The sequence below is a fragment of the Vibrio sp. 16 genome (assembly GCF_963681195.1).
Taxonomy (GTDB): Bacteria; Pseudomonadota; Gammaproteobacteria; order Enterobacterales; family Vibrionaceae; genus Vibrio; species Vibrio sinaloensis_D.
In genome coordinates this window covers 1384114-1614799 of the sequence record NZ_OY808997.1, presented here as the reverse complement: position 1 = coordinate 1614799, position 230686 = coordinate 1384114, and the positions used below count along the sequence as shown (strand labels likewise).

Below are 230686 nucleotides of genomic sequence, written 5' to 3'. Positions count from 1 at the left end.
GCTAGGGAGACTGGCACGCGCGATGGGTGATTGAATGGACTGTCGCTTGTTTTCTGGTGGGTGAATACCGCCTGGAAAATCCCAGAGAGCGCCCGTTCTAATTTGTTCGATTAATGACAACATACCAGTCCTTAATTCACACTTTTCTGCTTGGCTGCAGAATCGGTAATATCAACAACAGGAATGGCGTCCAGTTGCCATTTCCAGTTCGCTGTAGTGGTTTCTACAGGAATCATTTCAATACAATCTGTCGGACAAGGCGCGACACACAGATCGCAGCCTGTACATTCATCTTTTATGACGGTGTGCAGTGCCTTAGTGCCACCCACGATGGCATCGACAGGACAAGCTTGGATGCACTTAGTACAGCCGATGCACATATCTTCATGAATAAAGGCAACGGTCTTAACATCATCCAGTTCGTGGGCTGACTCTGTAGCTTCTACGCCCATTAAATCCGCCAGTTTTTCAATCGTAGCTTGCCCGCCTGGAGGACACTTATTAATGGCATCGCCGTTCGCGATCGCTTCTGCATACGGGCGACAGCCTGGGTACCCGCACTGACCACATTGAGTCTGAGGTAAGATGTGGTCGATCTGGTCTACGATAGGATCCGCTTCCACTTTAAAGCGAATAGAAGCAAAGCCAAGAATCGCGCCAAATACGGCAGCCAATGCTGCTACGGCTAATACCGCAATTAGAATCGAGCTCATTACAATTTCACCAACCCAGTAAAGCCCATGAATGCCAGCGACATAAGTCCTGCGGTAATCATTGCGATAGATGCACCTTTAAAGGGAGCGGGTACGTCAGCCGCGGTAATACGTTCACGCATGGAAGCAAACAGAATCAGCACTAACGAGAATCCCACCGCAGCACCAAAACCATAAATGATGGATTCAATAAAGTTATGGTTTTCATTGATATTGAGTAACGCGACACCCAGAACCGCACAGTTGGTCGTGATAAGGGGTAAGAAAATCCCCAGTAAGCGGTAGAGTGTTGGGCTGGTTTTATGGACCACCATTTCCGTGAACTGTACGACAACAGCAATCACTAGAATGAAGCTCATGGTCCTGAGATATTGAAGACCAAGAGGCGCTAGAATGTAGTTTTCAACAAGGTAGGCGCACACGGAGGCGAGGGTCAAAACGAACGTTGTCGCTAACCCCATTCCGATTGCTGTTTCCAGTTTTTTTGACACGCCCATAAATGGACATAAGCCCAAAAACTTCACCAGTACAAAGTTGTTTACTAGGACAGTGCCTACCAACAACAAAAGATATTCGGTCATAGTTATTTATTTGAGAAATTCCGATCCCGATATTATCGTGCTTTGCCAAGCCAATAACAACCAAGGAAAGATAAGGTTTTATGCTGTTGAGTGAAATTTATACGGATTTGGTGGCAAAAAGTCGCACGAAATATCGATAGAGAGGGTCGTCGATGCTTATCAGATGGGTGTAGCGCGATCGAACTTAGGTTGTAAACGCCATCAATACGAAAAAAGCCCAATCTCTCGATTGGGCTTTTCTCTAAATCTGGCTCCTCCTGCTGGGCTCGAACCAGCGACCTGCGGATTAACAGTCCGTCGCTCTACCAACTGAGCTAAGGAGGAATTGCTTTAAGCGGGGCGAATCTTAACGATCCAGTTTGACCCTGTCAATACTAAATAGGCTGTGAATGATGATTTTTTGCGTAATAAAAAACTTTACTTTCTTGTAGCCCTTATCAGACAAAGGCTAGATTTACTTATCCACCAAAATTGTGGATAACTATGTTAATTAAACTTGAGCAATTAATAAACAATCGATTTGTAGAGTATTAAGTCTAAAAATAATCAATAAAGATCATTTTGTAACCGGTTGTATAATAAAGCGTCAGGTTAATTTTTAGTCATTTGGTGACTAAATTGGATCGAGTGGATCATTTCTGTGATCAAGTGATGTTGCGGGAAAATGTGAATAACTTGTGAGCTATTTGAAAGGCTTTTTGAGAAGTGGTCTCTGCTAGGGCGGAAGATAGTAACAGGATTGAAATTGATGATCTAGCGATCACAGTACAAATTTATTAAAACAGCGAGATATTTTTTCCTCAGCTATTGTTTCTGTATATTTATACAGTCACAATAATGGATTGATGAAAAGTGGATAGGGCCGAGGTGTCTATGGGTAAAGTATTTGAATTGGTATCGGATTATCAGCCATCGGGTGATCAGCCGACCGCCATCAATCAGTTGCTAGAAGGTTTAGATTCAGGGTTAGCCCACCAAACTTTGCTCGGGGTAACAGGGTCTGGTAAGACGTTTACTTTAGCGAATGTGATCGCCAAAGCGCAACGACCAGCCATTCTCTTAGCACCGAATAAAACGCTAGCAGCGCAGCTGTATGGGGAAATGAAATCATTTTTTCCTCACAATGCGGTTGAATACTTTGTCTCGTATTACGACTATTACCAACCAGAAGCCTATGTCCCAACAACAGACACCTTCATTGAAAAAGACGCTTCAGTAAACGCACATATTGAGCAGATGCGTTTGTCTGCCACCAAAGCACTGCTCGAGCGAAAAGATGCCATTATTGTTGCGTCGGTCTCCGCGATTTATGGCTTGGGTGATCCAGAAGCGTATCTGCAAATGATGCTGCATATTCGTCGCGGTGATGTTTTAGATCAGCGCGATATTTTGCGTCGTCTTGCAGAGCTCCAATACAGTCGTAATGATGTTGCCTTTGAGCGCGGTCAATTTCGCGTTAGGGGAGAGGTGATCGACATTTTCCCTGCAGAATCGGATCAAGATGCGGTTCGTATTGAGATGTTTGATGATGAAATTGACTGCATTAGCATTTTTGACCCACTGACCGGTGTGGTAAAACAGCGCGATTTACCACGTTTCACTATTTACCCGAAGACCCACTATGTAACCCCACGTGACCGGATTCTAGATGCGATTGAAAACATCAAGGTCGAATTGGAGTCACGTAAAAAGTATCTCCTAGAAAACAACAAACTGCTTGAAGAACAGCGGATCTCACAGCGTACTCAGTTCGATATAGAAATGATGAACGAACTCGGTTTTTGTTCTGGAATCGAAAACTACTCTCGTTACTTGAGTGGGCGCAAAGAGGGAGAGCCGCCTCCGACTTTGTTTGACTATCTTCCTCATGATGGCCTTCTAATCATCGATGAATCGCACGTCACCGTGCCACAGATTGGCGCCATGTATAAAGGTGACCGTTCTCGTAAAGAGACCTTGGTAGAGTTTGGTTTTCGCCTACCTTCGGCACTTGATAACCGACCAATGAAGTTTGAGGAGTTTGAATCTATTGCTCCGCAAACCATTTTTGTCTCAGCGACGCCCGGTAATTATGAGCTGGAAAAATCTGACAACGAGATCGCTGATCAGGTGGTTCGTCCTACTGGCTTACTTGACCCTGAATTAGAAGTGCGCCCTGTGGCAACCCAAGTTGATGACCTGTTGTCTGAGATTCGAATTCGCTCTGTTAAAGATGAGCGTGTTCTGGTTACCACACTCACTAAGCGTATGGCGGAGGATTTGACTGAGTACCTTACGGAACATGATGTGAAAGTGCGCTATCTCCACTCTGATATTGATACGGTTGAGCGTGTTGAAATTATCCGCGACCTGCGCCTGGGTGAGTTCGATGTCTTGGTCGGCATCAACTTGTTACGTGAGGGCTTGGACATGCCGGAAGTGTCTTTAGTTGCGATCCTAGATGCCGACAAAGAAGGTTTCCTTCGCTCCGAACGGTCATTAATTCAGACCATTGGTCGTGCTGCGCGAAATGTCAGTGGTAAAGCGATCCTGTACGCGGATTCGATCACCAAATCGATGAAGAAAGCGATGGATGAGACCAATCGCCGTCGTGAGAAGCAGCAGGAATACAATGCAAAAATGGGCATTGAACCACAAGCTCTGAAACGCAACATTAAAGACATCATGGAGCTCGGTGATATCACCAAGAGTAAGAAGCAGCGTGTGAGTAAAGCGGTACCGTTATCGAAGGTAGCGGAATCGTCACAACGTTATGATGTCATGACACCACAACAGCTTGAGAAAGAGATCAGCAAACTAGAAGCGCAAATGTATCAACATGCACAAGACCTGGAGTTTGAATTGGCGGCAGAAAAGCGCGATCAGATCGAAAAACTGCGTCAGCAATTTATCGCCAACAGTTAACGGTTTTATCAAGATAAAAAAATAGCCAATAGATAAAGTATCTATTGGCTGTAATTTGTGAATAATACATTCACTAACAACGTCAGTTGGCTAGGTGACCCATGAGGGTCATAGTAGTTTTAGCAGATACCGTGCCACAAATATTGTGCGTGATTCATCCAAATTCCTACTAATTTTTGCCAAAATAGCCCAATCAATTTGCAAAATGCAAAGCGCAATGCAATCATTTAACAAATTGCAAAATAATAATTGGCTAGGCTATGCAAGAACACACAGATAATCAGAACGCAAAATATTTGCTGATGGTTGAGGATACCGCGTCTGTCGCGGCTCTTTATCGTTCCTATCTAACCCCGCTTTGCATCGACATCAATATTGTCGGTACAGGACGGGATGCAATCGAAAGCCTTAACTTTCGAACCCCCGACCTTATTCTCCTTGATTTGCGTCTTCCCGATATGACAGGGATGGATGTACTTTACGCGGTGAAAAAGAAAAACCCAGACGTGCCAGTTGTATTTATGACCGCGCATGGCTCTATCGATACGGCGGTAGAGGCGATGCGTCACGGCGCACAGGATTTCTTAATTAAGCCCTGTGAAGCCGACCGACTGCGTGTCACCGTCAACAATGCATTACGCAAAGCGAGTAAGTTGAAAAACGAGGCTGACTATCCAGGTAACCAGGGCTATCAAGGGTTTATCGGTAGTAGTCAGACAATGCAGGCGGTTTATCGAACCATTGACTCTGCGGCGTCGAGTAAAGCCAGTATCTTCATCACCGGTGAGAGTGGTACGGGTAAAGAGGTGTGTGCAGAAGCGATCCATGCAACCAGCAAGCGCGGTGATAAACCGTTTATCGCGATTAACTGTGCTGCGATTCCAAAAGACTTGATTGAAAGTGAACTGTTCGGTCACGTTAAAGGGGCATTTACCGGTGCCGCGACCGATCGTCAAGGAGCGGCTGAACTGGCCGATGGCGGAACTCTGTTTCTTGATGAGTTGTGTGAAATGGATCTCGACTTACAGACCAAGCTTTTGCGTTTTATTCAGACAGGCACCTTCCAGAAGGTGGGATCGTCTAAAATGAAAAGCGTGGATGTTCGTTTTGTGTGCGCGACCAACCGTGACCCTTGGAAAGAAGTGGAGGAGGGGCGTTTTAGGGAAGACTTGTACTACCGTTTGTATGTTATCCCGCTTCACTTACCCCCATTGCGCGAGCGCGGTGACGACATCATTGAAATTGCCTATTCGCTGCTGGGCTTTATGTCAAAAGAAGAAGGTAAGGATTTCGTCCGCTTATCTCCGCAGGTAGTAGATCGATTTGCCAGCTACGAGTGGCCAGGAAATGTGCGCCAATTGCAAAATGTGTTGCGTAATGTTGTGGTGCTCAATAATGGCAAGGAAATTGATTTGTCTATGTTGCCTCCGCCATTAAACAAACCGACGGAGAACCAAATTCGGGTTGATTTGCCTGTGTCTGATGAGTTTTCAGTGCAAGACATTTTCCCACTTTGGTTAACGGAAAAGCGAGCCATTGAGCAAGCTATTAAGGCATGTGATGGCAATATCCCTAAAGCGGCGGGCTATTTGGATGTCAGTCCATCGACCATCTATCGCAAGCTGCAATCATGGAATTTGAAGGAAACACAGTAATTATCATGGATGTATTAAACAAAGAGAAAATTGAGCGTTTGGCCAGCGAGATTGGCGCGGACAATGTCCCCATTCTCCTTGATATATTCTTAGGCGAGCTGGCCCAGTACAAAAGCAAGCTGACTGATGATGCGAGCTTGGATGTGGTGTCTTATCTAAAAGAGATCAGTCATGCACTCAAAAGTAGTGCTGCGAGCTTTGGGGCTGAGGTGCTGTGTGCTTATGCCATAGAGTTGGATTCTATGGCAAAAGCCGGTCAATCGTTTGACCCAAACAGTAGCCGAGACAAGATGATTGACCTACTGAGTGAAACCGAATCGCACTATCAGCGTTTAGTTTCTCAGTAAGGCATCAATAGCGTCATGCAGTTTGTCTCGGTCATGACGCCAGTCCCGATTGGGTGAAGCGAGCGGTGTGGTGACACAGTTCCACTCTTCTAGTTCAGGGTGCGCTTCTTCGCCTAGCACCACGTCTATCTGTCGGCCTTGGCAGGCTCGCTCGCACCATTCCAGTTTTTCACGCAAACTCATTTTACCGGCGGGGCCGAATTCAGGCGATAAGTTCTCAACGAATATAAGCTGAGCTTTCTTGTTGTTGGCGATCGCGCGACCAACTTCTGACAGGAGCAATGGCGGCATAATACTGGTCAAAAAACTGCCCGGACCGAGAATAATGGCATCCGCTTGCTCAATGGCGATCACGCCTTCTTTTGTCGCAGGGACTTCTGGCTCCAAATCAAGCCTAACCAATTTTTCCGGCATCTCATCAACACTGGTTTCGCCAGTCACCCAGTGTCCTTCCGTCGATAGCGCTTTTAAATCTGAAGGATGTTCAGACATCGGAATGATATTGACATCCACTTTGAGCATGTTGCGGATTAGGTTTGTGGCATCGAGAGGACGCACTGATAAGTTGTCTAATGCGGTGAGCATGAGGTTACCCAAATTGTGGCCGTCAAGTTCACCAGAGCCTTTGAAACGGTATTCAAACATCATTGAACTGATGGAAGGATCGGTAATCAACTGATTGATGCAGTTACGCGTATCGCCCCATGCAATGCCGCCTTGGCAGCTGCGGATTCGGCCAGTAGAGCCGCCGTTGTCTGTGGTTGCAACGATTCCCGTTGCGTTCTCGCCGAAGTCTTTTAAAGCCGCAAGAATACGACCAAGGCCATGCCCACCGCCGATCGCCACCACTTTTTTGCTTGAATACAAAGTCATTATTTTCGTCTTATTTTTTTATAACCAACTACAATTTAGAATATTGTATTAATAGGAGATACTCAAAACGAGGTATTTTGAGTTACGTGCATGTTTTTTTGACCTCGAGGGTAGAAACACGCACGAATATTAAGTATTTTACTCGACAGCTGCTGGTGGTGTACATATTACGCGAACCAGTTGCCATAACTCCGAGCTCTGCGGGCTAAGTTTGTAAATAAATAAGCGTGTAGAGCCAGTGACAAGTTGTCACAAGGGCAAGGTTGGAAATGACGTTGCCTCCCGTGTTTGGAAAGGTGTTCCGTGGCGCAACAATTCGAAGATAAATTTCATCGCAAGTTTTATTACTTGCGTCTTTCCGTTACTGACGTTTGTAACTTTAAATGCACATATTGCTTGCCTGATGGCTATAAACCATCGGGGCAGAAAAACTCGTCTTTTTTATCCGTACCTGAAATTAAGCGCGTCGTTCGCGCGTTTGCCGATTGTGGTACGTCAAAAGTCCGCATCACTGGTGGTGAGCCAAGCCTGCGCAAAGACTTCAACGATATTATCCATACGGTGTCTGAAACACCCGGTATCACCAAAGTCGCGACGACGACAAACGGCTATCGGATGGAAAAGCAGGTCGCTGACTGGAAGCAAGCTGGGCTGACGCACATTAATGTCAGCGTTGACAGCTTAGATCCTCGCATGTTCTATCAAATTACGGGTGAGAATAAATTCTCTGAAGTGATGTCGGGGATTGATCGCGCGTTTGAAGTCGGGTACGAACAAGTCAAAGTCAATGTCGTGTTGATGAAAGATCTCAACGCCAATGAGTTGCCCGCCTTTCTCAACTGGATCAAACATCGTCCAATTCAACTGCGTTTTATCGAACTGATGCAGACCGGGGAGATGGATGAACTGTTCCACAAGCACCACGTTTCTGGCGTAGCGATTCGTAATCAACTGATTGCGAACGGTTGGCTTCTGAAGGTTCGCGCGAACAACGATGGGCCCGCTCAAGTGTTTGTCCACCCAGATTATCAAGGTGAGATTGGCTTGATCATGCCTTACGAAAAAGACTTTTGTGAGAGTTGCAACCGACTTCGGGTCTCCGCTAAGGGTAAGCTGCATTTATGCTTGTTTGGCGATCATGGCGTTGAGTTACGCGACCTTCTTCAGCAAGACTCACAAGAAGATGCGTTGATTCAACGCATCCAAGAACAGTTACAAACAAAATCCGTCAGTCACTTCCTGCACGATGGAAACTCCGGTATGACGCCACATCTTGCGTCTATCGGCGGCTAATCACTGACAACACGTTATTATCTTTATCTTGGTTAAGCGTTGTACTTGGCCAAATCAGAACAAATTGACTACAGGTAGGTGAACAATGGGTCACGCAGAGAGCAAATTTCAACCAGCAAACATTGCCGTATTGACGGTATCTGACACACGTACCGAAGAAAATGATACGTCGGGCGGCTATCTTGTTGAACACGCGAAAGAAGCGGGTCACAACGTTGTGGACAAGCAGATCGTCATCGATGATATGTACAAAATTCGCGCGATTGTTTCTCAATGGATCGCTGACGAAAATGTTCAAGCCATTATGATTACAGGTGGCACGGGCTTTACCTCGCGTGATAGCACGCCAGAAGCGCTGAAACCACTGTTCGACAAAGAAGTGGAAGGATTTGGTGAGTTGTTCCGTATGGTGTCATACGAAGAGATCGGCACGTCGACGATTCAGTCACGTGCGATTGCTGGATTTGCTAACCATACGGTGATTTTTGCTATGCCAGGGTCAACGGGCGCTTGTCGCACGGGCTGGACGAAGATCATCAAGCAGCAGCTGGATGCAAGCCATCGTCCATGTAACTTTATGCCTCACCTATCGGTATAAGTGAGGGACAGTATGAGCGAATTTACGCACATCAATGCGTCGGGCGAAGCTAATATGGTCGACGTGTCAGCGAAAGCAGAAACTGTTCGCGAAGCGCGCGCTGAAGCCTTTGTCCACATGGCTCCTGAGACATTGCAGTTGATTGTTTCTGGCTCTCACCATAAAGGGGACGTGTTCGCGACGGCTAGAATTGCCGGTATTCAGGCGGCGAAGAAAACATGGGATCTGATTCCGCTTTGCCACCCATTGCTGCTTTCTAAAGTTGAAGTACAACTTGAGGCGATTGAAGCTGAAAACATGGTTCGGATTGAATCTGTGTGTAAGCTTGCCGGCAAAACGGGTGTTGAGATGGAAGCACTCACTGCGGCTTCGGTTGCGGCGCTGACTATTTACGACATGTGTAAAGCGGTGCAAAAAGACATGGTGATCGGTCAGGTTCGTTTGCTCGAAAAAACAGGTGGAAAGTCAGGACACTTTAAGGTGGATGCATGATTAAAGTACTTTTCTTCGCACAGACTCGTGAACTCGTAGGCGTGGATGAACTCGAAGTGGAGAGCCAGTTTGAGACAGTAGAAGCGCTGCGTGCTCATCTTGCGACACAAGAAGGTAAGTGGGATCTTGCTCTTGAGCCGGGCAAGCTGCTTGCTGCGGTAAACCAATCTATTGTGCCGCTTGACCATTCGTTAACTGAAGGAGACGAAGTCGCCTTTTTCCCTCCAGTCACGGGTGGCTAACATGGATAAGCGTATTTCTGTTCAAACGGCAGATTTTTCTGTCGGCGCCGAATACGACGCGCTTGCGCAAGGGACTTCGGCAGGTGCGGTTGTCACTTTTACGGGTAAAGTTCGCGATATGAATTTGGGTGATAATGTCACTGGCTTATCGTTAGAGCACTACCCAGGAATGACCGAAAAGGCGCTGGGTGATATTTGTGATCAAGCAGAGCAGCGCTGGCCAATCTTGAACATGCGTGTGATTCATCGCGTTGGGGATTTGGATATCGGCGATCAAATTGTATTTGTTGGCGTGTCTAGTGCCCATCGTGGCGCTGCTTTCGAAGCGTGTGAGTTTGTTATGGATTATTTGAAGACCAAGGCTCCGTTTTGGAAGAAAGAGCGGACAACCGACGCGACACGCTGGGTCGAGTCTCGCGATTCAGATGCCAAAGCCGCCGAGCGTTGGACAGAAAAAAAATAAACTGACCATGCCTTTGATGAGCCCTCCCTTCGTGGAGGGCTTTTTTGATTTCACGTAAGCTGGTGGATGGTGCCGCGCTGCTGATTTTTTGCATGAAACAGCGCTTTATCGGCCAATGCTACAATCTTTTCTGCGGTGGTATGGGTGTCGGTTGCCTGATTGAATTTGATGCCAATGGTGATGGTCAGGTGATTTGCGACAGTTGATGCCTCGTGGGGAATGTTCAAATCCAAAATTGACTGCCTGAGCATTTTAGCCCGCATGAGGGAGTCGTCTTGGCTGAGTCCAGATAGATAGACAAGAAATTCATCCCCTCCGTAGCGAAAACAGAGATCATTGGAACCTGCCCAACCTTGAATCGCTTGGCCGATGGCGATTAACGCGCGATCGCCTTGTATGTGACCATAGTGGTCGTTGTACTGCTTAAAGCAATCGATATCTATCATCAGAATGGCGGAATGTGTCTGGCGTAGGTGAGTTAATTCAATGGCATCGGGCAACAGCACATCGAGTGCGTATCGATTGTACAGTTGGGTCAAATGATCCATGTAGGTGAGCTTTTCAAGTTCAAGCTGTTGGCGAGCCAATGTATCGAGTGCGCGCTTGTACTCCGTGATGTTTCTTACTGTCCAAAGCACCAGATCGGTATTGGGCAGTGGAATGACGAGCGCACTAAAGTGCTGAACATCGGTCGGCCCTTCGACACCGTCGAAACAGGATAAATCTTTGGGATCGAGCGAATATTCAAGTTCTGCGGGTTTTTGGCTTTCTACGACGTCTACGATCACCTGGCTAAACCATACCGCTTTATCGGCCGGAAGTACTTGGTATTGCGTAAGACCTACCAGCGCGTCTGGATTGTGATGGCGTTTTGTATCTCTGCCGCCCCACGCCTCGACATAAATCCCCGATTTATTGATCAGAAAAGTGGGTTCGGGCAGCGACTCAAACACCGAATTGATCATGCTTGGATTCGTGGCAATCGCCTTTGAAAAAGTAGAATTCACTCAGCCCGCCTTTACTGGTTTTCTCAATCCTACCTATAGTTTAGACAGTTTAGAGTACATCGTGATCATACGGAGGTTGTATTTGTGAGTGCTCAAGTGATTAAAAGGTCAATAATTATTGCTGTGGTGGTAGGGACTCTGCTCAACCTTATCAATCAAGGGGACGCACTGGCCACAGGATTAAGCCTAAACTGGTTTAAAGTGATGCTAACTTACTGCGTTCCTTTTGCTGTTTCCCTTGCCAGCAGTTGGTTTACACAACGAGAAATCGAGAAGAAAAATGACTCACTAAAAAGTTGATAGGTAATAGCAATTGTAAAAATTGGTGATTTCCATTTAGTAAAATCAAGAAATTAGACAACAATTACAGTATCAGCAGCGCAGCTTGCACGTTAAGGAGACATAAATGGAATCATTAAAAGTAAAAGACTACATGACACTGCAAGCAGTGACATTTTCCCCTGATATGTCATTGAGTGCCGCTTTAGAAAAGGTACTCGACTCTCGTTACCTAGGCGGTCCGGTGATTAATGATAAAAAAGAAGTTATCGGCTTTTTATCAGGACAAGACCTACTCGATAAACTGATCAAGGTGTCTTACTACTGTCAAGATACTCACATTGTATCTGACTGTATGCATTCGGAAGTGCTGTCGGTGACGTCTGATACATCCATCATTGAATTAGCGGAAATGATGACTGTTGGTAAGCCTAAGGTCTATCCAGTAATCGATAATGGGAAGCTTGTCGGCATTATTACTCGTCGAGATGTGCTACGAGCAATTGGCAAAAACATTGATGACTGTTTTAAGCACCCTGTATAGCGAGGCGTGCCTAGCGATATGAAAGGCGCCTGGTGCGCCTTTTTTCGTTCTCTCCAATTCGTAAAAAGTATTTGACCTTGGAGTCGACTCTAAGGTTTAAGATGAAGGTATATAGAAAAGGGAGATACAATTATGTGCACCAAACATAACGCCTGCCGCTCTAGCAAAATTGCGGTCAATCCTTCACAAGTGGGTTCTTGCTCTAGCCCGAAAATTGTCAGTATACAGATGGCAGGAGTGCCACAAACCGAATCAGACTGTTGTGGATCCAATACTTGCAGTAGCGGTGGCGATCCGTCTGATGAAGAAAGTGAGTCCGGTTCTTCAATAGAGGCTACCTATACTCACAGCTGGAAAGTGAATGGGATGGATTGCCCCTCTTGTGCGCGAAAAATCGAAACTGCAGTTAGTAAGATTGAAGGCATTGTCGAAGCAAAAGTGTTATTTGCCACCGAGAAACTGGTGGTGAAAACCAATCACCAAAACGTTGCTCAAAACGTGGAGAACACCATCCAAGACGCGGGCTTTTCATTCTCGAGCCCCACCAAACCCGAAGCAGCGAAAAAGCAGGGGTTAGCCAAACTTATCGATGGCAATGGTCAAATCCTAAGTATCGCCATCGCGATGTTGGTTGCTGCGCTTATCAAGCCTACTTTGCCTCAAGTAAGTGAGTGGTTATTCGTGCTTACCTGCTTGGCGGGTCTCTATCCTATTGCTAAAAAGGCCGTGTCATTGGCGAAATCGGGCACGCCTTTCGCGATAGAAACGCTCATGAGTGTTGCGGCTCTTGGCGCATTGTATCTTGGTGAAACCGTTGAAGCTGCCATGGTTTTGCTGCTGTTTTTAATTGGTGAACGTTTAGAAGCGTTTGCTGCCTCTAGGGCACGAAGCGGCGTTCAGTCTTTGATGGAATTGGTGCCGGAAAACGCAACTCAGATTATTGACGGCCAACGAGTGGAAGTCTCGGCCAGTGAACTTCAACCCGGTGATATTATCGAGGTTTCGCCCGGTGCACGTTTGCCCGCTGACGGTCAGTTATTGGGTGAAGTGGCGAGCTTTGATGAGAGCGCACTTACCGGAGAATCACTACCCGTTGAGCGTTTTGAAGGTCAGTCAGTCATGGCTGGCGCGGTGGTGGTTGATCGGGTCGTGCGCTTCGTTATTACCTCAAAACAGGGCGAAAACGCAATTGATCGTATTCTTCATCTTATTGAAGAAGCTGAATCTCGCAAAGCACCACTAGAGCGCTTCCTTGATAAATTTAGCCGCTGGTACACACCATTAATGATGGTGGTGGCGCTCCTTGTCATTATTACGCCACCCTTGTTGTTTGCTCAGCCTTGGGAAACATGGGTGTATCGCGGGCTGGCGCTGCTTCTGATTGCATGTCCTTGCGCCTTGGTGATATCGACACCTGCGGCCATTACATCTGGTCTCGCGGCGGCGGCTCGTCGAGGGGCGCTGATCAAAGGTGGCGCAGCACTTGAGCAGTTGGGCAAAATAGAAACGGTAGCGTTTGATAAGACTGGAACCTTAACCAAAGGCCAACCTGAGGTGACGGACATATTGCCTCTAAACGGCTGGAGCGAACAACAACTTCTTGGAAAAGTGGCGGCGATTGAAGTTGGGTCAAGCCATCCTCTTGCAAAGTCCGTGGTACGCAAAGCAGATTCTCTCGGAATTGACATTGTCGAAGCAGAAAGTAAGCAAGCGCTGGTAGGAAGTGGCGTTCAAGGTTATATCGAGGGGATTCTTTACCAAGTGATTGCGCCAAGTAAGCTGACGATGACACTCGACCCTAATACTGACAACCTGATTGGTCAATTGGAAGCGCAAGGTAAGACTGTGGTTGTTGCGACTGCTGGAGAGAACCAAGTGATTGGGCTCATCGCTTGGCAAGATACGCTGCGTGATGATTCAGCTCAGGCGGTCAAAGCACTCAAGGCGTTAGGTATTAACGCTGTCATGTTGACGGGCGATAACCCCAGAAGTGCCTCAGCGATCAGTTCAATGATCGATATTGACTACAAAGCAAGCCTGCTGCCGCAAGATAAAGTGACTTATGTTGAGCAACTCTCGGCAACTGCCAACGTGGCGATGGTGGGGGATGGCATCAATGATGCGCCCGCAATGAAAGCCGCCAGTATTGGTATTGCGATGGGCGGAGGCTCCGATGTGGCATTGGAAACAGCAGACGCTGCGATCACTCATAACCGTTTATTGGAGTTGGCAGGGATGATTGAACTCTCACGTGCAACACTTAACAATATCCGACAAAACGTTGCGTTAGCCTTGGGTCTTAAAGGTGTGTTTCTTATCACCAGTTTGCTTGGTATTACGGGACTTTGGGTGGCGGTGTTAGCAGATAGTGGCGCGACGGCGATCGTGACACTCAATGCGTTAAGGTTGCTTAAATTTAAATCGAGCCAAGACGCATAGTCATCCCCGTTTCATTCATCCGCACAATAACCCTCCCATTTGATGAGAGGGTTATTTTTTATGCAACTTACGTCGCCAATTTGCTAAAAAGTGTGATGCAAACCGGTTTTACTTGCAATGTCATAGTTTGTTACTCATGTAGTTGTGAGTTGTGTCACTCTTTATTTTTGAGGAGTTGGTTAGAGTATTCCTGTACCCGATGAATTTATAGAGTGAAACCGGTGTTCGAAGAAAGAACGGATTTCACCTCAATAAGGAGCCCCCTATGTCTCAAGCTGTATTCCACCTAGGTGTTACCCAAGAAGATCTTGCTGGTGCAACATTAGCGATTATTCCTGGTGATCCTGCGCGTGTTCAAAAAATTGCTGAAGAAATGGAGAACCCTGTTTTTCTAGCAAGTCACCGTGAATACACGCTTTACCGAGCTGAGCTTGAAGGCAAGCCAGTTGTCGTTTGTTCAACCGGTATCGGTGGTCCTTCTACATCTATTGCAGTTGAAGAGCTAGCTCAACTTGGTGTTCGTACTTTCCTACGTGTTGGTACAACTGGCGCGATTCAGCCTCACGTAAACGTGGGTGATATGATCGTATCGACGGGTTCTGTTCGTTTAGATGGTGCGAGCTTGCATTTCGCTCCAATGGAGTTCCCAGCAGTAGCAGATTTTGAAGTTGCTACAGCGATGAAAGCCGCGGTTGAGGAGTCTGGCGCAACAGTACACATGGGTGTTACTGCTTCAAGCGATACCTTCTACCCAGGTCAAGAGCGTTACGACACTTTCTCTGGCCGCGTTGTTAAGCGTTTCCAAGGTTCGATGCAAGAATGGCAAGACATGGGCGTACTGAACTTTGAAATGGAGTCAGCAACGCTGCTTACTATGTGTGCAAGCTCTGGTTTGAAAGCAGGCTGTGTCGCGGGCGTTATTATCAACCGTACGCAGAAAGAGATCCCAGATCACTCAACGCTAAAAGAGACTGAAGCACGCTCAATCAAAGTGGTTGTAGAAGCGGCTCGTAAAATGCTTTAAGGTTTGCGCGAGTTAACGCGACCCAATAGAAAAAACCTCAATCATGGTCAGCCAGATTGAGGTTTTTTAGTCTTCAAATTCAGCGGGCAGTTACGCAACAAACTCTTCTGAATCTGGGCGGTTGGTAAACTGCACGCCGTGTAAGAAATCGCACAGCAGTTGATCCTCACACGCTTTGTAATTCTTATTGTTCGGTTTGCGGAAGTAAGCACCAACCTCATATTTGCTTAAGCTCACGCCCATTAACTCCAGTACGTCTAGTACATCTTCCGCTTTCATGTTAAGCGCGATACGCAACTTCATAAAAATCATATTGTTGGTTAGCTTTTGTTCAGGCTTAGGTTGTTCGCCTTCTTTTTTCCCACGCTTTAGGTTGATAAATCCGTTTAGAAATAGCGCCAGTTCTTTATCTTTCATTTTCGTTGCCGACTTATCAGAGTCAGCTTTTAACCAGTCATTGACTTGGTTTGGTGTGATAGGTGAATCCACTTGATCAAACGCTTTTACGATTTGTGCAGGTTTGAGATTCAATGAATGTTGGATACGGCGCAGGATTTCGTTGTTAGTCACAGTGGGTGCTCTTAGGTCTATGAGGTCGAGTTGACCAGGTTTTGTCGGGGAGGACTTTAGCAAAGTTGCGGCATGGTGGATAGTGAGAAATTGGGCTCAAGCAGAGATAAGCCTGAGCCCTAAAGTCGCAGAGATTAAGCGAGCGTTATCTTAGGCAGTGGCTGATAGAGGCTTTCAGTCATCTCCGATAGCATTTGGTCATATACCTGCGAGATGATTAATGAGATATCCGTCGTTAATTGGTACAGGTCATCATTGCTTGCGGTAATTGTGTCACTGGCGTGGATTTCAGTGAGAATATGCATGGCTTTGGAGCTTGTCGGAGACGCAACCGATAGCGGACTCACCAAGGAGAGCTGGTTGAGCTTGCGCTTGGTTTTGTCGCAGTAGTATTTCACGCGCAGTTCTCCTTCTGGGTAGCTCCTGTCTTGAATCGAGATTCTAAGCTGAGTGAGCACTTCCATGCTATCAAGTACTTGCTGCCAATTCATATGGTACTCATCGCTGACGTCTTCGCGTCCAGACTCAATCAGCCAAGCGATGGCTATCTCGTCCATTAAAAACATGCAATGGCGAATGGTTTTGCCATGAATCACTTGGTTCCGAGCAACGCTTCGTTGATCCCAATCTTTATACAGCGACTTTAGCTTCAGTTGGAGAATGCGATACATAGGCTTGTTTTCAAACGGTGCATTGGCAATCAATTGGTTGGAATAATCGAGCATAGCGTCACAAACACCATCCAATTGCGCCTTCACGGCTTGTGTTTGTTGGTTCGAAAGGGCTTGATGAGTCAAAGATCTATGCTGTCGGCAAAGCTGCATCAGCTGTCTAAGTAAAACTAGTGTGTCGAACTTACGTTCTAGACCGCTGTGGCGCTGACGAGAAAAGTGGAAAAGTGCCGCTAAAACGGCCAATGAAACAATCAGTGAATAGACAACAAGCATAACCAACTCCTTGTAATGGTTTACCTATCAAGTGGTAGAGCAGATTTGGTGCCATAAATTTCCTTGTTATTATTCAGTGACTTATGTTTTTATTTGAGAGGGTGATTGAACTGTGATGGTGCAGAGAGCACCGTTGTAGGGAGTAATAAAAAGCCCCACTCAAAGAGCAGGGCTTTCAATTGGTTGGTTTGTGATTACATCACACGCATGCCTGGTTGTGCGCCTTCGTGCGGCTCAAGAATCCATAGGTCGCTGCCACCTGGGCCAGCGGCTAGGATCATGCCTTCAGACATACCAAATTTCATCTTACGAGGTTTTAGGTTCGCTACCATTACGGTTAGCTTGCCTTCTAGCTCTTCAGGTTTGTACGCTGACTTGATGCCAGAGAACACCTGACGAGTTTCACCGCCGATGTCCAATTGGAACTTAAGCAGCTTGTTTGCTTTTGGTACTTCTTCACACGAGATGATGCGCGCGATACGCATATCAACGGCTGCGAAAGCATCAAACTCAATCTCTTCTGCGATAGGATCTTTGTCCAGCTCCGTTTGGCTCGCTTTGTTCTTCGCTGCTTCTGCCGCTTCTTTTGCTGCAACTTCTGCTGCTGCGTCTTCTTTAGAAGCTTCAACCATTGCTTCAACCTTCTTAGGATCGATGCGGTTGAATAGGGCTTTGAACTTAGTGATCTCATGACCAGTCAGCGGTGCAGCGATACCTTCCCAAGTGAGCTCTTCGTTTAGGAATGCTTCAGTACGTGCAGCAAGCTCTGGCATTACCGGTTTTAGGTAAGTCATCAGCACGCGGAATAGGTTGATACCCACAGAGCAGATGTCTTGCAGCTCTTGGTCTTTACCTTCTTCTTTCGCCACAACCCACGGTGCTTTCTCATCAACGTATTGGTTTGCTTTGTCTGCTAGGGCAGTGATTTCACGGATTGCACGACCAAACTCACGAGTCTCGTAAAGCTCTGCGATGCGGTCAGCCGCGTCTGCGAACTCTTTGTACAACTCTGGCTCTGCGAAGTTAGCTGATAGCTTGCCTTCAAAGCGTTTAGTGATGAAGCCAGCGTTACGTGATGCTAGGTTAACAATCTTGTTTACTACGTCAGCGTTTACGCGCTGAGTGAAGTCTTCAAGGTTAAGGTCTAGGTCATCGATACGGCTGTTTAGCTTAGCAGCGTAGTAGTAACGCAGACACTCTGGGTCTAGGTGATCTAGGTAAGTAGCCGCTTTGATGAAGGTGCCTTTTGATTTAGACATCTTCGCGCCGTTCACCGTTACGTAGCCGTGTACGAATACGTTATCAGGCTTACGGAAACCGCTACCTTCTAGCATTGCAGGCCAGAATAGAGAGTGGAAGTAAACAATGTCTTTACCGATAAAGTGGTAAAGCTCAGTTGTGCTGTCTTTTTTCCAGTACTCATCGAAATCTAGGTCATCACGCTTGTCACATAGGTTTTTGAATGAACCCATGTAGCCGATAGGGGCATCTAGCCACACGTAGAAGAACTTGTCTTTTTCACCTGGGATCTCGAAACCGAAGTAAGGCGCGTCACGAGAGATATCCCACTGTTGCAAACCAGACTCAAACCATTCTTGCATCTTGTTTGCTGTTTCTGCTTGAAGCGAGCCAGAGCGAGTCCACTCTTTTAGCATGCTTTCAAACTGAGGCAGGTCGAAGAAGAAGTGCTCAGAATCTTTCATTACTGGCGTCGCGCCAGAAACTGCTGATTTCGGATCAATCAGTTCAGTCGGGCTGTACGTCTCACCACAGTTATCACAGTTGTCGCCGTATTGGTCTTCAGACTTACACTTAGGACAGGTACCTTTTACGAAACGATCCGGTAGGAACATCTCTTTTTCAGGGTCAAATAGCTGAGAAATCGTACGGCTTGAGATGAAGCCATTTTTCTTAAGCTCTAGATAGATGTGAGAAGCTAGCTCACGGTTCTCTTCTGAGTGCGTGCTGTGGTAGTTGTCGAAGCTAATATCGAAGCCAGCGAAGTCTTTTTGGTGTTCTTCACTTACTGCAGCGATCATCTCTTCTGGCGTAATTCCCATCTGTTGTGCTTTTAGCATGATTGGTGTGCCGTGAGCATCGTCAGCACAGATGAAGTTTACAGTGTTGCCACGTAGGCGTTGGTAGCGAACCCAAATGTCAGCTTGAATGTGCTCAAGCATATGACCTAGGTGAATCGAACCATTAGCGTACGGAAGGGCACAAGTTACCAGCAGTTTTCTTGGATCGTTTGCCATACTTAATAATCGCTTCTAATGATGTATAAAAAATAGAGAGTAATACTACCTTATCCCACCAGTGACTCCAAGGCATCAAAGACCGGAATACCTTAGTTTTTTCAGGGTTCAGTATCTGCTGGTGGAGTGTTACGATTGGATGCATAAGGAGGACCTATGCGTCAGTTCACTTCAAAGCAAGATTTCTGTGATTGGTTAAACCAATTTGAGCATTCAAGCCTAGCGCCTGAATGGGCATCAACACCCAACATTGTCTCGGTAGCGAGCCATGGCTTTAAGATTCAACTGCCTTTTGCTGTCAACCAGTTAGATAAAGATCTGGCTGAGTGGATTTCATCTCAGCAAGCAAAGGGGGAAGTTGCTGCTTTTCATTGCGACATTGAGGTTTCACCAAAAGCGTTGCAAACCAATGTTGCCGCAGAAGTTAAAGGGGTAAAAAACATTATCGCGGTGACTTCGGCAAAGGGAGGCGTAGGGAAATCAACGACGTCCGTGAACCTTGCGTTGGCCATCGCGCGCTCTGGCGCCAAGGTTGGCTTGCTCGATGCCGATATTTACGGACCGTCAGTGCCGATGATGCTAGGGCAGATGAACGCAACCCCTGAAGTTAGAGACAATAAATGGATGCAGCCGATAGCGTGCCACGGTATCTACACTCATTCGATTGGTTACCTTGTTTCCAAAGATGAAGCGGCTATTTGGCGTGGCCCGATGGCAGCAAAAGCCTTGGCTCAATTGCTTAATGAAACCGAATGGCCTGATTTAGATTACCTTGTCATAGACATGCCACCAGGCACTGGTGATATTCAATTAACACTTGCGCAGCAGGTCCCTGTTACAGGGGCGGTGATTGTGACGACTCCGCAAGATTTAGCATTGGCAGATGCGCGCAAAGGCGCAGCCATGTTCAATAAAGTTGACGTTCCAGTGATTGGCTTGGTCGAGAACATGAGTTACCACATCTGCAGCCACTGTGGTGAGAAAGAGCACATCTTTGGTGCGGGCGGTGCAGAAAAGATGTCAAATGAGTACGGTCTCGATTTGCTCGCTCAAGTTCCGTTGCATATTCATGTGCGTGAAGATATCGACAACGGCAAACCAACTGTGGTCGCAAGACCAGACTCGGAACATGCAATCTGTTACTTAACCTTGGCCGAATCAGTGTGTTCTCGCATGTTTTGGCATGGCACGCCCAAGCCTGAATCCATTCAATTTACCATGGTTGAGTAAGGGTGAATGCCGTAGAAAAGAGCGCTTTTTGAGCGCTCTTTTTTGTTCTTATTCTTTGTAATCGTTTGCGTTGGGCGTTTTTATTCCAATTCCTAAATTGAGCCGAATCACAACTAGTAACTGCAGACCGAACTCCCTATAATCAGGCGGTTTACCTAAAATTGTCCTAGTACACAGCGCTCACAGTAGCGAGCACTGCTAGTATTAGCTTATGACACCAATCAACATTCATCGGGTGCAAGAATAATGTCTGATAATAATCAATGCGTCATCGTCGGTATTGCTGGCGCGTCTGCTTCTGGAAAAAGTTTAATCGCTAGCACTATTTACAACGAACTGCGTGCAAAAGTGGGCGATCATCAAATTGGTGTGATTACGGAAGATTGCTACTACAACGATCAAAGCAAATTGAGCATGGAAGAGCGTGTTAAAACGAACTACGACCACCCGAGCGCACTCGATCATGACTTGCTTTGCGAACATCTAGAGAGCTTGGTAAAAGGTGAAGCGGTTGAAGTTCCTGAGTACAGCTACACTGAGCACACTCGTACTGACAATACGACAACCATGACACCAAAGAAGGTGATCATTCTTGAAGGTATTCTTCTGTTAACTGACCCTCGTCTACGTGACTTAATGCACGCAACCGTATTTATGGACACACCACTAGACATTTGCTTGCTTCGTCGTGTTAAGCGCGATGTTGAAGAGCGTGGTCGTACAATGGACTCTGTGCTTAAGCAGTATCAAGAAACAGTACGTCCAATGTTTATGCAGTTCATTGAACCATCAAAACAATATGCAGACATTATTGTTCCACGTGGCGGTAAGAACCGTATCGCGATCGACGTATTGAAAGCGCACATCGCCAAACTACTGCGTGCTTAAGCAATCACGAAGACTTTATTTTTTATGAGATAAGTGGCACTTTAGGTGCCACTTTCTTTTTATGGTCCTTAGAACGACGAAGTGATCATTTATACTTGGGATTGTGTCCTGGACAGCAGGATCAATTCACACAGCAAGGATAATGCGAATGAAGAAACTGTTCCTTTTTGTTGCCATCCCCATCATTGCTATCTTGGGGGCGATTCTCGCTCTCGTGTTACTGGTGAACCCAAATCAATTTAAACCGATGATTATTGAGCAGGCAAAGACTCAAACTGGTTTAGAGTTGGTCATTGACGGGGACATTAGCTGGCAATTTTTCCCATCGATTGGTCTAGAGTTAGGTCAAACAGAGCTAAGAAACCCACAAGGCTTTAGCAAACTCAATATGTTTAAAGTTGATAGCGTGGTTATTGATGTTTCAGTTACGCCGCTATTCAACAAGCAACTCGAAATTGGCAATGTTGTTCTGGATGGTGCGCAGGTATCGCTAGAAACGCTCAAAGATGGTCGTAAAAACATTGATGCGTTGACGAAGGCTCAGTCAACTCAAGCACAAACGGCAGAATCATCTACGCAAGAAGCCCCTTCAACGACAGAGCCACGCGCCACAGAAACGACGCCAGCAACGTCTGATTGGTCGATTCAACTCGCGGGTGTCACCATCTCTAATGCTGGTGTTGAAATTCAAGACCTACAGGCGGGAAGTTTTACCAAGCTTTACGATGTTAATCTCAGCTTATCTGAGTTCGCGTTTGATGAATGGGTAAAAGCCGACTTTGGCGCGAAAGGTGAGACGAATCAGCAAAAGTTTGCCGCAAGTGGCCATGCAGAATTCCAGCTTGCAAAGGGCTTTGCCAAATACGCACTGCGCAATATCAAGTTAGAGAGTAGCTTTAGTGACGCCACGACGAAAATGGACACGATCAAACTGTCACTAGACACCTTTGAATTTGATGCTGCTAACTCGTTGAGTTACGAAGTTAAAGGCAAAGCGGCGGATCTCAGCATTGATATGACTGGCGCAGCGACATTAACGGTCGATGAAGCGATCAGCAAAGTTGTGCTCGATAAAATGAGTTTGGATGCTAGCTTCGAAGGGGATGCGTTGCCGCAATCACCAATGAAAGTCGCCATGGCTTCAGACTTAACCTTTGATCTCAATAAAAGTCACTTAAGTTTTGTGCTCGAATCGCTGACGGCGAATGCCTTGGCGTTTGATGGTAAAGCGGAGGTGACGTTAGCAGAGATTCCTAAAGTTCGTTTCGCGTTGCACAGTCCAAATATCGATTTGGACGAATTTCTTGGTTTGGGCCAAGCTCCACAAGATAAGGAGCAAGCCCCAAGCTCTGGTTCTGGTGATTCAAAGCCAGCAACGCCATCAGAAGAGGTTGAGCCGGATTTATCCGCATTGAAGACCTTAGATGTAAAAGGTGACATGACGATTGATAAATTCAAGGCAAACAATGCTCATCTACAAAATGTTAAAGCGAGCTTCTCGGTTAACCGTGGTATCGCGGAGCTAACCTCATTCAGCTCCAATCTTTATCAAGGCTCGATTACTGCAAAAGCGAAGCTAGATGCACGTAAGAGTCCTGCGACGTACACCGTGGAAAAACGGATCAAGGGCGTTAAAGTTCAGCCGCTACTGAAAGACGTGGCTGACAATGACATGCTTGAAGGTACGGGCAATATTACTGTAGATCTCAAGGGCGAAAGTCTCACGCCAACAGGGATTCAAAGTAACCTAGTTGGGACGATGGTCATCGACTTTGCCGATGGCGCGGTCAATGGTATCAACGTCGCTCAATTGATTCGTGAGAATTACGCCAAAATCAAAGGCGAAAAGTTCGATGATAAGGAAGGCGTGCAAAAAACCGACTTCAGTGCCATGAAAGCAACCTTGAAGCTGAATAAGGGTAATGTTTCGACCAATGATTTGACCATGCACTCGCCACTTCTTCGTATTCGCGGTAACGGTGAAGCCAACTACATCCAGCAAACGGTTGATTTTACGGTCAGCACGTCGATTGTTGGTTCATTGGAAGGTCAAGGCGGTAAAGACATTGACGAGCTCAGAGACATTACCATCCCGATTAATATTTCGGGCAAGTGGTCCGAGCCGAAATATAAGCTGGTATTTGATGATGTCTTAAAGCAGAAAGCGGAGAAAGAAATTGACCGCGGCGTTGAAAAGCTCACCGACAAAATCAAAGATGAGAAAACGAAAGAGGCGGTAAATAGCTTGATTAAAGGCTTATTTAACTAATCCGTTTTCCTCAGAAAAGCCAGCATAGTCATGCTGGCTTTTTTCATTATGGGGTTGGTACGGTATAGCGCTGTCTTATCTGATAATACTGAGGCGAGGACTTCAGTTCCTCAAGTGCATTTTGCCATTTGCGCAACACTTGCGGATCGGTGCCTTTGGAAAAGGCGATGTACAGCTCGATATCAAATAAGCTTATTTCGGAACGGACGACATCTGTACCATCCATTTCTAGAGATTTAAGAAGACTAGGCATCGCAAACTCTCCCGCTACCATGGCAGTGACTCGATTATAAATCAGAAGACGAACGTTCTCTTGCGGCTGGTTTGTTATCCACAAATTGTCGAACCCCAACTCAGTTAATACCTGATGTTCTGGGTAGTTTGCTGTAACTGCTATGTTTTTCCACAACTTTGCACTTTGGATAGTGTCTTTCGAAGAGTCAAAATCGTTGGTGTGATAGAGGTAGACTCCATCGGACAAAATAGGACCCACCCACTCAAACTTATCATTGCGTGCCGGGGTTCTCGCCACACAAAATAAGGCTCGATTAGGAAGGAGTTCAAGCTTTTTGATCGCTCGGGACCAAGGTAATACTTGAATGTTGCTATCCACATTGAGTTTTTCGGTGATAGCTTGGACGAGCTCAACACCGATACCAGTTAGTTTTCCTTGAGCGTCGTAATAGCCAAACGGGGCAAAATCTTCCGTCATAATAGTGATTTTGGCGTTCACATAGACTGACCAAAAACAGCAAATAGTAATCAGTGTTATTTTGAGTATCGACATATTTCAATTATTGTTGATAGATAACTCATTTATAATAGTCGATGAAAACAAAACCGTTTGACTTGTTACTGAATAAACCGGAAGGGAATAAGAGCAGCGTTCATAACAAAAGCTGCTCTTTTTGAATATGTGATTGGCTGCTTTTGCTTTTACCAATCAACGCCTTTCAATGCTTTCACTCCGGACTCAAAAGCATGTTTGACGTTTTTCACTTCCGATACCGTGTCGGCCATTTCAATCAGTGTGCGGTGGGCACCACGACCCGTAATCACGACAGATTGCATTTTCGGGCGATTTTCCAACGCTTCGACCACTTCATCCAGCTCGATGTAGCCGTAGCTCACCATATAAGTCAGCTCATCAAATAAAATGACGTTAATCGATTCATCTTTGAGCATCCGTTTACACTCTTGCCAGACGATCTGTGCTGCTTCTGTATCTGCCGCTTTGTTTTGTGTTTCCCACGTGAATCCTGTAGCCATGACTTGAAACTCTACGCCTAACTTTTCCAGCAAGTTGCGTTCGCCGTTATCCCAAGTGCCTTTGATAAACTGGGCAACGGCACATTTTTGTCCATGACCTACGGCGCGAGCAATGGTGCCGAAACCAGACGTCGACTTCCCTTTGCCGTTGCCCGTGATCACCAAAAGTAGTCCTTTTTCTTCTTGAGCTGCCGCGACTTTAGCATCGACTTTCTCTTTTACTTTTTGCTGTCTTGCTTTGTGACGAGCGTCTTTGTTGTTCTCTACTGTCATGGGAAATCCTTTTTTAATTCATCATTCTGTGGCTATCATAGCGCATCACAGCAGACTCAAACACCTGCGAATCCTAAGGACAAAGGTCGAAATGGAGAGAGGGCAATGAAAAGAATTTTAGTGGTGTGTATGGGCAACATTTGCCGATCGCCAACAGGGGAGGCGATTCTTCGAGCTAAGGCCAAGGCGCGCGGAGTCAGTGTCGAGATCGATTCTGCTGGAACTATCGGTTACCACCAAGGTAATCCACCCGATCCACGATCTAAAGCCGCTGGGGAAAAGCGAGGCTACTCATTCAAAGGCATTCGATCTAGAAAAATTGTATCAGCAGATTTTGCTGATTTTGACCTGATTTTAGCCGCCGATCGTGCAAATTTAGACGATCTTATTGCAGAGTGTCCTAAGCATCATCAACATAAGCTCAAGCTGTTTCTGAGCTATGCAGCGTCAAACTATGATGAGATTCCCGATCCCTATTATGGAGGCGATCGAGGTTTTGAGTTGGTGTTAGATTTGATCGAAGAAGCGAGTGACGGTGTCCTTGATGCTATCGAGAATAACTAAGCTGCCATAACCCGGCCACTAAAGTAGTCGTTAGAGACAATGTATTCAGTATTGCGGATCAATTCATCTTGAATTTCGGCCCAATGCATTGAGTCATGCTCAACGGCTGGAACCACGCCACCAACGCGAATATTAAATGGCGTTAACTGTTTCGCCCAGCTTTGGGTAAAGCCTGCCACCATAGATGTTGCATTATCTAGCCCAGACAAGTCTTGGTAGTCATTATGAGAGATCACATTGACAATCACGCCATTTTTCTTCTCTTCACGCATTCTCTCTGCGGTCGCTTGCCCAAAGGTAAACAGGGTTGCGGCCATAAAAGAGAGGCGTTGAGTGAACACATCACTGGCAGATTGATCAAAAATGTTCGGCATCGCTTGTACTGTGATCGCATTGATCAGCACGTCTGGGGAACGCTGAACTTGATGATCAATAAAATCAAATAACGCCTGAATGGAATTCATCGAATGATCAGGAATCGAAAATTGGTAGATGTCTTTCGAGATGTCCGAGCAAAGCTGATAAGTTTCTGATAATTGGGGAGTCTCTTTATCGCAAAGTACGACCGTAGCCCCAAGTGAAGCAAAGTGGCAAGCCATTGTGCTACCGAGTTGGGAACCTGCAGACGTCACAAGAACGACAGAACGATTAATATTCATTGGTATTTCTCCCTGAAACCAATCAATAAGATGTGTTTGAATAGCATGGTTGATTAACTGTTATTAAGTTGTGAATGACGTCAAATTAATCCATTGCTTCACATAGGAATCGGCGTTTCTTTGCGGTCATTCACATTAAATGATTGGTTTAGTGAACGAGCAAACAAACTGAGCAGGCAAGTTTGTGATCTTAATAAAGAAAGGGGTGCACTATGCTTGTGCAGAAATCTGAAAACTGCGTTGCGCTGAGATCAACTTATTGTACAAATCAGCAGGCATGAGTTGTTTTGGCTCTTTCTCGCCCAATTGTCGACGTTGATGACCGGAAAGGTTGTGGTAAACCTCTTCTGGTAGGCCGTGGGTATCTTCAGGTAGATAGGTCAACGCATCCGGTTTGAGGTAGTGGCTGAGCTTGGCGCTCGGTAATCCCGCACTATGGAACAAGCTCGCTTGGGTGGCCGAAATGTCGTAGGAGCTTTGATCGGAGCGCAGTGGCTGCGGCTCGGGAAGCTCAAAGCGTTGGCGTAGGACATTTTCTGTCAGTTCAGGTTGCTCTATCTTTTCGACAGGTGTGTTGTCTCGCACATCGTCAGAAAACATCGACAAAATAAGGGCAAAGTCAGCTCTGCGACCTTCGTGGACGGCGTGGTTGATACCCGTGCCGAACTGAAGCTCGTTGATAATGCTCGCTTTGTCTAAAGTATGGATTTGCATACATGCCCTCATCTATTGCTTTTATAGCGACGATAGGCAGCGAAACTTTAGCGAAATTGCTGTTAAGAAAAGAAAAAAGCCAGCTAAGTGCTGGCTTTTTAAACGACTAAATTTTAAATCCTAGGGGAGAGGATTATTTTGCTAGGTTTTCAGCAACGAAGTCCCAGTTAACCAGTGCCCAGAATGCATTCATGTAGTCTGGACGAACGTTACGGAAATCGATGTAGTAAGCGTGTTCCCATAGGTCAACAGTTAGAAGTGGAGTCGTACCTTCTTCTGTTAGTGGCGTTGCAGCGTTAGACGTGTTCACGATTTCTAGAGAGCCGTCTGCTTTTTTAACAAGCCAAGTCCAAGAAGAACCAAAGTTGTTGATTGCAGAATCAGTGAACTTCGCTTTGAACTCTTCGAAAGAACCGAATGCCGCGTTGATTGCATCTGCAACAGCACCTGTTGGTTCGCCACCTGCGTTAGGCGCTAGACAGTGCCAGTAGAATGTGTGGTTCCAGATTTGAGCTGCGTTGTTGAATACGCCACCAGTAGAAGTTTTGATGATCTCTTCTAGTGATTTGCCTTCGAACTCAGTACCAGGGATAAGACCGTTTAGTTTAACAACGTAAGTGTTGTGGTGCTTGCCGTGGTGGAAATCTAGAGTCTCAGCTGAGATATGTGGTTCTAGTGCGTCTTTTGCGTAAGGAAGAGCTGGTAGTTCAAATGCCATTGCTCGATTCTCCGTTAATATGAAAGAGTCAAGACCCTTTCGATTGCTTCCAATGTTATTTGTTATTCGTGATCGTTAGAAAAATAGATCACGGTCATTGTGCTGACTTGCGCTCTAGTTTAGCAATTTTTTGCCTTATTAAAAGGTTAGCTAGGCAATTTCTATATGAAATTTCATTATGGTCTAAAACCCCATGTAGATTGGGCTTTTTATTCTCTACCAATGGTTTAGAATGTCTGGATAACTTGCAGTAACTCCATTAAGAGGAAGCAATGGAAACTATCGACAAAATCAAACAGCAAATTGAAGAGAACGCGATCCTTCTTTACATGAAAGGCTCGCCTAAGCTACCTAGCTGCGGTTTCTCTTCTCAAGCGGCACAAGCTCTGATGGCATGCGGCGAGAAGTTCGCTTACGTAGATATCCTACAAAACCCTGATATCCGTGCTGAGCTTCCAGCGTACGCACAATGGCCTACTTTCCCACAGCTTTGGGTTGAAGGTGAGCTGATTGGTGGTTGTGACATCATCATCGAGATGTTCCAAAAAGGCGAACTACAGCCAATCATCAAAGAAGCCGCTGCTCGCGCCGAAGGCGGTGAAGAGGCGTAATTCTCTTCTTAGATGCTGCATAATACTGTTTAAATTTACAGTTTTTCTTGATTTATAAGGGCCGCATTATCAAAATGTGGCCCTTATTGTATCTATTCGATGTGTTTTTATGTCTCGTCTCTTTATTGCTGAAAAGCCAAGTCTTGGCCGAGCGATTGCCGCAGCGTTACCTGGCCCTAAAAAAAACGATCAAGGTTTTATTCGCTGTGGGAACGGGGATGTTGTGACATGGTGCATTGGCCACTTGCTCGAACAAGTAGAGCCTGATGCCTACGATGAACGCTACAAAAAATGGAATCTAGCCGATTTACCCATTGTCCCAGAACAGTGGCAGTTGCGACCAAGAAAGTCTGCGAGCAAACAGCTTACGGTTGTGCGTAAGTTACTAAAAGAGTCCAATCAGATTATTCACGCTGGAGACCCTGATAGAGAAGGGCAGCTGCTGGTGGATGAAGTCTTAGATTATTGCAAAGTCAGTAAGACCAAAAAAGAGTCGACCCAGCGACTTCTTATCAGCGATTTAAACTTACCTGCGGTTAAACGAGCGCTCGGTCAGATGCGCAGTAATCGTGACTTTATTCCTTTGTCTGTTTCGGCGTTGGCGCGTTCTCGTGCTGATTGGCTGTATGGTATGAACATGTCCCGTGCTTATACCCTGCTTGGCCAAAAGGCTGGCTATCAAGGTGTGTTGTCGGTTGGACGAGTGCAAACGCCAGTTCTGGGCTTAGTTGTACGCCGCGACGAAGAGATCGAAAATTTTGTTCCTCGCGATTATTTCACCTTACATGCGCTCATTCCTTATCAAGGAGAGGGCAGTGCATTTGATATTCGTGCGCGTTGGAAGCCAAGTGAAGCGTGTCAGCCTTGGCAGGATGAAGAGGGTAGAGTTCTTAACCGTAAGTTGGTAGAGAATGTTGCTCAGCGCATCGCGAATCAGCCTGCAAAGGTGGTGGAATCAGAACAGAAGCAAACCAAGCAGTCGGTACCATTACCCTATTCACTCTCAGCGCTACAAATTGATGCCGCCAAGCGTTTTGGGATGAGTGCACAACAAGTTCTAGATACATGTCAGTCTTTGTATGAAAAACATAAGCTGATCACTTACCCTCGTTCGGACTGTCGCTATTTGCCTATGGAACACTATGGGCAAGCAAGTAGCGTGTGTGATGCGATTAGTAATAATGCTAAAGAGTTGGGGAGCGCCGTTTCTGGCGCTAACCTAAGTATCAAGTCAAAAGCGTGGAACGACACAAAAGTGGATGCGCACCACGCCATCATCCCAACGCCTAAAAAAGCGTCAGTGAACGCCCTCTCTGGCAACGAAATGAAGATTTATCAGCAGATTGCCCGCCAATATTTAATGCAGTTTTATCCGGCGGCGGTCTATGCAGAAGCAAAACTGGTGTTCGATATTGCAGGCGGTACATTCATCGCCAAAGGTCGACAACTTGTTTCGGCAGGTTGGAAAGCGTTGATGGGTAAGCAAGATGAGGAGGATTCCGGTGTCGATGCTGTCCCTCCGTTAGCCGAAGGGACGATACTTACGTGCCGTGAAGGGGAAATCAAAGACCGTAAAACCGAGCCGCCTAAGCATTTTACAGAAGCTACTTTGCTTCAGGCTATGACGGGGATTGCGCGTTTTGTCGAAGACAAAGAACTTAAGAAAATCCTTAAAGAAACCGATGGTCTTGGCACAGAAGCGACACGCGCGGGCATCTTAGATACCTTGTTTAAGCGCCAGCTCTTGACTCGCCAAGGTAAATCCATTTTGAGTAGCCCCGCAGGACGAGGTTTAGTGCATGCGCTGCCGTCTGAGTCGACGTATCCAGACATGACGGCACATTGGGAGCATCAACTGCAAGGCATGGCTGAGCGAAATCAAGCCTATGGTCCTTTTATGCAGGCACTGCAAACCCGTATCGATGGTTTGATGTCTCAAGTTAAATCGGGGGAGATTCCACAATCGCTGCGTCATCTACCTAAGGTTGAGCGGCCTGCGTTTAAGCGTAAACGCCGAACCAGTGGTAAAGGAAAAACAGCGGGAAGAAAAGGATCGTCGAGCTCTAAAACATCCTAACCTGTGACGGTTTTCATGTATTCTTTTGGCGTAATCCCAAACTTGCTCTTAAAGCGTTGGCTAAAGCGCTCTTCGGATTGATAGCCACACATTTGCGCCAAGTTGAGTGTGCTCCACGGTGTGGATTGCATCAGGTGAAGAGCATGGTTGAGTCTTACTTCTGCTAGCAGCTCTCGATACTGTAAACCTTCTTGTTTTAGCTTACGAATCAGCGTGGCTCTGCTCATCGCAAACTTATCCGCCACCTCTTCTAGTGGATGATTTTCGCCAGGTGAAAGGGCGAGATAGCGACTCAACTTATGACTTAGCGATGCTTCTTGCGAAGGAAAGAGCAGTTGTAGTGCCCCTTTTTCTGCCAACTGCTGGTACAACGGCATAAGCCATAAGATCTGTGTCTCACTGCTCATGGTGCTTAGGTCGAAAGAGGCTAGCGCATCTAAGCTAGCAAGCAAAGCCTTATCGTACTTTAAGAGTGGCGAATCCGAGGTATCTTGATGCTCATTACTTAATCGCATCATCGATTCTGTTGGCAGGTGATGGAAGCTAAATACCCGCGATAAAAACGGCCCTTTCTCAGGCATATTTTCGAAACTGAGAGAGCTCGATGCTGGGCAAAGTAAAAAACGCTGATGGGTGAGCGCGACGGCATCTTCTTTCCAATACAGTCTTTTGCTCCCTGACAGCACTTGAATCAAAGTAGGGGAATGCATGGTGACATTTCTAAGCTTTTGCAATTGCTTGGCTCGAAATGTGGTTACTTGGTAGTGATAGTTCATTCCCCAATCCTTGTTTAGCGAGTGTAAGTTGCTGTCAGCGTTGCTTTATCAAGAGCAAGACTGTTAAGTGTAAAACCAATCACCGCTGGTGGCGTGTTTTCATCTAACCCTAGCTTAGCTTTAGGAAGTGCCCAAACGGTAAATTGATAGCGGTGCATGCCATCTTTTTCTGGAGGGCAAGCGCCCCCAAAGCCTACTGAACCGTAGTCAATTCGATGTTCCTGACCACCAAGTTTTTTGATGTTTGCTCCTCTTGGAAGCTCAGACAGGCTGACAGGGATATCGGTTGCAATCCAATGCCAGAAGCCACTTCCAGTTGGGGCGTCAGGGTCATAGGCGGTAATCGCAAAGCTCTGTGTGCCTTGAGGCACATTATCCCAAGTCAACTGTGGTGAAATATTACCGCCATCACAGCCCCAGCCAGAATATTCAAAGGTTTTGGCCATAGGGTGACCTTCTTGGATATCTTTGCTGCTAATGTCGAAAGCTTGCGCTGCGGTTGAAGTCATGACTGCGAGAGTGAGTAGACTAAGTGTCGTTGTTTTCATGGGGTTGCTCCTACGCTTAAGTTCGAAGTCAGTGTAGCGAGCTTGCAATTCTTAAGTTCGACAATAAGTATCAATATAAACTAATAGTATGGCTAAGGTGATACTTATTGTGAAGCCAATGGCTGAGGTTTGTTACCAAGGGAGCGGATTTCCGTCATAGTTAATGAATTGCCCAGATTGAGAAGGCTTTGCCGTATCTATAACGCTGTATAAGCCACGAGCAGACGTTTCGGTATCGATGAGGGCATTAGGTCCACCCATTTCGGTTTGCACCCAGCCAGGATGAAGAGCCAAGACAGTAAAACCTTGCTTTGCGAGATCATTGCTCAGGCTCTTTACGACAGAGTTTAACGCAGCTTTTGATGAACGGTAAATATAGCCACCGCCAGACGTGTTTTCCGTCATGCTCCCTACTTTTGACGACAAACATGCAATCTTTTTAAGCCTCCCTTTTTCAAGGTTTGGGTAGAATGCCTCGACAAGTTTGAGTGGGGCGATCGTGTTGATCTCGAATACTTTACGCCACTCTTCTACGTCTGTGTTGCCAAACCCATACCCTTTCGGACCGTAATAGCCTGCGTTATTCACCAGCACATCGATTGCTGATAACTGCTCCGCTAATGCTTTGACTGACGCGTAGTCGGTAACGTCCAGCTGGTGACATGTGAGGTTTTTATGGCTATTTGAGAGTAATTGCTGTGAGCTGTCGGCGCTGCGATAGGTAGTATGTACCGACCAACCGTGCTCTAAGTAAAGTTTAACAAGACTAAAACCTATGCCTCTATTTCCGCCGGTGATGAGAATGGTATTCATCGTGATATCGCCCCTCAATTCAATACTGACTCCGTAGGCTATCAAAAATCCGGTTAGCTTTCCCTAGCTAAGAGACGAGTTGGATAACAAATAGACCCGCCGCGACAAACATAGCAAGAAATAGAATCAACGCTGAAGCGGTTCCGGAAATAATGCCCAAATAAAAATAGAGAGTTCTATACACGATAGCAAACTGATTAAATGATAATTATTATCATTTAATCAGTTTTTCAACCTAGGTTCAAGCTGATACCATAAAACAACATCAACACTTTACTCGCTGCTATGATACCGCTGATTTATCACTCAATTTACTCGCAACTGCCGCTTCCAGAAGGGCACCGTTATCCGATTCAAAAGTACCAACTGCTTTATGAAGTCATCACTCAGCAACGAGAGTGCGACCCTAGATGGAAGCATGCATTTCAATTTGTTGAGCCGTCACCGCTATCGGCAGAATGTGTCAAGCAAGTACATTGTCATGATTATATTGATGCACTTTTTAGTGGGGCTCTACCCGCGCCTAAAATGCGGCGAATTGGCTTTCCTTGGAGTGACACTTTGGTGAGTCGTACTCTTACATCAGCGGGTGGAACCAGTGAAACCGTAGAGCAGAGTGCTAAGCACGGGGTCGCGATTCATCTCAGTGGTGGTTATCACCATGCCCACAAAGATTTCGGTAGTGGTTTTTGTTTGATCAATGACTTGGTACTTGCGGCGAAACGAGCGCTTACCTTAGAGGGGATTGAAAAAGTCATTGTTATCGATAGCGATGTGCATCATGGCGACGGGACGGCAACTTTATGTGAACAAGAAGAAAACATTGTCACGCTTTCTTTCCATTGCGATAAAAATTTTCCCGCACGCAAACCTGACTCAGATCTTGATGTTGCTTTAAGTAGAAATACGGGCGATGAGGAGTTTTTGAGCACATTTCGCTCCGTCGTGGAGATGGCTATCTCGATTCATCAGCCAGACCTTATTTTATACGATGCTGGCGTCGATATTCATCACGAGGACGAGTTGGGCTACTTTGATGTTTCTACTAAGGCGATCTATGAAAGAGATAAGTTTATGTTCTCTTTAGCAAAGGATAATGGGTTGCCGATTGCGTGCGTAGTCGGTGGTGGGTATCGAACCAATCACGGTGATTTGGTTCCAGTTCACATGCAGTTGATACACGCTGCTTACGATGTCTATGCTTGCTAACAACGAAAAAAGCCGCCAATTGCTTAGCGGCTTTTTTACGAAATGTGGCGGAGAGATAGGGATTTGAACCCTAGATACGCTATTAACGTATGCCGGTTTTCAAGACCGGTGCTTTCAACCACTCAGCCATCTCTCCGTTGTTGAAGCGAATAATATAGAGGTTTAGAAAACTTGTAAACCCTTAATTTTACTGTTTGCTTTAATTATGACCGCTTGAACACAATAAAGTATTTAACAGGCCGTTTTTTATACTTTATGAGCCACTAAAAACAAAAAAGAGAGCCGAAGCTCTCTTTTTAAGGTGTATTGGTCGGACTGACTGGATTTGAACCAGCGACCCCCGACACCCCATGACGGTGCGCTACCAAGCTGCGCTACAGTCCGATTCCGATAATGTAATAGGTTGCTATGCTTTAGTCAATCCTAACACCATGATTTAGTTACTTTTAACGTAGAAGCGCTGTAGCTCAGTTAAACCTTGCATAAGCACAGGAAGCGTTGGATTTTCGTCCTTAAGTCGCTTGTAGCTGCTATCGTAAAGTTTATAGTTGCCAAACTTATCTATCACTGTGGTGTTTTTAGTCGTGATTAACGCCAACTCGCGCGAATCTCCGGCTAAAATCCACTTTCTTGAACGTTCATCAAATAAGTTACGGCCACTACTGAAGTCATTCGGGTTAGAGGAAACACCAAGCAGATCTTGCAATAAGGTGACGGAAAGATCGAGGTGACTCGTTCTATGCTGATACTGAGTGGCTACCTTGCCTGGCCAGTGAATGACCATAGGTACCACCAATTGATATTGGCTGTAGTTGGAGTTAGCTCCCCAACTATTCGTGTTGGTCTCGTTAAACTCAGTACCGTGATTTGAGGTCAAGACAATGACGGTAGAGTCTGAAAGCTCAAGCTTTTCGATATAAGCAAACAACTCAGCTAGCTCGTCATCTGCGGTTTGAACGGACTTCTGATAACCAGCTTTGATCTTTTCACTGCTGGTTTGTTTTTCATCACCGCTGTCGTAGGCGCTAAAGTTGTCTAGCGTTGTTAATTCAATGAAGCTAAACCAAGGTGAATCACCTTGCTCTTGCACCCAGTTAGCCCACGCGTCAATGGCTTGCTTATCCTGAGAAAGTTCACCATTAAAAGGCACGCCGGTAAAAGGCATACCTCGGAATATGGATTCGCCGTAAATCGGATCGTCGAAGTTGTCGCCACTGAACAAGCCAAAAGCGTATTCTTTGTCTAGCAAGGTATCGACGATGATCGGTTTAGTCCCTTGTGTTTTGATGCTTGGGGCGTAAGCACTTGGTAATCCGTAAAACAGGCCAAACACACCAAATGAATCATTACTTGAACTGTAGTGATTTGAGAAATTGAGGTTGTTGTTGGCAAACTCGTTTGCTGTTGGCATCCAATCGGCGTTTAATGCGTCGCCACGAAGGTTGTTGACGCTAATGACTAAAACATTAAGTGGGTTAGCGCGACGACTAAATTCGAGCGCTTCAAGCGGGTAGCTAACGAGCTCTGTGTTTTGTTCTTTATTTTGCTGCAGGCGCTCCAAGTACTCTTCTCGGTCCAGTAAGCCGTGACGCTCCATAAACGATTTTGCTGTCATCGGGTAGGAGAGCGGAAAGTTCGCACGTTGCGCAGTAATCGGATTGTAAAAGTAGGCATCGGCCCACACGTAAATCAAGTGACTTGAAATAAAGCTGACAAAGAAGAGTGCAGCCAATGGACGCCCAACATGCTTGTGAGAGAGCTTGCGTTGTTTTCTCCATACCCACTCAGACAAGCCAAGTTGGAGCATAAAGATAAGTGGCATTACGATAAATAGATGCTGTAAGTCCGCACTGACACGAGACTTATCATCATTGAACAAGACTTCCCAAACCACGGGGGTTAAGTGGAGGTTAATCGTTTGATAGGCCTGAGTATCAATCAGTAACAGCGTAAGCCCAAGTGTGGCAAAGCAGACGGCAATCAGTCTAAACAGCTTTCTTGAGGGAACAAGAAATGTCAGCGGGAACAATACTAAAAGGTAGAGAGCGAAGACAAGAAAGCCAAAGTGGCCGACCCAAGACATCGCCAAATAAAACTGGCCGAGCAAAGTTTCTGGCCAAGGTGATTGAGTGATATAACGGGTGCCGATCAACATTGCTGCGATAATGTTGAAGAAGGCAAACCAGTGCCCCCAACCTACCAAACGTGATACACGTTCGCCGTATGTGTTTCCGCTATCTACCATGTATGTGTTCTATTTATTTGCGATTAGTGTGATTTTTCTTCAATCGAAGAAATAAGTGCTTGTGCAAATTTTTCAGCAATTACTTTGCGTTGTGAAGGTGCAACATCTTGATTTAAGACATTGGTAGCGATATTGCCTGCAATCATCAGAGAAAGCTCTGGTGATGCCGCATGTTTTTCAAGCACAATCGCGATCTCTGTAAGAATCTTCTCAACGGTCTCGTCGCTGTATTTAGATGTAATCGGCATAAGTGTTCTAATGTTGATAATAAAGCGGCTTATGATAACCTACAATGCCACGCAACTGAAACCTATGCAGCGATAAATTTCATCATGAGCCTTCAACTATCCAACGTTATTCTTCATCAACTGCAAAAAAACGATTCAGACGAACTTATCGTTAATTTTAGAACCGATTCTCTTGCCAATGATGCTTCTACTGAAAACCTGATTGCTGAACTGCACCGAGTGTTTCACTCCAAGGCGGGCAAAGGCTTTGGCTCGTTTAAATCAGACAGCGAATTTCAACAGTGGTTGCAGCAAATGCGCAAAGGAGAGCTTGGCTTCTATGACTTTTCGCAAAGCAGCGCGACTCGTTTAAAAGAAGAATTGTCAAAGTATCCGTTTGCAGATGAAGGTATCTTGGTGATTGCCGAGTATCAATCGTTGGCAACAGATTATCTTTTTGTAGCCATCATTCCATCTAACCAAAGTTTGAAAGTGACAGAAGGTTTGGACATCAGCGCGACGGACTATTTAGACCTGAGCAAAATGGACATCGCTGCGCGTATCGACTTGACCAGTTATGAAACGGACAAAGAGTCTAATCGCTACCTCGCCTATATCAAAGGCCGAGTAGGGCGCAAAGTGGCGGATTTCTTCCTAGATTTCTTGCAGGCTGAAGTCGGACTGGATACTAAGCAGCAAAACCAAGTATTGATGCAAGCTGTCGAAGACTTTTGCGCGGACTCAAAACTCGAAAAAGACGAAGTGATCAGCTACAAAAAACAAGTGGCAGACTACTGTAACGAACAGATCAAAGCTGGCGATGAAGTACAGGTACGAGAGTTATCGGGAGAGCTGCCTTCTTCTCAAGACGGTACCAGCTTCTTAGATTACACCCAAGAGCAGGGATACGAACTGGAAGAGAGTTTTCCGGGGGATCGTACGACAGTGCGTAAATTGACTAAGTATGTGGGTGCGGGTGGAGGACTCAATGTCAGCTTTGACAGCCTTTTACTTGGCGAACGTATTTTTTACGATCCAGAAACGGATACCCTTACCATTAAAGGGACGCCGCCCAATCTTCGCGATCAATTGACGCGTAACCGCTAAGCCTCAGAATATAGGACTAGGCGCAATTAATTAGTGCTTAGTCCTACCTTTCCTCCCGATAACGTATATTCTTGTATTCATAGCAATTTGTTGAAATAGGTATTGCATGGAACGCAAGTGGTTGAAGTTAGGCCTAGTACTTTCGTTACTTTGGCTCCTCGCTTTGGTCGGGATAGGAAGTAGCTACCGCACTGTAGAGTCAAGTCGGCTGCAAGTGGAAGAGCTCGGCTATGGCATTGATAGCCTGAGAAGTTCGCTCATTTACGCCGCGCCGTATCGAACTAAAATGGTCGAGCGCCAAGCGTTGGATTTGCAGCTCATTTATGCCCTTCGGCTTCAGATTGACGCCTTCTATCAAAAAAGTTGGCTGATGCCCGATCTCAATCAACTTCTATTCTCCACCGATCGTTTTATCGAGCAGGCGCAGGCTTATCTCGATAATGAGTTAGCAGTCCAAAAGCTAGCCAATACCATTCGCCAAACTCGAACCCAAGACACCAATTCTGAGGCGCTCTCAAACAAGTACTTCCAATTAAGTGCCAATGTGTTTGAAGCTATGTACCTCTCAGAAAAAGCCAATGCTGAAATATTCCGCCATGTGGATAAGATATATCAAGAGTCCACGACGCTTGAGCCTCCGCAGCGTCAGCAACTACAGAAGGTATTGGTTGATGTTTCGCAAGTACTCAGTAGCTACGCTCAAGGCTCCTATTTGGTTGACAAGCTGATTTCTCATGATGTGTCTAATCACATCTCGGCGCTTGAGATTGACTACCGTACGCTATTGCGTCACCACCTTATTGCTGCGGTAGGGTTAACGCTACTTACCATGACGGGTTTCTTAGTCTTACTCTTTTTAGCTCAGAGCAGCCCTAATTCCATGTCAAACATCGAGATTGAAGAGAGTGAACCTCCGGTTGCCAAACCCGTTGTCTCAGTAACCAACTCGCCCAAAGTGGTTGAGGCAGAGCCGCAAATAAACTTCGATGTCATGCTCAGTTCCTTAAATGGTGATGTTGAATCGGTGTGTATGTTATTAGAAGTGTTTGTCGCCGATCATGCGGATGATGTGAATGAAATCACCCGTTTGCTTACCGATTCCCCTGAAGATGCGCAAAGAAAAGCGCACAGTTTGAAAGGGGTCGGTGGGAACTTAGGGGCGCATAAACTTAGAGAAGCCGCGGCTAAAGTCGAGGCTGCAATCCAACAAGACGTTTCACAGATTTCTGGTTTGTTGGATGAGTTAAATGAGTGTTTGACCATCGCGATTCAGGAAGCGAAAGCATTCTTAAAAGAAAACCAAAGCTAGTTGTTTGCTTCCAATAAGAAGAGCGCCTTTGTGGCGCTCTTCTTTGTTTGTAGGTAGTGAAATTAAGCCGTTTGATTTTGGTATTGGGCTTCTTCTTCAGTTGCGGGCGCGGTTGGCTCGCACTTATCAACAAACCATCCCATGTAAGAGGTTATGATGGTGACGATGATACAAACGAAACTCAGCCACATAAAAGGTGCGTATGAGAGCGTAGCAACGCCCAAGATACTTGCCATGTAAATGCCGTTGTCACTCCAAGGCACCATACCCGACGTCAATGTCCCACCAAATTCCGCGTTACGAGACAGGTTTTTACGCTTGTAGCCTAAGCGGTCGTAGTTTTTCGCACAGATTTTTGGTGTCAGAATCAATGATACATACATTGCTGAACCAAAGACGTTACCCATAAACGCGGTACCAATGGTGCTGGTTGCGAGAGAGCCAGCACTTTGAACACGGCGCTCAAAGAGTTTCGCTATCGTTTCTAGCACACCGACTTTATCCAGTAGTCCACCGAAACCTAAACCGAAGACGATCACAGCAACAGACCCAAGCATGGACGACATACCACCACGATTTAAGATCGAGTCAATGAAAGTGACACCAGATTCGATTTCAAATGGCGCCCAAGCAGTGTTGAACGCTTGTAAGAAGTCTACGTCTTGAATCATTACTGCCCAGATAATGCCGAGTAGAGAACCGAAGCTAATTACAGGGAAAGATGGCATACGCATCGCAAGTAATCCAAGTACGATAATGACCGGTACAAACGAGTAAGGTGTGATGTAGAACTGTTGTTCCATCGCTTGGATAACAGACTGAACTTGAGACATGTCGACGTTACCCGCGTAATGGAAGCCAAATGCGGTAAACATGATACCTGTGATGATGTAGCTGATAAGCGCAACAGGCAGCATTCCTTTGATGTGCTCCATTACCTCAACATTCGACATTGAAGACGCAAGAATCACCGAGTCTGACAATGGCGACATTTTATCACCGAAGTAGCATCCTGATAGTACCGCACCTGCTGTGATGGGTGCTGGCACGCCAAGCCCTTGGCCAATACCCATCATCGCAATGCCGGCGGTGCCCGCTGCACCCCAAGAAGTACCAGTGGCGAGGGCCGTCAATGAACAAATGATCATAGTCGCAAGAAGGAAAATAGAAGGATGAATTGCTTTTAGACCATAGTAAATGATGGTTGGAACAATGCCGCCGGAAATCCAAGTACCCACTAATGCACCAACTGCAAGAAGAATAAGTACCGCGCCAAGTCCGTTAGAAATACCGTTTAGGGCCGCTTTTTCAAGCTCTTTATATTGGTGGCCTAAACGAATACCCAGCACCATGATGATGAACCAGCCAATATAGAGTGCAAGTTGAATGGGTAGATCTAATTGGGCAGTAAATGAAAACGCCATCAATAGAAACAGTCCGAGGGAGACAATAACCTGCATCAAGCTTGGCAGACGGGGGGTAAGTTGCGTCATACAGAGCCTCTTATAAGTGTTATGAGTCAGTACAAATAGCAACTTATTTACTATTTGCTATGTGAGTGTGAACGCCTTTTAGGTGTGGGTGCACTTTACATTAGTCAGAATAATATTTCGATATAATGTGCATCTATTGTGATTCTGGTCTGCTTAGTGTGTTTTTTGTGGTTAATAATATGGTTAAACGTTAATTTTAATGGTTTGCAATGTTTGTGTTTGTAAATTTTGTGTAGCACGTGGTTTTTGTTTTTGTGGTGATTGATGAGTATTTTGGTTGGGAAAATAACAAGTGGATACAAAGTCAGCAAAATAGGTGGTTTAGCTTAGGTTGAGTCAACAAGAGCTAAAAGTTACAGATTTGATGCAATTTTCACTTGAGATTTTGCTGCGAAAATTGAATATTGGTGTATTCCCTTTTTAAATTGATTACACGGAGAGTTGAGAATGAGAGTAGGTTTAGTTGGTTGGCGTGGCATGGTTGGTTCGGTACTGATGCAACGCATGGTTGAAGAGAAAGATTTTGACCTTATCGAACCGGTATTTTATAGCACCTCTCAAGTAGGTATCCCTGCTCCCAACTTAGGTAAAGACGCGGGGCTTCTTCAAGACGCATTCGATATTGAAAGCCTAAAGCAGTTAGATGCAGTGATCACGTGTCAAGGTGGTAGCTACACCGAGAAAGTCTACCCAGCACTTCGTCAAGCAGGTTGGAAAGGCTACTGGATTGATGCGGCTTCGACTTTGCGTATGGCGCAAGACTCTATTATCACTCTAGACCCAGTTAACTTGGCGCAGATTCAGCAAGGCATTCATGGTGGCACCAATACGTTTGTCGGCGGTAACTGTACGGTGAGCTTGATGCTAATGGGTCTTGGTGGTTTGTTCGAGAAGGGCCTCGTTGAGTGGACTAGCGCAATGACGTATCAAGCCGCCTCTGGCGCAGGTGCGCAAAACATGCGTGAACTGATTTCTCAAATGGGTGTGATCAACGATTCAGTGAGTTCTGAATTGGCAAATCCGTCGAGTTCTATTCTTGATATCGACAAGAAAGTCGCTGACACCATGCGCAGCTCTTCATTCCCTACGGACAAATTTGGCGTGCCGTTAGCCGGTTCTTTGATCCCTTGGATCGATGTGAAGCGTGACAATGGCCAAAGTAAAGAAGAGTGGAAAGCGGGCGTTGAAGCGAACAAGATCTTAGGATTCCAAGATGCGCCAGTGCCTATCGACGGTACCTGTGTCCGCATCGGTGCAATGCGTTGTCACTCTCAAGCACTGACAATTAAGCTGAAGCAAAATGTGCCAATGGACGAGATCGAAGAGATGATCGCCACGCACAATGATTGGGTTAAAGTGATTCCAAACGATCGTGATATTACCGCGCAAGAGCTAACACCAGCGAAGGTGACGGGTACACTCTCTATCCCAGTCGGTCGTCTACGTAAGATGGCGATGGGTGATGACTTCCTAAACGCATTCACCGTAGGTGACCAATTGCTATGGGGTGCAGCAGAGCCACTTCGTCGTACACTTCGTATCATTCTGGCTGAAAAAGCGTAACGAAAGCTGGGCAGCAGTTCTTCGAAAGCAGTTTTAGGTGTGGACATGATAAGTACCTAGATGAATAACTGAAAAGGGTTGGCGTAGAAGCCAACCCTTTTTCGTTTCTCGCTATTCTTCAGCTACAACCCGCTTGTCAGGATCGGCGAGCTCGCTGCCACAGTGCTTACAATACAACGCGTCTGCTTCATGGCCGCTTTGGGAACAGTTTGGACATTTAACTAACGACTTGTGCGAGTTCATCTCTTGATTTAATTCCGCAGTAATAATGCCTGTCGGGACAGCAAGTATTGAGTAGCCAAGTAGCATTGTTACAGAAGCGATCGCCTTGCCGAGCGCGGTTTGCGGAATTAAATCTCCGTAGCCAACGGTAGTGATCGTCACAATCGCCCAATAGATGCTTTGAGGAATACTCGTAAAACCATTTTTAGGTCCTTCAATGACGTAAATCAGTGCGCCAAAAATAGTCACGAGAATTGCAACGGTACTAAAGAAGATAAAGATCTTACGTCTAGCCATAAGTAGCGAGCGAAGCAAGAGATTGGAGTCTTGCAGATAGCGAACGAGTTTGAGTACACGGAAAATCCGCATGATTCTCAGCGCACGAATCACGCCCATGAAAGCTGCCGAAGGGAAGAAAAATGCCAAATAGGTGGGCAATATCGCCAATAGGTCAACAACGCCATAAAAGCTCTTGGCGTAAGCGCTGGGCTTGGGCGAGCAGTAGAGCCTTAGAATATACTCAATCGTGAATAGTGCGGTAAACGTGTACTCAAGATACTTGAGCTGTGCGCCCCATACCGAGCGAATCGAAGGGATCGATTCCAGTAACAATACGATCAGTGAAGAGACAATCGCGACGATTAAAGCTAAGTCAAACGCGCGACCTGCTTTTGTGTGCGAACCAAAAATAATGATGTATAGGTGATGTCTGAGTGAGTTACGCGGCATGATAGAGCGACCAAAAATTCCATCTCTCCATCATACCGAGTTTATTTAAGTCAGGCTAATTTTAGCGCTTACGCCAACCCAGGGAATAGGTTGCGCAGACCATTTGCGATGAACTCAATGCCCAGTGCGCCCAGAATCAACCCCATTATACGAGTGATCACGTTGATCCCAGTTTGGCCAAGGAATCGAACGATCAAGGGAGCGGAACGAAACAACAACCAAGTCGAGAGCGCAAATAAAACGATAGTAACGATGATGCCAGCGGTATCAAACATGCTCGGGTAGCGAGAACCATAAACAATGGTTGAGCTAATCGCACCTGGACCTGCCATCAACGGCATCGCGAGGGGCACTACGCCAATCTGCTCTCGACTAACGTACTCTGATTTCTCTTGTTTGTTTTGCTTATCCTCACCCAACTTACCGCTCATCATTGAGAACGCAATACTCAAAAGCAGCAAACCGCCCGCAACGCGGAATGAATCGAGCGAGATACTGAACATATCCAAAAGCATTTGGCCAGCAAGCAAGGAAACAACAAGTATGATGGCGACCGCGACATTGGCCGTCACTGCCGTTTTATGCTTTTCTTCTTGAGTCATATGGCCAGTCAGTGACACGAACACCGGCATGATACCGACGGGGTTCACGGCAGCGACTAAGCCGAGAAAAAACTGCAGAAAAATAGCGATTTCGAAGGTTTGCATTAAAGGATGTCCACAGCAAAGTTAACAACAAGATTAGTACACGCGGAATATAGTCTAAAATCTGTTCGTCAACGAATGAAAAAAACTAACCTGTAAATCATTCCATTACTGAGAAAATCTAATTATTGAATAAATCGTAAATACTAATGACATACTTTGTTACGTAGAATCTGTGTCGACATCATGTTGTTTGACACAAACGTTAACATCTGCACATTTTCGATAAAAAATAAGTCGGTATGTAGAGAGAAATGCAGCTTTAGATATACTCTCAGTAGCACAAGGTTTGTGGACCACATGAAAGTTTGTGGCCAAAAAATGAAACTTTTTTACAAGATATTGTTGTTTTTCCATTTGATGCAACTGAATGCTGATATTTTGAACAATTATCTTTTGTGATCTAAATCTTTATATTTCATGTGTTTACGTGGTTTTTTGGGATTTAGATACCACTAAGTAGGTAAATAGTTTTTCAGAACTGATCTGGGTCAATTTTTTTCATAACCTGAAATAATATACTCAGCCCTGAAAGCAATTTACTAAGAAGCCTGCTTGTTTAGATAACAAAATCAGTTGAACAGTACTCTTACTAAAAAGTTTTTAATATTTGTTAATTTTAGGAGAATCCCTATGCCTGTAACTAATCTGGCTGAACTAGATGCAATGATTGCTCGCGTTAAGAAAGCGCAAGAAGAGTTCGCTACTTACTCTCAAGAGCAAGTAGACAAGATCTTCCGCGCTGCGTCTCTTGCAGCTAACCAAGCTCGTATCCCGCTAGCTCAACAAGCGGTTGAAGAATCTGGTATGGGTATTGTTGAAGATAAAGTAATCAAGAACCACTTCGCTTCTGAGTTTATCTACAACAAATACAAAGACGAACAGACTTGTGGCATCCTAGAAGAGGATGACAACCTAGGTACAATGACTATCGCAGAACCTGTAGGTATCATCTGTGGTATCGTACCAACAACTAACCCAACTTCTACTGCAATCTTCAAATCTCTAATCTCTCTGAAGACTCGTAACGGTATCATCTTCTCGCCACACCCACGTGCGAAAAACTCGACTAATGATGCAGCGAAACTTGTTCTAGACGCAGCAGTAGCAGCAGGTGCTCCAAAAGACATCATCGGTTGGATTGATCAGCCATCTGTAGAGCTTTCTAACGCTCTAATGAAGCACGACGACATCGCTCTTATCCTTGCAACTGGTGGTCCAGGCATGGTTAAAGCCGCTTACTCTTCTGGTAAGCCAGCAATCGGTGTAGGTGCAGGTAACGTTCCTGTTGTTATCGACGAAACAGCTGACGTTAAACGTGCTGTTGCTTCTATCCTAATGTCTAAGACTTTTGATAACGGCGTAGTATGTGCTTCTGAGCAGGCTGCAATCGTAGTTGACGAAGTTTACGACGAAGTAAAAGAGCGTTTCGCTTCTCACAAAGCCGTTGTTCTTTCTAAAGCAGACGCAGACAAAGTACGTAAAGTGCTTCTAATCGACGGTGCGCTAAACGCAAAAATCGTTGGTCAACCAGCGCCAGCAATCGCTGAACTAGCGGGCGTTAAAGTTCCTGCTGATACAAAAGTACTTGTAGGTGAAGGTCTTGGTAAAGTTTCTTACGACGACGCATTCGCTCACGAGAAACTATCTCCAACACTAGGTCTTTTCCGTGCTGACAACTTCGAAGACGCAGTTGCTCAAGCCGTAACTATGGTTGAGATCGGTGGTATCGGTCACACGTCTGGTCTATACACTAACCAAGACGTTAACGCAGACCGCATCCGTTACTTCGGTGACAAGATGAAGACTGCTCGTATCCTAATCAACATCCCGACGACTCACGGTGGTATCGGTGACCTGTACAACTTCAACGTTGCACCTTCTCTAACTCTAGGTTGTGGTTCATGGGGTGGTAACTCTATCTCTGAGAACGTAGGTCCTAAGCACCTAATCAACAAGAAAACTGTAGCGAAGCGAGCTGAAAACATGTTGTGGCACAAACTACCTAAGTCTATCTACTTCCGTCGTGGTAGCCTTCCAATCGCAATGAGCGACCTAGAAGGTAAGAAACGCGCGTTCCTAGTAACTGACCGTTTCCTATTCAACAACGGTTACGCTGACGATGTAGTACAGCTTCTCAAAGCTCAAGGCATCGAAGTTCAAACTTTCTTCGACGTAGAAGCGGATCCAACGCTATCTGTTGTTAAGAAAGGTGCAGAAGCAATGCAAAGCTTCCAACCAGACGTAATCATCGCTCTAGGTGGTGGTTCTCCGATGGATGCAGCGAAAATTATGTGGGTAATGTACGAGCACCCAGAAACAGCATTTGAAGAACTAGCAATGCGCTTTATGGACATCCGTAAACGTATCTACAAGTTCCCTAAAATGGGTAAGAAAGCTGAGCTTGTATGTATCACTACAACTTCAGGTACGGGTTCAGAAGTTACTCCATTCGCGGTTGTTACTGACGACGAGACAGGTGCTAAGTACCCACTAGCTGACTACGAAATCACGCCAAACATGGCTATCGTTGATGCTAACCTAGTAATGAACATGCCTAAGTCTCTAACAGCATTTGGTGGTTACGATGCAGTAACTCACGCTCTAGAAGCTTACGTATCTGTTCTTGCTAACGAATACTCTGATGGTCAAGCTCTACAAGCACTTAAGATGCTAAAAGAGTACCTACCTTCAAGCTACGCGAACGGTGCTGGTGACCCAATCGCTCGTGAGAAAGTACACAACGCGGCAACTATCGCTGGTATCGCGTTTGCGAACGCATTCCTAGGTGTTTGTCACTCTATGGCGCACAAGATTGGTGCTGAGTTCCACCTACCACACGGTCTGGCGAACGCACTACTAATCTCTAACGTTGTTCGTTACAACGCGAACGACAACCCAACTAAGCAGACTGCATTCTCTCAATACGACCGTCCACAAGCACGTCGTCGTTACGCTGAAGTTGCTGACCACCTAGGCCTAAGCCAAGAAGGTGACCGCACTGCTCAGAAGATTGAACGTCTACTAGCATGGCTAGACGAGCTAAAAGCTAACCTAGACATCCCGATGTCTATCCAAGCGGCTGGCGTGTCTGAAGCTGACTTCGTAGCGAAACTAGACGAACTAGCTGTTGAAGCGTTCGATGACCAGTGTACAGGTGCTAACCCACGTTACCCTCTAATCACTGAGCTGAAAGAAGTTCTACTAGCTTCTTACTACGGTAAAGCATTCGTTGAAGGTGAAACTTTCGAAGGTACTACGGTAATCAAAAAGAAAGCAGACCAAGAAGCAGCGAAAGCGCCTAAAGCTAAGAAAGCAAAAGCTGACGCATAAGTAAGACGTTAGTTATGAGATAAGTTTTCGCTAGCACGACACTTATCTATCGGGAAAAGATAAAGCCCCAGTCGAATGACTGGGGCTTTTTTTGTGCCATGTGATTTTGGTGCTGTTGTCGATAAAGTGGCTAAGAACTTAGAATAGCTAACGGCAATAGGAAGTGGATGGTGATTGAACCATGGTCTGTGGCTAGGGATCTGTCTTTAAGTCGCTTGCGCGTGCAAAACTAGCGAGTGCAGGGTTTGGTCAGTATGGGTACCTGAGGGAAGGAACAGGTAGAAAAAAACCGACGTTTTCTCGTCGGTTTTTGTGGTTATTTGCTTATAAAGAAGAGTTATTTTTCGTCTTCAGGAAGCTTAACATTCAGCTCAAGGACTGAAATGTCATCATCTTTATGTTCAAAAGAAAGGTCGACCATGGAAGGGTCTACGGCAACGTACTTGCCGATCACTTTCAGAATGTCTTCTTTTAGTTGTGGTAAGTAAGATGGCGCTGGGTCACCTTGACTACGACGCTCTGCAACAATAATTTGCAGACGTTCTTTGGCTAAGTTCGCAGAGCTTTTTTTCTGCGGGCGGAAGAATTCAAGTAATGACATGCCGATTTAGCCTCCAAATAGTCGTTTAAAGATTCCTTTCTTCTGTTCGGTCAGGAAGCGGAAATCCACTTGCTGGCCAAGCAGGCGCTCGACTGTGTCGTCGTAAGCCATGCCCGCATCAGATTGCTCATCAAAAATGACAGGTACACCTTTGTTCGACGCATTTAAAACCGCTTGGCTCTCTGGGATAACTCCTAGCAAACCAATGTGCAGAATCTCTTCAACATCTTCAACACTGAGCATCTCACCTTGTGTCACGCGCGCAGGGTTGTAGCGTGTCAGCAATAAGTGTTGTTTCACCGGCTCAAGGCCTTCTTCAGCACGGCGTGACTTAGAGTCCAAAATACCTAAAATGCGGTCTGAGTCGCGAACAGAAGAGACTTCAGGGTTTGTTGTTACGATCGCCTCATCTGCAAAGTATAGCGCCATGAGAGCGCCTTGCTCGATACCTGCAGGAGAATCACAGATCACAAAATCAAAGCCCATTTCGTCAAGCTCATCAAGCACGCGGCGCACGCCCTCTTTAGTTAGAGCGTCTTTGTCACGTGTTTGCGAAGCTGGAAGAATAAATAGGTTCTCAGAACGTTTATCTTTGATCATCGCTTGATTGAGTGTTGCTTCACCGTTGATGACGTTAACAAAGTCGTAGACGACGCGACGCTCGCAACCCATGATTAAATCGAGGTTGCGCAGGCCGATATCAAAATCGATTACGGCGGTTTTCTTTCCTTTCATCGCTAAGCCAGAAGCGATAGCAGCGCTTGATGTGGTCTTACCTACACCACCTTTACCTGACGTTACAACAATAATGCGTGCCATTATCTGTTCCTTATAAATCTTAAATCGTTAACAACTCGAATCGAAGCGAGTCATCATCCAAACTAAACATGATCTTTTGTTGCCAATATTCATCAGCAAATTGTTCTGTCAACCAATAATGACCTGCGATAGACATAAGTTCAGCGTTGAGCTTATTGCAGATGATGACCGCTTCTTTGTTGCCATTCGCTCCTGCGATTGCGCGTCCACGGAGTGTTCCGTGAATGTGAATGGAACCATCTGCAATGACCTCAGCACCTTCGCTGACATGATTAAGCACCACGAGATCACTATCTTTTGCGTAAATTTGTTGACCAGATCGCACCGGCGAGCGGACAATTTTGGTTGGCGCCATTTTAGCGGGCGCTTGGCTCGGCGACTTACTCGCAGACATAATGGCAAAAGACGCCTCACTGGCGAGATTTTGCGTTCGCTTGTCTTTACAGCCAGCAACACCAACCGGAATCATACCAGCTGCGGAAATTCCGTGCTTCAGTGCATGAAAGTCAATATCGCCTTCCACCTTAGCAATGTTGATTACCACAGGGGCATTGGCAAAAAAAGTCGGTGCCTGCTCGACTTTCTCATTGAGGAATTTGACCGTTTTTTCCACATCGTTGTCACTAAGGTGTAAAACGGACAATGTGAAGCTACTGCCTTTTAGGTCTGGTGAATGTGACATCTTTTACTTACAACCTCGTAAGGGCGTTGCCTGAGACTAGGGTTGTCATGTTATATTCCCACAATAAGCTCAGCAAGTTATCTTGCGCTCAATTGAGTGTTTTGCTCTCAAAAATAGCGAAACACTGACGTTCATTGAATAGAAACGGACAAAAGGCTCCCCATGCTTTGTGCAATTTACAAAAGTTCTAAAAAAGAAGGCGCTTACCTCTACATCCCTAAAAAGGACGATTTTTCACAAGTTCCTGACACATTGATGCAGATGTTTGGCAAACCTATTATGGTTATGGTGATCAAACTTGACGGGCGCCAGCTGGCATCAGTCGATATCGATAAAGTGAAACAGTCACTTGAAGAAGAAGGTTTTTTCCTTCAGCTTCCGCCACCGCCGAAAAATTTGCTTGATGAATACAAAGAGCAGAAAAAAGCGCGTCAACAGTCCGAAGAAAAATAACGAAACGGACGCCAAAACCTTGCTCAAGGAGGGCAATGTGAAGAAATTATTGTCAGTCGTATTAGGTGCCACTATTGCCAGCTCTGTTTGGGCAAACGAGCAGAGTTTTGAGCAATACGTTGATGGATTAAAACAAGAAGCCAGAGAACACGGCATTTCTGAACAGGTGATCTCTGCAGCTTTTTCAGATGTAACTTATAAGCCTCGCGCCGTAAAAGCGGATCGCAACCAGCCAGAGAAAAAGCTCACGCTGGATGAGTACATTCCGCGGGCAGTGCCAGATTGGAAAGTTAAGCAAGCCAAAGAGCTCTACGAAAAGCATTACGAGACTCTTTCCCGTATTGGTGATGAATATGGCGTTCAGCCACGATTTATCGTCGCATTGTGGGGAGTAGAGAGCAATTTTGGCCGCTTCACTGGCAATTACAGTGTAATAGATGCGTTATCCACCATGGCTTATGACGGCCGCCGTGAAGCGTTCTTCCGTAAAGAAGCAATGGCGGCACTGCAGATCCTTGAAGAAGGCCATATCCCAGTTGAAGATTTTAAAGGCTCATGGGCTGGGGCGATGGGGCAGTGTCAGTTTATGCCAAGCTCCTTCTTAGCGTTCGCCGCTGATGGTAACGGTGATGGTAAGAAAGACATTTGGCAGACCGAAGCGGATGTGTTTGCATCTGCCGCGAATTATCTGAGCGAATCTGGCTGGGGCGATAAATATACTTGGGGACGTCAGGTCAAATTACCCCAAGGTTTTGATACCAGTATCCAAGGTCGCAGTGAAGAGAAAGGGAAATATCTTCAGGAGTGGAGCAAGCTAGGCGTGACTCGTTACGATGGCCGTCCATTACCAAAACTGGATGACGATATTAAGGCTTGGTTGATCGCCCCGGATGACGCAAACGGCCGAGTCTACCTTGTTTATAATAACTACAATGTGCTGATGAAGTGGAATCGCTCTTACTATTTCGCCCTAGCGGTTAGCCATTTGGCCGATAGAATTGTACTTTAATTATCGAGAGGGGCTCATAGGAGCTCCTTTTTTGTTTTGGAGTTTTTGTGTTATCAGAACGCGCGATGCAGATGGTGGTGTTTGCCGCCTTGCTCACTCATAAAAATTTTACCGCTGCGGCGCGCAGCCTGGGTGTTTCTGTTTCTCATGTGAGTAAACAGTTGGCACAGCTTGAAGAGTCGCTCGGTGTTAAATTGGTTCAACGCACTACGCGAACATTTACTCCAACGGAAGCAGGCGAAAATTTTTATCACCATTGCCAAAAAGTTGTGCGAACGATTGAAGAAGCGCAGCGAGAAGTGGAAAGCCAACGCGATGAAGTGGCAGGGCTGATTAAAATTGGCTTGTCGCAGTCATTTGGCACCCTTCATATTCTACCCGCCATTGACGATCTCAGAGTTCGTTACCCGAACCTGCAAGTCGAGATGCATTTGTTCGACTATCGCGTTGATATGCTCCAAGAAGGGCTGGATTTGTGGATAACCAACAACGAAACCTTACCTGAAGGTTATGTGGCGCAAAGGTTAGCTGATAGTCGATTCGTCGTAGCTGCATCACCAGATTACTTGGTTAAGCATAGTACGCCTCATCACCCAAATGAGCTTGTGCAGCACAATTGTCTGATTTATCGCAGTTGGGAGCGAGACTACACAAGCTGGGCGTTTTCGAAACCGGAAGAGCAACTGAATGTAAAAGTGTCAGGCAACTACTCGGTGGACCTTGCTGAAGCGGTTCGAGATGCGGCCGTAGCAGGGTGGGGAATTGCTTACTTAGCGACGTACCTAATACGAGATGAGTTCAAAAATGGGCAACTGATACAGCTTCTTCCTGATTGGCAAGCGAGCCAAGATATGCCTTTTTATGCCGTCTACCCTAGTCGTCGATACTTGCCGACCAAAACCGCCGCGGTGATCGAGTTTATCAAACAAAAAATCGGTGCTCCTTGCCATTGGGATAAGCGATTAGCGCCGTATTTGCAGGGGTTCAAGTCGTGAAAGCGACTCACGATATTGTTTCTGTTTTCAGAAACATCTTTTCTAAATGGAAATAATAAACAAGAGCAAACGTTTAAACTGATTAAAAACAGCATGTTATATCCATGGTGATTAATTGCGCAATGGAAAGTACACTCCATTAACAACTGTGATTTGCATCTCATTTTTAAGCGAATATTATCCGACGCCAATCTTGTTCCCCCAATTTTGTCGGATCTTTTATGAATTCTATTCTTGGTATCGTAGCCATCTTGTTTTTAGCATGGCTACTTTCTACAAACAGAAAAAGTATCAACCTTAAAACGGTATCGCTGGCGTTTGCGCTTCAAGTTTCTTTCGCATTGCTCGTCTTGTATGTCCCTGCGGGAAAAGATGCACTTAATAGCGTGACGGGCGCGGTGTCTAACTTAATCAATTATGGCCAAGAAGGTATAGCGTTCTTATTTGGCGGCCTTGCAACGGGTGGCTTTACCTTCGCTATCAATGTATTGGGCATCATCATTTTCTTTTCCGCGTTGATTTCCGGTTTATACCACATTGGAGTAATGCCAAAAGTGATCAACTTGATCGGTGGTGGGCTCCAAAAGTTACTAGGAATCGGTCGTGCAGAATCACTTTCAGCAACGGCGAACATTTTTGTTGGCATGATTGAAGCGCCTCTTGTTGTTAAGCCGTACTTAAAGCACATGACGGACTCTCAGTTTTTTGCTGTGATGGTTGGTGGTCTTGCTTCTGTCGCTGGTGGTACGTTGGTGGGCTACGCATCACTCGGTGTTGACCTTAACTTCCTAATTGCAGCAGCATTTATGTCAGCACCTGCGGGTCTTTTGATGGCGAAAATAATGGTGCCAGAGACACAAACCGCAGACGCAGAAATAGACATGAACAATGTCGAAATGCCACGCGCGACCAATGTGGTTGAGGCGATGGCAGACGGCGCGATGGCGGGTTTACGTATCGCCGTTGCGGTTGGTGCAACCTTACTGGCGTTTGTTAGTGTGATTGCCATGCTAAACGGTATGCTCGGTTGGGTTGGTAGCCTGATGGGAATGGATCTCAGCTTTGAGCTAATCTTGGGGTATCTGTTTGCTCCTGTCGCGTGGCTGCTTGGCGTTCCTTGGAATGAAGCGATTACCGCAGGCTCTTTGATTGGTAACAAAATCGTGGTTAACGAGTTTGTTGCATTTATTCAGTTAATGGACGTTAAGGCCCAACTGAGTGAGCATTCACAAGCAATTGTCACTTTTGCTTTATGTGGATTTGCCAATATTTCAACGATGGCAATGTTGATTGGCGGTTTAGGTAGTGTTGTTCCTGAAAAGCGCCCGTTTATTTCTAAATTCGGCTTTCGAGCGATTGCCGCAGGTGTGATGGCGAACTTAATGAGTGCGTCGATTGCGGGCGTTATCTTGAGCCTATAAGCATTGCGAACAGTATTTACCAATGCTCTAAGCACCACGAATTAAGTAAACATTAAAAAGGGGTTGATGTGCTACCACATCAACCCCTTTTTTGGTTTCTTAAGAGTCGTTACTTCTTAGTGTGGAACTGCTCACAGGCAATCATGGTGTTTTCGATAAGGCTTGCTACTGTCATCGGGCCAACGCCACCAGGAACAGGGGTAATGAAACTCGCTTTTTCACGGGCTTTGTCATACTCCACATCGCCTACCAACTTTCCTGACTCCAAACGGTTGATACCCACATCGACCACGACCGCGCCTTTTTTAATCCAATCACCGGGGATAAAGTTCGGTTTACCAACAGCAACCACAACAACGTCTGCTTGGCGAACATGGCCTTCTAAGTCTTTGGTAAAACGGTGACAAGTCGTAGTGGTACAGCCTGCTAGCAGGAGTTCAAGCGTCATAGGACGACCCACGATGTTTGAAGCGCCGACCACAACAGCGTGCTTGCCGCGCAGTTCAATGTTGTAACGGTCAAGTAGCGTAATGATGCCTTTTGGTGTGCAAGAACGAAGTTTTGGAATGCGTTGTGCCAATCGCCCTACGTTATAAGGGTGGAAACCGTCCACGTCTTTTTCAGGCGCAATGCGCTCAAGAACATGCGTTGTATCAATGCCTGCCGGAAGGGGCAGTTGAACCAAAATACCGTCAATCTCAGAGTCTTTGTTCAGTTCATCAATTAGCGCAAGCAACTCTTCTTCCGATGTGGTTGCAGGAAGGTCAAAAGACTTGGATACGAAGCCAACTTCTTCACAAGCACGACGTTTGCTACCGACATAGACCTGAGAAGCGGGATCTTCACCCACGAGTACCACAGCAAGACCTGGGGCGCGCAAACCGTTCTCGATACGAGCTTTTACGCGTGCTGCAACTTCGGATCGAACAGTTTGGGAAATGAGAGTTCCATCTATATTTTGAGCAGTCATGACTTTCCTTTTGAATTGATAAGGCAAATTATTGGCGCAGCATTGTCGCAGAAATTCAGTTTAACATCCATACGCAAACGTTTGCTTTGAGGTGTTTTTGAGCGCTTATTGATTTGATGACCTTTTTTTAGGCATTCAGATCAGAATGTTATGAAAACCCGTTGATTTAAGCGTTTGAACTCGTATAATCCTCCCCTGTAGCGCGCCCTTAGCTCAGCTGGATAGAGCACGTCCCTTCTAAGGATGTGGTCATAGGTTCGAATCCTATAGGGCGTGCCATTTATTCGAAAAGCCCCGATAGCTCAATGAGTTGTCGGGGCTTTCGCGTTTTGGAAGCAATGTTTTATGCTTTGGCTAGAGATGCTTTTATCGTAAAGAAGAAATGTATGAGCACGATGCGAAATTTAGCCCTCTTTGATTTTGATGGCACCATCACCAGCGAAGATACCTATTCAAAATTTCTATATTTTGCCACACCTAAGCCACGGCTTGTTATTGGGTTATCTTTCATATGGCCTGCGATTGCTTTATATCGATGTGGAGTGTTGCCCGCCAGCCGTTTGCGACCTGTACTCTCATTTCTCGCTTTTTGTCGACGTGATGTAGACGAGGTAGAGTGCCTTGCAAAACGGTTTACCCAACAATATTTACCAAGCGTGATCAGAGAAATTGCTCAAACGCGTATCGATTGGCATTTAGAACGTGGCGATGATGTTTTTGTTGTGTCGGCAGGCGTGAACCCGTATTTGAGTATCTGGACTGAAAATCAAGGTATCAAGTTGGTGTGTAGTGAGCTCACTAGACGCAATGGTCGATTCACTGGTCGCTACCAAGGTGGTGACTGCAGTCGCGAGAACAAAGTTCGGCTGCTAGCAAGTCGTGTGGATGTTTCCGCTTACACTAAGGTCTTCGCTTATGGCGATACCTTCGAAGATGTCCCCATGCTGCGTATTGCTGATGAAAGCTACCTTAACTGGAAACCATTCGGTGAAGTAACGCCTGACTCCATTAAAGCATCTTAAAAAAGAAACGCTTGCAGCGAGTTTTCACTAAAATAAAATCTATATCGAAACGTTACATATTAGTTCTGCTGATAAGTTAAATAGCAGTCAATATGCCTAAAGATGTCACGGAAATAAGGTGTAACGTTTTATGGAACAAGTCCAAGATAGTTCTGAACTTCAACTGCAACTTGCCAGCCGAGGTTCTCGCTTAGTCGCTGCGTTGATAGATTCTATCGTCTTATCTATTTTCATACTTCCCTTGATGTACTTTACGGGAGGATTTGAGAGTTTTACTCAATCCCCCCCGACAGAGCCAAGTTGGGGGTACCTATTTTTACTAGGTATTCTCAACTTCATTTTATTTGCTATTATCAACCGTAATTTACTGCGAGATAAAGGCCAGACAATTGGCAAAAAATGGATGAAGATAGGAATTCGCAATCAACAGGGGGATCTACCCAAGCTTAACGAGTTACTGTTCAAACGGTACGCCTACTATTTTTTGATTGGTTATGTACCGCTTATCGGTGGTGTGATAAGCCTTGTTGGCGTTTTGCTCATCTTTGGTAGTTCTAGACGTTGTTTGCACGATATCATTGCCTCGACGCAAGTTATTCGTTTGAATGATTGTTAACTCAAAGGCAACCGCCATACTATAGCAACGCAGATTAGCGTTGCTTTTTTGTTTCTGTACATACGCAACGCTTTTCGGTAGCATGACCTCCCTTCCATGAATGAACAGTGTTTGTTCAGCTTCGATTTTAGTTCTTCAGTTTAGACATCATGCGCAGTATTCACACTAAAATTAAACCTGAGTTTGAGCCTTTGTTGTCAGAGCTTGCGCTGCATGCACTGCTTCATCTATACACGAGTAACGCAGGTAAGGTCTCACTCAAGCGCTCACGCAGCGATGTGAATGATGTCATTTCAGGCTGGCTCAACAAGGCATCTAACAGTAAGAAATATAAGCCGTTTAAGAAGAAGATCCGTTCGCTTGTTACTCACGCACGCTCACAACGTCTCGACATGGAAGCGATGTTGGAAAATTTGTTACCGCCTGAGGGTGGGGATGAGTTACCTCACCTTGATAGCTTCCTGCTGCTCATCAATACACTAGAGAAAGAGCTAAATACGACGGTACTGGTATCAAGTCCGGAATCCGTCGACCTTCAGTTTAATCCCAAAGGGTGTTTGCTGTGTGTATTGTCTCAAGATCTGAATGCGCATTTTAGCGAATGTAACCGCTTTATCGCCGATATTTCGATGTTGTTCCGTGGTACCAACGGTGAGAAACATGCTTTCTTAAGAACGATTTACTCATCCTCAATTTTTGAACATAAAGTCGAATTTGAAGATGGGGAGTTTGTGAGGATAACTTTAGTGCTTCGCTAATTAAACGTAGTGCAACTAAAGTTTATTTATCTCTGGGTTGTTTCTCCCAATAACGCTTATTAAAAATGAGTTAGCGGGTTTTTAATAAAAAATGGTTTTATATTATCATTCTCCCTTACGAGTTACTTACTGATTATAAGTGTATCAATAATGAGATGTCTCATTATTGAACAGAGATTCCCCCCATCTATTATTGAAGTCTTTCTTATATCCAACGATATTCTCGCTTCCTAAAATAAAAAAGGAAGTCCGTAATGGAACACAAATATATTTCCCTGACAGCAGTGTTAATATCGTTGAACTCAATGACGGTTTTTGCTTCTGCTGAAGAAGGTGTAGGTTGTATTGTTAGCAAAGAAACTGGAGATAAATACTGTTTAAACGTAGGGGAGCGCTCAGGTTATTCTCTCCCCTCTTTTATTTATGAACATGAAGTTGATGTTTATGCTGGTGCCGGCGCAGGGGTGATGCTTAGTGATTGGGACAATTTATCCTATAACCGTTTGGCGGTTTTTACTGGTTATACTCCCAATTCAGAACTAGAAGCTGTAAAAGCATATAATGGTAAAGTACTAGACTTCTCTGCACCTCGTTCAATGCGAGTTGTTTCTCGCTCTCCTGAAGTCGAACCAGTATTGGCTTGGTCTTGGCAAGGAAGCAGCTTCATGCCGGAATATGACCAAGTGATTGTTTCTCCGGTTGTTGTGCAGTTGAACGATGATAACAACGATGGAAGTATAGATAACCAAGATACTGCGGATATTATCGTCATTACGTTTGAGGATAATCAATATACCGACGGCGGATTAGTTCGTGCGCTGAGTGGTGTCGACGGCAGTGAAATTTGGGATTACAGCAACGGTGGTGTTATTGCCGATGCGAGGTATTCAGTAGCAGCTGGTGATCTCGATGGAGATGGAATTGTCGAAATCATTACCAGCAATCGAGGAAGTACCCACTACAACGTTCTCGATAACGCAGGTAACCTGAAGAAAAAAATTGACAAAAACCAGACGGGTGGCCGTACTATTGGACAAGTTAGTATTGCAGATTTGAATAACGATGGGACTGTCGAAATTATTGCACCAGATGGTGTCTATAATTATGACTCTGGTCTGTCACTATTTAGTTATGCTTGGACGCCTTCCCCTATATCTATCGATTTTGATAGTGACGGAAAACAAGAAGTATTTGCCGATCAAACTCTATTTGACAGAAATGGTGGGGCGATTTGGAACCATCAATCAGCGAGTAAGGTTTGGTTTTCTTCTGTCGCGAATCTAGATAGCGATGTTAGCCCTGAATTAATTGTTTCGTCGCCAGCTTCCAAGTCCACATCTGAAAACAGTTTCATCTCCGTTTTAGAACATGATGGGACCGTCAAATGGAGTGTAAATAATACAAGTAACCCTGGTGGAGGAGTGCAAGCTGTTTCCAATTTCTTGGGATACCCTGTTGAAACCGTAGTGAAGGAATCAGATCTTTTTGGCTTCGAGTATGGTGATGATAAGCGCTTAGCTGTGGGTAATGACAGCTTGTTGTACGTAAACTCTGGTCTGGCTATCGATGCGGTTGGTACAACACCGACAAATTTATTTGGTGGGAATGGTGGCCACACTAATAGCCCCGTAGACCTTACTGAGGTACGTAAAATAGCCATTACTTCGGGTAAGTATTATTGGGGCGGTAAACACTTATTGGCATTGAAATTCTTTATGAATGATGGAACTACGGAGATGTTTGGGTCCAAGAATTCATCTTTCTGGCAGCAAACGGATTATTTCCATGTTCCGCAAGACAGCGAAATCAGCGCGGTGAATGTTTGGTCAAATGGCTGGTTAGTTGAGGCTTTGCAGTTTGAACTTACTTCGGCACAGTCAATTAACAGTACTGGTATCGTGTACGCTGGTTACAACGCCGTAGATATGTACGACCGTACTGGGCAATTGGTTTGGTCTGTACCTAACGATGACTCAAGTAGTGGCAAAATAGGCGTATCTGCTTATGATTTTGATGGCGATGGTATTGATGAGGTACTTGTTCAGGATCATATGCGAGTAAGAATCTTAGATGGTCGAAGTGGTCTTGTGCTAAATGAAATTACAAATTCGACTGGCACGTTGTGGGAGTCACCGGTTGTCGCGGATTTAGCTGGTGACAACAATGCAGAACTTATTGTTGTTGCTAATGACTACGACTCAAGATACTCGTTCAACCATGGCGTATACGTATTTAAGTCCGCGGATCTTAACAAGCCTTGGAAAAACGCTACTCGAATTTGGAACCAACATTCTTTCCATCAATCGAACATCACGCAAGAAGGTGCTATTCCTAGCAAGTATGAGCCTAGTTGGTTGACGCACAATACGTATCGTTCGAGTACATTACCGACGAAGAAGGGTACAGGTACTGACATCATCGGTTTCCCAACAGGTAAGCCTACCAACGTAGATTTGGATGATGAGCTTTACGTACGATCTGGCTGGATGATCGATGCTTTAGGCGAAGATGATGACGAAATGGTTGGCGGACCAGGTGGTGTTCTTGGTATCCCTGTTGACTTAGAAAAGGTAGCGAAAATTGAAGTAACTTCAGGCACGTTTTACTGGGGTGGAAATCATATCGTTGCACTGACGTTTACCTATCATGATGGAACTGTCCTGTTTTATGGATCAAAGCATTATGCCCATTCTCAGAAAACAGATATTGTTGAAATTCCTTCGGGTGAAGAGCTTGAAGAGATCAATGTTTGGAGTTCTGGACGGTATGTTGATGCAGTACAATTTATTCTAGATTAATCGAAACAAATGCCAGCGTTATCGCTGGCATTTTTCTACGCCAACTTAAACTCCTGTAATTGATCGTGAACTTGGGCTACTTCAGTTTTATAGTTTGTGACAATACTATCCATGTTCGCTGCAAGTTCTCCTGTCCTTAAGGCAATTTCCGCCAGAACATCGATATCTTTATCAACATCTTCACTCGCTTTGGATTGCTCCGTTGTTGAATTGGCGATGCTAGTTATGTGTTGATTTACGGTTTCAATGAGATGTTCGAGTTGTGAAATGCTCTCATTTACATCAGATACGGAAGTGAAAGTTGCATCAGTGGCCTCACGGCTTTTATGCATATTACTAACTGCCGTCTGCGTGTTAGTGGTGATGTTGCCCAGCAGTTGAGAGATATGCTCGGTTGCTTCTTTACTTCGCTGTGCCAAATCGCGCACTTCAGAAGAAACTACAGCGAAACCTCGGCCATGTTCGCCTGCTCGTGCCGCCTCTATTGCGGCATTCAAGGCCAAGAGATTGGTTTGTTCAGATATGCCATTGATGGTGTCGACTATTTTGCTGACACTCTGTGCATCTTTTTCGAGTTTGGCCATGCACTCTTGAGTCTGCTCTATTTGTGAAACTAAGGCTTCGACTCTTTGATAAGAGTTACGGCTTTGGGACTGGCAACTCAATACCTTGTTGGTCATTTGCTCTGTTTCCCGAAGTGCTCGCTCTGAAGAGGAAGCGATTTCAAGGCTAGACTGAGAAAGTTGTGTCATCGCTGTGGCAATGTTGTTGCATTTATCATTGGTCTTTCGGCTGCTATCGCCCAAATCACTTGCACCTTTAACAATATGGTCCAAGCGCTCGTTACTGTGGTCGTTGGTTTCTCTGATGCTGCCTAGTAGTTTTTTGATACTTTTTGTCAGGTCATTAACACTTTGAGATATGTGGCTCAACTCGTTATTTCCCGTATCAGGCAACTGTATGCTGAGGTTACGTTGGTTGGACATGTTGGAAAGGTTGCCTGTCACCATATTGACTTGCTGGCGGAGCCCGCGTACTGAGATCAAAACGCCAAACATGAGTATGGTGCTGATCCCAAATGCAGCAGCAATAATCAGGCTCATGTTAAAGGCCGCGCTGTCAGCTTGGTTATCTGAAATCACGACCATCTGATCCTTAATGCCGTTGCGGATAGCGTTAATTAATTTAATTCTATCCGTCGCCATAGCAAACCAAGCCGATGGCTCTGGTCCGGTAAGCGCAGCGAGTGTACCTTTCTGGTCGAGAAATTGCTGTTGGATCGTTTCAACTGATTGCCAAGCTTGTTGTTGTTTGGCTCTTGTCAACTGGTCTAGGAGGTGACTTGGAAGCGTAATCTTGGCTTGTCGCGCAGCATAGTCGCCAGATGCTAGATAGTTTTGGATGGCAACATATTGCCCTATTGTTGAATTTTTGCGAGAAAAAGCACCGTTTAGAGCGCCTCGGACCTGACCCGCTCTTTCTTTTATCTCCATGACGGCGATCAGACTTTTACTTAGGCTGACAACCTCTGGGTTCGATAGTTCGCCACTGATGATAGACGCGTTATCAATTGACAACTGATTCAAGTTGGAATAGTACCCAAACGGAGACAACTTAGGTGAGAGAGTATCGACCTGACGACGTACCTCATTCAACTTCGCCAGTTCATTGGCGACATCTGATTTAAGCTTGGTTTGCCAAGGGAGTGGCAAAGTGTCGTCAGAGAATGACATTAATTTTTGAACGTGTTGATCGGCCTTTTTACGATGAGCAATCAGAGCCTTCACTTGCTCAGGATTACCCTTACTACCCAACACACCGGCGCTCAGACCACGCTCGACCGCAAGGTTATGGGCAAGATTGTCATAAAGTAAAATCAATTCAGTCGCAGACTTGTCGCTGTTGGCGTTTTCTAAGGTAGTTCGATAGTTGAGGACTAACTCTACCGCCAGCGATAGCGAGATAAGAATGGGTATCCCTGCAAGAAATAGCACTAAGTGATTAAGGCTAAACCTGTGAATTAAAGTATTCATTAACGCTCCTAGCAAGACTGTTGTTGTTATTCAATTAGTATAAGACGTTAAAATGGGAAGGCGTTGTACGTAGAGATTAAATTAAGAAAAATGAATAGGTTCGCACTTGTTGTGTGATCGAGTTCATATGTTGTTCATGGGCAGCATTTCAAAGTACTTGGTGTAATGTCATAAAAAGTTCATTGAATACAATATTGAGGTTTATTCAATAATTCATCATATTGTAATGACTATGTAACAAAATAAGGAGTGCCTATGCAGCATCAAGAAATGATTCAACCCACTCATCTTGGCGTGATCAGCCGAACTTGTTTGTTTTCTATTTTTGCTATTTTCTTTGTCTTTGCTTTCATCTAAATGTTAACTGAACTAAGCCTTAGTAAGTTTGTGGTTACTTACTTCTTCTTCACTTATTAGGGCGGTTCACTGGCTCTTGTCGATAAGGTTGTGATATTTTTGCTGTATCCGCTTATTGTTAAAGAGTTGTATACCAAATGCCTCTGCTTATCCCCAATTTATCCAATCGATATGCTGAATTACCAAATGCCTTTTACTCCTTGGTGGATCCTCAACCATTGGAAAACAGCCATTGGATAGCATGGAATAGCGTACTGGCCGAGCAACTTGGGTTACCTGAAAATCAGCCAAGTGGTGATCTGAAATATTTTCTTTCGGGAGAAGGGGACTATCAGACAACCCCAGTACTCGCAATGAAATATGCAGGTCATCAGTTTGGTAGCTATAACCCTGATTTGGGTGATGGTCGCGGTTTATTGCTTGGTGAAGTGACGTCGCCCACTGGGCAAATGTTCGATATTCATCTAAAGGGTGCGGGACTCACTCCTTATTCCCGTATGGGAGATGGTAGGGCGGTACTACGTTCTACGATTCGTGAATATCTTTGTAGTGAAGCGATGGCAGGGTTGGGTATTCCCACCACTCGCGCTTTAGGGATGTTGACCAGTGACACCCCAGTTTATCGAGATAAAGTGGAAAGTGGCGCTTTGTTGCTGCGTGTTGCTGAAAGCCACATCCGATTTGGTCACTTCGAGCACTTTTTCTACACCAATCAATTAAGTGAGCTGAAGCTGCTGGCTGATAAAGTGATCGAGTGGTATTGGCCAAAATGCTTAGATAGCGAATCTCCTTATGCTGCGATGTTTGCAACCATAGTCGAGAAAACCGCACACATGATCGCCTATTGGCAGGCATATGGTTTTGCTCATGGCGTGATGAATACCGACAACATGTCCATTTTGGGTCAGACGTTTGATTATGGTCCGTTTGGGTTCTTGGATGATTACGAGCCGGGCTACATCTGTAACCATTCCGATTATCAAGGTCGATACGCTTTTGACCAACAGCCCAGAATTGGTCTTTGGAACCTATCGGCTTTAGCGCACGCGTTATCCCCCATTATTGATAAGAGCGAACTTGAACAGGCTTTGAGCCAATTTGAAGTAACTCTGGGCAAAAAATTTAGCCGACTGATGCGAGCAAAGCTCGGCCTAAACTGCAAGCTGGAACAGGATAGCCAACTGTTCAATGCGATGTTTGAGTTACTTCACCAAAACCGAGTCGATTACACACGGTTTATGCGTGAACTCTCCAACCTTGATACTCAACCTGTTCACAACGTCTCAGATCTGTTTATTGATCGAGAGGCCGCGAATGCTTGGCTTGAACTCTACCTTGCTCGTTGTGAATGTGAGGTGGACGAGGCGGGGCAAGCCATCCCATCAACAACACGTTGTGAAAAAATGCGTCAGGTAAATCCGAAGTACATTCTTAGAAATTACTTGGCTCAAATCGCTATTGATAAAGCCGAGCAGGGTGATTTCAGTGAAGTAGAAGCGCTTGCTGAACTGCTAAAACATCCATTTGATGAGCAACCCGATAAAGACGCCTATGCGAATCTGCCTCCGGAATGGGGCAAGAAGATGGAAATCAGTTGTTCGTCTTAACAAGATGAATGACTGATAGATCTGTTTTTATTCGCATGACAAACTTGTGAACCTCGTCTGCACTTTGTTCAAATTATGCAAAATAATCAATCAGCTTCTGAGTACCATCTCACTACACTAATAGCCAAGCATCATTGGTAATGAATTAGGGTTTATGAGCGCTAAAATACTTGTTGTAGATGACGATCAAGAGATTCGAGAACTGTTAGACGAATATCTAACTAAGTCGGGCTACCTTGTAGACACGGTCGCAGATGGGGAGCAGCTTAAGCTACACCTAGAGCAAACTGGTTATCCAGAACTGGTTTTGTTAGATGTAATGCTACCAGGCGATGATGGCTTTACCTTATGCCAGTATATTCGTCGAGAGTCTAGCGTTCCGATCATCATGCTCACTGCGGTATCGGATGAAACGGATCAAATCATCGGCTTAGAAATTGGCGCTGATGATTACATCGCCAAGCCTTTTAACCCGAGGCAGCTTGTTGCGCGCATCAAAGCCGTGTTGCGTCGGGTGCAATTGAGTGACGACAAACCAGCGGATGCGCTCCCTAAACATATCACCTTTGGCGATTGGCGCCTTGATACCCTCGCACATAAGATTATCCACCTTGAAAATGGCCAAGAGCATGATTTATCTGGCAGTGACTTCGCGCTTTTGATGCTGTTTTTAACTCGTCCGAATGAGGTCTTAGACAGGGATACGATTTCATTTGCCACTCGCGGTAGAGAAGCGTTGCCGTTCGAGCGCGGAATTGACGTTCAATTAAGTCGCTTGAGAAACCGTCTAGGCGACAGTGGTAAATACCCCCAGTACATCAAAACCATGCGGGGTAATGGATATATTCTGGCTGTGCCCGTTACTATCGAGCATTAACGAATGCTGAGTTTACTGCGTCTCATCAAGCCAAACTCACTGGTGACTCGAACCTTGGGTCTTGCGCTGTTGGCGGTGGTGTTGGCGCAGGGAATCGCGACCGCCATTTGGTACAGTGAGTCAAAGCAGAAGGAACTGGCGGGTATCCAAGATGCGTCGCAAAGCATGGCCAATATGTTTGCCTCCACGGTGACCTTCTTTCAATCTCTGCCCGTGCGCTACCGACACATCGTTTTGGACCAAATTCGCAATATGGGCGGTACGCGTTTTTTCGTCTCGTTTAATAAAGAAAAGCTGATTGTTGAACCGATAGAAGAGACTCGTCTAAAACAGGCTTCTATCCAAGCCGTGTCTTCTGTGTTGAATCAAAAACTCACCAAGGTGGATTCAATTTCCGTTGATTTCTCGCGTCCTGATAATCTGCGGCTCCTTAAAAATGACATTTACCTGCACGATCTTCCGAAATCTTGGGCGCATCATACGTTAACCTTGTCTCCGATAGACCCTCCGATATTGGTAGTACAAATTGAACTGAGCAGTCATGAGTGGGTGTACATAGCGGCGTTGTTGCCCGCACCGTATGTGACTTTAGATGATACGGTTATCGCTCGCGAGCAAATTGTCTTTTTAATTCTCTCAACGACTCTGCTATTGGGTTTGACCTATTTACTGATGCGTCGCCAAGTCAAACCGTTGAAGCGATTAGCCAAAGCGGCGAATGAAATGAGTATGGATATCGATCAGCCTCCGCTTGCTGAAGAAGGGGCAAGTGAATTAGTCACAGCGACTCGGGCTTTCAATCGAATGCAGCAACGTATACGGCGTTATGTCGCGGATAGAGAACATCTGTTTTCGTCCATCTCTCATGATCTAAAAACCCCGATAACTCGTCTTCGTTTACGTGCTGAACTTCTGGAAAATGACACAAAGCGCAGCAAATTTAATAAAGACCTCGATGAGTTGGAAATGATGGTCAAGGGGGCGCTGCAATGTGTCAGAGACACTGACTTACACGAAAACAACGCCTTTATTGACCTCAATGAGATGATCTTGTCTGTGATTGAACCCATGAACCACAGAGTGCAAGTCGTGGCGTTCGTGCCGGTTCCGATGGATCCGATCGTTGCTAAACCATTGGCGATGAAACGGGTCATCACCAATATTCTCGATAACGCCGTCAAGTACGGTACCAGCGCCGAGGTATCCATCGGCGTTTCAGATGAGTGGATTACCATCACGGTTGATGATGCCGGCCCTGGCATTCCCGAAGAGAAACAAGAGCAAGTGTTTGAGCCCTATTTTAGGTTGGCTGACGATGACCAAGGACATGGTTTAGGGCTTGGAATCTGCCGCAACATTCTCCATGGACATGGTGGAGATCTCATTATTAGCAATCTTCCTAACGGCGGTCTTCGCGCGCAACTCTTTATCCCACCTAGCTTAGAAGTCTAATGTAACTTTCTTGTTACATTGGCTTTACGCTTTGTTTCAATCAAAAAATTCTATTTGGATAGACTCCATAGTGTTCAAGCACGAAGTGAACGGGTCAGGAATGTGGTCGGCCCTGATTTCTAATCCAATACATGGAAGATAACAATGAAAATGAATAAAACCCTACTTACTTTATCGCTCTTGTCTGCCTCTGCTCTTTCTCATGCGGGAGAAGTGGAAGTGCTTCACTGGTGGACTGCGGGCGGTGAGGCCAAATCTGCTGCTGTACTGAAAGAGATGCTCGAAAAGCAAAACCACACATGGAAAGACTTTGCGGTTGCAGGTGGCGGCGGTGAGTCCGCGATGACGGTATTGAAAACGCGTGCGGTCTCAGGAAACCCTCCTTCAGCGGCGCAAATCAAAGGCCACGATATTCAGGAGTGGGGCGGATTAGGTTTCTTAACGTCTTTGGACAAAACAGCGAAAGCAGAACAGTGGGATTCAATCCTTCCATCAGTCGTGACTAAAGTCATGAAGTTCGATGGCGAGTACGTGGCGGTTCCTGTTAACGTTCACCGCGTAAACTGGTTATGGGCAAACCCGGAAGTATTGAAAAAATCGGGCGTTGAATTGCCAACCACATTAGACGAGTTCTTCGCAGCGGCAGAAAAGATCAAAGCGGCTGGCTTTGTACCGCTCGCGCATGGTGGCCAACCTTGGCAGGATGCAACCGTCTTTGAAGCCGTTGCTTTGGATGTTCTTGGCAGCGAAGATTACAACAAAGCCTTTGTTGACCTAGATATGGATACCTTGTCAGGCGATAAGATGGTAGAGGTGTTTACCAAGTTTAAGAAAGTGCGCGACTACATTGATGCGAACTCTCCGGGCCGTGACTGGAACGTAGCAACCTCTATGGTCATCAACGGTGAAGCGGCGATGCAAATCATGGGTGACTGGGCAAAAGGTGAATTCTCTGCAGCGGGCAAAGTACCGGGCAAAGATTACATCTGTGCTCCTGCGCCGGGCACGGATGGTCAGTTCACGTTTAACATCGACAGCTTCGCATTCTTTGAACTGAGCAATGCAGCGAATCAACAAGCTCAGCAAGATCTGGCGAAAACGATTTTAACCAAAGAGTTCCAAGAGGTGTTTAACCTAAACAAAGGTTCAATTCCGGTACGTCTTGATATGGACATGAGTAAGTTCGACCAATGTGCGCTGGACTCAATGGCAACGTTCAAGGCAAGCGCGAAATCTGGCGACCTAGTGCCGAGTATGGCGCACGGCCTATCGACGACAAGTTACGCTCAAGGCGCAATTTATGATGTCGTTACCAACTTCTTCAACGATGACTCCGCAGACCCTAAAGAGGCGGCTCAGAAGCTAGCAAAAGCGGTTAAAGCGGCAATCTAACTTAGTCGTTAGAACACTCATCACCCCCAAAGGGCGAGTAGGCTTGTGGGGAGCCTATTCGCCCTTTCCTTAATCTCTAACCCGGATTTAGGTTAGATAAGATGACGTAAGGATTCGTTATGGAGCATGTTGTATCTCGGTATGCCAATAAGTCTGCGCCAAAGCCAAGCTTTGCTGACAGATTGCAGCGCTGGCTACCGAAAATCGTTCTTGCGCCGACCATGTTAGTCACCGTGGTGTGTATCTACGGTTATATTTTTTGGACGGCTGCACTTTCAATGACCAACTCTCGCTTTCTACCAAGCTTCAATTTTGCTGGCTTTATCCAGTATGAAAAGTTGATGGAAAATGACCGTTGGCTCACTTCAATTACCAATTTAGGTATCTTTGGCCTGTTGTTTATGCTGATTGCGATTGGTCTTGGAGTAGGTCTAGCAATATTGCTTGATCAGAATATCCGTCAAGAAGGGGCAATCAGAACCATTTACCTTTACCCAATGGCACTCTCATTCATTGTGACGGGTACCGCATGGAAGTGGATTTTAAACCCGGGGCTTGGCATTGAGAAGTTGATGCAAGATTGGGGATTCACGGACTTTAAATTTGATTGGCTAGTGGATTCCGAAATGTCGGTTTATACACTCGTTATTGCAGCGGTTTGGCAATCTTCAGGCTTTGTTATGGCGATGTTTCTCGCTGGGCTACGCGGCATCGATTCTTCAATCATTAAAGCAGCACAAATTGATGGTGCAAGCCTGCCAACCATTTATTGGAAGATCATTTTACCTTGCTTGCGTCCCGTGTTTTTCAGCGCCGTTATCATTACCTCTCATATTGCGATTAAGAGCTTCGACTTGGTGACAGCAATGACGGCGGGTGGTCCGGGCTACTCTTCCGATTTGCCAGCTTTGTTTATGTACGCACACTCATTCACTCGTGGCCAAATTGGTTTAGGTGCTGCCAGTGCGATGATGATGTTAGCGGGTATTTTGGCGATTCTCGTGCCGTACCTGTACTCAGAACTTAGGGAGAAAAAATCATGACCAACAACATGAATTTTGCCCGCCTATTTATTTACGCATGCCTCATCTTTTTCTGTGTTGTCTATTTGATGCCGCTGTTTGTGATGGTGATAACTTCGTTCAAGACGCTACCTGACATCAAAGCAGGGAACTTAATGTCGCTGCCGAAAGAGTGGGTGTTTGATGCTTGGTATAAAGCGTGGGATAGCGCCTGTACGGGGGTGAAATGTGAAGGGGTGAAAGGGTATTTCTGGAACTCATTCCAGATGGTGATCCCAGCGGTAGCTATTTCTACGTTACTTGGGGCGTTTAATGGTTACGTTGTGACCAAGTGGCAGTTTCGTGGCTCTAACCTGTTTTTCAGCTTGCTGCTCTTTGGTTGCTTTATTCCGTTTCAGGTGATTTTGCTCCCTATGGCGGCGGTGCTTGGTAAATTAGGTTTGGCCAACACCACAACGGGGCTCGTGATTGTTCACGTCATTTACGGTATGGCTTTTACTACCTTGTTCTTCCGTAATTTTTATATTGGCATTCCAGACGAATTGATTAAAGCCGCCAAACTTGATGGCGCGGGCTTCTTTACCATTTTCTTCAAAATCCTATTGCCGCTGTCGACACCTATCATCATGGTGACGGTCATTTGGCAATTTACCGCAATTTGGAATGACTTCTTATTTGGTGTGGTCTACTCAGGCTCGGAGACACAACCTATAACGGTTGCCCTTAACAACCTTGTTAACACCAGTACGGGAGTTAAAGAATACAACGTAGATATGGCTGCGGCCATTATCGCAGCTCTACCAACACTCCTTGTCTATGTACTGGCAGGAAAATATTTTGTTCGCGGCCTAACGGCAGGATCAGTAAAAGGATAATTACCATGGCGACACTAGAACTTAAACAGATCCGCAAAACGTACCCAAAGGCGGAACAAGAAACGTTGAAAGGCATTGATATCAGCATCGACTCTGGTGAGTTTTTGATTCTGGTCGGCCCATCTGGGTGCGGAAAATCAACCTTGATGAACACCATTGCAGGGCTAGAAGGGATCAGTGGAGGCGAAATCGTGATTGATGGCCGCGATGTGTCTCAAGTTGAACCTAAAGACCGTGATATAGCGATGGTCTTCCAGTCTTACGCGTTGTACCCGAACATGACGGTGCGCGGAAATATCGCGTTTGGCCTAAAAATTCGTAAGATGCCAGACAACGAAATTGAAGAAGAAGTACAGCGCGTGGCAACCATGCTGCAAATTGATCATTTACTTGATCGTAAACCGTCGCAGTTATCTGGTGGTCAAAGACAGCGTGTAGCGATGGGCCGTGCGTTAGCGCGCCGTCCTAAGCTCTACTTGTTTGACGAACCCTTGTCTAACCTAGATGCAAAGCTTCGTGTCGAGATGCGCCATCAGATCAAGCGGCTTCATCAACAGCTCAACACTACTATTGTCTACGTAACCCACGATCAAATCGAAGCCATGACACTCGCCGATCGCATTGCTGTGATGAAAGATGGCGAGCTGCAACAGCTTGGCACACCGCATGAGATCTACACCAAGCCGAACAATATGTTTGTTGCAGGCTTTATGGGCTCTCCATCAATGAACTTCATTAAGACCATGGTTGACCTTGATGACCACGATCAGCCGGTGATTAAGGTCAAGGGGAGCAACGATCAAGAACATCACATCAAACTGCCGCCTTCAATGCGTGAGCAAGATGGTAAGGAAATCGTGATTGGCCTGCGTCCAGAGCATATTACGGAGTCTGAAAATCCAGACTCATCGGCTTCAACCATGTTGAATCTCCAGCTTGAAGTGTTGGAGCCAACAGGACCAGATACTATTGCGATGATTAAAGTGAATGACCAAGAAGTCGCGTGTCGTCTATCTCCAGAGTTTGAGGTGAAAGTCGGGCAAGTAGCACCACTTCATTTTGACTTGTCCAAAGCGGTGTTCTTTGACGCTCAGACCGAGCAGCGTATCGACTTCAATTGATCGTCAATTTGAGTGCACTCCTGAGTAAAGTCACGGGGGATTGATCAGGTTTGGCTTGCTACCTGATTTGGGAGTGCACTCATCCCCAGCTCTTTTTTGATAAAGATGTTAATAAAAGCCCTGATAGCGACTATGCTTAAAGGGAAGTTAGGAGTTAGCGCAGTAAGCACGCGTAGCTGACTTTGATGGAGGGGAGGGACTGCATGCTTTAGTCTCCTTTGCATACTCCCTCTCCTCACATTTTCTTGTTTTCCTCTCTCTTACAATCACTCAACCCAGATTTTCCCACCCTTAGTTGCGTTTCTAAAAACACGAGTGGATTGCTACCCATTTGACTCATTTCAATGAGTGGATTTCCACCCAAAAAAAACCGAATTGAGGTTTGCAGAGAAACATAATCTCCAAGGCGTTTGCTGTTAACTCTTTGTTAAATAATGGTAAGTTACACAAATGTTAAAGCTGGCTTGATAGTTGCCCTTGTATAGGTACAACACCCAGTGATGGGGTTGTCCAATTAACAAGGAGAATAATAATGTTTAAGCCATTGACCCTACTATCTGTTTCGATTCTTGCTGTCACCAGTTTTAACGCTGCTGCAAACTGTGACCCAGGTGAAACAGTGATTAAATTTAGTCACGTAACGAATACAGATAAGCACCCGAAAGGGATTGCGGCTTCATTACTTGAGCAACGTGTTAACGAAGAGATGAATGGAAAAGTGTGTATGCAGGTTTTCCCTAACTCCACACTCTATGATGATGACAAAGTGCTTGAAGCGTTATTGAACGGCGACGTGCAACTTGCTGCCCCTTCTTTATCAAAGTTTGAAAAGTTCACGAAAAAATACCGTATCTTTGACCTTCCTTTCCTATTTGAAGACGTTGACGCCGTTGATCGTTTTCAAAACTCAGAAGCGGGTGAAAAACTAAAGAACTCGATGAAGCGTCGCGGCTTGCAAGGTCTGGCGTTTTGGCACAATGGTATGAAACAGATGTCGGCTAACCAACCGCTGCTCTCACCTGAAGACGCGAAAGGACTTAAGTTCCGTGTTCAGGCGTCAGATGTTTTGGTTGCGCAGTTTGAACAACTTGGCGCAAACCCGCAAAAAATGTCATTTAAAGAAGTGTATGGCGGTCTGCAAACTAAAGTTATCGACGGTCAAGAGAACACTTGGTCAAACATCTACGGTAAGAAATTCTTCGAGGTTCAAGATGGCATTACCGAAACCAACCACGGTATTTTGGACTACCTAGTCGTGACATCAAACGACTTCTGGAAAGGCCTTCCAGCAGACCAACGCGACCAGCTAAACACCATCATCCAAGAAGTGACGGCAACGCGTAACGCGGAATCAACCAAAGTTAACCTTGCGAATAAAAACAACATCATTGAAGCGGGTGGTGAGGTTCGCACGTTAACGCCAGAGCAGCGCCAGCAATGGGTAGCAGCTCTGCAACCGGTTTGGAAGAAATTTGAAAAAGACATCGGTTCGGACTTGATTGAAGCGGCGTTAGCTTCAAACCAGTAGTGGTTTAAGTCAACCTGAAAATAACTATAACGATCCCCCTAACTATTGGCCCTCTTGTCGGGAGGAGGGCCTTTCTTTCCCTGTCATGCCGAGCTGGTTAGCCAGTTTGGTCTATAAAGCGATGTAACTATGGAACAGTCAATTTTTGCCAGAATAGGTAGAGTGACCGACGCCATCGAGGAAACGCTGATTGCTTTTTTCCTTGGTGCGATGACTATGCTCACTTTTGCCAACGTAATTTTTCGATATGTCTTTAACGACAATATTCTTTGGGCTTTGGAACTTACCGTTTTCCTATTCGCGTGGATGGTGCTTGTTGGCGCATCTTACGGCGTGAAAAAACACTTTCATATCGGTGTCGATGTCGTCATCAACTTGGCACCTGAGAAGCTTCGCAGAATTTACGCACTCATCGCGGCGGCATGCTGTTTGACCTTTTCTACTTTGCTTTTGATTGGCTCTTGGAACTATTGGTATCCATTTGCGACAGAGCGTGCGTGGTATGAAACCGACGATATTCCAATGCCTGAAATGCTGCAGTTTTTAGCCGATTGGCTCAACGAAGGTGAGCGCTATGAAAAACTGCCACGCTTTATCCCTTATATGGCGCTGCCAATTGGGATGGCGCTAATGACATTCCGTTTTGCACAGATCACCGTTCAAATCGCCACTGGTAAGCTCGATCGCCTGATTGCTGGCCACGAAGCAGAGGAGGAGTTAGAAGCGCTCAAAGAAGAGTTAAAAGATGCGGGAGAGGCGATGGAGCCTAAATCTGCAGCCAACTCTGACAATAACGATAAGAGCAAGGAGAGCTAAACCATGGATATTTTGTTTCTATTCGTAATGGTGGTTGGCTTTATGCTAATTGGCGTGCCAATCGCCGTATCATTGGGCCTGTCGAGTATTCTGTTTTTGATGATGCATTCGGATGCCTCGTTGGCGTCGGTTGCTCAAACCCTATTTAACGCGTTTGCTGGTCACTACACCTTACTGGCGATTCCATTCTTCATTCTGGCATCGAGTTTTATGTCTACCGGCGGTGTTGCGAAACGTATTATCCGTTTTGCGATTGCAATGGTTGGCTGGTTCCGAGGCGGTTTAGCGATGGCTTCCGTTGTCGCATGTATGATGTTTGCGGCTCTTTCTGGGTCTTCACCAGCAACGGTCGTTGCGATCGGTAGTATCGTTATCGCAGGGATGATCAAAAACGGCTATTCGAAAGATTTCGCTGCTGGGGTGATTTGTAACGCTGGTACGCTAGGCATCTTGATTCCACCTTCTATCGTCATGGTAGTTTACGCCGCGGCAACCGATGTGTCGGTAGGTCGTATGTTCCTTGGCGGTGTTATTCCTGGTCTGCTTGCCGGTGTGATGCTAATGATTGCCATCTACATTGCGGCGCGCATTAAGAATCTACCTAAACAGCCATTTGTCGGTTGGGGTGAAATGTTTGCTGCAGCGAAAGATGCAAGCTGGGGTCTGTTGTTGGTGGTAATCATCCTCGGCGGTATCTATGGCGGTATCTTCACACCGACAGAAGCGGCCGCAGTAGCTGCGGTTTACTCTTTCTTTATCGCGAACTTTATCTATAAGGACATGGGGCCGTTCGCAGACAAGAAAAATACTAAGCCTGCCATCGTTAAAGTATTCCAAGCGTTCGTGCATAAAGACACCAAGCATACTCTGTACGATGCAGGTAAGCTGACTATCATGCTGCTGTTTATCATCGCTAATGCTTTGATCTTAAAGCACGTGTTGACGGAAGAGCGCATTCCGCAAATGATCACAGAGTCTATGCTATCAGCCGGCCTTGGGCCAATTACCTTCTTGATTGTGGTGAACGTATTGCTCTTGATTGGTGGCCAGTTTATGGAGCCATCAGGGCTGTTGATCATCGTAGCGCCATTGGTATTCCCAATTGCGATTGCACTCGGCATTGACCCCATTCACCTAGGTATCATGATGGTGGTGAACATGGAGATAGGTATGATCACCCCGCCAGTTGGGTTGAACCTATTTGTTACCGCCGGGGTCGCTAAGATGTCGATGATGCAAGTGGTGAAAGCAGCACTGCCTTGGGTTGCAGTTATGTTCCTCTTCCTCATCATTGTTACTTATGTACCTTGGGTATCGACATGGTTGCCAACCACTTTAATGGGACCTGAGATCATAACAAAATAACGTGACTTGCAAGAATTAGCCTCGCTTAACCGCGGGGCTTTTTTTGTTCTATTCGTTGTTAAATTAATCAGTTGGGTGGCGAGGGGAATCGAAAATGATTACTATGCGCAAAGTATTCATTTTATAAATGAATAAGTTAGAAATACAAAAAACGGATATTAAATGAAACGAAAGTGGTTATGGCTTGTAGCTTTAGTGATAAGTAGTGTGCAGGCAGCAGAAATAGAAATCTCCCCGGTACCAAGTTGGGTGGTCGAACAATCATTTGAAGCGCAGACTCAGCGTAAAGATAGAGTAGATGGCAGCATTTACATGCTGGTTTCTAATCAGTTTAATGCGTTACCAAATACACCGACGTTTTATAGTCGTTACGTCACTCAAGCAGTGAACTCTGAAGGAGTAGAGAGCAACTCTCAAATAGCGATAGACTTCGATCCTAGTTATGAAGAAGTGGTGCTCCATAATGTCAAAGTGTGGCGTGAGGGCAAACCTTTGGAACGGTTATCTAGTATTGATGTCAAGCGATTCAAGCGCGAAGTCGACCTAGAAAAGCTGCTTTATAGTGGTCAGGAAACCTTCTACATCGTGATTAACGATGTTCAAGAAGGGGATATCATTGATTATAGCTACTCGATTAAAGGGCTGAATCCGGTCTTTAATGGCAAAGTTGACCGTTGGATAAAAATGGGCTGGAGTGTGCCGGTTCTAAAGACTTACGCAAGAGTTCTAACGCCTAAGGATAGCCAATATACCGTTAATCGATACGGTGACAGCGGACACCTAAAAGCTGAAATTAACCAAGATGGTAAAATGGTTGAGCATATTTATTCTGATGAACGTCGTTCATACAGCTATCTAAATGAAGCGGATCAACCAGATTGGTTTATTGAGTATCCATATATCAATATCAATAACTATGAGAATTGGGCGGATGTCGTTTCTTGGGCTTTGCCTCACTACCAGATAGACGCCCAAGGTAGTAAGTTTGCTGCTGAAGTGAGTAAACTGAAAGCTATTGAAGACCCAGAGAGACAAGTGATTGCTGCGATTAAACTCGCTCAGCAATCGATACGCTATTTGGGGATAGAAAATGGTATTGGCTCCCATGCTCCGAGACAACCGGAGCAAACTTTGCAGCAAGGGTATGGAGACTGTAAAGATAAGTCAGTGTTGTTGACAGCTATGCTACGGGAGCTGGGCATTGAAGCAAACCCTGCACTAGTGAGTACCGTATACCGTAAGCATCTAACCGGGCAACCTTCAGGGCATAGCGCATTCAACCATGTTATTGTCACCTTCTATTTTCAGGGCAAGACCTTTTGGATTGATCCTACCCAAACAGAGCTGTCGGATAGCCTAGCCACAATGACTCAATCTGAGCTTGGTTATGGTTTGATCATCAAACAAGGTGAAATTTACCCGACGCTTATCGACACAAATAACCTCAATCAAGTTGAAACGACATCCACCTTTAAAGTAGCTTCTCATGAGAATGGTGCTTCAACGCTACACGTAGAAACGACTTACAAGGGCAAACAGGCTGACAGAATGAGGCGTTATCTTTCGGCTAACTCAATTGAGCAAGTGATGGACGAATTTGAAGGCTTCTACAACAAACACTATGAAGGTATCTCTGCTTCTAAGAAATTCTATTATTTCGATGACTTAATGAAGAATGAACTGTACATGACAGAGAATTATGACATCGAGAAAATGTGGTACCTGAATGAAGATGATGACCCACAGTTTGAGGTGTATGCAGACGTGATTGGTGCAAATGTGTATGTGTCAGAAGCGAAAAGGCGCAGTACTCCTTTTTACATAGGGAGACCAGTCAAAGTTGCTCAAACCATGGTGGTTGAGTTGCCATCACCTTGGAAAATTACTCCAGACGAGCTCAAAGTAAATAATGAGGCATTCGATTTTTCACTGTCGCTTAACGGAGAAGAGGGAAACTGGTTATCGAAAGTGTCAGGCGAGTATCGTCAGGCAAGGATTCACTATCAGCTTGAAAGAAAGCAGCCAGATGTGATGCCGAGCTCGCTTAAAGAGTACAATCAACAAATAGAGCGAGCATCAGAAAGCGTGGTATATCAATTCACGCGCTACGAATAACGAGCAAAACTAAGCCCCTATCTTATTAATCTGGCTAGGGGCTTTTGCTTTTCATCGGTCGAGTCTATTCCGTTTTGTAGCTGTTCTTATCAATCCCATATTTTTGCATTTTGTCGTACAGCGTTTTGCGTGCAAGTTGTAGGGTATCGAGTGTTTCGTTAATCTTGCCGTGATTGCTCGCCAAGGCTTGTTCAATTAGAGTTTTCTCAAACTCAGCGACTTGGGTAGCAAGCGGAATTGAATCGGCAATCGGCTGTGTTGGGTTTAGGTGGCCAAGGTTTCCTAATAGGACAAATCGCTCAGCGCTGTTACGTAACTCCCGAACGTTACCCGGCCAATCATGACTCATGAGCGTCTGTAAATCAGCTTCAGGTAGAGCATTTGCCGCTTTCCCGTAGCGAGCAGCCGCCACCAGTAAAAAGTGATGAAACAGGGCGGGGATGTCTTCTTTACGTTGTCGAAGCGGAGGAAGGTCGAGAGTCACGACGTTTAGGCGATAATAAAGGTCCTCACGAAATTCTCCGGCAGCGGCAGCTTGCTTAAGATCGACTTTGGTGGCGGCAATCACTCTTATATCTACTGGAATCAGAGTGTTGGACCCAACTCGTTCTATCACGCGCTCCTGCAGTACTCTTAGCAAACGAATTTGCGCCTGCATTGGCATCGACTCAATCTCGTCAAGAAACAAGGTGCCCCCTTGGGCATGCTCGAACTTACCGATTCGTGTGGCATCGGCACCAGTAAAAGCGCCTTTCTCATGTCCGTATAACTCACTCTCAATCAAGTTTTCTGGGACAGCGCCACAGTTGATAGCCACAAAGTTTGCTTCACGTCGAGAGCTCTGCTCATGGATTGAACGAGCGAAGAGCTCTTTACCTGTTCCAGTCTCGCCGAACAATAAAATGTCTGCGTTTGTATCGGCAATGTGAGAAATGGTGTCGCGAAGCGATTGGATGGATTGAGTATCACCAATAATTCTTGGACCAAGAGTTTGGCTTGCTTTCAGGCTTCGCTTTAGCTCTTGGTTTTCGAGGGTCAGCTGGCGCTTTTCTATCGCTCGATTCGTCGTATCAATTAAGCGGTCAATAGCAAAAGGTTTTTCGATAAAGTCGTAAGCGCCGTTTCGCAGTGCGTTTACGGCCATTGATATGTCTCCGTGTCCTGTAATCAAGATAACAGGGACATCGCTATCTTGGTTTAACACGGTCGATAAGAGGTTCTCGCCAGATAAACCAGGCAAACAAATATCCGATATGACGACTTTAGGCATGCCGTGTTGCTTTATTGCGAGCATGGCGTCTTCTGCACTGGCGAAAAAGAGGGCTGAAATCTCCTCTAATTCGAAGCTCTGTTCAATGGCGATGCGAATGTCGCTCTCGTCATCAATGAAAAATACATCGTACATCAACATGTATCCTTGCGATTGGCTTGTGTGGATTGAAGTCTATTGGGTAGTTTCAGAGTAAACCTTGCACCGCCAAGAGGAGACTGGCCAACGCTGAGCTCTCCATTCATGGTTTGAACGATTTGCTGAGAAATCGATAGCCCTAGCCCCAAGCCATTTTTCTTGGTGGTAAAAAACGGCTCAAACAGATGGGCTGCGGTCGTCGTATCGATTCCCGGTCCACTGTCATCGATAAAAACCGATACCACAGCATCGTTTTGATGATAGGAAAGGTTTACGATACGTTCTGTTGACGCTTCAACGGCTTGAGCGGCATTGGTGATGAGATTGATCAGTACTTGCTCAATCTGGATAGCATTAATATCGACTTTGGCTGACAAGCCCTCGATATTGATGTTGAAAGTGACTTGATGGCTTTTTATCTGTGGGGTCACCAGTTCCTTGGCGGAAATGATCACCGGAGCAAGCTCCAAAAGTTGTACATCTTGGCTATCAGATTTACGGGTGAACGATTTCAGCTGATTACTTATTTTGGCCATCCGATCGGTCAGATTTGAGATACGAGCTAAGTTGTCATCGACTCGGTCAAATTTCTCTTTGGTCAAGAATCGCCTTCCGTTGTCAGCAAAGCTTCGAATTGCCGCGAGTGGGTTATTCAGTTCATGGCTGATACTCGCAGACATTTGACCCAGTACGGCAAGTTTTGCCGCTTGGATAAGCTCATTTTGCGTTTGTCGTAAGGCTTCTTCAGTGCGAGTTCTTTCCAAGATTTCTGCTTGAAGCTCGGAGGTTCGCTCCATAACTAAAAACTCGAGCTTTTGTTTTGCTTCAGATTGCAGTTGTTCAAATTGGCGTTTTTTCTGATGTCTTTGATGCGTCAGTTGAAGGGTCAAAAACGCGATAACGAACAGGAGCGTTAATACTAATCCAAAGCTCAAAGTTGGCCACAGCAAGGTGACTTTTTCTGTGAGTACTCGGATGGTCAAATTCAGCTGAGGAAATGGGCGATTGGAAGCCATGTAAACGCCCTTAAATCCACCTTGATTGGATTCCCAAAGTTCAGAGTGTTTAGCGGTAAGATCTCCATGTAACGCGAGAGAGAGAATCGGGGTATCCAAGTATTGACGACTTTCGGTGATGAGCGCCCTGTTAGATTTGCTTATGTCAGTTAAGCTTTTAAACAGCCAAGTAGGGTTACTCGACATAAACACGATATTGTATTTGTCGGTTGCAACAAACGTACTCTGCTTTCCTTTCCAGTTGCCCTCTATGGCCGAGAGGTCCATTTTGACAACGATGACCCCAATGTTTTCCGCCGCGTAAATAACAGGAAACGAATAGTAGTAGCCTCGCTGACCAGACGTTGAGCCCAACGCAAAATATTGACTTCGTTGCCCTTGAATCGCTTCAGAAAAGTAGGGGCGCCAAGCAAAGTTTTTGCCTAAAAAAGTACGGCTTGAACTCCAATTGCTCGCGGCTATAGTGTTGCCCCAACGATCGAGGAGATAGGTGTCCGACGCTTGGATGATGGAATTGACGTCTTCTAAGTATCGATTGGTTAGATCAATCTGTGCCGGATTGTCGGGCTGCAACAGTGCAGATGTCAGTTCGCGGTCTTCGGCAAGTAACTGGGGTAAGTGGGCATACTTGTCTAACTTCGCGTAAATGTGACTAGAAAATCGGTCGAGTTGCGCTTGATGCTCTTCAAGTAGTGATTGATGATTGAAGTTCCATACCAACTTTGAGCCAGCCACTAGGCAAGTGACATAAGCTAAAAAAAGGTAAACATAAGCACGGCGGAATGAGGCCATAGACTTCCATGAAATCAAGGTGACAATCGAGCCTTCAGGGTAATATTTTTTGTTACGGTTGTGTTTAAAGGTGTAACAAAAATGAGGAATAAAACCGGACTTAGATCTCCTTTTTTTGTTTAATTCCAAAAAAAGGCTAGTTTCTCTTGAAAAAGCTATTAATGTCCCCATTTCTGAAGACAATAACGACCTTATTGCTTCTTTTTTTAGCAGTTAAGTGAGTTTTTAGGGTAATCCTAACGGTATCTTAGGGATCGGCTCGACAGCTATCGACTAGGTCGGTAGAATGCTGCGTCTAAATTTTTATCCTGAGGCTAATCGGAGATACCTTTCACGAACTCGGATTCGTAAAGATATCGCTCATTAGTCCGATAGCGGATCTTTGCCGTTATCGATACTCGATTTATAAAGAGTACTCGCAGAGTACAAACAAGGATGGGTCCTAATACCTGTTTTTGGATTTTAGGGCACATAAGCTCAGCAAGACTGAGCCAGTTTTGAGGTTAATGAATAATGCAAGTTACTGTTGAAACTCTAGAGGGCCTAGAGCGCCGTCTTAACATTACTGTTCCAGCTGCAAACATCGAAGATGCTGTGACAGCTGAACTACGCAACATCGCAAAAAACCGTCGTTTCGATGGTTTCCGTAAAGGTAAAGTGCCTCTAAAAATGGTTGCGAAGATGTACGGCAAAGCAGTACGTCAAGACGTGATGGGCGAAGTAATGCAACGTCACTTCATCGAAGCGATCGTTAAAGAAAAAATCAACCCAGCAGGTGCACCAACGTTCGCTCCAGTTGAAAACAAAGAAGGTGCAGACCTAGTTTTCAACGCAACTTTCGAAGTTTACCCAGAAGTTGAGCTTAAAGGCCTAGAGAACATCACTGTTGAAAAACCAACAACTGAAGTAAATGACGCTGACGTTGAAGAGATGATCGAAACGCTACGTAAGCAACAAGCTGGTTGGGTTGAAGTAGAAGAAGCGGCTGAAGAAGGCAAGCGCGCAACTATCGATTTCGTTGGCTCAATTGACGGCGAAGAATTCGAAGGCGGTAAAGCTGAGAACTTCCCACTAGAAATGGGCGCGGGTCGCATGATCCCTGGTTTTGAAGATGGTATCGCAGGTAAGACTGCTGGTATGGAATTCGAAATCGACGTAACTTTCCCAGAAGATTACCACGCAGAAAACCTAAAAGGTAAAGCGGCTAAGTTTGCAATCAAAGTAAACAAAGTTGAAGCGCGTGAGCTTCCAGAACTGAACGACGAGTTCGTTTCTAAGTTCGGTGTTGCTGAAGGTGGCGTTGACGCTCTTAAAGCTGAAGTTCGTAAGAACATGGAGCGTGAGCTTAAGCAAGCTGTTAAGAACCGCATCAAAGAGCAAGCAATCGACGGTCTAGTTAAAGAGAACGAAATCGACGTACCTGCTGCACTTATCGACCAAGAAATCGGTACTCTGCGTCAGCAAGCTGCACAGCGTTTCGGTGGCAACCCAGAAGCGGCTGCACAACTTCCACGTGAACTGTTCGAAGAGCAAGCTAAGCGTCGCGTAGTTGTTGGTCTTCTTCTAGGCGAAGTAATCAAGTCTGAAGAGCTAAAAGCTGACGACGAGAAAGTGAAAGCGCTAATCGAAGAAATGGCGACAGCTTACGAAGATCCAGCTGAAGTTGTTGCTTACTACGAGCAAAACGAGCAAATGATGAACAACATGCGCAACGTTGCTCTTGAAGAGCAAGCAATTGACGCAATCATCGCTAAAGCTCAGGTTACTGAAAAAGAAGTTAGCTTCAACGAGCTAATGAACCAGCAGCCAGCGGCTTAATAAGCAATATCTTGCGTAGAAGGTTGACGAAACGTTAACTATTCTGCTAACAATGGTCCGTATGATATTTGTCATTCGGGCCATTTATTTTAGGGACATAAGAATATGAGCTACCAAGAAAAAATGCAATGTCGCCAATTCTAGACGCGCTAGTACCAATGGTGGTTGAACAGACTTCCCGTGGTGAACGTTCTTACGATATTTACTCTCGCTTGCTGAAAGAGCGCGTTATCTTCTTAACGGGTCAAGTGGAAGATCACATGGCAAATCTTGTCGTGGCGCAGCTACTTTTCCTAGAGTCTGAAAATCCTGATAAAGATATTTTCCTATACATTAATTCGCCAGGCGGTAGTGTGACAGCGGGTATGTCGATTTACGACACCATGCAGTTTATCAAACCAAATGTCAGCACGGTATGTATGGGACAAGCGTGCTCAATGGGCGCATTCTTACTTGCTGGTGGCGCACCAGGCAAGCGTTATGTACTGCCTAATTCGCGCGTGATGATTCACCAACCACTTGGCGGTTTCCAAGGTCAAGCGTCTGATATTCAAATTCATGCGCAAGAGATTTTGACCATCAAACAGAAGCTGAACAAGCTGCTGGCTGAGCATACAGGTCAACCGTTAGAAGTGATTGAACGCGATACCGATCGTGATAACTTTATGGCTGCTGAGCAAGCTGTGGAGTACGGTTTGGTTGATGCAGTATTAAGCCACCGCGGTGAATAATTGATAGCAATTGTTTAGCGCAATTCGGTTTAAATTGATATACACTCAAATCATATGAGTAAAGGCTAAGAGGTTAGCGAATGACAGATAAAAGCAAAGAGAGCGGTAGTAGTAAGCTTCTTTACTGCTCTTTCTGCGGCAAAAGCCAGCACGAAGTTCGCAAGCTGATCGCCGGTCCATCCGTCTATATCTGTGACGAATGTGTCGATCTATGTAACGATATTATTCGTGAAGAAATTAAAGATGTTCTACCGAAAAAACAATCTGAAGCGTTGCCCGCTCCAAGAGAAATTCGTGAACATTTAGATGACTATGTGATCGGTCAAGATTACGCTAAAAAAGTGCTAGCAGTGGCCGTTTACAACCACTACAAGCGTTTACGTAACGGCGACACGACAAGCGAAGGCGTGGAACTTGGTAAGAGTAACATCCTTCTTATCGGTCCAACGGGTAGTGGTAAAACGCTACTGGCTGAAACCCTAGCTCGTTTCCTAGATGTACCTTTCACAATGGCAGACGCAACGACGCTGACTGAAGCGGGTTACGTTGGTGAAGATGTTGAAAACATCATTCAAAAACTGCTCCAAAAATGTGATTACGATGTCGCGAAAGCAGAGCGCGGTATTGTTTACATCGACGAAATTGACAAGATTTCACGCAAAGCTGAAAACCCATCGATCACTCGTGATGTTTCAGGTGAAGGTGTTCAGCAAGCGCTTCTAAAACTTATCGAAGGTACGGTTGCTTCAGTTCCCCCGCAAGGTGGTCGTAAGCATCCTCAGCAAGAATTCCTACAAGTAGACACATCTAAGATTCTATTTATTTGTGGTGGTGCGTTTGCTGGCCTAGATAAAGTTATCGAGCAACGTGTTGCAACGGGCACTGGTATTGGTTTTGGTGCGGAAGTTCGTTCTAAAGACGAAACTAAGACTGTGGGTGAATTGTTCACTCAGGTTGAGCCAGAAGATTTGGTTAAATACGGCCTAATCCCAGAGTTCATCGGTCGTCTACCAGTGACAACAACATTGACTGAGCTTGACGAAGATGCGTTGATTCAGATTCTTTGTGAACCAAAGAACGCATTAACGAAGCAGTATGCAGCCTTGTTTGAACTTGAAGACTCCGAGCTTGAGTTCCGTGAAGATGCACTACGCGCCATCGCGAAGAAAGCGATGGAGCGTAAAACAGGTGCTCGCGGATTGCGTTCGATTCTAGAAGCGGTTCTTCTTGAGACGATGTACGAGCTGCCATCAATGGACAACGTAAGCAAAGTTGTAATTGATGAGTCAGTCATCAACGGTGAGTCTGAACCGTTGTTGATTTACAGCAACTCTGACAACCAAGCTGCGGGTGCAGAATCGTAACCCAATTCACATAATTTGCTAAATCAGAAAAGGAGGTAATCAATTACCTCCTTTTTTTTATTCTTTCATTGAATCCAACCAATTAGCCCCCATATACTGCTCATAAGACTAAGCGGAAGAGAGAATAATATGAACTTGGAACGTTCCGAACGTATCGAGATCCCTGTACTACCTCTAAGAGATGTAGTCGTTTACCCGCACATGGTAATTCCTTTGTTTGTTGGTCGTGAAAAATCCATCGCTTGTCTCGAAGCGGCAATGGATAACAACAAGCAAGTGCTGCTAGTTGCGCAGAAAGAAGCGGATACAGATGAACCAACGAAGAATGATCTTTTCGATGTAGGTACCGTTGCGACGATTCTTCAACTTTTAAAGCTACCAGATGGCACAGTAAAAGTTCTTGTTGAAGGTCAACAACGCGCAAAAATCAATAGTCTGACTGATGATGAGTTCTTCGTCGCTGATGCTGAGTATCTGGTCACGGAAGAACTTGACGAGCGCGAGCACGAAGTCATTGTTCGCAGTGCAATCAATCAATTTGAAGGCTTTATTAAGCTCAACAAGAAAATCCCACCAGAAGTTCTCACGTCACTCAGTGGTATTGACGAAGCAGCTCGTCTTGCAGATACCATCGCTGCGCATATGCCGCTCAAGCTCGCTGACAAACAAACAGTTCTTGAGATCTTAGACGTAACAGAGCGTCTGGAATTCTTGATGGGGCAAATGGAGTCGGAAATCGACTTGCTACAGGTTGAGAAGCGTATCCGAACCCGCGTTAAAAAGCAGATGGAAAAATCTCAACGCGAGTACTACCTGAACGAGCAAATGAAAGCCATCCAGAAAGAGCTGGGTGAAGGCGAAGATGGCGTTGACGAATTTGAAGCTCTGAAACAGAAAATCGCTGATTCTAAAATGCCTCAAGAAGCGCGTGAAAAAACCGAGCAAGAGCTACAAAAGCTTAAGATGATGTCACCAATGTCAGCAGAAGCAACTGTTGTACGTGGCTACATCGATTGGATGCTTGGTGTACCTTGGAGCAAGCGCTCGAAAGTTAAGAAGAACTTGGCGAAAGCAGAAGAAATTCTAAACGAAGACCATTATGGTCTAGAGCGTGTTAAAGAGCGCATTCTAGAATACTTGGCGGTTCAGAATCGAATCAATAAGCTTAAAGGTCCAATCCTATGTCTTGTTGGTCCTCCTGGTGTGGGTAAAACGTCTCTAGGTCGTTCAATTGCTGCTGCGACAGGTCGTCAATACACGCGCATGGCATTAGGCGGCGTACGTGATGAAGCGGAGATTCGTGGTCACCGTCGTACATACATTGGTTCAATGCCGGGTAAACTTATTCAGAAAATGTCCAAAGTTGGTGTGAAGAACCCGCTATTCCTATTGGATGAAATCGACAAGATGTCGTCTGATATGCGTGGTGATCCGTCATCTGCCCTGTTAGAGGTTCTTGACCCTGAACAAAACAACGCGTTTAACGACCACTACCTAGAAGTCGATTATGACCTATCTGACGTAATGTTCGTGGCAACGTCAAACTCGATGGATATTCCAGGCCCACTGTTAGACCGTATGGAAGTGATTCGTTTATCGGGCTACACCGAAGACGAAAAACTGAATATTGCGAAGCGCCACTTAGTTGAAAAACAGATCAAGCGCAACGGCCTAAAAGTAGGTGAGATTGAGATCGAAGACTCAGCCATTATTGGCATAATCCGTTACTACACGCGTGAAGCGGGTGTTCGTAGCCTAGAGCGTGAGATCTCGAAGATTTGTCGCAAAGCAGTGAAGAATATCTTGCTCGATAAAGAGCTTAAGAGCGTCACTGTTACTATGGATAATCTAAAAGAATATCTGGGTGTTCAGCGCCATGATTATGGCAAAGCGGAAGACAGCAACCGTATTGGTCAAGTGACGGGGCTAGCTTGGACGCAAGTGGGCGGCGATCTATTGACTATCGAAACGGAAGCGATGCCAGGCAAGGGCAAGCTGACACAAACAGGGTCACTGGGTGACGTGATGAAAGAGTCAATTCAAGCGGCAATGACGGTAGTGCGTTCACGTGCCGAGAAGCTTGGTATTAACTCAGACTTCTATGAGAAGCGCGATATTCACGTACACGTACCTGAAGGTGCGACGCCGAAAGATGGCCCGAGTGCAGGTATTGCCATGTGTACCGCGTTAGTTTCTAGCCTTACAGGAAACCCTGTTAAAGCGGAAGTCGGTATGACAGGTGAGATTACCTTACGTGGTGAAGTCCTACCTATCGGTGGCTTAAAAGAGAAACTGCTTGCGGCTCATCGTGGTGGTATCAAAACAGTACTGATTCCTAAAGACAATGAGCGCGATTTGGAAGAAATTCCAGACAACGTCATCGCTGATCTGAAGGTAATTCCGGTGCAATGGATTGATGAAGTACTTCAAGTTGCATTAGAAAAAGACCCGTCAGGTGTCGAGATTGCTGCCGCAAAATAGTGATGTGTAGCAAAAATAAGTAAAAGATTACGCTGATAGGCTTAAAAAGGCTTGTCAGCGTTTTTTTTGGGCGCTAACGTTAGCGACTATAGCTTCAGCCCTTGCGGTATAAGGGATTGTCGCTGATTTGAAACAAATGGAACGAAAGCTACCGTAAATAACTAAATAAGGTAGCGCAAAGGGGAATCACAGTGAATAAAACACAATTAGTAGAAAAAATTGCAGAAAACGCAGATCTATCTAAAGCATCAGCAGGCCGTGCACTTGATGCTCTTATCGAAGCAGTGAGTGATACACTTCAGTCTGGTGATCAAGTTGCACTTGTTGGCTTCGGTACATTCAGCGTGCGCACTCGTGCAGCTCGCACAGGCCGTAACCCAAAAACGGGTGAAGAAATTCAAATTGCTGAAGCGAAAGTACCTTCATTCAAAGCGGGTAAAGCACTAAAAGACGCTTGTAACTAATAAAAATTGGCTTCATCGCCAATTTTGTTAGAACCTTTTTAAAATATGCGCATCATACTGATGCGCATTTCTTTTTCTGGTATTATCGCGCTATTCATTTTTGTTTTAGTATTAGGCACATCTAAGTGTTTTCAACAATGCTGAGATGTGCGAGCGGAGAGTAGTTTAAGTATGATGGATCGATTACGCGAAGGCGTTAACAGCATCGCGGTAAAAATTATCCTGGGACTTATCATCCTATCTTTCGTTTTTGCAGGTGTAGGAAGCTACATTGTCGGTGGCGCTGGCAACACAGCTGCAAAAGTGGGTAACGTAGAAATTGACCGTGGTGAGTTTGAGCAAGCGTATCAAAATGAACGCAACCGCATGCAAGCTCAACTTGGTGATTATTTCTCAAATCTTCTTGCAGATCCTAGCTACGTAGAATCTTTCCGAAAATCTGTTCTTGATCGTATGGTCAATGATTTGCTGCTTGAGCAACATGCCGCATCTTTAGGTTTACGTGTAAGTGATGCACAAGTACGTACCATGATTGTTGAAATGCCTCAGTTCCAAGTTGATGGTAAGTTTGACCAAGAAATCTATCAGTCGTCTTTGCGTCGTGCGGGTTTCACTCCGGAAAGTTTTGCGGAGTATCTGCGTCGTGATTTGGTTCGTAACCAACTCCTAACAGCGATTCAAGCGAGTGATTTCTCTCTTCCAGCAGAAGTTGAAGCACAGGCTAAGTTGTTGACTCAAACTCGTGAAGTTCAAACGCTGAGTCTACCTCTTGATGACTTTGCAGCCAAAGTAGAATTGTCGGACGATGAAATTCAAGGTTACTACGAGCAAAACTCTGAGCGCTATACACGTCCTGAACAGGTGAAAGTTGCTTACATCGAGCTGTCAGCTCAGAAGCTAAAAGATGCAATAACTGTCTCTGACGAAGATGCTAAAAAGTACTTTGAAGAACATTTAGATAAATACTCTTCAGAAGAACAACGTCGCGTAAGTCACATCCTAGTCGAAGGTGATGACCAAGCTAAAGCACAGGCTATTTTGGATGAGCTTAACGCTGGGACAGATTTTGCAGCGTTGGCAGAAGAAAAATCAGATGACTTTGGTAGTGCATCAGAGGGCGGATCTCTAGGTTGGATTGAGCGTGATGTCATGGACCCAGCTTTCGAAGAAGCAGCATTTGCGCTGAAGAACGTGGGTGATGTAACGGGCTTAGTCAAATCGGACTTTGGCTACCACATTATCAAGCTTGATGAGCTTAAAGGCTCGGTCGTTAAGCCATACGCAGACGTCGCGGCTCAGATCAAACAAGAGCTGAAAGATCAACAAGCCATCGACCAGTTTTATGAGCTGCAAAGCGAGTTAGAGAAAGTTGCCTTTGAGTACCCTGACTCACTAGATGACGCTGCGGCAGCTATTGACGCGAAAATTGAAACGACGGATTTTATTTCGCAAGTCGATGCCCCTGAACTGCTGAAAGCACCATCAGTGTTGCAAGCTATCCTCAGCCCAGAAGTCAAAGAAGATGGCTTGAACTCAGAAGTGATTGAAGTTGCACCTGAGCATGTCATCGTAGTTCGTGTCGAAGATTATCGTGACGAAATGGTTTTGCCTTTAGACGATGTTCGTGAACAAGTTGTGGCGACACTGTCCAAGATCAAAGGCGAGCAGAACGCGATTGCATTGGCGGATAAGCTTGTTGCGGAACTAAAAGAAGGTAAGCAAGAGCTGTTAAACGAAAATGGTCTAGCATTCAATGACGTTCAAGCTGTTGATCGCAGTGCACCTATGGCAGATGTTATTTTCGCAATGCCTAAGCCATCAGAAGGCAAGGTTGAGTACGCTCAGGCTAAAGAGCTAAACGGAAACATTGCGGTTGTTAAGCTATCGAATGTGAGTGATGAGTTTGACGCTCAGTACAACGCGCAAATTAGTAACCAGTTGACACAGATGAATGCTCAACTCGACTTAACTGGATTGATAAGCGTTTTACGTAAAACGACCGACATTGAGTATTTTGTAGTATCGCAATAATTTCAATGTAATTGATATATCGATAAAAACGGGCTGCATTTGCAGCCCGTTTTGTTTTTTGTGCTGTGTAGTTTTCAATGCAATTTCTCAGGGTAACCTCATGCCTGTATCGTTACTTCAAGGAGAGTTTTGTGTTCATAAAATGGTTGTTTACATTCATACTTGTTCTTTCTTTGCCACAAGTCGCGTTGGCAGATCAAAAAGTGAACCCAAAGTATGAGGGAATAGAAATTACGGTGAACGTGAACCAGGCGAGCGCCGAGGAACTCGCAGATTTGCTTACCGGAATCGGAATGAAAAAAGCGCAAGCGATAGTCGACTATCGTGAAAAGCACGGAGATTTCGAGAGCGCTGAGTCGCTAGTGGATGTCAAGGGGATTGGTCCGGCACTGGTTGATAAAAATCGTGAGCGAATTCAATTATAAATTTCGTTTAGAGCGCGTATGCGCTCTTTTTCAATTTTCCTCAATCCTTCCTAGCACCCTTGTTCGAATACCTCTATAATTTCACGCCGATACTGAATCAGCAATATTACGCTGAACCAAACTAACGTGGAGTTAATGATGTCGTCTCATACACCGGTAGTGACCGTTGATGGACCAAGCGGAGCTGGCAAGGGCACGCTTTGCATGCTTCTTTCTAAGAAGTTAGGTTTTCACTTACTCGATTCTGGCGCGATTTATCGTGTTCTCGCATTGGCGGCAATTCACCATGGTGTGGATCTAGAATCCGAAGACGCTCTTGTTCCTTTGGCGACGCACCTTGATGTTCAGTTCATTGCTGAAGGGGACCTTGTAAAAGTGATTCTTGAAGGTGAAGACGTTTCTGGTGAGCTTCGTAAAGAAGAGACAGGTATGGCAGCGTCTAAAGTGGCGGCGTTGCCGCGCGTTCGAGAAGCATTGCTTCGACGTCAGCGCGCGTTTGCTGAAGGCGTTGGTTTGGTCGCCGACGGTCGTGATATGGGGACGGTTGTTTTCCCTCAAGCAGAAGCGAAAATTTTCCTAGATGCTAGCGCTGAAGAGCGCGCTAATCGTAGGCTTAAACAGTTGCAAGGCAAGGGTTTAGATGTTAAATTTGACGACCTTTTGTGCGAGATCCAAGAGCGTGACGACCGAGATCGTAACCGCCCAGTAGCGCCATTGCGCCCTGCTGAGGATGCACTGTTGCTAGATTCTACCGTGATGAGTATCGACGAAGTGGTAGAAAAAGCACTACAATATATCGAATCTAAGCTAGTCGCTTAAGCGGCTAGGTCAGAGCGTTGGTCGCAAGGATGATGACCGGCGAATTTAATAACCCCACGCGGTAGGAAACCCGTGGACGTTTAATTTATTGAAGATTAAATAAATGACTGAATCTTTTGCTCAACTCTTTGAAGAGTTTCTAAACGAAACAGAATTCCAACAAGGCAGCATCGTTAAAGGTACTGTAGTAGCTATCGAGAACGGTTTCGTTCTTGTTGACGCTGGTCTTAAGTCTGAATCTGCTATCCCTGCTGAACAGTTCAAGAACGCTGCTGGCGAACTTGAAGTTGAAGTTGGCGCTGAAGTAGACGTAGCTCTAGACGCTGTTGAAGATGGTTTCGGTGAGACTCAACTTTCTCGTGAGAAAGCGAAGCGTCACGAAGCTTGGATCGTTCTTGAGAAAGCTTGTGAAGAAGCTGAAACTGTTGTTGGTATCATCAACGGTAAAGTTAAAGGCGGTTTCACTGTTGAACTAAACGGTATCCGTGCTTTCCTTCCTGGTTCACTAGTAGACGTACGTCCTATCCGTGACACTGCTCACCTAGAAAACAAAGAGCTAGAGTTCAAAGTTATCAAACTTGACCAGAAGCGTAACAACGTAGTTGTATCTCGTCGTGCAGTAATCGAATCTGAGAACAGCGTTGAGCGTGATGAGCTTCTAGAAACTCTACAAGAAGGCGCAGAAGTTAAAGGTATCGTTAAGAACCTTACTGACTACGGTGCGTTCGTAGACCTAGGTGGCGTTGACGGCCTACTACACATCACTGACATGGCTTGGAAGCGCGTTAAGCACCCTTCTGAGATCGTTAACGTTGGTGACGAGATCCAAGTTAAAGTTCTTAAGTTCGACCGTGAGCGTACTCGCGTATCACTAGGTCTTAAGCAACTAGGCGAAGATCCATGGGTAGCAATCGCTAAGCGTTACCCAGAAGGTCACAAACTAACTGGTCGCGTTACTAACCTAACTGACTACGGCTGTTTCGTTGAAATCGAAGAAGGCGTTGAAGGTCTAGTACACGTTTCTGAAATGGATTGGACTAACAAGAACATCCACCCATCTAAAGTTGTTAATGTTGGCGACGAAGTTGAGGTTATGGTTCTTGAAATCGACGAAGAACGTCGTCGTATCTCTCTAGGTCTGAAACAGTGTAAAGCTAACCCATGGCAATCTTTCGCTGAAGCGCAAGCTAAAGGCGACAAAGTTACTGGTAAGATCAAGTCTATCACTGACTTCGGTATCTTCATTGGTCTAGAAGGCGGCATCGACGGTCTAGTTCACCTATCTGACATTTCTTGGAATGTTGCTGGTGAAGAAGCTGTACGTGAGTACAAGAAAGGCGACGAGATCTCTGCTGTAGTTCTAGCTGTAGATGCTGAGCGTGAGCGTATCTCTCTAGGCGTTAAGCAAATGGAAAATGACCCATTCAATGCTTACGTTGCTGAGAACAAGAAAGGTGCACTAGTTAACGGTACTGTTACTGCAGTAGACGCTAAAGGTGCAACTATCGAGCTAGTAGAAGGCGTTGAAGGTTACATCCGCGCTTCTGAAGCTTCACGTGACCGCGTTGAAGATGCATCTCTAATCCTAAGCGTTGGTGACAGCGTTGAAGCGAAGTTCACAGGTGTAGACCGCAAGAACCGCGTAATCAACCTATCTATCAAAGCTAAAGATGAAGCAGAAGAGCAAGAAGCAATGGCTTCTCTGAACAAAGCTGATGAAGCTTCGTTCGGTAACGCTATGGCTGACGCATTCAAAGCAGCTAAAGGCGAGTAATTTACTCGTTTTTAAGAAAAAGGGGCCGTAAGGCTCCTTTTTTATTCTTACTCGAAAATGAGTAGTAATACCAATCGGCAGAAGCGGTTCAATTAAGTTGAGTTTCTAGTTGTGCAAATTGAACAAACTTTGTCTAAAATTGAAAGCAAGTGTTTGTTGGAATTGGTATTACTTACTATAATAAGTGATAAATTACTCTATGAGGGAAACTATGACTAAGTCTGAGTTAATCGAAAGACTCTGTGCTGAGCAAACTCATCTTTCAGCTAAAGAGATTGAAGATGCTGTAAAAGACATTTTAGAGCATATGGCTTCGACACTGGAAAGTGGCGACAGAATCGAGATTCGTGGTTTTGGTAGTTTCTCTCTACATTACCGTGAGCCTCGAGTTGGGCGCAACCCTAAGACTGGTGATAAGGTGGAGTTGGAAGGCAAGTATGTTCCTCACTTTAAACCAGGTAAAGAGTTACGTGAGCGTGTAAATATCGGCTAAGTTTCTAAAACGTTAGCGATAAGCGGCATTATTTAGTAGTGCCGCTTTTTTATTGGCGGTTATACCGATATAAGCATGGTTTGTTCATTGGTTTTACTGCATAATCGTAACGGCTGATTTTTGCTTAGGTGATGGACTATGAAAATTATAAAGATCGTTATCGTATTGGCTCTGTTTTTAGTGGCGTTAGCATTAGGCTCTCAGAACCAAGCGATTGTTAACTTCAATTACTTAATTGCTCAAGGTGAGTTTCACCTCTCTACGCTTCTAGGCGTCGTATTTGTGACTGGTTTTGCTATATCTTGGTTAATATTTGGCAGTTTGCACCTTAAGTCTCAACTTCAAGTAAGAAAGCTGAAGAAGCAGGTAAAAAAACTTTCTCCAGCCACTGAGCAAGCTACCCAGGTTAAAGCTTCTTAAGTTACGCAGGTAGGCTCTCCACTCGATGTTAGAAATACTCTTCTTGTTGTTACCTATCGCTGCTGCATACGGCTGGTATATGGGTAATCGCAGTGCCCAACAAGACAAGCAGAAACACTCTAATCAAATATCCCGTCAATACGTGACGGGTCTTAACCTTCTTCTTTCTGACCAATCAGACAAAGCAGTAGACCACTTTATAGAACTACTTCAGGTTGATAACGAAACAATTGATACACACTTAGCGTTGGGTAACTTGTTTCGATCACGAGGAGAAGTTGATCGTGCCATCCGTATACACCAGAATTTAATCTCACGCTCTGGTCTCACTATCGACCAAAAAAATATCGCCCTGCAACAATTAGCCAAAGATTACATGGTTTCTGGCTTTCTTGATCGTGCGGAAAAAATCTTTGAACAGCTAGTCGAAGAGCCAGATCATCGTGAGGCAGCCTTACAGCAATTGGTTTCTATCTACCAGCAAACTAGGGAGTGGTCTAAAGCCATCCACTATGCGACGCTTCTGGTTAAGCTGGGGCGTAAGCGGATGCGCAACAGCATTGCACACTTTTGGTGTGAACTGGCGATGCAAGAAAAGGCTGATGGTAATCAAGCGAAAGCTTTACAGCACTTTAGAAAAGCGCTCAGCGAGGACCCCAAATGTGTCAGGGCGAGTATAGCACTAGGCAAAACCTACTTAGAAAATGAAGACTATCGAAGTGCTATCAAGCATTTTGAAATGGTACTAGAACAAGATAGCGACTTCGTCAGTGAAGTACTACCGATTCTTGCCGATTGCTATCATCATTTAGGCTCAGAAGACGAGCTACTCGAGTTCCTTCGTCAATGTATTGTTAATAAAGCGGGCGCTTCTGCTGAATTAATGCTGGCTCAGTTGGTAGCAAAGCATGAAGGTTCAGGATCTGCACAGGAATTGTTGACCCGACAGTTAGTGAAAAATCCGACGATGAAAGGGTTTTATCGCTTGATTGACTATCACTTGGCTGAAGCAGAAGAAGGTCGAGCGAAAGCGAGCTTGGCTACGTTGCAAAAGCTCGTTGGAGAACAAATGAAGGTAAAGCCTCATTATCGATGTCGTAAATGTGGCTTTTCGACTCACTCTATGTACTGGCACTGCCCATCGTGTAAAGGGTGGGGGACCATCAAGCCTATTAGAGGTTTAGATGGAGAATAATGAATTTGATTGGGCTTCCAATCGTAATGAGCAGCGGTGATCCCGCTGCTTTTTTTAGGCATGTTAATACTAGTTAGGAGATGAAATGATTGACCAAAAAGTTATTGTTGCGCTGGATTATGACAACCAAGCTGACGCACTTGCTTTTGTAGATCGAATCGACCCAAGCTCTTGTCGACTAAAAGTCGGTAAAGAAATGTTTACCTTGTTTGGTCCTGATTTCGTTAAAGAGCTCCATAAACGTGGCTTCTCCGTATTTCTTGATTTGAAATTCCATGACATCCCAAATACATGTTCTAAAGCCGTCCGCGCGGCTGCAGAGTTGGGGGTCTGGATGGTGAATGTTCATGCGAGTGGTGGTGAACGAATGATGACAGCATCACGCGAAATTCTTGAACCCTACGGAAAGGAACGACCATTGCTTATCGGGGTAACAGTACTAACCAGCATGGAACAGAGTGATTTGGCTGGCGTAGGGTTAAACGTTGAGCCACAAGACCATGTTATTCGACTGGCGACGTTGACGAAGAACTCAGGTCTTGATGGTGTTGTTTGCTCAGCTCAGGAAGCATCTATGCTAAAACAGGCGCTTGGCCAAGAATTTAAACTTGTTACACCAGGCATTCGACCTACGGGTGCTGCTGTTGGTGACCAGAAACGTATCATGACACCTGTGGATGCGGTTCAGTCTGGTTCGGACTACTTGGTGATTGGTCGACCTATAACTCAAGCAGAAAACCCTGAAAAAGTATTAACTAGTATTAACAACGAATTGTTACAACTAAAATAACAAATAAAAACTCCAAATATCATGGCCTAAACGAATCAAATGAATGAAGCAATCGTTTAGGCTTTTTTGGCTTAGCATAAAGTTCTACAAACTCTCGCTTTATAACCTTACCTGATAACTTATCTTGTCACTAATTACTCGTTTATCCTTAAAAATCCAGTATTCTGAGGCACAACGCAAAGTCGATGTTATCTTTACGTCAAAACTTTGTAGAAAGTATGACGTAAGTCGATAAAAATCGACAAAATTGATAAATTCGTTTTATAGATTTGAAAACATCGATTATCGTCAACAGATTAATGTCACAGATACTGGTTATACCAGTTGTATATTCTAATAAGTCACAGGATGTGATGACACTTTAATTAGTAATTGGTACGGAGTATTTCCAATTGTTAGCATATATTTTACGACGCCTATTATTAGTCGTACCTACCTTTTTAGGTATCACAATCTTAATATTCGCAATTACACGTTTTGTTCCAGGAGGCCCTGTTGAGCGAATGTTGGCGAGTATGCATTCAGGATCCGATAGTGCATCGGTCAGTGTTGCTGGTAATAGTTCCGCATTATCAGAAGACCAGATTGCGGACCTAAATGCTTTTTATGGATTGGATAAACCTGTAATTGAAGCCTATTTAGATTGGTTGTCTAAAATCATCGTATTGGATTTTGGCGAGTCAACTCGTTATTACGAACCCGTCGGCGATATGATCGCTGAGCGTCTGCCTGTCTCTTTATTTTATGGCGGGATGACATTCTTTATAAGCTATTTTATCTCTATTCCGCTTGGCTATTACAAAGCAATTAAGCACGGGTCGGTGTTTGATTCCGCTTCATCCGTATTAATATTTGTTGGTTACGCATTGCCCGGTTATGTTGTCGGTGTCTTCTTAATTACCGTTTTTGCATACAACTTGGATTGGTTTCCAATGGGTGGCTTTGTTGGTGATGATTTTGATGACTATGAAACCTTCTTCGAACAGTTTAAAGATATTATGTGGCACGCGGTATTGCCCCTTATCTGTTATTTGATAGGTGACTTCGCGACATTAACAATGACAATGAAAAATAATCTGATGGAGAACATTTCCGCTGATTATATTCGAACGGCAATTGCGAAAGGTTTACCATTTAAAAAGGCGGTTAAAAAACACGCACTTCAAAATAGTTTAATTCCAATTGCGAGCCACTTTGGCAACTCATTATTGTTCTTTATGACGGGTTCATTTCTTATCGAAGTTATCTTTAATATTGATGGTATTGGCTTGTTGGGTTATGAATCCATTGTCGAACGTGATTACCCAGTCGTGATGGGCATCGTGGCTATTAACGCTGTGATGTTAATGGTTGGCAATATTCTTTCAGATTTATGTGTAGCCGTCGCAGACCCACGAGTGAGGTTCGGATCATGATCAAATTAACACCTCTTACTCAAAAGAAAATCAAGCACTTTAAAGAGATCAAACGCGGCTACTGGTCACTCATTATTCTCAGTACTTTTTTATTGCTCTCACTATTTGCTGAAGTATTAGTGAACAGTAAAGCATTGGTCGTTAAGTACAATGACGAGTGGTCATTCCCGGTCTTTAGTGATGTAAAGCCCGGTACAGAGTTTGGGTTGGATTATTCAAGTGAAACCGATTACCGACAGTTAAAAGCATTATTTGATAACGAAGACAGCGGCAATTTCGTTGTGATGCCAATCGTGCCGTGGAACCCGTACGAGCAAGACTTTAGTGGTGATTTCCCTCCACTTGCTCCGAGTTTCGAAACTCAGCACTACTTGGGTACCGATGTGATCGGTCGTGACATCCTCGCGCGTCTTGTCTACGGTTTCCGCATTGCGATGGGTTTTGCACTAATGACCATGGCGGTTTCTTATGCGATAGGAACCATCGTTGGCTGTTCTATGGGTTTTTTTGGCGGAAAGTTTGATTTATTCGTACAGCGACTCATCGAAGTCTGGTCAATGGTTCCGTTTCTATATGTGATCATGATTTTAGTGTCGATCACTCAGCCAACCTTTGCGCTCTTTGTCGCGATAAACGTTTTGTTTGGCTGGATGGGCATTACTTGGTACATGCGAACCATGACTTATAAAGAGTCAGCCCGAGAGTACGTGATGGCGGCGCGAGCTTTGGGCGCATCGACCAGCCGTATTCTGCTTCATCATATTTTACCCAACACAATGGTGATGATTGTAACGTTGGCGCCATTTACTATCGCTGCAAATATCACAGCACTAACCGCACTTGACTATTTAGGTCTTGGGCTGATGCCGCCGACCCCGAGTTGGGGGGAGCTTCTCCAACAAGGTAAGTCAAACCTCGACGCTCCATGGATTGTTGTATCGGTTGTGACTTCAATTGTCGCTGTTTTAGTGATGGTGACCTTCATAGGCGAAGCAATTCGAAGCGCATTCGACCCTAAAAAATTCACTCGCTATGAATAGCCGCAGATTTACAAGGAAGTAATAATAATGAAAAATTTCGCTAAATTGACCGCGATTGCGGCACTAGTTGGAGTCGCTTTTTCGGCTCAAGCGCAATCTTTACCTGCTGATTTAAATTGGATTACTAACGATTCAGAGCCGTTATTCGCTTCTTCTGAAGCTCAACGCGGTGGGACGTTACGCACCTTTATGATTAGTTTCCCGCAGACGTTGCGAAGCGTAGGGCCAGATGCAAACTCAGGTCTTCGTCACTACTTTATGGACGGCGCTCCAAAGCTTGCGCAGCGCCACCCAAATACGGGTAAGTGGATTCCGCAACTCGCCAAGTCTTGGGCATTTTCGGAAGACAACAAAACGGTTTACTTCCAGCTAGACGAAAACGCGAAATGGTCAGATGGTGAAAAGATTACCGCAGATGACTATGTGTTCATGCTCCAGTACTACCGTTCCAAAGACATTGTCGATCCTTGGTACAACGACTTCTTCAGTAATTCAATCACCGATGTGACTAAGATTAACGATTACACCATCGCGGTTGAAACAGACGTCGAGCAGAGCCAAGACGCACTGATGGTGTTAATCAATATGCCAAGTAATGGTTTTCAGCCTCGCCCTGAACATTTCTTCAAAGGGGGCAAAGACGAAAACGGCGATGGTATGGTCGACAACTTCGTTCGTCAGTACAACTTTAAGAGCGAGCCAACAGCAGGACCTTACTACCTAGACAAGGTCAAAAAAGGTAAAAGTGTCACGTTTAAACACGTTGGCGACGACTGGTGGGGCTATTCAAACCGCTACTACCAAAACCGTTACAACGTCGACAAAATTAGAATCAGCGTGATTCGAGATTTCGACATCGCTTTAAAGCACTTCGAAAAAGGTAAGCTTGATTACTTCGACATGATTTTGCCAGAGTATTGGCACGGTAAGTCTGATTCGCAAGCCTCTAAAGATGGCTATATCCAGAAATTTTGGGGATTCAACCAAATGCCCCAAGGTGCCGGTGGTTTGTGGATGAACACCGCTAAGCCTTTATTGGATGACATCAATCTTCGCAAAGGGATTATGTTTGCCACTGACTACGATGGCATGATCGCCAACATCATGAGAGGTGATTATTCACGTAAGCCACACGGTCTTGGTTTCGGTCATGGTGAGTACGACAAAGCTGACAATAAAGCGCCTGAGTTCAACCCAAGTAAAGCTGCCGAGTTTTTTGCGCAAGCTGGCTTTAACAAAATCGGGCCAGACGGCATTCGCGTAAATGACAAAGGTGAGCGTCTATCTTTCGCGATTACCTATGGCTACAACACTTGGACACCTCGTATTGCGTACCTAAAGGAACAAGCTAAGTTAGCGGGTCTAGAGTTTACTTTGAATCTAGTTGATGGTTCCTCAGCGTTCAAATACATCCTAGAGAAAAAACATGAGTTGGCTTTCCTTAACATGGGATCGGGTGAAATTCCGGCTTACTGGGAGTATTTGCACTCTGACAACGCCAACAAACCACAGACCAACGCGCACACCAACTACAGCAGCCCAGAGCTCGATAAACTCATCGAAGCGTATGACGCTGAGTTTGACCAGCAAAAACGTTACGCCCTGTCGCATCAAATCCAAGACTACGTAACGGAAGCGAACATTATCGTCCCTGGTTACATGGTGCCTTACTCTCGCTCAATACACTGGCGCTGGATCAAGTATCCAGAAAGCCCAATGACCAAGAAAACAGAAAGCATTTTCCACCCAATGGACATCGCAAACTTCTGGATCGACAAAAGCGCGAAAAAAGAAACAGAACAAGCAATGAAAAAGGGGACCACTTTCCCTGCTGTCAGCGTTGTTGACGACAAGTTTAAGCTGTAGGTAAGGGTAGTAAATGAATCGCGAAACGGTGTTAACAGTAGAAGACTTAGAAGTTGAATTCCAGACCGATGACGGGAAGGTAAAAGTTCTGCACGGTGTTAGTTTCGATGTTCAGAAAGGTCGTACGCTGGGGCTAGTGGGAGAGTCTGGTTGTGGGAAAAGTGTGACTTCTATGTCGATCATGGGGTTGTTGCCAAAACCTTATGGTCAAGTAGTTGGCGGACGAATTCTCTATAAAGGCACCGACCTTTTACAGCTTCCAACAAAACGTATGTACGAAATGCGTGGTGACGCCATTTCCATCATATTTCAAGATCCAATGACGGCGCTGAATCCTGTGCATACCATAGGCAAACAGATCATGGAAGTCTTGGAACTGCATAGACCGGAGCTGGAAAAAGCACAGCGCTATGCTTATGCGATTGAAATGTTGGAGAAAGTTAAAATCCCAATGCCCGAAAAGCGGGTCGATGAGTATCCACATAACCTGTCAGGCGGTATGCGTCAGCGCGTTATGATTGCAATGGCACTTGCGTGTAAACCTGATGTTCTGATTTGTGATGAGCCGACAACAGCGCTTGACGTTACGGTTCAGGCATCAATTCTAGAGTTGATGCAAGAGCTTCAGCAAGAAACGGGCATGGCGATGGTTTTTATTACCCATGACTTAGGGGTTGTTGCAGAGATTTGTGACGATGTGGCCGTGATGTATGGTGGCCGCATTGTCGAAAAAGCGGATGTGTTTGACCTTTTTGATAGGCCGCAACATCCATATACCAAAAGATTGTTGGGGTTGATGCCGAGTTTAGATCATCAACCAAAACAAATGATCGATATACAGCCAATTGATCCAAGTATTTTCCAGAGTAACTAGGGGGAGTGATGCAAGAAGTATTAAGAATCGAGAACTTAAAGCAGCACTTTATCTCAGGAAAGCGACTTTTTTCAAAGGGGTATACGATCAAGGCCGTCGATGGTGTTTCTTTCTCAATTGACCGAGGAAAAACACTGGGGTTGGTTGGTGAGTCAGGCTGCGGAAAAAGTACCTTAGGGCGCACCATTTTAAAGCTGTTTGAGCCAACCGAGGGAAAAATTTATTTCGAAGGGAGGGATATTACGCGTTTATCTGCAAAAGATATGCGTACACTACGTAAAGAAATGCAAATCGTCTTTCAAGACCCAATGGAGTCTCTTAACCAGAGGCATACGATTGGCATGATTTTGGAAGAGCCGTACGTTATCCACAACATGGGGACGGTGGTAGAAAGAAAACAATGGGTATTGGAACTATTGGATAAAGTGGGGCTACCGAGAGAAGCCGTAAATCGTTACCCTCACGAGTTTTCTGGTGGACAAAGGCAACGTATTGGTATCGCAAGAGCGATAGCACTCAAGCCTAAATTATTGATCTGTGATGAGTCTGTATCTGCACTTGATGTGTCGGTTCAGGCGCAAATAATCAATTTATTATTGTCTCTTCAAAAAGAAATGAACCTAGCGATGATCTTTATTTCTCATGACCTTTCGGTTGTTAGGCAAGTTTCAGATGAAGTCGCGGTTATGTATTTTGGTAAAGTCGTTGAATATGGCCGTGCACAAGAAATATATAACTCACCAGAAAATGATTATACCAAGACATTATTGTCAGCGATTCCAATTACGCACCCAAGCCAACGTAAGCGTGGCTAATATAATAATATAACGTTTCATATTTTTGCTTGTTAATAAATATCAGAGCTAAAAAGAGCTCTGATGGATTCCTTCACTCAAAATAAAGTGATGTATTTTGAGCGTCGGATTTTTAATGAGAGTTAATATTCATGGAAGTTAACATATGCAGAACACAATCAAGTGTCGGCAAAGGACAATAGCTCTCGCTGTCTCAGTATTATTATCATCAGCTTGTTTTGCTGAAGAAAATAGTGAACAGCAAGAGGAGAAATCTGTTTGGTCAGATTTCGGAGGAAGTTTGTCCCTTTCTTATGACACAAATATATATCATCCAGATGATTACCGCTCTGTGAGAAGTCTTTCTTGGAGCGGAAGTTTAAATTATACATTCTCAGATAACATTAGCGCTTTTATGTCCTCTGGTGGATATCGAGCATACGAAAATGAAACTGGAGATTTTGCGACAGATTCAGTTATCGGTGCAAGTTATTCGAGTTTATATGAATTTGGAGAAACAGGGAAAATAGGAGCGAATGGGCAATTTACTATCCCTACCTCTGAAGCTTCGCGTAAAGACGAATTGCAAACGGCTTTCCGTCTCGCAATACCTGTTTCTATGAGACCTTGGGGAGTCAATGTCTCTGTTACTCCAAGGCTTAGAAAAAACTTCCACAAATATAAAACGGCAGGCGGTCGCTCATTAACCGAGTGGACTTACTCTGTTTCATCGAGTGTAAGTAAATCTTGGGAATCATTGACGCTCGGTATTTCAGCCTTAGGTGGAAATACCATCAGCTATCAAGGAACAAGGAGAACGAGTTGGACCTATGGCGGCTCATTATTTGGAAGTTACCGCTTTACAGATAATTGGTCAGCTTCTTTATCGGCATCGACATCGGGTGTTTACCAAGATGCGGAACGAGGCACGTTAGGCAACATCGACTTATTCGATCAAGACAACGCGTCTTATCGAGCAACCGTTACTTTCTCCTTCTAGAAATAAAAAATAAGGACATATTATGGCATTAAAAAGATTAGCACTGGCGTCTGCCGTAACCGCAATACTAGCGGGCTGTGGCGCGGACGATCAGTCGTACGATTACGTTGAGCGTGACTCTAAAGAAATTCAGGTTAAAGACCTTAAAGATGGGCGTTGGTTCTATGTACCAACTACTGGTGCTGCACCGCGATTTGCACTCAACCAGTTTCCGTTTTTACAAGGTATGGGACGCTATGTGGAGCTATGTTTCACTGAAACAGGTTTGGAAGTACGCGCGTTCGACAAGAATTACCCTGGCTCTTCATTACCCAAAGATGAAAATAATTACTGTGTTGAACAAGATAATCTAGTTGGTAGTGATGACTTAGTTAACTTTGCTCAAGTACTTGAGATTCCGGGTGATTTCGCTGCATATCGTTGTAGTGAAGACGCTTACGATGACTGTACAAACAAAGAAGAAATCAACAACGATGCTAGCCTAGATTTTCGTAAGAAGACCCATTTTACTCCTACTCCTGAAGATCTCATCGTATCTGAGTTCAACTACGAAGACCTCTATGGGCTGACGGATGGAATTACCGAGCAAGGTACACCAACGCTTGTCTCTTGGGAGTTTGATCCAAAAAATGGTGTACTTAACTTTGAATTGGAACGCACTTTCCGAGTTGATCTAGATAACATTTCTGACTACATCAATTTTGCGACTAAAGCTGGATTGGAAGAAGCACTGGTTGATGGTGCATTTAAGTCGCGCTTCTACTACTCACTTGTTCATGAGAGTGTTGTCGCGTCGGAAGACTACCAACCTGTGATGTATCCAGTAGGTGATGAAAACGATATTGGCTTCTTCACAACATCAACAAAGAAATTAAATCCGATCACGAACAAATATGATCGTGATGTAGTGTATTTAAACCGTTTCAATCCGAACGAAAGCATAAAGTACTATCTAACAGATAACTTCTTTGAACCAAAGAACAAAATTTTCTTAGACGCGACTATTGAGACCGTGAATAAGATGAATCAAGCGTTACAATTGTTTGGTAATGATTCTGGCAAGCCACCTATTGAGATTGTCAATAAATCTGAAGGGGCGGGAGTTCACCCTGGTGACTTACGTTACAACATAATCAATCTAGTTGACGAGCCTTTGGCAAATGGACTACTTGGTTACGGCCCTTCTGTGGGTAACCCAATGACGGGCGAAATCATCAAAGCTCATGTAAACCAATACGCAGGCGTAGCGCGTACAGGTGTTCCGTACTACTGGGACAATCTCGCTCGTTTTTACAACCGTAACCAGCTTGATTTGGATGGATTAGATCCACTATCGACAAAACCCTCTGGTACTAAGTCTGAAGTGTCTACACGTGTAGAACAGTTATCGACGATGGCGGCTGTTTCTAAGTTAGAATCAATTAATAGCTCGTCGTTTGCTCCTAATCTAACTAAGCAAGATGTTCTGGGTGACAAAGCGCCAATCCAAACGCCTACAATCCTGACTACTAACTTCAGTGATGACATGGACTTTGAAGATGTTGTAAAAGCTGAGGAAAACCGCCTATCTTTTTGGGCTGAAAACAATGCTTATCCGATTGAAGCGTCATGGGTCTCTTCAACAAACAAGGCAATGCTTGACAACCTTGAACTTGATGATGACCGTTATTTCAAGATTAACAAAGACGAAGACGGTGTGGAAGTTTCACGCGAGCTTAAGCGTTGGAAGTACCTACCTAAGGATCTGCAACAAATAGCGGCAGACGCTATCACAGTTGCAACTTACAGCAATACCCTTGTCCATGAAATTGGTCATAACGTTGGTCTTCGCCACAACTTCAAAGGCTCAAATGACAAAGCAAACTACTACACGCTAGAGCAAGCACATGCTCTGGGTTTGAAAAATATTCCGGCGTACAGTTCTACGATGGATTACGCGCCGAGTATGCTGGATGAGACACCAACTTGGGGTCTGTACGATATTGCAGCGTTCAAGTTTGGCTACGGCCGTAAAGTTGAGACCATTCAAGATTCGCCAACATCCGCACCAGCAGTGGTAGCTGACCCTGGAGAAGACGCTCCTGCGGATGAAGTAGCAGCGTATGAGCAGTACCTAGCAGATCTACAAGTCTATGAAAATAGCTTTTCTCAACGATTTGGCAATAACAGTACAAACGATTCACTTATGGTTTGTTCTGAAGTTGTTGCTCTTGACGGTGATCAAGCTGGCAAGTCACTATATAACTGTGATTTCAGTCGTTTTGATACAGCTGCACTTAGTGATGACGTGGAAGATTATGCTAAGACTCGATACGGAGTTCTATACTACCTAGACAATGTTCATGATATTGAGCGTAAGTCCTACGGCTTCTGTACGGATGGTAATGTCTCATTAAATAGTGACTGTAACCGTTTCGATGAGGGAACAACCTTAGATGAAATTGTATCTTACGAATGGCAGAACTATCTCGATAGCTATGATCGCAGAAACTTAGCGGAATACAGTACGAACGGTTTGTTCGCTTCGGATTACCCTAGCTACATTGTCCGTCGATTCCGCGAGATGACATCTATCCGCGATAAGATGGAAGATCTAGAACGTATTGATAGCATCTACACCAATTTAGGTTTAACAAGTTCTACCGACAAGCCTGGAGACTTCCTGTTAAGTCTTGCGGCGAATGAGCAATATTGTAAAACACCAGGTGATGAAACTAACCGTTGGTTCTGTGATTACGCTTTTGGTGCACAAAAAGCAGCGGCATACTTCCTAGATGTGCTTGCAACTCCGGAACACCAATGTGTTATTCAAAATAGTAGCGGTGATCAGAAAGTAATTTCGTTTGGTCAACTATTAAACAATAGTTCGTTCAACATTCCTGCAAGCTACGATTTAATTGATGCGAACTGTTTTGACTCTGTTGCTGCGGAGTTTATTGAGGATGCAGAAAGTGGCTATGTTGCGGTAGCTGAAACTAAGAATGGTCGATTCCTAAACTCTATCGGCAGCTTCGATCCTGACTACCCTTGGTCAAATGCTGTGTCTGTTTTAGGTAGCTGGCCTGATAAAGCCCTTGCAAGTTACTTCCTTTCAAGACGCTTCTCAACCCGCTATACAGATGAAGTAAGCTTTGCATCACTTATGGATATTCCTGGTGTTCAGGCTGAGTACGAAAACATCATGGCGAATATCATTGCGAAGACAGGTTTGAATAACCCAGTTAAGCTAATTGATAAAGAGGGGAATGCTTACTCAAACCTAAATGGTGTTCAAGTGAATCTACACATTACTGAACAGATGGAGTCTCTTTCTCCAATGCCAAGAGGTATTGAGCGTTTCTTAGATATCTCGAATCGTAGCCGTCAGCGTATTGGTGATCTAATCCTAAATATGGGTGTGCGCCAAATGCAGTCAGACGACTACACCGTGAAGTCGCGTGGTAAAGCACAATTTGACACATTTACGAAACAACAGGACCGTTATGGCATTATTGCGGGTGACAAAGTTGAGTTTGCGATTGATGGCAAAACGTTTGTAGCGACTAAATCGAACAAGTTGGCTTACGCTTATGCGAATCAACTTGTGACATCCGACGGTTATGATCTGAAAGTGTTCCTAGATAGCTATGATTCAGCGGATCTAACTGCAGTTGCAAATAGTATTGATACCGCATGGGGTGGCTTTAGAACTAGTATTGTTAAAGCTTACCACGATGCAGTTTTACTCTTTGACGCGCCGATGGTAAACGCGATGAAAGCGACTATTGATGCAGACATTGCCGCTGGTACGTTGAACTTCTCGCAATCATTTAACAACTTTGTTAACGCAAATATAGCGTCTGGAGACCTCATCTATGATTCAAACGCTGGCACAATTGCATTTGCTGGTGGTAAGGCTCATGATGTTAACGTCGCTTACTCGGGCTACACCGATGCAATGGAGTTAATCTACTTCGGCTATACTGATGCAATGATGTTTGCAGTTGATAACGTATACGCAGGATATGATGCAGCATCCACACAAGATAAGGAGCTTTGGACGACAGATCTGAATCTAATCCAAGCATACTTAGCTGGTGATATTGGTGCGGTAGCTGGCGAATACTATGAACTACTAGATAGACTACCAAGCGCTGAAGATTTCGAGTAATTTCGAGCTTTAGATTTGCAGTTACGAGTAAAAGGCTCACCTAGTTAGGTGAGCCTTTTTATATTTTAGAGTTGTGATAAGTGCTAAAGCTAGAAAGGCACACCACTATGAAATTTAAAGTCGGTATCAGGAGAGGAGATTAAATCAGCTTCTAGCTTACCAAAAAATTGGACGCGCTCTGAGATGTCTTTGCCTGCTATTTCTTCCGCGAGCGTTAAATAGTCTTGATAGTGGCGCGCCTCTGAGCGAAGTAAAGACACATAAAACTTCGCAATATCTTCATCCATATGCGGTGCGAGCTTGGCAAATCGTTCGCATGAGCGTGCTTCGATGTAGGCACCAATAATCAACTTATCAATCAGGGTTTGAGGCTCGTGTGTCGCCATTTCTGCCAACAGCCCTTTTGCATATCGACTTGCCTGAACGGGCTCGTAAGCGATACCTCTCGCATCCATAATTTCCAACACTTGATAAAAGTGGTGTAACTCCTCTTTTATCAGCAACACCATTTTATCGATTAAGTCCTGACTGTATGGGGAGTGAGACTTGGCCATGATCGACTTAGAGATATTGCTCTTACCTTTTAACGATGCCAGATTACCTGTTTTACGATACGCAAAGTCTTCGTATGGTTTAAACCAGTCCAACAAATTGTGGGCACTGTCTTTGTCTACCGCGTATTTGCGAATTAAATACATAGCGGACTGACCGGCTTTCAGCTCACATAAAAGGTGATCAATAAGGATGGTTTTTAGGTGCTCTGGTTTCTTGGCTTCATTGACCCACTCATCGGGGGTCGGGCATTGAAGAAAAGCATTGATGGGGGCGAGCAGGGAATCGTAGTTTGTCAGATCAATCATTACACACTTTACAAATAGAAAAGGCCGCATCAGCGACCTTTAGAAACGGAATCACGGTGATTATATTACCATTTTTTCTTTTCACCAAAGAGTGCGTCCATATCATCTTTGCGCTCTTTTTCTTCCATTTGGTGTAACTCTTCCGCATTACGAGTTTGTCTACTTTGCTCTAAGTCATCATACATGGCTTGAAGCTTTTCTCTGGCTTGATTGGAGTAGTTATCGTTTTTAGTACTCAACGCATCAATCCCTTTACGTAGCAACTGAACTGCCGTGCCTGGTTGTCCGCGTACAATCGAGTCATTGGCGCGTTTGATGACATTTTCGATGTTGATACGGATTTGAATTGTTTCTAAGCGAGCGTTTTCTTCGACGTAAGCCTGAGTTTCAAATCGGCCTTTGTTGTGCTCGCTTCGAATGGTGTCACGCAGGCGTTTGACTAACTTCAACATCATGATCGCTTGTTTGTCATTGCTAGGCACTTTGAACGCTGTGCTCTCGTTGCCATTGTGGTTTTCTTCAAGCTGAGTGATTTGGCTTTTTACGTTTTCTACCCGTTGGGCAAGTTGTTTATTTTTCGGGTCGAGATCGTGCATGTTTTGCAGCGCATCAAGAATACGATTATTTAGGCACACAAGCAGAGCTTTACTGTAGGGAAGGTGATGAGCGTGTCCAATAAGCTCTTCTGTCGCATCGATAATTTGCAGGTAGCGAGAGCTCTCTTGCTTCTTTGCAGTTTCCGCTTTGACCTTATACTGCAACATAATGTTATAGCCAAGAACCAAGACTAGTAAGATGGCAACTAAAGCTATGATTAAACCAATATTCATAAATTCCGTATCTTATGTTTTCTGATGGCTAGCAGATAAGGATACACGATCCCGCTAACTCTCTGCACTCATTTTTCTATTATTACTCAATGCTTAGTGTTTCGTTAATCAAAAACGCTTTTTCGTCCCTGATAATGAGTAATTGGTTGCAAAACGACCGAACAAGTTTACTTCGCTCTAAGTTTAGGCAACGCAACGGGTCGTAGGGCTATCAATTTCACTTAAGAGACGTTATAACTAAATATTATAAACTATGATTGTACGTTCATGGTGTGCGTCGATAAGGGAGTACGGTTCAGGAATGAAATTACAACAATTGAAGTACATTGTTGAGGTTGTAAACCACAATTTAAATGTGTCCGCAACGGCTGAGAGTCTTTACACTTCTCAGCCAGGTATCAGTAAGCAGGTTCGTTTGCTTGAGGATGAACTTGGTATTCAGATTTTTGAACGCAGTGGTAAGCACCTAACCCAAGTGACGAGCGCTGGCGAAGACATTATCCGTATTTCACAAGAGATTTTAGCTCGTGTTGAGAGCATTAAAGCGGTAGCAGGTGAGCATACTCACCCTGAAATGGGCACATTGAACATCTCCACAACCCACACACAAGCGCGCTATGCTCTGCCTGATGTGATTAAAGGGTTCACGGCTCGTTACCCGAAAGTCTCCTTGCACATGCACCAAGGCACGCCAAGCCAAATGTCAGAAGCGATTGCTAAAGGAACGGCAAACTTTGCGATTGCGACCGAAGCGCTCCACCTTTATCAAGATGCCATCATGTTACCTTGCTATCACTGGAACCGCTCGATAGTTGTCCCTAAGTCTCACCCGCTTGCGCAAAAAGACCAGGTGACGATTCAAGACTTGGCTTCCTATTCGCTAGTCACTTATGTGTTTGGCTTCACTGGTCGCTCTGAACTGGATGCCGCATTTAATAAACATGGCTTAACCCCAAGAGTGGTCTTCACTGCGACGGATGCCGACGTTATTAAAACCTACGTTCGTATGGGGATTGGCGTTGGGGTGATCGCAAGTATGGCAATTGACAAAGAGCAAGATACCGATCTTGTCGCGATCGATGCCAGCCATATCTTCGGTGCGAGTACCACCAGCATCGGTTTCCGCCGTGGTACCTTCTTACGTTCTTACATGTATGACTTTATGGAGCGATTTGCTCCTCACCTTACTCGTCCCGTTGTTGAACAGGCGTTATCACTCAAATCTAACGCAGACATCGAAGCGATGTTTAAAGATATCGAACTTCCTGTTCGTTAATTTCTATTCAAATGATTCGCTTCCCTCTAAACTACGCATTCACTAGGGGGAAGCATGTACCAGCAATTTCAAACACTCAATTCTCTGCTACTCGCTCATCAGAACTTTTGGCGTATCGAGCCATTTTTACAAAGTGAGCAAACCGACTTTCCTTGGCAGAAAAGCCATCCGGAGTTATGTCTGTGGCTAAGTTCACTCTCGACGCAACAGATAGAGCACTATAAAGCTTACCCTGAGCAACTCAGCGACATGGTCGGTCAATACTTGCCTGACGTTTTGACGCTCGCGCAGCTCTGTTTTCTTGAACGCAGTCCTCTTACTGGGCTTGAGTTAGAGAGGGGAGTCGACAGCGGCGTGCCTGGGCGAAAACTTGAGCAAATATTAGCGATGGGTGAAATTGCCCTGCAAAAGCATGAAGGAACCGAGTGGCTGGAGTGGTGCTCGGGAAAAGGTTTCTTAGGGCGTATTTTAGCCAGTCAGAGCAAGCAAAACGTTACGAGCTTTGAGTTCCAACAAGCGTTATGTGAGACAGGTCAGCAGGAAGCAGACAAACATCAGCTGCCGATGAAATTTGTTCAAGGTGATGCGCTGGCGGAATCTTCAATCAAGGCGTTGAATTCTGCACAACATGCGGTTGCGCTCCATGCTTGCGGAGATCTCCACGCCTCATTGATGAAGAAAGGGGCGGCTTGCCGTTTGCCTGCCATGACTATCGCTCCTTGTTGCTATCACCTAGTTCAAAGTGACGTCTATCAGCCTCTATCTCAGGCGGGCAAAGCGTCACATTTGCACTTGTCTAAATCTGAATTGCGTATTCCCCTTCAAGAGACGGTTACTGGTGGACAACGAGTTAAGCGTCACCGATTTGAAGAGATGAGTTTTCGTTTAGGTTTTGACTTGCTACTCAAAGGCGAATGTGGCGTAGATGATTACATTCCGGTCCCAAGTATTAAAAAGTCTCAGCTCTCGTTAGGTTTCACCGCGTTTTGTTTGTGGGCGGCAGAGCACAAACAGATCGATTTACCGACGATCGATTTTGATAACTATCTGCAGCGAGGAATAGAGCGTTACTGGCAGATGGAGCGTTTGAGCTTGGTGCAGCAAGTTTTTCGTCGCGGATTGGAGTTGTGGCTTGTTTTGGATAAAGCGCTCTATTTACGTGAGCAGGGCTATGACGTTTCACTTGGAGAATTTTGTTCAAGAGGCGTCACCCCGAGAAACATCTTAATCCATGCCTCTATGCGGAAAGCTACTTAGTTCGTGTTTTGTTGATAACTTGTTAAATCTCGCTTCACATTCGAACAGCTTATTGGTAATAATGATTAAGTTGCACAGAAAATGTGCAACTTAGAGAAAAATCATAACGACAAAGTACACAACATCACATCATTATTGCTGAATTCAAGGAGCTAAGATGAAAGCAGGAAACATTATGGCCGTCGCCATGCTAGCAGGAGCAGCACTTCTTTCTTCTACCAGTATCATGGCTAAAACAGCCAAGGTTGCGGTATCACAAATTGTTGAACATCCAGCGCTCGATGCAACACGTCAGGGATTGATTGATGGCCTTAAAGCCAAAGGCTATCAGCAAGGCGAAAACCTCGAATTTGATTACAAAACCGCGCAGGGAAATCCTGCGATTGCCGTACAAATTGCTCGTCAATTTGTGGGTGAAAAACCTGATGTTCTTGTTGGCATTGCAACGCCAACGGCACAGGCTTTGGTGTCGGCGACGCGTTCCATTCCGGTTGTTTTTACTGCGGTCACCGACCCTGTAGGGGCTAAGCTCGTTAGCCAAATGGAGCAGCCTGGCAAAAACGTCACAGGCCTGTCTGATCTTTCTCCTGTCGCTCAACATGTCGAGCTGATTAAAGAGTTGCTCCCTGACGTTAAATCCATTGGGGTTGTCTTTAACCCTGGTGAGGCAAATGCGGTGACATTAGTGAAGCTGCTTAAAGAGAGCGCAAAAGCTCATGGTTTGGAAGTTGTCGAAGCGACGGCGCTAAAAAGTGCTGATGTACAGTCAGCCACTCAAGCGATTGCCGAAAAATCGGATGTTATTTATGCACCGACGGATAACACCGTTGCCAGCGCAATTGAAGGTATGATCGTTGCGGCTAACCAAGCGAAAACGCCGGTATTTGGCGGAGCAACATCTTACGTTGAAAAAGGAGCGATTGCGGGTCTAGGCTTCGATTATTACCAAGTGGGTGTTCAAACGGCAGATTATGTTGCCGCTATTTTGGAAGGCTCTGAGCCAGGTGAGCTCGATGTCAAAGTGGCCAAAGGCTCCGATCTTGTTGTCAATCAAGGTGTCGCCAAACAACTTGGCTTAACCGTACCTGCCTCAGTATTAGATCGCGCGACAAGCGTTAAGTAACCCTCCAAAGTGAAGAGAGCGTTTGCGCGCTCTCTTGTTATTGAGCAGAAAAGGGAGTTGTTATGTCTGCTTTTGCGTTTTTTGGGGCGTTAGAAATAGGGCTGCTCTACGGATTGGTGGCTCTTGGTGTTTATCTAACCTTCCGAGTTCTTGATTTTCCTGACTTGAGTGTTGATGGCAGTTTCCCAATGGGTGCCGCAGTTGCCGCTACGGCGATTGTTTCAGGTATTAACCCTTGGGTTGCAACGGGCATGGCGATATTGGCTGGTGCTGCAACCGGTTGGGTTACCGCATTTCTCGCCGTTCGGTGTGGAATCCTTCATCTTCTTGCCTCTATTTTGACCATGATTGCGGCGTTTTCAATCAACATCCGCATCATGGGCCGACCAAACATCGCTCTTCTAGGAGAAGAGACCATCTTGACGCCATTTGAAACATTAGGGGATTCAATGTTGATTCGGCCTTTAGTGGTTGGCGTGTTGGTGTTGATATCGGCGTGGTTTGTGGTGCGGTTGCTCAACAGTGATTTTGGTTTGGGGTTAAGAGCGACCGGAGTTAACGCGCGTATGGTTTCCGCTCAAGGAGCCAGCACCGCTTTCTACACTTATTTTTGCCTTGCCTTGTCGAATGGTTTCGTCGGCTTCGCTGGCGCGCTGTTTGCTCAAACCAACAGCTTTGCTGATGTGACTTCTGGGGTTGGTACGATTGTGGTCGGTTTAGCGGCGGTCATTCTCGGTCAAACGCTGATTCCAGGTAAAAAGATTTGGGTTGCCGTGGTGGCGGTTATTGTGGGCTCGGTTCTTTACAGACTGGCCGTTGCATTTGCATTGAGCTCGGGAATGTTTGGTCTCCAAGCATCGGATTTGAACTTAGTGACCGCACTGCTGGTGGCGATTGCTCTGATTGCGCCGAAGTTAAAAGGGAATCTAAAAGCAAAAAAGGCTAATTCGCCTGCGACAAAAACGCAGGCGGTAAAGCGCGGCGATAATTCAGGAGGCGTGGCATGATTCAGTTGGAAGATATTCAAGTCACCTTTAATCCCGGGACGATTCTGGAAAATAAAGCGCTTCGAGGTGTTTCACTCGAAGTGCCTGAGCATCAATTCCTTACGGTGATTGGCTCAAATGGTGCGGGGAAATCGACCTTGTTGGGCGCGGTAACTGGCGAAACGCCGATGATTGGTGGTCGTGTGATCATCGATGGACTCGATGTGACAAAGCAAAGTGTGGATCAGCGAGCCGAGCAGTGCGCGCGTGTTTTCCAAGATCCTTTGGCAGGCACCTGTGGTGACCTCACCATTGAAGAGAATATGGCGCTGGCTTATATGCGCGGTAAAAAACGCGGTTGGAACTTGTCACTGTCAGCCAAACGAAGAGCGCTATTTCAAGAGCGAATTAGCATCCTTGGATTAGGCTTGGAGGACAGGCTTGGAGATAGCATAGGACTGCTTTCTGGCGGGCAACGTCAAGCGGTGAGTCTGGTAATGGCGACGCTGTCTGACAGTAAGTTGCTGCTATTAGACGAACATACCGCTGCGCTCGATCCTAGAATGGCAGCTTTCATCATCGACTTAACCAAGAAAATCGTCAGTGAGTTTAACCTGACCGTGATGATGGTGACGCACTCTATGAAGGATGCGCTCGCCTGTGGAGATCGGACTGTGATGCTGCATCAAGGAGAAATCGTCCTTGATGTGGCAGGTGAGCAGAGGCAAAACATGCAAGTGCCCGATTTGCTCGAGATGTTCTCTAAGGTTCGCGGAGAAGAGCTCGCAGATGATAGTTTGTTGCTAAATTAGGATTAAATTGACAATCAATTAGCAAGTTACGATAAAAATCTGTGACACAATCCACGTTAAAACATCAGCTAAGCCTATCTACCGTATTAGAGTATTGATAGGCTTTTTCATTTCTATTTATCAGAGGCGGTTAATGCAGTTGAAGCGGCATTTTAGTTTGAAGTTTGTTTTTCTCATGCCCTTGGTTCTGTCTGCTCTCGTACTGGCATTAACCATCAAAAACTACGTCGATCTAGTAAACCGAGAAATCAGTGATGAGTACGGTCGTATTCAAAATGATTTGTCTCGCGCCGCCAAGCTTGTTACGGCTATCGATTACAGTTTTACCAACTACTCCAAATCGCAATATATCTTTTTGCTAGAACACAACCGGCAGATAAAAAACAGTGTATGCCAGATGTGGCCCATCGATGCCTTGCTGCTTACCGACGGTCGCAACCACGATATGCCCGCAGTAGACATTAACTATATGCTGGTGGGCACAACCGAACTGTGTAACTCAGACAGTGAGGTCTATCAGCGCGTTGCAAGTCAGGTCTCGTTGGCGCCTGTACTGTCGTTCGTGCACGATATTGATGAAACGATCCTTGGCGTCCAATACATTGACCGAGAGGGCTATCTGATGTCTTCTCCGGACACTTACGCAAAACAGGCGACAGCCGAACTGTTGGATACGATCAAAGCGCGACCTTTTTGGCAATCGACGGTGCAAAACCCAGATGTTATTTCTATTTCAGGGCCAGCGCCGATCGTCGCAACCAGCGACTTAGTCATGAGTTTAACCATGCCCGTTTACTCTCTAGGCGAGCATCAAGGTGTGCTGTCATTGGACATTGCTTATGATGAACTGATGGACACGAGAGGCAAGTTGCCGGGAAAACTGGAAATTATAAATGCAACCACGGCCTCCTTTCCCGACAATGCAACTCGTGTGGAGCAGTTCAATCTTGAGGGCGTCCGTGGTGACCATCATCTAATTTATCGCCTGGATCCCATCAAAGAGATTGGCTATTTTGTCTCTTCTCATCGATACAGTTTGCTCGTGATAGGCTTTATCTACGTGTTCTCAGTTATCGTGTTGTTTTTGATTAATACTCGAGTTGAGCACGGATACTTGAAAGATCTTGCCGCCAAAGATGCGATGACAGGACTGCTGAACCGAAGAGGGTTACAAGACTTCTTGGTTAATGCGCAGCATGGGGAGTATGTTGCCATCGCGGTTTTCGATATTGATAATTTCAAATCTATCAACGACACCTATGGTCATGATGTTGGAGACAACGTTATTTGCTACATGGCAGACCAGATCACCTACAGTATTCGCGCGAGTGATGCAGTGGCTCGTTTCGGTGGTGAAGAATTTGTGGTTTACATGAGTGGTAGCAACCGAGATGCGCTGAAGAAGTCATTACTGCGAGTCCAACAATCGATCCGCTCTCGATCTCAAGAAGTTGTTGCGCCTGGCTTTACGGTTTCAGGTGGTGTTGAAATCGTCGATGAAGCGCAAGCCAGCAACTTTGAGGCGTTGTTCAAAGCTGCTGACGAAAAGCTATACCAAGCCAAAACGTCAGGCAAGGATAAGCTAGTATTCTAAGCGGCGTTAAGTGTGTCTCGGTAGCGAGTGATATGCTCAACGATTGGCGCCGCTTTATTAAAGGTACGAATTTCTCTGAACAACTCTGCAGCTTGAGGATACTGCTGGCGTAAGTAGGAGAACCACTGTTTCACACGGTTAGGGTAGTAAAGCCCCTTATCACCTTTCATTTCGTACTGAGAATAGACAAGCAGTAACTCGACCACCTCTGACCAAGGCATTACCGCGTGGTTGTGTTTTACCACATTCCCAAGGTTTGGAACATTGAACGCGCCGCGGCATACCATCAGCGAATCCACACCCGTTGTTTCGATACAGGCTTGACCATCTTCGTAATTCCAAATTTCACCATTGGCAATCAGTGGAATCGTAAAACGTTCACGAAGTTGGCCGATGTACTCCCACTTAATCTCGCTTGCTTTGTAGCCGCCTGCTTTGGTGCGTGCATGAACGGTCAACTCATTGGCGCCCGCTTTTTCTATGGCGTCTACAATCTCGAAGCAGTCGTCTGGATTCTCCCAACCAAGGCGGATTTTCGCTGTCACTGGGATCTCGCTCGGCACCGCTTCTCGGCAGGCTTTGACGACCTGGTGGATAAGTTCTGGGTGTTGAAGAAGCGCGGCGCCACCTTTGCTTTTGTTCACAAGCTTGGCTGGGCAGCCAAAGTTAAGATCGACGCCTCTTGCGCCCAATTCGGCTGCTTTGATGGCATTTTCTGCCATCCAAACTGGATCTTGGCCAAGCAGTTGAACATGAACAGGCACACCCGATTTGGTTTGAGACCCTTGCAGTAGCTCTGGGCAAAGACGATGGAAGACATGATCGGGCAGCAGCTGATCGACGACTCGAACAAATTCAGTTACGCACAAATCATAATCATTGATGTCGGTTAAGATCTCGCGCATCAAATGATCTAACACGCCCTCCATTGGGCCAAGAACTAATCGCATAAAAAACGCCTCTATTTATGGAGGCGTGATTTTAGTGGCAAGTGATACAAAAGTCACTGCTTTGATAAGATTGCAGGGCTTGGAAAAGAGAAGGCTAGTTATTAAATCCTTATAACTAGCCGAGACTACATGTGTCTAATCATCACAAGAAGCAGGTGCTCGAGCCAGGGAGGAAGTCTCGAAGTGACCTAAAGCCTTGCATAGGGTTATAATGCGTGCCTTATCAGTTAAACACTAGAAGTGAATCATGAAGTATCAATTACTGACACTGCCAGACTCATTAACTAACGAATCTCCCTATTTCGTCGAGGGTTTAACCCTTGCTGCCAACTTGGCAACCAAACCTCTTGCCCCTGAAGTTTGGTTAGAGAGCGTATTTTCTGAAAGCGCAAGTCAAGTGAAAGCGCCGATTGAAGCGCATATTACCCAGCAGTACACGTATTTAAAGGCGAATGAGTACTCTTTGCTCGGGTTGCTTGATGAAGCCTCCAAGCAGGAGCAGCTGGCCGACATCGCTGAAGGCTTTATGACGCTTTGGCCGACGGTAGAAGAGCTGTGGCAAGAGGTACACGTTGGCGATGGCACACTTCGCATGTTGCAAGCTCTATTGACGTCATTCATGCTGGCGATTGATGAAGCGCAAACTCAAGCTCAAATGCGAGAAGCGGGCATTGAAACCCCGCCTTCATTGACCGATTTTATCGACCAACTCGACCTGATGATCATCGAAGTTGCTCACGCCGCCGATGAGGCGATGGTTGGCGCTAAGTCGCAAAGCGTTAATCCATATAAACAAGTAGGGCGTAACGATCCATGCTTGTGCGGGAGCGGTAAAAAGTTCAAGCAGTGTTGTGGAAAATAGAACAAAGTTAACTTTTTTCGGTCAAACCAAGTTCGAAACACGATTATAAAGAGAGTCATGGCGACTCAATAGGAACAAGATTAATGAAAAAACTGGCCGCATTACTGTTTATGAGCTTCTCTGTGTTGGCAGCGCCAAAAGACGAGCTTAATCAGCGTTTACAGCAAACGGAAGGTTTTAGTGCTGACTTTACTCAGCAGGTGACAAGTCCTGATGGTGATTTGGTGATGGAAGGTGAGGGTTCGGTAGAAATTTCTCGTCCAAGTCTTTTCCGTTGGACAACCACAATGCCAGATGAAAACGTGTTGGTCTCAGATGGCAAAAGTCTTTGGTATTACAGCCCATTCATCGAACAAGTGAGTATCTACTGGCAAGAGCAAGCGACAGAGCAAACCCCGTTTGTATTGTTGACTCGTAACCGCCAAAGTGACTGGGAAAACTACGATGTCTCTCAACAGGGCGATGTGTTCACACTTGTCCCAACTGCTGTGGATTCAAACCAAGGTCAATTTAAATTAGAGATCGATGCCAAAGGCGCGGTGAAAGGATTTAGTGTGATTGAACAAGACGGTCAGCAGAGTGCGTTCAAGTTCGCTAACATTGATTTAACTAAACCGAAAGCTGAGCGCTTTACCTTTATCATTCCACAAGGTGTCGAGGTTGATGACCAAAGGAATTAAAAGTGAGTAATTTCTCATTTGATTTTTCAGGGGACGAAGATTTTCGTCCCCTCGCTGCTAGAATGCGCCCAGAAACGCTTGACCAGTATATTGGTCAACAACATATTCTCGGCGCAGGTAAACCGTTGCGACGAGCGTTGGAAGCGGGTCACATCCACTCCATGATTTTGTGGGGGCCTCCAGGCACAGGGAAAACAACGCTCGCTGAAGTGGCGGCAAACTACGCCAACGCAGAAGTTGAGCGAGTCTCTGCCGTGACCTCCGGTGTGAAAGAAATCCGCGCAGCAATTGAAAGAGCGCGCGAAAATAAGTTGGCTGGCAGACGCACGATCTTGTTTGTTGACGAGGTGCACCGTTTCAATAAATCGCAGCAAGATGCCTTTCTTCCGCATATCGAAGATGGCACGGTGACCTTCATTGGTGCAACCACGGAAAACCCATCTTTTGAGCTGAACAACGCATTGCTATCGCGTGCCCGAGTTTACAAATTAACCTCTCTTTCTCAGCAAGATATTGGTTTGGCACTGCAGCAAGCAATCAATGATGAGAAGCGTGGCTTAGGTAAGGTTGAAGCGGCTTTTGATGAAGGGGTCCTAGATAGACTTTCTGAGCTAGTAAACGGTGACGCGCGGATGTCGCTAAATTACCTTGAGCTTCTCTACGATATGGCAGAAGAAGACGCCCAAGGTGTTAAGGTGATTACCTTGCCATTGCTGGCCGAGGTTGCTGGCGAAAAAGTTTCGCGCTTTGATAACAAAGGCGATATTTGGTACGACTTAATCTCTGCGGTTCATAAGTCGATTCGTGGCTCCAATCCTGATGCTGCGCTGTATTGGTCGGCGCGAATGATTGCGGCAGGCTGTGATCCGCTGTATATCGCAAGACGCCTACTCGCGATTGCCTCTGAAGATGTCGGCAACGCGGATCCACGCGCCATGCAAGTTGCTTTGTCCGCATGGGATTGCTTTACCCGAGTTGGACCTGCTGAGGGCGAAAGAGCCATTGCCCAAGCCATCGTTTACCTTGCTTGTGCGCCAAAGAGTAATGCTGTTTATACCGCTTGGAAGCAAGCTCTGCGTGATGCTCACAACCTGCCAGAGTATGAAGTGCCCCCCCATTTGCGCAATGCACCCACCTCGTTGATGAAAGATCTCGGCTATGGCGCTGAGTATCGCTATGCACACGATGAGCCTGGCGCGTACGCTGCTGGTGAAAGATATCTTCCCCCAGAAATGGCAGAGACTCGCTACTACCAACCGACCAACCGAGGGTTAGAAACTAAAATTGGCGAAAAGTTAGATTACTTGGCTAGTTTAGACGCAAAAAGCCCACAAAAGCGCTATGAATAAGCGAGCATTTTAGATACATTTATCCAATTATCCCTTCATACTTGAAGCCGCAGCTTTGTTAACTGCACCAATTTACCGGAGCGCCGGCCGCCCTAATCACATAGAGCACCTATGCTCATAGGGATGAATTGGTTTGTTTCCTCGCTGCAACTCCAATTATTTTGGGAACTATTTATTAGCGTTTGAGCACGATGCTTAAGCGCCATTTCACAACTAAAAAAGCATAGGATTAACAATGCTGGATTCTAAATTACTTCGTACAGAGCTGGATGAAACAGCTGCAAAACTAGCGCGTCGTGGCTTTAAGCTAGACGTAGAGACAATCCGTACACTTGAAGAGCAACGCAAGTCGATTCAAGTTGAAGTTGAAAATTTACAATCCACGCGTAACTCCATCTCTAAGCAGATCGGCCAAAAAATGGCGGCTGGCGATAAAGAAGGCGCTGAAGAGATCAAGAAACAAATCGGTACGCTAGGTAGCGATCTTGATGCTAAAAAAGTTGAACTTGATGCAGTAATGGCGCAACTTGAAGAGATCACGCTATCTGTGCCAAACCTGCCAGCTGATGATGTGCCAGATGGTAAAGACGAAGATGACAACGTAGAGATTTCTCGTTGGGGTGAGCCAAAAACTTACGACTTCGAACTAAAAGATCACGTTGATCTTGGTGAAATGGGTGGCGGTCTTGATTTTGCGAGTGCGACTAAAATCACTGGCGCACGTTTCATCGTGATGAAAGGTCAATTTGCTCGTCTACACCGTGCAATTGCTCAGTTCATGCTGGATCTACACACTGAAGAGCACGGTTACTCTGAAATGTACGTACCGTACCTAGTGAACTCTGACAGTCTATTTGGTACAGGTCAGCTACCTAAATTTGGTAAAGACCTGTTCCACACTGAGCCACTAGAAGAGAAAGTGAACGATGAAGAGCCGCGTAAACTGTCTTTGATTCCAACAGCAGAAGTACCAGTAACGAACCTTGTTCGCGATACGATCTCTGACGAAGCGGACCTACCGCTTAAGATGACCGCTCACACGCCATGTTTCCGTTCTGAAGCGGGGTCTTACGGTCGTGATACTCGTGGTTTGATTCGTATGCACCAGTTCGACAAAGTTGAGCTAGTACAAATCACTCGTCCAGAAGATTCAATGGACGCACTAGAAGAGCTAACTGGCCACGCAGAGAAAGTTCTACAACTTCTAGAACTGCCTTACCGTAAAGTGGTTCTATGTACTGGTGACATGGGCTTCGGTGCACGTAAAACTTACGACCTAGAAGTTTGGGTTCCAGCGCAAGAGACTTACCGTGAGATCTCATCTTGTTCAAACATGTGGGATTTCCAAGCTCGTCGTATGCAAGCGCGTTTCCGTCGTAAAGGCGAGAAGAAACCTGAGCTAGTGCACACGCTAAACGGTTCTGGTCTAGCAGTTGGTCGTACAATGGTCGCGATTCTAGAGAACAACCAAGAAGCAGATGGTCGCATCGCAATCCCTACAGTACTTCAGAAGTACATGGGCGGCGCAACGCACATCGGTTAATCTCGGCCGAATACGAAATGATGAAAGGCGACTCAATGAGTCGCCTTTTTTAATCCTGCGGCAAAATTACTCCGCGGCTGGTGGCTGATATAGAGACGCCATTGTGGTTCGAACGACCTCTCGGGCACCTATCGGAGTGTGCTTTAGATCCGTTAGTGACTCTCGCTGATCAAACACAAATCGGTGCTTAAGTGAACGCGCGACATTGCTGCGAATCAGTTTAGGTCGAGTCTGAGTCTCTAACGCTTCCTTTTCTGCTTGATCGACAAGTGCATAAATTTCTTGTTCAGACAGTATTTTAGGCGCAGCAAGTTGTGGGTTTACCTCTTGAGCAATAGCGATGATCTCCTCGCTAGAAATGGTCGACGTGTTAGCAAGGACATAGCGCTTGCCACGAATGCCATGCGTTGAGGCTTTAATCATCCCTTTGACGACATCGTTAACATCGATTGGGCTGAGGTTCATCTCATACAAGAAAGGCATCTTGCCATTTACGATCGCTGAAAACGCATCGAGAGATTCCGTGTTGGGTTTAAACTCGCCGCCAAGTATGGTGGATGGCAGTATCGTGACCATATCCAGATCTAGCTCTTGCGCGACTTTCCATGCCTCTTGCTCGGCAAGTGTTTTGGCCCGGCAATAGGGATTGATTTGATCCGACACATTGTAGCCTTCTACCTTTATCTCACCTTGTTGATTACGCGCAGTTTGCTCTAATGTCGCTATCGAGCTGACATAGACGACTTTTTTCACTCCGGCTTCGTGCGCAGCTCTCAAGATATTCGTCGTGCCGATAAGGTTTGGCTCGACGATCTCCTTTTCTTCATCTTCTGCCCAGTGCTTGAAAACGGCCGCGACTTGGTAGAGAACGTCAACCCCGTCTAAGGCCGTTTGCAAAGAGGTGACGTCTAGTAAGTCACAATACACAATGTCACAATCGACACCCTTCAACGAGTCGGACTTACTGAGATTGCGCACTCCGGCGCGTACCTGATGGCCTTGTCGGCTTAATTCTCTAACCAGATTGTTGCCGAGGTGGCCTGTTGCGCCGGTGACTAAACATTTAACCATTACTCTTCTCCTTAACGATATTGTCGATAACGGGTTCAAACTGAGATATCGGCTCGCTGGCAATCGACTCGGTTTTCCACCATTGCTGCTCAAAAGGTGGTGACTCGAGTTCAACAAGCTGACCAAAAGCGGGAGTGATGAGTTGCACACCTCTTTGACTAGAGATGTCAGTGATACGTTCAAGCGGCTCGTACCAAGGGTGCATAGAGAGATCAAACGTACCGTTGTGAATTGGAATCATGTATTTACCACGAAGATCGATATGAGCTTGAACAGACTCGTCGGGCATCATGTGAATGTCTTGCCAAAGTGAGTTATATGCGCCGGATTCAATCAGGGTGACATCAAATGGGCCATAGCGTTTGCCAATCGATTCAAAGCCAGAGAAGTAGCCACTGTCACCGCTAAAGAAGACACGATGTTGCGTTCCCAATATTACCCAGCTCGACCAAAGAGTCTGGTTTCTATCCAGTAACCCTCTACCTGAAAAGTGTTGTGATGGGGTAGCGACTAGCTCAATGCCATTCACAAAGGTACTTTGCCACCAATCAAGCTGAACCACTTTTTCTGGGGTGACTCCCCAACTTATCAATAGGTCCCCAACTTTTAGTGGAGTAACAAATGTTCCTACCTTCTTTGCAATGGCTTGGATGGTGTTTTTATCGAGGTGATCATAGTGATCGTGACTGATGATTACGATGTCGATAGGTGGCAAGTTGGATGCGTTAATTGGGCTTGGATGAAAGCGTTTGGGGCCAGCCCATTGAACAGGAGATGCTCGTTCACTCAAGACTGGGTCAGTCAAAATCCAGTTATCGTCTAGGTTTAGTAGAACGCTAGAGTGACCAATTCGGTAGAGTGAGTCCCGCTTGGTGGAAAAAAGTGCTTGCTCATTCATTGGTTGAATAGGGAGTGGCTGGGTCGGTGTCGGATCCAAACGAGGAGTGGTAATAAATGCATGTAAGATTCGCAATGTATCGCCCAACGACGACGAGTACGCGATTTCGCTGTTTTGGAAACGATTTTTGTTCGAACTAAGAGTGATGAACGCGATAGCGACCAACAATCCTAACAGGGCAAACATGGCAAATTTCATGATCAATTACTCCTTACAAGTAAACTACACTGTGTAGTTTACTTTGAAAAATTGAAAAGTAAACCATGCAGTGTAGAATTGGCTGCATGGTTGTAGAAATGAAACAAAATGATGGAAAAGAAGCAGAGTCGCAGTGATCTAAAACGATCAGCAATTGTCGAAGCAGCGATCGAAGCGTTTCGTGAAGAGGGCGTCAAGGCGACGAGCATGGATAGATTGGCTAAACTGGCCAACGTGTCCAAGCGAACCATTTACAATCACTTTGTGAGCAAAGAGGCGCTCGTACTCCATTTGTTGTCGGAATTATGGCAACGGGCGATGATGGAAAGCGAAGTGAGTTACAACCGTGACCAGCCTTTGGAAACCCAGCTCGCTGCGCTTTTGACCAAAGAGCTTGAGTTTTTGTCTTCCCCACAATATCAAGATCTCGCACGTGTTGCTTTTGATTACTTGTTCAGCAATCCTGATATGCTGCAAGAAGAGCTGAAGAAGTTATCGGAAAAAGAGACGGCGGTTTATCGTTGGATAGTCGCGGCGCAAGATGATGGGAAGTTGATTGAACTAGACGCAGACCTTGCGAAAGAGCAGTTGCATAGCTTAATCAAAGGAAGTGCGCTTTGGCCACAATTGATGCGTTTACGCCAACCGCTGACAGAGGCAGAGAAACAACGTTTAGTCGATGAAACGACGAAACTCTTTTTAGCGCGCTACCAACAGCACTCACTAGGTTGAGTAATATCGGTCGAGTCATTAAAAAGCCAGCTAATCTAGCTGGCTTTGTCGTTTCATAGTGAGATTAGATACTCATCTCACCGCGCAAGACTTGCTGCATTTTCACTTTCACTTGCTCATATGAGAGGTCTTGGCTAAGTAGATAGTGAAGCTTGGCAAGAGCAGCTTCTGGGGTCATATCGTAGCCGCTGATCACGCCCGCTTCGGCAAGGGCACATCCGGTCGCGTAGCCACCCATATTCACCTTGCCTGCCAAACATTGGGTGAGGTTAACGACGATCACACCGCGCTCAGAGGCGTCTTTTAAGTGACTAAGAAGCTCAGGGTTTTGCGGCGCATTACCAACGCCAAAAGTCAGCAAGATCATCGCATTGACCGGTTGCAGCAATGTATTTCGAATGACCTCGTGAGAGATACCTGGGTACATGGTAATGACACCAATTGGCTGCGGCGTAATATCGTGTACTTTAAATTCGCCTTCTGGAACATGCCCAACCTTAATGTCATTGCTGATCTGGATATTAATCCCAGCTTCGAGCAAAGGGGGTAAGTTTGGAGACGTAAAGGCATTAAAACCGTCAGCGTGAGATTTGGTACTGCGATTGCCACGCATCAGCTTGTTGTTGAAGAACAACGTCACTTCATTGATCGGATAATTTGCTGCGATGTGGAGTGCATTCAACAAGTTCGCTTGGCCGTCAGAGCGTAGCTCTGCCAGTGGGATTTGCGAACCAGTTACAATGACCGGCTTACCAAGGTTCTCTAACATAAAAGAGAGAGCTGAAGCGGTATAGGCCATGGTGTCAGTGCCGTGCAGAATAACGAAACCGTCATATTTGTCGTAGTTGGCACGAATGTCATCAGCGATTTGCTGCCAATCTTTTGGAGTCATATCCGAGGAATCGATCAGTGGATCGTATTCATGGATGGTGAACTCTGGCATTTCTGGGCGGTGGAATTCTGGCATGCTCGCCAGTTGTTTTTCCATAAAGCCAGCGACAGGAACGTAACCGTGATCATGCGACTTCTGCATACCAATGGTGCCGCCCGTATAAGCGATATAGATGTGTTTTCTTGCCATTGCTTAGAAACCAGTATTGTAGGGGGAACAGAGCGTGGGATTATATAGGAATCGGGGCCAATAAAAAGGGGCATTCCGCACAGGAACACCCCAAAAGTCGCGCGCTATACGCGGATGCACTGCCCAGGATTAAACGGGCAGTATCTGATTTGTTGCTTTATTGCACCATACAGTTCAAACAGAAGGCGTAATGGCCTTTCGGGTCGTTAAAGCTCTGCAGCAAATCAGCGTCTGCGCTGACTTGTTTGAGCACAGGTTGCAGTGCTGGTGGCAGATAGCTGTTAATATCAATCCCAACAGAGACTTTCACTTGGTTCATCAAATCTTGAATGAACTGCTGGGCAGGGCTTAATGGTTCTTCCACCCAGTAAATGTCGTAGTTTTCGACTTCTGCAAGTTCGGCCGCGAGGCTAACGGCATCATCAAAGTCGCCAATGCTATCCACTAAGCCAAACTTCATCGCATCTTGGCCAGTCCAGACTCGTCCTTGGGCAATGTTATCAAGCTGGGTAAGAGAGATATTGCGGTTATCACTGACCAACTGAGTGAAGCGTTTGTAGCCGTGCTCAATGCCAAGTTGGAACGCTTCTGCTGCCCCCTCTGATAAACCTGTCGTCACACCGACATCTGAAAATGGTGATGTGCCAACGCCATCGGTGTAGACGCCGAGTTCATTCAATCCTTTCTCAAAGGTGGTGATGACACTGAAGATACCAATAGAGCCCGTCAAGGTCGTTGGTTGCGCGACAATGCGGTCAGCACTCATCGAAATCCAGTAGCCTCCCGATGCCGCTAAGCTCGACATAGACGCGACAACAGGTTTTCCAGCTTCTTTGAGGGCTTCAATTTCATTGCGAATCACCTCAGAGGCAAAGGCACTACCGCCCGGGCTGTCCACGCGTAGGACAACCGCTTTGACTTTGTCATCATTGCGCGCTTGACGAAGCAGGGCCGCGACCGTATCGCCTCCGACCGTTCCGCGTGGCTGGCTACCGTCCATTATGGCACCACTTGCGACCACAACTGCGATGTCATTTGCACTGGTGCTAAATGATGGCGCCATGGTGGGTTGGTAGTCGTAGTAACTAATGTGGTTGTAGCTGTCTTCACCATTGCTCCCAAACACATCAATCAGTTCTGCACGTACTTGTTGGCGGGTCGCCAGTTGATCAACCAAACCAATGTTCAGCGACAGCGCAGCGAGGTCACCATCGTTTTTCTTTAGTAGCGTTAGGAATTCATCCATGCTCAGGTTTAGCGACTCAGGCTTAATTTGTCGATTCGCGGCGATATCATCAACAAACGCTCCCCAAAGTTGACTTAACCAACGAGAAGCCGACTCTTTTGCTTCTTCTGACATGTCATCACGAACAAAAGGCTCTATGGCAGATTTGTAAGTCCCCACTCGGAATACATGCGTGTTGACGTTGAGCTTCTCGAGTAGCGTTTTGTAATAGAGTGAGTATGAGCTGTAACCCTTTAACAGAACCGCGCCGTCAGGGGCGAGGTATACTTTGTCTGCGTAACTGGCTAAGTAATATTGGCTCTGATTGTAGAATCCGCCAGCGGCATAAATCGGTTTGCCTGACGCTTTAAACTCGTTCAACGCTTTTGCAATGTAGCGAAGTTTAGTTAAGTTGGTTTCAGGCAAATCGCCAAGAGCAAGTACTAAGCCACTAATTTTAGGGTCATCTTTTGCGTAGCGGAGTGTCTCAACGATATCGAACAAGATATTTTCTTTGGGCAAGTCTTGACCGATCAAGGAGCCAGTAAACGAATCCATTGGATTGACGTAGTTCGGCTGTTCAACGATAGGGCCAGACAGGTTGAGAATAAGAGCTGACTCAGTGGGAACGGTTGGCGCTTCGCTTTGTGCGTGAAAATAGACAAAATAGATGATCGCTATTGAGGCTAAGAAAAACAGGTTGGTAAGCGCTAGACGCACAAAGGTGATGAGTTTCCAAATCCCTTTGAAGAATAGACCGATAAACTTAAATAGTTTTTTCATTTAATCTCCGCTGCATAGACGCAGGTAAAGGCTTATAAGACCTTATAATTCCAGATAAGTTACATCCTACTGAAACTAGTATACCCAAACAACTGTAAGATTGATCGGTGTTACAAAAATGTAAACGCTTGTTTGATTTATATTACGATGATGTTTATTCTGGTCAGACCAGAATAATTAAACGAAAGTGATGTCTGCCATGTACCCAAATCTATTACAGCCGTTAGATCTAGGATTTACTCAAATCAGAAACCGAGTCTTAATGGGCTCTATGCATACTGGACTTGAAGAACACAAAGAAGGTCTAGGAAAACTCGCGGCTTTTTACGCTGAACGTGCAAAAGGCGGGGTAGGTTTAATCGTAACCGGTGGTTTTTCTCCAAACTTGCGTGGACGCTTACATCCATTTAGCGCAGAGTTTAGCAAACCCAAGCACGCAAAGGCGCATCAGGTTGTTACTGAGGCTGTACATGAACATGGCGGCAAAATTGCGTTACAACTGCTTCATGCAGGTCGATACGCCATGCATCCTTTCTCCCAAAGTGCTTCATCGATTAAGGCGCCGATCGCGAAATTCGCGCCGAGTGAAATGAGCACGCGTCAAATTAAGAAAACCATTGATGCGTTCGCAAACAGTGCCTCGCTCGCTCAGTTAGCGGGGTATGACGGTGTTGAAGTCATGGGCTCGGAAGGCTATCTCATCAACCAGTTTATCTGTAAGCGAACCAACATGCGCTACGATGAGTGGGGCGGCAGTTATGAGAATCGCATGCGCTTTCCTCTTGAGATCGTCAAGTCGATTCGCAAAGCGGTAGGCGAGAAATTTATCATTATCTTCCGCTTATCCATGCTTGATCTGGTGGAAGAGGGCAGTACGTTTGATGAAGTCGTGATGCTGGCTAAAGAGCTAGAAAAAGCAGGCGTGACGATCATCAACACAGGGATTGGTTGGCATGAGGCTCGCATTCCAACTATTGCAACTCAAGTACCTCGCGGCGCGTTTACTTGGGTTACGGAAAAAGTACGCCCGCACGTGAATGTACCTATCGTAACGTGCAACCGAATCAACACTCCGGAAGAGGCGGAAAGAATCTTGTCCAGTGGGCATGCAGACATGGTTTCTATGGCGCGTCCTTTCTTGGCAGATCCCCATTTCGTTATCAAAGCTGAGAACAACCAATCGCAACTTATCAACACCTGCATTGGGTGTAACCAAGCATGTTTGGATAATGTGTTTAAGGGCAAGCGTGCGAGCTGTTTAGTCAATCCACTGGCCTGTCGTGAAGATGAGTTGGTGGTCACGCCAACAGCCAAACCGAAGAATATTGCGGTCGTGGGCGCAGGGCCTGCGGGCTTATCCTGTGCGACGACCCTTGCCAAACGTGGTCATCAAGTGGACCTGTTTGAGCGCAACGATCGCATTGGTGGCCAGTTCCGCCTTGCTATGCAGATCCCAGGTAAAGAAGAGTTTCGTGAGACCATTCGCTACTTCGCCAATCTAATTGACGAAACTGGCGTCAAACTGCACTTAGAAACGGAAGCCAACTTCGATCTGCTCAACGAGTATGATGAAGTGATTATGGCGTCTGGCGTGGAGCCGAGAAAAGTGAAGATTGATGGTATCGACAATCCTGAAAAAGTGGTCGATTACCAGACGCTTATTCGTGACAAAACTTTTGTCGGGAACAAAGTGGCGATCGTCGGCGCTGGTGGCATTGGTGTCGATGTCGCGACGATGTTAACTGAACCAACAGGTCACAACCTTGACGACTGGTTGCATGAATGGGGCATCGATAAGGAAATCGCCCATCCTGGTGGTTTGTATCCATACCCAGATTCATTGAGTGATAAAGAGGTCTGGGTCCTACAACGTCGTAAAGGCAGAGTGGGTAAAGGTCCGGGCAAGACAACGGGGTGGATTCATAAACGCACCTTAGAAAAGCGGGGAGTCAATTTATTGGGCGGCGTGAGCTACGAGAAGATTGATGATCAAGGCCTACATATTACCGCTGACGGCGAATCCAAGTTACTTGAAGCGGATAAGGTGATCATTTGTGCGGGCCAAGAGTCAGTAAGACCGTTTGAAGATAAATGGCATTTACTCGGCGATAAACTGCATATCATTGGTGGCGCAGATTATGCGGGCGAGTTGGATGCAGTCCGTGCGATTCGCCAAGGTGTCGAACTGGCCGTTAAGCTATAGCGTCGCCTTACCGAGCAAGTACGAAAAAAGAAGACCTCCGGATGGAGGTCTTCTTTTTTCTGCATGTTTTTACAAAATGACGGTTTTGTTGCCGTAGACAAACACATGGTCATTGAGCACCTTGTTAAGCGCTTTGCTGAGCACGTTTTTCTCAACGTCTCGGCCTGCTTGCGCCATGTCTTGGGCGCTGAAGTTATGATCCACAGGAATTACGTCCTGCTTGATGATCGGCCCTTCATCAAGGTCATTGGTTACGAAGTGGGCAGTGGCACCAATGATTTTTACACCACGCTCATACGCCTGTTGGTAAGGTTTAGCACCAATAAACGCAGGTAGGAAACTGTGGTGAATATTGATGATTTTGTGATGATATTTTTCAACAAATGAAGGCGTTAACACACGCATGTACTTAGCTAGCACTAAGTAGTCCGCTTGGTATTGGTCGATCACTTCCAGCATTTTTTGCTCGTGCTCTTCGCGATTCAAACCTTCATGAGACACATGGTGGTAAGGAATATCAAACTTTTCCGTTAAGCTTTGTAGCGTGTCGTAGTTACCGACAACCGCAGCGATATCCACATCCAAACTGCCATCGTAATTTTTCATCAAGATGTCGCCGATGCAGTGAGCTTCTTTCGTAACCAGAATCACAATGCGTTTGCGGTTCGAGCCAATTAATTTGCGCTTTGCACCTTGGGGCAGTGCCTGATCAAGGTCAGCAAGGAAAGTTTCATCATTGAAGTAACCCTCAAGCTCGGTACGCATGAAGAAGTGGCCGCTAGTATTATCAACAAACTCATTATTATGAATGATATTCAGTTGATGCTTGTAACAGATGTTAGTGATCTTGGAGATCAGTCCAGGCGCATCTGTGCAGTGTGTCAGTAGTGTTTTCTTTTCCATTTCGTTGGTACTTCCGTGAATTATTTTTTTTTATTTCTGAAATTTATACAGGGCTCCGAACGGTGAAGTAACCCGCATTATAAAAGCTACAATTAAACTAATATCAAGATGGTTTCAACAAATAATCTGACTAAATCGTTTGGCTAACCAGCCATGAGAGTTTTTCAAGAGGAGTTCGTGCCTATATTGGTTCAAAAGTTAAGGTTTGTGTTGAATGGCTATCCCTCTATTGAGTGTCTTAAGGTGGTATTTATGGATAAAGAACTTCTAGCCCGAAAGCTGTATTCTGAGAGAGTGAGTTCGCTCATTGGTGATAAAGATTTAGATGAAGCTCTGCTTGATCAAATGTGGGAAAACAAAGCATCGCCTGCGGAAGCGGCAAAAGCGATGACAGAAGAGCATAACGAGTTTAATGGCCCTGCATGGTTATCGCGTTACCTTAATCGTCGTTAATCGATCTCAATCCTAATTCTATGCGCGCGAATCCAATCGGATTCGCGCGTTGCTTTGAAAACTGCCATAATCCTTCTCCCGACGATTTGCTCCTACAGATAATTGATGATCGCAAAAACCTTTTCTTCAGACGGCGCGCTTGGCAAAGCCATACCTGGTTTTCAACCTCGTCAGGCTCAGCTCGATATGGCAGAAGCTGTACAAAATGCCATTAAAACCGACGGCCAGTTAGTGGTTGAGGCGGGCACAGGAACGGGGAAAACGTTCGCCTACCTTGTTCCGGCACTAATGAGCGGTAAAAAAGTCATCATCAGTACAGGTTCAAAAAACCTTCAAGAGCAGCTTTATCATCGCGATCTACCCTTGATGGTCAGTGCGCTCGGCTTTTACGGCCAAGTGGCTTTGCTGAAAGGGCGATCAAACTACCTTTGCTTAGATCGCCTCAGTCGGCAAATGGTGGAAAGCCACAGCAACACCGCCGATCCAACCTTGCTCAGCCAGCTTGTTAAAGTCCGCTCTTGGGTGAGTGAAACCAAAACAGGCGATCTCGGTGACTGTGATGCCATTGCGGAAGATAGCCCGATAATCCCTTCGATAACATCGACCAATGACAACTGTTTGGGCAAAGAGTGCCCTAGCTATCAAGACTGCTTTGTTCTTAAAGCGCGTAAAAAGGCAATGGATGCAGACGTGGTGGTGGTCAATCACCATTTGTTCCTTGCTGATTTAGCGATAAAAGAGACAGGCTTTGGCGAGCTAATTCCCGAAGCTGATGTGTTTGTGTTTGACGAAGCGCATCAATTGCCTGATATCGCCAGCCAATATTTTGGTCAGTCGTTATCCAGTCGCCAAATTCAAGAGCTGTGTAAAGATATTGAAATTGGCTATCGGACCGAAGCAAAAGATATGCGCCAGTTGCAAAAAGCGGGCGAAAAGCTTCTGCAAACGGCGATGGATCTGCGGATCATTCTCGGCGAACCTGGCTTTCGCGGTAACTGGCGAGAGGCGATTCAGTCGCCAAATATTGCCAGAGAAATGGAGCGCCTGCGTGAAGCGTTAGATTTTGTGTTAGAGGTGCTAAAACTTGCCTTAGGGCGAAGCCAATTGCTTGATAGTGCATTTGAACGAGCCAATACCTTACAAGCTCGTCTGACGCGCGTGTGTGAAGTCTCCATTACGGGGTACTCTTACTGGTTTGATACCACGCCTAGGCACTTTAGTTTGCATATCACGCCACTGTCGGTCGCGGATAAATTTCATGAGCAGATTGAACTTAAGCAAGGGGCGTGGATATTTACCTCCGCGACTCTGGCTGTTAATGATGATTTCGGCCATTTCACCTCACGTTTGGGGCTCAAACCGGAAAAACAGTTCTCTTTGCCAAGTCCCTTTGACTATCAAAGCCAAGCGAAACTCTGTGTACCGCGTTATTTACCTGAACCCAATAGCCCTGGTCTTGCGGACAAATTAGTGCGCATGCTTAGTCCTGTGATAGAAAAAAACCAAGGACGATGTTTCTTCTTGTGTACCTCTCACAGCATGATGAGAGAGCTGGGTGAACGCTTTAGAGAGCAGCTTAGCGTGCCTGTCTTGATGCAAGGGGAAACCAGTAAACAGAAAACACTGGCAGAGTTTATGGAGTTAGGTAACGCTTTGCTCGTTGCTACCGGCGCTTTTTGGGAAGGAATTGATGTTAGAGGCGACACGCTCAGCTGTGTTATTATCGACAAATTACCATTTACAGCGCCTGATGACCCATTGCTCAAAGCGCGTATTGAAGATTGCCAACTGAAAGGGGGCGATCCGTTTGCTCAGGTACAAATACCTGACGCAGTTATTACGTTGAAGCAGGGTGTCGGGCGACTAATACGAGACAAGAAAGACAAAGGGGCGCTGATCATTTGTGACAACCGTTTGGTCACAAGAGATTATGGTAGCGTGTTCTTATCGAGCTTACCGCCTATCCCAAGGACTCGGGATTTATCATTGGTCGAGCACTTTCTTGAACAGATTTCAGAAACAACCAACGAATAGTTAGAGATTTCAATGAGCGCAAAAATTCTTGCCCTAGATACGGCTACAGAGAACTGCTCTGTAGCGCTTTTAGTTGATGACAAGGTGTATGTTAGAAGCGAAGTTGCACCACGAGACCACACTAAAAAAATTCTACCCATGGTGGATGAAGTCTTGAAAGAAGCGGGTGTGGCGTTGGCCGAACTTGATGCTCTGGCGTATGGTCGTGGCCCAGGTAGCTTTACAGGTGTTCGCATTGGCATCGGTATTGCACAAGGTTTAGCGTTTGGTGCGGATTTACCGATGATTGGTGTATCGACACTGGAAGCGATGGCTCAAGGCAGCTACCGTAAACATGGTGCAGAGCACGTAGCGTGCGCCATAGATGCGCGTATGAGCGAAGTGTACTGGGGACGATTTGCCCGTCAAGAAGATGGCACTTGGTCGCCAGTTGATGCCGAATGCGTCGTTCCACCGAGCGTGCTAGCCGAGAATAGTACAGCCGATGAACAGCTTTGGCGCACGGCAGGTACGGGCTGGGCGGCTTATCAAAAAGAGCTAGAAGGGCTCCAGTTTAAAACTGAGGAAGGGGATGTGTTATTCCCAGACGCTGAAGATATCGTCTATCTTGCTCAGTTTGAGTTAGCGAAGGGCAATACGGTTGAAGCGGAAGCGGCAAGTCCAACGTACTTGCGTGACACGGTAGCATGGAAGAAGTTGCCAGGGCGCGAATAACCGCGATTAAACGGCGATAGGCGGATAGTATGGTATCAATAAATGGTTTACCTCCTTCATTGCCAGGTCCTAATAAGGCCAACAAGGCAAACAAGAAGAACGAGGTAAAAAAAGCGCAGCAAAAAGAGCCTGTGGGCCAGCCATCTAAGGTGGCGAATGCTGTTGCTCAAACTATCCGTCATGTCTCCGAATCTGAAGTACACAAAGCGCAAATCCAATATGATCTTCCCGAAGGACGAAGTCGTAAGGCAATGGAAGAGTATATGAATGTCATGCACCAAGCTAAACGCGATGAACTATCACAAATGCTTGGTGTCGATATTTACATCTAGCTTCAAAGGTCCACAACGTATGACAGTTTTTTCCCGCAGCCTTTTTGTCGTGATCTCTCTATTACTGCTAAGTGCGTGCAGTACCTTGCCCGAAAACTTGAAATCTGAAGACCCTCAACTTGTTAGTGATTATACAGTTTGGCAATCCAAGCCCACTGCGAGTGGAGATGTGCGTTTAGGTGGCGTCATCGCCAAAGTGACGAATCTACAAAGCAAAACACGTGTCGAAGTGGTTAACTTGCCGATAAGTTCAAACGGAAAGCCAGATATCAGCCAAGAGCCGCAAGGACGTTTTGTTGGCTATATTGACGGCTACGCCGAGCCAGCGTCTCTTGCACAGGGGCGTTTGATCACTCTGTTAGGTCAAAGCATTGGGACCGAACAAGGCGCAGTGGGTGACTATGAGTACGCTTTCCCCGTGATGCAAGTGCAAGGTTTTCATTTATGGCGAATCGAAGAGCGGGTTAGGATTCAGGAAGTAGACAGTTATCTTTACCCATGTCGTGGTCTTTATTGTCGAGAGATGCGTCATAGCAGCCGACAAGGAACGGTGATTCAGGAAGTGAAATGACACCAATAGAACAAAGGTACGCCATTCAAGATATCGACATTGTGACCCTTGAGTATGGTAACAGCAAAACGGCCGACATATCGGTCGTTTTTTTACATGGGTGGCTGGACAATGCCGCCAGTTTTTCCACGGTTATGGCAGAGCTTCATCACCTTGAACCGCAACTGCACCTTTGCGCAATCGATTTACCGGGTCACGGTCTTTCTGGGCATAAGAAAGGGGCGAACTTCTACCCATTTCACGACTATTTAGACGATATTTACCAATTTTTGGTTAACTTGTCGCCAAACAGAGTAGTGTTGGTGGGGCATTCTCTTGGTGCTTTGATTGCAAGTTGCTATAGTGCCGCCTTCCCAGAGCAGGTTAGTGGTTTAGTTCAAATAGAAGGGTATGGTCCCTTGGCAGAAACCGAAGAGAATACGCTTAGCAGGATCAAAGAGGGTATTGCAAGTCGCCAACGGATCAGAAAAAAGCCGGTAAGAGCGATGACATCGCTGCAAAACGCGATAGAAAGACGCGCGAAAGTGAATGACATTGAGGCAAGCCTGATTGCGCCTGTCGTAAAGCGAGGCATTGAGCAGCATGGCGAGCATTGGATTTGGCGCCACGATGTTAAGTTGCAAAGCCAGTCGCTCTATCGAATGTCGCTTAAGCATGCACAGTTCATTCGCCAACACATCTCTTGTCCGCAGCTTGTTGTTTTGGGCAATCGAGGTTTTTCACATCTGCCTATTTTTCAGCAAGAGGCCTCTGATATGACTCAGTTTGAGGTCATTGAGGGCGGTCATCATTGCCACTTAGAACAACCTTTTAGAGTATCTAACCTAATTTTTGGCTTAGTTAACAAAATTTAAACAAGTGTTTGAGTGTTTCGTGCTCACGCGCTTCGCCTGTGCTGTAATAGCGGATGATAAAAACAAGACAATTTCATCGGCTTCAGCCAGCTTATTTCGAGGAGTATTACCGTGGATAAACCTTGGCTATCACGTTATCCAAGCGATGTGCCAGAGCACATTAACCCAGACCAATATCCATCTTTGGTTGAGATGTTTGAGCAGTCAGTACAGAAGTACGCTGACCAACCAGCATTTACAAATATGGGGTCGGTAATGACCTTCCGTAAACTGGAAGAACGCAGCCGCGCCTTTGCCGCATATCTGCAAAACGATTTGAAATTGCAAAAAGGCGACCGAGTTGCCCTAATGATGCCAAACCTACTGCAATACCCAGTGGCGTTATTTGGTGTTTTACGCGCAGGTTTGATAGCCGTTAACGTAAACCCACTGTATACCCCTCGAGAGCTAGAGCATCAACTTAACGACTCAGGTGCAACGGCGATTGTTATTGTGTCCAACTTCGCCAATACGCTGGAACAAATCGTTGATAACACGCAAGTAAAACACGTGGTACTCACGAGTTTGGGTCAGATGTTACCGCGAGCAAAAGGAACCATCGTCGACTTCGTGGTGAAATACGTTAAAGGCATGGTGCCAAAATACGATCTGCCGGGTGCTATCTCGATGCGTAAAGCTCTGCATAAAGGGCGCCGTCTTCAGTACGTGAAACCCTTTATGTCAGGTGATGACATTGCCTTTCTCCAATACACAGGCGGAACAACCGGCGTAGCGAAGGGGGCGATTTTGACCCATCGCAATATGATTGCCAACGTCATGCAAGCGAAAGGCGCCTATGGCCCTGTATTGTCTGAAGGGCGCGAGCTGGTGGTCACCGCTTTGCCGCTGTATCACGTCTTTGCTTTGACAGTAAACTGTTTGCTGTTTATTGAAATGGGTGGGCAAAATCTACTCATCACTAACCCACGTGACATTCCTGGTTTTGTCAAAGAACTCCAGAAATACCCATTTACTGCGGTTACGGGGGTTAATACCTTGTTCAACGCCTTAGTCAACAACGAGGATTTCCATGAGCTTAACTTTAGTAACTTAAAGCTGGCTGTAGGTGGTGGTATGGCCGTTCAGCGTGCAGTCGCCGACCAGTGGAAGAAGACCACAGGTGTGCACCTGCTTGAAGGGTACGGATTAACAGAGTGTTCGCCTCTGGTCACGGGCAACCCATACGACTTGACTGACTACACGGGTGCGATTGGTTTGCCTGTCCCATCCACAGAAGTACGAATTGTCGATGATGAAGGTAACCCACTGCCAAATACAGAAGTAGGTGAGCTTCAAGTACGTGGTCCTCAGGTTATGCAAGGTTACTGGCAACGTCCAGAAGCAACCAAAGAAGTCATTAATGCGGAAGGTTGGCTATCAACAGGCGATATCGTCAAGTTTGATGAAGAAGGCTTGATCCACATTGTTGACCGTAAGAAAGATATGATTTTGGTATCGGGCTTCAATGTGTATCCAAATGAGATTGAAGATGTGGTAGCGCTTCATGGCAAAGTGCTTGAAGTTGCGGCGATTGGTCAACCTCATGAAGTGTCTGGTGAGATTGTTAAGATCTACGTTGTTAAGCGCGATCCTAGCCTTACTAAAGATGAAGTGATTGCTCACTGTCGTCAACATTTGACAGGCTACAAAGTACCTAAGTTGGTGGAGTTCAAAGAAGATCTACCAAAAACCAATGTGGGTAAGATTTTGCGCCGTGTTTTACGTGAAGAAAACGATGCCAACTTAGCGAAAGCTGAACAAAGCTAATCAAGCAGAGCTATGTGATTGATGATAGAATGCCGACATTACCCTGTCGGCATTTTTTATGCATTTTAATACCAATCTAAATAAGCACTTTCCAAGCGATAAACGATAAGGTGGATGCTTATCTAGATTGGTATCAACCCCAAAGTGAGAGATTAGTGAATTACCAAATTGTTACCGATAACGCTCTGCTAAAACAAGTTTGTCAAAAAGCACGAGAAGTGGATGTGGTTATGCTAGACACTGAGTTTGTCCGTACGCGAACCTTCTATCCACAGTTAGGATTGATTCAGTTGTTTGACGGCGAGCAGCTATCCCTCATTGATCCAACTGAACTTGATGAGATGACGCCATTTGTTGAACTGCTGCAAGATACTTCTGTACTGAAAGTGCTTCATGCCTGTGGTGAGGATCTCGAAGTCTTTCAAAACAGTTTCGGCTGCTTGCCATATCCTATGGTTGACACACAAGTCATGGCTGCATTTTTGGGGCACGGTCTGTCGACAGGGTTTGCTTCGTTAGTTGAACACTATTTGCAGGTTGAACTGGATAAAAGTGAGTCGCGAACCGATTGGTTAGCTCGCCCGTTAACCGACAAGCAGCTAGATTATGCCGCAGCAGATGTGTTCTACCTGTTGCCACTGTATGAAAAATTATTGAATGCAGTAACAGAAGCTGGCTGGTGGGAAGCCGCTCAACAAGAGAGTGACCTTTTGGCCGCTAAGCGCATTAAAAATACCGATCCTGAGATGGCTTATCTCGATGTCAAGGGGGCTTGGCAGCTAAAACCACGTGAGTTAGCAATACTAAAACCACTGGCGACATGGCGTTATAAAGAAGCAGTCCGTCGTGACTTAGCATTGAATTTTATCTTCAAAGAGAATGACTTGTTGAACGTGGCGAGATTGGGCTTACAAAATCGCCAGCGAATGGAACAAGAGGGGATGGACTCACGTTCAGTCCAGCGCCATGCTACGCGCATCATCTCTATTGTAAAATTGGCTCGCGGCATCTCTCCGGAAGAGTACCCAGAGAAAATCGAGCGTCTTATGGACATGCCAGGCTACAAGCAAAAATTCAAAGTTCTGAAAGATGAAGTGAAGCATGCCTCCCAGGCTTCTGGTTTAGCGACCGAATTTATTGCATCAAAGAAGCAGCTCAATCAAGTCATTAGTTGGGTGTGGAAGAAGGACAGAGACCCCGCAAAACTTCCCGATGTGATGCAGGGATGGCGTTTACAGTTAGTTGGGGAGAAACTCAATAAACTGCTGTAGCTTCCGTTAGTTAATGCAGAAATAAAAAGGGCTTCCAAATGGAAGCCCTTTTTTACAATTGTTCGAGTTAGCCTGCAAGTACGTCGGTTGCGACTTTATAGCTAGGATCTTCTTTGACATTGATTTCCACTAGGCTACCTGCTTTGTCGAGTAGTTTACGGCAATCTGGGCTCAAGTGGCGAAGGTGTAACGTTTTGCCCTGTGCAGCGTAACGTTCGGCTAGGGTTTCAATTGCTTCGATCGCTGAGTGGTCGGTGACACGCGAGTCGGCAAAGTCAACAATAACGTCTACAGGGTCTTTGTGAGCATCAAAGATCTCAAGGAAGTTTGCAACAGAACCAAAGAATACAGGACCGTGAATCTTATACTCTTTTGAACCCTCTTCGTTGATACATGTGTCAGCGTAGATGTGTTTTGCATGTTGCCAAGCAAACATTAGTGCAGATGCGATAACACCAACGAAAACAGCGACTGCTAAATCAGTCAGAACGGTTACAACCGTCACCAGGACGATAACGAAGAAGTCTTGTTTTGGCACTCGGCGAGCAAGTTTGAAGGTTGCCCATTCAAATGTACCGATAACCACCATGAACATCACGCCCACTAGTGCAGCCAGAGGAATCATTTCAATGAGAGATGAAGCAAACAAAATGAACATCAACAGAGCAACGGCAGCAACAATACCTGAAAGTCGACCACGACCACCTGAGTTAACGTTGATCATTGACTGACCAATCATCGCACAACCACCCATAGCGCCAAAGACTGAACAGGTCATGTTAGCCATACCTTGACCGATACACTCACGGTTAGATTGACCACGCGTGTTAGTCATTTCGTCGAGAACAGTAAGCGTCAGTAGAGATTCAATCAAGCCAATCGCAGCCAAGATAATGGCGTACGGAAGGATGATTTGCAGCGTTTCAAATGTAAATGGAACAGCTGGAATTGAGAAAGTCGGTAGTGAGCCCGCGAGTGTCGCGGCTTCATCGCCTGACATCGTGCGTAGGAAATCGACAACGGTGCGCGTTTCAAGATCCAAACCAACAACCAATGCCGTGACGGTGACAATCGCTACAAGTGACGATGGAACGGCAGTAGTAAACTTAGGTAAGAAGTGAATAATCGCCATGGTGAGTGCAACCAGACCTAGCATCAGCACCATTTGGTCAGACGGTAGCCATGTCAATGCACCCGTTAGATCCGGCGCTTTAAATTGGCCAAGCTGCGCAAGGAAGATAACAATAGCTAAACCGTTCACGAAACCAATCATTACAGGGTGCGGAACAATGCGGATGAACTTACCAAGCTTAAATAGACCAGCAGCAACTTGGAGGATACCTGCGAGTAAGATAGCGGCAAACAAGTATTGAACACCGTGAGTTGCGACCAATGAAACCATAACAACGGCCATTGCACCTGTTGCACCAGAGATCATACCTGGGCGACCACCAAAGATTGAGGTGATTAAACCAACGATGAAGGCAGCGTATAAGCCGACCATAGGGTCAACGCCTGCAACGAATGCGAATGCAACCGCTTCAGGAACCAGTGCTAACGCAACCGTTAGACCAGAGAGCACATCGTTTTTGACGGAGTGCTTAGAAAATTGTGGAAATTCAAACATGCTTACTCAGTTTTGCTAAGTGTGTAGAAGGAGTCTGAATTAAGCTTTAGTGAGCACCAAGTAAAATGCAATGTAAAAGAGCAGAGTGTTTAAAGCTATTGCTCAGCGTAAACGCCGCTAGTTAGATATAGCGATATGAGCAGAATTCAGTTCGAGTCGGCGAATGCTACCGAAAAGTGTGATTAAGTTCAAGAATGAACCCTATATTGACTAATATTTGTGATTAATAACAGATACGTAGTCGTGATGACTTTTACACATAAAAAAACAGCCCCTAGTATAGGAGCTGTTTCGTTTGAGTACTTGTTCGAGTACTAAATTAGTAGCTTTGTGGCTTAGCCATCGCTGCACCCGCTTGGTTGCGAGCAACTTGGCTTCCGGCACCTTTCGACTGGTAACGTTCAGTGCGTAGAGGCGCTGCGTTAACAGTGATCTCTTTTAGCTCTGATGTTCCTGGTGCTTTTGCCATTGGCGCAGAAGCGTGTCCTTTGAATGCTGGAACGACGATTTCAGTCTCTTCCTTAGCAGCCTGATGCTCTTCAACCTCTGCTTCTTGCTCTTTAACAGGAGCTTCAGCTTGTTCAGAGTTCACAGTTGCCACTGCTTCCGCAATCACTTCGACGGTTTCTTCAACCTGCTCTGGAGCAATACTCACAGCTTCGTTCTCAACAGGCGTTTCAACGACAGGTACTTCAACCACTGGTGCCTCAACACTTGGTTGTTCTACGATTGGCGCAACTTCTACTTCAACTACAGGTTGCTCACGACGCACGATCACTTTACCCATCGCCATTTCAGGGCAAGCAAAACCGCCAAGTGCCACTTGAGTGTCTTCAGTAGCGTGTTGTTTCTTCGGTTTGCGTGTCGGCTTCGTGATGCCATAGCTTGGCATAACTTTACCCATTGCCATTTCTGGAGACGCAACCCCACCTTTACGTAGACGGAATGGGTTAGGGCGACGATCGCGACCGCGACGACGACGTTGACCACTTGCACGTAGGTGACGCGGAGAACGACGGTTGCGACGTTGCTTCGGCTGTTGCTCTTCTTCCGAAGCCACTGCTTCTACCGCTTGCTCGACAGTTTCGGCGACTGATTCCGCCTGCACCTGTTTCACGTCTTCGACTGCTTCTGCTTGCGCTTTCTGCTGGTCTTTAACGCGAACTTGCTTATTCAGCTTACGACGTTGACGACGCTCTTTAACTTTAGCCGTTTTTTCTTCTGCACGGTTTGGCTTTTCAGCTTGCTGTGCTTCAGATGCGAGTTTTAGACCTTCTTCAGCAACTTTGGTGTTTGTCTTCACTTCGTCACGCTTGTTACGGCGATCTTGCTTAGGCTTACGGTTTTGTTGCTTGCGGTCGTTGGTTTGTTTGTTATCGCTTGTCGCTTCATCACGTGATTGAGGCTTACGCTTGTTATCACGTTTATCGTCGCGATTATCTTTACGGTTTTCGTTACGGTTGTCGCGAGAATTACGGCGACGGTTATCGTTACGATTTCGACGGTTGCGATTGTTGCGTTGGCCGTCCTTCTTATCCGATTTTGCCTGTTTCTCTTCAACCTTTTCTTCTTCAGCACCTGAGCCAAATAGGAAACTACCGAGCGCTTTGAAGAAGCGGCTTACTAAACCAGGTTTCGATTCTTCAGCAATAGCAGGTTTGCTTTCTTTTGCTTTAGGCGTTGGTTTAGGCGGTGTTGGCGCAGATTGAGCCGGAGATGCGAAGCCTTTAAGAACCGGTTCTTCCAGTTTCTTTGGTTTCGCGTCTACTTCTGACACTTCACGACCTTCAGCTTCTTTCATTGCTTCCAGTTTCTTAGGAAGTAGGTAAGACAGCAGATCGAACTCTTCACCTTCACGAACACGGATTACGTCGAAGTGAGGCGTTTCCATCTCTGAGTTTGGAACAACCGTGATCTTAACTTCTTGTGTACGTTCGATGTGGTTCACTGAACGACGCTTTTCATTGAGAAGGTAAGAAGCGATTGGAACAGGCACTACAGCCAAAACTTGCGCAGTATTGTCTTTCAATGCCTCTTCTTCGATTAAACGAAGAACAGAAAGCGCTAATGATTCGTTATCACGAACCACACCAGTACCTGTACAGCGAGGACAGATATGGTGACTTGCTTCCGCAAGAGAAGGGCTTAGGCGTTGGCGTGACATTTCAAGCAAGCCAAAGCGAGAAATACGGCCAATTTGTACGCGTGCACGATCCATACGGACGGCATCACGCAGACGGTTTTCAACTTCACGTTGGTGGCGAACTGGCGTCATATCGATAAAGTCGATAACAACTAGACCACCTAAGTCACGAAGACGTAGCTGACGAGCAATTTCATCGGCTGCTTCAAGGTTTGTGTTTAAAGCCGTTTCTTCGATATCACCACCCTTTGTTGCGCGAGCGGAGTTGATATCAATAGAAGTCAGCGCTTCTGTTGGGTCGATAACGATTGAGCCACCAGAAGGAAGGCGAACTTCACGTTGGAAAGCAGATTCGATTTGGCTTTCGATTTGGTAGTGGCTAAAGAGTGGTACTTCACCGTCGTATTTCTTAACACGGTTCACGAAGTCTGGGCGAACAAGGCGGATGTGCTCAAGTGCGCGCTCGTAAATTGTGTTGCTGTCGATAAGGATTTCGCCGATATCACGACGTAGGTAGTCTCGGATAGCACGAACAATGACGTTACTTTCTTGGTGAATCAAGAAAGGCGCCGCATTTGAGTCTGATGCTTGCTTGATCGCACCCCAATGGTTAAGGAGTACATTCAAATCCCACTCTAGCTCTTCTGCGCTCTTGCCTACGCCAGCAGTACGTACGATTAGACCCATGCCTTGAGGCAGTTCTAGAGTACTTAATGCAGCTTTCAGCTGTGTGCGCTCATCACCTTCGATACGACGAGAAATACCGCCAGCTCGAGGGTTGTTAGGCATAAGAACAAGGTAGCTACCCGCAAGAGAAATAAACGTTGTAAGTGCAGCGCCTTTGCTGCCACGTTCTTCTTTTTCGACTTGTACGATCACTTCTTGGCCTTCGGTTAGCACTTCTTTAATGCTAGGACGGCCTTGATATGTGTATCCTTCAGGGAAGTATTCGCGGGCAATTTCTTTAAGAGGGAGGAAACCGTGTCTTTCTGCACCGTAGTCAACGAAGGCTGCTTCTAGACTTGGTTCGATGCGGGTGATACGTCCTTTGTAGATATTCGCTTTTTTCGATTCATGACCTGGACTTTCGATATCTAGATCGAAAAGTCGCTGGCCATCAACCAAAGCGACACGCAACTCTTCTTTTTGAGTCGCGTTGATTAACATTCTTTTCATTGATAAATCTCGTTGTCATTTTTTTGTTTTTCTTGTTGCCGTTTTTCTCTTTCACGGTGCCTGATCCCATGGCTTATTACGTTGCAGCCTCCCGGCTGGAGGGATGCTCTGGGGCACTTCAGCCTCACAAGCTATTTGATCGCTTGTGAGCCGCATAGTTGGCGGTAAATACTCAACGTGAATGAGTTATGAGTAGGGCAACAAGATTTGCTAGTTTCGAAAATGTCTTACGCCGTGTGCGGCATTTTGGTAAATTAGCGAGCTACTCATTTAACTTGCTTTAAAATGATTGGGTTTGATTAAAATGCAACCGAATCCTTTATTGCAGGTGTGAACTATAGCAGTACCCAATAAACTCAGCAATCTGCTTTATAATAAAACGCTAAAAAAGCTGTTTTTATTTTTCATAAGTATCTGTTTTGGAAGCGCTAACAGCCAGTTTTTTGAAAATTGTAATTAAATTGGTGGATTTTTATTCGGAGTAGAATTTGAACTCATTCTTATCGAGTGAAATTCCAGTTTGTTGCGAAGAAAATGTGAAATCACGCAACTTTGAGTGATAGAATAACCGCATGAGCGAAATAAGAACAAAAGTCCAGTTTGTCGATATTGACGACGACATGGCAGGTCAGCGTATTGATAATTTCTTACGCAACCAATTGAAAAGTATCCCTAAAAGCATGGTTTATCGAATCTTGCGTAAGGGAGAAGTGCGTGTAAACAAAAAACGCGTCAAAGCAGAATATAAGCTTCAAGCTGGGGATTTAGTCCGCATTCCACCGGTAACGATGGAAGAAAAAACCGACGAAATTGCCCCGAGCACCAAACTAAACAAGGTTGCAGAACTAGAGCATATGATTATTTATGAAGACGATCATATGCTCATATTGAATAAACCATCGGGAACGGCGGTGCATGGCGGCAGTGGGCTTAAGTTTGGCGCCATTGAAGCTCTGCGCGCGTTACGCCCTAAAGCGCGTTTTCTTGAACTCGTGCATCGTATTGACCGTGATACTTCAGGTATTTTGTTGGTGGCTAAAAAGCGTTCTGCTCTGCGCCATTTGCAAGCGCAGTTCAGAGAGAAAACGGTGAAGAAGTTTTACTTTGCTTTGGTCATGGGGCAATGGAAGAGCAGCTGTAAGGTTGTTAACGCGCCTCTGTTAAAAAATGAAGTAAACAGCATTGTCCGCGTTAACCCAAATGGCAAAGCGTCGGAAACTCGATTTAAAATCATCGAGAAGTTTTCGGATGCAACGCTTGTTCAAGCGAGTCCAATTACGGGCCGCACACACCAAATCCGAGTACATACTCAATACACGGGTCATCCGATCGCTTGGGATGATCGTTATGGTGACAGACGTTTCGATGCCTACACGGGTAAGGTGGGGTTGGATCGTTTGTTCCTACACGCGGCCAATATCAAGTTCCAACATCCGTCCAACGATGAATGGATGGAAATCAACGCACCTATGGAAGCGAAGCTTGAACGAGTGTTGGCAGGATTGCGAAAGCTATAGACAAAGTAATTAGCTCGATTCATCAAGGGCTGACGCAAGGCGTCAGCCCTTTTCTTTACCCTAGAGTATGTTTAGCCCTTGCTTCTCTAGCATATCGATCAGGTCTATAAGAGGTAAGCCGACTAAGGTGTTGGGATCTTTGCCCTCAAGTCTTTCAAAAAGCGCAATACCTAAGCCCTCACTTTTAAAGCTGCCAGCGCAGTTAAAAGGTTCCTCTTTATCAACATAGCTTTCTATTTGGTGTTGAGAGAGGGAACGAAAATGGACGGTAAATGTATCGACCAGAGCCTGCGTTTCACCCGAAACACTGTTATAAACGGCTAGCCCAGTAAAAAACTGTATAGACTTCCCGCTTTGTTGAGTTAATTGCTCGATAGCCTTTTCACGAGTATGAGGCTTACCGATAATTTTTCCATCGATAACGCAGACTTGATCGCTGCCAATAACCAAGCTTGCTTGTGGTGTTTGACAGGAGTTCGCTTTGCCTATGGCTAAGCGTTTGACGAGCTCAAAAGGTGTTTCGTTATCTAACGGCGTTTCATCGAAATCAGGGCTAGCTGTAACAAATGGAACTGCAAGTTTATTGAGCAGTTGGGCGCGATACGGCGAGGTAGAGGCTAAAACTAGTTGGTAATTTGGCATTTTAATTTACAATCTAACAGCGGGTTAGTGTGAGCTTAATCGATATTATGGTTGTGATACTAGCTCTCTCGCTGGAAAGGAAAAAAAGTCCACTTTTTTGCCCTTTTTCTTTGACTATAAACGATTTGGAAGATAGAATTCGCGCCCTATGCAAAAGGTAAAAATACCGCGTACGATTGATCCAATGCGCGCTGCCCAGAAGCGACTAGATGTTGAAGGCATTATTCAAATTAGTCTCTTTAAGCGCTTAGTGGAGTCGGTCGAAGGCGTTAAACGCGACGCCGAAGTGTCACTGTCATTTGACTTAGATGAGCAGCGACTCGTTGTTATCTCTGGTAAAGCTAACATCGTAGTCGACTTAGAGTGTCAGCGCTGTAATGAGGTTTTCGCACATGAGTGCGATGTCCAATTCACCTATACACCGTATCGCGGTGAAAGGACTGAAGAGGAAGCACCGGAAGAGTACGATTTGGTAGATCTGAACGAGTACGGTGAATTAGACCTAATACAGTTAGTTGAAGACGAGTTCATTCTAAACTTGCCTCAAATTGCAATGCACGACGAAGCGGACTGTAGCGTTGATTCAGATAATATGGTGTTTGGCGAAATTCCAGAAGAAATTGTGGAAGAGAAAAAACCGAATCCATTTGACGTTTTAAAAAGCTTAAAGAAGTAATTCTTTAATACTTACATAGGAGTAGGGTCAATGGCCGTACAAAAGAGCAAGAAATCACGTTCAATGCGTGGTATGCGTCGTTCACACGATGCCCTAACTACAGCTGCACTTTCTGTAGACGCAACTTCAGGTGAAACTCACCTACGCCACAACGTAACTGCTGAAGGTTACTACCGTGGTAAAAAGGTTATCAACAAGTAAGGTTGAACCTTTGCCTAATATAACCGTTGCACTTGATGCAATGGGCGGGGATTTCGGTCCTCGCGTTACAGTGCCTGCCGCCGTGCAGGCACTGTCGCATTTCCCAGAGCTAAAAGTGATCCTACTAGGTGATCAAACTTCGATCACAACTCAATTATCTTCTCTTGGTTATCAGTCAGACTCTCGCTTGAGCATTCAACACTGTGACCGAGTGATCTCCAACTCAGAAAAACCGTCTCTCGCGCTAAGAAATAGCAACGGCACGTCCATGGGCATGGCAATTGATGCGGTCGCTCAAGGCGATGCGGATGCCTGTGTTAGCGGAGGAAACACTGGTGCTTTGATGGCGTTATCACGCTTTCGCTTAAAGCTCTTGCCTGGAATCGAGCGACCAGCCTTGATTTCGGCTTTGCCAACCGCTTCTGGTAGCAAAACCTGGATGTTAGATCTAGGGGCGAACGTTTCTAGTGATGCCGATTCGCTCTTCCAATTTGCGGTAATGGGTAGTGCGTTGGCGGAACAATACCTACAACGACCACCCCGTGTAGCGATCCTTAACATTGGTGCTGAAGAAATAAAAGGCAACGATCTTGTCAAGCGCTGTGCTGAGATGCTCTCTGCTACGCAGTCGGTCAATTTTGTAGGCTACATTGAAGGTAATCAATTGTTGCATGACGCCGCAGATGTCGTTGTGTGTGACGGCTTTGTGGGGAATGTATGTTTAAAAGCTTGCGAAGGTACAGCCCAACTTTTTATAGATAAGTTGAAATCGAGCATGATGTCCTCATCTATAAAGGGTTGGATTGCAAGAAAATTATTTTCCAGCTTATTTAATGAGCTAAAAACACTGAACCCCGACCAGTATAACGGTGCAAGTTTGCTAGGATTGCGCGGCATTGTCATAAAAAGCCATGGAAGCGCTGACGTTAACGCCGTCATCAATGCAATTGGTGAGGCGTTGCACGAGGTCAAACGACAAGTACCCAGCCGTATTAGCGATCGTTTGGAAGCGGTTTTACTCGAGAGGCATTATTAGGTCTTCATGTATAGCAAAATTTTAGGTACTGGCAGCTACCTGCCATCTCAGGTGCGTTCAAACGCAGACTTAGAGAAAATGGTAGATACCACTGACGAGTGGATTGTCACTCGCACAGGTATTAGTGAACGTCGTATCGCGGCAGAAAATGAAACTGTTGCAGACATGGGTTACCAAGCGGCGAAGAATGCTATCGAGATGGCAGGTATCGACAAAGACGATATCGATATGATTCTTGTAGCGACCACAAGTGGCTCACACGCTTTCCCATCAGCGGCATGTCAGGTACAAGCGCTGCTTGGTATTAAGCATTGTCCTGCCTTTGATATGGCTGCGGCATGTTCTGGGTTTATCTACGCGCTTTCTGTTGCTGATCAATACATCAAAACTGGTCATTGTAAAAACATCCTGGTGATTGGTGCTGACGCATTGTCTAAGACATGTGATCCTAACGACCGCTCTACGATCATCCTTTTTGGTGATGCTGCCGGTGCGGTAGTGGTGGGCGCAAGTGAAGAACCGGGTATTCTGTCTACGACGATCAATGCTGATGGCCGTTTCGGTGAACTACTTAGCCTTAAGTTTGCAGACCGTCATGAGAAAGTGCCTAGCGAATCAGAACACAGCGAAGACATTAACAGCTGGCTGCATATGGCTGGTAACGAAGTATTCAAAGTGGCTGTGACTCAGCTTTCGCGTTTGGTAAAAGAAACGCTAAAAGAAAATGGCATGGATAAATCTGAACTAGATTGGTTAGTGCCTCATCAAGCCAACCTACGTATTATTTCAGCGACCGCCAAGAAACTTGCGATGTCAATGGATCAAGTCGTCGTGACATTAGACCGTCACGGCAACACATCAGCGGCGACCGTTCCTACTGCGCTCGATGAAGCGGTGCGCGATGGTCGTATCCAGCGCGGTCAAACTCTACTGCTAGAAGCATTTGGCGGTGGTTTTACTTGGGGCTCGGCGCTCGTTAAGTTCTAATTAGAATTCAAAATTAAGATGCCTTTGAGGGCATCTTTTCTTTCTTCTTTGATTTAAAGAATCCAGTTTAAGGAAAATAAAATGAGTAAGTTTGCTATCGTTTTTCCAGGTCAAGGCTCACAAACTGTGGGTATGCTTGCTGAACTTGGTGAACAACATGACGTGGTAAAACAGACTTTTGCTGAAGCGTCAGAAGCACTGGGCTACGACCTATGGGCTCTTGTTCAAAATGGCCCTGCAGAAGATTTAAATCAAACTCACCGTACTCAACCTGCTTTGCTCGCGTCTTCTGTTGCGATTTGGCGCGTATGGCAAGAGCAAGGTCTTGAGCAACCAGCAAACCTTGCAGGCCACAGCCTCGGTGAATACTCAGCATTGGTATGTGCTGGTGTTATCGACTTTAAAGAAGCGATCAAACTTGTTCAGCTTCGTGGTCAGTTGATGCAAGAAGCGGTACCTGCGGGTACTGGCGCGATGTATGCAATTATCGGCCTTGATGACGAATCAATCGCTAAAGCGTGTGAAGAAGCGGCTCAAGGTGAGGTTGTTTCTCCAGTAAACTTCAACTCTCCAGGTCAGGTTGTTATCGCTGGTAGCAAAGATGCAGTAGAGCGCGCTGGTGCGCTATGTAAAGAAGCGGGCGCTAAGCGTGCACTTCCTCTTCCTGTATCTGTGCCTTCTCACTGTGCGCTAATGAAGCCAGCAGCTGACAAACTAGCGGTAGCACTAGAAGAGCTAGAATTCAATGCTCCTCAGCTTCCAGTCATCAACAATGTCGACGTTGCTGCTGAAACAGATCCTGCAAAAATTAAAGATGCGCTTGTACGTCAGCTATACAGCCCAGTTCGTTGGACTGAGAGCGTACAGCTAATGAGCGAGCAAGGCGTAGAGAAACTACTGGAGCTTGGCCCTGGTAAAGTTCTAACTGGCCTAACAAAACGAATTGTTAAGACACTAAGTGGCGCTGCAGTTAACGATGCTGCATCTCTAGACGCTGCTAAGTAATTTAAGCACAAAGGAATAACGAACATGATGAACCTAGAAGGCAAAGTTGCTCTAGTTACTGGTGCAAGCCGTGGTATTGGTCGTGCAATCGCTGAACTGCTTGTTGAGCGTGGCGCAACAGTAATTGGCACAGCAACGTCTGAAGGCGGCGCGGCGGCAATCAGTGAGTACCTAGGCGAGAACGGAAAAGGCCTGGCGCTTAACGTAACTAACGTAGAGTCTATCGAAGCAACACTTAAGACGATCAACGATGAGTTTGGTGCGATTGATATCCTAGTTAATAACGCAGGTATCACACGTGACAACCTACTTATGCGTATGAAAGACTCTGAGTGGGATGACATCATCGATACTAACCTGACGCCAATCTTCCGTATGTCTAAAGCGGTTCTGCGTGGCATGATGAAGAAGCGTGCTGGCCGTATCATCAACGTAGGTTCTGTTGTTGGTACTATGGGTAATGCAGGTCAGGCTAACTATGCAGCTGCGAAAGCGGGTGTTATTGGTTTCACTAAATCTATGGCACGTGAAGTGGCTTCTCGCGGCGTGACTGTGAACACGGTTGCCCCAGGCTTTATCGAAACAGATATGACCAAAGCGCTGAATGACGATCAACGTGCGGCGACATTATCTGCTGTACCGGCAGGTCGTTTAGGTGACCCACGTGAAATTGCGTCTGCGGTTGTATTCTTAGCTTCACCAGAAGCGGCTTACATCACAGGCGAAACTTTGCATGTAAATGGCGGCATGTACATGGTTTAATTGATACATTACGCAGAGAAAGTGAACTTTTTAGCGAAAGAGTACTCAAAATTCTGCATAATTTGTCAATTAACCTAAAATGTCATCATTCAAGTTAGGGAATGTCACTAAAATAGCCTATATTTGGTGACAACTGGCATGAACATGCGCAACATTTGTGCATGATTTAAGTCAAAAATGTATTGAATTTCGGTTAAATTCGCTAAAATTGTGGTTTGACCAGCAAGGTCCCCCTTGCAACTTTCAGTAGTTCGAATAAACTACGGAATCATCGCATTGAGCGAAATCTGTAAAGGAAAAGAAAAAATGAGCAACATCGAAGAACGCGTAAAGAAAATCATTGTTGAACAGCTAGGTGTAGACGAAGCTGAAGTTAAAAACGAAGCTTCATTCGTTGACGACCTAGGTGCTGATTCTCTAGACACTGTTGAACTAGTAATGGCTCTAGAAGAAGAATTCGATACTGAGATTCCAGACGAAGAAGCTGAGAAAATCACTACTGTTCAAGCTGCAATCGACTACGTAAACAGCGCTCAGTAATATCTCCCCCAGGCGGCCTTCTGGCCGCCTGTGTTCTTTTTAACCCTTCTATCCTTCCATAGAATCATTTCATTTCCGGAGAATAATATCGTGTCCAAGCGTCGTGTTGTTGTCACTGGCATGGGTATGTTGTCACCGGTAGGCAACACCGTAGAATCATCTTGGAAAGCCCTGCTTGCTGGTCAAAGTGGTATCGTAAATATCGAGCATTTTGACGCCGAAAACTTCTCTACTCGTTTTGCGGGTCTGGTAAAAGACTTTGACTGTACCGAGTACATGTCTAAGAAAGATGCACGTAAAATGGATTTATTTATCCAATACGGTATCGCAGCGGGTATTCAAGCTCTAGATGACTCTGGTTTACAAATTAACGAAGAAAATGCACCTCGTGTAGGTGTCGCTATCGGCTCTGGCATTGGTGGTCTTGACTTGATTGAAACTGGTCACACTGCACTAGTTGAAAAAGGTCCACGTAAAGTTAGCCCATTCTTCGTTCCATCAACTATCGTTAACATGGTTGCAGGTAACTTATCTATTATGCGTGGTCTTCGCGGTCCTAATATCGCGATCTCGACGGCGTGTACTACTGGTCTTCACAACATCGGTCATGCGGCGCGTATGATTGCCTACGGCGACGCTGATGCAATGGTTGCAGGCGGTGCTGAGAAAGCATCGACTCCGCTTGGTATGGCAGGTTTTGGCGCAGCTAAAGCGTTGTCGACTCGTAACGATGAGCCACAAAAAGCGTCTCGTCCTTGGGATAAAGACCGTGACGGTTTTGTTCTAGGTGACGGTGCGGGCATGATGGTTCTAGAAGAGTACGAACATGCGAAAGCACGTGGCGCGAAAATCTACGCTGAGCTGGTTGGCTTCGGTATGTCGGGCGATGCTTACCACATGACTTCTCCATCTGAAGATGGTTCAGGTGGCGCTCTAGCGATGGAAGCAGCAATGCGTGACGCGGGTATCGTTGGCACTCAGGTTGGCTATGTAAACGCACATGGCACCTCTACACCAGCTGGTGATGTTGCGGAAATCAAAGGTGTGAAGCGTGCTCTGGGTGAAGAAGGTGCTAAACAAGTTAAGGTTTCTTCGACTAAGTCTATGACGGGCCACCTACTTGGTGCGGCGGGTTCAGTAGAAGCTATCATTACGGTGATGTCTCTTGTTGACCAAATCGTCCCTCCGACGATCAACCTTGATAATCCAGAAGAAGGTCTTGATATCGACCTTGTACCACACACGGCAAAAGAAGTATCAATGGATTACGCGATCTGTAACTCATTTGGTTTCGGGGGTACTAACGGTTCTCTAGTATTCAAAAAAATCTAAAGAACGGTTTCAACTCTGTTAAATAAAACGGCTTAGTGCTTTGGCATTAAGCCGTTTTGTTATTTAATAATCGTTTAAATCTTCACAGACGTAGGAATGACATGTATTTGCTCAATGGAGAGTTGCAGGATTGTGTCGCGCTGACAGATCGCTCGTTTCAATATGGTGATGGTTGTTTTACCACCATGTTGACCCGACATGGGCAGGTGCAGCATTGGCACAGGCATATTGCAAGAATGGACGCGTGTTTGAAGCTACTTGGCATCGAATCTCCTGATTGGAGGCAGATCGAATGTTGGCTCAAGCAAATGGCAAATACCGAAGAGAAAGCTGGTCTCAAACTGCATATCAGCCGAGGAGAAGGAGGGCGCGGATATAGCCCTACTCAAGTGACCTCATCAAATGTTACCATTAGCGCCTTTCCATTTCCGTCTCACTATGAACAATGGTGTCAAGATGGCGTTGTGTTAGGTGTCTGTCACAAGCGATTAGGGATTAACCCAATGTTGGCAGGGCACAAACATAACAACCGTCTTGAACAAATATTATTGAAAGCGGATATAGAGCAACAAGGCTACGTCGATGGTATTGCGTTGGATTGCAATGACAAGGTTGTTGAAACCACTATGGCTAACTTGTTTTGGTTGAAGGGTGAGGTGTTATATACGCCTAGCCTTTCGAATGCGGGTGTCGATGGTGTTATGCGTCGCGTGGTGTTGGACGTAGTGTCTAAGCTCGGAGTCTCTGTTAAGGAGGCGGACTACGTGATGGAAGATCTGTTGGCGGCTGATGAGGTTTTTGTCACTAACTCCATTTTGGGTGTGGCGCCTGTCTCTGCAATCGAAAAGCAGACGTTTTTAATTGGAAAACTTACAAGAACTATTCAGGAGAAGGCCCTGTCGTGATTAAAAAAATCACTATTTTTTTACTGTTGGTCGCGCTTGCTGCGGCGGCAGGTTATGGCTATGTCACTAAACAAGTTGAGCAGTATATCGCTCAGCCTCTCAATATCGAACAAGAGCAAATCTTTACTCTCAAGTCAGGAACCGGTTTCAACCGTGTGTTATCTCAGTTAACTGAAAAGGGAATCATAGCAGGGAGTGATTTCTCCAAACTTGTTCGCCGTTTTCACCCTGAGCTAACTCAGTTAAAAGCGGGAACCTATTTACTTGAACCCAATACTACCTTAGCTCAGACTCTTGAATTACTTAAGTCTGGCAAAGAACACCAATTTGCAATTACTTTTGTTGAAGGTTCAACGTTTAAGGAGTGGCGCCAAGCACTCGAAACAGCTGAGTACTTAGAGCATGAAATGTTGGGCTTAAGTGAAGCAGAGATCGCTCAAAAACTTGGCCTTGAACATGATAAATTAGAAGGGTTAATGCTTGCAGAAACGTATCACTATACGTTTGGCACCTCGGATCTCGATATCTTGAAGCGTGCTTCCTCTAAACTGCAGGCTATTCTTGATGAACAATGGCAACAAAGACAAGAGGACTTACCGTTAAAGACGCCTTATGAAGCGTTAATCCTTGCGTCTATCATTGAAAAAGAGACAGCAGTAGAAGAAGAGCGAGAGCGTGTTGCTTCTGTCTTTATTAACCGCCTCAATAAGCGTATGCGTTTGCAGACTGATCCTACCGTTATTTACGGGATGGGCGATAAGTATGACGGCAATATTCGCAAAAAAGATCTTCGTACACCGACACCATACAATACATACACAATTTTTGGCTTACCACCGACACCGATTGCGATGCCGGGAGAAGCCTCTATTGCAGCGGCACTCAATCCAGAGGCGAGCAACTATCTCTATTTTGTTGCCAGTGGTAAAGGTGGCCACGTGTTCTCGAAATCATTGGCAGAACACAACCGTGCTGTACGAGCCTATTTAAAACAATTAAGAAGTAACCAATGAGCCAAGCTAAATTTATCGTTATCGAAGGCCTAGAAGGCGCGGGTAAAAGCACTGCCATTAATGCAGTGATGGAGACTCTAAAGCAAGCGGGCGTTGAACGTATCAAAAACACTCGCGAACCTGGTGGAACCGTGTTAGCTGAGAAACTGCGCACTCTCGTCAAGCAAGAGCACGACGGTGAGATATTGCAAGATATGACTGAGCTGCTGCTTATGTATGCCGCTCGCGTTCAATTGGTCGAGAATGTTATCAAGCCTGCATTAGAGTCGGGTACTTGGGTTGTGGGCGACCGTCACGATATGTCCTCTCAGGCGTATCAAGGAGGAGGACGTCAGATTGCCAAAGAGACAATGGCGTCTTTAAAGCAGACAACGCTTGGTGACTTTAAACCCGATTTGACCATCTATCTCGATCTTGACCCACGAGTTGGGCTTGAACGCGCGCGAGGACGTGGAGAGTTGGATCGTATCGAGAAAATGGACATGAGTTTCTTTGATCGAACACGCGAACGATACCTTGAAATGGCAAATGCAGACGAGAGTGTCATGGTAGTCAATGCTGAGCAAACCATCGATAAGGTGGCAGCGGATATAAAAATCGCATTACGCTCTTGGATGGATACACTGTAATGACGACGCTTTACCCTTGGTTATCTGAGCTTTGGCAAGAGTGGCAGGCGAGTTTGCAAAATGGTCGCTTTTCCAACGCAGCGATGTTGACCGCAAAACCAGGCTTGGGTGCTGAGCAGATTGTTGAACACTTTAGCCGTGCTGTGATGTGCAGCAATTATGACCATGAGGCATGCGGTTTTTGTCATAGCTGTCAGCTTATGCAGTCTGGTAGTCATCCTGACTATCATATTGTCCAACCTGAAAAAGAAGGCAAAGCCATTTCAGTCGATCAAATTCGCCAGTGTAATAGACAAGCACAAGAATCGTCTCAATTAGGCGGTCTTCGCTTATTTGTGATTGAGCCAGCAGATTCGATGAATGAATCTGCTGCTAATGCGTTATTGAAAACTCTTGAAGAACCTTCCGGAAGCTGTATGTTCCTGCTGGTTACCCACCGTAGTAATGGCCTGTTGCCCACTATCACGAGTCGCTGTCAGCAATGGCAAGTCACTCCTCCTAACTCTGAGATGGTGACTCAGTGGATCTCAGAGCAGACCAGCCGCTCTGTACCTGAGTACGCGGCGCACTTAAATAGCAATGCGCCACTAAACACACTACAGTTTGTAGAGCAGGAGAAAGAGCAAGAGTACCTCAAAGTCGAGCAGAGCTTGATTCAGGTTGTTGAACTGTCGGGTGACAGCTTATCTTTGGCGAAAGCGTTGGCAAACAACCCTCATGAGACCTTGCTTTGGTTGTGGTATTTACTCACTGATGCTCAAAAAGTCCATTTTTCTGTCAACATGCCGTTTTTTGTCCCTGGGGCAAAACGGCTGTCTGAGCTAGTTAGCTACGATATTCTTTATCAGCAGACAAAGGCGTTAAGTGCTCTCATCGACCAGTTGCGTCAGCATTCAGGGCTCAACAGTGAGCTGCTCATTTTGGATTGGTTATTTAGATTTAACGGGGAAACATGTTCGTAGACTCACACTGCCATTTAGATAAGCTTGATTATCAAGATCTCCACACCGGCATTGCTGATGTGGTCGCTAAAGCGAAAGCGGCAAACGTTACAGAGCTTCTTTCAGTAGGGGTAACGTTAGACTCTTTTCCAAAGATGTTGGAAATGATAGAACCTTTTGACAACGTCTATGCTTCTTGTGGTGTGCACCCACTCGACGTAGAAAGCGATTTTGCGTTGGACCGATTACATGACTACGCTGCTCACTCTCGTGTTGTTGCCATTGGCGAAACAGGTTTGGATTACCACTATCAGCCAGAAACTGCAGACTTACAAAAACTGCGATTTGAGCAGCAGGTTGAACTTGGGGTAAAACTGAACAAGCCACTCATCATTCACACGCGTAACGCTAGGCAAGATACACTCGATATATTGCGTAATGGTGGTGCCGAGAAGTGTGGTGGGGTCATCCACTGCTTCACTGAAGATCTTGCGTTTGCTGAAGCTGCGATGGACTTAGGTTTTTACATTTCGATTTCGGGTATCGTTACCTTTCGACAGGCAACAGAGCTGAAAGAGGTCGTCAAAGCGCTGCCTTTAGAGCGACTTCTTATCGAAACTGATTCTCCGTATCTGGCTCCTGTCCCGCATCGAGGAAAACAGAACCAACCGGCGTATGTCGTCGAGGTTGCTTCCTACATTGCGCAGCTGAAAGGCCTTTCTCTTGGTGAAGTTGGAGAAAAAACCAGCGAAAACTTTAGAAATCTTTTTTTGAGATAGAAAATGAAAGTTGATTAAAAAAGGAGCGAGAGCTCCTTTTTTTTGTAAGTTAGATCACACGCAAGCGTTTGGTTGGCTTTGTTTACTAATTTTGTTGAACTTGAGAGCTGAAAATATCACTTTTGTAAATTTGTTACATAAAATAACAATGCTGCCTATTTTATTTACTCGGTGAAATTAATCGTATTTACAAAATAGTTATTTAAAAACAAATGTTTACCATGCTTGTAAAGCATTTCAGTATGCGGTTTTTATTGTGATCTATCTATTAGTTTGAAACTTAATTTCGTAACCCGCTAGTAAGACTGTTAACCCTCAATATATATTTAGAGCCAGAAAATATAGTGACATAAGTGGTTACATTTTTTCTGGGTGCTAACATTTAAGGCTACGGGGGTGTGCCGTTAGAGCCCAATAAATCTTATAAACTTTTCAGGAGCATAAACATGTTTAAGAACCTTTTTGCTAACCTGCAAAAAGTTGGTAAAGCTCTGATGCTACCAGTATCAGTATTACCAGTTGCAGGTATTTTACTAGGTGTAGGTGCTGCCGACCTAAGCTTCATTCCAGATATCGTTTCTAACCTAATGGAACAAGCGGGTGGCTCAGTATTTGGCCAAATGGCACTTCTATTTGCAGTTGGTGTTGCACTTGGCTTTACTAACAACGACGGTGTAGCAGGTCTTGCTGCAATCGTTGGTTACGGCATCATGACGGCAACACTAGGCGTTATGGCTGGTGTTATGGGTGTTGAAAAAATCGATACAGGTGTGCTAGGTGGTATCCTTGTCGGTGGTGTGGCTGCTTGGGCATTCAACCGTTTCTTCAAAATTCAACTTCCAGAATACCTTGGCTTCTTCGCTGGTAAGCGTGCAGTGCCAATCATCACTGGTTTCACAGCGATCGGTTTAGGTATCGTACTGTCTGTTGTATGGCCTCCAATCGGTGGTGCGATTGCATCATTCTCTGACTGGGCTGCTCACCAAAACCCACAAGTTGCGTTTGGTATCTACGGTATCGTTGAGCGTTCACTAATCCCATTCGGTCTACACCACGTATGGAACGTACCATTCTTCTTCGAAGCAGGTACTTGTGTTAACGCTGCAGGTGAAACTCAAAACGGCGTACTAACTTGTTACCTAGTTGCTGATGAAGCATCTCGTGCTGCGGGCAACGGCTTCGGTCAGCTAGCAGGTGGTTACATGTTCAAGATGTTCGGTCTACCAGCGGCTGCTATCGCTATCGCTCACTCTGCTAAACCAGAGAACCGTGCGAAAGTAATGGGTATCATGGCGTCTGCTGCACTGACTTCATTCCTAACCGGTATCACTGAGCCAATCGAATTCTCATTCCTATTCGTAGCTCCTGTGCTATACGGTATCCACGCTCTACTAGCGGGTTCTGCATACGTAGTGGCTAACACTCTAGGTTTTGTACACGGTACTTCATTCTCACACGGTCTAATCGACTTCCTAGTTCTTTCTGGTAACGCACAGAAGATGGGTCTGATGATTGCTGTAGGTGTTGTGTACGCTGCAATCTACTACGTAGTGTTCCGTGCTGTAATTAAAGCGATGGACCTTAAAACTCCAGGTCGTGAAGACGAATCTGAAGAAGCATCTGTTGCGACAGGTTCTGACTTAGCAGGTGAGTTGGTTGCTGCATTTGGCGGTAAAGCAAACATCACTGGTCTAGACGCATGTATCACTCGTCTACGTGTTGCAGTAGCTGACACAGCTGCAGTTGACCAAGACAAGCTAAAACAACTAGGCGCTGCGGGTGTTGTTGTTGTAGCAGGTGGTGTTCAGGCTATCTTCGGTACTAAGTCTGACAACCTGAAAACTGAAATGGATGAGTGGATCCGTAACCACGGTTAATTCCCACCTACTCATCTAAATTGCGAAAAGGAGGCTTAGGCCTCCTTTTTTTCGTTTGTACTAAAGTCAGAGACTCGCGACGTATGTTTTGGTTTGTTACAAATCGCTGCTCTTGTAGGAGGCATCTTTGCGGCACATTAACTTTTGTCTGACACTAAGGAGGCCTGATACAGGATAATTGTACGCTGTTTTATATTGTCTAAGATATGGGGTTTGTATGAACAAAGCGCTCTTTTCAGGTGCACTAGGGACACTACTTTTGGCTGTTTCTTTTTCTTCTAGTGCTGATGAACCACAAAAAACAGACTTGTCGGTAGGGATGGCATTGGACCAAGACCTGAGTGTTGTGGTTGAAATCGATAACCAGTATCGTTTTACCATTGGTAACGATGGCGGTGCTTTTGATTACATCATATCGCGTGGCGAGTTTGATCAAAGTATGCCCGTATCATGGTACGTTGGCGTAGGCGGTTGGAGCGAGTGGGAAGGTAAGGAGTTCGGCGCTCGATTACCACTTGGCTTAAAGTGGGACATCAGTAAAGGTTGGAACATGTATGGCCAAATCCACCCAGAGTTGGACTTGTATTCAGGCGCGAAGCTACAAGTTGGTGGAGCACTGGGCATTAAGTACTCGTTTTAAGTTGGCTGCAATAGGGGGGATCTCCCCCCAAAAGCTTGATTAAAAACGCCAAGTTAAGCCGACGTTGGTAGAAAACTGGTTCATCCAAGATGTTTTAAATTGAATCACACAAGAATCAGAGCCAGTTGTTGGGAGGTTACATACTCCTTTAGTGTCATTGTCAACGACGGTACCTAACCATCGGGCTTGAACATTTGCCGCAAGATAGTCGGTAATTTGGTATTCGAATCCACCAAAAATTGATGCTGAAAAACCAAGTTTGTTGTCTACCCACTCTGCATCTACGTAAGAACCTCCTAATCCAAGCCCTAAATAAGAAGAAAAATCCTGACTCAGTTCATATTGGATGCTGCTTTGAAAATGCAAATAGTGCACATCCGAATCCAAGTTGACCTGTTCTACTTTGGTGGCTTGTCGAGTATAGAATAAGCCTATTCGTCCGTTGTCTAGATCGGTTTCGACACTCAATCCCAAGTTAGTAGACGCTTCAAGATCAAAGTCATCGCCATCTTGGTTTTCAACACTGCCGCCTAGGGTATATCCCACCCATGGCGTGATATACAGTTCGGCTGCATAGCCGTGAGTTGCTCCGAGTAAACATAAGAAAACTCCCGCGCGGATAACAAAGTTCATACTGGCTCCAAAGATTGAATACACCTACTAATTGTGATGCTAACACCATAATTAAGCACAAAAAAAACGCAATTATTGAAGATGATTCACAGTGATGTTATTACTTTGTTAAACAAGAAGGAGGTGTCTATGGAACACGATCTCAAATATGCCCTAATCATCACGGCTGTCGTCTTTTCCGTTTTAATTGGATTTGGCGTTGTCGCGATATCGACAATGTAGAGAGTTTTGAATGCGAAATAGCGGTGTGGTGACAAACGCTGCGGTACAACTCGATCTTCAGAACTTCAAAAAGTACACCGGCGGTAAAAATGCGTTGGTTGCTCAAGGTGGCGGCCAAAGGGGTATTTTTACCTCTGGTGTATTAGATGCCTTTCTTTTATCAAACTTCGATCCTTTTCATTCCTTCTACGGCACGTCCGCCGGTGCGTTGAATTTATGTGCGTTTCTTTGTCGTCAGCGCGGTATTGGTAAATACTTTATTCTCGATTTGACCACAGACCCTCAGTTTTTCCATCTGTTTAGCTATATTCGCCGTCGCCAATTTTTGGGTTTAGATTGGGCGCTCGATCGCGTATCCGACTATCCGTATCGTCTTGATATTGATATGGGACGCCAGGTGCTCGCCGGGCGAGAAGCGTTTGCAGCGGTAACTGATACCCACAAGTTGATGGACCATTATTTGCCAATGCTCAGTGAGGATTGGAAAAAAGTCCTAATTGCGACCTGTGCGATTCCACGGTTGTACAATCAACCGGTCGAATTTGAACATGGTATATACGTAGATGGTGGTGTGTCTGCGTCAATACCCGTACAGGAAGCATGGCGCCGCGAAGCTCGATGCATTGTTGTGATTCGAACTGAAGGCGACGATTTGGTGTCGGACACTCCGGAAGTCGTTGAAAAGGAGGCGGTTGAATGGTTTCGCGATTCATTCAACTCTATCCAAGGCCATTGGCAGAGTAAATTAATACAATGGAAATCTGATTGGAATACCTTCTTGAACGAGCAGGTTTCGCGAGCGCATCGACATAAACCCGAGCTTAACCATTTTGAGGCATTGAATGGCGGGCGTTGGTTATTTGGAGCCGATGATATCTATAGGCTTAGCCACCTTCTTGGAGATAAATTTGATTCTGGGTTGGCGGATATGTTGATGGTTCATTATCAGACCTACTCGTTAACCCAAGATTTTCTCCAAGCACCGCCAGATGATTGTTTTATTGTCCAGATAAAGCCCGAAGAGCCGCTGCGTTCAAGCTCATTGCTGAGTGAAAAGGAGAGTTTGTTGCATGACTATCAGTTGGGACTCGACGCGGGCTTTCGTTTCGTTGAAACCTATAGCCAGCTTATTCCACAAGAAATGAAATAGGGAGCGTCGCTCCCTATTGCATTTTTATGATCTGGTTAGGCAGATAGGATACGCATACAGTTGGTTGAACCAACCACATCCATCACATCGCCCTGAGTAATGATCACAAGGTCACCGTCGTCTAACAGCCCTCGTTGTTTCAGGGTCTCGACCGCCGCTTGAGCCGTAACTAACCCCGTATCTCCTTTAGAATCAAAATAAACCGGAAAGACGCCGCGATACAGCGCTGAGAGATTCAGCGTCGCTTCGTTGCGCGATAAAGCGAAAATAGGTAAACCAGAGCTCAACCTAGATGTCATCAATGCGGTACGACCCGATTCGGTTAATGTGATGATGCCTTTTATGCCGCGCATATGGTTGGCGGCGAACATGGTCGACATCGAGATTGTCTCTTCGCTGCTTTCAAAAACCTCTTCCATTCGATAGCTCGAACGGTTGATGTCGGCCATCTTCTCGGCTCCTAAACAGACCTCTGCCATTGATCGTACGGTTTCTAATGGGTATTTACCTGCGGCAGTCTCGCCAGATAGCATCACTGCATCGGTGCCATCGAGCACGGCATTGGCGACATCCATCACTTCGGCTCGTGTAGGCATTGGGTTTTCCATCATCGACTCCATCATCTGTGTTGCAGTAATGACGGTTCTATTTAACGCTCTAGCACGTCGTATAAGCTGTTTTTGTACACCAATTAGCTCAGGGTCACCTATTTCCACACCAAGGTCGCCACGCGCCACCATGACGGCGTCTGAAGCTTTAATGATGTCATCGATATTCTCTTCGGTCGCAACGGTTTCTGCTCGTTCTACTTTGGCAACCAGCCTTGCGTGAAGCCCTGCATCGCGCGCTAAGCGTCTTGCGTATTTCATGTCTTCGCCATTACGCGGGAAAGAAACCGCTAGGTAATCGACTTTGAGTTCGGCCGCGAGCTTAATATCATTCTTGTCTTTTTCAGTCAGGGCATCGGCGGAAAGGCCACCGCCTTTTTTGTTGATGCCTTTGTTATTGGATAGCGCACCACCAATGGTCACTTTGGTACGAACCTCTGTGTCAGTGACGCCAATGACTTTCAATTGGACTCGCCCGTCATCGAGCAGAAGAACATCACCCGCAGACACATCTTGAGGCAGCGCTTTGTAATCCAAACCTACGGCATCCTGATTGCCTTGACCCGCAGGAAGCGCGCTGTCGAGCGTAAAATTGTCACCGACATTGAGGTGGATTTTTCCTTCTGCAAACGTCGAAACACGGATCTTCGGCCCTTGTAGATCGCCAAGAATCGCAATGTGTGTACCCAGTTTAGCGGCGATGTTGCGTACACGAGTCACGCGTTGGCGATGGTCATCGGCGGTACCATGCGAGAAATTCATGCGAACGACATTCACGCCCGCTTCGAGTATTGCTTCTAATATTCCAGGCTTATCTGTTGAAGGTCCGAGTGTTGAGACGATTTTTGTTCTTCTTTGTGGTGAGGTCATTATGATCTCCTTGATCTGACTCTGCGTGATAATTAGTAATTTTAGACGGGTAGGAAAAATACATAATTATTTATGCAAAAAAATAGAGCATGAAATGTGATAAAGCCTTCGCTATTTGACTGGGTACACAAAGAAACATGTTTATACGTGACACTTGTCACGGCGATCTATCAAAGCTCTTCACAATTACTTCGCAAAGTAAAAAAATTACCTAGTTGTTGATATTCGGAGCACTCTATGTACATGGCTCAACCTGGCCATATTGATCATATCAAGCAGGTCAATGCTGGACGGGTCTATAAACTCATTGATCAAAAAGGGCCTATTTCTCGCATCGATTTATCGAAGGAGAGTGAACTGGCACCCGCTAGTATCACCAAGATTACTCGTGAATTGATCGAAGCCCACCTCATTCATGAAACAACCGTGCAAGAGGCCACCAGTCGGGGGCGACCTGCGGTTGGTTTGCAAGTGAACAATGAGGGTTGGCAATTTTTATCGATGCGTCTTGGCCGAGGCTACTTGACCATTGCTCTGCATGAATTGGGCGGTGATGTATTGATTGATACAAAAATCGACATTCATGAAATTGATCAAGAAGATGTGCTTGCTCGCCTGCTGCATGAAATTGACGAGTTTTTCCAAACCTATTCTGACCAACTTGACCGTGTGACGAGTATCGCTATCACTCTTCCTGGCTTAGTGAATTCCGAGCAGGGCATTGTGTTGCAGATGCCACACTACAATGTCGAGAATTTGGCTCTTGGCCCAGAAATCTATAAGGCGACAGGGCTCCCCGTTTTCATTGCCAACGATACGCGTGCATGGGCGTTGGCGGAGAAGCTCTTTGGTCACTCTCAAGAAAACGATAACTCGGTGTTAATCTCCATCCACCATGGTTTGGGCGCAGGCATCATACTCGATGGCCGAGTGTTGCAAGGTCGTCATGGCAATATCGGCGAGCTTGGACATATTCAGATCGACCCAAATGGTAAACAATGCCACTGTGGAAATCGCGGTTGTCTAGAGACCGTGGCGAGTTCGCAAGCTATCCGTAGTGAAGTGGCAGAGCGTATCGCGAACGGTGAAGCGTCGATATTGTCGGAAATAGAAGAAATTTCTGTTGAAGACATCTGTGAAGCCGCAGAAAAAGGTGATGCGCTAGCGGTTGATGTTGTAGAGAAGTTGGGGCGTTACCTAGGATCGGCCATTTCGATTGTGATTAACCTTTTCAACCCTGAGAAGATATTGATTGGTGGCGCGATTAACCAAGCTAAAGAAGTGCTTTATCCTGCGATTCAAACATGCATCGAAGAGCAAAGCCTTCCTGTTTACCATCAAGATCTTGAGCTGGTTGAGTCTCGATTCTACAAACAGGCAACCATGCCGGGCGCAGCACTTATCAAGCAAGCGCTCTATGACGGCCTATTATTGATGAAAGTGATCGAGGGCTAATGCCTTCGGTTGCTCACTTACTATCTATCTTTTCACTAAACCCCTATAATCTTTCTGTTATTAGCAGACTATACTTTTGCTAGTAGAGGGTTTGAGGTGCCGAGTCTTCATCACTGGTGCCATTGACCTCGGTCTCTATTTCCATATCTACACTTTGTTAAAATACAAATTAGTGGTCTTGGTATTAGTTTTTACCTTAGTCTTTCTTTAGACTATTTTGTTTATATAACCTTTTGGTAGAGAAGTGGTATGTCTGGAGTTTTAAATACGGTTGATCAGCGTACGAACCTAGTTGGTGAAAACCGTTTAGAGTTGTTGTTATTTAGTCTAAACAGTAGACAGATCTTTGCCATTAATGTGTTTAAAGTTCGCGAAGTCATTAAAGTGCCACAGTTGACGAAAATGCCGGGTTCTCATCACAACATTACTGGCGTTGCTTCGTTGCGTGGTGTGTCTGTTCCTGTCATTGACCTTCGCAGTGCGATCGGCTTTCCTCCTTCTCGCCAAGAGGCACAAGAACAGAACTTAATCATTACCGAGTATAACCGTACCGTACAAGGCTTTTTGGTCGGTCAAGTTCGTAATATCGTCAACACTGCATGGACGGAAATTCAGCCGCCACCAAAAACGGCAGGGCGCTCAAACTACCTTACCGCGATTACGCGAATTAAAGATGGCGAGAACCAAGAAATCGTCGAGATTATCGATGTAGAAAAAGTGCTCGCTGAAATCATCGATTACGATGTGTCTATTTCTGAAGGTGTTCTTGATGAGCAGTTAGCCGCTGAAATGGTTGGACGTAACGTACTGATCGTGGATGATTCCTCGACAGCTCGTGCGCAGGTCAAAGGAACCTTATCTCAACTCGGTTTGAATATCATTGAGTGCCGAGACGGTCTTGAAGCTCTGGGGCTGCTAAAATCGTGGGCAGATGAAGGTAAGAATGTCGTCGAAGAACTGCTACTCATGATCACTGATGCTGAAATGCCAGAAATGGATGGCTACAAGTTGACTCATGAAGTGCGTAGCGACCCAAGAATGAAAGATCTTTACGTGACTTTAAACACCTCACTCAGCGGCAGTTTCAATGAGGCGATGGTAAAGAAAGTAGGTTGTGATCGATTTATTTCTAAGTTCCAACCCGACCTATTGGTTGAGGTCGCTCAAGATAGGTTAAGAGATATACTCACCGATTAAGAAGTATTGCTTTAAAAACGAAAAGGGTCTCAGGGACCCTTTTTTGTCTTTTAATGAAAATCCCGTGACCGACTTTGCAGCCCTTCAAGCTTATCGGTCATATCAATGAGTCGCCCTGCAATCACATGGGTGACTTCCCCTTCACGTTCTAAAATCCCTTTCACCATGAGTATTTTGGCGGTGAGATAGGCTTGCTTTTGCGCTCTTGCGGTGGCTTGCCACACCACGACATTGATGTTGCCCGTATCATCTTCAAGGGTAAAAAACGTCACACCTGCCGCCGTTCCGGGAGCTTGTTTTCCTGTGACCACACCAACAACGGTCACTAACGATTGGTGCGGACGCGTCATGAGTTCACTCATACGGGTAAATCGTCCCAACATTCCCGCCTTGTCGAGTAAACGAATAGGGTGCTGCTGGAGAGAAAGTCCTGTTGCAGCGTAATCTTCGAGCAAGGTCTGTATCTCAGAGGGAGCCGCGACAGGCATTGAATCTGTCTCTTGAATGTCTTTAAACAGTGGTAAATCAGAGAGTGAATCCATCATGGACCAACGGGTCTGGTAGCGATTATTGGCGATGGATTGCATTGCGTTGGCGGACGCGAGCAACTCGATATCACGTCGATTTAAACCAATATGTTTGAGTTGATTCGGGTGGTTGAATCCTTGTTTCCCGCGAGCCTTGATCAACTGGTGGCTACTCTCAATACTGAATCCTTTGATTTGTCGTAAGCCCAGTCGAATCGCAAACTTGTCACCACATTTTACGACTTGATGGTCATGCAGCGATTGGTTAACGCAGACTGGTAATATCATGACATTATGACGTTTTGCATCTTGAACAAGCTGTGAAGCACTGTAAAACCCCATTGGTAGGCTATTGAGTATGGAGGTGTAAAACGCTTCAGGGTAGTAATGTTTTAACCAAGCGGAGCAATAAGCCAGTACCGCAAAAGAGGCGGAGTGGCTTTCAGGAAAACCGTATTCACCGAAGCCTAAAATTTGGTCAAAAATACGTTCGGCGAATTCCAGCTCATAGCCGCGACTGAGCATGCCTTCAATCAGTTTGGTTTTGAATTTGATTAAGTCTCCATTTTTCTTCCAAGCGGCCATCGCGCGGCGTAAGGAGTCTGCTTCACCGCCACTGAATCCGGCGGCCACCATTGCTAGCTTGATCACTTGCTCTTGGAAAATGGGGACTCCCATCGTACGTGACAGCACTTCCTCTACCTCTTTGGAAGGGTAGGTTATTGGTTCGATCCCATCACGGCGCTTGAGAAATGGATGGACCATATCGCCTTGTATTGGGCCTGGGCGGACGATGGCGATTTGAATGACTAAATCGTAGTAGCAGGCGGGCTTAAGGCGCGGCAACATGCTCATTTGAGCGCGCGATTCAATTTGAAAGACACCTACGGTATCCGCTTGCTGGATCATTCGATAGACGTTGGGGTCGTCTTGCCTTCGCGTGATCTCCGCGATGCTGAGCTCTTGATTGTGCAGCTTTTTGACCCAATCAAAGCACTTGCGGATAGCACTGAGCATTCCAAGGGACAGGACATCGACTTTGAGCAGTTTTAAGCTCTCGAGGTCATCCTTGTCCCACTGAATGACGGTTCTATCTGGCATAGAAGCATTCTCGACAGGCACCAATTGATGAAGAGGGCCTGCTGCAATCACAAACCCGCCAACGTGCTGAGAGAGATGTCGAGGAAACCCCATGATTTCATTAACCAAGGCGATAAACTGCTCACCCTTAAGTGAGCCTGGTTGCAATCCTAGCTCAACAATCTGTGCTTGCCAGCCTAGAGAGCGATCACGACGATTGACGTTTTTGATGAAGTAGTCGAGTTGGCTCTCTTCAATGCCTAGTGCCTTCCCTACATCACGCACCGCACTTTTAAAGCGATAGGTAATGACGGTAGCGGCGAGTGCAGCGCGCTCACGGCCATATTTTTGGTAGATGTATTGAATCACTTCTTCGCGACGTTCGTGCTCAAAGTCGACATCAATGTCGGGGGGCTCATTGCGCTCTTTACTAATGAAGCGCTCAAACAGAACCGAGATTTGGCGTGGGTCGACAGAGGTGATTTCCAAACAGTAACAGACCACCGAGTTTGCTGCTGAACCTCGCCCTTGGTAGAGAATGCGGTTACGTTTGGCAAACATGACGATGTCATTAATGGTTAAAAAATAAAATGGGTAGTTGAGCTCTTCAATCAGATCGAGCTCTTTGTCTATTGTCTCTTCGACATGCGCAGGCACGCCTTCAGGAAAGCGTAATTTTTTGCCATGCTCCACGAGTTTACGTAAGTAGCTGTTGGGAGATTCGCCGTTCGGAACCAGCTCACTTGGGTACTGATATTGGAGCTCGCCCATCGAAAATTTACATCGTTTGGCAATATGAACACTCTCTTCAAGCCACTCCGGTTTGAACAGTTTGCTGAGTTTTTCTTTGCTGCGTAGAGTGCGCTCCGTATTGGTCAGTAAGTGGCTGCCAATATTATCGACACTTTTTCCTAACTGAATTGCCGTGAGAACGTGTTGCAGTGGCAAGCGTGTCGCGGTGTGCATTAAGACGCCACCACAGGCAGTAATCGGCAAAGCCAATTCTTGGGCGAGTCGCTCACAGTGCTGTAAGTATTGCTTCTCGTCCGAGCTTAGATGGCGTTGTATGCCTATCCATAATCGATGTTGGTGATGCTGTGTTAGCCATTGCCCCCATTTGAAATCCGAGTCTTGATGTGAGGGTAACCAAATGACTAAACAGTGTTTCACTGTCATCAAGTCCCACTCCGAAAGTTGATACTGGCCTTTTTCAGAGCGCCTTCTCGCATTGGTAATGATGCGGCACAGCTCTGCGTAGGCATCATGAGTTGGGCAAAGGAGCACCACTTGGCACTCTTGATTGAGCCAGAACATGCTGCCAATAATGAGCCGAGTGTTAAGTTGGTGTGTTTCTATCGCTTTGTATGCTCGCACAACACCGGCTACCGAGCACTCATCGGTGATCGCCAATGAGTGATAGCGTAAAAAATCGGCTTGTAAAATCAGCTCTTCAGCGTGGGATGCGCCAGTCAGAAAAGAAAAATTAGTCTGGCAGAACAGTTCCGCGTACTTCATGACCACCTCTAACTAAATACACCGTGTAGAAACCATTGCATTTGTTGGTTACGAAACACCCACAGCCAGCGTCCTGCATCGCTGCGTGCGATAAAGTAATCCCGTGTCATTTCATCGCCGTCCCACCAGCCTGTCACAAAGCGTTCAGGGCCATGAATTATGCTGACTTTTTCAGCTAAAGGCTCAGGCTCTGGCATCATCAAAGAAGGGCGAAGACGTTGGATGTTGGGCTTTAGCGGAATGGGTAGGTCCGGTGAGCAGAGCAGGGTGGCTTTTTCTGGCCTTGGGTCATCACTCATCGCGACTTTACGAACCCGCTCATGACCGAGTTTTGCTTGCAACAAGCCAATCAGCTCAAGTTCGCTTTGCTGCCCTTGGTGACCGGCGAAAATGTCTTTACTGCTCGACTCGAGCTCCCCCCCGCGAATCAGGCTGAGAGTGAGCCCCTGCACCGGCGCCTCTAGCTTGATGGATTCAAGAGTGAGTTGGCATAGAGTCATCCAACGATGAGCCAAGTAGTCACCAGAGGCGGATGTAAAGGTCACCGAGCTGTCTTGATGATCGCGCTGGTGGAGAGTTAATGCGAGTTCATAGCCAACTTGATTACGTAGAGTAAGAAAGATCTCTAGTTTGTTGAGTAGCTTGCCGAGTGGTTTTTCCAGCCATTGAATGTGCTCAATATCAAACAGAAGTTCCAGATAACTTTGGAACTGCTCTGGTGGATGGTAGAAATCCATCGGGTGTTTGAATTGCCCCATCAATCGCCCTACGTAGTTCACCAAATCAATATCGAATCGACGAGCGATGTCTTGCATGGGGAGTTCAAGTAACTGGTGCAAATGAGTGACACCGACGCGGGACAAGGTCTCCACTTGTTTTGGATCGAGCTCAGTGGCAATCAGAGGGTAGCGTTGGAGGCGCTGAATGATCTCATCCTTATCATGGCAGATGAACTGGCCTTCTGATTTAGCCAATAACATCGCTGAGAAAGGCGAAAACCCAGTTGCGAAATGAAACGTCAGTTTAAGCGTACTAAGGTGACGAAAAACGTGTTGCCAATAAGCCTTAAGCCCGCCATAAAGAGAAAGCATGTCGGTGGCCTTGAGCAAAATGCCTTGAGGCGGGAAGAGAGCAATGTCTGAGGTGACCATATAAAGCCACTGGGCAATATCGAGCAATGTCTTATGCTCAACACTTTCATCATATGGATGTACTTGCAGTTGTTGGCATAATGCACTGGCGCTGCCAAGCCCCATGCCAAGATCAATACCTTGCTCTTTAGCCAGCGCATTACGTTGTACAACTTGAAAACGTTTACCTTCGACGATGATCAAAGGCTGTTCCGACTGCTCGGCGTAAAGTGCGTCAAGCTGCAAGGTAGGAAAATGAAGATAGATCCAAAGCTGCATAACTACCCCTGTCTGCGCAATGGAAAGGGCAAGATAACCGGCTGGCTGGGCTGCACTGTCAAAGATGGCCAGTAATGGCGCATATCCAGTACAAAGCTGCCGTGTGGCCACCCTCCTTTACGTTTGGTTATCGTCACTTCAAGACCAAGGGTATGGGGCTGTAATGTCATGCTTAAGCTAACAGGGAGCGAGAAGCGATTTTTTTGCCCCGACTTAAAGATAAAAGAGAGGCTGTTGCCCGTTTCGCTCGCGACTTGCAACCGCCGAGCTTGGTGAACTTCAATTTCTGTCGCCCAGAGCAAAACATTACTGCATGCACCGCTTCTTAAGCATTGCTCTGCGGCCCACAGCGCTTCTTTTTGGCTTTTGGGATAAATAAGCAGGGCTTTATTACAATCGATGCCTTGTGAAGCAAGGTGCTGCGCGCATAGGTAACCCGGCGGTTGAATGAATACCGCTAAGCGCTCTTGGCTAGTCTGCTGTAGGTGTGGAATCAGCAAACGTAGTTCACCAATTCCCTGCGGCGATTGCAATTCAACAACGCCATGTTTAGGGAATCCACCTTCTAGCTTTTGGTCGAGTAACGAGTACCCCGTTGCGTAATAGTCTTGAGACTCGGGAGTCTGGTTACCCTGCCAAAGCCACTGTTTCTGCTTGAGATGTTCGATCAGTTCATACATAACAAAATACCTGTATATATATACAGTATAATTGTTTGTGAACTATCGGCAATAGCGAGACGAGTCGAGCGGATAAAAAAACGCCTTGTGTTTCTGAGTTGAGAACACAAGGCGTTGATTATTATTTGGAAAATAAATCAGCTGTTCGAGTTATTTTTTTGGTTGTGCGTCGATACACTGACCATTCACGTCTTTACTTTCAGGGCTCATCAGGTAGAGGTAAAGCGGCATAATATCCAGTGGTGTTTTGAGCAAATCGGTATCTTCTGCTGGATAAGCTTTGGCGCGCATTGCGGTACGAGTGGCACCAGGGTTAATTGCATTCACGCGAATGTGTGTATCACTTAACTCATCAGCCAATACCTGCATCATGCCTTCAGTAGCAAACTTAGACATCGCGTATGTGCCCCAAAAAGCGCGACCACTGTGACCTACCGTTGAAGAGGTGAACACAATACGCGCGTCGTCTGATTTGTGCAGTAGCGGCAAAATCGCTTGAGTCATCAAGAATTGTGCTTTCACATTGACCTGCATAATATCGTCGTAAGTATCTTCACCGATTTGATCAAATGGGCTGATGACACCCAATAGGCTAGCATTGTGCAAAACGCCATCTAAGCGACCAAATTGACCTTCAATGGTATCCGCCATATCAAGGTAATTTTGCTTTGTCGCACCTTTCATATCCAGTGGAATAATGGCTGGTTGAGGGTAACCTGCCGCTTCAATTTCGTCGTAGGTCTGCTCCAGCTTTTTCACTGTACGACCAAGCAAGATCACCGTAGCACCACGCTCTGCATAAGAGAGTGCCGCTTGCTTACCGATACCCGCGCCCGCGCCAGTAACCAAGATGACTTTGCCTTTCAGGGCATCTGAAGAAACAGCATAATCCACGATCTGTATCCTTATTGTAATGATTTACTTTATGATTCCGTAAGATGGTGGTTACAATACACTAATTCGCACTATTAGAGGATAATCGCATTGGAATTTTTATTGGACTATGGCCTGTTTTTGGCCAAGATTGTGACTGTTGTGGTCGCGATTGTAGCGATTTTAGTTTTTGCCAAAGCGGTAGGCGGTAAAAGCGGCGGCGCGAAGGGTGAGCTGGAAATTACCAACCTCACTGAGCAGCATAAAAACACGGTAGAGCAGTTAGAGCACCATCTGCACGATGCCGCTTTCATTAAAGCGCGTGACAAAGCAGAGAAGAAGCAAGAAAAAGAGAAAAACAAATCACGAGAGAAAGAGATCAAGAAAGCCTCAAAAGAGGGCGATCTGGACAGCAAACGTGAGCCTCACTTATTTGTTTTGGATTTTAAAGGCAGCATTGATGCCAAAGAAGTCGCTTCGCTACGTGAAGAGGTGACTGCGATTCTAGCGGTGGCTCGTGAAGGCGATGAAGTACTACTGAGACTGGAATCTGGTGGTGGTATGGTTCACGGCTATGGACTGGCATCATCACAGCTTGATCGAATTAAAGCCGCGAATTTGCCACTCACAATTGCCGTGGATAAAGTAGCTGCCAGTGGCGGTTATATGATGGCGTGTATCGCCGATAAAATTGTCTCGGCACCGTTTGCGATTGTGGGTTCAATTGGTGTGATTGCCCAATTGCCGAACTTCAATAAAGTGCTGAAAAAATACGACATTGAGTATGAGCAGCTAACAGCAGGCGAATACAAACGTACTTTGACTATGTTTGGCGAAAACACCGATAAAGCGCGTGAGAAATTCAAGCAAGAGTTGGAAGAGACCCACGGCCTGTTCAAAGACTTTATCCGTGAGCGTCGCCCTGAACTCGAGTTAGACAAAGTTGCGACAGGGGAACATTGGTTTGGTACACAAGCTCACGACCTAGGCTTAGTTGATGAGATTAAGACCTCTGATGACCTTGTTGTAGAAGCATGTAAAGATAAAACGGTACTGGCGATTCATTACGTTGAGAAAAAGAAGCTAACGTCTAAACTTGCTGGCATGGCAGGTGAGGCGGCAGACAACGTACTGATGAAGCTGATCGACCGCGGACAGCGCCCAATCGTCTAAGTAAAGTTACATTTGTAGAATCAAAGCGCCTATCGAATGATGGCGCTTTTTTGTATCAGGGATAACGTGTAGTCATGTTGGCCACTAGATTCCCGCGAATAGGTGAAATAGAAACTCCCACAAGCCGTAGGGTAACCATTTATAATGTGGTACGCAGGGTATATACTTACTTTATGTCGGATTTTTACAGAAGTCCTAGGTACACTGGATGTTAATTAAAAAACAAGAAGCGCCACACGATATGCAAATAGGCGCTCGATTTGAAACAAAAAAACATGGCTATGTTACGGTAATTGAATACTACAACACGCATACCGTTATTGTGGCGTTTGAAAATACCGGAAATATTCGTTCTATTACTGCTGCAAAACTGCGCAGTGGACAAGTTTCTGATCGTTCTGTTCCACCTCAGTCGTCGATGGTCGGTGAAAGAGTCGAGTCAGTTAAGCACGGCATTTTAACTATTATTCAAGTTGAGTCTGAGAACATTGTGGTTCTTGAAAATGAGCATGGTGAAGAAATTCGTATGTTACTTCCCGCCGTGCAAAAATTACGAGATAGAGTTGAAGAAGAAACGGAATGCTCTAAACCTGAAATGCCTACATCTTTAAGTGCTCTAACGAAAAGAAATAAAAAGACCAAAGATGTTAATAGTCTTTTGAAGAAAATGCTTTCCGACTACGGGAAATAACCACAGCTATTATTTAACACCGTTCATAACGCCAGTTCACACTTTATTTTTCTCTCGATATCATTTATTTCAAACATGCTTTTTGTTTACCGCTCCTTTCGCGGTGTTAGTGACAAATTGTGTGTTTGAAACTTCATTTTGCGTGATCTTGGTCACGAGGTCATTTTGGTTTTGTGATGGTGATCTATTCTGTTTTGGGGCGATTTGGATATTATCCATCTCAACGAATAAACGAAAGCACACAGCTTTCTGATTAAAACCCTACGAGAAGAATATTATGAAAAAGATTATGGTTGTATGCGGTAATGGCCTTGGTACTTCATTGATGATGGAGATGGCCGTTAAAGAAGTTGCTGGAAAAATTGGTCTAGATGCAGAGGTTGATCATGAAGATCTCTCTTCAGCGGCATCAAGTAGTGCTGATATTTGGGTTGCCGCAACTGATGTCGCAAACCAATTAGCTGAAGCGGGTAAAACAAATATTGTTAGCCTAGCAAATATTTTTGATAAAGCGTCTATTGAAGAACAATTAAAAACTTTCATGTAAGGAAGTAAACTATGGCTAATTTCTTTGAATTCATGCTTGGCTTATTAAAAGAGCCAGCAATCATGGTTGGTTTAATTGCTTTTGTGGGGTTGATTGCACAAAAGTCAGATATATCAACCGTTTTAAAAGGCACTATTAAAACCGTCATGGGTTTCCTAATTTTAGGTTTTGGTGCGGGTGCACTTGTTGGTGCGCTAAATCATTTTTCGACGGTATTTACCGAAGCATTTGGTGTAAGTGGTGTTATTCCAAATAACGAAGCAATCGTAGCATTAGCTCAAGAAGCGTTTGGCTACGAAATGGCATTAATTATGTTCTTTGCTTTCGTAGTAAATATTCTATTGGCTCGTTTTACTCCGTTAAAATATATTTTCTTAACGGGCCACCACACTATGTTCATGTCTATGCTTGTTGCTGTAATCCTATCTACAGCGGGTATTAAAGGCACTGTATTAGTGGCTATGGGCTCTGTGATAGTAGGCTCACTGATGGTGATCATGCCAGCACTTGCTCAGAAATACACTGAGAAAGTCATGGGCACTGACCAGCTTGCGATGGGTCACTTCTCTACGTTTTCTTACCTGGTATCTGGTTACATTGGTAGCAAGTTTGGTGATACGTCGAAAACAACAGAAGACATTAATGTACCTAAGAGCTTAATGTTCCTACGTGATACACCAGTAGCGGTCGCGACAACCATGGCAATCTTCTTCATGTTTGCTTCTATCATCGCTGGTGGTGAGTTTGTTGAAACCGTATCAGGTGGTCAAAACTGGGTAGTGTTCACCTTTATGCAATCTTTAACATTCGCAGGTGGTGTCTACATCGTACTGCAAGGTGTGAAGATGCTAATTGCAGAAATTGTTCCAGCGTTTAAAGGTATCTCTGACAAGCTCGTACCAGGTGCAAAACCAGCACTAGACTGTCCAATGGTATTCCCAGTTGCACCAAATGCGGTACTCATCGGTTTCCTATCATCGTTTGCCGCAGGTCTTGTCGCGATGGGTATCCAAGGCATGTTTGACTGGACGATTATCGTTGCGGGTGTTGTGCCTCACTTCTTCGTGGGCGGTGCGGCAGGCGTTTATGGTAACGCAACAGGTGGTCTACGCGGTGCAATTCTAGGTTCGTTCACACAAGGTCTGTGTATCTCGTTCCTACCAATGCTTCTTCTTCCGGTTCTTGGTGGTCTAGGTCTTGAAGCAACAACATTCGCTGACTTTGACTTCGGTGTGGTTGGTCTGATTCTAGGGTGGTTAGTATCATGAGCATTATGAATCTGATTGGCGATAACATTGTTATCTCAAACGAGCAAAACTTAACGGTAGAAAGCGCACTTGATATCACTTGTTCTAAGTTGCTTGAGCAGGGCAAGGTAGATGCTACTTACCTAGAGGCGATTAAACAGAAACACAAAGAAATCGGTGCATACTATGTACTGGCGCCGAAAATCGCAATGCCTCATGCTCGCCCGGAAGATGGTGTCAATGAAGCGGCTCTACAAATCACAGTGTTTAAGAATGGTGTGGATTTAGAGTCAGAAGATAACGGTGATGTGTTTTTCTCAGTTACTTTGGCAGCGCTAGATTCAGACAGTCATATTCAAACGATTGTTGCATTGTCTGAGCTGTTTCAAAACGATGATGACATTGACGCGATCATTAGTGCAGAAAACGAATCGGCTATTGCTGAGATTCTAAATAAGTACTAACGAAATAGTTCCCCCTTACTGAAAAGTATCAAGCCCTCGCTAGTCACGAGGGCTTTTTCATTATGAGGCGAATAAAAAACGCTCCTGAGTGAGGAGCGTTCTAATTCAAATCTTATTGCGCTTTCGCTTGACCGCTTGGTTTGCGATTGGCTGGTTTACGGCGTTGCTGACTGTTTCCGCTATTGCCAGCGTTGTTGCTCTTTGGCTTGGTGTTTGATGGTTTACGTTTTGATTGACCACTGTTACCACGGTTTTCTCCGTTTGGCTTGTTATGACCAAAGTGACGCTTGTTTTTACCAGCAGGTTTATTGCCACGAGCATTGTCACCTGAGCGTTGACCGTCCTGATGATCCACTTTTGGCTTTTTCGGTTTTTTAGGCTTCTTCGCTTTAATTGGTCGCGTATCCAATTTTGATTCAGGCAGTTCGTTTGTCGGTTTAAAGCCCTCTAACTCAAGGCGAGGAAGAACTTGCTGAATCAAACGCTCGATGCCAAACAGCTCGCTGGCTTCTGCGGCTTCTACTAAGGAGTACGCTTTACCCACTTCGCCCGCACGACCAGTACGACCGATGCGGTGCACGTAGTCTTCCGATACGTTTGGCAGCTCAAAGTTAACTACTTGCGGCAGCTGAGGGATGTCGATACCACGTGCAGCAATATCTGTTGCAACCAGAACTTTAACTTCACCCGATTTAAAATCTGCTAGAGCGCGAGTACGAGCGCCTTGGCTCTTGTTACCGTGAATTGGCGCCGCGGTAATGCCTTCTTTGTTGAGGAAAAAGGCTAAGCGGTTAGCGCCATGCTTGGTTCGACAGAACACTAGGGTTTGCTTCCAATCACCGTCTTTGATCATCTTCACCAACATTGGCGCTTTTTTGCGTTTGTCTGCTGGGTAGATGCTTTGTTCGATGGTAACCGCAGTGGAGTTCTCTTTGCTTACTGAAACTTCGATTGGGTCATTAACCAAGCCTTTGGCGAGCTCGCGAATCTCAGCAGAGAAGGTTGCCGAAAAAAGCAGGTTTTGACGCTTAGCAGGCAGCAAAGCCAGAATCTTACGAATGTCACGAATGAAGCCCATATCTAGCATGCGATCGGCTTCATCTAGAACAAGTACTTCGAGTTGATCAAACTTAATCGCTTTTTGTTGGTACAGGTCGAGTAGGCGACCAGGCGTTGCGACCAGCACATCCGTACCTTTGCGAAGTTTCATCATCTGCGGGTTGATCTTCACGCCGCCAAAAACCACGTTAGAGGTCAAGCGCTGGTAGCGGCTGTACTTAAATACGTTTTCTTGTACTTGCGCGGCAAGTTCACGTGTAGGTGTTAGGATTAGAGCACGAACGTGGTTGCCCTTAACACGAGTGCCGTTGTCTAGACGCTCTAAGATTGGCAGAGTGAAGCCAGCAGTTTTACCTGTACCTGTCTGCGCTGCCGCCATTACGTCTTTGCCTTGTAATACGGCAGGAATGGCTTGCTCTTGAATTGGGGACGGTTTGTCGTATCCCTGATCTTCAATGGCTTTAAGGATTGGGGCAGAAAGGCCTAAAGAGGTAAAACCCATATATTGTTCTCTGTATGAAGTGACTCGCGGCTCGAATTAGCGGGCGAGAAAAAGGGCGCCATTCTGAGCCCTTTAGGTAATAACATCAACACAAATTATCGTTCATTGTTTGATAAGTGGCCAAGCAAAGGCGGTTTGGTTGCGAAAAAGCCGAGTATCAATCCACTAAGTGCACCATACATATGGGCTTCCACGGCGACGCGTGCTTGAATCAGTTCAGACGTGGACTGGGATGCGCCCATCGTCATCTCCCACGTCACCTTGGCAAGAACACCGAGTACCAGCAGCCAACTGCTTTTTCGACCATTGAGTGCCTCTTGCAAAGCAAAATAAGCGAATAAACCGTGCAGCACGCCTGAGAGGCCGACATAGCTGGTCATATCGCTAAATAAATTGAGCAAACCAACCGCTAGGCTTATGAAGAATAGAGCAAAAATAAAGCTGCGGTGCTCAGGCTTAAAAATAAAGTGGATGACCCAGAGGCCTGCTAGATTCATGACTAGGTGTGCAAAGTTGGTATGGGTGAAGTTTCCTGATAGGATTCGCCACCATTGACCCTCAGAAATCCATTGGCGATGCCACTCAGTGAGTGAAGCAAGAGGTTCAAACTGCAGCCCTAAACAAACTAAACTGACAGCCATTAACGGAAAATAAAAACGCACTCTATGTCTCGATACTGTTCTCAATGTGGAAAATCACTCAAAGCGTGTATTTGCGAGTGGATACAAAGCCTACCCTCGAAGGTAGAGTTGGTCATTCTACAGCATCCAAGTGAAACGAACAGGCCTATGGGTACCGCGCGGATATTAAGTTTGTCTCTTGCCAATAGCTATTGCTTCGTTGATGAAAACTTTTCCGAGCACTCGGAGCTCAATCAATTACTTGCAGAAGAAGGGGTTCACCATTTTGTCCTCTATCCCGGTGAAGGGGCGCACAATCATCAGCAAGTGGCAAGCAAAGTGGCGCAAGAGCAAAAAGTGCGCATTATCTTACTCGATGGGACATGGAAAAAAGCCTATAAGATGTGGCAGTTGTCGAGCAACTTACAGACACTTCCTTTAATTCGGCTACCCGAGAATTTGCAAGGCAACTACCGAATCCGTAAAGCGCCGAGCGACAATAGCCTATCAACGGTTGAAGCAGGCTATCATATTCTGCAATTGCTTGAGCCGGAAGCAGACTTCTCGCCACTGATTAGCGCTTTTAATCAAATGATAGAGTTTCAGATCAAGCAGATGCCGCCCGGCGTGTTTGAAAAAAACTACCTTTCTTAGCCTTCATTTATTTGATGGCACCGCTGGCTTGATATACATATTCTTATCTAGGAGAGAGTGGCTAACTTGTTGATGTGGTACTAATTGACTAGCATAGAGTGTACGTTACTCATCAAAATGGGCGAAAGAATAATTGCCCTGCGCATCAAGGAAGCTGAATGCAGACTCACCTCAACCAAATGATCCCATTGTCGGAGTTAATGCTCTCGTTGACCACAGCGCTTGACATGACCGAAGGACAACCGCCGGAGCACTGTATTCGCTGTTGCTGGATTGGAATGCATATTGGTGAACGAATGCGGCTTACCGACCAGCAAATGTATGATTTGTTCTTTACGCTGTTACTCAAAGATGCAGGTTGTAGTAGTAATGCCGCGCGAATTTGTGAGCTCTACATGACCGACGACCGCGCTTTCAAACGCAATTACAAAACGGTCGGGACCAGTTTATCCAGTGCGATTAATTTTGTGGTGAAGAACACAGGTATAGGGCAAAGTTGGGTAACTCGTATTTCAACCACCATCGATATCCTGAAAAATGGCGCCGATTACGCTCAAGAGTTGATTGAAACGCGCTGTACCAGAGGAGCAGAAGTCGCTCGTGAACTCAGGTTTCGTGACGCGGTTGCTGATGGTGTACATAGCTTGGACGAGCACTGGGATGGAACAGGCAGGCCAGAGCAACTCAAACACCAAGAGATACCGCTATTTTCTCGTATTGCTTTATTGGCACAAGTGGTGGATGTCTTCCAGTTTGAACATGACCTCACGACGGCTATTGCGGAAGTGAGAGCGCGAAGTGGCAGCTGGTTTGATCCTGCATTGGTCGACATCTTTTGTACAATCGCCCAACAGACCGAATTTATTGAAGGACTCAATGCCTTTGATGTGTCCGAACGTGTGATGACGCTAGCTCCTGCCAAAGCTCAAGTTATGGTCGACGAAGAGTACTTAAACTGCATCGTGAGTGCATTTGGTAAAATTGTCGATTCAAAGAGTCCCTATACGGCAGGGCATAGTGAACGCGTTGCCGTGTATACCGAGCTTATCGCTGAGGAGCTGGGCATCGAGAGTGACGAAAGACAATGGTTAAAGCGCGCTGCGCTACTTCATGACTTAGGTAAACTAGGGGTGAGTAACACTATTTTAGACAAGCCAGGTAAGTTGGATGACGATGAATGGGAAGCGGTGAAGTCTCATGCTACTTTAACCGAGTCGATTCTTAGTCATTTAAAACCGTTCAAAGAGATGGCTTGGATAGCCGGGGCCCACCATGAAAAACTTGATGGTACAGGGTATCCGAAGCAGTTAACCGCTGACGAGATTCCTCTAGCAACTCGAATTATAACTACAGCAGATATTTTCGATGCGATTACCGCGGAAAGACCTTATCGTGGTGCTATTTCAGTACCTAAAACACTCGAGATAATGGAAGAAAACTTACATACGGCGATTGATGAGCGTTGTTTTAACGCGCTCAAAAAGGCGATTAAAAAGCTGCCCAGTCACTACTTTGCTGAGCAGCCGTAACGTTAATGAGAAGAAAAGAGCTGCTGATGTAAACGCTGAGCGTGTCCGTCTGTCATCGAAGAGATGTAATCTGCGATGACACGGTAGCCTTCGGTTTCGGTCGACTTTTGCGCCCACTGATGACGAACTTGAGTTGGAAGCAGGCGTTCTGGATCGGCGCTGAGCGCTTCAAAAATATCCATGATGATCTGCTGACCTTTGTACTCGACAACTTGAACGTGTGGCACCTGAATCACATAGTCGCTGACAAAGTGTTTTAAAATGTCGAGCGCCGTTGCCATGGTCGGTTCAAGAAAGGCGTTGAATGACAGCAATTCACACTCAAACGGCGCATCCACTGGCTTGACCGAAATGCTGGTTAGTAAAGCGTTTACCATTCCGCCTATCGCGTCTTTACGCTGAAAGTGAGTACCTGCAAACAGCATATCTGTGATGGACATGATGTACTTTTCAAACCAAGGATCACCGCAGTCTGCCAATTGACTGGCTGCTCCTTCAATCCATTGATGGCGATTGACCATGCCCAATACGATTGCGTCTTCGAGGTCGTGAACTCCGTAAGCAATATCATCGGCCAATTCCATAATGGAACAATCGAGCGATTTATAGCGCGTTTTCTTGTGCTGCGTTTCTGTTAATGTTTCGTCGCGCATGGCGCTGAACAGGGCTTTATCCTTGCCACTCAACGGGGAGAGAAGCCAATCGAACAGATCTTGGTCACAGTCGTATAAGCCTTTTGCTGGTGTCCAGTCTCTGGCTCTTAACTGACGTTGATGAGAAACACTCTGCGGCAGAATCGCGGCTCGGGTTTGACTGATCATGGCAGGGTATTTAATCAATCCAAGTAAGGTTCGGCGAGAGAGGTTCATCCCAAAATGTTCGGTGTAGGGTTCGAGCTTGGTGACAATGCGAAATGTTTGCGCATTGCCTTCGAAGCCGCCGTGGTCACGCATCATATAATTGAGTGCAACTTCCCCACCATGACCATAAGGCGGGTGGCCGATATCGTGTGCGAGGCAAAGCGAATCAATCAAGCTATCACTGGGCAGTAAATCACGAAACTCAGGTTGTTTCTTTTTCAGTTGCGCGACAATGCCAGTGCCGAGTTGAGCGGCCTCAAGCGAATGAGTTAAGCGCGTGCGATGGAAATCATCAAAGCTATTACCGTGGACTTGCGTTTTGGCCTGCAAGCGACGAAACGCTGCCGAGTGCAAGATGCGGGCACGATCTCGTTGAAATGGGCTACGGTGATCATCACGACGAATTTTGTGCTCGTCGTCATGACGTTCATGCCATAAATCGCTGATTTTAAACGTCATAGGCAGTCTCCCTGAGTTTTTTCTTACCGTACACGCTTAAGTTTGTGACTTCAAGCGGCCTGAAACAGAAGGTTTGCCTGCTAAGCGGTCAAATACGTTCGATCAGCTAATTTCGTCGAGTGACAGTTCAAAACTGGGCGCAAACGTATTGAGGAAATAATCCATTTCGGGGGTATGGCGCTCTTTAAGCGTAATATCCAAGCGTTTTTTCGCTAACGCGTATTCATGGTTGCCAGCGCTTAACTCCTCTAAACATTTGAGGTAGGCGCAAATGGTATCAGCCTGCTTAACAATGGCGGCATCTTCAGGGTGTGCTTGCTGAGAGACAAGATAAGGCGCAAAGTCCTCTTGGAACTCCTCTGGCAACATGGATAGAAGTTTCTTCTCTGCTGCAGCCTCGATTTTTTTGTACTCTTTGGCAATGTCAGGGTTGTAGTACTTCACCGGTGTGGGTAAATCCCCCGTTAACACTTCACTGGTGTCGTGATACATACCGAGAATGGCGATGCGTTCAGGGTTAAGACTTCCGCCAAACTTTTTGTTTTTGATGAGCGCTAAAGCGTGAGCGACAAACGCGACTTGCAGGCTGTGCTCCGAGATGTTTTCTGTTGAGACTGAGCGCATGAGTGGCCAACGTTGAATGAGTTTCATGCGGGCAAGGTGGGCGAAAAAGTGGCTTTCCTTTGGGTTGGTATTGGGCATGTAAAGACTCCTTGGCGCAAAAACAAAAGGGTACTCATTGAGTACCCTTTAAGCATATGAAAAATAATACCTGATTACTACTGACTGTAGGTCGACAAGAAGCGTTCGAATCGGCCAATAGCCATTTCTAAGTCTTCTACATGCGGTAGGGTGACGATGCGGAAGTGGTCAGGTTTAGGCCAGTTGAAGCCAGTACCTTGAACCAAGAGCACTTTCTCTTGAACCAGGAAGTCGAGCACCATTTTTTGGTCGTCTTTGATGTTGTACATCTTAGTGTCGATTTTCGGGAATAGGTACATCGCGCCTTTGGGCTTAACACAAGAGACACCCGGAATTTGATTGACCAACTCCCACGCTTTGTCACGTTGCTCGAGCAATCGACCGCCAGGTAGGATCAGTTCATTGATGCTTTGATAACCACCCAACGCGGTTTGGATTGCGTGCTGCATAGGAACGTTGGCACACAAGCGCATAGAAGAGAGCATATCCAAACCATTAATATAGCCTTGCGCTTGATGCTTTGGTCCAGTCAAGAACATCCAACCGCCACGGAAACCACAAACGCGGTACGCCTTCGAAAGGCCATTAAAGGTGACGACAAGAACATCTTCCGTCAATGTCGCTACCGAGGTGTGTGTGGCGCCATCGTATAGGACTTTATCGTAAATCTCGTCGGCAAAAATGATCAGCTTGTGCTGGCGAGCAATTTCGATCACTTCTAGCAAGAAATCTCGGCTATAAACCGCACCCGTTGGGTTGTTTGGGTTAATAAGCACGATACCACGCGTCTTAGGCGTTATCTTGCTTTTGATATCGTCAAGGTCTGGGTACCAGTCTGCTTCTTCGTCACACATGTAGTGAACCGCTTTACCACCCGACAGTGCCACAGAAGCTGTCCAAAGAGGGTAGTCCGGCGCAGGGACGAGCATTTCGTCACCGTTATTGAGCAGAGCTTGCATGGCCATCACGATAAGCTCTGACACACCATTACCCACATAAACATCTTCAACATCAAGAGAACGGATGCCTTTGCGTTGATAATGTTGCACCACGGCTTTTCGCGCCGAGTAGATGCCTTTCGAATCACAATAACCTTGAGACGTCGGCAGGTTACGAATCACATCAACCAGGATTTCGTCAGGGGCGTCAAAGCCAAATGGGGCGGGGTTGCCAATGTTTAGCTTCAGTATTTTATGCCCCTCTTCCTCCATGCGCTTAGCATGTTTTAGTACAGGACCCCTAATGTCATAGCAGACATTGTCGAGTTTTGAGGACATCCCGATATTTTGCATTGATTAAAACCTAAAAATAATTGAATTTCTTTATTAAACTACATCAAAAACATTTTTTTTAGAATAAAAATCTGGCTGAGTGCCTAGATTTCACCCCTTGTAGCACGTCCGTTATCACAGGATTTTGCAAAACATTAGTTGCAACCTTGATTTGAGTAGGGTCTATAAATACAGTAATCACCTAAAATAAATATTATTCCCCATGCATACGAGGCTGATTTGTCCTATTTTCATCAAGCCGTCACTGAACTGATTGAACGCGTAAAGGATGCAAAGGACGGTGTTACCCGTCTGGTTCAAGTTCTTGAGGAAAAACCTGACTTTGCATTTATTGATTGGCTAGAAGCGCAACCGCTTTTTCCCAAGTTTTACTGGCAATCTCGTGATACTCGCGAAGAAGTGGTCGCATTAGGGCAACTGCATACGTTTGTGGAGCCGGCGCCTGCTTACGCGATTTTGGCTGATGATCAGCGCATATGGGGAGGGCGATCGTTCGATGGCCAGACGGACAAAAACCGTCGCTGCATGTCTTCTTTTTTCTTCTTACCGCAAATTGAGTTAATTCGCTTTGACGAAACTTGGTCTTTGGCGGCCAATTTGAGTGCGGATAAGCATCGTACTTTGGCGAGTTTGTATAAGTTGCAGCATGAAGTTACGCCGCTGCTTCCAGTCTCTGCTCATATTGAGCATATCCAGCATACGCCAGAGAAAGCAGAGTGGTCTCAGTTGGTGGAAAAAGTGCTGACTGGTATAGAAAATAACGATTTCAAAAAAGTGGTATTGGCGCGAAAAACCGCCGTTACATTAAGTGCACCGCTGTGCGCCTCGCAATTTCTAAAATCAAGCTACTTGCACAATCATCACAGCTTCCACTTCATGCTCTCTTTAGACCGAAAGCACTCTTTTATTGGCTCAACACCTGAGCGTCTTTATTTGCGCCAAGGGCAAGAGCTTTACACCGAGGCACTCGCTGGCACGATAGGACGTGGCCTCAATGCCAGTCAGGATATGGAGCTAGCAAACTGGTTAGCTAATGACAGCAAGAATCTCAATGAGAATCAGTATGTGGTGGATGACATCATAGAGCGTCTATCGCCTCATTCAGAACGCGTCGAAGTTGAGCAAGAGGCTCGTTTGGTGCGTCTGCGTAAAGTGCAGCATTTAAAGCGTAGTATTCATGCTCACCTCCACAAAGGGGTCAATGGCGTTCAGTTGCTCAGTGCGCTGCAACCGACTGCTGCCGTGGCAGGCCTACCAAGAAAAGAGTCGATGGCGTTTATTCGTGAAAACGAACCGTTCGCTCGAGGTTGGTACGCCGGATCTATGGGATTTATTAGCCACCAACGCGCCGAGTTTTGCGTCGCAATCCGCAGCGCTTTAGTCCTTAATGATCAAGTTCAATTATTTGCTGGTGCAGGGATTGTTCCGGGCTCAGTTGCTGAGTATGAATGGCAAGAGCTCGATAAGAAGATGTCGACGTTACTCTCACTCATATCAGATAACCCGCCATTGGGAGTCGCGTCTTAAATGAGTCATGCACTACCTTGTGTTAATCAAGCTGTGGTCAACCGAATTTGGTGTAGAACCTTGCTTGAAGAGTTAACCCGCTTTGGCGTTAGCGATATTTGTATTGCGCCTGGTTCTCGTTCGACACCACTGACTCTTGAAGCGGATCAACACTCCCAATTATCCCTCCATACGCATTTTGACGAGCGGGGATTGGGTTTTTTAGCTTTAGGTCTCGCCAAAGCAAGCCAAAAGCCGGTCGCGATTGTGGTGACGTCGGGTACAGCGGTGGCGAACTTACTCCCCGCCATTGCTGAAGCAAAATTAACGAGCGAGAAACTCGTTGTACTCACTGCCGATAGACCCATCGAGTTGGTTTCTTGCGGTGCGAACCAAGCGATTCAGCAATCGGGCATTTTTTCAAACCATGTGTCGGCATCGCTTGAGCTGCCAAGTCCTTCGCTGCAAGTGCCGCTAAAATGGCTGTTGACGAGTGTCGATCAAGTGATGGCAGAGCAGGCTAACCAAGGCAGCGCGATTCACATCAACTGCCCATTTCCAGAGCCACTTTATAGCGATGAGTCCGTGACGCTCTATCAAGACTACATGGATCAGCTTGGAGACTGGTGGCAAAGTGGCCGTGTGTTCAGTGCCAAGTATCTTACCTCACCAAAGCCCCATGTCGATGTCGGTCATTTTATTGAGAAAAAAGGCGTCGTTGTTCTTGGCAGTGTGACATTGCAACAAGCGCAAAAAGTCGCTCAGCTCGCGGACAAACTTGGCTGGCCACTTTTGTGCGATCCTCAATCGGGTGTGGGGTCAGACTGGTCTCACTATGACTTGTGGCTGCAAAACCGTTCTGCCTCGCACGCACTCAATGAATGTGAGTTGGTGTTGCAGTTCGGCTCGCGCATCATTTCTAAGCGACTCAATCATTGGTTGACTCAACAAGTGGAAAGTCGGGGAGCGGATTACCATTTCGTATCTCCTAGGCTTGATCGAAATAATCAAACCCATTTGATGCAGCAGCATCATGTATGCGAAGTGGCAGAGTGGCTAGAGTCTTTCGATGAAAGGTTATTGCCTACTGCCTCGACCAAACAAGGGTGGGCGCATGATGCTAAAAGTTATGCCCAACAAATCTCATCGTTAGCGGGTGTGCATTTAAGTACCGATATATCGCTGTCTGAAATCGGCTTGGCACTGACGTTAAATCAATTACCTAAGCAGTCGCAGTTGTTTGTGGGTAACAGTCTTTTTGTCCGTCTGGTGGACATGTTCAGTCGCTTAGATGAGCGTGAAGTGTATGCCAATCGTGGCGCTTCGGGCATTGATGGTTTAATTGCAACGGCCAGTGGTGTGATTCGTGCCACAGGCAAGCCAACCGTGGTGTTTATCGGTGATACATCGCTGCTTTACGATGTGAATTCGCTGGCGCTGCTTACCCATAGTGCGACACCTGTCGTTGTGGTCGTGACCAATAATGACGGTGGGGCGATTTTTGATTTACTGCCGGTGCCAGAGCAGCAAAAACAGGCGCTCTATCAAATGCCGCATGGCTATAATTTTGAGTATGCCGCGAAGCAGTTCCAGTTAGAGTATGTCAAACCAGAAACCTTGCCAGACTATCTGCAGGTAGTAGGTTCACATTTGGAACAAGGTCAAGGCGCCTTAGTGGTGGAAGTGCAAACGCCGCCGGAACAGGCCTCTTCTCAACTTAAGGAATTTATCCAGCAAGTCCATGCTTTATAGTCACGCAAATCATTCATTTACCGAGAAACACCAACAGCCAGTGTTGGTGTTTCTGCATGGTTTACTCGGTTCGGGTGAAGATTGGCAGCAGACTCTCGCTCATTTGATGGACTATCCGGCACTCTCGATTGATCTTCCTAGTCATGGATTAAGCGCATTTTCAACTTGTCACGATTTCAAAGAGTGCTGTGATCAAATATCTGACACGCTGCTCACTCAAATTGCGCCACATCGCCCTATAGTACTGATTGGATATTCCCTTGGTGCCCGTATTGCGATGAATGGGGTGGTCCATAATCACTTCGCGAACCTGAATATTCAGCAGCTTATCGTTGAAGGGGGCAATTTCGGTTTGCAGCATGAGGCAGACAAAATTGCTCGACTTAACCATGATTCACGCTGGGCAAAACGATTCGAATCAGAGCCTATTGAGCAGGTGTTAAGCGATTGGTATCAGCAACCCGTGTTTAGTTCACTAAATCATGAGCAAAGACAAAAACTGATTGCTAAACGCAGTGCTAACCTAGGCCCGCAAGTGGCGCATATGTTGATGGCGACGTCATTAGCTAAACAAGATTATTTGCTCGACGCGCTAAAGTCGTCGAGTACAACAACACACTATATTTGTGGCGAGAAAGACAAGAAGTTTAGTCAGTTGGCCGAACAAAGCGGTCTGTCTTTCAGCCAAGTTGTTGATGCTGGGCACAACGTTCATGTTGAACAGCCTGACGCGTTTGCAGCAATTGTGAAAACTCAAGTCAATGCATACTTAAATTCATCGCATTGAATCAATTAGAGAAGAAACAGGAATCACCATGGCAAAAACAGTCGGTATCTCAGAAGAAGAACTATACGCACCAGTAAACTGGAATGACTGCACCGGTGAATATGAAGATATTCAATACCACAAGTCTGAAGATGGCATTGCAAAGATTACCATCGCTCGCCCTCAAGTTCGTAATGCGTTCCGTCCTCAAACAGTCAAAGAGATGATTAATGCACTGGCAGATGCACGCTACGACGAAGGCGTAGGTGTGATTATTCTTACGGGTCTTGGTGAGAAAGCGTTCTGTTCAGGCGGCGATCAAAAGATCCGTGGCGATTACGGCGGTTACCAAGATGACTCTGGTACTCACCACTTAAATGTTCTTGATTTCCAACGCCAGATTCGTACTTGTCCAAAACCTGTGATCGCGTCAGTTGCTGGCTGGGCGGTCGGTGGTGGCCATGTTCTGCACATGATGTGTGATCTTACTATTGCCGCAGAAAACGCTCAATTTGGTCAAACAGGGCCGAAAGTTGGCTCGTTTGATGGCGGTTGGGGTGCATCTTACATGGCGCGTATTGTTGGCCAAAAGAAAGCGCGTGAAATCTGGTTCCTATGCCGATTCTATGATGCTCAAGAAGCCTTGGATATGGGGCTTGTAAACACCGTTGTTCCACTGGAAGATTTAGAGAAAGAGACCGTGCGCTGGTGTCGTGAAACGCTACAACATAGCCCTATGGCTCTTCGTTGCCTGAAAGCGGCTCTGAACGCCGACTGTGACGGTCAAGCGGGGCTTCAGGAGCTAGCAGGTAACGCGACAATGATGTTCTACATGACAGAAGAAGGTCAGGAAGGTCGTAACGCGTTCAATGAGAAGCGTCGTCCGGACTTTAATAAATTCCCACGCAACCCTTAATTTGTTGTCGATATCGTCGCTTTAGCCTCAATAACTGTGTCGAGGATGCTCATATAGGCTTCTATATTCCGCGTCCTCTCCTTGTTCTTGAGGCTACAGCTTAGATATCAAAGTACAAATGGGTGAAATATCCAATACAAGCTACATTTATATCAACAAAGAAAGGGATATTGCTATGAGATCAGCCAAACTGTATCGCTATGAATTGCCGATGGACAGTGGGGTGATACTGCGTGAGGAACGGTTGAAACAACGCGAAGGTTTTGTGGTTGAGCTAGAGCTTGATGGTGAAACAGGTCGCGGTGAGATTGCTCCACTACCTGGTTTTAGTCTCGAATCAATGGATGATGCTTACTCGCAGTTGGTTGAGCAATTGGCGTTATGGCGAGAAGGTCGCACCTTTGAACTTGATGGGCTCTATCCGTCGGTCGCCTTTGGGCTATCAATGGCTCAACTGGAGCTTGAAAATCAACTACCACAGTCGGGGTGCTATCAAGCGGCACCACTCTGTTCAGGCGACCCCGATGAACTGTTACCTAAACTGAATGCGATGACTGGTGATAAAGTCGCTAAGATCAAAGTGGGTCTGTATGAGCCCATTCGTGATGGCATGCTTGTCAGCTTATTCTTGGAGTCGATTCCAGACCTAACGTTACGTTTGGATGCAAACCGAGCTTGGACGGCGGAAAAAGCACAGCAATTTGCAAAAAAAGTTGCCCCTTCACTTCGTGGTCGTATCGCATTTATTGAGGAGCCGTGTCAGGCGCCTGGTGATAGCTTTTCCTTTGCCATCAATACCGGCATTGCCATTGCTTGGGATGAAACCTTGCAGCATGCAATTCGAAAAGATGACTTTAAGCTGGAGGACTTCAATGGCGCGAAGGCGATCATCATCAAGCCAACTCTCATTGGATCGGTACAGCGTTGTATCGAGCTGATTGAGCGTGCAAAAGCGCTCGGCATTAAAGCGGTGATAAGCTCAAGCATTGAATCAAGCTTAGGTTTGACTCAATTAGCGCGTTTGGCTCAGTGGCAATTGCCAGATGAAGTTCCAGGATTGGATACGGTCGGTTTGTTTGCTCAGCAGCTTGAAGTTGCTTGGCCGGGTTGCGACTTGCCACTGGTTAGCCTAGCGGACCAAAGTTTGATTTGGCAATCTTGATGCAACCAGTCCTTTCTCCACTCAATCAATGGGCTCAATCGAGCCCATCTTTGTTGGCGCTCGACACGCCGAAGAAACGCTACACTTGGGCAGAGTTAGAGCGCGAAGCCCTGATGATGGCAGCCAGTCTTAGCCAGCAAGGCGTTCAATCGGGAGACGTGGTGACCTGCGTTGGGAAAAATAGTCCTGAGTCGGTCATTTTACTTCTCGCGACCTTAGAAATCGGGGCGGTATGCGCATTCACTATGCCCCAAACAGAGAGTGAACTCGAAACCAAGCTTAGTACGCTTTACGCATCACACCAGCAGCGCTGGATTTGGAGTCCGGAAGTGAGTGCAGAGCGAACGTTAGAGTACGCCCCTTCGTCTGCGGAGCAAACAAGTCGCGCCTACCGTTCAGATGCTATCGCAACTATCGTGTTTACATCAGGAACCACAGGCATTCCAAAAGCGGTGGCTCATACTTCGCGTCAACATCTCGCTTCCGCCCAAGGGCTTCTAGCGCGTTTTCGTTTTCAGCAAGGTGACACATGGCTGCTTAGTTTGCCGCTTTATCATGTTTCGGGCTTGGCGATTATCTATCGCTGGCTGCAAAGCGGGGCGACTTTAAAGGTGGGCAGTGGAGATTTGCACTCCGACATTTTAACTGTCACCCATGCCTCTTTGGTCGCTACTCAGTTAAAGCGCTTGCTCGAAAGCAACGTTGAGCTCACGTTAACTCATGTTTTACTCGGTGGTAGCCATGTCCCACTCGCGTTGAGTTCGCAAGCGGCTAAACGCGGTATCGATACTTGGCTCGGATACGGGATGACGGAGGCGGCCTCGACGGTGACCGCGAAGCAAATTGACGAGCATTACAGCGCCGGCTCTGTATTGCCAAACCGCAAGGTTAAGCTAGAGGATGGTCGGATATACGTTGGTGGTGACACTCTCGCCTTGGGGTATTACCGCCAAGGTGCAGTGACACCCATTGCGGAGCAGGGTTGGTTTGACACGAAGGACCTTGGAACTTGGGCCGGTGACGAGCTTAAGATCATTGGTCGAGCGGACAACCTATTTATTTCCGGGGGCGAGAACATTCACTGTGAGGAAATTGAAGCGGTACTGAATGCGTTCGCAGGTGTTAAGCAAGCCATCGTAATCCCAGTCGCTGATGAAGAATTCGGTTTCAGACCTGTCGCGATTTTGGATGCCAAGCGACTACCCGACTTGAATCAGATTGAAACTTACCTTAAACCGAGGCTAACCAAGTTTAAATGGCCAATTGCCTACCACCTTCTGCCAGAGTCACTCTTAGGTAATGGGATAAAGCTATCTCGAAAAGCCGTCAAAGATTGGTTTAAAGAGTACCAAGCGCTCATTAAATAAAGCGATAGGTTGCATAATCGATATGTTGTTTGTTTTACTATGTAAATAGACAGTTAACGCTGCCACCATTGAAAAGGATAGTTACTGATACTATGGATAGTACTTCTCTTGCGTTTCACACTCTCCCGCAGTTAGAGCAAAAATTAGAAAGCATCCCCTCCGTTTACCAACGCCCTTTGATTCAACTTTTTTCGGCTCAGCCCAAAGAAGAGGTGTTGACTTTCTATACTGCAATTAAGCAGCGTTGGCCAAACGCAACTGTGATTGGCAGCAGCGCCGTGTCGACGATAGAGCAAGGGAATATCAATAAAGGCGATTCATTGCTGGTGCTCACTCAGTTTGAACAAGCAACCTTTACGACCGCGAGCGCAAGCTTTGTGGCGAGTAGCCGCCAAGCGTCTGAACAACTGTACGAAGGGCTCTCTATCGGCTTGGACACCAAAATGATCATATGTTTTGGTGACAGGATGTCATCAAGCGACAAGGCTCTGTTTAGTGCCTTTTCCCATGATACCGTCCCTGTTGTTGGCGGCGCGACCGTTATAACAACCAATGGCCGTTGGGCGTTTTTAGATGGAGAGTTTCACGAGTCTAGTCTCGTTGCGGTTGCTATTAACGCGCCTCAGTTACAGGTTTGGCAAAAATCGTACAATGAGTGGAATCCGGTCGGGCAAACATTTATCGTCACCCAAGCGCAGGGATCCCGAGTCCTTACCTTAAATGATGAGCCGATTGGGCAAATCTATCGCCGTTATCTTGCTGATGGTAATGACTTTTCCCCTGAGATGTTGCATGGCTTCCCGATGATGAAAGGGGAGCAAAAAGCACAAGATATCTATACGCCTGTGTCACTTGCAGAAGACCTTAGTATTGAATTTGATAAACCACTCAACATCGGTGATAAAGTCCGCTTTTGTTATGACCATCCGGAGCTTACTATCCAGCAGGTACAGCAGGGCGCGTATCACTTAGTTAACTTTCAGCCAGACAATATTTTTATTTACAACTGCACATCGCGCTTGGACTTTATTGAGGGAAATTCTGAGCTGCTTCCACTTCAGTCGGTTGCCGACAGCTTTGGCTTCTATTGCATGGGGGAGCTGTTTAAAGAAGAGTGTACTCAATCGATTCTTCATCACAGCATGACATTGGTTGCAATGAGGGAAGGAGAAGCGACCTCGGCTGCGCCGCAACCTGAGTTTCAACTGACTTCACCGGTTTCTCCACTGTTTTCCATGATACGTAACTCGTTTATCGATTTGGAAATTGATAACCAATTGATGCAGAAAAAGGTCGATAGCCAAGCCCGCGCACTCATGACCAGCTACCGTACTGACCGTCGTACAGGCTTGCCAAACCGAGCGGTGCTACTGGAAGACATTGCGGGCATGGAGTTGGATGACTGCCTCTTTAATATCAAAATTAACAACTTAACTGATATCAACGAGAAGTATGGCTATTCGGTGGGGGACAATGTTTTAGTATTGTTGACCTCATTTTTGAAAAGCCAAATGGCAGAGTTCTTACCCAAAGAGACCAAACTCTACGCGATTGGTGTTGGTGAGTGGGCGACGATTTTTTCCAAGACGTTAGCCGCGAGAGACATTCGCGAAGAGTTCGAAGCATTTATTGAAAAAATCGAGTCGTTCGATTTTAACGACCTGTCGTTTCTTGATAGCACCCACCTTGTTATTTCAGTGACTGCGGGGATCGCTGAGAAGAAAGAGTTTTTAACCTGCTCAGCCGATTCATTGTTGTTCAAAACGATTGAAGCTCGGCGATGGGCAACGAAAAACAACCGTTACCTTTGTGATGCCCGTGATCTCGTTCAGCAGGAACATAAACGAAAAGAATCACTTGAACGTTTGTCGGTCGCCAATCACGCCATCATTCATCAAAATGTTGTCCCTTACGGGCAGCCGATCTATGACGCAAAAACGCGAGACATCGTGAGTTATGAGTGTCTCGCGAGGCTGACCCACGGTGATGAAGTGTTGCCGCCAGGGTATTTTCTTCCCTTGGTGCAAGGCACACGCTTGTACACCAAATTTAGCCAGCAAATGATAGCAAGCAGTTTTGCAGCAATGTCATCTCGCCATGATCATTTTACCTTGAACCTATCGCCTCAAGATATATTAGACGACAATACGTTAGCGCTTTTAGAGCAGCATATTCTCGCGTTGAAGCAACCAAGTCGCGTGGGCATTGAAATCGTAGAGTCAGAGCAGATCAGCGATTTCTCGCAAATGATTGATGTGTGTAACCACTTTCGAAAACTAGGCGTCAAAATCATAGTGGATGACTTTGGCTCAGGATACTCCAACTTGGATGAAATCGTTCAACTGCAACCCGACATTATCAAGCTCGATGGCAGCTTAATTCGCCAAATTGACCATGATAAAAAACAACGCAAAATAACGTCTCAGTTGATTCGGCTATGTCAGGTTTTTGAAGCAAAAACGGTGGCGGAGTTTATCCACAATCAAGCAGTGTGTGAAATAGCCACAGAGATGGGGGTCGATTACTTGCAAGGGTTTTATCTCGGAGAGCCGCGTCAATTGTAACGCCCCGCGATCCCAGACGGTACAACTTAGTAAATTTAGCAATTTCATAGTCCAAATGTGCATTTAGCAAACATATAGCGTTAATTCATAATAAACAGCGTTAAGTGAGATTATGGATATAAAGGATTATGAAAACGTTATTGGTCATTGCAGTGTTGCTGCAAATTGTGGTGGCGATACAGAGCGAAGGCTTGATACGGGCGTTAGCTGAGCTGAGCGCGTTTCTGTTAGTGGCTGCGATGGTTCTGAGCCATCGGCAGCAAAAACACACGAAATTCCGTCTAGGGGTTGATTGAGTTTAGAACAAGGTCAACCACGCGAGTGATGTCGTGGAAATAATTACCCAAAGGGACACACCAAACATTAACGGTTTTGGACCTGCAGCTTTCAACTTTTCCACCGAAATACCACACCCGACTAGGAACAAGCACACCACTAAGGCGCGTTTTGATACGTCAAAGATGCCTTGAAACAGCCAATCAAAGCTTGGAATCAAATCGCTGACGGCGATGGCAACGCAATAGAATAAAATGAAGTATGGAACGGTAATCTTCTTCGAGTCGCTGCGAAACAAAAACGCACTGAACAAGGCGACGGGAATGATCCACAGGGCACGAGCTAATTTGAGCGTTGTAGCTGTGGTTAATGCTTCTTCACCGTAGGCAGATGCTGCGCCGACAACTGAAGAAGTATCATGAATGGCAATCGCTGCCCATGTGCCGAAAGTATGTTGATCTAAGTTGAGCGCATGACCAATGACGGGAAAGACAAATAAGGCAACGGAGTTTAGGACAAACACAGTTGCAAGCGCTAAGCCGATTTGTTCGTCATCAGCCTTGATGGCGGGGGAGACCGCAGCAATGGCACTTCCTCCACATATTGCTGTTCCTGCAGAAATTAAATAGCCCGTTTTTCTGTTCAGACCAATCCATTTGGTGACGGCCCAGCCTAAGGCTAGCGTGCCGACAATGGTTGCGATGATTAGCCCGATCCCATCCGATGTCACTGCCAAAGCTTGATCAAAGTTGATACCAAAGCCCAAGCCGACGATTGAATAAGCGAGGAGCTTCTTAGTGACTTTAGCCAGATTGAACTGACTTGGAACAAGACCAAGAGAAGCAAGTAAAAAACCAATCACCAATGCCGTAGGCGAAGTGATGAAGGGGGTTAAGCAAATTGCCAGAGAAAGCCAAAAAACAGACTGTTTAGTTACGTTATTCATGGTAGGGACAGGGACAAAACTCAGACGGCAAGTGTATCAACTTGTTTTTGGTAAGTAGAGTTGAATGTTTTGAACAAGCGTTCAGTCAAACTGAACGCTTGTCTGTTATTGCCAATCGCCGCGAAGTTTAGCGACACGATCGTGCATTACGGAAGTTGTTGCATCTGCCGGTTGTACAGGCGTACCGGCTTCGATTTCAATTCGAGACCAGAAACGGGTAGGGAGCCCTTTGAATGCTCTTCCCTTGGAGCGGCTAAAGTAGCTTCCCCAAAGCCCTTTTAACGCCATAGGAATGACGGGAACAGGGCTGCGTCTTAGTATTAAATCCATTCCACGCATAAATTCATTCATCTCGCCATCTGACGTCAATCGCCCTTCTGGGAAAATACAAACAATGTGACCTTCCGAGAGCGCTTGCTCTACCTCATTAAAAGCGCGACGAATAGACGTACGATTTGTAGCAGAGATAGGAATCACGCCTGCTCGTTTTAAGAAGCGCCTTAAAGGAGGTAGGCTTGCATACTCTTCTTCCATCACGAAGCGAATTAAACGAGGGCAAACCGCACTGAGCAGAAGGGCATCCATGTAACTGACGTGGTTACATACAATCAACGCGCCGCCTTTCTCTGGCAAATGGTGAAGGTTTTTGTGATTCACTCGATACATCGAGTGCGTCAGGATCCACACTAAGAAACGCACAACAAATATAGGGACCTGCATGAACAGGTAGACCGCAACCAGTAGGTTCATCACCGCGAGCAGCGTAAATAGCTGAGGAATCGTCATGTCCAGTACTGTCAGACAGACAATTCCAAGCACGGCGCTACCAACCATGAACAACGAGTTATAGATGTTCAGCGCCGCGATGACTTGAGCTCGCTGATTCACTTTTGCCCGTTGTTGCATTAGTGCGTAAAGAGGAACGATAAACACGCCACCAGAAGCGCCGAGCAATAGCAAGTAAGCAAACAGCGGCCACAACTCTTGATAGCTAACAAATTGGGAAAACGATTCGAATTCAGGGAGGTAGCTAGGGATGGACGTCGCCATCAAAGCACCAAAGATTGTAATCCCCAGGCTTCCGATGGGTACGATGCCGACTTCAATACGGTGATTGGAAAGTTTGTCGCATGCTAGTGAACCGACCGCAATACCAACAGAAAAGAGTGCAAGTAAAAATGAAACGGCGCTCTCGTTTCCATTTAGGTAAATTTTGGTGAAGTTAGGAAACTGTGTCAGGTAAGCCGCGCCAAGGAACCAAAACCAGCTGATGGCCATTAAAGCAAGAAAAATGGTTTTGTCTGCTTTGGCAATCGCGATGGTTTGTTTCGTCTGTTTGATGGGTTGCCACTTGAACGACAAATCAGGCGCACTTGCTGGAGCTTCTGGAATGGAGCGACTGGCAATATAGCCAAACACGGCGCATAGCACGACGGCGCCAGCGGCGATGTACTTAGCGTTTTCAGCAGAAGCAATCACACCAGCCCCCAATGTTCCAAGTAAGATCGCTAAGAATGTACCCGTTTCAACAAGCGCATTACCCGGAACCAGTTCATTGGCTTTTAATTGCTGAGGAAGTAATGCGTATTTGACAGGACCAAAGAAGGCTGACTGAGTCCCCATCAAAAACAGTAGTATCAAAAGAATGACGTAACTTTCGGTAATAAAACCAATCGCTCCAAGGCACATGATGCCTATTTCAGCGAGTTTCACTTTTCGAATAAACCAAGACTTTTCATATTTGTCCGCAAGGACGCCCGCAGAGGCAGAAAAGAGAAAAAACGGCAGGATGAAGAGACCAGCTGCAAGGTTGATGAAGAGGTTACTTGAAATTGGCAGCGCACCGACACCAGCAAAAGCAACAAATAGCAACAACACATTTTTAAAAACGTTGTCATTAAATGCGCCAAAAAACTGGGTAATGAAATAGGGCAGAAATCGTTTCTGCCCTAACAAAGAGGTTTGGTTGTTCGACATGTGTGCCTGATTCCTTTAGGGCTTAATCACCAATTGACAAGGTAATTGGTCAGTAGATTGTCGATAAGTTCTTTACCATCGATTGGGTCTGCGGCGAAAAACTTGTCATCAACGCTTAAGAGCGTGATTCCATGTACACCAGACCATAATACGCGACTTGCTTTGAGTACTTCATCTTCACTGCGCTCTGGCGCCAGCACTCTTAGTAAGTGTTCGAGCATTCCCGTCATGCTATCGATACGTTGAGATTGCCATTCGGGCAACGCCTCACCATTCATATTGTGCTCGAATATTAGCTGCCATCGATGAGGGTGCTTTTGCGCAAAATCGTGATAACAATACGCCAATTGGTAGAGTGCTGTTTTGTGGTCAACACTGCCGCCGACGACATTTTTTGCCTCTTCCGACAACTCGTCTAGCGTTTGAGCGACAACGTGAAGCAACAACAAATTATAGTTACCAAAAACATTGACTAGCGTACTCGGTACATAGCCGATCATGTTTGCTATTTTGCGCAGACTTAGCTCGTGGTAGGAGTTTTGTTCCAAAAAGTCCTTCACAGTATCGAGAGTGAGTGCGATAAGTTGTTCGCGAGTATGATCGTTGCGTCGTGCCATGGTAATTACAGTAAAATGAACAATGTTCGATATTCTAATGAGCCACACCCTGTAGCGTCAACTAACAGAAGGCAAATTTGCAATATTCTGATACATGTGTGACGGAGTATTTAGTTTGCTTCTTTCTAACCAACCCTTATTATAACAAGATAACTACAAACTCTTATCTTGAAAGAACCCGAAAGGATAACTATGAAACGTTTGTTTTCTCTTGTTGCTCTACTGATGGTTTCTGTGGCAATTACGCCAATCGCAGAAGCTAAAAAGTTTGGTGGCGGTAAGTCTTTTGGCAAAAGCTATAAAACTGCTCCTGCGCCTAAACAGCAGCAACAAAACACCAACACGGTTGGTAAAGACCAAACCACTAAAACTCAAAGCTCAAGCAAAAAAGGTCTAATGGGCGGCTTGCTGGGTGGTTTATTGGCTGGTGGTCTGCTCGCAGCTTTCTTTGGCGGTGCGTTTGAAGGTATCCAGTTTATGGATATTCTCATTATCGGTCTGATCGCCTTTGTCATCTTTAAGTTGATGCGCGGCATGCTCGGAGCCAAACAAGGCAGCATGAATCAGCAGCGTCAACAGCCAGCATTCGGCGGATCTGCTCCTAAATTTGAGCAACCTAATGTACACAACTTCGAGCAACCTCAACAAACGGGTTCTCAAGGTGGTTTTGGCTTTGGTTCGCAAACCGATGTGCCGCACAACTACCCACCGGGTTTTGACCATGCAGCGTTTATCAATGGCTCCCGTGAGCACTACCGTATCCTGCAAGGTGCTTGGAACCACAATCAGTTGGAAACAATCGAAGAGTATGTTTCTCCAAGTTTGTTCGCGGATCTAAAATCAGAACGAGCGAAACTTGAGGGCGAGCAACATACTGATGTTATGTATGTTGATGCTGAAATTGTTCGTGCCGATTACGATGCTTCGAAAGCACAGCTCAGCCTTCAATTTAGTGGTCGTTACCGTGATGCCGTCGAAGGCATTGAAGAAGATATCGCTGATATCTGGCACCTGGAGCGTGATCTTACTGTGCCGAATGCGCCATGGTTGATCGTTGGTATCCAAGGCTAACATTGAATGATAACGACAACGCCCGAGCTTTTCGCTTGGGCGTTTTTGTTTGTAGCCTAAGCTGAGCAATTTTAGGCATGGGTAATTTAGATTGTTCAGTGGAGCGATTACTTGGTAGTATTTTTACACACTAACAATCATAACAAGGGTAGTAAAGTGGCTGAATTTAAATACAAAAACCTGTCTCAAGAAGAACAAGATAAGCTAGACGCCGCGACATTTCGTCGCTTGTTGGCACACCTTGATGAAAATAAAGAGGTTCAAAATATCGACCTGATGATTCTTGCGGGTTTCTGCCGTAATTGCTTTAGCAAATGGTACAAAGCAGAAGCGGATAATCAAGGTCTTGATTTGGATATTGATGACGCGCGTGAACGTGTTTACGGCATGACTTACGATGAGTGGAAACAAAATCATCAACCGAAAGCAACGCCAGAGCAGCTTGCAGCCTTCGAAGCTCGTCAGAAGAAGTAACGTTTCTTAGAGTACAAATAATAAAAAACAGCCCGCTGAGTGAGTGGGCTGTTTCTGTATGTGGAGTCTGATTTTATTCAGTGATTGAACCGCAGCATGCAGCTTCGACGCAGCCTTTCGACTGAATAATTTCAAGTTGTGCTAGGTAAGGCTGAATGTCGCCAATGTTCTCTTTTACCCATTGTGCATTGTAGTAAGTGTCTAGGTAGCGTTCACCAGAGTCACATAACAACGTTACGATTGATCCTGTTTCACCTCGTTGCTTCATTTCACATGCAAGCTGAAGAACCCCGTATAAGTTAGTTCCTGTTGATGCACCCACTTTACGGCCGATCAAACCAGACAACCAATGGGCGGTTGCAACGCTCGCAGCATCGGGGATTTTGCGCATTTCATCGACCACACCGGCAATAAAACTAGGCTCGACACGAGGACGACCGATCCCCTCAATTTTGCTGCCGTTTTCGCCTTTAAGCTCTGCGTTTCCAGAATTGAAATAATCAAAGAAAACGGAGTTCTCTGGGTCAACGACACACAGTTTTGTATCGTATTTTTGATAGCGGATAAAGCGGCCAATGGTCGCAGAGGTTCCCCCTGTGCCAGGGCTCATGACAACCCAACTTGGGATTGGGTGATCTTCGAGCTTCATTTGGCTAAAGATGGAATTGGCAATATTGTTGTTCCCACGCCAGTCTGTTGCGCGTTCGGCGTAGGTGAACTGATCCATGTAGTGACCGTTTAACTCTTTCGCTAGGCGACGAGATTCATCATATATTTGGTCAGAACGGTCAACCAGGTGCGCCTTACCACCGTAAAATTCGATCTGTTCTATTTTCTTGCGAGCAGTGCATTTGGGCATGACAGCAACGAAAGGCAAACCAAGCAATCGTGCAAAGTAAGCTTCAGATACCGCAGTGCTGCCTGAAGATGCTTCAATGACTGTTGTTTCAGGACCAACCCATCCGTTACAAATCGCATAAAGAAACAGCGAACGAGCCAATCGATGTTTGAGCGAACCTGTCGGGTGGGTACTTTCATCTTTGAGGTAGATGTCGATGCCTTCAAGAGACGGCAGTTCGAGCTTGAAAAGGTGAGTGTCTGCTGAACGTTGAAAATCAGCTTCGATTTTTCGTACTGCGTTATTAATCCAGTTGTGGTCTGTACACATAACTTGATTCCTCGAAAATCGTAGGGTAGTTGTTTTTATCTATGGCAATAATTTACCTCTAAGAAGAGAGAAAAACTTTGCTATTATTGTTTTTAAAATGTCTTATTGGAGAATTATTTTCTCCCAATCTGGTAATTTGCAAAATGAGTTTAGACAAGATAGATACGCAGATCCTTTCGTTGCTTCAATCCGACGGTACGCTCTCTCTTAATGAGTTAGCAGAGCACGTGAATCTAACGACAACTCCGTGTTGGAAACGGTTGAAAAAACTAGAAGATGAGGGCTACATAGAGAAGCGAGTCGCGTTGCTGAATGCCGAAAAGCTCGACTTATCATTTATTGCGTTCGTACAACTGAAGACGAGTGACCATTCACACGAGTGGTACCACAATTTTGTTACCACCGTCAGCGAATTTCCTGAAGTGATGGAGTTCTATCGTATGGCTGGTGAATACGATTACATGATGAAAGTCTTGGTGAAAGATATGAAGTGCTTTGATGAGTTTTATAAGCGAATGGTCAATAGTGTGAAAGGGTTATCGAATGTGACTTCCACTTTTGCTATGGAACCCATCAAATATACGACCGCTTTGCCGATTTAGACATCGTCAAAGGTTAAGGAGTGACGCGTCACTCCTTACATTTTTATTGAGTAAAGCGCATTACGCCTTCTTGTACTGCGGTGGCAACGAGGTGACCCTCTCGATTGTAGATTTCACCCCGCACTAAACCGCGAGTGTTGCTTGCCGTTGGGCTTTCGATGACGTAAAGCAGCCACTCATCCATTTTGAACGGTCGGTGGAACCAGATAGAGTGGTCAATGGTTGCAACCTGAAAGTTTGGTGTCATCAAAGAGACCCCGTGCGGGTGCAGTGCAGTAACCAAGAATCCCCAATCAGACGCATAACCAAGCAAGTATTGATGAATCAACTGATTATCAGGCATCTCACCATTTGCCCGAATCCACAAGTACTGTTTTGGTTCCACTTTTTTAGGGTTGAGTGGGTTAACGACGGTGACAGGCCGCATTTCAATAGGCTTCTCGCCACAGAAGGCTTTCTTGATTTTTTCTGGCAAGTACTCTTCGATTCTTGCCGCTAACTCGGATTCCGACGCAAAATTCTCCGGCCCGGGGATTTCCGGCATGCTATTTTGGTGCTCGAAGCCCGGCGCTTCACCGTGATAGGAGGCGGTAAGATAAAAAATAGGGCGCCCATTTTGAATTGCTTTTACTCGTCGTGTACTGAAGCTTTTACCATCACGAAGGTTTTCCACATCATAGATAATTGGCTTTTCAGGATCTCCTGGATAGAGAAAATAGCTGTGGAACGAGTGTACGGTGCGCTCTGGCTCGACCGTGTAGCGAGCGGCTGATAACGCTTGGCCGATCACTTGCCCACCATATACCTGAGGCAGTCCTAAGTTTTCACTTTGGCCACGAAAAAGACCTTCTTCTAGTTTTTCTAACTGCAACAAATTGAGCAGTTCGTTCAACGGTTTACTCATACGTTGGCCCTTATTGTTCATGATACCTAACATTTTATGCAATAAGTGATCGTAGAAACAACTGTTTGAGTTAATTGTCAGCAAGAACCAAGTTGCGTAAAGAATCTGTCAACTGACGAGCGATAGTAATGACAGTTAGATAAACCCTACCTATAATCTGCGTGAATTTACCTTCAGGAGAGGCTCTAATGAAAAAAGCACTATTTGCAATAATGTCAGTGGTTCTAGGCGCGGTTTTGGTTGGGTGTCAGTCACCGAATGAAGAGGCAGAGCAAGCGCAGATTCAATCGATCACAGGTACAGTCGCATACAGAGAGCGAATTGCTTTGCCGGGCGATGCATTGGTAACGGTGACACTTCAAGATGTCTCTCTTGCGGATGCACCCGCGAAAGTAATAGCTAAACACCGTTTTGAAACAAATGGCGCGCAAGTTCCTTTTGCATTTGATTTGGCGTATGACAGCGCAAAGATTGACCCAAGGCACAGATACAGCGTAAGCGCTCGTATTGAAGTGAATGGTCAACTTCGTTTTATCACTGATACCTCTTACCCAGTGATCACAGATGAAGCTAACAGCGACAACGTTGCGTTGATGCTCATCGGAGTCAACTAATCCGAATTTATTGATGGTAGCGTTATGGCTGCCATCGATAGATCTTCAAGCGCACCTTTCCATCATTCGTTACGTCGACTCCTTCCTCTATCAGGGCATTACGTTGACGAACCAAATCCTCTCCTTTTAATGAGATTCTTCCTTGGCTGTTAATTACTCGATGCCATGGGAGCTTACTTCCAGTTGGGAGTTTATTTAGTGCTTTGCCAACATGGCGTGCATAGCCAGGATAACCTGCCAATTTTGCGACCTCACCGTAAGTTGTTACTTTCCCACATGGAATTTGGTGAATTACTGCAAAGATTTGCATCAGAAATTGGTCCATAATCTTTAAGTCCTAGTTCAGTTTTCCAAGGAATGGAGTAAGGAGAGGGCATGGTATTTTCTACATTTCAGTTCTTAATAACAACTTTGTTAGCGATTGTCTGTGCACGTGCGATCAGTTTAAGTGAAGGCGATATTCCTGTTTTAGCTTTACTCATTCCCGCGCTCTGGATTTTACCTCAAGGTGGTGTCTCTGGTTTAGTGTTAATGGCCGCGATGACCACTTATGGGCTAACACTTCCTCACCAACCTATCGCCCTGTCTGTTAGTGTTTGGGTACTTTTCCCTTTACTTATGGTTGTTTTCTCAAAACGAAGCAGCATTGGTGTTGTGTTGACCGCTACTCTCATCGTTTTGACGCTTCAAGTCGGCATTATGGTTACACAAGCATCGGGTAAACTGGCTGGCGAGGCCATCGTGACTGTTGTTCAAACACTGTCGGTGATTGCAACATGGTGGGCTGCTGCACATTGGAGTCGCTCGACAACCCATCGCTGGTGGGCGCTTTTCCTCGTCTTCCCAATGTGGATTGCTGGGCTCCCCTATGCTGCACTGTTAGCGCTTTGTGTCACTGGCATCATGGCATCAATGGAGAGCCTCTCGCGACTTAAGTCCTTCAAGTGGACCAAATTATTATGCTGGACGTTACCAACGGTTGGTTTCGCGGCCTTAGTTGTTTCTCCCAACATCGATGTTCCTAACCCTGTCTTTGTTGTCTGGCTTTGCTTATTGGGCACCGCATGGATGACAGATTATATTTTACGCAGTGCGGAAGAAGAGTCAGGCATATAAATAGTCAATTATGATCCCCATTATATGCAGTTGGCATATGCACTTATGTGTGTCAGAATTGCGCATTATTTGCTCTCCCTAACAAGTGGTGTAAAAATTTAACATTTCAAGTGGTTCATTGTTCACTAATTTCCAACGGAAGGAACAACAGTGTTTGAACGTTTGTTATTTTTTCCATCATATAGGCAGAGTCGTGTAGAAATCATAATTATTCAGGTAGGATTCGGCTAGGATGGCTTACTTTTGGCGCGTGTGGTGCATATGTTGTTTTGTGATGTATGCGCACTCGGCGGTAGCGAGTACGAAATATAAAGTGGCGATGGAAGCGGACGATGTTGTGACTCGTATTCTATTTGATGCCATTTCAGATAAATTTGGACTTAACGTCGAATACGTCTATTACCCAAGTTTTAGCGCGATACTCAACGCAGTAAAGACGTCTGATGCTGATTTCGCCGCAAATGTGACCTTTACCGACGAGAGAGCACGTGATTTTGAATTTACTAGCCCAACCAACATAGAGTACACGTATCTCTACAGCCTAATTAATGCCGATCTAGAGCAGGTCAGTATAGTAGGCGTGCCCGCTGGAACGATATACAAACAGCTGATAGCGGCCAACTATCCATCCATTGAACTCATCGAATACAGCGGCCATGAACATGCGAAGTCTTTAATTGAGTCACACCAAGTTGATGGTGTGGTTGATGCGATTAATCAACTCAAGCCAATGCTGCTCGCTGGATTCGATGCTCAACTTCTAAATCATCAGTTGATGATCAAACCTGTCTCAATTATCTCGCCGAAAAACACGCACATCCCTCTGCTGACGAAAATTGAAGATTATGTACATAGCGCCGAGGTACAAAAACAACTAAGAGAAGCGGTAAAACAGTACCAATTTGATCTCCGAAAGCAGGCACTCCGTCAATCCGTCATCGACAGCAATATCAACTACCAGAAGCCCCTTAGAGTCAAAATAGAGGATATTGGTCAGTTCGCGAGCTATCACCCTAATGGAGTTATATCTGGAATCACGGCAGATGTTGTGCAGCAAGCTTGCGCAATTTTAATGCTGTCGTGCGACATTGTAAGTACAAAGGGTGAGTCTTGGGAAAGCATGTACCACGATTTAATTGATCGGAAAATTGATTTGTTGTCTCCTATGGCGATATCGGAGATTCGCAAAAACATTGCCTACTTCTCTGCTCCCTATTATTTCCCAAAAGCGATCCTAGTGAAAAGGGAAGGGTATAAAGAGGACGTTTACAGCAACGTGTCTGAACTCATCGCGGAACGAATCGGTGTGGTTAGAGACGACTTCTATCAGGAGCTACTTTCACAGCGACTACCAAACAAAACACTGCATGCATTTTCGAGCGATGATGACCTGTTTGATGCATTACTTAATGAGGAAATCGATTATTTGGCGGTGAGTCGCGCCAACTTCAACAAACGATTACGTGACTCGGACTATGTCCTGCCTTTAGTGGAAGAATCTTTGATCGGCAGCTATTACGAGTCACCGATCGCAATTGGGTTTGTGAAGAATGAGCTCGGCGCTTCATTGGCCCCTTTATTTACGCGAGCCCTTAAGATGATAGATGTCGAGAGAATTGTGTCTCAATACGATTATCAACCAAATTGGAAAGCGACACTTCAGGCTGAACAAGCATTTTCTCGTAAAAGCCAAATTCTATTTATGTTAGTGCTTGGCTTTTTGGTGGTGGTGGCGATGTACTTGCACAGTCAATCAAACACTGACAACTTGACCCGTCTTAAGAATCGTCGAGCGCTGAAGCAAAAATACCGCAGTGGTGTAAACGGTGATGAAACTCTGATTTATCTCGATGTGAACAAGTTCAAGCAAATCAATGATACCTACGGGCATGAAGTGGGTGACCAAGTACTGCGCTGTGTGAGTGGTCATATTGAACGCTGTTGGCATGGCAGTAGCTATCGTATTGGTGGGGACGAATTCGTTCTGGTTGGAAAAATAGACCTGCCTCGTCTTGCCCGGTTAAAACATAGGTTGAGCACGATTCCATTTGTGTCGCACGACCGAAGCCTTTCGTTTAACGTGTCTTTGGCTTTTGGGGCTTCTGAAGCGGGGCGATCGTTTATGAGTTTACAAGAAGTCATGCACCAAGCCGATTTAGCAATGTATGAGCATAAACATGCGCGTAGTGATTACGTTAAAACGAAAGAAGCCCGTTCAAAAGTTGTTTGTTTGAACCAATAGTGGTTACACACTAAGCAGTTGAATCAAAAACACCATTTTTTCGGTGATTCTGCTTGAAATAACGTAGGGGATGGCAGATAATCCTCGCACTCCTTAGCACAGCTAAGGGTACAGAATCTATGGAGGCCCTGGTCCTCCCGCAACAATAGCTCGTGAACTCGGTCAGGTCCGGAAGGAAGCAGCCGCAGCGAGTGACTTGTGTGCCGGGATGTGGCTGGGGTCTCCGCCCATCTGAATCCTGCAATATATGTTCGCATAAATTGCAGGCTTTCTTCATATTTGCACCATAAGTTTTCATAGTCTATTTTTTTGTTGTAGGTTTACAACAAAAGTGATTGTGCTATGTTCGATCAAACCAAGAAGTCATCTCACGTGCACAACATCTGTAAGTTCATGAGCTTGAAGAATGATGCAGTTGTTCGCACTCTGTCCATTTTAGAGTTTGATTTCTGTTTTCACCTCGAATACAACGCAGACATCAAAACCTTTACGTCCCAACCTTTTGGTTTCCACTATCAATTCAATAATCGAAAGTGCCGATATACGCCCGATTTTTTGGCGACAGATCACGATGAACATTCAACTTTCTTCGAAGTAAAACACTCTAGCCAGATTCTCAAACCTGATTTCAGGGAACGATTTAAAGAGAAACAAAGAGTTGCGTTCAATGAGTTTAACAGACGCTTGGTTTTAGTTACTGAGAAGCAAATTAGAATGGGACCAACTTTAGATAACTTCAAGCTACTACATCGTTACTCCGGATTGCGGACCGTGACTGAGTTTCAAAAGTTAGTGTTGGCGTTTATTCAACGTAAACAAATGGTGAAGTTACAAGAGGTGTCTTTGTATTTCGGTTTATCGGAGCAGGACACACTTATCTCTACTCTACCTTGGATCTCTTCGGGGCAAGTTAAAACAAACCTCAATAATATTGGCTTTGGCCTCGAAACTTACGTTTGGTGTTAACTATGCCGTCGGACTCCAATAACATATTTGGGTTCTTTGATGAGTTTGAAGCTTCAGAGGGAGAGTCGCAGCAGCTTCCAATAGAGTTAATTCAAGAACCTATTGAAATCTTTTCCACTATTGATACTCAATCACCAAAGGTACAGCAAGAAGTTATCCGCCGTATCAAAATCATCGATTTCGTAGAGAGGCGCCTAAAGGGGGGATGGACCGAGAAAAACTTGAATCCTATCTTAAGTCTCATTGAACCAGAATTAAAGCTTACTCCCCCGAGTTGGCGAACTTTAGCAACTTGGAAAAAATCTTACTTTGAAGCGGGTAAAGACCCATGTGCACTTATTCCGAAGCATACGTTTAAGGGCAACCGCCAAAAAGAAATGGATTCGCAATCCTTGATTGATGAGGCAGTTCAGAACGTATACCTGACACGTGAACGACTTAGCGTGGCAGAAGCATACCGATACTATAAGAGTCGAGTGATTCAAATAAATCGCGGGATTGTCGAGGGGAAAATCAAACCAATTTCAGATCGTTCTTTTTATAATCGAATACACGACTTACCTCCATATGAGGTCGCGATCGCAAGGTTTGGCAAACGATATGCGGATCGGGAGTTTCGGTCAGTTGGTCAACAGGTAGCCGCGACTAAACCAATGGAGTTTGTCGAAATTGACCATACTCCAGTTCCAGTGATTTTGATCGATGATGAGTTAGAGATTCCTTTAGGTCGGCCCTATCTGACGATGCTATATGACCGCTTCAGTAAATGTATCGTAGGATGCAGTATCAACTTTAGAGAGCCTAGTTTTGACTCTGTCAGAAAGGCGCTATTGAATTCGCTACTAGATAAGAGTTGGGTAAAGCAAAGGTATCCTTCTATTGATAATGAATGGCCTTGCCACGGCAAGATTGACTGTTTAGTTGTCGATAATGGTGCTGAGTTTTGGAGTAAAAGCTTGGAAGATTCGTTACGGCCTCTGGTATCAGACATCCAATACAGTCAAGCCGCTAAACCTTGGCGAAAGTCAGGGATCGAAAAGCTGTTTGATCAGATGAACAAAGGGTTAGTGAACGCACTGCCTGGAAAAACGTTCACCAATCCTACTCAGCTACAAGATTACAACCCAAAGAAGGATGCGGTGGTTAGAGTTTCCGTGTTTCTTGAGCTACTTCATAAATGGATTGTCGATTATTACCATATGGCACCTGATTCAAGAGAACGTGACATTCCATACCACAAGTGGAACCAATCGGAATGGACTCCCTCTTACTACAGTGGTGTTGAGAAGGAGCAGTTGAGAGTTGAGCTAGGTTTGCTTAGACACAGAACCATTGGAGTAGCAGGGATCAGGCTTCATAATCTCCACTATCAGTCCTCAGAACTTATTGAATACCGTAAATATTGGGCGTCCAACAATGGCAAAAAGCTGTTTGTTAAGACCAAAACAGACCCTTCTGATATCAGCTCTATTCATGTTTATCTAGAATCGGAAAAGAGGTACATAAAAGTTCCAGCGGTAGACAACACCGGATATACAAAGGGGCTGTCGCTTTTTGAACACGAGCGAATACAAAAAGTACGCCGGCTCAATACTAAGCAGCTTACTGATGATGAGGCGCTTGCGGATACATTCCTGTATATGAAGAAACGTATTCAGGAAGAAACCGATAGATTCCGCGGTGCAAAAAGCAATAAGGCTAGCTTGCCTAAAACGGGCAATACTTCGAAATTAGCAAAGTTTAATGATGTCGGATCTGAGGGACCAAGCTCAATCAACGTGATTCCTGTTACGCACAAATCTGAGGTTGTTTCCGATGCCTCAGAGTACTTAGATGACGATGATTTTGAAGATATTGAAGGGTATTAATTTGAATTTAACGCCAAAGCAGCTTGAGCAGCTAAAGTCCTTTGAAACCAGCTTTATCGAGTATCCCGCGATAACTGAAATCTACTCTATCTTTGATCAACTTCGTTTCAATCACTCTTTAGGTGGTGAACCAGAGTCTTTCTTGTTAACTGGTGAGGCTGGAAGTGGAAAGACGGCTTTGATCAACAACTACTTATCACGCTTTCAATCGGGTTCAACTTGGGAAAAACAGCCAGTGTTAAGCACTAGAGTGCCAAGTCGTATCAATGAACAGAATACGCTGACCCAATTTTTGGTTGATTTAGATTGTAAATCCGGAGGAAGAGGTATTCGGCGCCGTAATGAAATTGCGCTTGGCGAAGCGGTTGTAAAGCAACTTAAACGTAAATCTGTTGAGCTGATTATTGTTAATGAAATTCAAGAGCTGGTTGAGTTTTCAACCGCAGAACAGAGACAAGTTATTGCCAACACATTCAAATATATAAGTGAAGAAGCAAGAGTCTCGTTTGTGCTAGTGGGTATGCCTTATGCTGATGTGATAGCGACAGAACCACAGTGGAACTCGCGGCTAAGCTGGAGGAGAAAGATAGATTATTTCAAATTGTTGAAAGCGAAGAGTCATTCGAATAGAACGGTATCTTATGGGTTTGACTTAGAACAAAAAAAACATTTTGCCAGATTTGTCGCGGGTTTGAGTGCGAGAATGGGCTTTGATGAACCGCCAGTGCTTACAAAAAATGAAGTGTTATATCCTTTGTTCGTTATGTGTAGAGGGGAGTGCCGAGCGTTGAAGCACTTCTTGAAAGATGCACTACTTATGAGTTTCAATGAGAACGTCGATACGATAAACAAAGCGATATTGACGCGCACGTTTTCGTTTAAGTTTCCCTATTTGGACAACCCATTTGACTCTCCTGTAGAGCAGCTTCGTCTTCATCAAATTGACGCTGGCTCTACTTACAACCTAAATGCCATTACAGCAGAAGATAAGATTCTCGCGCCTCGTTTTACAGATGCAATTCCGTTGAGCATGTTATTGAGCAAAAATACGCTTAAAGCTTAGAGGTGGCTTTCGTGATTTAGGTTTTCCAGTAGCGCTTTTTTCTCCTCGTCACTCATCCTGTCGATTGTGCAAGCAAGCTCGGCGCTTAGTTCATTGTCACAAAAAAAGTAATTTAGCGGGACATCTAGCTCCTCGGCAATTCTTCTCAATGTGCCAATATCAGGGACGTGTCTTCCCTTCTCATAGTGGTTCATACGACCGCTTGCAGAGCTTTCTTCCATACCTATTTTTACACCCAGCTCTTTTTGGGTGATTTTGGCTTTTTTTCGGGCAGCTTTGAGCCTCGCTGGGATTGGGTTGTCTTTCTGCACTTACACATTTCTTTTCAACCTTTGGATAACTTAGATTGTCTAAGTTTTACTGATTTTTGTATACTTAGCAATCCTAAGTTTATGTGTTCTAAGAGTCATTAAATGAAAGAGACCTACAAGATTGATTCGGTAATGTCTAAGTTATTAATAGATAATGAAATGGACGGTTTTTCAGTTGTCAAATTACGCGATGAAGCGTTGAAATTGGACGAAACCAGTGATGATATTGATGCGGAGCGCAAACGCATTTATCGACAAATCTTACGATTTTTGAAAAAGGGCTGGCTTCGATCTCAAGGAGAGGGCAGGTCGAAAATATATTTTGTTACTGATGAATTTAAAGCTCTTCAAACTCAGCCAAAAGACAACCGGAGTCGAAAGAAAACCATCAATTTTAACGGCCAATCGATTCTGAGAGAAGAGCTGAGACAATCACAAGGTGAGTTAGAAATTGCACTTGGTGAGATAGATGAGTATCAATCACTAATTGATAGATTCCCTGAGCTGGTAATCTCACTAGGAGAGCACCTTTCGGCGAAGAGAATTCACTCGGCTAGACTACTTGGTAAAGTCAACGCTCTTAGTAATGCACTTAATTCATTGCGACCAGAGGCAAGACGATGCTAAGGGTCTGGCAACAAGAGTGCGCCTCGCTAGCGATAAAGCGTTACATCAATGGTCAGCGGCATTTTTTTGCCAAGCAACACCTGGTGGGGGCAAAACTTTTTTAGCAGCCGAAGTTGCAAAAAGGCTCATGGATCTTGGTCTTATCGATATTGCTTTATGCTTTTCGCCAACAAAGAGTGTAGCAGAGGGTATCGAAAAAACCTTCTCATTTAGATTACAAAGACCTTTCAATGGAACACTGGGTTCTATAGGGCATTCTCTTACCTACCAGTCGATTCAGTATGTACCAGAAAGCTATTGGTCATCGCTGAAAAATTTGCGAGTGTTCCTAGTGTTGGATGAAGTACACCATTGTTCTGGCAATGGAACAACTGGCAACTCCTGGGGACAGCAGGTAATCGAAAAACTACAAGAATTGGCAGTATTTTCTTTCGCAATGTCGGGTACGCCTTGGCGTTCAGATTCATTACCCATCGTACTCTCTAGGTACACTGACCCAGAAGGGAAACTGATGGTCGATTACCAGTACAGTTTAAAGCAGGCGGTTGCCGATGGGGTGTGTCGTTCGCCAAATATTGTTCTTGTCGACAATGAGCGTTTAGCAGTAAGAAATGGACAAGGTGAAAAGGCTTTCTCATCAATCCTTGATCTTCTAAGTCAGACTAAGACTTCCTATCAGAGCGTTATACACAATGACGCTGCGATAGAGTACGTCCTCAGTCTTGCTTGCAATAAGCTTCAGATGATTAGGCGCACCTCACCCAGAGCTGGGGCGCTAGTGGTGGCCGCCTCTGTCTCACATACACTTAAAATTAGTCAAATGTTGCGTGAAAACTTTAACCAATCCGTGTCTGTGGTGTCGTATTTACATTCCAATCCGTTAGGAGAAATAGAACACTATCGTTCGGGTGACTCACAATGGATAGTCAGTGTGGGAATGATCAGTGAAGGGACTGACATTCCGCGGTTACAAGTCTGTTGTCATCTGAGTGCTGCGAAAACAGAGTTATACTTCTGGCAGGTATTAGGACGAATTTTAAGAGTAACATCGGAGCCAAACCAAGAAGCTTGGCTTTATACGTTTGCTGAACCAAGTCTCATCGAGTTTTCTGAGCGAGTAGAGCATGATATTCCGGGGTGTTGTTCGATTGTAAATGTTGAAGACCAAAGACGTTCCAATTCATTAGCACAACATGACGGTCCAGAGACAAGCGTTCGTTTGCTGCCCAGGCCAACTGAAAATGAGTTGATGTGGATTGAGCCGAATGAGTCGTGTGGGTTGGTATATCCAGCCACAACATTGATTGATGAAGTGATTTTAGGTCGTTTTAAACAGAGAGTTATTGATGTGTTTCGTTGAGCAATAGGTATCGTTTCTCTCAGTTCTGAGTTGTTTGAGATAAACAGTTAGCTTAGAGATTTCAAGTTCGAGGGTTCGGCCAGACTATTTATGAGGTTTTGAAGCAAGTTGTTGATGATCGGAGCCAAATTATTGATGCCAATCTCTCGGTATGGTCTAGCTTTGCGATATACTGGTGTTTTACGAATGCCTTGATGAGCTAGCCGTATGGTCAACACTATCAACAAAGCCAAACTCTCCGAAACCGACATCATCACGAAATTCATTCTTCCTGCTATCAAAGGTGCGGGATGGGATGATATGTCTCAAATTCGTCAAGAGGTTAAACTGCGTGACGGTAAGGTCATTGTTCGTGGTCAGGCAGCAGCGAGGAAAAAGGTTAAGTCTGCGGACATCGTCCTTTACCATAAACCGAGCATGCCTCTAGCCGTTGTCGAAGCAAAAGCGAACAAGCATGAAGTCGGCAAAGGCATGCAACAAGGTCTAGATTACGCCAGCCTACTTGAAGTCCCTTTTGTCTTTGCCTCAAATGGCGACGGTTTTATCTTCCACGACAAAACCAACCCCGCTCAACTCGAAACCGAAATTCGACTTGAAGACTTCCCAACACCTCAGCAACTATGGGACAAGTACTGCGTTTGGAAAGGCTACAAAACTGAACACCTTCCAGTCATTACTCAAGATTACCATGATGATGGTAGCGGTAAGTCTCCGCGCTACTATCAGCTACAAGCGATAAACAAAACCGTGGAAGCGGTCGCAGCAGGACAAAACCGTGTACTCTTGGTTATGGCAACGGGTACGGGCAAAACTTACACTGCATTCCAGATTATTTGGAGACTATGGAAGTCCCGAGCTAAAAAACGCATCCTGTTTTTAGCGGACAGAAACATTCTGGTCGATCAAACTAAGACCAACGACTTCCAGCCGTTTGGCCCCGCTATGACCAAAGTCACTGGTCGAACAGTCGATCCAGCTTACGAAATCCATCTAGCTCTATATCAAGCTCTGACTGGCCCAGAAGAGCATCAAAAAGCATACAAACAGGTCGATCCTGATTTCTTTGACCTTATTGTCGTTGACGAGTGTCACCGTGGCAGTGCCGCTGAGGACAGCGCATGGCGCGAGATTCTTGAGTATTTCGGTTCAGCGACTCAAATAGGACTAACCGCGACACCAAAAGAAACCGATATCGTGTCTAACACCGAGTACTTTGGCGATGCCATTTATACCTACTCTCTAAAACAAGGTATTGAAGACGGTTTCTTAGCCCCTTACAAAGTTGTGCGTGTGGACATCGATGTAGATTTACAAGGTTGGCGACCAACCAAAGGACAAGTCGATAAACATGGTGAAGTCATCGAAGACAGGATCTATAACCAGAAAGACTTCGACAGAACCATGGTCATTGATGAGCGAACAGAACTTGTTGCAAAGACCATCACCAGCTACCTCAAGCGTACCGACCCGATGGCTAAAACCATTGTGTTCTGTAATGACATTGACCATGCGGAGCGTATGCGTCGGGCGCTAATCAATTGCAACCCTGAGCAAGTTGCTAATAATGAAAAATACGTAATGAAAATTACAGGTGATGATGAAATCGGAAAAGCTCAGCTTGATAACTTCATCAACCCCAAAAAGGCTTACCCTGTTATCGCGACCACTTCAGAACTTATGACAACTGGTGTCGATGCAAAAACTTGCAAACTGGTTGTTCTTGATCAAGGCATTCAGTCGATGACTAAGTTTAAGCAGATCATCGGTCGTGGTACTCGTATTGATGATCGTTACGGAAAGCTATGGTTTACCATTCTCGACTTCAAAAAGGCAACTGAACTGTTCGCTGATGAGCGCTTTGATGGTGTACCTGAGCGAGTTAAAGAGACAAAACCAGAAGACTTCGAAAACGATGAGGAACTCGATGAGATCATCGATGGTGAGGATGAGCTTGAACAAGATGACCCATTTGAAGGGGAAGATATCGACCCTGAAAGCATCCAAGAACCAGAAGCTTCATACGACTCAGGTTCATCTCCTTCTGACGGTAGCAATTCCGATGATGATTGGCAGGATGAAAACCGAGTTAGAAAGTTCCATGTCAACGGTGTAACGGTGAAAGCCATTGCCGAACGTGTTCAATACTACGATGCCGACGGTAAACTCGTAACCGAATCGTTCAAAGACTATACCCGCAAGACGATGGCAAAACAGTTCACCTCAATGGATGACTTTGTTAAGCGCTGGCAAGATGCCGATAAAAAGCAAGCAATCATTGATGAACTGGCAGAGGAAGGCATTATCTGGGAAGCGTTAGAGCTGGAAGTAGGCAAAGATCTCGACCCATTCGACATGATTTGTCATGTCGTGTATGACCAACCAGCACTCACCAGAAAAGAACGCGCTGATAGCGTCAAAAAGCGAAACTACTTCACTAAGTACGGTGAAACAGCTCAGGTGGTGTTAAACAATCTACTGGACAAGTACGCAGATGAAGGCGTTCAAGAGATTGAGAATATTCATGTACTCAAAGTTAAGCCTTTTGACGAAATGGGACGTCCTGCTGAGATCGTCAAAAAGTGCTTTGGCGGAAAAGAACAGTACTTAGAAGCTATCAGTGAGCTAGAATCAGAAATATATCAATCTGCATAAGATTTTCGTCACAAATTGAAAAATCACGAAAAACACCACATATAGCAATTAGTGGCCATTAACATCATATATATTGTATTTTAGTATTCGAAAAACACTTACAGAGAAGATTTGTGTGAACTGTTTCACATTGACTATACACATCAGATAGACAATACTTCACCGCAATAGTGCCCAGTCCCCTGTTTCTGAAGTTATCTTTCGAGATGACTTTGGAATCAAGGCTGGGCGTTCTCGTTTTTACAGCAAGGAAAATCAAGGACACAGGATGCCACTAACCCCGCCTAAGCAGTTTAAACACTATGAGGAACTCATCGATATTCTCATCGAAAGAGGCATGGTGATAGACAATCGTGAAAGAGCTATAAGAAAGCTCGCACAGGTGGGATATTACCGACTGAGTGGTTTTTGGTATCCAGCAAGAGTTATCGAACGAGACGAGTCATATCAACCCATCCAGTGTGAGCACTTAAAACGACCAAAGCGGCTCAACCACTTTCAACAAGGCACCGAGTTTGACCAAGTGTTCAGTCTTTACCTTTTTGATAAAAAACTCCGCTTGGCAATGCTTGATGGCCTTGAGCGCATAGAGATATTTGTTCGTTCAGTCATCGCACATGAATTAGGCCGAGGCAAAAAGAAACAGCCAGGCACAGGGGAGGATATTCCTGAACCATTAGCATGGAAAGATTCCGATTACATCAATGGCAAATTTCTCAGGAAGCGTGGACATAAACCAAGCCTTTGGGAAGAATGGCAAAACAAACACAGTAAACTCATTGAAAGAAGCCAAGAAGATTGTATTGTTTGGCACAAAAAGAACGAGAAAGAAATGCCCTTTTGGGTAGTTATCGAAGCTTGGGACTTTGGCACAATGTCCAAGTATTACGGTATGCTCAAAGATCAATATCGCCAGCGCATCTGTTCAAGATTAGGAATCGAAGATAAAACTGAAACCGATGTATTACGAGCCTGGCTTATGGAAATGAACATTTTACGTAATCGATGCGCTCACCATACTAGGATCTGGAACCAACAATCCTCTAAAGTTCTAAAAGTAACATCTCACGAGTCTTTCAGAGATATCAAGGAAAACAGTAATACGCTATCCCGTCTATACGGCGTGATCCGCGCCATGTGGTTTTTAATTGAACAAATTGGCCCAAGTTCTTGTTGGTTCGATGACGTCAATAGCCTTATCAAGGAGTTCCCTCACGTACCAGGGTGTCCTCTTTCCTCACTGGGAAAACCTACTGAGTAACGGCCCCGCATTGCTACTCGGCTACCTTTAGGTTCAAAAATCCGAACGCTGACGAATATGCTCATGGGCAGATGAGGAAATATCGTTTCCTTTGAACTGACGATTCAAGTTTTTAGATGCAACCAAGGTCGAGCCAGAGCCAAAAAACGGATCAACAACTAGCTCGCCTTCTCTGCTACTTTGAACGACCAGAACTTCCAAGAGACTTACTGGCTTTTCAGTTGGATACCCTCTATAGACCCGTTTATGGGTTAGTATGTCAGGTATGCTCAAATCATTGAGCTTCCTCTTACCCTTTTCAAAAAACAGTATGTATTCGTGTCGAGCACGGTAATGGTAGCCCATACCAATGCTCACTTTGTCCCATACGATAGGTTTCCAGAATTTGAAGCCGATTTTCTCCGCTATCGGCTTGATAACAAACATCGTTTCTTGGTCACAGAAAAGGTAAAAGTGCGAGTGGTTCTTAAGCACACGATAGACCTCACTGAGTAATGCTTCAAATCTATCGTTAGGGAAAATCTCAAACCATTGGTTACTTGACGCCTTGCTCACCTTAAGCCGAGTCGTTGTCCCAATTTTTCGGTGTTTTTCTAAAGACTCATAGGGAGGGTCGGTGATTAATAGATCAACGCTCGCTGTATCGAGCGTTGACAACCATTTAACAGCATCATCTTGGAATAAATTCATCAGACTATTATACAACAAGACTACTGCATGCTTTCCCATTCATATAGGTTTGAGATTGCACTCCTTTATCCAGGCGACGACAATCTATACAGTAGCTTTGGTATCCTTCAGGGTTTCGAGCGGTCACTCTAGCAGGTGTTTTACCAAAGGACGATGGATATGGATGAAAAACGTGCTCTCCTCCATTCGCATCAGAACAGTGAGGGCAGGACTTAAATTTTTGGCCTGTATGGGGATCTCTTTTGTGTATCATCCCTACGTTCAAACGTTTATTACAACAACTGCATGTCATGCAAAGCACCTCTTTTAGTATCAAAGATACCTTATGATACTAATTGCTTACAAGTCAAACAGTGAGGAAAGCAACAAAGTTCATTTTAGCTTGTCACCTTCTAATCCTTACAAATGAGCATTCTTTTGGTTTCCTCGATAGAGATGAGACCCCAATCTAAATTCTCATTCATTACGATTAGTCGTGTATCAGGCAAAACGCTCATTGCTTCATCGACAGCCAACTTTAATGAGTCGAAGTCGAGACTCATTGCTCGGAGATCTGTCCTCTCTTTTCCTACAACATCATACCAATGTCCCTTGTACATCCTGCGCTCCTCTTAACAACGATCATTTATTAGCAAAGTCAGAAAGAATTATTGCTACGTCTAACGCATCCGCCTTTAACGGCTCTGATCATCATCTAACCAACTGGATATCTCTGCTAAACCTGCAAGCGAATCCTCATTCAAGCATCTATGGTTAACGTATTTTGGAACCACGACATCCAACCCCAATGCAACAAAATCTGGGTGATCCGAAATAATTTTCACGTACTGTTCAAGCCGACTCTCTGGTGTAGAGTCCCTTTGTAACTGCTTCTTGAGCGCCTCTCTGAACTTACGAATTTCGTCAGGGGAAGCATCTTCTATGTCTTCATATGTCGAACACTGAAGTTCTTCATAAAGAACATCGGCCAGTTGCGTATGGCTCCAACCTAACGCATCCAACATGGTTCGAATTTGCTGTTGTTTTTGGGCTGTCCCCATTTGTCCCTACCTTACTAGTTACTATGCAATGGTCTCAGCGGAGACAATCATTCATAAGCGAAAAGGAAAATATTATGTCTAAAAACAAAACACCAATGACCCCAGAAGCCGCTGCTCGCATTCAAGCGAATCAAGCAAAACAAAATGGCGGACAAGTATCTAAAGATTCGTTCGCTGCCCGTGCTCAACGCGCTGCTGCCAACAACCAAAAGCAAGGTAAATAGGAGTAACCATCATGGCAAAACCAAGTTCTGCATCAAAGACTGCGTCGAAAGGTAATCCAAACTACCCAAGCACAACTGGCAAACCTTCAGGCAAAGGTCGTGGCAACACACCTAAACGCTAGCAATGTTCTGAGGCAGCCATCGCTGCCTCATTTTCTAACTAAGAACAGCCTTTGGCGTTCAACTTAAAATTGCTTAAAAACAACTGTTGATCCGATTTATAGTCTGAATACGGTACAGACTTTTCCGTTTCTGCAAGAGCGCATAAACACGTTTCTCGCTTACTTTCATACCAACTTACCGACACCATATTCTTTGCTGAGTTAACGCAGGTATCAACGATGGCATACTCCACTTCGATAGGGTAACGCTCTTCTTCTAGAGCACCGCTCACCTTATAACCGCCAAACAACCCTACTGCTAATGCTGTACTCGCTGACACTAACTTACGCTTGCCGAAATTGAAGCCTTTAAAACTCTTCTCACACTCTTTGCAAGCAATATTCTCCGCAAACTCGATATCATTGTCGGTCTGACAATGTGGGCATTCTATTTTCATGAAACCTAGACAACCTACTGATCAATTTATTAGTTTTATATTCACTTGATTATTGTTTATTGAACCATAAATAACCACCCTTTTGCATATGCACTAATTCACGTTTTTCATATCAATTCTGCTATAATCAGCCCCAATTTTTCAGTCAGTTAGTAGTAGAAATCCATGTCAATCAGTTCAGTTATCAAGTCTATTCAAGACATCATGCGCAAAGATGCGGGTGTAGATGGTGACGCGCAGCGTCTAGGCCAAATGTCGTGGCTTTTATTCCTTAAAGTGTTTGATGCTCAAGAGGAAGAGCTAGAGTTCGAGTTAGATGATTACCGCGAACCCATCCCAGCGAAATACCTATGGCGTAACTGGGCGGCAGATAACCAAGGCATTACAGGTGATGAGCTGCTGGAATTTATCAATGATGACCTATTCCCAACGTTAAAAAACCTTACTGCGCCGAAAGATACCAACCCACGCGGTTTTGTAGTGAAAGAAGCCTTTAGTGATGCCTTCAACTACATGAAAAATGGCACACTACTGCGCCAGGTGATTAACAAACTCAACGAGATCGACTTTACTGACTCTAAAGAACGCCACCTGTTTGGTGATATCTACGAGCAAATCCTACGCGACCTACAAAGCGCAGGTAATGCAGGTGAGTTCTATACCCCTCGCGCTGTGACTCGCTTTATCGTCAATCGTCTTGACCCTAAACTGGGTGAGCAAATTATGGATCCCGCCTGCGGCACGGGTGGATTCCTGGCTTGCTCTTTCGATCACGTCAAAGAAAACTACGTGACCAGCACAGCCGACCACCAAACGCTGCAAAAGCAAATCCATGGTGTAGAGAAGAAACAACTGCCACATTTGCTGTGTATCACCAATATGATGCTCCACGGCATCGAAGTCCCTGTGCAGATCAAGCACGGCAACACGCTTAACAAGCCGCTTTCAAACTGGGACAGCAATATCAATGTGATTGCGACTAACCCACCGTTTGGCGGCACAGAAGAGGACGGGATTGAAAAGAACTTCCCTGCCGAAATGCAGACTCGTGAAACCGCCGATCTGTTCTTGCAGCTTATTGTCGAAGTATTGGATAAAGATGGCCGCGCAGGTGTGGTGCTGCCTGATGGCACCTTGTTTGGTGAAGGCGTAAAAACCAAAATCAAAAAGATGCTGACGGAAGAGTGTAACCTGCACACGATTGTTCGCTTACCTAATGGCGTGTTCAACCCATACACGGGTATTAAGACCAACATTCTGTTCTTTACCAAAGGCCAACCGACCAAAGAAGTGTGGTTCTATGAGCACCCTTACCCAGAAGGCGTGAAGAACTACAGCAAAACCAAACCAATGAAGTTTGAAGAGTTCCAGCAAGAGATCGATTGGTGGGGTAATGAGGCCGATGGATTCGCTAGCCGCATCGAGACCAAGCAAGCTTGGAAAGTGTCGATTGAAGATATAATCGAGCGCAACTTTAACCTTGATATTAAAAACCCGTATCAGGGCGAAGTAATCAGCCATGATCCTGAAGAGTTACTGGCGAACTATCAGCAGCAACAACAAGACATCAAAGCACTGCGTGACCAACTGAAAGGCATTCTCGGTGATGCGCTTAGCTCTACCATTCAAGGTAAAAAGCAAGGTGGAGAGCAATAATGGCAGTCGACCAATCACCTATGAATAAGCTAATCACCGAGCATATTGATATCTGGACTTCAGCAGTTAAGACCAGATCAACCTCTGGTCGAGGTAGCAGCAAGAAGCTTGAACTGTATGGCGTTAAGAAGCTGCGTGAGCTGATTCTAGAGTTAGCTGTGCGAGGAAAGCTTGTTCCTCAAGATCCTAATGATGAGCCTGCTTCAGTGTTGCTTGAGCGTATTGCTGCTGAAAAAACGCAGTTAGTGAAAGAGAAGAAGATTAAGAAACAAAAAGCTCTTCCTGAAGTTACTGAACAAGAAGCTCCATTTAATGTTCCAAAGGGTTGGGAATGGACGAGGCTAGGAAATTTAAGTAGTGATATTCACTATGGGTATACAGCTTCAGCAAAACCCAATTCGGAAGGAGTCAGACTGCTTAGAATTACTGACATTCAGAATGATAAGGTGAACTGGGGGACAGTCCCAGCTTGTGATATTACTGAAGAAAAAGCTAAATCTTACTTACTTGAAAATGATGATATTTTAATTGCTAGGACAGGTGGCACTATAGGCAAGTCATATCTTGTTGAAAATATCGACTTACAAGCCGTCTTTGCATCATATTTGATACGTGTAAAAAGAGTTCAAGCAGTCTATGCGCCATTTACTAAGGTATTTTTAGGAAGCCAGTTGTACTGGAAGCAACTGATTGAAAACTCTGCTGGAACAGGACAACCTAATGTAAACGCGACGGCGTTAAAGCAGTTGTTGTTTATCGTACCACCATTCAATCAGCAGAAACGCATCGTCGCCAAAGTCGATGAGCTAATGGCACTCTGCGATCAGCTAGAGCAACAAACCGAAGCCAGTATCGAAGCGCATCAAGTGCTGGTGACAACTCTGTTGGACACACTCACCAACTCTGCCGATGCTGACGAGTTGATGCAAAACTGGGAGCGAATCAGCGAGCATTTCGATACCTTATTTACCACTGAAGAAAGCATCGACCAGCTCAAGCAAACCATTCTACAACTGGCGGTGATGGGTAAGTTGGTTTCGCAAGATCCAAATGATGAGCCTGCTTCTGAGTTACTGAAAAGAATTGCGGAAGAAAAAGCGCAGTTAGTCAAAGAGAAGAAAATCAAGAAGCAAAAAGCACTGCCACCGATTTCTGAAGATGAAAAGCCGTTTGAACTGCCTAGCGGGTGGGAGTGGTGTCGAGTTGACGATGTTGTGGCACTAAAGCATGGATATGCTTTCAAAAGTTCATATTTTCTCGAAAGTTCAGGGCCTTATGTATTAACAACTCCTGGAAACTTTTACGAGACTGGTGGCTTTAGAGATCGTGGAGATAGAACTAAATACTATGATGGGCCATTGGAAGTAGAGTTTATTTTCGAAGCTAATGATTTGATTATTCCTTTAACGGAGCAGGCACCAGGGTTATTAGGAAGTGCAGCATTTATTCCTGAAGATGGCCGAACTTACCTTCACAACCAACGTTTGGCAAAGCTCACGCCATACCATGATGCTGTTCGTAAAGACTATATTTCTTGGTATTTTAATAGTCCTTATTTAAGATCTGAGTTGGCTAGAACATGCACGGGAACAACAGTTAGGCATTCATCTCCCACGAAAGTACAGGTAACTTTGTTTGCTCTACCGCCAACCAATGAACAAAAAAATATTGTTGAGCGAATCGACAGCTTACTGTCTATCTGCCAACAACTTAAGGCTCGTTTGAACGAATCTCAAGCCACCCAACTTCACTTGACTGACGCTATCGTTGAACAGGCAGTGTAAACATGAGCCTATACAATATCGCCAATAAAAACCTCACCGCACTGACACCGACCACTTTTGCAGCCGAAGGGCTGCAAGAGCGGCACGATTTACAAGAAGCACTGAAAGGCTGTATTGATGCCATCGCACCTGATTGTTTGGTGATATCAGAGGAGTTTTCAGACTGGGAAGACAGCCGTCGCCGTATAGATCTGCTAGCTATCGACAAGAATGCAAACTTAGTCGTCATCGAGCTTAAACGGGATGAAATCGGTGCGCATATGGAATTGCAAGCGCTACGATATGCCGCAATGATCTCTACTATGACGTTCGATAAAGCGTGTGACTACTATGCTCAATACCTGAAGAAAGAAGGCCAAGAGATTGATGCCCGCGAAGCCATTCTAGAGTTTGTCGATCTTGATGAAAACAGCTTGGATGACTTTGGTAACGATGTTCGAATCGTTCTAGCCTCAGCAGACTTCGGTAAAGAACTCACCACTTCTGTCTTGTGGTTGCGTGACAAAGGCATCGATATCAGTTGTGTGCGCCTCACACCTTACCGTTACCAAGAAGATGTACTGATCAATGCCGAACAGATCATCCCTGTACCCGAGGTAGAAGAGTACCAGGTGAAGTTCCGTGAGAAGCGTGCCGAGCAGCGCACCAGCGTTCAAAAAGGCGAAAAAGATTACTCGGAGTACCGCTATAACGGTCATACCTATAAAAAGCGTCACCTCGCGCTCGCGTTAGTTACAGACTGGATCGAGAAGCATCAGCCACACAGCTTGAATGATGTACTCAACGCATATAACGAGCCAGTAAGACGACGCATTGCCATCCTAGCGGATGATATACCTCAAGGTAGAATTCGCCGTTTCCACAGCGATGAAGATGCGCTAATTACGTTGCCTAACGACGAGGTGATAGCCATCACCAACCAGTGGAGCCTAAGCAATATCACTCGATTGATTCACTTTGCAGAGCAAAGTGGGTTGAACGTAGAAAAAGTCGAATAGCTAACGTTTACTAATGGAGTGGTTCGCTGAGAGATAGGCTTACTAAACGGAACTGGCATATTCCAACGAAAGTGCCCTAACTGCCAAGGCGGCAAACCCGGAATCAGTTTTTAGTCACAGTTTACCCCTTCATATTTGCGTTGACTAATTTAGCCGCAATAATAAAACTTAGGTTATCTAAGTTTTATTGGTGGCATGTGAATACCGACCTTCAACTATACCCTGACGAGTCGCTAGAGAGCTTCTTGTTACGCTTATCGCAAGAACAAGGCTACGAGCGATTTTCTCATTTTGCTGAAGACATCTGGTTTGACACGATGGATCAGCATGAAGCGATTTCTGGTGCTTTCCCTTTAGAGCTCAATCGAGTCAACATCTACCACGCTCAAACAACAAGCCAAATGCGAGCGCGGGTTCTTATTCACCTTGAGAACCAATTCAAGCTCAATAACTTTGGTGTACTGCGTCTCGCGCTATCACATTCGAAAGCTCAATTCTCTCCGCAATACAAAGCGGTACATAGATTCGGGTCTGACTACCCGTATGCTTTTCTTCGCAAACGCTTCACGCCAATTTGCCCTCTGTGTATTAGCGAAGCTCCCTACATTCGCCAGCAGTGGCAATATATCTCTCACCAAGCTTGTGAACATCATGGCTGTAAACTGGTTCATCACTGCCCTGAGTGTATATCGAGACTAGAATATCAAGGTACCGAGAGCATTAGCCAGTGTGAATGTGGTTATGAACTCCGAAACTCGCCAGTAGAGGACGCGTCAGAGGCTGAGGTATTGGTAGCTCGATGGTTATCAGGAAGCGATTCAAAACCCTTGGGATTATTGAAAGCAGGAATGACTTTATCTGAACGCTACGGTTTTTTAATTTGGTATGTAAGTCGCTATAGTGACGTCGATGATATTAGCTTTGAAGCCTTTATTGACTATTGCTTCGCATGGCCAACATCACTCAAAGAGGACTTAGATGCATTGGTGCTAAAAGCTGATGTAGTTCGAGTGAGAGATTGGCGAAAGGCTTTCTTTTCAGAGGCGTTTGGCAGCTTGCTTAAAGACTGTCGTCATTTGCCGAGCCGCGAGTTGAGTAAAAACTTAGTGTTGAATGAAGTGTTGAGGTATCTCTCAGGGCTTGTTTCGGATAACCCAGCCTCATCTAAGGGAAATGTTGGTGATGTGCTGCTAAGCCCGTTAGAAGCCTCTACATTGCTTTCTTGCACAACAGATGAAGTATATCGGCTCTATGAGTTTGGTGAAATCAAAGCTGCTATTCGGCCGCGTATGCATACTAAAATAGCCAGCCATGAATCGGCTTTCACGCTAAGAAGCGTGGTAGAAACTAAGCTAACTCGAATGAGCTCAGAAATGGATGGGCTATGCGTATATTTGCCGGAGTGGTAAGCATGACGAAACTTATTGAGTTGCTCTCAATTGAAGATGCGAATAAAAAGCAGGCAATGTTGAAAAAATGGTTCATGCCTTACACCGCAGACATTGAAGTCGACGGGCTTGAGGAGACGGCATTAACGGTACTAGTTAACCTAAGCTCTCATCATAAAGGCGATAAATGCAATGACTGGTTAGACAAAGTCCGTGCGAAGCAGCATTTGAGCGATTCAGAAAACATAGACTCATCAATAGGGGAATTGAAATGGTTTCACTCGCACAATTTGAAATATCCAGACTGCCGCGTAGCAGAGCAGAGGCTGATTGCTAAACCTTTGCAAACCGATGAAGTGTTTATTTCGGGAAGAAGTCTTGAACCGAGTTTAGGCTGGGCGCACAACTCAGCATATTACCGACACGTATTGTGGTTATTGAATCCTTTTCGTTGGCAATCCAAATCAACCAATGTTCTCACGCTAGTGCGAGAAGGACACCACATTTGGTTAGCGTTATTGCAAGACTTTGGGTTAGAGGTCAAAACTCTCGTCGCTTTGCAAAAGGCGATTAACGCACAAGTTCCAGATTCAACCTTTCCAACATCAGTCAGTTCGTATAGCAAGCAGTTACGATTTCCATGGGAGAACGACTATGTATCCATTACCCCGGTTGTGAACCACTCAATACAGCGAGAGCTCGAGGTTCGAGCTCGGGATAAGGAGAGCAAACTGAGTTTTGTTACCTCATCACTGCCCAATTCCGCAAGTATTGGAAGCCTTTGCGGAAGCCTTGGTGGGAACATGAAAATAATGAACTATCCACTTGGGGTAAAGTCGACACTAAATGGGACGTTAGCGACAAACCGCAATAAAACCGGTCGCTACTTTGATGATTATCAAGTTACAAATCATCAAGTCTGCTTGGTGCTCAGCAGGTTGACTGGCAGTGAACCACTCAAAACTAACAAGCAAAGAGATAAAGCACGCAATGTCCAAAGTAAGATCTTGAGAAAGCAGATAGCGCTATGGATGTTGCCATTAATTGAATTGCGCGATCGAGCTAATTTAAATCCAAGTGAGCAGTTTTTAAATAGCCTAGATTCTTTAGCGAGTGCATTTTTGACGTTACCCGAGTCAGAGCTTAAATCACTCGCAACCCAATTCAATCACCGACTTCACTATGTGCTGCAGGAAAATAAATTTACTCATAAGTTTGCTTATCACCCCAAACTATTACAAGTCATTAAGTGTCAGATAGTTTGGGTACTGAATCAATTGAGTAAGCCGAGCACTAGTGATGAAACTACTCAAAGCGAACAATACATCTATCTGACTTCCATGCGAGTTCAGGATGCGGTGGCGATGAGTAGTCCATACTTGAGTGGAGCACCGTCACTTACCGCCCTTTGGGGCTTTATGCACCGTTATCAGAGAGAGTTTAGTCAGTTAATCGGTAGCGACTCATCATTGGAATTCTCAAGCTTTTCTTTTTTCGTTCGAAGTGAGGATATACAGTCCACAGCCAAACTGACTGAGCCAAATTCAGTAGCAACTAAAAGAACAGTTTCTAATGCTAAACGTCCTACGATTCGTTCTGAGAGGTTAGCCGATTTAGAAATAGATATGGTGATTCGAGTCAAGGGTCACGAGCGTTTAGCAGACCACTTCAGCGAGTTAAAAGCGTCGTTACCAATGGCTTTTGCGGGAGGATACTTATTCCAGCCTCCGATTTCATCTGAGGTTAACTGGCTAAACATTTTTGGCAGCCAGTCAGAAGTGTTCCACGCGATTAAAGGAGCACCAACATACGGGCGTTGGTTATACCCAAGCGAGTTGCAGCCCAGTAGCTTTGACGAGCTTGAATTGCAGATTTCAAGCGATGCCGACATTCATCCAGTTTCTCTCGGCTATCATTTGCTGGAAAAACCGACATTTCGTGAGAACTCGATAACAGAGTGTCATGCTTATGCAGAGAACGCGATAGGGGTTGCAAAACGCGTTAATCCGATTGAAGTTCGATTTAGTGGTCGAGGTCACTATTTTGAGCATGCGTTTTGGTCGCTAGAATACAGCTACGCAACTATTCTTATGAAAAACTATAGGAATTAGATGCTTATGGATTTGTGTAGCCAGCTGAATTATGTTCGTTCACTTTCCCCAGGTAAGGCGTATTTTTACTACTTATCAAAAGATGGTGAGATGTGTCCTGTTGGTATTGATAGAACAAGGTTGCGAGCACCAAAAGCAGGCTATTCCGAAGCTTACAAAGGCAACAATTTTTTTGCAAAAAATGTTGCTCCCCAAGACTTGGCTTACGCTAATCCTCAATACATTGAAGAGTGTTATGTTACTCCAGGGGTTGATGATATTTATTGTGCATTTTCTCTTCGTATCCGTGCTAATTCTTTGTTCCCTGAAGTATGTAATAACGATGATGTACGCAATGCGTTAGTGTCCTTGAGTTCGGTATATAAGGAGCTTAATGGTTACCAAGAGCTGGCGCACCGTTATGCCAAAAATATTCTATCAGGAGCATGGTTGTGGAGAAATAAAGAGTGTCGAGCATTATCAATTGAAGTCACGACTAGCGAAGAAGAGAGAATAATTGTTAATGATGCACTGAGACTATCTTGGTATGGACACTGGGATGAAGAGTCAACACTAAGCCTTGAGCTTTTGATGGCTTATCTAAGCCGAGCGCTATCAGACCGTTCTGAATCTTTCTACATGGATATTCGAGCGAAGTTATCTGTTGGTTGGGGAGATGAGGTTTACCCGAGCCAAGAGTTTTTAGATACCAAAGAGGATGGTATTCCAACCAAGCAATTGGCAACCGTGAAACTGAGTAATGGCAAAGAAACGGTGGCGTTTCATGGTCAGAAAGTGGGTGCTGCGCTGCAATCTATAGATGACTGGTGGCATGAAGACCCAGATAAAGTTTTAAGAGTGAACGAATATGGTGCTGATCGAGAGTATGTGATCGCAAGAAGGCATGTGGCATTAGAAAATGACTTTTATCACCTAATCAAAAATACCGAGAGTTGGGTGAAGGAAATGAACAAAACAAAAGTGATTCCAAATGATGTTCATTTCATTATGTCTGTCTTGGTTAAAGGCGGTCTCTTTAATGGGGCAAGCGGTAAGGCCAAGTGAGTGTGAGTATGAACAAACGCTATTTCTTCTATATACGCTATCTTCCGGAGCAGGTTGACTGTGGACTTCTTGCTGGGCGCTGTATTAGCCAAATGCACAAGTTTATGGTCAATAATAAACAGGCTATGAATCAAATAGGAGTGAGTTTTCCGTGTTGGTGTGCGGATTCAGTTGGTAATAGCATCGCCTTTATTTCTGAAGATAAAGACCTTTTGATAGGGCTAACATTTCAACCTTATTTTTCTGTCATGAAGGAAGAAGAACTGTTTGAGTTGTCTGATGTACATCAAGTTCCAGAAGGCGCAACTGAATTAAGATTCGTCCGGAATCAGACGATAGGCAAAAGCTTTATAGGCTCTAAAAAGCGAAGAATGAAACGCAGCATTGCTAGAGCAGAACTAACGGATTCACAATCATTACCCGTTGCAGATGAAGATCGCGAGGTTGAACATTTCCATCGAATTCCAATTTCTAGTGGTTCATCTAGGCAGGACTTCATCTTACATGTTCAAAAAGAACATGTTGGCGAGAGCGTCCCTACAAACTTTAATAGTTATGGGTTCGCCACCAACCAAGATAAACGAGGAACCGTACCTGATATTCACATTTAACCCTTTTTAAAACAGGTATCATCAGTTTCAATAAAAACAATGAGTTACAACAGTTGTTCAAAAAAAGGGTATTTTCTTTTTTTGTGACGTAAATAGATAACGATCAACTAGTTAGGGTCTATAGTTTACAGTGACCTGCCGCATAGGCAGCTAAGAATATCTCTTCACAATCAACTGGGTTCGCCTTGGCGTGACCTGCCGCATAGGCAGCTAAGAATGCACGCAAAAGCCGAATATGAGCAATGCGTTGGTGACCTGCCGCATAGGCAGCTAAGAATAGGTCAGGAAGAAAGCAACTTGCCTGCTGAGCAAGCAGTTGATAATCAAAAACCACTGGGCTTCGGGCTCGGTGGTTTTCTTTTTGTTGGTGATGGTCATGGATACCAACGGGGGACATGTTCTACTGATGTTGTCGAATGAGATTTTAGCTGTAGATTTTCTGCCGTCACAAAGGAATGTCTACAGCCTTCATGGCGGGCGCTTCAAGCTCAGAATTGCCCAATTCGTTTCAGGACAACCCCCTTACGCTATAACGAATAACTCAGTATGCTATAAATAACCTAATCTCATTTTGAACGGAAAAGGCGTACTATGAACAAGAAACGGTTGTCTGAAAAAGAACTGCTGGAGGGGATGACCCCCCATACCGCGCATAGTGATGATCTAGCTGAGGTAACATTGGACGAGTTGGGCCTTGAAATCTCTGAAAGTGATTACAAGACAGCGTTGAAGCGAACTGAATCACTGTTTGATGCGGCCGAACCTGGCACGCCAGAAGGTGAAGAGCTAGAAAGGCTAGCAGCAATGGTTGAAGAGTATGAGGAAAAGCACTTCCCCATTTAATAACTGCAACGCACTTCTGCCCCTTACCTTGCTAGCCGAGCTCAACCTCACAAATCACAGTGAGGTGATTTGACCTACTTTTTCTTATCTATGTAATGTCTAGGTAAGTGGACACTGTGTGATCACGGCAAACACACCTTTGCCCCGAAGTTCGTTAGCAAAAACAAATACCTCATCTCGATAAATTGTCATTTGACCAAGATTTCCTAATGGTTGTGATTTCCTAGTGTGCATGGGACGAATAATTTGCATGCTAGCCTATCTCAAGATAAGCCTAAACGTGATTAATAATATAAATAACAAACGCTTGAGGTGAATGCCGTGCTCTGTGATAAATTTATTCCTAGTAAAAAGTGTAAAACTGTCAGTGCACCACTACTGTTTTTCTGAAGAACTCATTAACAAAATCAATGCGAATAATTTGACTTTAAAGATGATTTTTAACTAGTAATTGCCACTCAACGTGCAACATATCAGGTTGGTACGGTTTGACCGATTTTGCACCGTAACCTCCTGTAAAGCTAAGCTCTTACAATTCGAAACCTTTGAGGGTGCATTAGCCACTTCCTCTATTTGTATTTCATACAACTTAGCATTCTTTTATTTTAATATGTCCCTGTTCAATCAATAAAATGAACCGTTCAAAATCATGCTGATAGGCATAGATAGGATGTGGTGCAGACGAGCCAGCTAAAAACTCTTCGAAAGCCAATCTATAGGTGGTAGGTAATTCATTTGGGTCAATGACTTTGAATGGAACATTGGGCAAATTAAAAGGGGTTGGTGTTGGGTATAACGTTGATTTACTTTTTGTCATAGAGGTCTCCTTTCCTTTTGTTAGCCTATTATGTCACGTAGTACGAATCAAAGTCATGCATCAACATTTAGGTGACTATTGTGGTTCTAAATGATATACGGGACTCAACGCAACCTTAGGAGTTTGTTATGAATCAAAAAACTCGACTGCGCAGTTTAGGCGGTGGGCTCAACATTGCTTCCGATTTTTCTCGGCAAGACATTGATGTTGTTTTCTGGCAGGAGTGCTGTGCTGAATTAAAAGTCTATGCCGCTTTAAGGACGAAAGGTGGGAGTGGTGAGCGTCATACTGTACGAGTTCTACAGAAAGAATTAATGCGGCGTGGAGAGCGTCCTATCGTTGTAAGAATCTTTGGAACTCGCAAGGACGAATATGGACCATACTTTGACTCATTGGCTCGACTAGAGAGTTCTGAGGAATTGACGGGTTCTATTATGTGGGATTGGAGCGAGTGTCACAGCAACCATCAACTGGCTCAGGCTCTATTCAAATCATCATTTACGAGCGTAATTCTAACTCAAGGGGGGAGCTCTGGAGTAGACTATAAAGATGTCATGAATGCTGCAAAATTGGCCCGCCATACATATCTAAGTGTCAATATTGACTGTGATTTGTCTGTAGAGTCTCAAAAAAACGTAATAGAAGAACTGAAAAACTCGATGCTAAATGTGGAATGTGTCTCCTCTGTATTATGGAGGGGAAATCGTTGGGATGAGCGAAATTATGAGCTTATGAACCTGTCGAATGTAAGTGTCGAACACCCTTTGTCAGCTCAATACTAAGCTCTCAATCTTTTCTCTGACTTCTTGCAAATCCGATAAGCGTCCTGAAGCGATGATACGAATTGGGCTTCGCCCATTGAAGAAGGTGTTGTTGTTTGCATGACACATAAAACCATATACATTGTCTTCATTGCTAAATATTGTCCTTAAAGTGGCATGGATATTTAAAATGTGGCTGATTCTAACTTCAAGATTATCCTCTTCAGTTGGCAGAATAACTTGTACCTGTTCATGAGTTGCTCCCCATTTTAACAACAATGTTTCGGCGGATTTCAGCCCAGTGGATAGCCTCTGATTCATCAATACTTCTCCTTAATCCATTATCGTTATATTAAATATTAACGTATCTACGACAGTTGCCTAGACCTAACCAATCCTTAATGTGCAAAGCATTGGTGGCAGTATGTTTTGGTTTAATATTTGAGAGGGTATATATCCAATATATGGTTTCACTTTCAACAGAACCGCGACATAAGATCGACAAATTGTCGATCTTATGTCTATCAAATCAAGATTAATGGAGCGACATAGAATCAACAAAATATCGATTCTATGTCTATTGGAACCCTCGGCAGTTGTTGCAAATTTTGAAACAACTAAGGTACGACAGAATCGCTTGGTGATCACATCCTTAAGTCTGCTTGGATTGACTTGTTTTTTCCCCAAGATGTGTTTAGAGCGCAAGAAACCATCATGAGATTTATTTGTGAAACAAGCTGTTTCCCAATTGTCCAACAGGTTGTTGGACAAACTCTAGTAACCAATTATGCAAGAGGGTCTTGCACAATTGCGAAACAGGTTGTTTCGTAAATCACCTCTGCTCCAACCCGGTTCTGATCTCGTCGCTTCGGCAATAGAACTAACTAATGTGCAAAATATGCACATTGCTTATCAAGCAACTATCGAGGATTCCTCGGTAGTTGAACTGTTGCAATTTTTGCAATAGTTGCCCGAGCAACGAGAAAGCTCAGTGATTGCAGATTCTGCAACAACTCATATCTGCCCCTTTCCTGTTTAGAGTTGTTACTCTTATCATTTCTGAACAATCCCATTTGAACAAATATTACTAATGCCGATATAGTGCAACTAACTACATAAAGGATGGTCACACACTGATTATGGGTAACAGAAAAATCGCTGTATTAATTGATTCAGAAAACACTCCGCACTCAAAGCTAAACCTTATTATTGAAGAGCTTTCTAGTTTTGGGCAGATCATCGTTAAACGTGCATATGGCGATTTTTCTGCTGAGCAACTAAAAAACTGGAAGCAGCCTTTAAACGAGTTAGCTATTCAAGCTAAACAGCAATTTGCCTATACATCTGGAAAAAACTCCACAGACTCTTTAATGATTATTGATGCAATGGATCTCTTATACAGTCAACGGTTTGATGCTTTTGCTTTGATATCTAGTGATAGTGACTTTACAAGTCTTGCTACGAGGTTAAGAGAGTCAGAGATACACGTCATCGGTGTTGGAAAAGCGATGACTCCGACTTCGTTTAAAAATGCTTGTGACGACTTTGTTGCAATAGAGAACTTAAACGCTGATGTTGATCTTGAGCAGGCACAATCAAGCTCTAATCAAGACGCAGAACGCGAATTATGGCGATTAATGCATCAAGCTTGGCAGAACTATAGAGATGAATCGGGTTGGGCAAAACTAGGTGAAATTGGCAAATATTTAAAAAGATTGAAGCCAGATTTTGACCCTCGAAACTACGGTTTGAAGAAGTTATCTGATTTTTTTGATAAATATCCAACGCGCTATAGAACCCGTAACACTAAACGCTCTGGTATGGAGTTTCAGTTGATAACAAAGGCAAGCAAACAAAAATGATTTGCAGCTTCGCTGACGTTATACGGCAATTGGGTAACTCAAAAATGCCCCATTTCGCGTTAAAGTATTTACTCAGTATCAGAGAAAACTCGCAGTTTTCCCTAGAATAAGTAATGTGACTAGTCATAGATGTAGGTAATATCAACTTATAGGATTTCACCGTCACCCCAATCCACTAACGAGTTGAATCATCACAAGTAAGAAGAATAAGCCACCAACAATTTTGATTAAGAGGTATTTAAATTGAAAAGAGATGTCGCGCTACTAGTAGCCGAAGCGCCTTGGTTTTCTTTCAAAAACAACAGAGATCAAGCGAGTGGACTCCCTTTTTTTACAGGGGTAAAGCAGTATGTGAACAAAAATGCTAAAAAGTCACAGCTTAATATTTATTCATGTGATTATTACGATAATAACTCGTTGGAGTATGCGTTAAATCACCTAACTGACACGGAAGAGAACATACAAATACTTTACATCGGTGGGCATGGTGATGGTAAGCGCGTAGCTGATGCTTCCATTAAAAAAATATCAGAAATGGTTAAGAGTAAAGGACGCAATATAAAGGGGCTGATTGTTAGTTCTTGTTTGGCTGCTAGCAAAAATACTCTCTCTGAATCAACGTCTTGGGGAATAGATGACACTAATTTTGATATTGTAAATGGTCCTAATTGGGTCATCTCATATAAGCACTCTGTCGATTGGTTTCAGTCAGTACTACTAGAAACTGCAATAATCAAAGAGTTCGCTGAAGGGTATATTAACGAGGGTAAGTTGAACTCTAAACAAGACATTATCACTTGCTTCCATAATGCTCTTTTCCCATTTGATATGAATATCCCTTTTGCCAATGGTGAAGATGGAAGTACCAAAACTCTTGGTGAATCAATACGTTTTTGGGTAAGGCCGCAAGGGAGCAGTCGTCCCGCAGACATCACAAAAGAGTTACTTACTGGCTTGATGACTTGAGTATCGGGCAAAATCGAGAGATTTCTTTTTTAGTTTTAGGTATAAGCGAGTTTAGCTAGTTGTTAGCGCGTATTAATTTTTATGTAAATAACAGGATAAAACTAACTATGCCTATTCAAAGAAGAGTAAAAGATAATCGTATCAATTATGAACAAGTAGCAAAGCTAATTCTTTTATGCTCTCAAACTCACAGATCGGATGCTGAAGCAAACCAAAATCGATTCACAGTCCGTGAAGGGCTCATCCAGAAGATGGTGGGCATGCCTTTGTCGCATGATGATCGCTTTTCCATCATTAGAGAGTTCAACTTACTTGGTTGGCAGGTGGCTATTAATCCTGATTATTGGCTCATATTCGTGGTTGATGAAGAACAGTTGTTCAAATGGGATGAGGCTACGTACCCCTATGGGCTAGAACAAACCATTAAAGCGGTACAACAAGGAAAAGAGCCACCACTAGTTGAACTTGACGATTACTATCGGCTTAAGCCAAATCTAACTGCAAAATTCTTAGGTTGGTCAGACGAAGACATTCAAGAACAGCTTGTGGAAGAGGCTTTAAACGGAGTAGAAGGTGAAGTTGAAGAAGAATATGAGGAAACAGGTGACAAGTCTCTTCTGAACATTAAAGATGATGATGAAATCGGCTTTACGAATTTTACTGCTTGGGAATATCTCGACTATGAACTGGCTAGAAATAGACTAGTTTTCAAATCTAAATAATACTGGCGCAGGTGTGTGGTTACTCGATAGTAGCCACTCATCCTCCAAGGAGGTTTGTGTTGTTAACCCATCTACCTAACGTGATCAATACTAGTAATCTTCACAAATGCCTAGAAGATGTGAAG

General features: G+C 45.4%; 204 protein-coding genes, 4 tRNA genes, 1 other RNA gene, 2 pseudogenes and 1 riboswitch (1 of these 212 cut by a window edge). Of the genes and pseudogenes, 145 read left to right on the top strand and 66 right to left on the bottom strand.

Features of this window, described 5'->3' with window-relative positions:
• From rsxC to U9J37_RS07105, 4 genes are all read right to left on the bottom strand, one after another.
• Positions 1-123, bottom strand: the 5' portion of a protein-coding gene (rsxC, locus tag U9J37_RS07120) for an electron transport complex subunit RsxC (protein WP_005476900.1). It extends 2400 nt beyond the left edge of the window; 123 of the gene's 2523 nt are visible here — the first part of the coding sequence; its start codon is at positions 121-123; its stop codon lies beyond the left edge, outside the window.
• A gap of 8 nt (positions 124-131) precedes the next feature.
• On the bottom strand, positions 132-713 hold the full coding sequence (rsxB, locus tag U9J37_RS07115) for an electron transport complex subunit RsxB (protein WP_005476909.1): 582 nt from the start codon (positions 711-713) through the stop codon (positions 132-134).
• Positions 713-1294, bottom strand: coding sequence for an electron transport complex subunit RsxA (gene rsxA, locus U9J37_RS07110; RefSeq protein WP_005476911.1), 582 nt, complete (start codon positions 1292-1294; stop codon positions 713-715). The genes rsxB and rsxA overlap by 1 nt, the downstream gene beginning before the upstream one ends.
• Before the next feature lie 248 nt (positions 1295-1542).
• Positions 1543-1618 (bottom strand) — tRNA-Asn (locus U9J37_RS07105).
• A gap of 549 nt (positions 1619-2167) precedes the next feature.
• Between U9J37_RS07105 and uvrB the strand changes: the two genes are divergently transcribed.
• The 3 genes from uvrB to luxU all read left to right on the top strand — a co-directional run bounded on the left by uvrB (position 2168) and on the right by luxU (position 6200).
• Positions 2168-4198 (top strand): excinuclease ABC subunit UvrB, encoded by a 2031-nt coding sequence (gene uvrB, locus U9J37_RS07100; protein WP_005473426.1) that lies wholly within the window; start codon positions 2168-2170, stop codon positions 4196-4198.
• A gap of 260 nt (positions 4199-4458) precedes the next feature.
• Positions 4459-5853 (top strand): quorum-sensing sigma-54 dependent transcriptional regulator LuxO, encoded by a 1395-nt coding sequence (gene luxO / locus U9J37_RS07095; protein WP_005473429.1) that lies wholly within the window; start codon positions 4459-4461, stop codon positions 5851-5853.
• A 2-nt stretch (positions 5854-5855) separates the two neighbouring features.
• Entirely contained in the window at positions 5856-6200 is a 345-nt protein-coding gene (gene luxU, locus U9J37_RS07090) for a quorum-sensing phosphorelay protein LuxU (protein ID WP_190277913.1), read from the top strand.
• Here luxU and U9J37_RS07085 read toward each other — a convergent pair.
• Positions 6186-7073, bottom strand: a complete 888-nt coding sequence (locus tag U9J37_RS07085; protein WP_005473350.1) for a YvcK family protein — start codon at positions 7071-7073, stop codon at positions 6186-6188. The two genes, luxU and U9J37_RS07085, sit on opposite strands and share 15 nt — an antisense overlap.
• Positions 7074-7250: 177 nt before the next feature.
• A riboswitch (molybdenum cofactor riboswitch) is annotated at positions 7251-7388 on the top strand.
• Between U9J37_RS07085 and moaA the strand changes: the two genes are divergently transcribed.
• From moaA to moaE, 5 genes are all read left to right on the top strand, one after another.
• Complete coding sequence (gene moaA, locus U9J37_RS07080) at positions 7377-8366, top strand: GTP 3',8-cyclase MoaA (RefSeq protein WP_038213434.1); 990 nt, start codon at positions 7377-7379, stop codon at positions 8364-8366. Its footprint overlaps the riboswitch before it by 12 nt.
• A gap of 85 nt (positions 8367-8451) precedes the next feature.
• The gene (moaB, locus tag U9J37_RS07075) at positions 8452-8964 is read left to right on the top strand and encodes a molybdenum cofactor biosynthesis protein B (protein ID WP_005473434.1); all 513 of its coding nucleotides are present in this window, start codon (positions 8452-8454) and stop codon (positions 8962-8964) included.
• A gap of 12 nt (positions 8965-8976) precedes the next feature.
• Entirely contained in the window at positions 8977-9456 is a 480-nt protein-coding gene (gene moaC, locus U9J37_RS07070) for a cyclic pyranopterin monophosphate synthase MoaC (protein WP_005473427.1), read from the top strand.
• Positions 9453-9698 carry a molybdopterin synthase sulfur carrier subunit gene (moaD, locus tag U9J37_RS07065; protein ID WP_005473432.1) on the top strand — a complete coding sequence of 82 codons (246 nt, stop codon included), beginning with the start codon at positions 9453-9455 and terminating at the stop codon, positions 9696-9698. The genes moaC and moaD overlap by 4 nt, the downstream gene beginning before the upstream one ends.
• A 1-nt stretch (position 9699) precedes the next feature.
• Positions 9700-10161, top strand: coding sequence for a molybdopterin synthase catalytic subunit MoaE (moaE, locus tag U9J37_RS07060; protein ID WP_005473316.1), 462 nt, complete (start codon positions 9700-9702; stop codon positions 10159-10161).
• 50 nt (positions 10162-10211) lie between these two features.
• On the opposite strand, the gene U9J37_RS07055 is transcribed toward moaE, so the two are convergent.
• Positions 10212-11168 (bottom strand): sensor domain-containing diguanylate cyclase, encoded by a 957-nt coding sequence (locus U9J37_RS07055; RefSeq protein ID WP_043887136.1) that lies wholly within the window; start codon positions 11166-11168, stop codon positions 10212-10214.
• Positions 11169-11252: 84 nt separating this feature from the next.
• On the opposite strand from U9J37_RS07055, the gene nrtS reads away from it, so the two are divergent.
• The 4 genes from nrtS to udp all read left to right on the top strand — a co-directional run bounded on the left by nrtS (position 11253) and on the right by udp (position 15454).
• Complete coding sequence (gene nrtS, locus U9J37_RS07050) at positions 11253-11468, top strand: nitrate/nitrite transporter NrtS (protein WP_043887135.1); 216 nt, start codon at positions 11253-11255, stop codon at positions 11466-11468.
• Between the two features lie 106 nt (positions 11469-11574).
• On the top strand, positions 11575-11991 hold the full coding sequence (locus U9J37_RS07045) for a CBS domain-containing protein (protein ID WP_005473424.1): 417 nt from the start codon (positions 11575-11577) through the stop codon (positions 11989-11991).
• A gap of 132 nt (positions 11992-12123) precedes the next feature.
• Positions 12124-14430, top strand: coding sequence for a zinc/cadmium/mercury/lead-transporting ATPase (locus U9J37_RS07040; protein WP_043887133.1), 2307 nt, complete (start codon positions 12124-12126; stop codon positions 14428-14430).
• Between the two features lie 265 nt (positions 14431-14695).
• Positions 14696-15454 carry a uridine phosphorylase gene (gene udp, locus U9J37_RS07035; RefSeq protein WP_005473409.1) on the top strand — a complete coding sequence of 253 codons (759 nt, stop codon included), beginning with the start codon at positions 14696-14698 and terminating at the stop codon, positions 15452-15454.
• 90 nt (positions 15455-15544) lie between these two features.
• Here udp and U9J37_RS07030 read toward each other — a convergent pair whose 3' ends face one another.
• From U9J37_RS07030 to metG, 3 genes are all read right to left on the bottom strand, one after another.
• A complete protein-coding gene (locus U9J37_RS07030) occupies positions 15545-16024 on the bottom strand; it encodes a YehS family protein (protein ID WP_005473368.1) in 480 nt (159 codons plus the stop codon).
• Positions 16025-16158: 134 nt separating this feature from the next.
• On the bottom strand, positions 16159-16971 hold the full coding sequence (locus U9J37_RS07025) for a hypothetical protein (protein WP_005473441.1): 813 nt from the start codon (positions 16969-16971) through the stop codon (positions 16159-16161).
• Between the two features lie 194 nt (positions 16972-17165).
• Complete coding sequence (gene metG / locus U9J37_RS07020) at positions 17166-19226, bottom strand: methionine--tRNA ligase (protein ID WP_005473356.1); 2061 nt, start codon at positions 19224-19226, stop codon at positions 17166-17168.
• A gap of 156 nt (positions 19227-19382) precedes the next feature.
• On the opposite strand from metG, the gene apbC reads away from it, so the two are divergent.
• The 3 genes from apbC to U9J37_RS07005 all read left to right on the top strand — a co-directional run bounded on the left by apbC (position 19383) and on the right by U9J37_RS07005 (position 23613).
• Complete coding sequence (apbC, locus tag U9J37_RS07015) at positions 19383-20456, top strand: iron-sulfur cluster carrier protein ApbC (protein ID WP_005473320.1); 1074 nt, start codon at positions 19383-19385, stop codon at positions 20454-20456.
• A 246-nt stretch (positions 20457-20702) separates the two neighbouring features.
• On the top strand, positions 20703-21344 hold the full coding sequence (udk, locus tag U9J37_RS07010; RefSeq protein WP_005473367.1) for a uridine kinase: 642 nt from the start codon (positions 20703-20705) through the stop codon (positions 21342-21344).
• A 148-nt stretch (positions 21345-21492) separates the two neighbouring features.
• Positions 21493-23613: an AsmA family protein gene (locus U9J37_RS07005; RefSeq protein WP_043887132.1), complete on the top strand. Its 2121-nt coding sequence runs from the start codon at positions 21493-21495 to the stop codon at positions 23611-23613.
• 46 nt (positions 23614-23659) lie between these two features.
• Here U9J37_RS07005 and U9J37_RS07000 read toward each other — a convergent pair whose 3' ends face one another.
• Both U9J37_RS07000 and cobO read right to left on the bottom strand, forming a co-directional pair.
• On the bottom strand, positions 23660-24346 hold the full coding sequence (locus U9J37_RS07000) for a substrate-binding periplasmic protein (RefSeq protein ID WP_005473393.1): 687 nt from the start codon (positions 24344-24346) through the stop codon (positions 23660-23662).
• A gap of 203 nt (positions 24347-24549) precedes the next feature.
• Positions 24550-25155 (bottom strand): cob(I)yrinic acid a,c-diamide adenosyltransferase, encoded by a 606-nt coding sequence (gene cobO / locus U9J37_RS06995; protein WP_005473366.1) that lies wholly within the window; start codon positions 25153-25155, stop codon positions 24550-24552.
• Between the two features lie 105 nt (positions 25156-25260).
• On the opposite strand from cobO, the gene U9J37_RS06990 reads away from it, so the two are divergent.
• Complete coding sequence (locus U9J37_RS06990) at positions 25261-25719, top strand: low molecular weight protein-tyrosine-phosphatase (RefSeq protein WP_005473439.1); 459 nt, start codon at positions 25261-25263, stop codon at positions 25717-25719.
• On the opposite strand, the gene U9J37_RS06985 is transcribed toward U9J37_RS06990, so the two are convergent.
• The 3 genes from U9J37_RS06985 to sodB all read right to left on the bottom strand — a co-directional run bounded on the left by U9J37_RS06985 (position 25716) and on the right by sodB (position 27810).
• Complete coding sequence (locus U9J37_RS06985) at positions 25716-26378, bottom strand: SDR family oxidoreductase (RefSeq protein ID WP_005473351.1); 663 nt, start codon at positions 26376-26378, stop codon at positions 25716-25718. The genes U9J37_RS06990 and U9J37_RS06985 overlap by 4 nt on opposite strands.
• Before the next feature lie 210 nt (positions 26379-26588).
• Positions 26589-27092: a VC2046/SO_2500 family protein gene (locus tag U9J37_RS06980; RefSeq protein ID WP_005473391.1), complete on the bottom strand. Its 504-nt coding sequence runs from the start codon at positions 27090-27092 to the stop codon at positions 26589-26591.
• Positions 27093-27225: 133 nt separating this feature from the next.
• On the bottom strand, positions 27226-27810 hold the full coding sequence (gene sodB / locus U9J37_RS06975; protein ID WP_004748456.1) for a superoxide dismutase [Fe]: 585 nt from the start codon (positions 27808-27810) through the stop codon (positions 27226-27228).
• A 272-nt stretch (positions 27811-28082) separates the two neighbouring features.
• On the opposite strand from sodB, the gene U9J37_RS06970 reads away from it, so the two are divergent.
• The gene (locus U9J37_RS06970) at positions 28083-28421 is read left to right on the top strand and encodes a Grx4 family monothiol glutaredoxin (RefSeq protein ID WP_005473328.1); all 339 of its coding nucleotides are present in this window, start codon (positions 28083-28085) and stop codon (positions 28419-28421) included.
• A 109-nt stretch (positions 28422-28530) separates the two neighbouring features.
• Positions 28531-30498, top strand: coding sequence for a DNA topoisomerase III (locus U9J37_RS06965; protein ID WP_005473440.1), 1968 nt, complete (start codon positions 28531-28533; stop codon positions 30496-30498).
• On the opposite strand, the gene U9J37_RS06960 is transcribed toward U9J37_RS06965, so the two are convergent.
• The 3 genes from U9J37_RS06960 to U9J37_RS06950 form a co-directional block, all read right to left on the bottom strand.
• The gene (locus U9J37_RS06960) at positions 30495-31274 is read right to left on the bottom strand and encodes a helix-turn-helix transcriptional regulator (protein ID WP_005473347.1); all 780 of its coding nucleotides are present in this window, start codon (positions 31272-31274) and stop codon (positions 30495-30497) included. The two genes, U9J37_RS06965 and U9J37_RS06960, sit on opposite strands and share 4 nt — an antisense overlap.
• A 14-nt stretch (positions 31275-31288) precedes the next feature.
• A complete protein-coding gene (locus tag U9J37_RS06955) occupies positions 31289-31822 on the bottom strand; it encodes a YbhB/YbcL family Raf kinase inhibitor-like protein (RefSeq protein WP_005473360.1) in 534 nt (177 codons plus the stop codon).
• Between the two features lie 132 nt (positions 31823-31954).
• A complete protein-coding gene (locus U9J37_RS06950) occupies positions 31955-32635 on the bottom strand; it encodes an SDR family oxidoreductase (RefSeq protein ID WP_005473390.1) in 681 nt (226 codons plus the stop codon).
• A gap of 285 nt (positions 32636-32920) precedes the next feature.
• Between U9J37_RS06950 and U9J37_RS06945 the strand changes: the two genes are divergently transcribed.
• On the top strand, positions 32921-33844 hold the full coding sequence (locus U9J37_RS06945; protein WP_005473335.1) for a histone deacetylase family protein: 924 nt from the start codon (positions 32921-32923) through the stop codon (positions 33842-33844).
• A 45-nt stretch (positions 33845-33889) separates the two neighbouring features.
• On the opposite strand, the gene U9J37_RS06940 is transcribed toward U9J37_RS06945, so the two are convergent.
• From U9J37_RS06940 to U9J37_RS06925, 4 genes are all read right to left on the bottom strand, one after another.
• Positions 33890-33980 (bottom strand) — tRNA-Ser (locus U9J37_RS06940).
• 171 nt (positions 33981-34151) lie between these two features.
• A tRNA-Pro gene (locus U9J37_RS06935) sits at positions 34152-34228 on the bottom strand.
• Between the two features lie 52 nt (positions 34229-34280).
• Positions 34281-36089 carry a DUF3413 domain-containing protein gene (locus U9J37_RS06930; protein WP_005473324.1) on the bottom strand — a complete coding sequence of 603 codons (1809 nt, stop codon included), beginning with the start codon at positions 36087-36089 and terminating at the stop codon, positions 34281-34283.
• Between the two features lie 23 nt (positions 36090-36112).
• On the bottom strand, positions 36113-36337 hold the full coding sequence (locus U9J37_RS06925; RefSeq protein ID WP_005473334.1) for a YejL family protein: 225 nt from the start codon (positions 36335-36337) through the stop codon (positions 36113-36115).
• A gap of 84 nt (positions 36338-36421) precedes the next feature.
• Here U9J37_RS06925 and yejK point away from each other — a divergent pair, with 84 nt between their 5' ends.
• Entirely contained in the window at positions 36422-37423 is a 1002-nt protein-coding gene (yejK, locus tag U9J37_RS06920; protein ID WP_005473343.1) for a nucleoid-associated protein YejK, read from the top strand.
• 106 nt (positions 37424-37529) lie between these two features.
• Entirely contained in the window at positions 37530-38732 is a 1203-nt protein-coding gene (locus tag U9J37_RS06915; RefSeq protein WP_005473317.1) for an Hpt domain-containing protein, read from the top strand.
• A gap of 62 nt (positions 38733-38794) precedes the next feature.
• On the opposite strand, the gene nhaC is transcribed toward U9J37_RS06915, so the two are convergent.
• Positions 38795-40225 carry a Na+/H+ antiporter NhaC gene (gene nhaC, locus U9J37_RS06910; protein WP_038133934.1) on the bottom strand — a complete coding sequence of 477 codons (1431 nt, stop codon included), beginning with the start codon at positions 40223-40225 and terminating at the stop codon, positions 38795-38797.
• A 447-nt stretch (positions 40226-40672) separates the two neighbouring features.
• Between nhaC and asd the strand changes: the two genes are divergently transcribed.
• Positions 40673-41788: an aspartate-semialdehyde dehydrogenase gene (gene asd, locus U9J37_RS06905; protein ID WP_005473348.1), complete on the top strand. Its 1116-nt coding sequence runs from the start codon at positions 40673-40675 to the stop codon at positions 41786-41788.
• A 111-nt stretch (positions 41789-41899) separates the two neighbouring features.
• Here the strand turns inward: asd and U9J37_RS06900 are convergent, their stop codons facing one another.
• Together U9J37_RS06900 and U9J37_RS06895 are read right to left on the bottom strand one after the other, a co-directional pair.
• Positions 41900-42739: an ion transporter gene (locus U9J37_RS06900; protein ID WP_038213492.1), complete on the bottom strand. Its 840-nt coding sequence runs from the start codon at positions 42737-42739 to the stop codon at positions 41900-41902.
• Between the two features lie 68 nt (positions 42740-42807).
• Positions 42808-43446, bottom strand: a complete 639-nt coding sequence (locus U9J37_RS06895) for a YchE family NAAT transporter (RefSeq protein ID WP_005473357.1) — start codon at positions 43444-43446, stop codon at positions 42808-42810.
• Positions 43447-44076: 630 nt separating this feature from the next.
• On the opposite strand from U9J37_RS06895, the gene adhE reads away from it, so the two are divergent.
• Entirely contained in the window at positions 44077-46776 is a 2700-nt protein-coding gene (gene adhE / locus U9J37_RS06890) for a bifunctional acetaldehyde-CoA/alcohol dehydrogenase (RefSeq protein WP_038133939.1), read from the top strand.
• Between the two features lie 337 nt (positions 46777-47113).
• Here adhE and minE read toward each other — a convergent pair whose 3' ends face one another.
• The 3 genes from minE to minC are packed head-to-tail and all read right to left on the bottom strand — an operon-like array spanning position 47114 to position 48878.
• Positions 47114-47377: a cell division topological specificity factor MinE gene (gene minE / locus U9J37_RS06885; protein WP_005473399.1), complete on the bottom strand. Its 264-nt coding sequence runs from the start codon at positions 47375-47377 to the stop codon at positions 47114-47116.
• A 6-nt stretch (positions 47378-47383) separates the two neighbouring features.
• Positions 47384-48196 (bottom strand): septum site-determining protein MinD, encoded by an 813-nt coding sequence (minD, locus tag U9J37_RS06880; protein WP_005473329.1) that lies wholly within the window; start codon positions 48194-48196, stop codon positions 47384-47386.
• A 19-nt stretch (positions 48197-48215) separates the two neighbouring features.
• The gene (gene minC / locus U9J37_RS06875; protein WP_005473340.1) at positions 48216-48878 is read right to left on the bottom strand and encodes a septum site-determining protein MinC; all 663 of its coding nucleotides are present in this window, start codon (positions 48876-48878) and stop codon (positions 48216-48218) included.
• A 162-nt stretch (positions 48879-49040) separates the two neighbouring features.
• Here minC and U9J37_RS06870 point away from each other — a divergent pair, with 162 nt between their 5' ends.
• The 4 genes from U9J37_RS06870 to U9J37_RS06855 all read left to right on the top strand — a co-directional run bounded on the left by U9J37_RS06870 (position 49041) and on the right by U9J37_RS06855 (position 52756).
• Positions 49041-49331: a YcgL domain-containing protein gene (locus U9J37_RS06870; RefSeq protein ID WP_005473359.1), complete on the top strand. Its 291-nt coding sequence runs from the start codon at positions 49041-49043 to the stop codon at positions 49329-49331.
• 37 nt (positions 49332-49368) lie between these two features.
• The gene (locus U9J37_RS06865; RefSeq protein WP_005473442.1) at positions 49369-50340 is read left to right on the top strand and encodes a lytic murein transglycosylase; all 972 of its coding nucleotides are present in this window, start codon (positions 49369-49371) and stop codon (positions 50338-50340) included.
• Between the two features lie 47 nt (positions 50341-50387).
• Positions 50388-51335 carry a LysR family transcriptional regulator gene (locus U9J37_RS06860; RefSeq protein WP_043887128.1) on the top strand — a complete coding sequence of 316 codons (948 nt, stop codon included), beginning with the start codon at positions 50388-50390 and terminating at the stop codon, positions 51333-51335.
• A 221-nt stretch (positions 51336-51556) separates the two neighbouring features.
• Positions 51557-52756, top strand: coding sequence for a NupC/NupG family nucleoside CNT transporter (locus U9J37_RS06855; RefSeq protein WP_005473411.1), 1200 nt, complete (start codon positions 51557-51559; stop codon positions 52754-52756).
• Between the two features lie 109 nt (positions 52757-52865).
• Here U9J37_RS06855 and folD read toward each other — a convergent pair whose 3' ends face one another.
• Positions 52866-53726, bottom strand: coding sequence for a bifunctional methylenetetrahydrofolate dehydrogenase/methenyltetrahydrofolate cyclohydrolase FolD (folD, locus tag U9J37_RS06850; protein WP_005473355.1), 861 nt, complete (start codon positions 53724-53726; stop codon positions 52866-52868).
• A 202-nt stretch (positions 53727-53928) separates the two neighbouring features.
• Between folD and U9J37_RS06845 the strand changes: the two genes are divergently transcribed.
• The 5 genes from U9J37_RS06845 (at position 53929) to U9J37_RS06825 (ending at position 58920) form a co-directional block, all read left to right on the top strand.
• A tRNA-Arg gene (locus U9J37_RS06845) sits at positions 53929-54005 on the top strand.
• A gap of 107 nt (positions 54006-54112) precedes the next feature.
• Positions 54113-54748 (top strand): HAD-IB family hydrolase, encoded by a 636-nt coding sequence (locus tag U9J37_RS06840; RefSeq protein WP_005473389.1) that lies wholly within the window; start codon positions 54113-54115, stop codon positions 54746-54748.
• A gap of 130 nt (positions 54749-54878) precedes the next feature.
• Complete coding sequence (locus U9J37_RS06835; protein ID WP_005473332.1) at positions 54879-55364, top strand: RDD family protein; 486 nt, start codon at positions 54879-54881, stop codon at positions 55362-55364.
• 149 nt (positions 55365-55513) lie between these two features.
• Entirely contained in the window at positions 55514-56122 is a 609-nt protein-coding gene (locus tag U9J37_RS06830; protein WP_005473342.1) for a DUF2913 family protein, read from the top strand.
• 254 nt (positions 56123-56376) lie between these two features.
• A complete protein-coding gene (locus U9J37_RS06825; protein WP_043887126.1) occupies positions 56377-58920 on the top strand; it encodes a beta-prism lectin domain-containing protein in 2544 nt (847 codons plus the stop codon).
• A gap of 35 nt (positions 58921-58955) precedes the next feature.
• Here U9J37_RS06825 and U9J37_RS06820 read toward each other — a convergent pair whose 3' ends face one another.
• Entirely contained in the window at positions 58956-60953 is a 1998-nt protein-coding gene (locus tag U9J37_RS06820) for a methyl-accepting chemotaxis protein (RefSeq protein WP_043887125.1), read from the bottom strand.
• A 494-nt stretch (positions 60954-61447) separates the two neighbouring features.
• On the opposite strand from U9J37_RS06820, the gene U9J37_RS06815 reads away from it, so the two are divergent.
• The 11 genes from U9J37_RS06815 (at position 61448) to U9J37_RS06765 (ending at position 75480) form a co-directional block, all read left to right on the top strand.
• Positions 61448-62917 carry a protein adenylyltransferase SelO gene (locus U9J37_RS06815; RefSeq protein WP_005473344.1) on the top strand — a complete coding sequence of 490 codons (1470 nt, stop codon included), beginning with the start codon at positions 61448-61450 and terminating at the stop codon, positions 62915-62917.
• Between the two features lie 154 nt (positions 62918-63071).
• Positions 63072-63794, top strand: coding sequence for a response regulator (locus U9J37_RS06810; RefSeq protein WP_005473362.1), 723 nt, complete (start codon positions 63072-63074; stop codon positions 63792-63794).
• 3 nt (positions 63795-63797) lie between these two features.
• The gene (locus U9J37_RS06805) at positions 63798-65246 is read left to right on the top strand and encodes an ATP-binding protein (RefSeq protein WP_005473349.1); all 1449 of its coding nucleotides are present in this window, start codon (positions 63798-63800) and stop codon (positions 65244-65246) included.
• 144 nt (positions 65247-65390) lie between these two features.
• Entirely contained in the window at positions 65391-66638 is a 1248-nt protein-coding gene (locus U9J37_RS06800; protein WP_005473443.1) for an ABC transporter substrate-binding protein, read from the top strand.
• A 119-nt stretch (positions 66639-66757) separates the two neighbouring features.
• Complete coding sequence (locus U9J37_RS06795; RefSeq protein WP_005473402.1) at positions 66758-67681, top strand: carbohydrate ABC transporter permease; 924 nt, start codon at positions 66758-66760, stop codon at positions 67679-67681.
• Positions 67678-68535, top strand: coding sequence for a carbohydrate ABC transporter permease (locus U9J37_RS06790; RefSeq protein WP_005473363.1), 858 nt, complete (start codon positions 67678-67680; stop codon positions 68533-68535). Before U9J37_RS06795 ends, U9J37_RS06790 begins: the two co-directional genes overlap by 4 nt.
• A gap of 5 nt (positions 68536-68540) precedes the next feature.
• The gene (locus U9J37_RS06785) at positions 68541-69656 is read left to right on the top strand and encodes an ABC transporter ATP-binding protein (protein ID WP_005473446.1); all 1116 of its coding nucleotides are present in this window, start codon (positions 68541-68543) and stop codon (positions 69654-69656) included.
• A gap of 532 nt (positions 69657-70188) precedes the next feature.
• Positions 70189-71184, top strand: coding sequence for a TRAP transporter substrate-binding protein (locus tag U9J37_RS06780; protein ID WP_005473321.1), 996 nt, complete (start codon positions 70189-70191; stop codon positions 71182-71184).
• A gap of 129 nt (positions 71185-71313) precedes the next feature.
• Entirely contained in the window at positions 71314-72000 is a 687-nt protein-coding gene (locus U9J37_RS06775; protein ID WP_005473333.1) for a TRAP transporter small permease, read from the top strand.
• Between the two features lie 3 nt (positions 72001-72003).
• Positions 72004-73365: a TRAP transporter large permease gene (locus tag U9J37_RS06770; protein ID WP_005473339.1), complete on the top strand. Its 1362-nt coding sequence runs from the start codon at positions 72004-72006 to the stop codon at positions 73363-73365.
• A 162-nt stretch (positions 73366-73527) separates the two neighbouring features.
• Positions 73528-75480: a DUF3857 domain-containing transglutaminase family protein gene (locus tag U9J37_RS06765; protein ID WP_043887123.1), complete on the top strand. Its 1953-nt coding sequence runs from the start codon at positions 73528-73530 to the stop codon at positions 75478-75480.
• A 64-nt stretch (positions 75481-75544) separates the two neighbouring features.
• On the opposite strand, the gene U9J37_RS06760 is transcribed toward U9J37_RS06765, so the two are convergent.
• Both U9J37_RS06760 and U9J37_RS06755 read right to left on the bottom strand, forming a co-directional pair.
• A complete protein-coding gene (locus U9J37_RS06760) occupies positions 75545-76885 on the bottom strand; it encodes a sigma-54-dependent transcriptional regulator (protein ID WP_039627641.1) in 1341 nt (446 codons plus the stop codon).
• Positions 76885-78696: a sensor histidine kinase gene (locus U9J37_RS06755; RefSeq protein WP_005473431.1), complete on the bottom strand. Its 1812-nt coding sequence runs from the start codon at positions 78694-78696 to the stop codon at positions 76885-76887. The genes U9J37_RS06760 and U9J37_RS06755 overlap by 1 nt, the downstream gene beginning before the upstream one ends.
• A gap of 513 nt (positions 78697-79209) precedes the next feature.
• Here U9J37_RS06755 and tig point away from each other — a divergent pair.
• The 20 genes and pseudogenes from tig (at position 79210) to U9J37_RS06655 (ending at position 104640) form a co-directional block, all read left to right on the top strand.
• Complete coding sequence (gene tig, locus U9J37_RS06750) at positions 79210-80514, top strand: trigger factor (protein WP_005473365.1); 1305 nt, start codon at positions 79210-79212, stop codon at positions 80512-80514.
• Positions 80515-80619: 105 nt separating this feature from the next.
• A pseudogene (gene clpP / locus U9J37_RS06745) lies at positions 80620-81245 on the top strand (ATP-dependent Clp endopeptidase proteolytic subunit ClpP).
• A gap of 80 nt (positions 81246-81325) precedes the next feature.
• Positions 81326-82609: an ATP-dependent protease ATP-binding subunit ClpX gene (clpX, locus tag U9J37_RS06740; RefSeq protein WP_005473346.1), complete on the top strand. Its 1284-nt coding sequence runs from the start codon at positions 81326-81328 to the stop codon at positions 82607-82609.
• A 129-nt stretch (positions 82610-82738) separates the two neighbouring features.
• Positions 82739-85090, top strand: coding sequence for an endopeptidase La (gene lon, locus U9J37_RS06735; protein ID WP_038133985.1), 2352 nt, complete (start codon positions 82739-82741; stop codon positions 85088-85090).
• A gap of 191 nt (positions 85091-85281) precedes the next feature.
• Positions 85282-85554: a non-specific DNA-binding protein Hbs gene (locus tag U9J37_RS06730; RefSeq protein ID WP_005473436.1), complete on the top strand. Its 273-nt coding sequence runs from the start codon at positions 85282-85284 to the stop codon at positions 85552-85554.
• A gap of 171 nt (positions 85555-85725) precedes the next feature.
• The gene (gene ppiD / locus U9J37_RS06725; RefSeq protein ID WP_322414043.1) at positions 85726-87585 is read left to right on the top strand and encodes a peptidylprolyl isomerase; all 1860 of its coding nucleotides are present in this window, start codon (positions 85726-85728) and stop codon (positions 87583-87585) included.
• 173 nt (positions 87586-87758) lie between these two features.
• Complete coding sequence (locus U9J37_RS06720; protein ID WP_005473354.1) at positions 87759-88010, top strand: ComEA family DNA-binding protein; 252 nt, start codon at positions 87759-87761, stop codon at positions 88008-88010.
• Positions 88011-88148: 138 nt separating this feature from the next.
• The gene (cmk, locus tag U9J37_RS06715; RefSeq protein ID WP_038191526.1) at positions 88149-88829 is read left to right on the top strand and encodes a (d)CMP kinase; all 681 of its coding nucleotides are present in this window, start codon (positions 88149-88151) and stop codon (positions 88827-88829) included.
• A gap of 103 nt (positions 88830-88932) precedes the next feature.
• Complete coding sequence (gene rpsA / locus U9J37_RS06710) at positions 88933-90603, top strand: 30S ribosomal protein S1 (RefSeq protein ID WP_038133994.1); 1671 nt, start codon at positions 88933-88935, stop codon at positions 90601-90603.
• Positions 90604-90814: 211 nt separating this feature from the next.
• Positions 90815-91096, top strand: a complete 282-nt coding sequence (ihfB, locus tag U9J37_RS06705) for an integration host factor subunit beta (RefSeq protein ID WP_011080796.1) — start codon at positions 90815-90817, stop codon at positions 91094-91096.
• Between the two features lie 138 nt (positions 91097-91234).
• Positions 91235-91516, top strand: a complete 282-nt coding sequence (locus tag U9J37_RS06700) for a LapA family protein (RefSeq protein WP_038191525.1) — start codon at positions 91235-91237, stop codon at positions 91514-91516.
• A 25-nt stretch (positions 91517-91541) separates the two neighbouring features.
• Positions 91542-92711, top strand: coding sequence for a lipopolysaccharide assembly protein LapB (gene lapB, locus U9J37_RS06695; RefSeq protein WP_038133998.1), 1170 nt, complete (start codon positions 91542-91544; stop codon positions 92709-92711).
• 85 nt (positions 92712-92796) lie between these two features.
• Complete coding sequence (pyrF, locus tag U9J37_RS06690; protein ID WP_005474832.1) at positions 92797-93501, top strand: orotidine-5'-phosphate decarboxylase; 705 nt, start codon at positions 92797-92799, stop codon at positions 93499-93501.
• 392 nt (positions 93502-93893) lie between these two features.
• On the top strand, positions 93894-94916 hold the full coding sequence (locus tag U9J37_RS06685) for an ABC transporter permease subunit (RefSeq protein WP_038134002.1): 1023 nt from the start codon (positions 93894-93896) through the stop codon (positions 94914-94916).
• On the top strand, positions 94913-95956 hold the full coding sequence (locus tag U9J37_RS06680; protein ID WP_005474870.1) for an ABC transporter permease: 1044 nt from the start codon (positions 94913-94915) through the stop codon (positions 95954-95956). Before U9J37_RS06685 ends, U9J37_RS06680 begins: the two co-directional genes overlap by 4 nt.
• 27 nt (positions 95957-95983) lie before the next feature.
• Entirely contained in the window at positions 95984-97822 is a 1839-nt protein-coding gene (locus tag U9J37_RS06675; RefSeq protein WP_005474858.1) for an extracellular solute-binding protein, read from the top strand.
• A gap of 13 nt (positions 97823-97835) precedes the next feature.
• Positions 97836-98696: an ABC transporter ATP-binding protein gene (locus U9J37_RS06670; RefSeq protein WP_005474871.1), complete on the top strand. Its 861-nt coding sequence runs from the start codon at positions 97836-97838 to the stop codon at positions 98694-98696.
• A gap of 8 nt (positions 98697-98704) precedes the next feature.
• Entirely contained in the window at positions 98705-99511 is an 807-nt protein-coding gene (locus U9J37_RS06665; protein WP_005474896.1) for an ABC transporter ATP-binding protein, read from the top strand.
• 145 nt (positions 99512-99656) lie between these two features.
• A complete protein-coding gene (locus U9J37_RS06660) occupies positions 99657-100490 on the top strand; it encodes a hypothetical protein (RefSeq protein WP_005474843.1) in 834 nt (277 codons plus the stop codon).
• A 22-nt stretch (positions 100491-100512) separates the two neighbouring features.
• Positions 100513-104640: a zinc-dependent metalloprotease gene (locus tag U9J37_RS06655; RefSeq protein WP_005474833.1), complete on the top strand. Its 4128-nt coding sequence runs from the start codon at positions 100513-100515 to the stop codon at positions 104638-104640.
• Positions 104641-104729: 89 nt separating this feature from the next.
• Here the strand turns inward: U9J37_RS06655 and miaE are convergent, their stop codons facing one another.
• Both miaE and U9J37_RS06645 read right to left on the bottom strand, forming a co-directional pair.
• Positions 104730-105500, bottom strand: coding sequence for a tRNA isopentenyl-2-thiomethyl-A-37 hydroxylase MiaE (gene miaE, locus U9J37_RS06650; protein WP_005474852.1), 771 nt, complete (start codon positions 105498-105500; stop codon positions 104730-104732).
• A gap of 65 nt (positions 105501-105565) precedes the next feature.
• The gene (locus U9J37_RS06645; RefSeq protein WP_005474873.1) at positions 105566-106330 is read right to left on the bottom strand and encodes a hypothetical protein; all 765 of its coding nucleotides are present in this window, start codon (positions 106328-106330) and stop codon (positions 105566-105568) included.
• A 301-nt stretch (positions 106331-106631) separates the two neighbouring features.
• Here U9J37_RS06645 and cysB point away from each other — a divergent pair, with 301 nt between their 5' ends.
• The 6 genes from cysB to U9J37_RS06615 all read left to right on the top strand — a co-directional run bounded on the left by cysB (position 106632) and on the right by U9J37_RS06615 (position 113378).
• On the top strand, positions 106632-107606 hold the full coding sequence (gene cysB, locus U9J37_RS06640) for an HTH-type transcriptional regulator CysB (RefSeq protein WP_005474854.1): 975 nt from the start codon (positions 106632-106634) through the stop codon (positions 107604-107606).
• Between the two features lie 54 nt (positions 107607-107660).
• On the top strand, positions 107661-108863 hold the full coding sequence (locus U9J37_RS06635; protein ID WP_005474927.1) for a methyltransferase: 1203 nt from the start codon (positions 107661-107663) through the stop codon (positions 108861-108863).
• 157 nt (positions 108864-109020) lie between these two features.
• Entirely contained in the window at positions 109021-109986 is a 966-nt protein-coding gene (locus tag U9J37_RS06630; protein ID WP_005474917.1) for an ABC transporter substrate-binding protein, read from the top strand.
• 62 nt (positions 109987-110048) lie between these two features.
• Complete coding sequence (locus tag U9J37_RS06625) at positions 110049-110993, top strand: ABC transporter permease (protein ID WP_005474865.1); 945 nt, start codon at positions 110049-110051, stop codon at positions 110991-110993.
• The gene (locus U9J37_RS06620) at positions 110990-111784 is read left to right on the top strand and encodes an ABC transporter ATP-binding protein (RefSeq protein WP_005474849.1); all 795 of its coding nucleotides are present in this window, start codon (positions 110990-110992) and stop codon (positions 111782-111784) included. Before U9J37_RS06625 ends, U9J37_RS06620 begins: the two co-directional genes overlap by 4 nt.
• Positions 111785-111917: 133 nt before the next feature.
• Positions 111918-113378, top strand: coding sequence for a sensor domain-containing diguanylate cyclase (locus tag U9J37_RS06615; RefSeq protein ID WP_005474886.1), 1461 nt, complete (start codon positions 111918-111920; stop codon positions 113376-113378).
• On the opposite strand, the gene dusC is transcribed toward U9J37_RS06615, so the two are convergent.
• A complete protein-coding gene (dusC, locus tag U9J37_RS06610; protein ID WP_005474857.1) occupies positions 113375-114328 on the bottom strand; it encodes a tRNA dihydrouridine(16) synthase DusC in 954 nt (317 codons plus the stop codon). The two genes, U9J37_RS06615 and dusC, sit on opposite strands and share 4 nt — an antisense overlap.
• Before the next feature lie 247 nt (positions 114329-114575).
• Between dusC and U9J37_RS06605 the strand changes: the two genes are divergently transcribed.
• The 4 genes from U9J37_RS06605 to serS all read left to right on the top strand — a co-directional run bounded on the left by U9J37_RS06605 (position 114576) and on the right by serS (position 118762).
• Complete coding sequence (locus U9J37_RS06605; protein ID WP_005474899.1) at positions 114576-115190, top strand: YecA/YgfB family protein; 615 nt, start codon at positions 114576-114578, stop codon at positions 115188-115190.
• Positions 115191-115273: 83 nt separating this feature from the next.
• Positions 115274-115870, top strand: coding sequence for an outer membrane lipoprotein periplasmic chaperone LolA (gene lolA, locus U9J37_RS06600; RefSeq protein ID WP_005474855.1), 597 nt, complete (start codon positions 115274-115276; stop codon positions 115868-115870).
• A 2-nt stretch (positions 115871-115872) separates the two neighbouring features.
• Positions 115873-117219 (top strand): replication-associated recombination protein A, encoded by a 1347-nt coding sequence (locus tag U9J37_RS06595; protein WP_038213577.1) that lies wholly within the window; start codon positions 115873-115875, stop codon positions 117217-117219.
• Positions 117220-117454: 235 nt separating this feature from the next.
• Positions 117455-118762: a serine--tRNA ligase gene (serS, locus tag U9J37_RS06590; RefSeq protein ID WP_005474863.1), complete on the top strand. Its 1308-nt coding sequence runs from the start codon at positions 117455-117457 to the stop codon at positions 118760-118762.
• Positions 118763-118828: 66 nt separating this feature from the next.
• On the opposite strand, the gene U9J37_RS06585 is transcribed toward serS, so the two are convergent.
• Positions 118829-119833: an NAD-dependent epimerase/dehydratase family protein gene (locus U9J37_RS06585; protein WP_043887262.1), complete on the bottom strand. Its 1005-nt coding sequence runs from the start codon at positions 119831-119833 to the stop codon at positions 118829-118831.
• Positions 119826-120929, bottom strand: coding sequence for an MBL fold metallo-hydrolase (locus U9J37_RS06580; RefSeq protein ID WP_005474856.1), 1104 nt, complete (start codon positions 120927-120929; stop codon positions 119826-119828). The genes U9J37_RS06585 and U9J37_RS06580 overlap by 8 nt, the downstream gene beginning before the upstream one ends.
• A 108-nt stretch (positions 120930-121037) precedes the next feature.
• Between U9J37_RS06580 and U9J37_RS06575 the strand changes: the two genes are divergently transcribed.
• Positions 121038-121661: a TetR/AcrR family transcriptional regulator gene (locus U9J37_RS06575; RefSeq protein ID WP_005474853.1), complete on the top strand. Its 624-nt coding sequence runs from the start codon at positions 121038-121040 to the stop codon at positions 121659-121661.
• 64 nt (positions 121662-121725) lie between these two features.
• On the opposite strand, the gene ansA is transcribed toward U9J37_RS06575, so the two are convergent.
• Both ansA and sppA read right to left on the bottom strand, forming a co-directional pair.
• Positions 121726-122742: an asparaginase gene (gene ansA / locus U9J37_RS06570; RefSeq protein WP_005474872.1), complete on the bottom strand. Its 1017-nt coding sequence runs from the start codon at positions 122740-122742 to the stop codon at positions 121726-121728.
• Between the two features lie 157 nt (positions 122743-122899).
• Positions 122900-124750 (bottom strand): signal peptide peptidase SppA, encoded by a 1851-nt coding sequence (gene sppA, locus U9J37_RS06565; RefSeq protein ID WP_005474859.1) that lies wholly within the window; start codon positions 124748-124750, stop codon positions 122900-122902.
• Between the two features lie 199 nt (positions 124751-124949).
• Between sppA and U9J37_RS06560 the strand changes: the two genes are divergently transcribed.
• Entirely contained in the window at positions 124950-126953 is a 2004-nt protein-coding gene (locus tag U9J37_RS06560; RefSeq protein ID WP_043887264.1) for an NADPH-dependent 2,4-dienoyl-CoA reductase, read from the top strand.
• Positions 126954-127022: 69 nt separating this feature from the next.
• Here U9J37_RS06560 and purU read toward each other — a convergent pair whose 3' ends face one another.
• A complete protein-coding gene (purU, locus tag U9J37_RS06555) occupies positions 127023-127856 on the bottom strand; it encodes a formyltetrahydrofolate deformylase (protein ID WP_005474869.1) in 834 nt (277 codons plus the stop codon).
• Between the two features lie 252 nt (positions 127857-128108).
• Here purU and U9J37_RS06550 point away from each other — a divergent pair, with 252 nt between their 5' ends.
• The 8 genes from U9J37_RS06550 to rnd all read left to right on the top strand — a co-directional run bounded on the left by U9J37_RS06550 (position 128109) and on the right by rnd (position 135891).
• A complete protein-coding gene (locus tag U9J37_RS06550) occupies positions 128109-128309 on the top strand; it encodes a hypothetical protein (protein ID WP_005474901.1) in 201 nt (66 codons plus the stop codon).
• Positions 128310-128414: 105 nt separating this feature from the next.
• Entirely contained in the window at positions 128415-130343 is a 1929-nt protein-coding gene (locus U9J37_RS06545; protein ID WP_005474893.1) for a DNA repair helicase YoaA, read from the top strand.
• Positions 130344-130355: 12 nt separating this feature from the next.
• Positions 130356-131057: a tRNA (adenosine(37)-N6)-threonylcarbamoyltransferase complex dimerization subunit type 1 TsaB gene (gene tsaB / locus U9J37_RS06540; RefSeq protein ID WP_005474867.1), complete on the top strand. Its 702-nt coding sequence runs from the start codon at positions 130356-130358 to the stop codon at positions 131055-131057.
• Positions 131058-131086: 29 nt separating this feature from the next.
• The gene (locus tag U9J37_RS06535; protein ID WP_038134058.1) at positions 131087-131389 is read left to right on the top strand and encodes a hypothetical protein; all 303 of its coding nucleotides are present in this window, start codon (positions 131087-131089) and stop codon (positions 131387-131389) included.
• Positions 131390-131408: 19 nt separating this feature from the next.
• Positions 131409-131960, top strand: coding sequence for a Slp family lipoprotein (locus U9J37_RS06530; protein WP_043887261.1), 552 nt, complete (start codon positions 131409-131411; stop codon positions 131958-131960).
• Complete coding sequence (locus U9J37_RS06525) at positions 131957-132814, top strand: alpha/beta fold hydrolase (RefSeq protein ID WP_005474851.1); 858 nt, start codon at positions 131957-131959, stop codon at positions 132812-132814. The genes U9J37_RS06530 and U9J37_RS06525 overlap by 4 nt, the downstream gene beginning before the upstream one ends.
• A 111-nt stretch (positions 132815-132925) precedes the next feature.
• On the top strand, positions 132926-134620 hold the full coding sequence (gene fadD, locus U9J37_RS06520; RefSeq protein WP_038134066.1) for a long-chain-fatty-acid--CoA ligase FadD: 1695 nt from the start codon (positions 132926-132928) through the stop codon (positions 134618-134620).
• Between the two features lie 155 nt (positions 134621-134775).
• A complete protein-coding gene (rnd, locus tag U9J37_RS06515; RefSeq protein ID WP_043887260.1) occupies positions 134776-135891 on the top strand; it encodes a ribonuclease D in 1116 nt (371 codons plus the stop codon).
• A gap of 67 nt (positions 135892-135958) precedes the next feature.
• Here rnd and U9J37_RS06510 read toward each other — a convergent pair whose 3' ends face one another.
• Both U9J37_RS06510 and rne read right to left on the bottom strand, forming a co-directional pair.
• Positions 135959-137518, bottom strand: coding sequence for a SulP family inorganic anion transporter (locus U9J37_RS06510; protein ID WP_322414042.1), 1560 nt, complete (start codon positions 137516-137518; stop codon positions 135959-135961).
• Positions 137519-137837: 319 nt separating this feature from the next.
• Positions 137838-140837 carry a ribonuclease E gene (rne, locus tag U9J37_RS06505; RefSeq protein WP_043887257.1) on the bottom strand — a complete coding sequence of 1000 codons (3000 nt, stop codon included), beginning with the start codon at positions 140835-140837 and terminating at the stop codon, positions 137838-137840.
• A gap of 572 nt (positions 140838-141409) precedes the next feature.
• On the opposite strand from rne, the gene rluC reads away from it, so the two are divergent.
• Entirely contained in the window at positions 141410-142354 is a 945-nt protein-coding gene (rluC, locus tag U9J37_RS06500; RefSeq protein ID WP_005474911.1) for a 23S rRNA pseudouridine(955/2504/2580) synthase RluC, read from the top strand.
• 60 nt (positions 142355-142414) lie between these two features.
• Here the strand turns inward: rluC and U9J37_RS06495 are convergent, their stop codons facing one another.
• On the bottom strand, positions 142415-142996 hold the full coding sequence (locus tag U9J37_RS06495; protein WP_005474884.1) for a Maf family protein: 582 nt from the start codon (positions 142994-142996) through the stop codon (positions 142415-142417).
• A gap of 148 nt (positions 142997-143144) precedes the next feature.
• Between U9J37_RS06495 and yceD the strand changes: the two genes are divergently transcribed.
• From yceD to U9J37_RS06420, 15 genes are all read left to right on the top strand, one after another.
• Positions 143145-143672: a 23S rRNA accumulation protein YceD gene (gene yceD, locus U9J37_RS06490; RefSeq protein ID WP_038134092.1), complete on the top strand. Its 528-nt coding sequence runs from the start codon at positions 143145-143147 to the stop codon at positions 143670-143672.
• A gap of 30 nt (positions 143673-143702) precedes the next feature.
• Positions 143703-143873 (top strand): 50S ribosomal protein L32, encoded by a 171-nt coding sequence (gene rpmF / locus U9J37_RS06485; RefSeq protein ID WP_004414666.1) that lies wholly within the window; start codon positions 143703-143705, stop codon positions 143871-143873.
• A 10-nt stretch (positions 143874-143883) separates the two neighbouring features.
• Entirely contained in the window at positions 143884-144909 is a 1026-nt protein-coding gene (plsX, locus tag U9J37_RS06480) for a phosphate acyltransferase PlsX (RefSeq protein WP_322414041.1), read from the top strand.
• Positions 144910-144915: 6 nt separating this feature from the next.
• The gene (locus tag U9J37_RS06475) at positions 144916-145896 is read left to right on the top strand and encodes a beta-ketoacyl-ACP synthase III (protein ID WP_038134099.1); all 981 of its coding nucleotides are present in this window, start codon (positions 144916-144918) and stop codon (positions 145894-145896) included.
• Positions 145897-145977: 81 nt separating this feature from the next.
• Positions 145978-146901, top strand: coding sequence for an ACP S-malonyltransferase (gene fabD / locus U9J37_RS06470; RefSeq protein WP_038134102.1), 924 nt, complete (start codon positions 145978-145980; stop codon positions 146899-146901).
• A gap of 27 nt (positions 146902-146928) precedes the next feature.
• Positions 146929-147663 (top strand): 3-oxoacyl-ACP reductase FabG, encoded by a 735-nt coding sequence (gene fabG, locus U9J37_RS06465; RefSeq protein ID WP_038134689.1) that lies wholly within the window; start codon positions 146929-146931, stop codon positions 147661-147663.
• A 306-nt stretch (positions 147664-147969) separates the two neighbouring features.
• Positions 147970-148203, top strand: coding sequence for an acyl carrier protein (gene acpP / locus U9J37_RS06460; RefSeq protein WP_004406112.1), 234 nt, complete (start codon positions 147970-147972; stop codon positions 148201-148203).
• Positions 148204-148293: 90 nt separating this feature from the next.
• Positions 148294-149535: a beta-ketoacyl-ACP synthase II gene (gene fabF, locus U9J37_RS06455; RefSeq protein ID WP_038134104.1), complete on the top strand. Its 1242-nt coding sequence runs from the start codon at positions 148294-148296 to the stop codon at positions 149533-149535.
• A gap of 101 nt (positions 149536-149636) precedes the next feature.
• Entirely contained in the window at positions 149637-150440 is an 804-nt protein-coding gene (gene pabC / locus U9J37_RS06450) for an aminodeoxychorismate lyase (RefSeq protein ID WP_039483081.1), read from the top strand.
• Positions 150437-151453: an endolytic transglycosylase MltG gene (mltG, locus tag U9J37_RS06445; protein WP_005473014.1), complete on the top strand. Its 1017-nt coding sequence runs from the start codon at positions 150437-150439 to the stop codon at positions 151451-151453. Before pabC ends, mltG begins: the two co-directional genes overlap by 4 nt.
• Positions 151450-152082: a dTMP kinase gene (tmk, locus tag U9J37_RS06440; RefSeq protein ID WP_005473072.1), complete on the top strand. Its 633-nt coding sequence runs from the start codon at positions 151450-151452 to the stop codon at positions 152080-152082. The genes mltG and tmk overlap by 4 nt, the downstream gene beginning before the upstream one ends.
• On the top strand, positions 152082-153044 hold the full coding sequence (gene holB / locus U9J37_RS06435) for a DNA polymerase III subunit delta' (RefSeq protein ID WP_005473038.1): 963 nt from the start codon (positions 152082-152084) through the stop codon (positions 153042-153044). Before tmk ends, holB begins: the two co-directional genes overlap by 1 nt.
• Positions 153035-153802, top strand: coding sequence for a TatD family hydrolase (locus tag U9J37_RS06430; protein ID WP_005472989.1), 768 nt, complete (start codon positions 153035-153037; stop codon positions 153800-153802). Before holB ends, U9J37_RS06430 begins: the two co-directional genes overlap by 10 nt.
• Positions 153803-154248: 446 nt before the next feature.
• Positions 154249-155679, top strand: coding sequence for a PTS glucose transporter subunit IIBC (gene ptsG / locus U9J37_RS06425; protein ID WP_005473102.1), 1431 nt, complete (start codon positions 154249-154251; stop codon positions 155677-155679).
• Between the two features lie 217 nt (positions 155680-155896).
• Positions 155897-156319, top strand: coding sequence for a hypothetical protein (locus U9J37_RS06420; RefSeq protein WP_005472964.1), 423 nt, complete (start codon positions 155897-155899; stop codon positions 156317-156319).
• Between the two features lie 39 nt (positions 156320-156358).
• On the opposite strand, the gene U9J37_RS06415 is transcribed toward U9J37_RS06420, so the two are convergent.
• Positions 156359-156952, bottom strand: a complete 594-nt coding sequence (locus U9J37_RS06415; RefSeq protein WP_005472938.1) for an outer membrane beta-barrel protein — start codon at positions 156950-156952, stop codon at positions 156359-156361.
• 129 nt (positions 156953-157081) lie between these two features.
• On the opposite strand from U9J37_RS06415, the gene U9J37_RS06410 reads away from it, so the two are divergent.
• Positions 157082-157174 (top strand): cytochrome bd-I oxidase subunit CydH, encoded by a 93-nt coding sequence (locus U9J37_RS06410; RefSeq protein ID WP_150114119.1) that lies wholly within the window; start codon positions 157082-157084, stop codon positions 157172-157174.
• Positions 157175-157184: 10 nt separating this feature from the next.
• Complete coding sequence (locus tag U9J37_RS06405; RefSeq protein WP_005473036.1) at positions 157185-158324, top strand: patatin-like phospholipase family protein; 1140 nt, start codon at positions 157185-157187, stop codon at positions 158322-158324.
• 35 nt (positions 158325-158359) lie between these two features.
• Here U9J37_RS06405 and pyk read toward each other — a convergent pair whose 3' ends face one another.
• The gene (gene pyk / locus U9J37_RS06400) at positions 158360-159802 is read right to left on the bottom strand and encodes a pyruvate kinase (protein WP_005472950.1); all 1443 of its coding nucleotides are present in this window, start codon (positions 159800-159802) and stop codon (positions 158360-158362) included.
• 237 nt (positions 159803-160039) lie between these two features.
• On the opposite strand from pyk, the gene U9J37_RS06395 reads away from it, so the two are divergent.
• Positions 160040-161257: a sugar metabolism global transcriptional regulator Mlc gene (locus U9J37_RS06395; protein ID WP_005472977.1), complete on the top strand. Its 1218-nt coding sequence runs from the start codon at positions 160040-160042 to the stop codon at positions 161255-161257.
• A 249-nt stretch (positions 161258-161506) separates the two neighbouring features.
• Positions 161507-162454, top strand: coding sequence for a chemotaxis protein CheV (locus U9J37_RS06390; RefSeq protein ID WP_005473004.1), 948 nt, complete (start codon positions 161507-161509; stop codon positions 162452-162454).
• A 50-nt stretch (positions 162455-162504) separates the two neighbouring features.
• On the opposite strand, the gene U9J37_RS06385 is transcribed toward U9J37_RS06390, so the two are convergent.
• From U9J37_RS06385 to U9J37_RS06370, 4 genes are all read right to left on the bottom strand, one after another.
• Positions 162505-165576 (bottom strand): error-prone DNA polymerase, encoded by a 3072-nt coding sequence (locus U9J37_RS06385; protein ID WP_005473060.1) that lies wholly within the window; start codon positions 165574-165576, stop codon positions 162505-162507.
• Positions 165577-165584: 8 nt separating this feature from the next.
• A complete protein-coding gene (locus tag U9J37_RS06380; RefSeq protein WP_005473028.1) occupies positions 165585-166985 on the bottom strand; it encodes a Y-family DNA polymerase in 1401 nt (466 codons plus the stop codon).
• Positions 166986-166987: 2 nt separating this feature from the next.
• A complete protein-coding gene (imuA, locus tag U9J37_RS06375; RefSeq protein WP_005472996.1) occupies positions 166988-167665 on the bottom strand; it encodes a translesion DNA synthesis-associated protein ImuA in 678 nt (225 codons plus the stop codon).
• Between the two features lie 150 nt (positions 167666-167815).
• Complete coding sequence (locus U9J37_RS06370; RefSeq protein ID WP_005473051.1) at positions 167816-168559, bottom strand: YciK family oxidoreductase; 744 nt, start codon at positions 168557-168559, stop codon at positions 167816-167818.
• A gap of 90 nt (positions 168560-168649) precedes the next feature.
• Here U9J37_RS06370 and sohB point away from each other — a divergent pair, with 90 nt between their 5' ends.
• The 5 genes from sohB (at position 168650) to U9J37_RS06345 (ending at position 172660) form a co-directional block, all read left to right on the top strand.
• Entirely contained in the window at positions 168650-169711 is a 1062-nt protein-coding gene (gene sohB, locus U9J37_RS06365; protein WP_043887070.1) for a protease SohB, read from the top strand.
• 208 nt (positions 169712-169919) lie between these two features.
• Positions 169920-170402 carry a hypothetical protein gene (locus U9J37_RS06360; protein WP_005472978.1) on the top strand — a complete coding sequence of 161 codons (483 nt, stop codon included), beginning with the start codon at positions 169920-169922 and terminating at the stop codon, positions 170400-170402.
• Positions 170403-170679: 277 nt separating this feature from the next.
• Positions 170680-170949, top strand: a complete 270-nt coding sequence (locus U9J37_RS06355; RefSeq protein WP_038134134.1) for a PTS sugar transporter subunit IIB — start codon at positions 170680-170682, stop codon at positions 170947-170949.
• A gap of 11 nt (positions 170950-170960) precedes the next feature.
• Positions 170961-172217 (top strand): PTS ascorbate transporter subunit IIC, encoded by a 1257-nt coding sequence (locus U9J37_RS06350; protein WP_038134135.1) that lies wholly within the window; start codon positions 170961-170963, stop codon positions 172215-172217.
• Entirely contained in the window at positions 172214-172660 is a 447-nt protein-coding gene (locus tag U9J37_RS06345) for a PTS sugar transporter subunit IIA (RefSeq protein ID WP_005473059.1), read from the top strand. Before U9J37_RS06350 ends, U9J37_RS06345 begins: the two co-directional genes overlap by 4 nt.
• Positions 172661-172772: 112 nt before the next feature.
• Here the strand turns inward: U9J37_RS06345 and U9J37_RS06340 are convergent, their stop codons facing one another.
• Positions 172773-174221, bottom strand: coding sequence for a DEAD/DEAH box helicase (locus tag U9J37_RS06340; RefSeq protein WP_322413954.1), 1449 nt, complete (start codon positions 174219-174221; stop codon positions 172773-172775).
• A 95-nt stretch (positions 174222-174316) separates the two neighbouring features.
• Entirely contained in the window at positions 174317-174883 is a 567-nt protein-coding gene (gene rrtA, locus U9J37_RS06335) for a rhombosortase (RefSeq protein ID WP_322413953.1), read from the bottom strand.
• Positions 174884-174886: 3 nt separating this feature from the next.
• Here rrtA and U9J37_RS06330 point away from each other — a divergent pair, with 3 nt between their 5' ends.
• Together U9J37_RS06330 and U9J37_RS06325 are read left to right on the top strand one after the other, a co-directional pair.
• Positions 174887-175495 (top strand): tRNA-uridine aminocarboxypropyltransferase, encoded by a 609-nt coding sequence (locus U9J37_RS06330; RefSeq protein WP_043887074.1) that lies wholly within the window; start codon positions 174887-174889, stop codon positions 175493-175495.
• A 158-nt stretch (positions 175496-175653) separates the two neighbouring features.
• Positions 175654-177024: an HD-GYP domain-containing protein gene (locus U9J37_RS06325; RefSeq protein WP_005473047.1), complete on the top strand. Its 1371-nt coding sequence runs from the start codon at positions 175654-175656 to the stop codon at positions 177022-177024.
• Positions 177025-177026: 2 nt separating this feature from the next.
• On the opposite strand, the gene U9J37_RS06320 is transcribed toward U9J37_RS06325, so the two are convergent.
• From U9J37_RS06320 to U9J37_RS06310, 3 genes are all read right to left on the bottom strand, one after another.
• Positions 177027-178343 carry an anti-phage deoxyguanosine triphosphatase gene (locus tag U9J37_RS06320; RefSeq protein WP_005473040.1) on the bottom strand — a complete coding sequence of 439 codons (1317 nt, stop codon included), beginning with the start codon at positions 178341-178343 and terminating at the stop codon, positions 177027-177029.
• 102 nt (positions 178344-178445) lie between these two features.
• The gene (gene yfbR / locus U9J37_RS06315) at positions 178446-179045 is read right to left on the bottom strand and encodes a 5'-deoxynucleotidase (protein WP_005472963.1); all 600 of its coding nucleotides are present in this window, start codon (positions 179043-179045) and stop codon (positions 178446-178448) included.
• Positions 179046-179122: 77 nt separating this feature from the next.
• Entirely contained in the window at positions 179123-180337 is a 1215-nt protein-coding gene (locus tag U9J37_RS06310; protein WP_038192601.1) for a pyridoxal phosphate-dependent aminotransferase, read from the bottom strand.
• 219 nt (positions 180338-180556) lie between these two features.
• On the opposite strand from U9J37_RS06310, the gene U9J37_RS06305 reads away from it, so the two are divergent.
• The 8 genes from U9J37_RS06305 (at position 180557) to U9J37_RS06270 (ending at position 190666) form a co-directional block, all read left to right on the top strand.
• Positions 180557-181864 carry an isochorismate synthase gene (locus tag U9J37_RS06305; protein WP_038134147.1) on the top strand — a complete coding sequence of 436 codons (1308 nt, stop codon included), beginning with the start codon at positions 180557-180559 and terminating at the stop codon, positions 181862-181864.
• Positions 181865-183595 (top strand): 2-succinyl-5-enolpyruvyl-6-hydroxy-3-cyclohexene-1-carboxylic-acid synthase, encoded by a 1731-nt coding sequence (menD, locus tag U9J37_RS06300; RefSeq protein ID WP_005473032.1) that lies wholly within the window; start codon positions 181865-181867, stop codon positions 183593-183595. It abuts the gene before it with no gap.
• Positions 183585-184382, top strand: a complete 798-nt coding sequence (gene menH / locus U9J37_RS06295; protein WP_005472980.1) for a 2-succinyl-6-hydroxy-2,4-cyclohexadiene-1-carboxylate synthase — start codon at positions 183585-183587, stop codon at positions 184380-184382. Before menD ends, menH begins: the two co-directional genes overlap by 11 nt.
• A gap of 28 nt (positions 184383-184410) precedes the next feature.
• Positions 184411-185277 carry a 1,4-dihydroxy-2-naphthoyl-CoA synthase gene (menB, locus tag U9J37_RS06290; RefSeq protein ID WP_005472984.1) on the top strand — a complete coding sequence of 289 codons (867 nt, stop codon included), beginning with the start codon at positions 184411-184413 and terminating at the stop codon, positions 185275-185277.
• Positions 185278-185452: 175 nt separating this feature from the next.
• Positions 185453-186439, top strand: coding sequence for an o-succinylbenzoate synthase (gene menC, locus U9J37_RS06285; RefSeq protein WP_043887076.1), 987 nt, complete (start codon positions 185453-185455; stop codon positions 186437-186439).
• Positions 186439-187806, top strand: coding sequence for an o-succinylbenzoate--CoA ligase (menE, locus tag U9J37_RS06280; protein ID WP_005472995.1), 1368 nt, complete (start codon positions 186439-186441; stop codon positions 187804-187806). Before menC ends, menE begins: the two co-directional genes overlap by 1 nt.
• A 92-nt stretch (positions 187807-187898) precedes the next feature.
• Positions 187899-190370, top strand: coding sequence for a bifunctional diguanylate cyclase/phosphodiesterase (locus U9J37_RS06275; RefSeq protein ID WP_005473013.1), 2472 nt, complete (start codon positions 187899-187901; stop codon positions 190368-190370).
• Positions 190371-190498: 128 nt separating this feature from the next.
• Positions 190499-190666: a hypothetical protein gene (locus tag U9J37_RS06270; RefSeq protein WP_005473024.1), complete on the top strand. Its 168-nt coding sequence runs from the start codon at positions 190499-190501 to the stop codon at positions 190664-190666.
• Positions 190667-190668: 2 nt separating this feature from the next.
• Here the strand turns inward: U9J37_RS06270 and U9J37_RS06265 are convergent, their stop codons facing one another.
• From U9J37_RS06265 to U9J37_RS06255, 3 genes are all read right to left on the bottom strand, one after another.
• Positions 190669-191592, bottom strand: coding sequence for a YeiH family protein (locus U9J37_RS06265; protein ID WP_005473087.1), 924 nt, complete (start codon positions 191590-191592; stop codon positions 190669-190671).
• A gap of 105 nt (positions 191593-191697) precedes the next feature.
• Positions 191698-193569 carry an MFS transporter gene (locus tag U9J37_RS06260; protein WP_005472997.1) on the bottom strand — a complete coding sequence of 624 codons (1872 nt, stop codon included), beginning with the start codon at positions 193567-193569 and terminating at the stop codon, positions 191698-191700.
• A 26-nt stretch (positions 193570-193595) separates the two neighbouring features.
• Positions 193596-194186, bottom strand: coding sequence for a TetR/AcrR family transcriptional regulator (locus U9J37_RS06255; protein WP_005473045.1), 591 nt, complete (start codon positions 194184-194186; stop codon positions 193596-193598).
• Between the two features lie 192 nt (positions 194187-194378).
• On the opposite strand from U9J37_RS06255, the gene U9J37_RS06250 reads away from it, so the two are divergent.
• Together U9J37_RS06250 and U9J37_RS06245 are read left to right on the top strand one after the other, a co-directional pair.
• The gene (locus U9J37_RS06250; RefSeq protein ID WP_005473077.1) at positions 194379-195257 is read left to right on the top strand and encodes a Tim44 domain-containing protein; all 879 of its coding nucleotides are present in this window, start codon (positions 194379-194381) and stop codon (positions 195255-195257) included.
• 156 nt (positions 195258-195413) lie between these two features.
• Positions 195414-195731, top strand: coding sequence for a DUF1244 domain-containing protein (locus U9J37_RS06245; RefSeq protein ID WP_005473015.1), 318 nt, complete (start codon positions 195414-195416; stop codon positions 195729-195731).
• A 73-nt stretch (positions 195732-195804) separates the two neighbouring features.
• On the opposite strand, the gene U9J37_RS06240 is transcribed toward U9J37_RS06245, so the two are convergent.
• Positions 195805-196899 (bottom strand): PLP-dependent cysteine synthase family protein, encoded by a 1095-nt coding sequence (locus tag U9J37_RS06240; protein ID WP_005472944.1) that lies wholly within the window; start codon positions 196897-196899, stop codon positions 195805-195807.
• A gap of 143 nt (positions 196900-197042) precedes the next feature.
• Here U9J37_RS06240 and U9J37_RS06235 point away from each other — a divergent pair, with 143 nt between their 5' ends.
• Positions 197043-197501, top strand: coding sequence for an Lrp/AsnC family transcriptional regulator (locus U9J37_RS06235; protein WP_005473090.1), 459 nt, complete (start codon positions 197043-197045; stop codon positions 197499-197501).
• A gap of 43 nt (positions 197502-197544) precedes the next feature.
• On the opposite strand, the gene tesB is transcribed toward U9J37_RS06235, so the two are convergent.
• Positions 197545-198405, bottom strand: a complete 861-nt coding sequence (gene tesB / locus U9J37_RS06230) for an acyl-CoA thioesterase II (RefSeq protein WP_043887087.1) — start codon at positions 198403-198405, stop codon at positions 197545-197547.
• A 188-nt stretch (positions 198406-198593) separates the two neighbouring features.
• Here tesB and U9J37_RS06225 point away from each other — a divergent pair, with 188 nt between their 5' ends.
• On the top strand, positions 198594-199019 hold the full coding sequence (locus tag U9J37_RS06225; protein ID WP_005472975.1) for a YbaY family lipoprotein: 426 nt from the start codon (positions 198594-198596) through the stop codon (positions 199017-199019).
• Positions 199020-199041: 22 nt separating this feature from the next.
• On the opposite strand, the gene U9J37_RS06220 is transcribed toward U9J37_RS06225, so the two are convergent.
• A complete protein-coding gene (locus tag U9J37_RS06220; RefSeq protein ID WP_038192572.1) occupies positions 199042-199344 on the bottom strand; it encodes an MGMT family protein in 303 nt (100 codons plus the stop codon).
• Between the two features lie 50 nt (positions 199345-199394).
• On the opposite strand from U9J37_RS06220, the gene U9J37_RS06215 reads away from it, so the two are divergent.
• The 6 genes from U9J37_RS06215 to U9J37_RS06190 all read left to right on the top strand — a co-directional run bounded on the left by U9J37_RS06215 (position 199395) and on the right by U9J37_RS06190 (position 206274).
• Complete coding sequence (locus U9J37_RS06215) at positions 199395-200135, top strand: VP0952 family biofilm-associated protein (protein ID WP_005473096.1); 741 nt, start codon at positions 199395-199397, stop codon at positions 200133-200135.
• Between the two features lie 232 nt (positions 200136-200367).
• Positions 200368-202377 (top strand): GGDEF domain-containing protein, encoded by a 2010-nt coding sequence (locus U9J37_RS06210; RefSeq protein ID WP_043887077.1) that lies wholly within the window; start codon positions 200368-200370, stop codon positions 202375-202377.
• 126 nt (positions 202378-202503) lie between these two features.
• Positions 202504-202600: signal recognition particle sRNA small type (gene ffs / locus U9J37_RS06205), an RNA gene on the top strand.
• A 119-nt stretch (positions 202601-202719) separates the two neighbouring features.
• On the top strand, positions 202720-203343 hold the full coding sequence (locus tag U9J37_RS06200) for a TnsA endonuclease N-terminal domain-containing protein (protein WP_005472937.1): 624 nt from the start codon (positions 202720-202722) through the stop codon (positions 203341-203343).
• Between the two features lie 2 nt (positions 203344-203345).
• Positions 203346-205211, top strand: a complete 1866-nt coding sequence (locus U9J37_RS06195; RefSeq protein ID WP_005472985.1) for a TnsB C-terminal domain-containing protein — start codon at positions 203346-203348, stop codon at positions 205209-205211.
• Positions 205177-206274 carry a TniB family NTP-binding protein gene (locus tag U9J37_RS06190; RefSeq protein ID WP_322413950.1) on the top strand — a complete coding sequence of 366 codons (1098 nt, stop codon included), beginning with the start codon at positions 205177-205179 and terminating at the stop codon, positions 206272-206274. The genes U9J37_RS06195 and U9J37_RS06190 overlap by 35 nt, the downstream gene beginning before the upstream one ends.
• On the opposite strand, the gene U9J37_RS06185 is transcribed toward U9J37_RS06190, so the two are convergent.
• Positions 206271-206585, bottom strand: a complete 315-nt coding sequence (locus U9J37_RS06185; protein ID WP_322413949.1) for a helix-turn-helix domain-containing protein — start codon at positions 206583-206585, stop codon at positions 206271-206273. The two genes, U9J37_RS06190 and U9J37_RS06185, sit on opposite strands and share 4 nt — an antisense overlap.
• A 102-nt stretch (positions 206586-206687) precedes the next feature.
• Between U9J37_RS06185 and U9J37_RS06180 the strand changes: the two genes are divergently transcribed.
• The 4 genes and pseudogenes from U9J37_RS06180 to U9J37_RS06165 all read left to right on the top strand — a co-directional run bounded on the left by U9J37_RS06180 (position 206688) and on the right by U9J37_RS06165 (position 212485).
• On the top strand, positions 206688-207212 hold the full coding sequence (locus U9J37_RS06180) for a VspR family transcription factor (RefSeq protein ID WP_005473034.1): 525 nt from the start codon (positions 206688-206690) through the stop codon (positions 207210-207212).
• A pseudogene (locus U9J37_RS06175) lies at positions 207206-208572 on the top strand (DEAD/DEAH box helicase). The gene U9J37_RS06180 and the pseudogene U9J37_RS06175 overlap by 7 nt, the downstream one beginning before the upstream one ends.
• Before the next feature lie 207 nt (positions 208573-208779).
• Positions 208780-211224 carry an EcoAI/FtnUII family type I restriction enzme subunit R gene (gene hsdR / locus U9J37_RS06170; RefSeq protein ID WP_005473001.1) on the top strand — a complete coding sequence of 815 codons (2445 nt, stop codon included), beginning with the start codon at positions 208780-208782 and terminating at the stop codon, positions 211222-211224.
• Between the two features lie 268 nt (positions 211225-211492).
• Positions 211493-212485 carry an Abi family protein gene (locus U9J37_RS06165; RefSeq protein ID WP_005473049.1) on the top strand — a complete coding sequence of 331 codons (993 nt, stop codon included), beginning with the start codon at positions 211493-211495 and terminating at the stop codon, positions 212483-212485.
• Positions 212486-212518: 33 nt separating this feature from the next.
• On the opposite strand, the gene U9J37_RS06160 is transcribed toward U9J37_RS06165, so the two are convergent.
• Positions 212519-213175 carry a DNA-methyltransferase gene (locus tag U9J37_RS06160; protein WP_043887088.1) on the bottom strand — a complete coding sequence of 219 codons (657 nt, stop codon included), beginning with the start codon at positions 213173-213175 and terminating at the stop codon, positions 212519-212521.
• Between the two features lie 674 nt (positions 213176-213849).
• Positions 213850-214215: a hypothetical protein gene (locus U9J37_RS06155; RefSeq protein ID WP_005473070.1), complete on the bottom strand. Its 366-nt coding sequence runs from the start codon at positions 214213-214215 to the stop codon at positions 213850-213852.
• 74 nt (positions 214216-214289) lie between these two features.
• On the opposite strand from U9J37_RS06155, the gene U9J37_RS06150 reads away from it, so the two are divergent.
• A complete protein-coding gene (locus U9J37_RS06150; protein ID WP_005473074.1) occupies positions 214290-214439 on the top strand; it encodes a hypothetical protein in 150 nt (49 codons plus the stop codon).
• A 160-nt stretch (positions 214440-214599) separates the two neighbouring features.
• Here the strand turns inward: U9J37_RS06150 and U9J37_RS06145 are convergent, their stop codons facing one another.
• Positions 214600-214998: a hypothetical protein gene (locus tag U9J37_RS06145; protein ID WP_005473053.1), complete on the bottom strand. Its 399-nt coding sequence runs from the start codon at positions 214996-214998 to the stop codon at positions 214600-214602.
• 165 nt (positions 214999-215163) lie between these two features.
• Between U9J37_RS06145 and U9J37_RS06140 the strand changes: the two genes are divergently transcribed.
• The 7 genes from U9J37_RS06140 to cas6f all read left to right on the top strand — a co-directional run bounded on the left by U9J37_RS06140 (position 215164) and on the right by cas6f (position 224590).
• The gene (locus U9J37_RS06140; RefSeq protein WP_005472990.1) at positions 215164-216654 is read left to right on the top strand and encodes an N-6 DNA methylase; all 1491 of its coding nucleotides are present in this window, start codon (positions 215164-215166) and stop codon (positions 216652-216654) included.
• Positions 216654-218438, top strand: coding sequence for a restriction endonuclease subunit S (locus tag U9J37_RS06135; RefSeq protein WP_005473092.1), 1785 nt, complete (start codon positions 216654-216656; stop codon positions 218436-218438). Before U9J37_RS06140 ends, U9J37_RS06135 begins: the two co-directional genes overlap by 1 nt.
• A gap of 2 nt (positions 218439-218440) precedes the next feature.
• Positions 218441-219436, top strand: coding sequence for a PDDEXK family nuclease (locus tag U9J37_RS06130; RefSeq protein WP_005472981.1), 996 nt, complete (start codon positions 218441-218443; stop codon positions 219434-219436).
• 197 nt (positions 219437-219633) lie between these two features.
• The gene (locus tag U9J37_RS06125; protein WP_005472999.1) at positions 219634-220845 is read left to right on the top strand and encodes a TniQ family protein; all 1212 of its coding nucleotides are present in this window, start codon (positions 219634-219636) and stop codon (positions 220843-220845) included.
• A 2-nt stretch (positions 220846-220847) separates the two neighbouring features.
• Positions 220848-222935, top strand: coding sequence for a type I-F CRISPR-associated protein Csy2 (locus U9J37_RS06120; RefSeq protein WP_043887080.1), 2088 nt, complete (start codon positions 220848-220850; stop codon positions 222933-222935).
• Between the two features lie 6 nt (positions 222936-222941).
• On the top strand, positions 222942-223979 hold the full coding sequence (csy3, locus tag U9J37_RS06115; protein ID WP_005473079.1) for a type I-F CRISPR-associated protein Csy3: 1038 nt from the start codon (positions 222942-222944) through the stop codon (positions 223977-223979).
• Positions 223980-223987: 8 nt separating this feature from the next.
• Positions 223988-224590, top strand: a complete 603-nt coding sequence (gene cas6f / locus U9J37_RS06110; protein ID WP_005473100.1) for a type I-F CRISPR-associated endoribonuclease Cas6/Csy4 — start codon at positions 223988-223990, stop codon at positions 224588-224590.
• Between the two features lie 118 nt (positions 224591-224708).
• On the opposite strand, the gene U9J37_RS21360 is transcribed toward cas6f, so the two are convergent.
• Positions 224709-224987 carry a type 1 periplasmic-binding domain-containing protein gene (locus U9J37_RS21360; protein WP_005473011.1) on the bottom strand — a complete coding sequence of 93 codons (279 nt, stop codon included), beginning with the start codon at positions 224985-224987 and terminating at the stop codon, positions 224709-224711.
• Between the two features lie 194 nt (positions 224988-225181).
• Here U9J37_RS21360 and U9J37_RS06105 point away from each other — a divergent pair, with 194 nt between their 5' ends.
• Positions 225182-225433 (top strand): hypothetical protein, encoded by a 252-nt coding sequence (locus U9J37_RS06105; protein ID WP_005472936.1) that lies wholly within the window; start codon positions 225182-225184, stop codon positions 225431-225433.
• A gap of 589 nt (positions 225434-226022) precedes the next feature.
• On the opposite strand, the gene U9J37_RS06100 is transcribed toward U9J37_RS06105, so the two are convergent.
• Positions 226023-226250 carry a hypothetical protein gene (locus U9J37_RS06100; RefSeq protein ID WP_005473016.1) on the bottom strand — a complete coding sequence of 76 codons (228 nt, stop codon included), beginning with the start codon at positions 226248-226250 and terminating at the stop codon, positions 226023-226025.
• Between the two features lie 128 nt (positions 226251-226378).
• Here U9J37_RS06100 and U9J37_RS06095 point away from each other — a divergent pair, with 128 nt between their 5' ends.
• The gene (locus tag U9J37_RS06095; RefSeq protein WP_005473068.1) at positions 226379-227032 is read left to right on the top strand and encodes a hypothetical protein; all 654 of its coding nucleotides are present in this window, start codon (positions 226379-226381) and stop codon (positions 227030-227032) included.
• Here U9J37_RS06095 and U9J37_RS06090 read toward each other — a convergent pair.
• Positions 227018-227332: a hypothetical protein gene (locus U9J37_RS06090; RefSeq protein ID WP_043887081.1), complete on the bottom strand. Its 315-nt coding sequence runs from the start codon at positions 227330-227332 to the stop codon at positions 227018-227020. The two genes, U9J37_RS06095 and U9J37_RS06090, sit on opposite strands and share 15 nt — an antisense overlap.
• A gap of 818 nt (positions 227333-228150) precedes the next feature.
• Between U9J37_RS06090 and U9J37_RS06085 the strand changes: the two genes are divergently transcribed.
• The 3 genes from U9J37_RS06085 to U9J37_RS06075 all read left to right on the top strand — a co-directional run bounded on the left by U9J37_RS06085 (position 228151) and on the right by U9J37_RS06075 (position 230561).
• Positions 228151-228873: an NYN domain-containing protein gene (locus U9J37_RS06085; protein WP_005472976.1), complete on the top strand. Its 723-nt coding sequence runs from the start codon at positions 228151-228153 to the stop codon at positions 228871-228873.
• Positions 228874-229116: 243 nt separating this feature from the next.
• Positions 229117-229839, top strand: coding sequence for a hypothetical protein (locus U9J37_RS06080; RefSeq protein ID WP_005473026.1), 723 nt, complete (start codon positions 229117-229119; stop codon positions 229837-229839).
• A gap of 107 nt (positions 229840-229946) precedes the next feature.
• Positions 229947-230561: a hypothetical protein gene (locus U9J37_RS06075; RefSeq protein WP_232280829.1), complete on the top strand. Its 615-nt coding sequence runs from the start codon at positions 229947-229949 to the stop codon at positions 230559-230561.
• The last annotated feature ends 125 nt before the right edge of the window (positions 230562-230686 follow it).

Coding starts and splice junctions, on each gene's coding strand:
- ppiD (WP_322414043.1), top strand. CDS start 85,726: ATGATGGATCGATTACGCGAAGGCGTTAACAGCATCGCGGTAAAAATT.
- U9J37_RS06535 (WP_038134058.1), top strand. CDS start 131,087: ATGGTATCAATAAATGGTTTACCTCCTTCATTGCCAGGTCCTAATAAG.
- U9J37_RS06755 (WP_005473431.1), bottom strand. CDS start 78,696: ATGGCCTCATTCCGCCGTGCTTATGTTTACCTTTTTTTAGCTTATGTC.
- udp (WP_005473409.1), top strand. CDS start 14,696: ATGTCTCAAGCTGTATTCCACCTAGGTGTTACCCAAGAAGATCTTGCT.
- U9J37_RS06990 (WP_005473439.1), top strand. CDS start 25,261: ATGAAAAGAATTTTAGTGGTGTGTATGGGCAACATTTGCCGATCGCCA.
- lon (WP_038133985.1), top strand. CDS start 82,739: ATGAACTTGGAACGTTCCGAACGTATCGAGATCCCTGTACTACCTCTA.
- nhaC (WP_038133934.1), bottom strand. CDS start 40,225: ATGACGCAACTTACCCCCCGTCTGCCAAGCTTGATGCAGGTTATTGTC.
- U9J37_RS06915 (WP_005473317.1), top strand. CDS start 37,530: ATGGAACGCAAGTGGTTGAAGTTAGGCCTAGTACTTTCGTTACTTTGG.
- U9J37_RS06120 (WP_043887080.1), top strand. CDS start 220,848: ATGACGAAACTTATTGAGTTGCTCTCAATTGAAGATGCGAATAAAAAG.
- minD (WP_005473329.1), bottom strand. CDS start 48,196: ATGGCACGCATTATTGTTGTAACGTCAGGTAAAGGTGGTGTAGGTAAG.
- dusC (WP_005474857.1), bottom strand. CDS start 114,328: ATGCGATTAGTTCTTGGCCCAATGGAGGGCGTGTTAGATCATTTGATG.
- U9J37_RS06415 (WP_005472938.1), bottom strand. CDS start 156,952: ATGAACTTTGTTATCCGCGCGGGAGTTTTCTTATGTTTACTCGGAGCA.
- U9J37_RS06670 (WP_005474871.1), top strand. CDS start 97,836: ATGAATCGCGAAACGGTGTTAACAGTAGAAGACTTAGAAGTTGAATTC.
- menH (WP_005472980.1), top strand. CDS start 183,585: ATGCTTTATAGTCACGCAAATCATTCATTTACCGAGAAACACCAACAG.
- U9J37_RS06090 (WP_043887081.1), bottom strand. CDS start 227,332: ATGAATCAGAGGCTATCCACTGGGCTGAAATCCGCCGAAACATTGTTG.
- U9J37_RS06330 (WP_043887074.1), top strand. CDS start 174,887: ATGTCTCGATACTGTTCTCAATGTGGAAAATCACTCAAAGCGTGTATT.
- U9J37_RS06345 (WP_005473059.1), top strand. CDS start 172,214: ATGAGCATTATGAATCTGATTGGCGATAACATTGTTATCTCAAACGAG.
- U9J37_RS06985 (WP_005473351.1), bottom strand. CDS start 26,378: ATGAATATTAATCGTTCTGTCGTTCTTGTGACGTCTGCAGGTTCCCAA.
- acpP (WP_004406112.1), top strand. CDS start 147,970: ATGAGCAACATCGAAGAACGCGTAAAGAAAATCATTGTTGAACAGCTA.
- yceD (WP_038134092.1), top strand. CDS start 143,145: ATGCAAAAGGTAAAAATACCGCGTACGATTGATCCAATGCGCGCTGCC.
- U9J37_RS06155 (WP_005473070.1), bottom strand. CDS start 214,215: ATGGGGACAGCCCAAAAACAACAGCAAATTCGAACCATGTTGGATGCG.
- U9J37_RS06385 (WP_005473060.1), bottom strand. CDS start 165,576: ATGAAGTACGCGGAACTGTTCTGCCAGACTAATTTTTCTTTTCTGACT.
- U9J37_RS06665 (WP_005474896.1), top strand. CDS start 98,705: ATGCAAGAAGTATTAAGAATCGAGAACTTAAAGCAGCACTTTATCTCA.
- U9J37_RS06585 (WP_043887262.1), bottom strand. CDS start 119,833: ATGGTTAAATGTTTAGTCACCGGCGCAACAGGCCACCTCGGCAACAAT.
- U9J37_RS06320 (WP_005473040.1), bottom strand. CDS start 178,343: ATGACGTTTAAAATCAGCGATTTATGGCATGAACGTCATGACGACGAG.
- cobO (WP_005473366.1), bottom strand. CDS start 25,155: ATGACAGTAGAGAACAACAAAGACGCTCGTCACAAAGCAAGACAGCAA.
- pyk (WP_005472950.1), bottom strand. CDS start 159,802: ATGACCTCACCACAAAGAAGAACAAAAATCGTCTCAACACTCGGACCT.
- U9J37_RS06630 (WP_005474917.1), top strand. CDS start 109,021: ATGAAAGCAGGAAACATTATGGCCGTCGCCATGCTAGCAGGAGCAGCA.
- tsaB (WP_005474867.1), top strand. CDS start 130,356: ATGAGCGCAAAAATTCTTGCCCTAGATACGGCTACAGAGAACTGCTCT.
- cysB (WP_005474854.1), top strand. CDS start 106,632: ATGAAATTACAACAATTGAAGTACATTGTTGAGGTTGTAAACCACAAT.
- U9J37_RS06255 (WP_005473045.1), bottom strand. CDS start 194,186: ATGGCACGACGCAACGATCATACTCGCGAACAACTTATCGCACTCACT.
- U9J37_RS06980 (WP_005473391.1), bottom strand. CDS start 27,092: ATGCAAATCCATACTTTAGACAAAGCGAGCATTATCAACGAGCTTCAG.
- U9J37_RS06545 (WP_005474893.1), top strand. CDS start 128,415: ATGATCGCAAAAACCTTTTCTTCAGACGGCGCGCTTGGCAAAGCCATA.
- ptsG (WP_005473102.1), top strand. CDS start 154,249: ATGTTTAAGAACCTTTTTGCTAACCTGCAAAAAGTTGGTAAAGCTCTG.
- csy3 (WP_005473079.1), top strand. CDS start 222,942: ATGGATTTGTGTAGCCAGCTGAATTATGTTCGTTCACTTTCCCCAGGT.
- U9J37_RS06475 (WP_038134099.1), top strand. CDS start 144,916: ATGTATAGCAAAATTTTAGGTACTGGCAGCTACCTGCCATCTCAGGTG.
- rsxA (WP_005476911.1), bottom strand. CDS start 1,294: ATGACCGAATATCTTTTGTTGTTGGTAGGCACTGTCCTAGTAAACAAC.
- yfbR (WP_005472963.1), bottom strand. CDS start 179,045: ATGCCCAATACCAACCCAAAGGAAAGCCACTTTTTCGCCCACCTTGCC.
- U9J37_RS06215 (WP_005473096.1), top strand. CDS start 199,395: ATGGTATTTTCTACATTTCAGTTCTTAATAACAACTTTGTTAGCGATT.
- U9J37_RS06635 (WP_005474927.1), top strand. CDS start 107,661: ATGTACCAGCAATTTCAAACACTCAATTCTCTGCTACTCGCTCATCAG.
- menC (WP_043887076.1), top strand. CDS start 185,453: ATGAGATCAGCCAAACTGTATCGCTATGAATTGCCGATGGACAGTGGG.
- U9J37_RS06260 (WP_005472997.1), bottom strand. CDS start 193,569: ATGTCGAACAACCAAACCTCTTTGTTAGGGCAGAAACGATTTCTGCCC.
- U9J37_RS06830 (WP_005473342.1), top strand. CDS start 55,514: ATGCGCAGTATTCACACTAAAATTAAACCTGAGTTTGAGCCTTTGTTG.
- U9J37_RS06405 (WP_005473036.1), top strand. CDS start 157,185: ATGCGAAATAGCGGTGTGGTGACAAACGCTGCGGTACAACTCGATCTT.
- U9J37_RS06625 (WP_005474865.1), top strand. CDS start 110,049: ATGTCTGCTTTTGCGTTTTTTGGGGCGTTAGAAATAGGGCTGCTCTAC.
- ihfB (WP_011080796.1), top strand. CDS start 90,815: ATGACTAAGTCTGAGTTAATCGAAAGACTCTGTGCTGAGCAAACTCAT.
- U9J37_RS06800 (WP_005473443.1), top strand. CDS start 65,391: ATGAAAATGAATAAAACCCTACTTACTTTATCGCTCTTGTCTGCCTCT.
- moaE (WP_005473316.1), top strand. CDS start 9,700: ATGGATAAGCGTATTTCTGTTCAAACGGCAGATTTTTCTGTCGGCGCC.
- folD (WP_005473355.1), bottom strand. CDS start 53,726: ATGACTGCTCAAAATATAGATGGAACTCTCATTTCCCAAACTGTTCGA.
- U9J37_RS06620 (WP_005474849.1), top strand. CDS start 110,990: ATGATTCAGTTGGAAGATATTCAAGTCACCTTTAATCCCGGGACGATT.
- U9J37_RS06820 (WP_043887125.1), bottom strand. CDS start 60,953: ATGAATACTTTAATTCACAGGTTTAGCCTTAATCACTTAGTGCTATTT.
- U9J37_RS06265 (WP_005473087.1), bottom strand. CDS start 191,592: ATGAATAACGTAACTAAACAGTCTGTTTTTTGGCTTTCTCTGGCAATT.
- pyrF (WP_005474832.1), top strand. CDS start 92,797: ATGATTGACCAAAAAGTTATTGTTGCGCTGGATTATGACAACCAAGCT.
- rpmF (WP_004414666.1), top strand. CDS start 143,703: ATGGCCGTACAAAAGAGCAAGAAATCACGTTCAATGCGTGGTATGCGT.
- U9J37_RS06135 (WP_005473092.1), top strand. CDS start 216,654: ATGGCAGTCGACCAATCACCTATGAATAAGCTAATCACCGAGCATATT.
- U9J37_RS06895 (WP_005473357.1), bottom strand. CDS start 43,446: ATGCAAACCTTCGAAATCGCTATTTTTCTGCAGTTTTTTCTCGGCTTA.
- menD (WP_005473032.1), top strand. CDS start 181,865: ATGAGTCATGCACTACCTTGTGTTAATCAAGCTGTGGTCAACCGAATT.
- U9J37_RS06965 (WP_005473440.1), top strand. CDS start 28,531: ATGTCTCGTCTCTTTATTGCTGAAAAGCCAAGTCTTGGCCGAGCGATT.
- U9J37_RS06165 (WP_005473049.1), top strand. CDS start 211,493: ATGCCACTAACCCCGCCTAAGCAGTTTAAACACTATGAGGAACTCATC.
- U9J37_RS06760 (WP_039627641.1), bottom strand. CDS start 76,885: ATGTACGATGTATTTTTCATTGATGACGAGAGCGACATTCGCATCGCC.
- U9J37_RS06140 (WP_005472990.1), top strand. CDS start 215,164: ATGTCAATCAGTTCAGTTATCAAGTCTATTCAAGACATCATGCGCAAA.
- U9J37_RS06825 (WP_043887126.1), top strand. CDS start 56,377: ATGGAACACAAATATATTTCCCTGACAGCAGTGTTAATATCGTTGAAC.
- uvrB (WP_005473426.1), top strand. CDS start 2,168: ATGGGTAAAGTATTTGAATTGGTATCGGATTATCAGCCATCGGGTGAT.
- clpX (WP_005473346.1), top strand. CDS start 81,326: ATGACAGATAAAAGCAAAGAGAGCGGTAGTAGTAAGCTTCTTTACTGC.
- U9J37_RS06430 (WP_005472989.1), top strand. CDS start 153,035: ATGTTCGTAGACTCACACTGCCATTTAGATAAGCTTGATTATCAAGAT.
- U9J37_RS06150 (WP_005473074.1), top strand. CDS start 214,290: ATGTCTAAAAACAAAACACCAATGACCCCAGAAGCCGCTGCTCGCATT.
- U9J37_RS06580 (WP_005474856.1), bottom strand. CDS start 120,929: ATGAAATTTGCCATGTTTGCCCTGTTAGGATTGTTGGTCGCTATCGCG.
- purU (WP_005474869.1), bottom strand. CDS start 127,856: ATGGAAAAGAAAACACTACTGACACACTGCACAGATGCGCCTGGACTG.
- U9J37_RS06660 (WP_005474843.1), top strand. CDS start 99,657: ATGCAGAACACAATCAAGTGTCGGCAAAGGACAATAGCTCTCGCTGTC.
- cas6f (WP_005473100.1), top strand. CDS start 223,988: ATGAACAAACGCTATTTCTTCTATATACGCTATCTTCCGGAGCAGGTT.
- U9J37_RS06785 (WP_005473446.1), top strand. CDS start 68,541: ATGGCGACACTAGAACTTAAACAGATCCGCAAAACGTACCCAAAGGCG.
- U9J37_RS06160 (WP_043887088.1), bottom strand. CDS start 213,175: ATGAATTTATTCCAAGATGATGCTGTTAAATGGTTGTCAACGCTCGAT.
- U9J37_RS06615 (WP_005474886.1), top strand. CDS start 111,918: ATGCAGTTGAAGCGGCATTTTAGTTTGAAGTTTGTTTTTCTCATGCCC.
- U9J37_RS06180 (WP_005473034.1), top strand. CDS start 206,688: ATGAAAGAGACCTACAAGATTGATTCGGTAATGTCTAAGTTATTAATA.
- U9J37_RS06235 (WP_005473090.1), top strand. CDS start 197,043: ATGAGTTTAGACAAGATAGATACGCAGATCCTTTCGTTGCTTCAATCC.
- U9J37_RS06275 (WP_005473013.1), top strand. CDS start 187,899: ATGGATAGTACTTCTCTTGCGTTTCACACTCTCCCGCAGTTAGAGCAA.
- U9J37_RS06340 (WP_322413954.1), bottom strand. CDS start 174,221: ATGGGTTTTACCTCTTTAGGCCTTTCTGCCCCAATCCTTAAAGCCATT.
- tig (WP_005473365.1), top strand. CDS start 79,210: ATGCAAGTTACTGTTGAAACTCTAGAGGGCCTAGAGCGCCGTCTTAAC.
- U9J37_RS06085 (WP_005472976.1), top strand. CDS start 228,151: ATGGGTAACAGAAAAATCGCTGTATTAATTGATTCAGAAAACACTCCG.
- miaE (WP_005474852.1), bottom strand. CDS start 105,500: ATGATTGATCTGACAAACTACGATTCCCTGCTCGCCCCCATCAATGCT.
- udk (WP_005473367.1), top strand. CDS start 20,703: ATGTCTGATAATAATCAATGCGTCATCGTCGGTATTGCTGGCGCGTCT.
- U9J37_RS06220 (WP_038192572.1), bottom strand. CDS start 199,344: ATGGACCAATTTCTGATGCAAATCTTTGCAGTAATTCACCAAATTCCA.
- menB (WP_005472984.1), top strand. CDS start 184,411: ATGGCAAAAACAGTCGGTATCTCAGAAGAAGAACTATACGCACCAGTA.
- U9J37_RS06100 (WP_005473016.1), bottom strand. CDS start 226,250: ATGACAAAAAGTAAATCAACGTTATACCCAACACCAACCCCTTTTAAT.
- metG (WP_005473356.1), bottom strand. CDS start 19,226: ATGGCAAACGATCCAAGAAAACTGCTGGTAACTTGTGCCCTTCCGTAC.
- U9J37_RS06550 (WP_005474901.1), top strand. CDS start 128,109: ATGGATAAAGAACTTCTAGCCCGAAAGCTGTATTCTGAGAGAGTGAGT.
- U9J37_RS21360 (WP_005473011.1), bottom strand. CDS start 224,987: ATGTCCCCCGTTGGTATCCATGACCATCACCAACAAAAAGAAAACCAC.
- moaC (WP_005473427.1), top strand. CDS start 8,977: ATGAGCGAATTTACGCACATCAATGCGTCGGGCGAAGCTAATATGGTC.
- U9J37_RS06395 (WP_005472977.1), top strand. CDS start 160,040: ATGTACATGGCTCAACCTGGCCATATTGATCATATCAAGCAGGTCAAT.
- U9J37_RS06360 (WP_005472978.1), top strand. CDS start 169,920: ATGTTAATTAAAAAACAAGAAGCGCCACACGATATGCAAATAGGCGCT.
- U9J37_RS06575 (WP_005474853.1), top strand. CDS start 121,038: ATGATGGAAAAGAAGCAGAGTCGCAGTGATCTAAAACGATCAGCAATT.
- U9J37_RS06925 (WP_005473334.1), bottom strand. CDS start 36,337: ATGCCGATTACATCTAAATACAGCGACGAGACCGTTGAGAAGATTCTT.
- menE (WP_005472995.1), top strand. CDS start 186,439: ATGCAACCAGTCCTTTCTCCACTCAATCAATGGGCTCAATCGAGCCCA.
- U9J37_RS06225 (WP_005472975.1), top strand. CDS start 198,594: ATGAAAAAAGCACTATTTGCAATAATGTCAGTGGTTCTAGGCGCGGTT.
- U9J37_RS06810 (WP_005473362.1), top strand. CDS start 63,072: ATGAGCGCTAAAATACTTGTTGTAGATGACGATCAAGAGATTCGAGAA.
- minC (WP_005473340.1), bottom strand. CDS start 48,878: ATGTCACATTCACCAGACCTAAAAGGCAGTAGCTTCACATTGTCCGTT.
- U9J37_RS06815 (WP_005473344.1), top strand. CDS start 61,448: ATGCCTCTGCTTATCCCCAATTTATCCAATCGATATGCTGAATTACCA.
- yejK (WP_005473343.1), top strand. CDS start 36,422: ATGAGCCTTCAACTATCCAACGTTATTCTTCATCAACTGCAAAAAAAC.
- apbC (WP_005473320.1), top strand. CDS start 19,383: ATGCGTCAGTTCACTTCAAAGCAAGATTTCTGTGATTGGTTAAACCAA.
- U9J37_RS07085 (WP_005473350.1), bottom strand. CDS start 7,073: ATGACTTTGTATTCAAGCAAAAAAGTGGTGGCGATCGGCGGTGGGCAT.
- imuA (WP_005472996.1), bottom strand. CDS start 167,665: ATGTATGAACTGATCGAACATCTCAAGCAGAAACAGTGGCTTTGGCAG.
- U9J37_RS06960 (WP_005473347.1), bottom strand. CDS start 31,274: ATGAACTATCACTACCAAGTAACCACATTTCGAGCCAAGCAATTGCAA.
- sppA (WP_005474859.1), bottom strand. CDS start 124,750: ATGAAAAAACTATTTAAGTTTATCGGTCTATTCTTCAAAGGGATTTGG.
- U9J37_RS06835 (WP_005473332.1), top strand. CDS start 54,879: ATGGAACAAGTCCAAGATAGTTCTGAACTTCAACTGCAACTTGCCAGC.
- lapB (WP_038133998.1), top strand. CDS start 91,542: ATGTTAGAAATACTCTTCTTGTTGTTACCTATCGCTGCTGCATACGGC.
- U9J37_RS06130 (WP_005472981.1), top strand. CDS start 218,441: ATGAGCCTATACAATATCGCCAATAAAAACCTCACCGCACTGACACCG.
- hsdR (WP_005473001.1), top strand. CDS start 208,780: ATGGTCAACACTATCAACAAAGCCAAACTCTCCGAAACCGACATCATC.
- U9J37_RS06380 (WP_005473028.1), bottom strand. CDS start 166,985: ATGCAGCTTTGGATCTATCTTCATTTTCCTACCTTGCAGCTTGACGCA.
- rne (WP_043887257.1), bottom strand. CDS start 140,837: ATGAAAAGAATGTTAATCAACGCGACTCAAAAAGAAGAGTTGCGTGTC.
- pabC (WP_039483081.1), top strand. CDS start 149,637: ATGTATTTGCTCAATGGAGAGTTGCAGGATTGTGTCGCGCTGACAGAT.
- U9J37_RS06325 (WP_005473047.1), top strand. CDS start 175,654: ATGCAGACTCACCTCAACCAAATGATCCCATTGTCGGAGTTAATGCTC.
- U9J37_RS06930 (WP_005473324.1), bottom strand. CDS start 36,089: ATGGTAGATAGCGGAAACACATACGGCGAACGTGTATCACGTTTGGTA.
- U9J37_RS06560 (WP_043887264.1), top strand. CDS start 124,950: ATGTACCCAAATCTATTACAGCCGTTAGATCTAGGATTTACTCAAATC.
- U9J37_RS06780 (WP_005473321.1), top strand. CDS start 70,189: ATGTTTAAGCCATTGACCCTACTATCTGTTTCGATTCTTGCTGTCACC.
- U9J37_RS06675 (WP_005474858.1), top strand. CDS start 95,984: ATGAAAAATTTCGCTAAATTGACCGCGATTGCGGCACTAGTTGGAGTC.
- U9J37_RS06525 (WP_005474851.1), top strand. CDS start 131,957: ATGACACCAATAGAACAAAGGTACGCCATTCAAGATATCGACATTGTG.
- U9J37_RS06105 (WP_005472936.1), top strand. CDS start 225,182: ATGAACAAGAAACGGTTGTCTGAAAAAGAACTGCTGGAGGGGATGACC.
- minE (WP_005473399.1), bottom strand. CDS start 47,377: ATGTCATTACTTGAATTCTTCCGCCCGCAGAAAAAAAGCTCTGCGAAC.
- U9J37_RS06855 (WP_005473411.1), top strand. CDS start 51,557: ATGAATTCTATTCTTGGTATCGTAGCCATCTTGTTTTTAGCATGGCTA.
- U9J37_RS07045 (WP_005473424.1), top strand. CDS start 11,575: ATGGAATCATTAAAAGTAAAAGACTACATGACACTGCAAGCAGTGACA.
- holB (WP_005473038.1), top strand. CDS start 152,082: ATGACGACGCTTTACCCTTGGTTATCTGAGCTTTGGCAAGAGTGGCAG.
- U9J37_RS06075 (WP_232280829.1), top strand. CDS start 229,947: ATGCCTATTCAAAGAAGAGTAAAAGATAATCGTATCAATTATGAACAA.
- U9J37_RS06510 (WP_322414042.1), bottom strand. CDS start 137,518: ATGTTTGAATTTCCACAATTTTCTAAGCACTCCGTCAAAAACGATGTG.
- U9J37_RS06190 (WP_322413950.1), top strand. CDS start 205,177: ATGACGATGATTTTGAAGATATTGAAGGGTATTAATTTGAATTTAACG.
- U9J37_RS07040 (WP_043887133.1), top strand. CDS start 12,124: ATGTGCACCAAACATAACGCCTGCCGCTCTAGCAAAATTGCGGTCAAT.
- serS (WP_005474863.1), top strand. CDS start 117,455: ATGCTGGATTCTAAATTACTTCGTACAGAGCTGGATGAAACAGCTGCA.
- cmk (WP_038191526.1), top strand. CDS start 88,149: ATGTCGTCTCATACACCGGTAGTGACCGTTGATGGACCAAGCGGAGCT.
- moaD (WP_005473432.1), top strand. CDS start 9,453: ATGATTAAAGTACTTTTCTTCGCACAGACTCGTGAACTCGTAGGCGTG.
- U9J37_RS06310 (WP_038192601.1), bottom strand. CDS start 180,337: ATGCAAAATATCGGGATGTCCTCAAAACTCGACAATGTCTGCTATGAC.
- asd (WP_005473348.1), top strand. CDS start 40,673: ATGAGAGTAGGTTTAGTTGGTTGGCGTGGCATGGTTGGTTCGGTACTG.
- U9J37_RS06350 (WP_038134135.1), top strand. CDS start 170,961: ATGGCTAATTTCTTTGAATTCATGCTTGGCTTATTAAAAGAGCCAGCA.
- U9J37_RS07005 (WP_043887132.1), top strand. CDS start 21,493: ATGAAGAAACTGTTCCTTTTTGTTGCCATCCCCATCATTGCTATCTTG.
- U9J37_RS06410 (WP_150114119.1), top strand. CDS start 157,082: ATGGAACACGATCTCAAATATGCCCTAATCATCACGGCTGTCGTCTTT.
- U9J37_RS06955 (WP_005473360.1), bottom strand. CDS start 31,822: ATGAAAACAACGACACTTAGTCTACTCACTCTCGCAGTCATGACTTCA.
- tmk (WP_005473072.1), top strand. CDS start 151,450: ATGAGCCAAGCTAAATTTATCGTTATCGAAGGCCTAGAAGGCGCGGGT.
- rpsA (WP_038133994.1), top strand. CDS start 88,933: ATGACTGAATCTTTTGCTCAACTCTTTGAAGAGTTTCTAAACGAAACA.
- ansA (WP_005474872.1), bottom strand. CDS start 122,742: ATGGCAAGAAAACACATCTATATCGCTTATACGGGCGGCACCATTGGT.
- fabD (WP_038134102.1), top strand. CDS start 145,978: ATGAGTAAGTTTGCTATCGTTTTTCCAGGTCAAGGCTCACAAACTGTG.
- U9J37_RS06200 (WP_005472937.1), top strand. CDS start 202,720: ATGTTCGATCAAACCAAGAAGTCATCTCACGTGCACAACATCTGTAAG.
- moaB (WP_005473434.1), top strand. CDS start 8,452: ATGGGTCACGCAGAGAGCAAATTTCAACCAGCAAACATTGCCGTATTG.
- U9J37_RS06680 (WP_005474870.1), top strand. CDS start 94,913: ATGATCAAATTAACACCTCTTACTCAAAAGAAAATCAAGCACTTTAAA.
- U9J37_RS06655 (WP_005474833.1), top strand. CDS start 100,513: ATGGCATTAAAAAGATTAGCACTGGCGTCTGCCGTAACCGCAATACTA.
- U9J37_RS06390 (WP_005473004.1), top strand. CDS start 161,507: ATGTCTGGAGTTTTAAATACGGTTGATCAGCGTACGAACCTAGTTGGT.
- U9J37_RS06945 (WP_005473335.1), top strand. CDS start 32,921: ATGATACCGCTGATTTATCACTCAATTTACTCGCAACTGCCGCTTCCA.
- U9J37_RS06645 (WP_005474873.1), bottom strand. CDS start 106,330: ATGAATATTGGTTTAATCATAGCTTTAGTTGCCATCTTACTAGTCTTG.
- U9J37_RS06240 (WP_005472944.1), bottom strand. CDS start 196,899: ATGTGTACAGACCACAACTGGATTAATAACGCAGTACGAAAAATCGAA.
- U9J37_RS06250 (WP_005473077.1), top strand. CDS start 194,379: ATGAAACGTTTGTTTTCTCTTGTTGCTCTACTGATGGTTTCTGTGGCA.
- U9J37_RS06495 (WP_005474884.1), bottom strand. CDS start 142,996: ATGCCAAATTACCAACTAGTTTTAGCCTCTACCTCGCCGTATCGCGCC.
- U9J37_RS06795 (WP_005473402.1), top strand. CDS start 66,758: ATGGAGCATGTTGTATCTCGGTATGCCAATAAGTCTGCGCCAAAGCCA.
- U9J37_RS06770 (WP_005473339.1), top strand. CDS start 72,004: ATGGATATTTTGTTTCTATTCGTAATGGTGGTTGGCTTTATGCTAATT.
- U9J37_RS06970 (WP_005473328.1), top strand. CDS start 28,083: ATGGAAACTATCGACAAAATCAAACAGCAAATTGAAGAGAACGCGATC.
- lolA (WP_005474855.1), top strand. CDS start 115,274: ATGAAAAAACTGGCCGCATTACTGTTTATGAGCTTCTCTGTGTTGGCA.
- U9J37_RS06355 (WP_038134134.1), top strand. CDS start 170,680: ATGAAAAAGATTATGGTTGTATGCGGTAATGGCCTTGGTACTTCATTG.
- U9J37_RS06950 (WP_005473390.1), bottom strand. CDS start 32,635: ATGAATACCATTCTCATCACCGGCGGAAATAGAGGCATAGGTTTTAGT.
- rluC (WP_005474911.1), top strand. CDS start 141,410: ATGAGCGAAATAAGAACAAAAGTCCAGTTTGTCGATATTGACGACGAC.
- U9J37_RS06840 (WP_005473389.1), top strand. CDS start 54,113: ATGAGCACGATGCGAAATTTAGCCCTCTTTGATTTTGATGGCACCATC.
- U9J37_RS06765 (WP_043887123.1), top strand. CDS start 73,528: ATGAAACGAAAGTGGTTATGGCTTGTAGCTTTAGTGATAAGTAGTGTG.
- rsxB (WP_005476909.1), bottom strand. CDS start 713: ATGAGCTCGATTCTAATTGCGGTATTAGCCGTAGCAGCATTGGCTGCC.
- U9J37_RS06530 (WP_043887261.1), top strand. CDS start 131,409: ATGACAGTTTTTTCCCGCAGCCTTTTTGTCGTGATCTCTCTATTACTG.
- U9J37_RS06700 (WP_038191525.1), top strand. CDS start 91,235: ATGAAAATTATAAAGATCGTTATCGTATTGGCTCTGTTTTTAGTGGCG.
- U9J37_RS06775 (WP_005473333.1), top strand. CDS start 71,314: ATGGAACAGTCAATTTTTGCCAGAATAGGTAGAGTGACCGACGCCATC.
- U9J37_RS06870 (WP_005473359.1), top strand. CDS start 49,041: ATGCTTTGTGCAATTTACAAAAGTTCTAAAAAAGAAGGCGCTTACCTC.
- sodB (WP_004748456.1), bottom strand. CDS start 27,810: ATGGCATTTGAACTACCAGCTCTTCCTTACGCAAAAGACGCACTAGAA.
- U9J37_RS06095 (WP_005473068.1), top strand. CDS start 226,379: ATGAATCAAAAAACTCGACTGCGCAGTTTAGGCGGTGGGCTCAACATT.
- tesB (WP_043887087.1), bottom strand. CDS start 198,405: ATGAGTAAACCGTTGAACGAACTGCTCAATTTGTTGCAGTTAGAAAAA.
- U9J37_RS06270 (WP_005473024.1), top strand. CDS start 190,499: ATGAAAACGTTATTGGTCATTGCAGTGTTGCTGCAAATTGTGGTGGCG.
- U9J37_RS06790 (WP_005473363.1), top strand. CDS start 67,678: ATGACCAACAACATGAATTTTGCCCGCCTATTTATTTACGCATGCCTC.
- U9J37_RS06900 (WP_038213492.1), bottom strand. CDS start 42,739: ATGCCGCGTAACTCACTCAGACATCACCTATACATCATTATTTTTGGT.
- U9J37_RS06145 (WP_005473053.1), bottom strand. CDS start 214,998: ATGAAAATAGAATGCCCACATTGTCAGACCGACAATGATATCGAGTTT.
- adhE (WP_038133939.1), top strand. CDS start 44,077: ATGCCTGTAACTAATCTGGCTGAACTAGATGCAATGATTGCTCGCGTT.
- U9J37_RS06210 (WP_043887077.1), top strand. CDS start 200,368: ATGGCTTACTTTTGGCGCGTGTGGTGCATATGTTGTTTTGTGATGTAT.
- U9J37_RS06195 (WP_005472985.1), top strand. CDS start 203,346: ATGCCGTCGGACTCCAATAACATATTTGGGTTCTTTGATGAGTTTGAA.
- U9J37_RS07025 (WP_005473441.1), bottom strand. CDS start 16,971: ATGCTTGTTGTCTATTCACTGATTGTTTCATTGGCCGTTTTAGCGGCA.
- U9J37_RS06605 (WP_005474899.1), top strand. CDS start 114,576: ATGAAGTATCAATTACTGACACTGCCAGACTCATTAACTAACGAATCT.
- U9J37_RS06420 (WP_005472964.1), top strand. CDS start 155,897: ATGAACAAAGCGCTCTTTTCAGGTGCACTAGGGACACTACTTTTGGCT.
- U9J37_RS06805 (WP_005473349.1), top strand. CDS start 63,798: ATGCTGAGTTTACTGCGTCTCATCAAGCCAAACTCACTGGTGACTCGA.
- luxO (WP_005473429.1), top strand. CDS start 4,459: ATGCAAGAACACACAGATAATCAGAACGCAAAATATTTGCTGATGGTT.
- fabG (WP_038134689.1), top strand. CDS start 146,929: ATGAACCTAGAAGGCAAAGTTGCTCTAGTTACTGGTGCAAGCCGTGGT.